Raw genomic sequence first — 230,686 nt, forward strand, 5'->3', positions numbered from 1 at the left:
TTTTATCAAGTTGTTCTAAGGCTTTTTTATGATACTCTTCAGCCTTGTCAAATTGCCCAACTGACATAAAGGTAAGTCCTAATTGCGTATAATTGTACGCTAATAATTCGGTATTATTACTTTTTTCGCTCAACGGAATACAATATTCTGTAAGCGTTTTAACCATATAATCATATCCTTTGTCTTCTACTTGTATATAAGCATAATTATACCATGATTTAATTAAAAAAACGATGTTGTGGGAATCGTTTTCAAGAGCTTTTATAGCTTGCTCGTAATATGTTTTTGCTTGTGATTTACTACCTTGGTTAGCATAGAAAACACCTTGATAGTATTCTAAAATTCCTTTAGCTAATGTGTTTTTTTGAGAAGATGATAGTATTTTATCAAGTGCTTGTTTACTTTTTAAACTATCTGTTTGTGCCCAATATTCAGACAGTAAAAGCGTATTATACAAGCGAACACTATCACTTTTCGTATTTTCAATGGTACGATTAATTTGTTTTACATAAGCTACTTCGTCTAAAGGAACCAGTTGTTGGGCTTGTAACATATTGCCTAAAAACAGCGTAACTATTATGATCAGAGAGTTTCTATACATCACTAAATAATTAAACCGCAAATATCCAAATAAAAGAACTGTCATTTTCTGTTTTCAGAAAAAATCATGGTAAACCATTAGAAACAATATCAAGGTTTTCGATGATTGTTCGCACTTCGTTTTTTATAGAAATTTGCGTTTCATCATAAAATTGAAATAGTCATGAAAAAAGTAAACGCAAAAATTGCACTTTTAGCACTTGCATCGGTATTAACATTGGGAACATTAACCACAAGCTGTAGTAAAGATGATGACAATGGGAGTGAACAACCAGCACAAGGTACTATTGATGCTGCCGTTGGAACGTACAAAGGAAAGTTAAGTACATCTGATAAATATGGCGTATATGAATGGTACGATGCTATTGTTATCGTTACAAAAGAAGGAAGTAATAAATTAAAAGTTACCGCAAAATCAGGGGAAGAATATTCGTATGTAACTCCTAAAACTTTCACTGTTGAAACTTGTGCTTGTTTTGGTGAAAACACACAAGATATTGTTTCCCTAACAGGTAGTTTAGAAGGCATTTTTCATTTTTATGGCTCTAATAAAAACATTAATGTTACTACAGATGAACAATCCGGAACAGATGTTTATTTTCGTTTTGAGGGCGCAAAACAATAAATCAGGTTCTAATTTAAATTATTATCTTTAGCCTATCAAAACCAAGTAATAGTATAATGAGAAAATTTCACCCATTTTTTTCCATCGGAACAGTAGGAATGATTGTAATAGCCTGCCTTCATATATTTTTAGCATTAGGTCTGTCATTGATCTCGATTCACGCTGTTTTTTTTACTCTTTATCCAGTATTCTTGACTTTTTTGATATTAGGAGTTATCCTCACCGCTAAAAAACAAAAGATTTTTGTATAATAAAACTGAGTATATTAAAATGAAAAAAACAGTCCTTATTCTTGCGTTATCAGCATTGATTGTATCTTGTAATCAAGCAAACAAACAGCAAGAAAATAACGAATCTAATGCCGTAGAAACTTCTGTCGAAGCAAACGAAGGCAAAACAGAAGAAGCTAATTCTTCGGCTGAATTCAATATAGAAGATATCGCTTTCTCTACTGCCGATATTGGCGATTTTCCTTTTATTAATTTACCTAAAGGATTAGAAGCTCGAAAAGGTGCCATACTAAAAAACTTTGATGTTTGTTTCTTTCCCATAAATGGTGTAATGACACCTTTTGAAGGTAAATTGTATAAAGCAAATGTTTCTGCGGTTCGTAGCGAAGGATATTCGCAACGCTACTTTGAGAAAAGCATGGAGGATTATTTGCTTTCCGTCGGAGCGGTTAAGGTTTTTGATGGCGAAATCACCAAAGAAGAATACGAACGTTATAACAAACAAGACCCTAATAAAGGTGCTTCTGGAGATATGGGGTATTGGGATCAAAACATGAAATTGTATGTTATTCGTACCAAGGAAAAAGGGAATGTTTATATTCAATTCACTTCCACTAATGCGGGAGGAACATTAAATGTATTACAAGAAGAAGCTTTTCAACAAACCATTACCAAGATAACGGCTGATGAAATTATAAAGGATTTGACTGAAAAAGGTAAGTCGATTTTATATATCAATTTTGATGTAGATAAATCAAATATCACTACCGAAGGGAAAGAAGTGGTTACGCAAATTGCAGAAGCATTGCAAAACGATAAAAGTCTGAAAATTGCTATTGAAGGGCATACCGACAATACAGGCGATGCGTCACACAATAAAACGCTATCTGATGCTCGGGCAAATTCTGTAATGAATGCTTTGATTACAAATGGAATTGACAAAGCTCGATTAACCGCAAAAGGTTTCGGTGCTGAAAAACCTTTGGTGGCAAACAATTCCGAGGAGAATAAAGCTAAAAACCGCAGGGTAGAATTAGTAAAAGTTAATTAGTATCAAAAAGCTGCTTCTTCCGGCCAAGAAGCAGCTTTTTTTTTAAGTATAGTAATTTTAAGTAGTCTAGTATCGGTGTTGTTGCTGTTTAGTTGTGGCCCGGCAGACGAAACCAAACCAACGGACGACAACCATACAGTTATCAATAAACCTTTTACTGAAGGTATTGTTAAAATGGGCATTTTTAGCAAAGATATAGATTTAGGAAAAATCATTGGTAATATGGATTTTTCAAGATAAGATGTTGCTCAACAATATCAAGATTTACTAACAAACAATACCGAAGCAAAAGCCATTTTTGAGGTTATTGAAAATACGAGCAATCAAAATCCATTAGTTGCCTTCGCTATCAAAGGCATCCTGTTATGATATATCTTACTATCGTAAGGATCTATATAAATATCCAAATTTACGTGGTCTGGTACCCAACTGGGATCGGGATTTCCAATTTCTGACACTGACTGAAGGATATTGAATCCTAAATCTCGAAGCTCATATAATATGGGAATACTCAGTTTTACAAATCCAATCATCTATAATTACGTAATGGTTTTAACATACAACGGCTATAACGTCATAAAGTTGAAAATTTCTCATAATTCTATAAATAGTGCACACTACTCGTGAAATAGAAACTTCGGACTCAGAAACACTTTACGCGAAAGACATTTGCGCTATGGAGCTAAATATTTGGTGATACCATTTTGGTTTGCTTTTGTAACAATGATTTATGCCCCGCCCACATAAACTTGATGAAAAGCCATCACATTCCGACACATTGCTGTATACCCTCCTGTAGGCTTTTCCATATCGACTTAAAGTGAGAATATTCAGGTACTCGTTTATAATTTACCTTACCGACGTGGTAAATACCATTTGCATCTGGATTGCTATCGTTTATCACAAATGTATTCACAAAAAATGAAACAATTCCCTTCTTCTTCCGCTTGCCTCCTGACAAACCGCTTAATAACTCAATCTTAAAATCATCATAATCAAAACGAAAATCTCCCCAGTTACCGCTATCATTGCCCTTCATATCAAAACTTATGGAACGAATATTACCCGAAGATATCTTCATGTTGAGCAAGGGAGTCAGTATCTGATTAAACTCTGTAGCTCTCATAGCTGCAAAGCTTCCTTTATAACTGCATATTCCGGGGATGTTGACCCCATTCCGGGGATACTGACCCCCTGATTTTGGTTCAAGGGTTGTCATTACCAATGACCTGACAATATTACCTTTTTTTTCTTAGACTTTCTCCTTTAAGTTCAATCCTGTGTGATACATGGACAATTCTATCCAGTATTGCATCTGCAATGGTATCCTCACCGATTATATCATACCAACTTGCCACGGGTAGCTGACTGGCTATGATGGTCGCTTTTCTGCCATGCCTGTCCTCAAAGATCTCCATGAGATCCAGCCGTTGCTGTTGTTCCAGTCGCACGATACCGAAGTCATCCAGGATGAGAAGGTCTGTTTTGGCCAGCCTATCCATGAGCTTCTGTAGGGAACCTTCCAGCCTTGCCATTTTCGAGCGTTGCAGCAACTTCTGCAGATTGTAATAAGCTACTCTCTTGCCCTGTGCGCAGGCCTTCAGTCCGAAGGCAGAGGCCATAAAAGATTTACCACAGCCAGCGGCTCCTGTAATGATTATCGGTTCGGCTTTTTCTATATAACCTCCAGTTGCAAGATCGGTAATAAGCGAGTGGTCAATACCTCGGGCAGCATCCATATTGATTTCTTCAATAGATGCCTGATAGCGGAATGCTGCATTCTTTTTCAGCCTGTCATATCGTTTACTGTCACGATCATCGACTTCAGACTGTAAAAGCATTTCAAAGCCTTGTTCAAAGCTCAATATGCCGTGCTGACGTGTCTCTTTCATCACTTTCCAATGCTGCTCCATACCATTCAGACGAAGCATTCTTAGGTGTTTTTCAATGTTCATTTTTATATCTGTTTTATCATTTATTGGTCTTTTTAACTATAATAGCCTGCACCTCTGATATTGCTATGCCCGGGCATCGGCATTTCATTTTCTTGAGGTTCATTCCATCCGGCCATACCGCTGGCCAGCATATTTCCAATCGATCTGGAGCTGAACATTCTGTTTTCTACAGCAATGTTGCAGGCCTTATCGAACATGGCTATGGGGTAAGTGCGCTGCAGGCGGAACAGTCCATCACAGGTACGGTAGAGCTGTTCCGGATAACGTCCCTTTTGATTGAATATCGCTAGGATAAGCTGCTCGAACGAATGGGATATCCCGGAAGCTTTCTTCCTATATTTTTCAGGACTGATATCCATGTATTCACGATGGCTGGATTCTAGATGCTCTGGGTTGGTTGTGTAGGAGTTTGGACGCTTGCTGCGCTGGTGTACAGCTACCTGATTGCCCTGTACGAAGATATAGACCATACGATCGGTGTATACGATCTGCGCTTTCTTTCTGCGGTGGATATGGGGCACACTATAAGAATGACGGTCTCGGCCCAGGTAGATATGACCGTTGTCAGCGACCTTAAGCTCAGCATAGTGCTTCAGCTCAAAGCGATCCACGGGAAGTTTGCCCAATAGATGCTTTTCACTGCTGATAAAGCGTTCCTGACGGCAGTAACTGCGGTTCTGCATACGTGTCTGGTTGAGCTTGTCTACGCAGGAGGTAATGGCTTCATTGAGCGATTCCAGGTCAAAGAACCTACGGTTGCGCAATCGGGCGAACACCTGTGTATAGACGATTTTGACATGGTTCTCAACAGCACTTTTGTCTCTTGGCTTTCCGGCCCGGGCAGGAACCACAACGGTATCGTAGTGATTGGCCAGATCTTCCATACTTCTGTTGATATCAGGTTCATAGCGGTCACTTTTGGTTACGGCCGACTTTAGATTATCCGGCACCAGTGCCCTGGGAACTCCGCCCAGGAACCACAGGCAATCATTCAGCGCTCCAATAAAATCAGGGATTGTTTGGCTGCGAACAGCTTTTGCATAACAGTAATTGGAATAAGGAAGACAGGCGACAAATACCTCGCAATTAATAAGCTCACCTGTCTCGATATCAATATAATGCAACTTCTTGCCGGAGAAGTCGATATAGAGCTTGTCTGCAGGTTCATGTTGCATTACCATGGTTCCCGAACGGGCAGAAACACTAAGCTGTGAAAAGTGATAACAGAACTGGGAGTAACCATACCCCTGGGCATAAGATACTTTGTATTCTTCCCAAAGCAGTTTACGCGTTACGCCAACTCTTTTAAGTTCTTTCTCCAGATGTGGCAAACGCTCTTTGAGATCCTCGAACCTGGGGTCGCGATAGGCCGGATTACCTGAATGCAACAGGCCTTCCAGCACGGGATCTTCCACAGCCAGAAGGTCGCTCATGTTCAACTTTGCCTCACCTATCTTGTAGAGGTAGGACTTTACGGTATTCTTGCTTATACTAAGGCTGCGGGCTATTGCTTTGATGGCATAGCCCTGCTGGTGCAGCCTGATCATCTGTTTTATCTGACTCATGGGTCTGGTTTTTCCGGCCATTGGGTAATATCATTTTCCCAAAAGTAAAACCAAAATCAGCACCCCGGCAAGGGGTCAATATCTTCCGGAATACTGAGGTCCCAATAATACCAGAGGGGTCAATATGTCCCGGAATATATAGCCGTTCTGAACAACAGAGGGGTCAGTATCTGACGGAATGCCATGCGATAGCAGCGCTTAAAACATCATGGTATACCTAAACAAGTCCGGAATCAAGGGGTCAGCATGCTCCGGTCTATGCAATAACTATGCGCACCATCATTACGTTGCATATCGAAACCAAATACGGCATGCAACTCGCTTTTACCCATCAACATCGTCTTTAAATCTGCACGCATGAAACCATCTTTATGCAGTCGTACCTTATCGTTGGTCATATTGACGATTATCCCTCTAGTATCTATAAATGATATTACTCCCTCATCCGTACCCGACTCATTAATTTGTCTATACTGCACTATTGAATGCTCCACGAATACCGTATCCACAGCAATGTGCTGCTTTAGCTTCATAATCAGCTGATGGGGGGCATCTCCGATTTTGTTTACATTATCCTTCTGATAACGGCGGTCTTTCCTAAAGACTGCCGACCCTTTATTCAGATATATCTTCTTGGCATAAAATCCCCCCCTCCTTAGCAGCAAGGGCATATCCCAATTTTCTAAACGGATGGTATCCCATTGTAGAGCGATCAACGCTTTATTCTGTTTATCATTTTTAAAATACTGTTCTTTTTTGATTTTAGGTCCCAATCGAATATTGTGCAGCAGGGCCGACTGGGTACGGCTATCCAGCTTCAAGTGGTCAAAGGATAATTGATATGGGGTATGTGCAATGGAATAGGTAAATCCGGGCAGCTCCATCTGGATCCTTTTGCAATAAAGGATTCTACTAGTATCTGTTTTACTATCCGACCCCATCAAAAAATCAGATAGTTTTACATATCCCCTCTTCAGGAGCACAGGCTCTTTCACACTTTTATCAACAGCTTCTAGATCAAGCGACTTTACTTCGAACATATCAATCCGCAACTCTTTAAAGGTGTCCTTAATCTGGGCATAGAGATCGGTACCGCTGGTATCCGCTGGGGTATAAGGCAGCACCTCTTTGACCAACTGCACACGTAGCGAATCCATTACAATATGCTGCACGTTTACTTTATCGGTAAAAAGCACACGACACACATTAACTCCATCAATTTTAAGCGTATTCAAAACAACGTCAAAGCGCGTCGCAAATGCTTTCTTCTGCGCTTTAAGTTTAGCATACATCGTCGTATCTGATATAAGCCGTATACCCGTAAATCTTAAAGCCCCGCGTAGAATACTAACATCCAAATCATCTATAACAAGACGATACTGGCCTTGAGATTCTGTATATATCTTTTCACTTAATTTCTCTTTAATGATAGGTTTATAATGGCGAGCAAGGTAACAGCTCCCAATCACAAGAATCAACACAATAGTTCCTACCACTCCAATCAACCATTTTATCCATATTTTCATATGCAAATAACAGCCTGGAAATGATTTAGTTTAAAATCTTCTATTCTGTTGAAGTCATATTTATCGCCGCAACAGACATCCGGTATTTGTCATATATCTTTTCGCAATACCGAAACATGCGCTCGGCCAGATCGCAACGTACTTTGGCACTCTGAATCTCTATATGACATATAATAAACTTATCCCCTCCGCCTTTAGGGTGAATTTTCACTCGAATAGTCAATAATGAACATATGGTCAATATAGCTGTTTAATTTAAGAGTAATTCATTAGTTATTTAAGATTTCTGAAGAGAAGTATCGTGTCCAATGGCATAGGTGGAGGACATTCCCGCACTACAAGCAAATAAGTGTTAAATAGATTTACAATAAAGCAAAAAGAGAGATGGAAACGGTAATCGGAACAATTGCAGGGGCATTGACGTCTATATCAATGTTACCTCAATTAATAAAAGTGATTAAAGAAAAAGAGGTGCAACCTTTGTCACCTACTATGATTATTGTGCTTATGGCAGGCGTAGCGCTTTGGGTTGTTTATGGAATTATGAAATCTGAATGGCCTATCATAATTTCTAATTCATTCTCGTTCTTAGTAAACGGCTTATTGCTGATATATTATTACATATTGAAAGAATAAACTTCTCTGACTCCCCCACCCTGATGATCCCATTAGCTTCTATTATTCGAAAATCGAGATGAACTTAAAAGAGATATTGCTGTTTTAAGTTAGAACAATAAGTTCTTTTATAAAAGGCAATAGAAATTTGAAAAATTGAACAAAAAATATGACTAATTCACTTTTTAAAGGGACACAGATCATTCTGCTCACTGTGCTGTCTATAACAATTTTATACTTTGGGAAAGAGGTATTGGCACCGCTAGCGATGGCCGGAATTTTAGCGATGTTATTTTTAGGCCCTTCCACTTTTTTTGAAAAGAAAGGAATGCCTCGATGGGCCAGTGCTTTGATAGCTATTGCATGTCTATTGGTAATTTGTTCCGGAATTATATTCTTATTGAATTGGCAATTACAAAGCTTTGCCGAACAGGTAGTAGATATGAAAAAAAACATAGGCGATATGGTTTCTAAAGTACAGTCCTGGATAGAAAGCAGAGTGGGAATTGACGAAACGCGACAAAAAGCAATCGTGGAAGATCAGATGAAAAACGGTACGGATGTAGGTAGCACGTCAATAATTTCTACGTTGTTTGGAATGCTAGTAGACTTTATATTGGTCTTGGTATATATTTATTTGCTTCTGTTCTATCGCTCGCGAATAAAGGCATTTTTGCTTAAAAGTACAAAATCAGACAATCCAAAACGCACGTTGGAAATCGTAGACTCGGCAAGTACGGTAGCAGCGAGCTATGTTATCGGTCTTGCAAAGATGATATTAACCCTATGGATCCTATACGGAATCGGTTTTACAGCAATAGGTGTGGAAAATGCTTTCTTTTTTGCAATTATATGTGGATTGTTAGAGTTAATCCCGTTTATAGGTAACCTGACAGGCACGGCCATTACGCTGCTGGGAGTAATGGCACAAGGGGGAGAAACGGGAATTATCGTGGGCGTGATAGGTATATATGCATTCGTACAATTTGTGCAAACTTATCTATTAGAACCTCTTATTGTAGGGGACGAAGTGAATATAAATGCGCTGTTTACTATTTTGTCTTTGGTCATAGCTGAGTTGATATGGGGCATACCCGGTATGGTAATAGCTATTCCCTGTGCAGGCATAATGAAGATAGTATGCGACCGTGTGCCAGCATTACAACCTATAGGATATCTAATAGGTAGTGACAAAAAAATAAAATATAGAAAACGGTGATTGATAATACGATGGATTACCCGATACTTTTAATAAAGATTACTTAAACAAATAAATTATCATATGATTAAAACAACAAGCAAATTTTTCATTCTTGCCCTTGCCATCCTAAGTGCATCCTGCGGGGAAAAATCCGCTAAGAAGGAAGTCAGTAGTGAAGAAAAAACATCGAAGGACAGTACGCATGTTCTTATTAGTATCTCGCAAAGAAAACTATATGTGCTAGAGGGTGCCGATACGCTGAAAAAATTTTCTATAGCGGTTGGTAAAGAAGGACATCCTACTCCAGAGGGTGATTTTCAGATTCATCAGATCGATTGGAATCCAGACTGGACACCCCCGGAAAGCGATTGGGCAAAATCCGAAAGCTACAAAAAACCGGGAGAGAATGGTAATCCTATGGGCCGGGCACGTATTGTATACCAAATGCCCTATACTATACATGGTACAAAAGATATCCAATCTTTGGGTAATGCAGAATCGCACGGTTCGGTTCGGATGGCCAACGACGATGTAATCGAACTGGGTAAATTGCTCATGCAAAAGTCTGGAACAGAAAAGTCTGAAGAGTGGTTTAAGAATGTATTGAATGACTCCACAAAAATGGAATCCGTGAAATTGGAAAAGCAAATACCGTTAAAAAATATGCGCTAAAACTCTACTGTCTCTTTTAGATTTAATAATAAAGAGACAGTGATTTTTGTCAATTCTGAAAGTACATTAAATGACACAGAAGGAAAAGCGAAGTTTGACTTGGCTAAAGATTAAACAATTATACTTTCACTTCGTGGAATCGTAATGTTAACGACAGCTCCGCCCCTAGGTGCTGCATTAATATGAACATCGCCATTTAGTAATTTGATGTTGCTAAGGATGCTTGTCAATCCTAAGTCTGCCTTCTGTGTTTGTAAAATATTTATTCCGCGTCCATCATCACTTATAGCGATTAGAATCTCTGTTCGATTAACTTCCACATTAATACTACAATGTGTAGCATGCGCGTGCTCAATAACATTGAGCATTAATTCCTGAACTGTACGATAGACAGCAAGCTGTAAGTAATTCTCGATATTTTTGTATGGACCTTTAATATTAAATTTGAACGTCGTGCTACCTGACAATTCGACACAAATTTCTTCAATCGCAGATTTAAGTCCGAATTGTTCCAAGTTAATGGGCATAAGTTCGTGGGAAATTCGACGCGTTTCGTCGATAGCATCCTTTAAAAGCTTGTCGGTATATGACTTCGCGTTTTTAAAAACACTTTCATCTAAACCGTAATGAAGCGCTGACATACTTATTTTAATTCCGTAAAGGATCTGGCCAATACCGTTGTGAAGTCGCTCGGAAATCTGCCTACGTTCTTCTTCTAAAGTGCTTAACGATACCCTGAAAATCTCCCGTTGCTGCTCCGCTTCTAATTTACGAATCCGTCTTTCTGCAGCACGTGCAGCTGATATCCGCATTTCTATTCCTTTTTTGTATGCGGTGATGTCTCGTGTGGTAGTCGCTACCCCATCTCCCTGTTTGACAGATGATTGTTGGAACCACCCGTTAAATTGTTCATGGACATAATGTCGAATACTCTCATCAGGCTGACCTGTTTCGACTACCTTTTTGAAAGTTTCAAAGATCCCAGTATCTACCACTCCCGGGTTCAATGTAAGTAGGCTTTTGCCAATAACATCACCAAACTTCTTCTCTGAAGTTTTATTATTTAAGATCCATATGAAATCCACTATTTCATCTTTATCATTCCGCACTGCCCTAAACACCTGGATCATATCCAAAGAGCTGTCTATAGTGTTGCGAAGTATGTCCTGATCCCTATGTAACTCCATGTTTTCTCTCCATTTTTTACAGCTACGCTAATATATTAAAATCTAAATCAGCGCCAGCTCTAAATTATATTATAGCTGAAAAATAGTCTCAATCTCTTTCTCGGTAAGGATAAACCTAAAAAGGATATCCTATTGCAAGATTAAAAATTAAATTGTCTTTTCGCCATTCTGAATTTCTTATTTCCATATATTTAAATACCCATCGATCACCTTGTTCACGATACGGAACACGTAATGGCGTGGCGACATCCAGGCGGACCAATAAGAAATTCAGATCTAGCCGTAAACCTAGCCCAGCCCCCACAGCTAATTCTTTATAAAAATTTTTGCTAATCTCCCCGCCCAATTTATCTTCGTCCTCACGCTGTAACCATACATTGCCTGCATCTACAAAAGCTGCCCAATGAAACATGCCGGAGATCGGCGCTCTATATTCTGTATTTATTTCTAATTTATAATCGCCTGTCTGATCTGCAAAAAAATTGTCACTGCCTAAATTTTGTGGTACGGCAGACCCCGGACCAATGGAGCGTGCGCGGAAAGCACGCAAGCCATTGGGACCGCCCGTAAAATATTGCTTTAAATAAGGGAGTGATCTAGAATTTCCATAAGAATAACTGGTACCAATCATAATGCGTGAAGCAAGTTGCGATTTCGGCGAAAATTTCATATAATGTCTGAAATCAATCTCTGCCTTAAGGAACTGCGCATAGGCGGTGCCAAATAGTCGTTTGATATTACCATCTTTAAAATCAGCTCCCTGCATCAGCCCAAGTACATTGCCTGATGTATTGACGCCGGTCTTGAGATAAAAGGTATGTTTACGGCTCTCCAACATGGTATTGGTAAAGGTGTATGTATAATTGGGTCCAAAAGAAAACTGTCGGTCTACCACATGCTGTAACGTAGGCACCGTATCCATCTGGGCGCGGTATGTGTCCGAAATATTACTAGGCCTCACATATATAATCTCCGCGAGTGCAAGGTCATGTTCCTTCTGTTCATTTTCCTTCCATTGATAACCATAATTGAGACGCAGTGAATTTAAAGTATAGGCATTTCGTCTATTCAAAAACTCATAACCTGCCTTAGCGTACGTACGCGGTATAAAACGTAAGGAAGGTGCCCATTTGTAAGGTGATAATAGGCGGGGCCAACTGATGCCTATCTCAGCTCCATATCGAATATAATTTGAGTTGAGCGCTATATTTCCCCCGGTCTGTGCCTCATAACCTCCAAAAACAGAGAGTGTCAGTGTTTCAAATCCTTTGAAGGCATTACGCAATGTCCAATTTATATTTGCTTCCGTGCCGTTGTAGACTGAGGCGGTTTTTCCCAATAACTCGAAACGTAACGACTTACGAGGCAGAGGAGTTAAATAATAATAAACATCCAAGCGGTTTGCAGTATCTTTACTATCTACAAAGTTATTTTTAACAAACTTGAATGTATTTAGATTGACCAGGTGGCGTAGGGTCATATTGTGATCTTCGCGTGTGTAAAGATTTCCTTTTTTAAAGAAGATATGATTGGCCAGAATAGATTTCCGATATGTATTTTGAGGGTCGATAAAGTGTAAACCGTCTATGTAGGGTGAGCTAACACTGTCTAATCTCCTATCTGCCCTTCCGCCCGCGCCTGTATAATTGGGGTAAACAAATATATTACCAATGCGCTGAGGTGATAGGGCCTTATCGGTAGTCTCGGGCTTGATAGTGACATACATATCTACTTTTTGATTTTGCCTGTTACTATCGACTTCGACTAATATATTATCGGGGGAGAAATAGTAATATCCTTTATTTTTCAGATCGTCATCTATACGCTCCCGCTCCTTAAGAATAACATCGAGGTTATAATTATTTCCCGTTTTCAATAATGTGTTTTCTTTAGCAGAGATGATATCTTGACCGATACGCTGTGAATCAACCTCAAAATCCACTTTAGAAATACGATATACTTTACCAGGAAAAGCATTAAAATGTACGTCTGCATATTTGCCTTTCACGATCTTATCCGAAGTTACGTAAGCGTTGAAAAAACCTAGATTTTCCATACGATTACGCAGCAAATTTTCGTTGTATTCCAAATTAACATCCTGTAATAAAACCGGCTCTTCTCCCCTTCTCTTTAACCATTTCTTAATTGCGCTATTAGTACTATCTGGGCCGCCGCCCATATTCCAGAACCATAATTTATAGCGTATACCCAAAATCTTTTTATTGGGTTTGGGCCGAATCAACTCTTGGAGATGGGCTTCAAAAGCCTCCTTCCGATCTTTCGGAAAACTATCCTGTTGAACGTATACCTTACCTGTATTGAATAGTTTTTCATTTTCGGTAAGATATCTTGTGGGATTGCAAGCACCCAATATTATAAATACGGTCAGATAATAAAATAGTTTATAAAGTTTTTTGGTCATGGTCATTTATCTCCTATTTAATTCTTCTTCTCTTATTAGCGATTTTTTAGGGGTATACAGCGTGTCTTGAGCACCCTCCCTATTGCTCTTGGAAGTGACGTTCAGTTGTGATAATTTATTACTGCCCAGAGGCTCTCTATTATCGTCGCCTTTTCGCTCGACACTATCCCGTAAAAGCTTACGCACACTATCCCTATAAACTGAATCTGTTTCCATACGTTTTACATCAAAACGGCGTTTAAAGCTCCGTTTATCGGTATTATAAATATTTTTTGCTTTGGACCGGGTAAATAATTGTCTGAAATAATTGTAATCCCTGTTCATTATGAAACCTATGCCTGTCTCGATAAATTGCCCCTGCAAGGTGGCTTGATATTGGTTTTTACGATAGACACGTGCAATATAGCGCCAGTCACTGGATAGCTGATAATCAAGCGCGATATCTCCCGCAATATTTGTTGATTTTTCTCCTGGTCTGGAATTACCTTCTACCTCGAAATTGGAGCCTATTGTAACTTTAAGACGGTTGTCGAAAAGCAACTTGGATACCCCCACATTCAAGTCGGTACGAGTTTGCGCATTTCCTGTTAGATAGTCTTCCTCGGATTGGAGATTGAAGTCTAATTCTACGCCTTTAATCAAATCTGATGCTAAATTATTCAGCTGGCTGGTCAAAAAAGAACTTACGGTACTCCGTGCTATTCCTTCAACTCCGCCCCCGCCCGAAAGGCTTTCAAAAGGATTGGCTGACATAAACCGACCCAAGGCTATAAGCGCAAAAACTTGTTTGTTTAACTCTGATGGATCTTCTTTCAAACTTGACAGCGCGATATTTACTTTGCTGACCACATCTTGTGATGCTACTGCTTGCTCTTCGTTCATGTCGATATCAAAAGCTATTTCAGGTTTCAATAACTCGCCAGACAGTATAAGCTTGACATCGAAAGGTAACCGTTGTTTGTATAGATTAGGATTTTCTGATCCTATTTGGGGCTGCACCAATTCCAACGTTGGAAATTTATTGGTATATATAGCCGTTATATCCAGATTACCATCTAAGGGATCCCCGTTGAATGTAATAGTGCTTCCTTTTTGGAAAGTAAATGGGCGGGAAATAGGCCCCAGGGAAAAGGTATAGGAACCTTGCTCCACACTGTAAGTACCTGCGAGGCTTATCTTGTTGCTCGCATCTATCGAAGCATTTATTTCGGCCACACCCTGAATATGGAGAGCGTCTTGTGTGCCTTCGTCTAGTATAATATTAAACTTTGCCGCGGGGTCTGTAGAAAGATTTATAGCGATGTCAAGCCCGGCTAATTGATCTAAAGTTGTCAGGGAATCTAAACGCGCCATATTTTGCGCAAATAACGTGTCGCGCCTGTCTACGAAGTCGACTACTCCCTCGCGCTCTACTACTCCCGGATTCTTATTGGGTATAGCTAAAGAAAAGTCTGTACTATCTTCTACCCGTATATTTCCATCAAGACGCGGAAGGTTCATATTTCCGGTGAGATTAAGATCACAGCTCAGATATAGCTTACCAAAAAATAGGTCATTATCCTCGCGAGTAGAGTTAACGGCTTCGAAATCGTCCAAACGAAGCTGAAGTCCGAAATCCAAATCCTTAAAGGAGCTGGTGCCTATCTTACCCTCTATAATAGCAGGATGCCCCTTTGCGTCATTTATCTTAAAATTGTCAAAGTAGACCGCGTCTTTTGCAAAACGTATAATCTGCTTATCAAAACTAAAATCGGCATTTAACATGGCGACATTTAACTTAACGTCTTCAAACGCTATTTCTCCATTTAGCTTAGGGGAATTAGGTGTGCCATTAATTTTTAAATTGCTGGTTAGTTCGCCCTCAGACTGACCTAAAGCTCCCATGGAAAATGCTTGGAGGGTGCGTATGGTCAATGGCTGTAACTTCAGTTCGGCATCTATCTGAGATTCACCTGTTGGGTTCACAAAATAAGTCCCGGATAATTGCACGTCATTGTCTTGACCTGTTACATTTAAATCGAGGGCGTATATATTTTGTTGTTCGTTATTTACTTTGAAGCTAATGTCGCCTACGGGCTGCTTTGCAAAAGTAAACTGCTCAATATGAAGGTCTGCAACTACGGTAGGATTCCCCAGTAGCTGGGAAATAGTAGCTTTGCCATTGATAGTTCCTTCGATGCCCAAAGAATCGGCTGTAACTATCCGGGTAAGTGTCGGTAACTTAAAGTTAAAAAAGCTAACATTCAATGGGGAGTTGGAGCTAGAATCGGTCGATTGTATGCTGAGCTCCTGTGCCTGATTTATTATATTAAAATCATTTGCATAAAGGCCTGCTTTAGAGAAGCGAATATGATTGGAAGGAGCTACAGTCCATGTCTCATAATTTAAAACCAAGCTGTCTGGCATTAGTTGTATATCATATGCATCAGGAACAATTTGCACGGCACTAGCTAGCGCATATTGAAGGCTATCTGCTTTGTCTTTAATCCATAATTTAATATCGGCCTGATTCTGCTTGAGCCGACCTGATAGCAAGGTATTATTAAGTTGAAAGCTAGAAATTTGAGTATTTTGAACAGTCGCCGAATAATATAAAGCACTGTCAGCAGTTGTTATCTCAACTCCCAATCGTTCAATAAGCATATTGTCATACCGTACAAGAGGAACATTTAACTCAACCTGCATGTTATGGTCTCTGCTGTTGAATGTTCCATCTAGGGTAACTGTATGCATATCGGTCAGTTTAGGAAGAAAGCTCTTTATCAAAGGGGTTGGTGAGAGCTTGGCACTAAATTCAAACTGCTGTGGTGTTATGGCTAACGGGTTTTGTGATATCGATTGCCCGTTATTATAGAAACTGCTAATGATCTGCTGGAACGACTTGCCTAATTCGGTTAGCTTATAATTACCCACCAAATGCGCTTTCACTATATCTGATTTTAAGGTCATCAGTTTTTGCTCTTTATCCGACTTTGCGGTAAGTAATATACTATCCAGAGCATAGCGAGTATTCTTATTAACCAGGTAGGAGCCTGAAATAAGTGCTGTTCCGTTTAAATAGTCTGGATCTGCAGTATCAAAATCAGCCTGTAGCTGACCGCGGTATCGTATATCGTCTGCGACAAGACGGAGGTGTTGCAGGTTAACACTATCTACCTTTAGATTCGCTTTAACACTAGGATACCTCGTACTTAAATTGGCGCTGAAATTAAGTTTTAGACGCACATTCGGATCGGGGCTATTCAACCATCCTTTAATTACCCCCTGGCTCGCTAAAACTTCAGAAGTGACATCCTGATAATTGTAACCTTTAAAATTCATACTATGAATGGTCGCTGCTATTTTTGTTTTCATCTTGCGTGGATCCAACCCCACGCCAGAGACATCTGCATCTGCCGAAAGCTTGCCTAAAGTCGAATCTTGTTTTAAAATATTTCCTATATCTAACCCATCAATCTTTATGCGGGCGTTATAGAAGGTATCTTTCTCTATTTTAAGGTTGCCGCTAACCAATGCATTTCCTAGCTCTGTCCCTAAATTCAACCTAGTAGCAAACCCTTTTAAGCCGCCCTTAAAGAATCCATTTAATCGGATAGATTCTGGAAACTTTATATTTGGTGGCAATAATGTCCGAGATACTAACTGTTGAATATCTTTGCGGCCTGTAGTGAACTTATTTAATTGCAGATCGATATATGATTTTTTTAAGTCTGGCAGCCCCTTGATAGTAGCCTTTGCAATGAGATGCGTACGTGAAGCTGTTTTCACTTCTAGACGTGGAATTTGTAGATTGGACAAATTGCCATTAACTGCTCCATCAATATAAAATGATTGCGTCAATAGCGGACGTAGGGACGGTTCGCTTGCTAAAAATGGGGCAAAAAGAAGTGCATCACCCACGTAAATGTTGGACTGCGTAAGGTTAACATTTACATTTACTTTGTTGGGATTTTGAGTTAATGCATTTAATGTGGGATAGGTTATCTTAATGTGATCCCGAATAATTGTTTTTGGTGTCTGCAGCAATAAATCAGTAAGCTCTGTCTTTGTATTGCTATACACAAAATTAGCTCTTGCTTTTAATAAATTTAGTCCGGAATGTTCCTTTGCCGAAAGATTATGTAACGATCCAGAAATGGAATCAGCGCTGTAATAAAAATCATCTAACTGACTTGTTAGCTCGGTTATGGTAATATTGGCATAATCAAAGCCTTGCTGTAATGGAGCTTTTCCGTTATCTTTAAATCCTAAATTCGTACCGTTTATAAGTACCTTAGAGGCCGATACAGTCCAGTTTGCTGAAGATGTATCGACTGGAGCAGACTGCGCCTTTGGAGTGGATATTTTATCAATAATAATATCGACTTCGGCACGGTCGACCCTCAGTTCCCCTAATTCAACAATAGACTTATTGAGATCTATTGATTTTATATCTGTGGAAAATTTATTGAGGTCAAATGTTGTCTTTAGTCCTGTCGCGGTATTTTGATAATTTAAACTTATATCGGCGAGGTCTATGTTGGAGATATCAATATCCGGAAGCATCGAGGCCGTCTCAACACTACGATCAATTACCCCAAAGTGACTTGCTGCAGGGGCATCAGAAACTTGGGCCGGTTGCCATTGGTTTATCAACGCTGTAAAGCCTTCTACCTTGATCTTAGGAATGGTGAAAGCCATATTGTCCGTTAAATCAAAGCGTTTAAGGTTGGTATCAAAATGTTTCAAGCGCAACTCAGCGCGGGTATCGATTATGGCGTCATCATAAATAGCATGTATATTATCAAGAGAAACTTTGTCGATATCAAATACAAGTGCTGAGGTCGTGTCCGCAGAGGCAGAACTCTCTTTCTCCGAATTAAAAGCCTGTATGATATAATCAAAATTGAAGGTACTGTCTGGAAGGGAGCGTTTGATTTTTGTAGTGATCCCTTTTAACTCAATTTCCTCTATCTCTACTGTATTTTTAAGGAGTTTGAACATATTAATGTCAACTAGTAATTTCTCTCCTGCTATTAAGGTATCTTTAGTTTGATCTTCAATATAGATATTCTGAAGAAGCAACTTTTTTGGAAAAGTAATATAAACGTTGCCGATGTCTACGGGGGTTCCAATTTTTTGCTCGAGATAGCCAGTTACTTTTCCAACAACATAATTTTGCACAGTTGGGATCCTGATGACTAAAATTAATAAAACCAGCAGACCTATAAGGATGCCTACTATCCACATTAAAGTTTTTAAAGCTATTCGTCCAATTCTGTTCAAAACAAATGATTTTGTAAGGTATACATAAGATGTGTATACTGTTAACAGTTATAAGAACAATTGGTTGCTTACGGTATGGGTATTTTTTAACCCTAATTCTTTACAGGCCTTTAAACTGAGCGTTAAAAAATAGTGCCACCGTATTTATACTACTTAAAACTATTAATACCTACAATGCCTAAGAACAATTATCCCTTATTAAGTTTTAGTTACCTTTTTATCGGTGAGAATACCTGTAATACTGATTAATGCGATAAATCGCATGTTATTTGTTTATCAATGATTAAAAGCTTAACACCTTGGAGATGACAAATAAAGACTTGAACGTACAATTGCTAGAATACAGATCCGTATTAAAAAATCTTGCTTATAAATTTACCAGTGACCCTGAGGATATACAGGATCTGATACCGGAAACATTGCTAAGGGCTTTAAAATATGTTGATCAGTTTTTTAATAACCCTCAGATAATTCCTTGGTTGTTTGTTATTATGAAAAACATATACATCAATCAGTACCGAACAAAAAAATATAAGTTTATATACGAAAACCAGAAGGCAACAGAATATCAAAATTTGGGAAGTCATGAACCCTTCACAGAAAACACGGTGGAGAGGCAGTTGATATTAAAAGATATCAATAAAGCATTGGGGTGTATGTCTGATGAAAACCAAGAGATTTTTAATACGTATATTAAAGGTTACAAGTACCGTGAGCTTTCGGATATGTATTGTATGCCTGAAGGTACTATAAAATCTAAGATCTTTACAATTCGTAAGCAGTTGCAGCGTCAATTTGCCTAACTAAAAATATAAACCTCTCCCCAGCTAAAATGTTGGGGAGTAGGTTCACCAAACAAACACGATTAAAATTACAATAATAACAATATCATTTGTAGATAAGTCTATTATTTTCTATTGTAGCAGGCGCCGTATAAGGATGTAGAACAATCTTACCCGTAGACATAATATGAAGTACCTTCCAATCTTCCGCTTTTAGATAATCAGATACCATGGCGCGATGGCATCGCCACCATAGCGCTTCGGAGCACATAAATGCAGTTGTCTTTTTCATTGCTTCTCTTTTCAAAAGGTTAATCCCTTGGTGAAATTCTTCCGTCAACATATAATCTGCATAACCTTGAAACGATTTATTACCCCAAACTTGATTTAATGAATTTGATTGAACCTTTCGTCTACCTCCCAATTCTTTCATGTGTATATATTGTATATTTTCTTTTGGAAGATTGATTTCTAAATTTTGTTTATTATATATAGGAAATTTTCTTGAACCGGGAAACCGCCGAATATCTACCACCAATTCAACACCGTACGGCTTTAATAAATTAACAAAATCCATATAGATGTGTGTGGAGTGCCCGATCGTATATATCATATTTTTATTTTCCATCTTTTTCAATTTTTACAGTAAACAATTGATTGTTAACTTTGTTCTATGCAGGTGGACAATGCTATAAGTCTTACGACTTTACAATTCGGGCAATTTGGAGTTGTGAAGGAATACATTTACCTTACATAGTTTTATACTCGCTTTACATGGCTCAAAAAAAATCCAAGAATTTACTTTCTGTTTATCCTTCAACGATGAACGCTAATGGTCAGTTTTTAATAACTGATTCTTTTAAAAAAATAATAGCTATTAGCGAAAATTTACTTCCACCTGGAATAGATGCGAAACTTATTATAGGTACTGATCTTGAACTTTTCCTTGAGAATCGTTTTACCTTACCACATGAATTATCTTCACTGCTAAGTGACCCTTCAAAAATTTGTGATAGTGGAAGGACATCTGTAGTGAAAGAGGAAGACATCTCGTATTATTTACATATTCACAAAGAAGCAAATCAACTATTTATCTGGATAGAAGAAAAAGTATCGGACATCATTTTTTCTTCGGAAATGAATGATTTTACACCTATTGATAACGAGACGTCGTCTTCTATTTGGTGCAAACTCTTAGAAAACATACTTGGCGTGACCGAGGCTGACAATGTACTTGTAGCACAAATCATGGAAGATAAGACGAGTAGAGTGATAGCGACTAGCGATCGTGAATTTGCCTATGTGGACAAATTATTTTCGAAAAGCTTTATATCGGAGGATTTATACGCGTATTTTTCAAAAAATGAGGTAATGTACATCCCAGATCTAGCTAGGCGGCAACAAATTATATATTGTGCACACTCAGATCAAAATATTCCGGTGGAGTATTTAGCACTACCTCAACAGGCAAGATTTTCTAACTTAATTTCTGCAAAATCAACTTTAACTATTCCTATCCTTATAAATAAATATCTGTGGGGATTAGTGGTATGTATAAATCAGACGTTAAAAAAAATTGATTATCAAAAAAGACTTCTTTGCCAATTATTGGTACAGAATGCTTCTGTACGTCATGAGGAGATATTACAAAAGAAAGGAATTGAATTTGATAAAATTATTCAAGAGACAAAAAGGCAATTTGACGATAACCTATATAATGGGCGATCTTTGAATTATTGTTTAGTACAACATATTGACGACATCGCTAATTTGGCGAAAGCAGATGGAGTCGCTATTTATCATCATGGTGTGATCCATAAGTTTGAAAACACACCTTCTAATTTACAAATCAATAAGATCTTGGATACCATCAAACAGGTAAATAAAAAAATTTTTAAAGACAACAATTTCAGGTTGAAAAGAAAACATGAATTTACGGCTCCCTTACCTATTGCAGGAGTAGCAGCTTTGCAGGTAGGTGGAGAAAAAGATCATTGGATAATCTGGTTTAGAGATGAAAGCAAAACTTCACTGATGGAGGTTTGCGATTCGCAAGAAGAAGACGAGCAGGGAAATAACGAAGGGAATTTGCAACTGATAGAGACCGAAATAGTAGATACATCGGCTTTTTGGAATGATGAAGACCTGTCTTTTATCAGAAGCCTTGATAAGATGATAACTAAAGCAATAATCGCAAGAACAAAATACGAAAAACAAACAAAAGAAATGTTGATCACTGCGAATAATGAACTTGAAATGATCACCCATACAATCTCTCATGATTTAAAAAACCCATTATCAGCGGCTATATTGAGTACACAGCTATTACAGCGAAAATTAGAAATGCCTCAAGATGTTCAGAAACTATGCATAAGTAATATAGCTGACGGTTTGGAAAGTATAGAAAGTTTAATAAACAAAACGGTATCATTCATGCGCTCCAAACATGTTATTTTCGAAAAAGAAGAAATTGCAATACACCCGCTAATTCCGAAACTGTTTGAAGAAAGTAAAAAGCGAAATAACAATCCTTCCTGTGAGCTTGAAATGTTTGACCTTATCCCCATATATGGAGAAAAAGCTACATTAATACAAATCTTTTCGAATCTTATCGATAACGCTGTTAAATTTAGTGCGGCCAAAGGTAATGCACGCATCTCCTTATCTAGCTATAGGCAGAAGAAAATGGTTGTATACAAAATCATTGATAATGGAATTGGAATACCAGAAAGTGAATTACATATTGTTAAAAATACATTTTATAAAGGAAAAAATGCATTAGGGTACTTGGGGGCAGGGATAGGTCTAGCCCTCGTAAATCAATTAGTTAAAATGCTGGGTGGAACAATTGATATTGAGAGCCGAATTGATACTAGCACAACTATTGTAGTAACCTTTCCCGACAATTAAATCATATTACCTATCGAACCTTTTCACTGATATTGTGTTCATTGGTTAAAACACTATTATTTATGGATAACATGCAAAATAATCTAGGAGAATTTTTAAATAATTTAATAGAGATTAATAATGATCGAATAGAAGGCTATGATAAGGCTATAACATTATTACCTAAAGATGAAAATTTAGGATTAAAAGCATTATTTGGAGGTTATAGAGACCAATCTATTAAATTCAATGCTGAAATTACTCCTTTCGTGGTACAACACGGGGAAACACCTACCGATAAGACTCGAACGTCAGGTAAATTATTTAGAGCTTGGATGTCTTTTAAATCTGCTGTTGACCCATTTACCACACATGCAATTTTAGAGAGCTGTGAACGTGGCGAAGACGAGTTTATAAAAGTATATAATGAGGCGATGAAGGAATCAGCTCATCTTCCAATGGATTTATTAGTCGTATTACAGAGCCAAGCTAGTGAACAATTCAAAGCGCACAATCATATAAAACAGTTAAGGGATACTACACCTCGCTAGATCTAAACTTCTATATTTTAATTACAATCGCCTTAATTCCCCTGCGCTCCCAAAGTACAGGGGAATCCTTTACTTCAATTATTTAAAGAATTCTACCCCCACAGATGTACAGCAACCTCACGTTTTCGAGAGTTTTTATAAAGAGCACGCAAACAGATTTTATTTATATCTGTATAAACCGTTTCCTTTTGCGAGACAGAATTTTTCCTGGGATATATTCGAAAATTTTTTGATTTAAGCTTTTAAGAATTGGCACCACTTTAACAAAAACTGCGTTACTTCACAAATCATTATATAAATGCTAAAATTAATTAAGCACCAGCATAAACATTAAATTCCCCAATTTAAACAAATAAACCGAGTTGTTTTACTGGGCAAAAACGACTGAAATTAAAAGAGGTTTAAGATTAATATCTTATACCTCTTTTTCTCTTAATAAGGATTTCAATATTGGTAATTAGGCTTCTTTAGCGCTATTTGAATGGGTAATAAAGCTATTTTTCGCTACATTTCTAATATAAAATGAACTTGAGAAAGCGCGTCAAATCACTTGTGTGACCTTAAATACTTTGAAGCTACACAAATTTAAATTTTGTATATCAATTTTTCTATTTCATAATCAGCCACTTTGAAAAAAACGGCTATTTTTCTTTGCTAATTTAAGGAATACACCTATATTTGCATCGTCAACAATAAAACAACAGCTTGCCCAGCTGGCGGAATTGGTAGACGCGTTGGTCTCAAACACCAATATCTTCGGATGTGCCGGTTCGACTCCGGCGCTGGGTACTAAAAGCGATTCATCACTGAATCGCTTTTTTGTTTACTGACTTTTCCTCCGCTTTTGCAGCAGTTGTGATAAGGTATAGCTTACCAAAGTACCCAATGCTGCCATAACTACAGTCTGTAGCACATCACCTAGTGTGATCGATGCCCAGACACTGCACAGCGTACCCCCCAGCGTACCTGCACGTATTTGGTTTGTTTTCATTGTTTTTGTTGTTATCAGGTTATCGTGTTATCAAGTTATCGTGTTATTCCCGACGATGTCGGGACTTGGTTTCACTACGCCTGTTATCGAGTTTTACGACTTGTTCACTTGATAATTTTCCTCACTATTCTTGAAACAGACTGCTTTCCCGAAGTAAATTCGGGACAAGCACCCCTACGCTCGCAGTGACGTATATAATCTCTCCGTCATTGCGCGGAGTGTAACGACAAAGCAATCTTAAACTTTAAAACAGACTGCTTCGCTACGCTCGCAGTGACCTGCTTTGTCTATTCGTTTCCCTCCTTCTCCTTCTCGCTCGTCATTGCCTCCAACACGCCCAACCCCACAGCCACATATTTTATAATATTCAGCGCCTTTCCCGGTAGCTTGACCGGAGCCAGCAGCAACACCTGTACCGCCTGGCTTATTTTTTTGATGATTTTGTGCATTTCTTTGTTGTTATTCCCGACATTGTCAGGACTTCGTTTCACTACGCATCCTCACTAGTTAACTCGATAACTTGTTAACTAGATAACTCAATCACTTAATAACTATAAATACCTCCCCTCCCATATCCCACAGTCCGTATACCAGTGCTTTCAGCTCGCCAAGTGCCTTACGGCTTTCGGTACCGGTACCTTCACCGGTCAGCTTGGTTACTGGGGCTATACAGCCCAGCAGTTCGCGCGAAGCATCATTGGCTGCATGGATCAGGATCGCTTCGCGTCCCAGTACATTAGGAATACCGATCTGCTCGCCATGTTTGGTATACGTACGTTTTACGAGCTTATAACGTCCCGTAGGGATACAGCTCAGGCGCTGCATATTGTTGCGCCAGGGCAATTCGATCGTATGACAGATATGCTCGCCTTTGAATGTAATTGTTCCATTAGTTCCCCGCTCTCCATATTTCCGTTGGAGATGTAGGGTGTATTGATTTTTCATTTCTATTTCATACCAAGAATCAAATTTGACCAGCGTAAGCCTAGGAAATTTTCGCAAGAAAAGGTTCCAGCTTACGCGGTCAATTTGGTTCGCTAACTCACTTCAATCTCTCCTAGATATTGACTGCTGGAAGTAGCAACTCCATCGCGGTGGATATTGAAGCTCCAGCCCACGATCGTCTTGCTCACATAACTCGCCGGCAGTGTGATTTCCAGCGTTGCATCTGCACGTGTCACCCCTTCATATACCGAGAAGAAGTTTTCATCCACATTGTACAGCAGCACCACCACCTCATCATCTGCAAAGGCATTGAATCGATTGACCTGCGACTCCCAGTTGATCGTCAACTGTTGTGGAGCTGATTCTTCCATAGTCAATCCCATTAGTGGAGCCAGGCTACCACTGGCAATACGCACCACCGAATAATCCACCGTCAGTGCCGGATAAGTCCCCTGGATTGCATTGCCAATAAAATGCTGAAAGGCCACATTATACCCCAGTCGACCACGCTGTTTACTATCCGAAAAGCCAATCTTTAGGATATCCTTGATAGACTTAAGAAAATTGGTAGCCATCCGGAAACGCGTCCGTTGGATGATCTGGTCTTCCGATGCTGGTTTTGAACTCTTCTTGGGAAGCGAGCGGATATAATCAATGCCCCGCCATGAACTTCCGACCACATTACCTACTTTACCCGTGTAGGCACCTGTGATTCCTTTTAAAAATCTCGCCATGATATTCTTATTTACTTTTTACTGTGGCGCTGCAGGCAGCCACGGATATCGATATCATTGGTACAAATCTAGCCCAGGACTAAGCAGAAAAACGTAGAATGACGCCATTTGACACCATTTGACCATAGCCTACGCCATATGGCGCCAGACGGTGTATCGACAGAACAGCTCAGAACGACCGTCAAGGCACATTATTCCTTGCACAAGGCCTTTCCCCTGGCGTATTCTATGCCTCTAAGGCAAAGAACAGGCAACCAATAAGGAACGGATAGGCAACCAATAAGCAGAGAACAGGCAAAGGAATAGCACAGCATCCCCCTGCCATTCCCAGAGAATAACCTACAAAAGCATGTACTGACAGTTATAAAATCAAGCGAAAAGTAAAAGTATACATAAAAGAAAAGGGCCTATAAAAGCCCTTTATTGATACTGCGTCGGATAGCATCCTGCAGATCTTCCTCCCGGTAGAGATGCCTGTTGCCAAACTCGATAGGCCTCAGCACCCCACTCTTGACCCACCGGTTGTAGGTCCGCTCCGATATTCCCAGTCTGTCAATGACCGCCATCCGCGTCATCAGCTGACCTATATCAAGCTCCAGCATTCCAGACATGGCGTCCGTCTTGACATTACTCCGGCGTTTTAGCAGCCTTAGGATATCTTTCAATACCGCCAGAATTTCGATTAATTGTTTCCTCATTTCCATCAGAATTGTGATACCATGAAATGTAGGATAGCCCTTACCCAAATATCATAAGCACGCACTAACTCCAACGCTGCCGATACTGTTCCAGTGCATGTCTAAAACTTTTATTGTACTCCTGCGATATAGGCAGCAGACTCTCACTATGAACACCTGTCAGGTGCACCTTCTTTCCTTCTATCTTCTTTACTCTGTCCAATGCTACCAAAAAGCTAAAATGAGACCTACTAAACCGATCTACAGGCAGTTGAGCATCAAATTCACGGAGCGATATCTTAAACTCAAACTCCTCTTGAGCCGTATACACCGTCACCACATTATTACTCACCTGTGCATAATAGATGTCCGCAACCTGCAGCATGATCTCGCGTCCCGAGACATCGGTCAGCTCCAGTTTCACAATATCCCTACGTTCCCGTTCTTCCTTCCGGTCCGCCTCTTCCGCAGCATCCTTCAGTATACGCTCCAGAGCTTTAAAACTAATCGTCTTTCCGATATATTTATAGATACCCACTTCATGTGCATCAAACACATACCCCGAAGTGGAACTACAGGCTATTGTCAGCGGCGGCCTATTGATCATCCCCAAAAATCGTACTCCATCCAGATCTGTACGTCCAAAATCCATATCCAAAAAGAGTATATCCACCTCATTATCCTTCAGATACAAAAAAGCCTCTTCCAGATCGGACAACACCAATGGTTCTGCAATAAAAGGTAGGTCATGCAACATATCCAAGAGATAATGCAATGTCTCTGGCTTATCATCCAAAAGTAGAACTTGATAGCTTATTTTTTTCATTACTGTGCCAATTTAGATGTAAAGTCAGTTTATATCGTCCCTCTGTCTGCTCCGTATAGTACTTCAGCTTATAGCCCGTTCCTGCCAGCCGCGACTCCAAAAGCCCAAAACCAATACCTCCTTCTTTCTTCTCCTTTGGACTCCACCAATTCGTACAGACCAAGATTACTTTTTCTGGCTCCATTTCCAACTGATACTCCACCGGATATACGGCTGATATTAAAGCATGCTTTAAACAGTTTTCTAGAGGAAACAATAAGATACCCCATGGTACCAAGCGATATTCTCCAGAAGCAACATTGCATTTTATCTGCAACGATTCCGGTCCGTAATATTCTTTCCATAGCCTTTCGAAGCACTCCAGGAGGTCCAGTTCCTCCTCCCAGCTATGCTGCACCTGAGGTTCCTCCACACGCATCAAGTACCCCAAAAACTGAATGATATCCCTTTTGACCTGCCTATTGTTTGAATCCGTATCGACCAACATGCGCCCGAAGCCTGTTACAAATATCGTCCCCAAAAAGTGTGAACTATGCTTTACCCCGAGCATGCGCTGATCGTAGGCATTCAGCTTATTGATCAGTCGCCGGCTGAGCCACCGATTCTCCCAATAATATAGGAAAAACACAAAACCTATAGCCAGCGCATTTGCAAACAGATATCCGCGCCATACCTCATGGTGAAACGAAGCTTCATTCGGTGGTACCGATTCATCAAACAGCACGATAGATAAGCTGGGAAGCAATCCATAGACCACTCCATGCATCACAGGCAAAAGTGTAGCACCTATTGTCAGATACACCAGTGTCCATAACACCTTACCAAGCCAACTTCCTTTGCTGAAATACCAGAACACCAAAGACAACACACAGAAATACACAATATAGAGTGCAGAAACCGCACCGATATGCATTACCGGGATATGGATAGCCGTATAGCGCTGATTAAGCGACCATAAAATCAAAAAAATAAGAATAAATAAGGTCGCACTAGTGGTTAGTATTATCTTCAAAACATTCATAATGAAGTGGGTTCGAACCCCTAATTTAATAAATTATTTCCTAAGAGTATCCCAACTGTACGAAAAACAATAACGTATTCGATCAAAAAAACCTGACACTCCATTCAGACGAATCGGAATCAAAGCTTGCTGATCTTGATTCATTTCCTTACCGGCCGTATTGGCGGCCGTAAAACAGTTGAGTTGATGCAGGTAGCTCCAAGATTCCCATAGCCATGGTTCTTGCCGTATCAATCCGCCCAGATAGGCGTATAGTCGCTGCATGGTATCCTGTAGGTAATGATCACGAGCCGAAGCCGTCAGCGGGGAGATTGCTTCTCCTACAGTCAGCTTAAACCGCCTTCCTTCCTGCCGATGCGCTATAGGTACAATTGTGCTCCGAGTCAGATAGCTCAAAACCGCAATACCTTTACGCACATACAGACTGCCTGCTAAAAATCCGATCTCTACCTTATCTTCAATACGATCCGTCGTACCGCTATTACCATCCGCAAATACCAAAAGGTGCCTTCCATCCTGTAGAGCCGAGCGCGCCTGCAATAGTACGGTCGGACTATCGCTCAACAAAAACCGGTAGCTCCCTCCTCCCGACTGCATAGCGCTTTGCATAGCCAATAGCTGGTCCTGCTGCGCCTCGAACACCTTTCTGTCCAGTATCATATCAAACTGCACCCCTTGTGCTGCCAGTATATATGGCAGTTGCGCATGGTATCCCAAGTGGAATAGGCACAGAATATGCGGTTCCTTATTGTACGGCATAATAGCCGATACATCCCATTGCGCTACGGTAGCTATAGCCCGCGGCCTATGGTAATGTTTATGCTCTCTGTAGCAAGCCGCGTGCTGCTGCCAGGGAATATCCGGAAGCAGCTGATGGAGATTTGCCGAAAACAGGGCAAATCCCCAGTCATTCAATTTGTCCATCCTATTATTTGATAATATCCAGTTTATTAAAAGAGCGGGCAAATCACGCCCGCTCACATTGAGTAAGTGGCTGCTATAACAAGCGCCTAGATAGTCTTGATGGGACAGCGTTCTGGTTTCGCTTCCTCCTCACCAAGCAATGGCAAGAGCTGATTCCAGAGTAGTATACCACTACCCACTGTCCATTGCTCCTTGCGCCATAGCTGTTGATCCTTTTTTAATTTCATTTCTAAAGTATCTACGGTTTGACCATACGTTCTTCACCGGGGTGTACCGTCCAGGTGAGGAACGCCTATTAACTCCTAAATGGATCCAATGGTCACAAATCTGGAAGAAACTCAGCAACTTTGGGAATAAAAATGTACATCGTACAGCACGGTAAGGATTACACCGGTCATACGGGATATAACTCAACACTCCTCCCATAAAGTACGGATTACAACGGAAAAAGTACGATGTACACTTTGAGTCTACGTTTACAAGAGATATTGCCTAATATCGCTTCGTAACCAAATCCGTATATTATGGAACGGACTTATGAACTTTTATTGGGAGAGAGCTGCCTGGGTCTGGCACCGCCACCATATACCCCGAGCCAGCAGATACGCCATGCCCATTGCCGGCATTGGCTTATCGCCACAGGTTGCATTGCAGAACAGGTATTTGATGGTCGCTATGCTTACCTCTATCATTACGAATACTGGATCAACCAAGAGACCGTGATACCTATACAGGCACACAAGGGAGACCTGCACCTGATCTATGCCCTAGCGACAACAGGGATTATCACGAGCGACATCCATCCGCACGAGTTGCAGGCTGCACAGGGTGCATACTTATACCTTCCCGTCGGAATCCACGAAATAAAGCTACAGGCAGGTCACCATATATTGGTCGGTTTTATAATCGATGCAGGAATTTTCCGGGCGCCAGCCGACAGGCAATTCACCTTTCTAGCACCTTTGATCCAAGCCAAAAAGACTTGCTCAAGCTCACTTCCTGCGCCCATAGGATTCTATATTGCAACAGCTACAATCCACTATATAAAACTTCTATTCAGAAAACTCAATCCCCGTACGCTGGACAACGAGTATATCCTACTACAGCATCTCATCTTCCTGATCCATCTGACACGGTTCAAGCTGACCAAAGACAGCGGTGCTAATGATCGACAAGACTGGGCACGACGTGCCCATCAGCTGTTGCGGCACCTCGTTGTACAGCAAGGAGCACAAGCGAAGTTAAAGGATCTTTCTTCCCTACTGGGGCTTGGATTACCGCAGCTGCGCCAACTATACAAAGCGCGGTACCACATTACACTCCGGACATACCGGAACCGTCTTCTGCTCGAAGTTATCAAAGACATCCTGCCGCAGAACGAAAAATTAATCCAATCGGCAGAACAGGCCGGATTCAGTGGCATGAGTGAGATGAACCGATTTATCCGAAAGCAGACGGGCCTCACGACATCTGGCTTAAAGAATCAATTAATGGACAAGTAACAGGTTCAATCATGGAAAAGCCCCCTATATTACATCGGCTGCCGAGCCTGCAGGTATACCACATCCTCCAGCAGGTCTATCAGGCCCTTCCCGAAGTGATGGAACGCATTGCCCCACAGGGCTGGCAGAACAGCACCTATCATAGGCATATGATGCAGGATCGCTGGGAGATGCACCAGGATTTTATTCAGGATCTACCAAAAGATCAACACCCCGCGAGCGATACAGCACACCTTGAGGCTGATGACGACAATCCCTTTACCCTTGAAAATTATTTTTGTTGCACATTCCCACCCATGAACAATTACCCCATGGAGATCTTCTATATCATCGCATCGCACCTGATGGATATTACCAGTGGATCCGTACTCCTCGGGACGGAGACCTCCAAGATCTATTATATAGCCGAAGAGACGGTACATGAGGCATTGTTCGAGATTGCCTACGAGCATCAGGAAATCGACGACATGGTCCGCGATATGCATGCCTGTATTCTCACAGCGCCTCCCTTACAGGGGATAGATGCTATCTATGCCTATGAATGTCTATTCGCTATACTGCACCAGATGGGGTATCACCTTCGGTATCTGGACACTGACCTCCTCTATATCGCCGAGTTGCAGGAGATCTATCAGGACATCCACTATACCGATATCGCCAGTACTGAGAAAACCGAGAAAATACAACAGATACAATCCGACATCCAGTATGTGATCAATAGCAAAATACCAAGAAGCTACCGGCAGCATATTGACCTATTCGATCTGGAAGCCATTGTCAGATTGCTAAACACCTACAAAGTAGACCCCGTCGTACTATCCTATCTGCATATCTACGACACCTTTCCCAGGGGCTATCCCTGTGTAGCCAGTGATTACTGTGACGAAGATGAGCAATGGGATTAGCGTCTCAAAACAGCGCCAGAACGGGCATATACCTTTTGGCCTATCGAAATATACACATCGGCCTAACGGTCGCATGCCCTAAAGATCGACCTTAGTATCATGAATCTCCATATCAGTATAGGATGCTGATCGGCACCTGGGCACAAGGCCTGTCTGGGGAAAGGGCGTGTCGGCCAAAAGACACTTATGACTATCCCCAGATAGCGCTTAGGCAACGCACAGAAAAATAAGCCAGCAACAGGATAGCAATACTATAGAAATAAAAAAAACAAAAAGACATCATCATGAAATCTATCATGATCCTGCTTACAGCCATACTAGGTTTGGGTGTAACAGCGTGGGCTTTGAACGATAACAAAGCAATTGACTCAACTGTAAATCTGCATGATGCTGATGAAGCTAGTCAGACGGAAGTATTTTGGGACTATAATGGCAGCAGACCATTAAATAGTACCGATCATATTCTGCCAGAGAAATACAGCTATGCCGCAAATCAGAATTTGGGTTGTGATCAATCTACGGCTTTCTGTCAGATTAAAGCACCGGTTTTGGCGGGTTCGTCACCTGCCCAACCTGATTTAAGTGCGCCTTCAACTATACCTGGTCAAAATATACAAGACCGTATTGAAGACGCACAATTAAATGGTCCGAACGAAACAGTAACGATGAAAAATTAAAACATTTCTTTTCTGATTACTAATGTTTCCACAGGAATGACTTGAAGCTCTATGGTTATACCATGAGCTTCAAGTTGGCTTAAATCATCTCTGTTTTGAGGATCAAAATCATTACCTATTTTTATTCTATAAAGCTCCCTTCTTTCCAGACCTTCCTCTAATACAACCGGAATACCGGCATAAATATCATCGGTCTCGTTCATCCAGTCCAAAAGCGTTCTATCACCTGAGATCGATACATTAGAAGTTGTATTCCCTCTGCGAGACGGCATCCTCTTTATGATATAACTCTTTCTGTTGATCTCACTGAAATTCGTGGACCACCCCATAAACCCATCAAGATTATTCATAACATATTTTTGGAATTCCTTCTCTCCCATTGAAAGCTTCCCTTTCACTTCATAGAAGTATGTATTGTCCATATCCCAGAGTGATAACGGAGATTCATTATCAACATACTCCAATCTATCATAAGGAAATCCCAGACAGATGACCCGCGATCTACTCAAATTGGGTAACCCTAAAATAGAACGATATATCTTCAATATAGGTACATTGACACCGCCTACCCTGACCGAGCCTGCTACTGAATCCACAAGGCGATATTGCTTCCATCGGTACCCTTCTTTATATTTCCCGATTAGCATATAGTTCATCATCGCCAATTCGTCAACATCAAACCCATGATTACTCTGAGCCAAAAGCACACTTTCACTAGGGTCGTATACCATATCCAGTTTTCTTGGGATTTTATAATCAATTTTATCTGCCAGAAAATTGTCGATAAACTCCTCTGACACCAGGTCACCTTCCGTAATATAACGTATTCGTCTTTCAGAATCTATCCACACCAAGTGGGGCTCACCCCGATGAGGAAAGAGATTGTTTAAAACAGAATCTTCATACACAAGCCTTACATAATCGACTTGCATTTTGCTTTCAAAAAAATCGGTCAAGTCCTGTTTTTTTGTTTTTGTAACAAAAAACACCTCTAACCTATTATGATACTGCTGTAGTAGCTTATCTAATTTTTTGACAGATGCAATACAGGGGGGACATCTTAAACCACCAAAGTCTAAAAGAATACCTTTCCCAGAAAGCCTCTCTAGGTAAATAGTCTCATTTTCGACATGTAATACATGTGGTATATGCGTGATAGCAAATCGATCACTTTCCTTGACCTGTTGTGCAAACGATGGAAGAAAAGAGATCACGAAAAACCATATTATTGTGTATTTCATATCATCTTTTATTTTGAGGTATACCTGTAAACTCTATAATAGGTTGTGGAATCAGAAAATTATAGCGGAGGTCATTAGGTGCCAAAGTGTATACATGTTGGTTGAAGGAGCGAATCAAGCTAATAGCATGTGTTCCGCTCACGTTCAGTCTTTTTAGATCACTCCACCTAAGCCCTCTCATAATCAACTCCTTTCTACGTTCTTTCAGTACAAAACCAATAGGATCCGTCATCTCTCGCAGGTCGTAGGGCTGAAAACTATCTTTGTTGACACGATTTTTGAGAAAGAGATTGATGGTATGGTTTGCCTCATCCATTTGTTGTAGCCGGACTTCACATTCGGCTTTAATAAGATATATCTCTGCGGTGGAAATACCTGTAAAAAAAGAACCACTCGACTCTCCTAAGTAACTTCCTTTGAAAGAATAATATCCATCATTATTGAGTTTAAAAAAGAGCACTTTTCTTAGATCATTGACCGCATAGCTTTCGTATAAATTGGAGTCGATTCGTGCCGTCTGCGGATGTAGAATTGACGCTCCCGAACTGGATGCAAAATACACCGTCTCGGCATTAAACCGAGGAAACGGAGCTGTTGCCGTAGCCGATACGTGGTTATAATCGATGAGCTCCGATTGATAAAACAAGGCCGTATCTGCATATAGCAAAGCAGATTCCACGTCCTGCATAATCAAAGCCGTCCGCGCTAGAAGCGCAAAACCAGCGGCTTTGCCTGGCCTAGTGGTCACTAGCGGCTTGCTCGGTAAATCTCGAACAGCAAGAACAAGATCACTGCGTATCTGATCATAGGTAGCACGGACAGAAGATCTTTTACTTGGCACATTAAAATCAGCATTAAGTCGCATAACAATCCCTAAATCGGGATTATCAAGATCCAAATCATACGCAGGCGCATATACCTGAGCAAAATTAAAAAAACTAAATGCTCGTATAAACCTTGCCGATGCGATGAGTTCACTTCTCACCTTTTTGTCATCCGCTTTACCGCTAGCAGGCATGTTTTCGATTTCATCCAGTACGATATTCGCATACATCACAGGCACACTGGGTGCCATCCATTCTACATTTCTATTTATGTTTTGATAAAGTGGCTCTTTTTGCCACAGGTAATTATCCCGTTCAAAATCTGTCACACTATTCAATGCGTCGTCCGGTACAAAATAATTGTCCGTCCCAATCTCAAGAAGAGATGGAAAACGGGATGTGTTTATAGAATTAAGCGCATCAAGCAGGGCCTGTAGATCCGCATACGTATTCGGATGAGTTATCGAACTGTCCGGTTTTTCATCAAGAAAACCACTACAGGAAGAAAGCAATCGAATTGCTATTATTGTGATAAGTATATTTTTCATAGTAATCAATAATTAAAAGTCACATTAAAACCATAGGAACGAGGGGCAGGCAGACGGTTATAATCAGGATCTACCCCCACACTATTCCTGCGCCATAAGAGACCAACATTAGAGCAGTTCACACTGATTGCTGTATGCACAATGCGTTGCCCTATCCTACCTTTGAATCGATAGGATGCACTTAGATCATTAAGCCTGATCAGATCACCTTTATGTACCAGTACATCCGAATAATTATAAAAATCATCCCTAGCCGTTACAGCAGGATAAGGCATAGATGGTACATTGGTATGCTGTTCATCCCCTGGCTTCTGCCATCGGTACTGAAAGTCTTCGTGTATATCCTGATATCTATATGCTGATCCATAGTTAATACTGTTTTTACGGAAGTAATGACCAAACTTAAACTGTACATTGGAAGAAACTGTAAACCCATGATAACTAATATTTAGTTTAAAATTACCATAGTATGGAGGCAATGATGTGCCATGAAAGGTGTGGTACTGTAGCGAATCGGTGTTAATCTTGGAATAGTTTTTTGAGATTTCCCCTCTGAAATATCCGCGTGGATCTCCATTATCTGGATCAAGACCGGCTGACCGAAAACTATAAAGTGGATACAACCGCTGTCCTGTAATCGGACGGATACTTTCTCCTTTGCTCCCCATATAATTGACAGCACTGAGTAAAGTCCCATTATAAGTCTCAACCCTGTCCTTGACATAGCTCACATTAAACATACTAGACACCTGTATCTGCGATATATTCGTTTTATATCTCAAAGCGACATCTATCCCCCTACCTTTTAATTCGCCTACATTACGCTGGGCCGTAGCTAGACCTGTTGTAGGATCTATCGGATCATTACTGATCAGATCTGTGGAATGCTTCCAGAATAAATCGATTGATCCTGACAGACTCTGCCCTAAAAATTCCATATCCAGACCTAAATTATACATCTTGACATCCTCCCATTTAAGTTTTGGATTGGGCGGAAGACTTATCGTCGCATACGGAAGATTGGTATAAGGATGAGCAGCGCTATAAATCAATATCGGTCTAGCGAGTGCTCCAGCTCCAATATTGCCACTGTGCCCTATTGTGCCTCTAATTTTAGCTTGATCCAGCCAAGTCATATAGGCTAAGAACCTTTCTTTCTTCAAATTCCAAGCTAAACCAAAAGACCACAGTGGATTCCACTTTTCATTGGATTCCTTTCCAAAATTATTCGAACCATCTCGACGCACTGAACCGAATAGCTGGTATTTATCCAAGACGGTATAACCAGCATTCGCATACAGCGACATAACTCTGCTATTCTTCCTCTTGTAGGCATCCACAAATGGTATAGGCGTATTGAATGACAATCCTTCAAATATGGGGTAGCTTGTCAGATAATCTACTTTTGCGGAGGTCAGGATCTCGCTATTGTATCCGTAAGATCTATAAGTCTGTGTCGAGATGGGCTGATCACTGATTTCGAAACCAACGATTGCAGACAGATGGTCAATTTTGGACAATTTTCTGTTAATATCTATCTGTGTACGAAATCTGTTTGCAAATGCAGACGAAAAGCTATTGGTCAACATATCTCCTTTAGGCAACATATATTTTGGCGTGCCTCCGACGATCTGGGTATACCGGTTTACGAGGTCGCGCGTAGTGTAGGAATCCTGCATATTTAGCACCTGCCCTTTGCTATCCGTCATCTCTAGCGCATGCATCACAGTCCATGCTATCCCCTTATCAATTTCGTAACGTAGATCCAAATTACTGTTCAAGTAAAAATTATGTGTGCTGGTCTTGTTGTACAAGTGCTCTTCATATGGTCTATAAATCCAGTCCATCAGCAAACCGCTGCCTGCGGTACGTACATAATCGAGGTTATATCCATTAGGCACCTCGGTAACTGTCCCATCGGCTCCAACAAGAGACAGGTAAGGATATATGCCGGAGAGACCGCCTCCTGGTGAATATCCGTATCCCATCCCGTGCGGCCTATCTGTTACTTTAGCGTAAACTACATTTACATGTGAACGTAATTGCAACCCCCTGATGGGCATGAATGTATTCTGTATACCTACGTTTAGTTTACGTTGCGCAGCATATTTATTTTCTCCCCTGTCCTGCTGCAACATCGCCGTTAGCCCAAAACCGTATTTATTACCACCTTTAGCTATATTTACATTAAACTGATTATTGAGCGGGTTTCGATAGAAATATTTCATCAGATCTTCTCTATAATCCTGCCGCGCAAAATCGCTGAAAGCAGATTCCATACTTTCCAGATCCATCTTCCCTTTTTTATTAGCGTCCAACAAGCGGACAACCGGTGACAAAACCAAACCCCTCTGATCCGCGGCATTGAGCTTACTATTATAAAAGCCTTTGTCATACAGCATGCGTTCCATCTCTATAAAATCAGCGGAAGACATATCAGGAATGGCCAACAAGTCACTTTGATCTTGTAAAATTGTCCTGTTACTGAGCGAAATTTTCACAGATTCATCACTTCCAATCTTTTTCCTATTGATCACAATAACACCGTTGCCTGCCTTGACTCCCCATATGGATGTGGCGGCAGCATCTTTTAATATGGTAACGGATTCCACCGTTTCAGGATCAATATCTTCGATACGTCCCTCATAGGGAAAGTTATCCAATACGATCAATGGATTTTGGCTCAGTTCGTTTAAAGAATTGATACCACGAACATTTATTTTAGAGCGACCTGTTCTATTATCGAACTGAAGCCCTGCTGCAGTCCCATCCAACCTTGATAAGATATTGGGTGTCACCCGTAGAGCCAATATCGTACTATCAATTTGTACAAAGCTCCCCGTAGCTCTTTCCTTTGGTATCTTCTGGTACCCTGTAGATATGACTTCGACTTCTTCTATCTGTTTTTCACCAGGCCGTAGGGCGATATTCAGTATTGTAGCTGTATTCTCATAGGCAACCCGTTGCTCTTTGTATCCGATATGTTTTATAGTTAATATCCCTGTAGGCTTATCCACGCTAATGGTAAACCTTCCCTCCTTATACGTCCGTGTATGCTTCTTATCTACAGTAACCGAAGCCCCTTCGATAGGCTTGCCATCTAGATGAGATGATACCACACCTCTAACTACCGTCTGAGTTAGGCTTTTGGCCCCCTGCCCGAAGGCAGGAGAAACCAAAAAGCCACTAAACAACACACAAAATATTATAAATACCATCTGCCTCACTATTCCCTCGTCATTGCGGACCACTTTCCCGTCATTGCGATTCGCAGTCCGCTCGTCATTGCGCTGTGTCCCGAATTTACTTCGGGAAGCGAAGTGAGGCAACCCCGAAGGGCTCATCGTAGATAATCTATCTTTATTTTGCATTTTCGAGCAGACACACCTCTGCCCAAAGGGCAGTCCTCTCCCACTCCTTAAAAAATTGTTCATTTTTCGGTTACATTATGTAATGGCAAGACACCATTACAGATTCAAAAATCTAGTGTGATTTCTGAATGGATTTAATTGGTTATTCTTGGTTTATAATCGGTTTTATACCATCCATTCTAGAAATAAATAAAAACACCGACCTCCAAATTATCGCAAAGCAATAAAATTAAAACACACAATATTTGCTTGTATTTAAAAACTATACTATCTTTAAGGTGCGAATTTAAATACATAGTAACCGATTTCTAACCTGTGCAAACAATAATGTTTTCATATGCGGAGGTCGATTTACAGAAAAGAGCTTTGACATTCTTAAAGCGTCATTGCGTCGCGTCCCGAGCATCGGGAAGGTGTTTTACAAATAGCGTAAAATACTACGTGACGTCCCCTTTTCTGTTTACTAAGTTTGAAATTATTCCGGCGAGGCCGGTACGTTCTTTATGTGCAAAAAGTGGGAATACCATGACAACCGATGGGATATCGGTGCTAGATGGCTTTTGTTGGTTTTAAAATTCGTTCTCATAATTTTTAAAGTTTATGTGAACGAGCCCCTATTTGCATAACGTAAAGGATGAGACCTTGCGTTTCGCCACTCTTTTACGCTAGACTAATGTTTTGCGTCAGAATTTGGTACCTGGAAGCGGCTACTCAGCAAGGCTCACCCCCACATTATTATACAAAGATATAATAATCGTAGGAAATGAGCTAACCTTACCGCCTCCTTCCCAGGTACCAATTGGAAAGTTGGAGACTCGTCAATATTTAAAGTGTTATAAAACACCTAGATATTTAAAGTTAACTCTACGTCTCATTTTAAGACGTATAAATTAAACATTGCGCTAACAAAACTTAGCAATCACTAAGCAAATATACACACTTAGTTATAACTAAGCAAATTTTTAATCAAAATGACAGAAAAAAATAATAATCCTAAAACAAAATTTGAGTGGGAAATAGTTAAACTGGTCAGAAATATAAGAGAATTGAAAAAAAATAAAGTTAGTCAAGCTAAGATTGCTAAACATCTAGGGGTAACTCCTGGTTATATCGGCCAAATTGAGACAGAAAAATCACCCAGTATGTATACCTATGACCAGCTAAATAAAGTAGCAACTTTATTGAATTGTAGCCCTAAAGATTTTATGCCTGAATTGGCAATTGAATATTAAAATTAAGCCTATAATTACATTATTTTTATTACTTAGATAGCTGCTCTTAAACGCTTCACGTGAACATACATAATATAGTTATATCCCTTTGTTGGCGCTTCAACGTTTGGAGTACCCGAACATAAAATAAACTTTAGCTATACTAAGGCTCATATCGAATAGATTTAAAAGGCAAAGTCTAAGAAAAGGAACTCTGTTTAAAAACAAAAAAATATACATCATGGAAATAAGAAAATATCAATCCAATGATATCAAGGAAATAGCGAAGCTTTTTTACGAAACTGTCCACACAATAAATAAAACGGATTATTCTAAAGAACAATTAGCTGTATGGGCGACAGGCGATATCGATATTACAAAATGGGACATCTCATTTCAATCTCACCATTCATTTGTGGCCTTGGAAAACGATGTTATCGTGGGCTTTGGTGATATAGACGAAACGGGCTACCTCGATAGATTGTATGTGCATAAAAATTTTCAAGGTAGAGGGATAGCGACGGCAATATGTGACTTACTCGAAAAAGAAGTAAGTGTAGATTGTATCCAAGTACATGCTTCCATTACGGCAAAACCATTTTTCCTAAAGCGAGGTTATAAAGTTATCAAGGAGCAGGAAGTGGAAAGGCAAGGTGTACTATTGACAAATTATCTAATGGAGAAGTGTCTGTAATAGGTTACCAATCTTATCTCAAACCGACATTTGGCTTTACAGCATCTTTATACGCAGTGTATATTTTTTTATTATAGGTAGCGACTTTAACATCTAGACCACTATAATCTCCATCATCGGTTATGAGTATTGCACCGTGCTGCTTAGCAAATAGATAAATATAGTTGTCATTAAAATCAAGTTGGTCAGCCGGAAAATCAGTTAATAAACCATAGCTGTATTCCATCCCCCTGCTGGTGCGAGCTTTAAGCTCGTATCCACATTGGCCTTTCGAAACTCTCTCTAAAATAAACAGAAAATAGCAGACATGAAAAGCTATTTTTTTTAGCATTTTAATTTTTTAAACGTATCTTAGTATAACCAAAGTATGATATTAAACTTAAGTGAGATATGAGTAAAAATAAAAAGATTAACGTAGAAGGAGTTGATATACTATTATATCAAAACAACAATGAGGATTTTATATCTCTGACGGATATCGCCCGACATAAAGACGCTTTACATACAGATTCCATCATCCAAAACTGGATGAGAAACCGCAATACGATAGAACTGTTAGGATTCTGGGAAACAATTTATAATCCCAATTTTAAACCCCTCGAATTCGAGGGGTTTAGAAAACAAGCAGGGCTGAACAGTTTTGTGATGACTCCCAAACGATGGATTGAAAGTACACGCGCCATAGGTCTAGTTTCAAAATCTGGCAGATATGGAGGAACATTTGCTCACAAAGATATTGCGCTAGAATTCGCCTCATGGATATCAATAGAGTTTAAGCTCTATGTAATCAAAGAATTCCAACGTCTCAAAGACGAAGAAAACGATCGTCTTAATTTGGAATGGAATCTGCAACGTACCTTGGCAAAAGTAAACTATCATATACACACCGATGCCATTAAAGAAAATCTTATACCGCACGAAATTACCAAACAACAAGTGGGGCTTGTATATGCGACAGAAGCAGATCTGCTAAATACGGCTCTTTTCGGTGTGACAGCCAAAGAATGGCGTGAAGCTAACCCTGACGTAAAAGGAACGACGAAGTCCTCAACAAAGTTAAATATGCGGGACGAGGCTACAATAGAACAACTGGTCGTACTGAGCAACTTGGAAAGCATTAATGCATTGCTCATCCAACAGGGACTATCACAAGGTGAACGGCTAGTCGAACTTAACAAGGTCGCTATCACTCAGATGAAATCACTGCTACAGAGTGAAGCCATTAAAAAATTGAAACAATGAAGTAGGATTTCACTTATGGTAACAGCCTATAACTAATCATTCCCGTCGTCTTAAGGGAGCTGGTAAAAAGTAATAGCCACCCAATTGTACCGGATGGCTATCTTAATCTATTATAGTACGTATGTATTCTAGCTACAGCTTGTCGATCTCTTCAATGGTAAGTCCTGTACCTTTAGCAATATCAGCTAGCGGTAATCCCATTTTCTTGAACTCCAAAGCAATGGCGATAGCTTTTTCTCTTTCACCATCAGCTTTGCCTTTCTCGATTCCCTTTTCTCTCTCCTGTCTTTTGATTGTTTCTATTACACCCATTTGTATTGTGCCTCCTGTCACTTGATAAATGTATTGGTCAAAGTTACTATTTAAATCTTTATCTCGTATAAAAAGAAAACTTTTTAAGAACACTAAAAAGCTCATTATACGGTCTTTACTATACTTGTTGGTCTCGATAAGCGCTCGAGCTATTGTACTACGTTCTTCGGCCAGTTCCTCTTCAGGCAGCTTGTTTTCATCCAAAGCTTTCTGACAGGCCAATACAATATACGCAAATATATTGTTCATAGCAAGCAGCTCGGACTCCTGATGATCAAATATCTGATAGCTCAGGTAACGAAACTCGAACGAAGTGCGGAATACGCTGTACTTGTATTCGTCCGACCGCCGCTGGCTACGACTGCCAGTAAAGACAACGATAGTCTCTACGGGCACCCGATATCGATCCAGTATACGGTAGTGGTACTCAAATATACGGTGCGAGAACCGATCATCGCTACCTCCCTCGATCTCGGTATGAACCAAGATCCATTTCTCTCGGCCGTCCTTCAAGAACACCTTGACCAAAAGATCGGCCACACGCTTCCCTTTTTTACGCTCTCGATCTGGAATAATTTCCAACAGCTCTTTGTCCATAAAGGTCAACCCTCGATCCAGATCGAAGATATCCTCTGCTTCTATATACATAAAACGTAAAAAATCAGGAAAATTATCTTCGAAGATCGCCTTTAGAAGTTCGTCATTTTTCTTAGTAGGTTTCAACCGTTTTCCTGTATTCATAATTCACTCAATTGGTTATGACCTAAATATACGAAAACAAAACTATTAAAACTAAAATAATTAGCAAAAAAAAACAATCACAATATCGAACTGCTATTTGAATACATCGACCGACTGCAAGAGAAGACTGTTGCAAAGCAGAACCCAAAGGCTGAGATCGGATTTAAGGTCGGAGGAAAATAAGACTGGTAAACTATATTAGCCAATAGAGTCAAGCCTTTTCTACGTTAAAATTTTGTAAATTTGACATATATATTCTTTAGGATTGCGCAATGAATGGAGTCCAAATTGATATTTCATTCATTTGTATTGCCTGTAAAGGTGAATTTATGTAGGTTTGTATATGGCGAATAATACCTCTTCGAGTCTTTATCTGAAACAGGTACATATAGAAGGTTTTAGATCTATAAGTAACCTGAATGTTGGTTTTGAAAAAGGATTGAACATTCTGATTGGTAAAAATGGGTCTGGAAAATCAAATCTGCTGCGTATACTAAAGGAAGGAATGCGCTTTAATGGCTTGCCGGATGATGCCATGTTAAAACATCTTTCACTTGAATTGCAAGCTATAGATAAGCAAGACCTATTTGAAGTTGATTACATACGTAAGAGTGTTGATGAAGAAGACTTCGAATTAGATCCTACCAAAAAATTCTACTTTAAACGGACTTATAAACTAAATAGAAGAGAGCTCTCCCCTATTACTAGAAAAAGAACAAATAGCAAGACAAAAGAAGTCGTAAATATGTTATCCACTCGGAACAGATTATATAATTACGTTTTGAGAGAGCATTCTTTAAGCTTCCCTGATTGTATTCTACTTGAATACAATATTCCGAATACGTCGGAATACTTCAATACTTCGGGAAAGATTGTACTCGACTTTGACTTGTACATGCTACACCATGCCTCTAGTCTCGACTTTATCGATGATTTATTTTTTAGACTAGAACAAACACTACTCGACATTTATGATGATGATGGCGACGAGTCTTTACAAAGGGTGGAGGAAAGATTAACTGTAGAACTGATTAAATCAAAATTGGTATTCAGTGAAGAGCTTATCGACGCATTGAACAAATACACACCAATAGAAAATGTCCGGTTCAATCCGAATATCAATATCTATCAAGATGGAGAGCAGTTCACTATTGATAACATCCGGTTAGAGTTCTATGTCAATGGCGGCTGGTATCCTTGGAGCCATCTATCGGATGGTACAAAGCGGCTCTTTTATATCATTGCTCAAGTACAGGGGCTCGATGAAGGAATCGTATTATTGGAAGAGCCGGAGCTAGGCATACACCCGCATCAATTCTATCTATTGATGCAGTTTTTACTGGAAAAATCAGATACTAATCAGATTATCCTCTCGACTCATTCCCCTCTCACATTGGATCATATCGAGCCCAATGAACTGAACCGTATACAGATTGTGTCCTATACAAGAGAAAAGGGCACCCAGGTGCGCAGGCTGACTCAAGAGGAACAAGAGAAGGCACGGCTTTATACAGAGGAGGTCGGGTATTTAAGTGATTATTGGGTACATTCGGATCTAGAGGAATGATTAAAATCGGTGTAATAGGTGAAGATCCCAACGATACTACGGCTATCCAAAATCTTTTGAGACCGAAGTTGGGAGCGATTGCAAATTTTAAAACAATCTGCAAAAACATTCGCGGGTGCCATCTGGACTCTCCTAAATTCTATAAAACCGTAGGAGCCGAAACGAAAAGTACGTCCTATGATATCTTAATATGTATTAGAGACCTGGATGCATTTAAATCGGAAAGCGCTAAAGTCCTCGAACGTCAAAACTGGCACAAGAAAATAAAGGATGCTGCCAATGGCTGCTCTACGGTATTATTGCTAAATATATGGGAACTGGAAGCCATTATATTTGCCGACCTCATTCCGTTCAATAAGAGATATGGGGTATCACTCTCTTTTGCTGGTGATCCTTCAAGCCTAAAGGATCCTAAGGAAAGATTAAAATCGGAAACCCGAAAAGCTAAAAGAAAATATGTGGAATCGGATTGCAAGGAGCTCTTCTCCGAGCTTGACTTTGATAAAGTTACTTCAAGATGTGCATTCTTCAAAGACTTTTTAGAAGATCTAAGGAGCCGGCACAAATCTTTTAAAGCGGTAATATAACTTTAAAATCGAACTCTATATTTTTAGCTATTACAGGAAGAATGTAGTTCTTTAAGGTCACAAACTGTGACCTTAAACACCCCTTGATAGCGCAAGCTTGTAGCTCATGTCCACATTTTTAATCTTAAGCCCTCTATTGTGAGGGGCTTAGACGTAAAATCCCTTCTGAATTGACTTCGGAAGAGATTTTCAATTATTATCTTCTAAAATCACTTCAACTTTTCGATCTCTTCAATGGTAAGTCCTGTACCTTTAGCAATATCAGCTAGTGCTAATCCCCGCTGGTACGAGCGTCCTCGATCGTTTCAATATTAGACTTTAGAATCTCTAGCCTTCTATACAATGGAAACACTCTACGTACTCATCTCTCTAAAGGAAAGAGAAAACATCACGTACAAAGAAGCCGCTTGGTCCTCCCTATCCAAGCGGCTATCCTATCACCCGCACAGAACATCAATATGAAACAACAAACCTAAGATACTAAAAATCTGATAATTATCAAACCTATGCAACAATAAAAAATCGACACTCCTATTAGCTCTTTTTTGTGTAACCTTTGATTATCTCTAATATTTTTTCATTCTCTATAATCAGCATGCCTTGTCGGTCTATTGTTATTCCATCCGTTAACTGATAGGTATACTTTGGTGTTGTTCCTTCCATCACTGTGGGTAAATAACGAAACTGTACATTCTTACAGTATTGACTCAAGGCTTCGCCCACTTCGATGATATGGGTAGAAATAATAAAAAAACAGTTGGTATAAGCAACAAAGGCTTCTTGCTTTCAACTGTCGAGCTGAGGCGGGCAATGCTGTACCATATTGCAGGTTCAGGGATTAAGTATTGCTACTCGTAAGTAAGTTTTTAAAGAGAATGAGTACAAAGTACAAAAATAAATAATATAGAAGCAGAGTTCATCGAAAACCGTCTTGTTATAACCAATCAGGTTTGTTCCCATTTTTCAAATAGTATTCAAACCAGCTCTTTATCTTGTCTGACGCATCCTTCTTGTTTTCAGCATTTAACAGTTCATGATCTTCGCCAGGATACAACAGCATGTTCACTTGTTTTCCTGCCTTTTTTAACGCCATAAAATACATTACCGACTGGTTCCAATTTATCTTGTAATCAGATTTACCTGCAATCAACAACAACGGTGTATTAACATTTTCAGCATAATTTACAGGTGAATTTTTTCGGTATTTATCGTACCCCGAAAAAAGATCTGTTCCCATGCGCCACTGCTGTGTTTCCATTCTCCACATGTCTGGAACCATCGTATTCCAATTAACTGTAAGAAAAAAAGAGTTAAGGTCTGAAACACCAGCACTAGAAACAGCGGTCTTAAACCTGTTGGTCTGGCTTATTATAAAATTTGTTTCATAACCTCCGAAAGAATGCCCTATCATACCTATGTTTTCTTTATCAACAGGATACAGACCTTCTACCAGCTCCAACGCTTCTTCAACAGATTTTACTGCAGAAACTCCCGGACCTGATTCGTCATAATGTATATCCGGTTCAATTACAATGTATCCGTCATTTATATAATTTCTGTAATTAATACCACTGCTGATCACATTGTCTGGCGATATATAGGTATGATATTCGGGTATCTTTTTTTCATATACACTGACTATTGCCGGGTATTTCTTTCCCGGGATAAGATCAACTACAGATCGTACCAAGGCTTTTCTTTTTTCACCTTTAGAATTTACCCACTGCACAACTTCTATTTTTACACTGATGTCTGTATCCCAGCTGTTGCTTTGATAAAGTAAGCCTTTTCGTTTTCCCGAACGATCAACCTTATACAAAGCCGGCGGCTGATTATAGCTTTCCACAACATAGGTGATTATATTATCTGATATCTTCACCTGTGAGATTTTTCCATCAACCTTCACAATATCTTTCAGTTTATTATTTTCACCTACAACAGAAAGACCTTCCCTGCTGTAGTTGCTGTTGTTCCATTTCAGTAAAACGGTTTTACCGTTTATTTCCCAATCGGAGCTGAACATCCATGGTTTATTCACCGCGTTTATATTATCCGGCACAATATCGTAATTGCGATCATTTATACTGCCAGCAGCAAAAATTGACCCCTTATTTATTTTTAGATCATAGAGGTAGACATCGTTTACAGCTTCTAAAAGCAACTTCTGCTTGTTATAAAGAACAGGGCGTTTTATAAAGGCATCATTTCTTAAGCTGACATATTCCGCATTGTAGAATGCCGCCTGAGCAGAACCTGTAATATCTTTTTTCACAGTACCCTCGTAGAAATACCAATCCTTATCAAGGAAATAAAACAGAAATGGAGACGCATTAAAAGTTAGTATGCTGTTTGGCGAACCGTTAAGCCTACCGATCTTTTTTTTCTCCCAGTTATATTTCCGGCTTCTCTGATACAACGTTACATCCGGAAACTGCTTTGAATAATCATCGTGCTCATTTGCTTCATATTCGTAAATTGTCTGCTGTTTGTAATTAACACTGTAATTAATCAATTTTCCAGCAGTAAAAAAGTTATAAAGTTTTAAATTCTTTATATCGACCAGCACCAGCTGTTTAGCCTTATTAACTTTTTCTGTAAGCCTGGGGCTTATACCGTTGTCGCCACCACGCCATATTTCCGCCCTATCTGAAGAACTGTTGCTGATACCTCCCGCTAATGCGGCGAAGACCAGATTATTTTCATTAAGAAGTGCCGTATGGTTAAACAATGTATCAATTCTATTTCCTTCATCAAGAACCAACGAATGTTTGAATACCTCTCGCAGTCTATCTTCTTCCTTTTTGTATAAAAACAACGAGTCTGCAGTATTGCCTAAAACATAAAATGCTTCTGATCGTGAGCCCACAACCTTCTTAAATCTGCAATTTCCTCTATCGTTCAGGACTATTTCAGACTTTGAAGCAGATTTAAAGTCCAGTATTATATCTTTTGTTTTCCCTTTAAGCAGAAGGATCTCGTTGTCTTCGGAGAATTCATAATCAATGATGTTGCGAAACATATTAATTTGCTTCCTAGTGTAAGGATTTCTTATAAACACTTCATTTTCCGTTGTTTCAAACACCAACAGTTCCGATTCTGATACGAAAGTAAATTTGCGTACATTTTTAACTGTATCTACCATCGTCCTTTTAAAGTCTATAAAATAAAGATGCTTCTTCCTTTTATCTTCCCCTAAAAAACAACGATTGTTAAGCTGTGTATTCTCGATGTTTTCAAGCAAATAATCCTTATTACGGTGTGAATCCCTTATCGTGTATTCCCTACTTTTATTTTGCTTCACAATATAATACGCAATAACCTTTCCATCGGCACTGAGCAGATCGTTAACAAGCAGTTCATTCCTTTCCTGCGCAACCTGCCCGGATACAGGGCAGGAAATTAAACATAGTAAACTAACAATATTAAATAATATGACTTTCATAACAACCTTATTAATACCCTGTATTCTGAGGCAGCAGGTTCTGATTCAGTAATAGTTCACTTTCGGGCAGCGGAAGTAGATCGTAATGACTTTGCCAATTATTCTTTACAACTTTCAAAGCTTCCAAACGGTTTCTTCGTTTAAGATCATAAAAGCGGTGTCCGAATTCACAAAAAAATTCAAGACGGCGTTCCTGTAAAACCGCATTTACCGCCTCCTGCTTATTTTGCAGGTTAAGATCAGAAAGTCCGGCACTATTCCTAACCTTATTTATAATGGTATTGAATGTATCCCAATCTGAGCGTTCCGCCGCACATTCGGCAACTATAAGGAACATTTCCTCTATACGCAGAATTACGGAATATTCCTGCGAAGGTGAGCTGTTTCCGATTATTTTATATTTGTATGCACAGACATTCAGACCGTCATCGCCTACAAATTTCAACCACGATTTTTTCCTTAAGTCATCTGTTTCAAAAACACCCAACAGTGTAGTGGCTATTTTTGACTGTGGTGCCGGCAGTGTCTGAAAAATATATTCAATAGCTTCCGCAGTATTTTTACCATCTGTTTCGGGTTTCAACTGCCAAAGCGCACTCTTACTATCCTTAAGAAACCTTGAACTTACCGGTTCCATGTTATTATTCACAGCTATCACTTCCGCGGCATAGCCTTCGGCATTCTGCCAATCTCCTGCATAAAGACAGGCCCGTGCTAAAAATGCCTTTACTACGGTTTGGTTGATCCTTACTTTTTCAACAGAGGGATAGTTTACCGTAAGTAAATTTTCCGCATTCAGCAGATCATCTATTACATTCTTCATTACCACATTAACAGGATCTTTAGCGACCACCCTATTAAGATTATAATCGGTGGTTTTAATGTAGGGTACCGATCCGAAAGTCTGTACAAGATAAAGATGAATGACCGCCCTAATGGCAAGTGCTTCACCCTTTAACTGATTTTTAATATCGGCAGAAACGGCAGACGAACCTTCAAGTCCCTCCAATATACTGTTAACCGCAAAAACCTGCTGGTAGCCTGCTGTCCACAAATCTTTAACCGCAGTATTTGTACTTAAAACTGCATTTTCATAAAAGCTTCGGTGACTGCTTAACTGCGGATTCACCACTTCCAGCTCATCGGTATAACATCCGAACAAATACCCGGCACCAACGCGGTTTCCCGCAAGAAAGCCTCCACTTCTCAGTTGGGTATATATATTTGAAACAGCTGCGACGGCCATTCTGTCGTCACTGAATATCATTTGGCGGTCTATCTGGTCTTTAGGGGTATCTACTTCCAGAAAATCTTCGCATCCCATTAAGTGCAAGCAAAGAACCATACTAATTATTATTTTGATTATTTTCATGATAAAAGCATTTAAAAATTAAGATTGAATCCCAAAGAAAGCGTTCTTAAAGCGGGAAGATAGTTACCCACCGTTTCCGGATCTGCGCCCCAGTACTTTGTCAGCGTTACAAGGTTATATCCCTGAATAAAAAGGTTGAGACGTGTATTTTTCATGTTTGCAGCCGGCAAACTGTACATAAGCTGTAATGACTTAAGCCTTATAAAAGATGCATCGGTAACCATGGCGTTACTTTCCCTAAAACTTTGAAATGCCTGTAAGGCAGGTGTATTTTTTCCCGAAGTAGGAAGCTGGTATGCCGCATCAGGATTTTCGGTTGAGAAATAGTCGGCAGCCCTATCCGGCCTGTTATTTATACTGCCGCTATAAGTTCCATAGTAATCCGGTGAAAAACCTTTCTGCTTTACGAACTGAATCAGAAAATCAAGCGACCAGCTTCTGTACGAAAAATGATTCTGCAATCCGCCAAAGGCAACCGTTCCGGTATTGACAACCGTTTTTCTATCGTGTATATTTATGATACCATCCTTATTTACATCTTCAAAGAGATATCTTCCCGTTTCTTTATCAATACCAAGATAATTGTACATTTTACGTACCGTTACTGGCTGCCCTATTTCATATTGATTAGCGTAGGTTGAGTTTTCCAAATTTGGAAAAGCAATCAGTTTGTTTTTAGGCAGTGTAAGGTTAAAAGCGGTTGTCCACTTAAAAACCGATGCTGATACATTTACCGAATGCAGGGTAAATTCCCATCCGGAATTCTCTACTGTTGCGGCAAGATTTGCCTGCACGCTGGTAAAGCCCGTTGTTAGCGGCAAAGGCATTCCAACAAGCTGGTTTGAAGATCTGTTTCTGTAATAGGAAAAAGAAGCTGCCAGACGGTTGTTAAAGAATTCTGTTTCTAGAGCTACTTCTAGTTTTTTATTTGTTTCCCAACTGAAATCCGGATTAAAAAGTCGTAGAGGTTCCAAACCAATAGCACCGTCATATCTAAGACGGCCGATACCATACGTGTTAAGGAACTGATAATCCCCTATCAGATCACTCCCTGCAATACCATAACTTCCACGTAACTTCCCAAAGCTAAACCAACTGCTTTTTTCGGCAAAATGTTCCCGACCGAAAAGCCATGCCGCCCCAACGGCTCCAAAATTCGCAAAACGCTTATTGGGACCAAAACGGCTAGAACCGTCACGACGCCCTGTTATATTTACAATATACTTATTGTAGAGGCTGTAATTAAGCCTTCCGTAAGCCGCACTGTATCGGTAAATGGTTTCCCTGTCGTACAGCACCTTCTGTATTGCCCCGTTGGCAGCATTTGTAATAAAAACGTCGGAAGTAAAATTACTTGCTTCTAAGCCAAAGGTTTCTTGAATTCGCTCTTCCAACGTACCTCCTAACAGCAAGTCGACCTTTGACGCCTCAAAATCCTTATTCCAAGTAATCATTGGTTCCACAATCCATGAGTTCCTTTTATTTTCTGAATTCAGCATAGAAGAATGCTCACTTGTTCGTTTTAATGACGGGTTAAAAACGGTATGAGGTGTTGTTTTAATTTCCTGTGTATGAAAATCGCCGGTACCTGCTTTTAAACGAACAGCAACATTTCTGCCCAGGTTATACCCAAGAGATATATTGGTGACGGTATTTTTAATTGTTGAAAAATATTTTGATTGCAATGCAGCCATCGGATTCTCAAAGGTGTTGTTTTCCCAGTTAATATCTCCTTGCTGCGTATAGAGTGCGGGGGCATTTGGCGCTAAAAATATTTTTCCTGTAAGGTCGGCAGCCATCAAAGTATTTTTTTGTTCTCCTTTCTGTACGGAAGCCTGAATATCAAACCGTCCATCTTTCGACGTATGGTTTACATTCAGTAAAAAATTAGTGCGCCTATAACCAAAATCTCCGGGAAACACCGTACCGTCCTTTCTGTGTGAAGCACTTAACAAGTAACCTGTATTCCCGCTTCCACCACCGACCGAAAATAGGGTATTTTGCGACACTGCCTTACCGCCGATAAATTCCTTCTGCCAATCGGTATACCTGTTTTCATCCCACGTTCCGTTTACATCATAAGCATTTGCAGGATATTCTGTAATACCGTCGTTTGCAAAAGCATCTCTACGCACTTTTAAGTACTGCTGCGTATCCATAAGGTCCATAAATTTAGAAACCGTATTTACGCTAGTGGTTGACTGAAGGGAAAATGCTGTCTTATCGACACTCCCCTTCTTGGTAGTTATCAATACTACCCCATTGGAACCGCGGGAACCGTAAATAGCGGTAGCATCGGCATCCTTCAAAACTTCGATGCTTTCGATATCGTTTGGATTGATGCTGTTGAGCGGACTAACGTTACCAGCAGGTAATACGGTAAGCGAAATATTACGATCGGAAGCAGATTCAGATGCGAAAGGTACACCGTCAACGATATACAGAGGCGCATTACCCTCGGTGCGTAAACTGTTGCGCCCCCTGATCTCTATATCGAAACCACCGCCGGGGATACCGCTGCTCTGAGTAATGTTCACCCCTGCCATACGTCCCTGCATTCCGGCCAGCGGGTTCGCAACTGGCTGTTGACCGATTTCCTTCGAAGTTATCTTTGAAATGCTTCCGGTTCGTTCTTTGTCCTTAACACTGTAATATCCTGCGTTGTAAGAAATCTCTACTTCATCCATATCTGCCGAAAATGGCTTTAACACAACCGGCATGAGATCTCTTACTGCAGTTATAATAACTGGAGTGTGCCCCAAATAGCTGACTTCTAATTTTGCTCCGACTTCTTGGATTAAGAATTCGAAGTTTCCTTGATTATCCGTCCTGGTCTGCACAGCAGTACGTCTCCCCTGTGCATCCAGTACATAGACGGATGCTCCTACCAATGGCTCTCCTTTTTCATTGTTTACACGGCCTCGGATAGGTTGTTGCTTTGGCATATTGTTTTCCGTCATAGCTGGCTTTTCCACGCGACCACTTTTCTTCCGTATGATAACAGCATTCTGGTCCAGGGCATACTCCAACTTCTGCTGTCCCTTAAATATTTCACGGAGTGCGACCTGGACAGGTACATTGACTAATTCGATATTTACCGGGTCAGCTTCTTTACTTACTTCGGCTGCACTATACAGTAGGTCATATCCTGATTGCTGCTTAAATATTTTCAGTACAGATGTTAAATCTAGGTTCTTCGCTCGGATCGTTATATGTTGCGCATAGCTGTTATCAGCATGAAGCTGTAACACGATGAGGAAAAGAATTGAAATGACTAGCTGTATGCGCATGATGCTCCATCTTAAACGGCGGTATATAGCGTGCAAATTGCACCTATAACCATGATTATTATCCATATATTTGTTTGGTTAGGTAAAAAATGTAATACTTCAGAACTATTATTGATCACCTGACACGAGCCGGCGGTGTTAGCGCACCACCGGTTTCTCATTTTGGTCAGGCAAACACACACAAAACTATCTTCTGCTCATTCTGACCCTCCTTCCTTCTATTGATATGTTCACTTTATTTGTCAATTCGATCTTCCTTAAAACGTCCTTGATATCGTCATACCGGGATATGGATCCGCTGAATGCAATGCCCGAGAGGTCGTCTACGTACAGGGCCTCTATGTCATACCATCTTTCGATCTGCCGCATCATAGCCGGAATACTGGTCTCATCAAATACAAATTTGCCATTCTTCCACGCTATAGCCTCGTTGGCGTCGACCTGGGCTACACGTACCCCAGATGCGCCCGTGGATGCCCCCTGCTCTCCAGGCCTCAATACAACGGACTGCTTTGACAGCGCGTCTTTTCCCATGCTGGACAGCTGTACTTTACCCTTCAATAAGGTCGTAGTCACTGTCTGCTCATCTGGATAAGCATGCGTATTGAAAACCGTACCCAGCACCTTGACCTCCTGCTTATTGGTGGCTACGACAAAGGGGTGCTGAATATCATGACTGACCTCAAAATAGGCCTCACCACTAAGTTGTACCTTACGCTCGCCCGGTGTAAACTGCTTGGGATAAGTCAGGGTTGTCATCGCATTGAGATAGACCTTGGTTCCGTCAGAGAGGGTAACCTGATATTGTCCGCCTTTTGGTGTGGATAAGGTTAATAAGGGAGACTGGATATCTGTCACCTTGCTTCCATCGCTATAGGTGAGTTCGTCACCAATTACAATTCCCTCTTTAGTACCATCAAGTGTAAAGGTTACTCCGTCGGCAAAGGTTAATGTGGCTTTATTGGATCCGGGAACAATTAATTCCGACGGATTGTTCGCTAAGCTGTCAGCTGGTATTGGGTCTGGCTTTTGTAAATAGGTGTAAAGTCCTATAGCCATAAAACAAAAGATTAGGATTGCCGCAGTGTACCTGATCCTGTACAGACGGCGCACCTTACTACCTGGCAGTGTATGATCGGCTATAGCAAGCCATCGATCGGATGCGATACGCTCTGCCTGGAGTCGGGCCGAATCGGTACTGATGTCGACCGTATCATCCAGGTGGCCGCGGATGAGTTGCTCCAAGTTAGTATCCTGTCCCTCTACACCAAAGTAGTCGTATAAAGCTTGTATCTCGTCGGTATTGGCCTGACCATTTAGATATTTACTAAATAGCTGCTGTATTTCTTTCTTTTCCATTGTATTGTACCTGTGGTTAGTTCCAGGGTTTTATTACAATACGTCTGTGTGATTAAAAGTAATAGGGTGAATTGTTATTTTTTTTCAAATTATCGAATGAGTTCCTCGACCACCACGCTACAGAGCATAAGATAGCCGATCGGCAAGAGGTGTTCACGCATTTTCTTTCCGGCTTCCTGGATAAGCCGATTGACCGCCGGTTTGGAAATACCTAACCTCTGCTGTATCTCTTTGTAGGATAATCCGTCGATCTTATAAAGGATATACACTTCGCGCTGGCGTGGTGGTAATTTGGCGAGTGCGGCATCCACTGCTGCGCGCATGTCTTTCTGATCCATGAAACGGGAAACGCTGTCGTGTCCCTCGGCCAGATCAGCACGAGACTGCAGATAAACCTGTTGATGTAGGGCGCTACGGAATCTGTCTTTTGCCATATTGGTCGCTATGGTATGCAGATAGCCACCGAATGATTTCTCTGGATTGATGTCGGCACGGAGCTCCCATACTTTGATAAAGAGATCCTGAAGGATATCACCAGCGAGCTCACTATCGCGAAGCAGAGTGATAAGTTTTGAAGTAAGCTTTGCCGCATAACTATGGTAGAGCTCTTCAAAAGCTTCATGATCACCGGTCTGTAATCGAAGTAATAAATCTCTTTCATCCATTTGGTTAGTACCCGCTTTGATTTATCGTGAGTGGCACCAAAGTTAATGGATAGTTTGCTGAAAAGAAAATTGTAGAATAAAAGTACTTCTAGTGCAAGCCTTCTCACCCATCTTCCGAACCCTTAGATCTCTAGAACGTGGCGATATTATCCCTGCTTATCTCCCTAAACAAAAAAGAAAATAGCAGATACAAAAAAGCCGTTCCAAAGTGAATTCGATACGGCTTTTCAATTATTATCTTCTAAAACTATTTCAACTTTTCGATTTCTTCAACAGTCAAACCAAGAATCTCCGAGATCATCTTGATCTCAAACCCATTCTTCAACATCTTAATCGCAGACTCAATAGCTTTCTTATGCTCGCCTTCAGCCAAACCTTCAGCCAAACCCTCAGCTCTACCTTCAGCTCTACCTTCAGCCTTACCCTTGGCATGGCCAGAACGTAACGCAGAATTAAAAACGCTTTCAGCGTCCCGTCTTTGTTTTAAACTTGCTTCATATGACATCAGATCCTCCTCTTTTAATTTGCCTATCTCTCCTATAGCAAAGATACGACCAAATATCCGTTTGTCCAAAAATGAAGGCAGCTTATCCATGGTACTCAGATGCTTAAGAAGATAGAGCCATTGATCCATTATCGTCTCCAATTCCTCTGGCTGCTTATTAAAAACAGGAAGGGAGACCATCTTATACCCTAGCTTGTCATAAAAAACCTCGTGCGTATGCTTATCACACAATGCAACGTCATAAAAATACGGGCGATCGGTCTCGCGCGACAGCACAACATTCGAGCCCCCATTCATATCAAATTCTAAAATACCTACGAAGTAAACTTCTGGCAAATGATAGTCATTTCCTTTCTTCCCTTTGGCTAGCTGCTTATTAATCAACCGTGAGGTATAGAACACAGCACGGTCTTTAAAAAACTCCTGGAATAATTGTTGAAATTCGACTATAAAAATTTCACCATCACTACCTATGCAATGTAAATCAAAAACAACACGACGCATATCTTCCTGATCGCCATCATGCTCTACGGTCTTATACTTTAGATCGGCAATTACTTTTTCACCTTCAAACAGACTGTTAAGAAATTCAATTAAGAGTATCTTATTTTCTTCCCGTCCAAAATAGAACTTCATCCCAAAGTCGGTTCGCGGATCGACATACTTACCCAGATGCTTCTTTGATTTAGTCATATCGTTTAATCATTGGTTATTAAACAAATATACGAAAATAAAACTATTAAAACTAAAATAGTTAGCAAAAAAAACCGCAATCAGAACATCGAACTGCTCTTCGAACACATCGACCTCCTGCAGGAGAAAGAAGAAAGGACGATGACCAAGCCAAACTCAAAAGGGTGAGATCGAATTTAAGGTTGTAGGACCTTAAACATCTTCTAAAATTACTTAAAGACTTAAACCATGTTCTTCATTTTTATCCTATTATTACTAGCAGCGGTTTCCTTTCCCCAATCTGCGATGGACATCAACAGAGGTATCAAAGTCTTTCCGAATTTCGTAAGCTCGTAATCGACCTTTAGAGGAGCTTTATCGGTATGCACCGTCCTAGTGACTAGACCATCTTCCTCCAATTCTTTCAACTGAAGGCTCAATGTACGTTCGGTAATGGCAGGACACTCTCTTCTAAGCTCACTATAACGCTTCTTTTCAATCAAATGCAAAAGAATTACAGCTTTCCACTTACCTCCTATATACCTCATAGTCAAACTGGTGCTACAAGGAAAATCTTTATCATCTATACAATACATCCGTTACTATCTATCTTGACCGTTATTGCAAATATAACGCACTATACATAGTTTTGCAACTATAAAAATTATAGTATAAAATTATGAACAGATCTCGATTATCCACATTCCGATTATTCGCTCTGATCAGCTTATCACTGTCGGTATTGCTTTTTAGTTTTAAACCGATTAATAGATACGGAACGACAGACCGTCCCCGCTCTGCATTAAAATTGCTTATCGGCAACTTGGAAACATATATACTATCCGATGGTGTTATATCTCTGCCATCCATCCAGCCAATTTTTGCTCCGTTTGCAACGGAACAGCAATTTATGGCCCAGCTAGAAAAACTACATCTTCCTAAGGACAGGCTGGAAGTGAGTTCGAATATCATCTTGATTAAAAAGAACAACAAACTTATCCTGATAGACTCCGGCAGCGGTCATCATATGGGCAAAAATGGGGGGCAACTGTCCACATCATTGCAGACAATCGGCATCCAGCCACAAGACATTACTGACATCGTCATATCACACGTCCATATAGACCATGTAGGCGGTATCCTAGATGAACAGGATGGCTTTATATTTCCAAATGCACAGTATCACATCGCTCAAAAAGAACATGATTTTTGGATGTCGGACAATCCCATATTCCCAAATTCAAAGGATAATATTTCCAATATCAATTCGGGAATATTATTTGCCCAAAGAACACTCGCTAAAATTAGCGACCGTCTGCAATTCTTTGAATATGGACAACATCTTTTTGGCTGTTTAATACCTGAGTTGGCAGAAGGACATTCTCCAGGGCAAACTATATTTACGATATATGATAGTGAAAAATCATTGAAGCACATAGTTGATGTGATACATACGCCATTTTTAGTCTCAAATCCGGAATGGGGTACACTTTGGGACGGAGATTTTGAAAAAGCAGTGCAGACGAGAAAAAAGATAATAGCTGAAGGCGTAGAAAAGGGCACCCTTTTCATGACCAGTCACTTACCATGGCCAGGTCTAGGGTTTATAGATAAAAAAGGCACAGAACACCAGTGGACCATTTTTCCCTATTCGGACCCTATAAATATAGTGATCAAATAGTCATCAGAGAATTGTTTAGTCACAATTCCACGGAATAAGATTCTTTATTCCGTGGAAAACCATTACACCTCTTTTCTAGCATGTGTTGCTACACTCCGCAGATGACTAGAGGTGCAGAAAGCCTAAAGTGTCCTCTCGAAACTCATGAACTATATGTAGCTTACACACAGAACATGATCGGTCTGCCAGATTGTAAAAATAAAAATGTCCTCATAATTAGAGGACATTTCCAGACATCGCATCAGAACATGACGCAACATCACTTATGAAGAACAATTTATAACAAACTAAGGCTGGAAAGGCTTAATTCAGTTGCCCCAACTTCAGTCGACTTCAATATTAACCCAAATCGGTGGATGATCTGAAACCTGGGACAAGGGTAGTTTTTCTCCCAACTGCATCTCTGTCTCTACCTTGCTGCCTTTAAATACCGGCTTATGACCTGTTCCATTATCACTATACAGGACGTAATCAATCGTATTTCTTAATTTTCCATCATTGTAAGTCAATGGGGTCACAGAAACGAAAGACTGCGCCAATATATTATAGGCTTCATTCGTCGTATTATTGATATTCAGATCTCCAGCAAGATAGACGGGTTTATTCAATTTTTTGATCTCCTGCATTACTATCTTAGAAGATTCAACCCGGTTTTCGTGAATCAAGTCATAATGTGTGGCAATAAACCAGAACTTGTCAAATTCGACCATTAACAAAGTACGTCTTTCCTCTCCTGGCAAAGCAACCTGTTTGGTACTTAGCACCTTGAGATCCTGATTTACCAATACGCCAACACCTACTGAAGCCGTCCCAAACCCATGTGCTGCTCCATATATATAATGATACTTCTTCTTTGTTCTGGAAGCAATATCGGCTAATAGATAACGTTTATTCTGTCTATCAACAAAGCCACTGTCCAATTCCTGAACAGACAGAATATCATAATCCAGAGCATCGATTACGGATGCCACATTTTTTGTATTCTGATCGGTAAATGCAGGATTGCCAGTATTACTTTTACAATAGTAGACGTTATAGCTGCCAATTCGTAACGTAGCCTTTTTAGGTGGTTGTACCTCGTCTCCATTGGAAGATGATTCACAGGCCAACACAACCGTATACACAAATAATAAGGGAATTATAAATATTAGTTTTTTTAACGATTTCATAATATGTACATTAAATAAATTACCAACCTGGGTTTTGGATCAGATTTTTATTGGTATTGATATCCTGAATATGAATAGGCAACAAATAGTTTCGAGGTGAGGTAAATCCACGTTTACCACTTTCATCCATAACTACCCGTTGGTAGAAAGTATTCTTGGTCGTTCCATATACGTTCCAGGCATATTCTTTTTTATTGAGCTCAATATGGGCTATTTTCCACCTTCTAAGGTCAAAATACCGCTTATTCTCCATTGCCATTTCGATCGACCGTTCACGTCTTATCAGCTCTCTCATCTCATCTCCAGTCGGTATACCGCCAACCAAAGCCCATGCGTCCTGCACTGTTGGTATCCCTGCGCGCTTACGGATTCTATTCAGATACTCCATCCCTTCACTACTCAACTGTCCATCCAGCTCAAAATCGGCCTCTGCATAGGCCAGATATAACTCCGCTAGTCTCAGTTCAGGAAAAGCATAACGTACCGCATTGAACTGATTGGTTCCTGCCGTATAGCTCGTCTTGGGATGCACCCATTTCTTGCCAAAATAACCCGATGAAGAGTAATACTCTACCCCTGCCTGATAGCCCTGTTGAGCTCCTGCCAGCGCATTGATCGTAATACTGGTTGTTCCAAACTCATACTTACCGCCGTCATATCCTATCGAAGCGTAAAAACGAGGTTCGCGGTCTAGGTTAATCAAAGCCGTATTATCGCCGGCCGAATACACCCAAAGGTCCTTTCCTTTGGTGACTGGATCCATCTCTAGTGGTAACCCATTCTTTGTATAGTACTCGGATACGAGCGTCATGGTAGGTACAATATTCCCTAGTGGCCTGGCATTTCCAGAGTTAGTAACTTTAGGAATCATATACCGTTGATTACTCGTCACCCCGGACGTATGTGTCAATCCCCATATCACCTCACTATTGAATTTTTCGACAAAGGCGTAGGTATAGTTTAGAGCAGCCTGTTCTGCCGGATTTGTCGAAGTCGTTTTTGTTTCATAATACAGTTTTACTCCATTGCCCTCTGCTAATTGAATCGCCTCCTTGGCTGCTACCATGGCTTTATTCCATTTTTGAGCATCATATTGTAGATTAATGAGCTGTTCGCCATTGGGATTTTTGAAATCGGCATAAAACTCACTGTTTCCATTGAACAGCGGGCTGGCTGCTGTAAGCAATACACGAGCTTTTAGAGCTTTGGCAGCTATACTGCTCACTCGACCAAGTTCATTTTGTTCGACGACAGAAGGTAAATTTGCAGCAGCTTCGTCCAGTTTGGCACAGACAAAATCCACGCACTTGTCATAAGGAGCCCGAGCTATCAACAGTTGATCCTCTGGTAAGTTGACTGGTATCTCTTCTTCTACCAAAATAATAGGTCCGTAAAACTGAAGTAGTATTTGATGGTAATAAGCAATCAGATAATCCGCCTCGCCAGTCCACCTCTTTTTATTCTCTTCGGTCAGATTATACACCAACTTCAATCGATTCTTGAATTCGTAACATTTACGGATACGTGCGTATAAATCATACGTGATCCGCGAAGACTTATTAGACCAAAAGTTAAACCAGGGATTGTTAATACTATATTCTTCATAAATTACTGCCTTATAGGGATACCACTGTGTGGCACCTAGTTTGGAGGTAACCAATTCGTTTGTCCCTACAAAAACTGGAGAGTCTTGAAAGAAAAATAAATCAGGAATTCCATTATACAGACCATAAAGCGCTTTTTGTGCTTCGTTTTCATTTTTAAAGGCGTCTTCTAACGTTGGTTTATCATCAGGTACCACATCTAAATAACTACAGGATGCTACCGCCAAAGCAACAGTTAACATTCCTATCTTCTTAATTGTATTTAATATTTCCATTGGAGTAAATGCTATTTGTCACGCTATTGACTTAATTAAAATTGAACTGAACACCGAATCTTGCAGTACGCTGCAGGGGATAACTCAAGCCAGAACCACCTCCCAACTCTGGATCCCAATTTTTGAACGATGAAATCCTAAAAAGATTGGTTGCTGCCAGATAAAGTCTAAACATTCTAAAATTATACGACAACTCTACATCCTTCAACCTTATAAAGCTGGCATCCCGTAACCAAAATGTCGAACTCTGTCGATTGTGAGCGTTCGCCTCATTGTCCAATCTCGGGTAAAGGGCATGAACATCGGGGTTGCTTTCCTGCCAATAATTATCACCTATAAACTGCATAACATTATGCTCGTTCTTATCGAAAGGGTGAATATCTCCCATCATCAGCGAGCTGTTGCCCGCACCTTGAAAGTTGAACGAAACCCCTAGTTTGCGGTAAACCAATGACATTCCAAAACCATAAATCATCTGTGGAATAGTAGGATTTCCAATCACCATCTTATCATTGTCGTCAATGACATTATCGCCATTGAGATCCTTATACTTGATATCACCAGGTCTGATATCCGGTTCGTAGGTAGACTTGGCCCATCCATTGATCTCCTCGATCGAAGAGAACAACCCCTCTGCTACGAGCCCGCGAATACTATTCAGAGGAAGTCCGATTTCAGATAAATAAGGTTCTTTTTGCTGGGGTTCGTCACGATCTAGCAATTTATTCACCACATAAGTAAATGTGCCACGGGTCGAAATATTGAAGTCATCCGACAGTTTAGTATGGTAGTCCAACGTAAAGTCAAGACCTTGGTTACGCACCTTGCCGATATTTGCATAAGGCAATATTGCGCCGAGTCCCAGATGGGATGGGATGATGCGCCGCTGCATAAAGATGTTAGAACGATCTTCGCGGAATACATCCGCCACCAAAGTAAACTCGTTCTTGATACCTAGTTCAAAACCGACATTAGCCTTTCTGCCTATCTCCCACTGTGCATCTTCATTGCCCAAAAGTGTTACGTTAGGTCCCGATAATGTGTTATTGAAATCATAACCAAATGTATATCCTTTTGAATTTAAATCCACATTAGTGATGTAAGGGAACCGAGCATTGATCCTGTCATTTCCTACCAAACCATACGAACCTCTTACTTTCAGCAACGACACGGTCTCATTCCAATCTTTGAAGAATGATTCGTTAGACACGATATAACCGGCAGCTATAGAAGGAAAAAAACCAAATCTATTCCCTTTTTTAAAGTTTTCAGAACCATTATACCCAAAATTAAACTCTGTGAAATAGGTATCCTGATAATTGTATGTCAACCGCCCGGCCAATCCCTGTTCACGCTGTGGCAATACGGCCAATAATGAGTTACCAGGCATGTTATTGTTGTATTGGTTCTGATGATACAGTACCATTGCATTTATATTGTGTCTATTTTGGAGACTGACACTATAATCCATTGACAGCTGGTAGTTAAACTTACGTTCGCCGCCTGCACCGGAACTCGTGCTAAGAGCCGTCTGCCCTGGTTCTCCCATAGAAGCTAATGTATAATCATAGACCCCATCTTTGTTGATTGACCATTTGTCTACAGCAAAATAATGTGGCTTAAATGACCGGGAGACTCGGGTATTGGAATAGTTATTAAACGAGGCTAATGCTTTAAACTTTAATCCAGGAAGAATAAAATCCAATTTTTGGTTCAAATCAACGATTCCCAGTGTCGTTGTATTAAAGGTTTCCTGATACCCTTTTACAAGATCTGCATAGGGGTTGGGATAATATCCCTGCGCATATGGACCTGAAGCTGTGCCGAACAGCGTGTAATCTTCTCCATTCAAAGCAGGAAATGTAAGTGGAAACGCTATCGGAGATGCTGTCAATGTACTATAATACAGATTATTGCTACTCACCTCTGGTCCATACAGCTCTCTAAATATCGCATTGACCTTGACACCCAATGTAGTTGTAGAGGTAAGGTTTGCAGATACGTTGCTCTGGAGATTATAACGTCGGTGGTTAATATTGTTTTTATAACGTTTCTCTATCGTATTAAAAAGACCATTTTCATTAAAAAATGAACCATTGACAAAATAATTTAGCTTACTTGCCCCTCCTGTTACATTGACATTGACATTTTCATTATGCGTATAGGGTTTGAACAGGGTCTCATACCAGTTAACATTTGGAAAGATATCGGCATTCAACCCCTGTGCTGTACCATCAATTTTATCCTGTGTAAAGCGTGGCTTATAGTTACCATTAATCTCACGTGCTTTGATAGCCTCATTAAACATATTCATATAGGTCACACCATCCACCATTTTCATCTTTTGTGTGTGTGACGATGTCCCTCCTTCGAGCCGGACATTGATATTCATACGTTCTAGATTTTTGCCGCTTTTGGTTGTGATTACTAATACCCCATTAGCTCCTCGTGTACCGAAAAGTGCTGTTGCTGTAGCATCTTTCAACACGGAGAATTGGTCTATAACTTCGGGTGGTATAGAATTCAATATCTGCATATTGATCTCAACTCCATCCAAAATAATCAATGGGTTAATATTCCCTGCAAAGGAAGAAACTCCTCGGATCCAGAAATTGGCTCCATCGGCGCCTGGTTCTCCAGATTTCTGAACGGCCACCACCCCTGCAATCTTCCCGGCGAAAGAGGATGTAAAGGAACTCGAAGTAGTCTTCAGTTCGGAAGGTTTTATGGTTTCAACAGCACCTACCAAACTTTGTTTTTTCTGTGCACCATACCCCACGACGACGACTTCTTCGAGGTCACTCTGCTCTCTTTTCAAATGAATATATTCCGATGCCTGTATCGACGCCACGCTCAGAGATAGAGATTTGTACCCCACCAATGAAAAAGTCAGTTCGGTCACTGTATCTGGCAGCTTTAAAATAAACATACCGTTCTGATCAGTAGATGTACTAAAATTGGCTTGGGGCTTGGCAGATACAGTGACTCTTTCCAGTTTGAGACCATCTTCATCTAAAACTGTTGCATTTACCGTTTTAACCTGTGCTCGGGTCTGCAGATTGTTTGATCGGAGAGACTCTGTCTTCGCCTGTTTAGCACGGATCGAAATACTATTATCCCGCTCCATAATTTCTAGGTTAGTTCCCTTCAGCAATTCTTGTACAATCTCCACTAAAGGCCTCCCCGTAAACTTTGCAGCTTTGATTTTATGGTTCTTCAATTCCTCTTTAGAATAATAAAAATTGACATCGGTCTCCTTACGGAGCTGCTCTATTGCAGTCGGCAAATCACTATTCTTCAGAGTTATAGTAACTTTTATTTTCGTTTCTTGAGCATATGATTTCGATAAACACAATAGAGTCAATAGCCCCAAAAGAAAAATAGGGGGGGAATATTTCTTTCTCCATATGGAAAGAAATGATTTTTTTTTGTTCATATTTGAATGGTCTAATATCTTTTCAAAAGGTTGTTTGGACAGAAGGATGGCGGCGCAACTGCGTCCTTCTATAAAGGGGCTATATTTCTACTACAGAAGTATAGCCTTTTGTAGCTAAAAAATAAACTATTTCATCCAGACCTCCTTTCCTTTGATTTCATAGCTACTATTATATACCCAAGATAGGTTTTCCATGACATCTCCTATTCCTCTATCAAAATCGAGCTCCAAAGTAAATCTTCCGAAAGTCACTCTGTGTGAACGACTTCGTAATTCGTATCCATAGACTTGTTTCACTCTAAAGGCAAGTTCCTCAAAAGAGACATCATCTATAAACAAACGCTTCGCTTCGGGATCAAAGAGCATTTTTTCATAATGTGTTGAATCGGCTTTCTCAGTTGCCTTATCATAAGTTACAACCTTACCTATAGTCAAATTTTCAAAAATCTTACCTCCTGACTGTACTTCTACTCTACCCCTTGTCACTTGCACACTGGCCTGACCAAGATGAGGCTGGTCAGACACCAAGAATGCTGTACCCAATACGCGAGTCGTTATAAATTTAGAACGTACAATGAAAGCCAATTCTTCGTTTCTTTTGACATCAAAATAAGCTTCACCATGTTGAAGTATCACCTCCCGGTCAATGTCACCAAAACCCGCACTTAGAGAAACGCTAGAGCCCGCAGTGAGCCACATTACTGAACCATCTGGCAATGGGTACTTTGTAAGTGGTATTCCGATCGCAGCCTGATAGCGCATTTCAGAATCCCCCTCTTTCTGAAAGGACCAACTACCGTCTTTAACAACAAACCAAAAAATCAATAGACAGGCTGCTGCAAGTCCTGATAGCCATCCTATTATTCTATAATATTTTATCCTGGTATTGGCTTGTTTGAAAGTTTTGGGACCTATCGCTTTATCAAATTGCTGCCAACTGGCTTCTATTTCAGCCTTTGACATATTATCATGTTCCAGTTCTGGACCTAAAGACAGTTCCATCAACACTTCGTCTACCAAGTTCTTTTCTGTCCCATTAAGCACAAAATCTTCTACATGTTTTATCTCTTCCGGATCACAGTGGCCTAGAAAATATTTTCTCAGTAATGCTTTATTTGGATCAGTAATCATTCTTTTCGTAGTCTATCTACTATAAAGAATGTCCCCTCAGCAAGGAATGGCTATAGGGAGTTTACTTTTTTTTAATGAAGTTCCGTTGCTAGGTAAAATGTCACTAAACATATAGCAATATCCTGATAATGATAAAAGTGGGCTTTCATTATTTTAATGGCTGCTTTGATATGATTATTGACTGTATGTACCGAAATATTAAGGATAACAGCAATTTCTTTATTGGTCAGATACTGCTCTCTGCTCATCTGAAAAACTTTACGCTGCTGCTCAGTTAGCGTGTTAAGGGCCAGCTGATAGCACTCTTTTATCTCATTCATTGTAATGACATGATCATCATTCAATGCTTCATGGTAATGTTTTTCGACCAATTCTTCCGTGTCGATTTTCTTTTTACGTAGATATGCAGCTATCTGTTGCCGGAGTATACCGAAGAAATACTGATCTGGCGCTTCCACATGTGCATACCGATCTCGCATCTGCCATATCTGTAAAAAGGTATTCATCGTGATATCTTCAGCAATCTCCCTGCTTTTGGTCACATTGAATGTCAATGCTATAAATTTCGGCATAAGGTAGTCGAAAAGAATCTTGAAACTCTTTTGATCGCCATGTATCCACGATTGGAAATATTGGTTAAAATCAAACACTCCTTTCATACTGAAATATTTGCCCAAAGCTAATAAAGCTATATTAATTCAATATTAAATCAATAGCAGCTCCACTCTACTCATGCTTCTATTGGCTACAACTAGCAGCACTAAAGATAGATTCCTGAGGATAAAAAACACGGCTCGATCGCAAAAAGACCTGAAGTCTGTGACTTCAGGTCTTTTTATAATGGGATGAATCAGAACTCACTATAGGTCTATAGCAATAGATGTGGTTTCATATGAAACCGGCTCCTAAAGATTAGTTTCTATTGATGCCATGATAATGCGCTCTATTCAACATCCAGGAGATGATATTTCCGAACATCATACTATTCGCTATCTGAAATCCTCCTGCAGGAGTGCCAGCTGCAGGAGAGCCAGATGTAGCCGAAGAGCCATAGCTCGCCAGAATCGGAAACTTAGTACTTGGATCTATCCGGAACGGATCTTCTGTTGTACTGGTAACGGCTGTTAGTTTCTCATTCAGGTAGAAACCACCATCTCCAGCAAAAAAGAAACCTTTTGTCTTATGCCTAAACAAACTAGCTCCGGGGTTTGAAGGAGCATTTTTATTTTGAGCATGATTACTGTAAATGATGACATCGGGTCCTAGGTTTCCTGTTACATAGGATGTTCCAATTCTATCTTGCCCCCAATGATATGGACTCGGATCTCCGAAAGGACCATTGAAAATCTCGTAGTCTGTTAGTCCTGACGGTGTATCCGTAAACTTAAAAACGGCATAAGACTCCACATTACGTACCAACCCCACGGAACGTCCTAATATATTCCCTATACCTCTAGCGGCATAAGTCCCCTCAAGATTGGCATCGTCATGTGTATAGATAAAATTCCCCCCTCTATCTATATATTGTTTAACAAGATCCCAGCAATCATCATCCAAATAGTCGTACCAATTTGCTACTATTAAGACATCAGGATAGGTCGCTGGATTAGTCATCAATGCTTTGAATCTATTCCATCCCGTAGAAGATGAGGTTGCTTCAGTAGCTGTAGTTGGCGGGTCGATGGTAAGACTTTTAATACCTACATACTTGCTCGTAGGGCCAAAATTCGCTGGTTCTCTTAAGAATGCGCCAGCAGCTGTAGCAGGGGCTAAACGATAGCCATTGCTTGCATTATTATTACTAAAAGGCAATATACGCATATTAGGAAGTGCAAAAGTAATATCTAGCGTACCTTTCAGCACATAGCCTTTTTTGTTAATTGGAGTCGGGCCAAATCCAAATTCCCCCGTATAACCATCATTGGGAAAACTATCGGAATTAAGCGTTCGCTGTGTAGTGCTCGTATATTGAACCTTAAGACTATTAACCTTCACGGTATAGTAGTTTATTCCATGATTAGCTGTATAATAATGCATTACCTGCTTTGTCCCAGATGCGCCTACTTCGGTAGTAAAATTTACAGTACTAACATTTGCAGAAGTTAAAGTTCCAATTGTTCCAGCAAGTATATCGAAAGTACCGGTTTGAACATAATCATTAACTCCAAACTCACCAGTGGCACTCAAGATAGCTCTAAAGCCTGAGCTTTCTTTGATTTCCATCCGGAGTTGCGTCAATTGATGTTTAAAGGTAATGGGTAATGTTGTACCTACTGCTGTAGGCGTTACCTGGCCAGAAGCATATAATAAAGGCGTAGTGGTGGGCGTAGTCAACACGGGATTGGTGGTATTTGGTGCGGGTATAGCAGTACTCGTATTGTAGGAATAAGCAAACCATTTATAGGTCTGACCTGATGTAACAGTTATATGCTGTGCCTGTCCCGCCGTCACCTCTATCGAGGCTACGAGAGCATTTGCCTGGGTATACACCATAAGCCGATATCGAATACCATTCACCATAGGTACGGATTTTGTCCCGGGCTTAAGGAGATCTTCAAAACCACTTTGATCAGCACTTTGATCTGATCGGACATTAAAAATTAGATCATCTTTTACAAAGGTTTCTTGGTCTTCCTGGTCATTCGTAGGCAGTAATACGAAATTGGTATTAGCAGCGGAAGATTTCGTATTGGGCATCGTGATGTCACTATCTACTCCTGCTACATCAAAAATAAGGTCTACAGCTTCACCTATAGCTACTTCTTCTTCCTTTTTCGTTTTTGAACAGCCCGTAACCAGAACAATAGAGAAAAACAGTAAAAGGATGTTATAAAAAAATGTAGCTTTGAACATATCTTTCGGTATAATTAACAGTGTTCTCATAGTTTTTAATCTAAATCAACAGTCCAATACTCTGTTCGCTCTATTACATTTTCCTCTTCTATCTGGGGCCTACTCGTAGATCCTCCAGTCACAATAGAAGCGGCCGCTATACTCTCTTCCAATTCGACCTCAAAAACCTCTATAGTAGGTGATTTATAAACTTTCTTCATAGATATTTATATTATATTAACGTGTTATTCATGCCAAGTAATAAATTTGTAGATGCATCGTATTTACGTTCTGGTCGAGTCCAATGACTAAGTAAGGATACCGTGAGGCGATAAAATGAATACATATAGTTTTATTTCACTAGGCATCTGCTGTATTACAGCGGTATTTTAATAAATCCGTAATAGTTGTAGTCAATGAAGGCTTCAAATATTAACAATGCAATAATAAAATATAATATCAGGAAAGCATGAGAAAGCGTATACTCAAAATTACTCAACTCTAAAAAATCAAACATTCAATGAATAAAATCACATCGAAATCATTATAATCATTGTATTTCTCAATCAGATGTGGGAAATCGAAATAATAAAAACAGATTAGACTGTAGAAGTCAAACTAGAGATAGTACAAATCAAATATACAGCAGATCAAAGAAATCCCTTATAATGGATTTCTTTGATCTTACATTGAGATACGCTTTCTCTAGCTAACTTTCGACCTGCTGTGTGAGAGAGCTTTATTTTCGATAGACGAAGAGCTCGTCTATTTTTTGTCCGAGATCACCTATCATCTCTACCTTAATCTGTTTCATATCTGCATGGAGTTTGATTAATGTTCTACTTCCATCTTTCGGGCCACCACCTGTAACTATCGGATAGTTATTTGCCCCTGATGTAGGTCCAAAAAACTTACACTGATGAATATGTCCGCTGAGTACCAAATCCACCTTACCTTTATTCAATAAGGGTTGGAACAGCGATGCAGCGTGATTAGATCCGTGCCATTGGGGATCTGTAGCAACTGGCGGAATATGCACCAATACGACACGAAATGCTGCTTCCTTGAAAGCTGGACTCGTAATCTCTCGTTCTAACAATCGAGCTTGCTGTTCTCTATATCCATCATAGTCGACAATACCACCATAGACTGGATGACTGTCTTTTTTATCCTCTCCTGAATCTAACACAACAAAACGGACGGGACCATACGTGAATGCTTGATACCCTACCTCACTAAAATAGTCGGCAAAGGTGCGCGCAAATTTGCCTCGCGTCTCGTGATTGCCACGAGCGTACAAAAATGGTGTGTTTTTGGCAAAGGAATCAACGATCGGATTGAAAAAATGATCAATCAATTGTTGTTGATCCGTTTGGTAATCGAATATATCTCCATTGAAGAAAACAAAATCCCGTTGTTTATCCTTATCTAAGTCAAGCAGATATCCGATAGAATGTGGCCTATCGTGGATGTCATTCAACATCACGAAAGAGACCTCATCCTTTCTATTTTCTAAAGCAATAAATGATTCAATTGGTGACCTCACCTCTGCACCATAACTAAGCTTGTAAGGTTGAAAATCTTGTATCTCCTTACATACTATTCGATAGTAGTAGGTAGCTCCTGGTTGTAGATCTTTTAGCACGATGCGATGGATACACCCGACTGGGCGTAATCCTGCTTTTGATTCTCCATAGGCGATCCGATCGAGATTAGTTGGCTCCATACCATACTCGACCCAACCATGAGCTTCTTTATTGCTGATCCATTGGATATGCATATCATCTTGAAAATTCGTCTGTAGATAGGGACCTGTCAAAATCTTAATGCCAGAATCGTCTGCTATGACTTGGGCCAATGCCTGAGATGGTCCAAAAATTCCAACTCCTCCTAACAAAAGGCTTCCTTTTAAAAAGGATCTCCTACTTTCATTTTTGTTTTTCATCTATTCAATAAATTAAATCTAGATATGCTTTAAAAACCAGAGTAACTTGCCCCCATACTCCAGTCTATTCAAAATTTTTTATAATGCTGCGAGAAGATCAGCATTTGATTAAACGCCTTGTCAACTCGCTACAAGATAACAGACCAAAACATAAAAACAAAGCCACCTTTTGTAAATCTATAAACACAACCGGTTGTCATATTCAAATATTTTACTATCTATAACTTACACGGAGGTAATATCACAGTTGTAAATGAAATATAATTTACTACCAATTTTAACGGTAGTATTTCTTCTGAAGCCATAAACTTGCCCTTACTAACAGGATCAGTACAGGCACTTCTATCAATGGGCCTATGACACCAACGAATGCCTGCGGTGAATGTATACCAAAAACGGCTATAGCTACCGCAATGGCCAACTCGAAATTGTTGCCGGTGGCTGTAAATGATATGGCTGCATTCTTATCGTAGGCTACCCCCATAGATTTGTTAATGAAAAAGCTAACAAAGAACATAAGTACGAAGTAGATAATTAAGGGTATCGCGACTTTGACGACCTGCATAGGTAGCTGTACGATCTGCTCGCCCTTCAAGCTAAACATCAACACAATGGTAAACAGTAGGGCATATAAGGTAAATGGTGATATAAAGGGGATGAATTTTCTATTGTACCAATTTTCGCCTTTCAACGTAGATAGGTATTTATGGCTCAAGAAGCCTGCCAAGAACGGTATGCCTAAGTATATCAATACGCTTTTAATGACTTCGCTCATTTCTATCGAAATGGAGTATTCTGCAAAGCCCAAATAAGCAGGCAGCACATTGATGAAAAGCCAAACAAACAGACTATAAAATAATACTTGGAAAACACTGTTGAGTGCGATCAAAAGTGCTGCGTATTCTCTATTTCCCTTAGCTAGGTCATTCCATACGATAACCATGGCAATACATCTGGCTAGCCCAATAAGTATGAGACCGACCATATAGTCTGGCTCATTTCTTAAAAAGACGATAGCAAGTATGAACATGAGTACAGGACCGACAAGCCAATTGAGGATGAGCGATAGGCTGAGTACTTTTTTATCCTTAAAGGCTAGAGGTAATAGGTTGTAATTGACCTTGGCCAATGGTGGATACATCATTATTATCAGGCCAATGGCAAGAGGGAGGTTTGTGGCTCCAATAGACATTTTGTCCATTACGTCCGAAATACCTGGAAAAACATTACCGATCAATATCCCTATACCCATGGCTATAAAAATCCAAAGGGTGAGATATCTGTCTAGAAACTTCATTTTTATGTGCATAGCTATTTTATTTGATCTGTGAGAATACGTAGAACATTTCCGCGGCAATCTCTCGGCTCCTACTTTCATATACTTCATCCTGTTGATCAGTTCCATCGGAGATTTTAGGATCTTCATACGTAATAGGTATGCGCTTTTCGGCTCCGGCGATGAAAGGACACCCACCATCGGCCTGTGAACAGGTCATTACAGCCACAAACTCGGACTCTGGATTGAATGAGGCATCGTATTTCTTAGAGAATCCTATTATCGGATGTGCATTCTTATCGTATTTAAGTGCATAGATTGGGTTTGCTCCTGCAGAAATGATATCGACCTGAATTCCTGCATTCTGGAATGTTTTTGCTATTTTAGGGAACATTGCTGTTTCTTCGGTACCACCAGAATAGCATCTGACGCGCTGTATCTGGTAATGTGCAGCCGCAATCTGTGCCCAAACTTGGGATAAGTGGCTTCGTCTGGAATTATGTGTACAGATAAAGTTGATGTTGATATCGACGTTGGCATCTACTTTTTGCTGTATGTATTCAACCAAGGGCTGTAAGATGGGTTTACGCCCTTGGTTGATACCCGATTCCTGAATGAATGAAACTGTATCGGCTAACTTTGAATACATCGTAATTTTTGATTAACAACAGCCGGAGCCTGGTGTACAACTATTGGACGGAGACTCGACAACATTCAACCGACTGGGAATGCCGCAAGCATCTTCTGCTAAACAGGCTGTTGTCTTATTGGTCAAGACAAATGTTTTTCCATTGAAGTCTAAGCCGTATTTGCCTATGGTGGTGCTTTGGTATTCCACCTCTATCTCGAAATCTCCGATATTAAGTTTCTTTTCGGACAGTTCGATGATATGCAATAATTTCCCTGGCTTTAGCCGGTGCTCGTAGTCATCGGTATTCCATAGTTGAAAGTTGACCGTGTTCTCCGTTCTGGTAACGCCTCCACAGTCGATAAAATGCTTGATGATCTGACCTACCTCGGTAACGTGAAAGTGTTCTGGTACAAATGTTCCGTCTTCTAACTGGAATTCAACATGGTCTAATGTTGGTAGGATTTGTTTGATTTCTGATAATGTCATCGTATTTGTTGTTTTATATATCGCCATATTACGATATATAGGTATAAAAAAAGAGCGCTATTTATTCTTTCCTTGAATAGCCGCCCGGAAAACTTTGTTTAACAGCATTTCTGATTATTTACTGTTACTATAATATCTGCGAAGTACTGTTTGATGATAGAAAAGGTGGTTTCGTCAATACAATAGCAAATTGATGTACCCTCTATGCTTCCTTTTATAAGTCCCGCATTCTTTAGCTCCTTGAGATGTTGAGATATGGTGGATTGGGCCAGAGGCAACTCATCTACAATATCGCTGCATATACATGCATTTACTTTCAATAGATATTCTATAATCGCGATTCGGGCCGGATGGCCTAAAGCTTTGGCTATACCAGCGATCTTATTTTGACTTTCTGTAAAGTGATTTGCTTTAGTAGCTCCCATTCAGTTTAACTTATGTATCGTAAAATTACGATATACATTTTTAATATGGAAATATTTTTCCGAATTCGTACTTGGTATACCTCGATCGGGGGATGAGACCGCCGTTGCCTAATAACACACTGAGGAACAAAAATATAACTTAGAAAAAGGGCATAGTATTTGTACAAAGCACAATAAAACACATTTGCAGCTACACGTTGTAAGCAGACTACCGACCAAGCTTAAAATTGCTGAAAAGCAAAACATGAGTTTCAAGCCGAAGACCAGTAGCTATGAAAAACATCTAAAATCGTAAAAATGAATTTAACACCAAGCGCTTCTACAAGAAAAACATATGTAAAGCCGACCCTGAAAATAACGTATATAGAACTTGAGGATTGTATTGCTGCCTCCTCGGTACAGCCTATCAATAATCATACAGAAGTTAAAGAGCAATGGGATGAACTCGGAAATGTATTCGAAGACGTAGAATGGTAAATCATTTCAAACAAGAAAAAATCATGTCAAAATTAAATCATCTATTACTTGCAATAATCGCAATTACGGTATTGTCCTGTTCAAAAAAAGGGGATGGTTACGGAGATGGCATCGCAATTATCAAAATAAACTTTGCCGGAGCTGAAGCTACAGATATAAATAACAAAACTCAAAAACAATCCAGTATCTCTTCGACAACTACAGGGAATCATTCATCGCCAATGATCCAACAGGTAGAAATACCACTAAACGCCAACTATAAAATCGTCGCAACACTGACACCCGAAGCTGCACAAAATGTGGCGACCAAAACTGACAATACGATTAAGACCAAGAGCCGTGTACAATCCGACCTTCCACCAGGTACCAAATATAGAATAATTGCGTATGATGAGTCAGGAGCATTTATGGAATATAAAGACTATTCTGTAGGTGTGCCTTTGAGCAGTGACGATTCTTTTCGGGTACCAGCTGGAGAGCGCTATACCTTTGTGGGCTATTCGACTGGTACTACCCAAATCAGTGATCTCGACGATATTATGCCGTCCGGAAATTTTAGCACTGCTAAATTCAACAACGTCGATGGCAACAAACACTTTATGTATTATATAAAGCCTGCCAACAGTTATTCGGAAGGATTAACAACGCTAGATATTGTATTGAAACACGTATTCAGTCAGATCAAAACGACGATCACACTAGATAACGCTGTACCGGGCAGCCTGGAGACAATAGCCGCTGTAATAAAACCTCACCTAAACAAAGTAGATGTAACTGTAGATGGCTCTTCCCCAGACTATACCAATGGGACAGTAGCAAGCTCTGGTGCAACTGTTAATTTTGTCAATGCAGGAAATAATCGAAGTGCCGAGGCAACGACTATTGTAACAGCACAAGATCAAACATCTTCTGGTGGAGGCACCTTGATCATATCAAATGTAAGCATAGACGGAGAGAGTAGCACACAGGTACCTCCTGTTACCGGGCTCAAGATTATTCCTGGTGGCCGCTACGCTCTGACTCTAAATGTCACAAAATTCACCCCAGATGGACCTACAGATATCGACTACGGTGATGCCAAATGGGCATTGGCTAACCTAGTCTACGATCCGTCAACTGAAATCTATGGCTTTGCACCAACCAGTGGCGACTATGGCGATTATTGGTTCCCTGGCTACACATTACCTAAGCGACTGGATATCAGCAACCCAAATCCTGATTCACCAGGCGATGTCAATGGAGCAAATGGAGACCCATGTGCTCTTGTACTTCCTTTAGGCGCTTGGCGACTCCCCACCGAGAGTGAATTTAGATCAATTGTCAGGGTCAGTGGTCTTCCCTTTCCACCCCTACGGTATATAGGCCCCTACAATGGCGCAGAAACAAACACTGGTATGTTTCTGGATACAAGTACACACCCTGGCAGTGAATATGAAAAATATCTTTTCTTTGTATACGGTGGATCGTACAATGACAACCCCTATAATGTAACACAACGAGGCGTAACAGGCTATTATCTATGCTCCTCACCAACCTTTCCTGGAGGTTATAAAATGATGCAATTTGGGAATAATATAAATACAGCCGAAGTAGCTAATAATATAAATCCTAAATCGGCCATGCAAATCCGCTGTGTGAGGTCAAATTAAAAGAAAAGTTAAAACTTCACTCAATTCCAGAGCGTCGAGCATCGCCATGTTAACGCCTTCGCCTGCAAATGGTGGCATGACATGTGCCGCATCGCCAATCAATGTTAAATGGGCTTGAATTTCCCAGCTTTGGTCAAGCGGCATACAGTCGGCGTATACTATTTCCTGGGAGGGAAAAAGAACAGTCTGGGATTCATCTTAAAATAGATCCAAACCGCTTTTATCATTTTCCCAAGTTCATTGGACGAAAGGTTGCGTGACCGAAAAGCCAGTAACAAGGATAGACTGAAACTGACCAAGAAGTTAAAAAATCCAATAATACCTATACCTAAAATACCCCATATCCACATATCTGTCGTCAGTCTCATGTCATGTCCAAACAGCCCCAACGCTAGGTTGCCGCTTGCAAAAGTGATGTGACGAATATCGAGATCCAAGCCAAGGAACAATCCTATGGAAGCCGTAGATCCCATAAATACGCCAAACCAAAGGTTAGATACGATACCGGCCCATTTCTTTTCATAGAAGGAAGCAATCTTTTCAGTCTTGGCTCTGCCAAACACCCGCTTTAACAAGGGATGCTCCTGAATACGGTAATAAACGGTATTGTGCTTGTCCCGATTGGCCACGCTCCCCGCAATGATACCCGAAAGGAACAAGAATACACCGGCGATGGATGCATGCAAGATGACATGTGTCTTGGTAGGATTGAGATCATCTACCAGATGTAACCACTTGGTACTCGCTATATTGACGTCCCAAAGCACTTGTATACCACGAGCCAATAAAAAACTAATGGGAAAAGCCATGATCACGTTACCTACAAAAGCAATAAACTGCGAGCGGAACAGGCGGGCGAAAAATTGCGCAAAGGTCCAATACCTGTATTTGTCTCTGCTTAGGTCGGACACGCCCTGCTCGATAGCGGAAACAAGTGCCGAAGCCGTCATCGCCGGCTGCTTGGTCGCTAGTGTAGCTCCAAAAAGATAGATCAGCGTAAAGCCAATAGCATAGTTCAAGCTGTATAATAACGCATGACCAAACTCACTGGTATCGACATTGCTGAGCAAGAGCTTGACAATACACATGGCGCCTACAATAAATCCACCACCACAGGCTGAAAAAAACATGTGCCAATAGTCCTTTCTGCCCGATGTGATATAATGCTCACCGGTCTGTGCGGTATGATGTGTAATCTCGTAGGCAAGCAGTTGTGTACTTTGATTAACCAGTTTTCGGACATTGGTCTTCCGTGAATTATAGCCGATCAGTGTAATGGCCAACAAAATAGTCTTTTCTACTTTGTGGGGTAAAGTATCGATAACGAGAAACGACAATATCTCTTTGATGCGTTCCAACTGTTGTCGTATACGCAACAACGACTGATTGACCTTGAGGGATATCCCAAACTGGTGTGAATTCGCAAATGCCGTTTCAATATAATTCTCACACTGCCTGTGGAGTACCAGAATCTGTTTGTAGGAGAGATCAGATGAGGTGATATATTTTTCCTCAGATTGGAGAATCCGATCATTCAACTCTGTAAACTCGCGCATAATCGCAATAAATGGGCTGTCAAAATTCCGTAACTCGGGTACCATCTTGTTGACATCGGTTTCCATAGCCCGACCGGTAATACGCTGCACCAACAGTTCGAGACCGTAAAGTATCTCGGTCATCCCATGACCTGTATCCTGGTCATATACGGATCGAAACTCACATAACGAAAAGAGCTGCTCCAACTGCTCCATGGGAATAGCAGCAACCCAATCGGCATCCCTAATGGAATAAAAAACCTGATTGAACAAATACTGTAAGGTGTCTTTGGGTGGTTGATAAGGCAAATATCGCTCACCGATCCGCTTCCTCAATTCGTAACCGAAGTCTGCATAACTGATAATCCCGGTATCTGATATCAACTGATCAAAATCCCGCTGCACCAGCAGCCTATTTAGATAGGCCACCAATTGCTTGCGCTGGGTGTCCGACTCTCGTAAATAATCCAACAAGAATTCGATAGAGACGGGATTGGATTGCTGACCGCGCTTGGGTCGAACTATAGCGACGACCGCAACTAAAAGTTCAACATCGACATAATAGGGACTGTGCAGCTCAACCGCAAAATGGTCAAACAGATTACGCAACTGGGTTAGTTTGCTTTCATAAGCTACCATAAATCATATTGGATTTTCAACATACACGACTGCTTCTGATGCATATTCCTTTTCTATGGACAAATTTTAGACCGAACTCATGTGAAAGGTATAAAATCTTTTTTTAATCAAAAAAAAGGCCTCTAAAATTTATTGTTTAACGATCATTCTATTTTAAAACAGAAGATGATCGAGCAAAATGACAGTACGCTATAGGGTATCTTATTAAAATATAAATGAATAAAACTCTATATTTGACACTTGTTAAAAAATCCGCAGCAAGACGAGACGGAAGTACATCATCAGGAACTAACTGATCTTTAGATAAAATGGCTCAAAAGGAGAAAGACTTCATAGAGCACCTTGCAAAGGGGGCCAATCAGGCTTTTCAAATGCTTTTTGAGAAGTATTGGTCGCATGTCTTTAGTACCGTAAAAAAACTGGTCAAGTCTCCGGAACTCGCTGAAGATATCGCGCAGGAAATATTTGTTAAAGTATGGCATCGCCGGGAGGAACTCAGCACCATTAGTAACATAGAGGCTTATCTATATACGGTATCTAAAAATACGACGCTGGATGCGCTGCGAAAGAAAGTACTGATAACAGAGAATATCGATCAGCTCATTCACTATTTTAAAGATCAGGCGCTCACGCCTCAACAACGACTGGAATATCAAGAATTACAACAGAATATACAACAAGCGATAGATACACTCCCGGAAAAGGTCAAAGAGGTTTTTGTATTGAGCAGGTTCGAAGGGCTATCCCACGAAGAAATCTCCGAAAAACTCAACATATCTATCACTTCTTCAAAAACTTATATCGTACGTGCACTAAAACTTATCAGAGCCTATATGGCCACAAATACGGATCTGCCGCTACTCGTGATGGCAGCACTGCTACTCGAAGAAATAATTTCTCACACAAAATAACTTTTCACTGTCTTCCTAATCTTATTTTCTACGTCTATCATTTTAGGAGGGCATTAGCTATATCTTTTAATGGAAAATAGACAGACACTGGAAGAACTTTATGACGGATATATTCTCGGCCAACTGAGTGCCGAAGAATTAATGGATTTTATACAACGAGTCCAGGAGTCCGACAATGCTCCTATTTTGGAACAACTAGTCGATAACTCTTTTTCCCAGCACACGATCGTCGTGGATGAGCTGGAGGGCAAAAAAGCATTCTATCGTTTTCAGAAGCGCTTGCAATTGTCGAACGATACCCCTACGCCTTCTCCTCGCACAAAATCATCGCTGCATAAGCTATGGCGGTATGTTGCAGCTACGGCAGCTATCTTACTTATGGTTTTTCTGGGCAAACAGTATTCCATACAACGGTCTTCGGAGGTAAAAGTAGCACACTACCAAAGCATCCAGGATATCAAGCCTGGAAATACCATCGCTTATATTGAAAATACAAACGGCATACAGACGCCATTGGCTGCCGAGGGCGAATTGTTCGTACGGGACAGTTACCTACAGGACGGAAGTGGCCATATCCTACCCCATCAAAAAGTCGATGAGGAATGGTTGAATCTGGTTGTTCCAAAAGGTGGAAAGTATAGCATCACGCTGTCCGACGGCAGTAAAGTCATCATTAACTCTGACTCTAAGCTTTCGTTTCCAAAGCATTTTACCGCAACAGACCGTCATATCAAACTCCGTGGGGAGGCTTATTTTGAGGTCAGCCATAATCCCGAAAAACCATTTATCGTAGAGACAGCATTACAAAGGGTTCGGGTTTTAGGAACCAGCTTCAATATAGCTGCTTATCCTGAAGAACGCACTGTCACGACCTTGGTCACTGGAAAAGTCAATATCAACACAGCTGATGAAAGCCGTAGCCTAGAACCAGGAATGCAGGGAATAATTACCTCTGGTATGATACAGGTGCAACCTGCTGATCTGGAATCGGCCCTGGCCTGGAAAAATGACAAATTTGTATTCGTAAAAACCCCGCTAACCGATATTATCAAACAGCTGGAACGCTGGTATAATGTATCCATAAATATACAAGCGGGATCAGAGTCCTTGTCGCAAAAGACATTCAGTGGTACTATCGCTAAAGATGCTTCTTTTGAGGAGCTTCTAAAATTATTTAAAACGACGGAATCCATTAAGGTGGAAGTCAGAGAAGGGAGGATATATCTCATGAAATAGAACTGACCAACCGAATAACTGCACTGGCAACAACGATTGTCAGTAACCTAAATAAGAATAAAGTACACCTAATTACTCAATTTATGAAGTTTAAAATAGCACTATTATTTGCGCTGACTTTTGTATTCTTTTCCTTTCGCGTGAGCTCGCAAAGTATAAGTATACAGGGCAATAACCTGCAGATTATCTACCTCATCAAGGAGATACAAAAGCAAAGTGGTCATAATTTCTTATACGACGACCAGTTGCTTGCAGGTATAGGTACACAACACGTATCACTTAAAAACGTCAGCGTCGAAGACGCCCTGCGTTCTATTCTCAAAAACACAAACATCGGCTATGTAATCGGCGAAAAAAGCATTGTGCTAAAACAAAAGCAATCTGCAACAGCTGCTGCAACAACGATTACCAAACAGCAACAGACCGTATCTGGAACAGTTTACAACGAACTGAACAACAGCATGACTAGTGCTACCGTGAAAAACAAGCGAACGGGCACCGTGGTGCTGACCAACAGTCAGGGCGAATTCAGCATTGCTGCAGAGCCCAATGACGTACTGGAATGCACGTTCTTAGGTTATCAACGTACCGAGATTAAAGTCAAAAATGCGGCCAATGCCATTCGTTTTGTCCTTTCAAAGAGCACGACAGAATTGAGCGATATCATTGTCGTCGGCTATGGGGTACAAAAGCGTAAACAGATCACTGGCGCCATCAATACGATCAAAGGCGAAGAACTTGCACAATCTCCTGCTGTAAATATTTCGAATACGCTGATGGGCCGGGCTCCCGGTATCAGCTCGAACATGACTTCGGGAGCTCCTGACCGGGATCGTGCCGAGATAAAAATACGTGGTATGGGCAATGCCCTCATCGTTATCGATGGTGTCGCGCGCGAAGGCCAAGGGATGATAGGAATGGAAATCGACAAACTCGATCCCAACACGATCGAAAGTATTACGGTATTAAAGGATGCTGCTGCTGCCGTGTATGGTACTCGCGGAGCCAATGGGGTAATCCTAGTCACCACAAAAAAAGGTGCACGGGAAAAACTAGATATTCAGTATGGTGGTCAGTTCGGCCTGCAAAAGAGCACGAGATTACCACGCTTCTTGGATTCCTACAATTATGCCTTGCTCAACAATGAGATGTATGCTAATGATATCCTGGAGAAAGGCAGCTCCTCCAAAACAAAATATACCGACGAGGAGCTTCAAAAATTCTTGGACGGCTCGGATCCGGACCGCTATCCGAACACCAACTGGTACAACGAGGTCTTACGAGAATCTGCCGCTGTACAGAAGCACCACATTAACGTGAGTGGCGGCAGTAAAAACGCACGCTATTTTACCAGTGGCTCGTTTACAGATCAGAATGGACTGATGAAAACATCGGGATTCAAGCGCTATGGCTTGGTCAATAATGCGGACTATGATGTCAGCAAGTACACTAATCTAGCCGTAAACATCAACTATATCACGGAAACTGCGAATAATCCGAGCAGCCATGCCGAGAATATTTTCAGCAGATTGGCATCTCTTGGTTCTATCGCTCCGGCTCGCTTTTCCAATGGTTATTACGCCTATTCGGGCTATTCGGGCAATCCGCTTACAGACATCATGCCGGAATCGGGCTATGATCGCAATACGCGTAATGTATTCACCACTTCTCTACGCTTGACCCAGCAGATACCGTATATTAAAGGTCTATCTGCAGGAGCTGTCGTAACCATAGATCGCAACAACTCTTTCCAGAAGGCATTTACCGCATCTGTACCCCAATATACCTTGGCACAGACCACCGATGATTATACCTTACAGAATGGAACAGAGAAGCCTCGCTTGTCGGAAACCTACAACCAGAATAACAACGTCAACGTACAGGTAAAACTAAACTATGTAAAAGGCTTTAAAGCACACCACGTCGATGCCATGGTACTGTATGAACAGAATGAGTTTGGCAGTGAGACGATGACGGCTTCGAGAAGCAACTACCCAGTGGCCAGTCTGGATCAATTGTTCCTGGGAGATGCCAGCACACAGAAAAACTTAGGTTCATCGACGGAGAATGCTCGTCGCAGCGTCGTCGGTAGAGCGATCTACAACTATAAGCAACGATATATCGTAGAAGGCAGTTTCCGTTACGACAGTTCGCCTTACTATCCAAAAGATAAAAGAGATGCTTTCTTCCCTGCGGTATCTGCCGCATGGATTCTGTCTGACGAAGATTTCATCAAAAAGAACTATAGATTTGTCGACAACCTCAAGCTACGCTCTTCTTACGGACGCTTAGGCAACGATGGTGGAAATCTCTACACTTACTTTTACAACTATGCCGTGATGCCCGCAGGTTATGTATTCGGCACCAACAATACGATCACTCCGCTGACCCGGATTTCGAACCTGACGGTTCCGAATACCAATATCACATGGGAGAAGGTCAACTCTTTCGACATCGGACTGGATGCCAGTCTATGGCGAGGAAAGCTGGCATTTGAGTTGGATTATTACAACAAGAGCAAGTTTGACATCCTACGCTCCCGTTCCTACGATGTACCCTTGTCGTTTGGTATGACGCCTGCACTACAAAACTTTGCCAAGGAACGCTATTACGGCTATGAAGCGTCCGTATCTCACCGCAGTAAAGTACGTGCCGTACAACTCAATGCCCGTCTCAATGTCACCTTGACAAAGAGTAAAGCAATTGACTATGGCGAGAATGATGCGGTCCTGCCGGGCAACCGTCAAGAGGGAAGTCCTATCGGAATGGTGCGCATACTGAAAGCTAATGGCATATTCAGGGATGAAGCTGATGTAGCCAACTGGCCACAGTACAAGAGCAGCCCCAACGGAACACCTTATGCTCCGAAACCTGGTGACATCCGTTACGAAGACATTAATGGGGATGGTATCGTAGAGCTATATAGTGGCAGTCCAGACCGTGCTTTCGAAGCGAGATATATCTATCCGCCAACAGTATTTGGTCTGAATATCGGTGCGGCATGGAAAGGCTTGTCTGTAGATGCTTTCTTCCAAGCAGCCAAAGACGTTTTCATCAACTATACCGCAGCCAATGATATGGCCAATTTTCATGAGATACACCTCGACAGATGGACACCGGACAACCTCGATGCGAGCTATCCGAGATTACTTTCGAACTATGAAAACAACAGACTGCCATCTACATTCTTTGTGAAAAGCGGTGACTATATAAAACTCCGTACCGCCCAAATGGCATACACTGTTCCAAAGGAATTGCTGACGCGTACGGGGCTAAACTCACTAGCATTTACCCTACAGGGACAGAATCTATTCACCATTAGCAAAAACAGACGTTACGACCCGGAGTCCACTGGAAATACGGCGAATCTATATCCGCCACAGCGTATATTTTCTCTAGGTGTCCGTGTAGGTCTTTAATTCAATACAGTTATGAAAAGGATATATATTACACTTCCATTCTTTATATTTTCTGGTCTTGCAGGACTGACTACTTCTTGTCAAAAGGATTTTTTGGATCGTAAACCCCTCAATCTCGTTTCGGAAGAGACCGTGTGGAATGACCCGGCATTGATCAAAATGTCAGTCAATGAGTTTTACACGTTTATGAGCACAGGCTTTACCAACACCTACCTACCGTCGGCTATTACGGATGACCTACAGCTTATCGGTACAGAGGAAGGCAAGATTACAGCTTATACCAGTGGTGACTTTCTGAGCAGCAGCTTTCCCGAGCGCAATCTTTGGAAGGATACCTATGCACAGATACGCAAGATCAACTATTTTATACAGCGTGCTGAATCGGCTGCCGTGCTATCGGAAGATGATCGTAAGGTACTGCTCGGCCAAGCTCGTTTTTTCCGTGCCTACCTATACTTTCAATTGTTCTCTAATTTCAAGGAGGTCCCTCTGCTGCTCAAAGCACAGCCTATCGAAGAAGCAGAAGAAAAGCCGCATAAAGTCAGCCATACGGAAGGCATAACATTTATCGCATCCGAACTCGAGAAGAGTGCCAGCGAGCTTCCGTCCACCTATGCGAAAGAAGAACTGGGGCGTATCACGAAAGAAGCTGCCTTGGCCTTTCTAAGCAGAGTCCTGATCTGGGATGCCAGCGCGTTAAACAACCCTGATAACGATCCTGCTCAATGGCAAAAAGCAGCAGCAGTAGCACAGCGTGTCATCAGCAGTAAAGCTTTTGATCTGCAAAAACAATATCAAAATGCTTTTCTGACCAAAAATGTTTTGACCCGACCGGAAGTGATCTTAGAATCTCGGTATAACGGGATAAAAGGGGAAAGACTGCACGCATTTGACAAGAACAACAGTTCTGTTGGATACGGCGGAAAGGGCATCAACTGCCCTACTCAGGATATCGTTGATGCATATGAGATGGCCAATGGAAAAGCAATAGATGAATCAGGATCTGGTTATGACGTGACCAACCCCTATGTGAACCGTGACCCTCGTTTCTACTTGTCTATCGTACACAACGATGCGCAATTCAAAGACCGCAAAACACAGATTTATACAGGGGGGCTGGACATGCCGCGCAATAATCCGACACCAACGGGATACTATATACGCAAGTTTATCGATGAAAAATTCGACTATAACAAAGATGCTTCTATCGGTAGCAGTACCAACTGGGTTATCATGCGCTACGCGGAGGTATTACTCAACTATGCGGAAGCACAGAACGAAGTGTCAGGGCCCTCAGTTGAAATCTTCGATGCGATCAATACGGTACGCAAGCGCGCCAACATGCCTGCTATAGACAACAACCTGAGTCAAGAACAGTTACGCGCCAAGATCCGGAATGAGCGTCGTGTAGAACTGGCTTTTGAAGACAATATCCGGTACCAAGATCTGCGCCGCTGGAAATCAGCGACTACAGTCCTTAATAAATCTGTAAATGGCGTCACTATCACCAAAGGCAGCAACGGTAGTTTTACCTATGCTCCAAAAGTGTCAGGAGCTCGTGTATTTAAAGACAAAAACTATTGGATGCCTATTCCGCTTACGGAGTTGGGTATTAATACAAACTTAAATCCTCAGAATACAGGTTGGTAACCACAACCTATTTTTATCTAAAGAATGAGACAGAATAACAAAATAAAACTGACAATTGCGGCACTGGCGCTTAGCACAGGATTGAGCGTAGCACAAACAGGTAAATGGGCAGGAATGGTCAAAACTTCCGAAAAAGCCGAGGAACCGAAAAAAGAGATTGAAAAATCTAAAAAGGAGAAGATGAAGCGGTTCGAAGATATCATCGATGCTTCGGCGATCAAATCTTTGGGAATGTTCAATAGCTATAAGGTATCAGACAGGTACTATATGGAAATTCCGGACAGCCTCCTTAACCGTGATATGCTGGTCGTAACCCGCTTTGTGCAAACTCCCGTAGGGCTAAAAGAATACCGCTCCCAGTACGGAGGTGAAATGATCAACGAACAATTGTGGCAATGGCAACGTCGTCAAAACACGATATTCCTTCGTGTGCCAAGCTATATGCATATCAATACCAGCAACAGTGATATACAACAGGCTTTGCAAAACTCAAATGCCACCCCTATTCTAGCTGCTTTTGAGATAAAAGCGATGAACAATGGTGGACAGAGTTACCTTATCGATGTTACGGACTTCTATAATAGCGAGATCCCCGGCATGCAGATGCCTGACAATCTCAAAAAAACATATAAGCTGTCGGGTATCGATGCCAATCGTTCGTATATAGACACGATAAAGGCCTTCCCTACCAATGTCGAGGTCAAAACGGTAAAGACGTTCAAGTCTCCGGATCTTCCTTCGGACAAAACGGTTGGAGCGATGACCTTTACCTTGAATACTTCTATGCTTCTATTGCCCAAAACGCCCATGAAACCGCGCTATGAAAACGCTCGAGTGGGATATTTTGCCAACCGCAAGGTGGATTTTGGAGCCAATGACCACCAAGTCAAGGAAAATGCTTTCATTCAACGCTGGCGCTTGGAGCCTTCGGACGAAGCAGCTTATCTGCGTGGAGAACTGGTAACCCCTAAAAAACAGATTGTATATTACATAGACCCCGCTACGCCAAAAAAATGGGTTCCTTACCTGATTGCTGGTGTCAATGATTGGAATACAGCATTTGAAGCGGCGGGCTTTAAAGATGCGATCATTGGCCGGGAAGCTCCGACTTATGAAGAAGATCCGGAATTCAGTACAGAGGATGCACGGTATTCTGTGATACGCTACTTTGCATCGGAAAAAGAGAACGCCTATGGCCCTAGGGTATCCGACCCACGCTCGGGCGAAATCATAGAAAGCCATATCGGTTGGTACCACAATGTGATGTCTCTCTTAAAGAAATGGTTCTTTGTACAGACGGCTGCCGTACATTCTGACGCTCGTGGAGCAAAACTGAGTGACGAACAAATGGGACAGCTTATTCGATTTGTCTCCTCGCATGAAGTCGGTCATACCTTAGGTCTTCTACACAATTTTGGATCCAGCAGTGCCTATCCGGTAGATTCACTACGCTCACCATCTTTTACTGAAAAATATGGTACCGCTCCATCTATCATGGACTACGCACGTTTTAATTATATCGCGCAACCTGGTGATGGGGTTAAGAATATTTATCCAAAAATAGGTGAGTACGACAAATTTGCCATAGATTTTGGCTACCGCTACCTGGGCAATACTGCGGCAGAGCAAGACGCCTTGTACTGGGAGAAAAAAATCAAAGAGAAAGTCAAAGACCCCATATACTACTATGGAAAACAGGGATCAATGGATCCTCGCGCACAGAGTGAAGACCTTGGAGACGATGCAATAAAGGCGAGTGACTACGGAATACAAAACCTAAAGTACATATTACCTAATATTGAAAAGTGGACCTTTAATGCGGATGAGGATCTGACAAGTACGAAAGATCTCTATCTCGATATCTCCAAACAATATAAGCGCTATGTCAACCATGTATTGGCTAATGTAGGCGGGATGATGGAAGATATTAAAACCATGAGCGAGGAAGGCCCTGTATTTACCTATGTAGCCAAAGAGAAACAAAAACGTGCGGTAGACTTCATCAATCGTCAAGTTTTTGAAACGCCCTATTGGCTCTTGGACAGCACCTTATTGTCAAGAATTGACTATGGTATCATGGTCAATAAGGTGGTGGACACGCAGAATCAAGTGCTTGGATCGCTATTGGAGACTTACAGCTTTGCAAGAATGCTGGACAATGAATTCAAAAATGGCGCTTCAGCCTATACCATGCGCGAACTTCTACAGGATGTACGTCAGCAGATTTTTAATGCACCGTCCAATACTATTTTCAATCGCGGACTGCAACGTGCTTATGTGGACCGACTAGGTATTTTGTTGAGATTGGATAAGCCCGTGCAGGAGACCCCGTATGCGGTAACAGGCCTTACGCCGTATAACCCTAATCTATCTGACATGCGTGTACTCATTGTAGACGAACTGAACAAAGTAGAGCAGATTATTGCCCGATCAGCAGGTCGCAAGTCTGGCTTTGAGAAAACCCATTACACGGAACTCTTATCCAGAATCAAACAAATCAAAAAGAACGAAAAATAATATTCTTTACCTATTGATTTATATGATAAAACGGGACTCCCTAGTGGAAGTTCCGTTTTTTTATTCCTCCCCTTATCCGCTATAATAAGGCCCAAAATGTGTATCTTAACCCTTTGAATATTGCCTAAAGAATATAGGATATAACTAATTAAAGATTGCTGATGATTTTTAGAAGAAGAACGAAATGGAAAACCTTAACCACGCGCTTAACTATTATCACGGGCTTGTGGTTAATGAGTACGGTTGCTGTGGCACAAGAGCAGATCCCTTACAAACTGCCCCCCAAAAGCATCGTAGATCTGGTCGATGCACCACAGATACCAGACATCAGAATCAGTAGCGACGGCACATGGATGCTGATGCTTGAAGCTCCGGGTTTTGAAACCATAGAGCAAGCATCACAACCTGTACTGGGTATCGCCGGATTACGGATCAATCCTATAACCTACACGACTGTAGGAGAAAATTCGGGCAAGTATACATCATTACGTATACGCGATATCAAAGCAGGAAAAGAATTTACGCTACAGGGACTTCCAAACGACCTTCAATTGACCGATATTAAATGGTCTCCATCCAATAAATCTTTCGCTTTCCTCAACAAAACCATGCAACGGACCGAACTTTGGATCGCTGACCTAAGCACTCAAAAGGCTCAAAAAGTATTGGATCAGGTAAATGACAGCTTTGGAAACACTTTTCAATGGAAGAATGACGATATATTGTTAGTACAACGTATTGCGTTTGCCAACCAAAAAGTACCGCAGGCAAACCCTGTGCCCATAGGCCCTATCGTCCAGGAGAATCTCGGCGGTATTACGCCTTCACGTACCTATCAGAATCTGCTGGCCAATGCACACGACGAAAACCTGATGGGGTACTATCTAAGTTCTGATCTGATCGAGATCGACAGGAAAGGTCAGACGAAGGAACTGGGGGTGTCCGGTATTTTAAACGATGTCAGCTACTCTCCAGATGGCAGATATCTCCTTATCGAGAAAATAGTAAGACCCTACTCGTACCTCGTACCTATACAGCTCTTCCCTGTTGAGGTATCCATAGTAGACCTGGAGCACAAGACCAACAGGACAATACATACGATTCCACTGGGGGACAATCTACCCATCAGTTTTGATGCTGTGATTAGTGGGCCACGTAATTTTTCATGGCATAAGGACAAGGAGGCAACCCTACTATGGACTGTGGCCAAAGACGGAGGTGATCCTAATCAACATACTGAAATCCGCGATGAATTGTTTGCCGCTCCTGCACCTTTTGAAATAACGCAGGCCAATAAGCTCTATACGAGCAAATACCGTATACACAAGATCTTGTGGGGCTCAGGCTTTGGCATAATAGAAGAAAACTGGCGCAAAGACCGTACTTCCCAGCTGAGTGTCATTGATAGTAAAAATAATAAAATACTCCGGATATTGTCTAATCGTAAATCGGAGGATACTTATACGGATCCGGGCACTTTCTTACTGAACAGCAAAGGGAAGTTACGTGGCGATAGCAAAGGGAATGTTTATACCAAGGGGACCGGAGCTTCAAAAGAAGGGGATCGGCCTTTTGTAATGCGCTGGAATGTGCATACGACCAAACAAGATACGCTATACAAATCAAAACGAAACTATTATGAAGACCCTTTATTCTATGATGAGAACGGAATAGTCTATGTATTTAGAGAATCTTCAACAGTATCGCCCAACGTATTTGCTGTGGCTTTAAAATCAAAAGCTGAAAGGCGATTGACTCAATTTGCTGATCCCTACCCGAGCTTAAAAAACGTGGAGAAAAAGCTTTTATCGTATCCACGAAAAGACGGTCTTACGCTATCTGCGACGCTATATCTACCTGAAGGATTTAAAAAAGGAGATGCACCACTACCTGTACTGATATGGGCGTATCCTCGCGAATTTAAAACCAAGGCTGCTGCGGCACAGGTAAAAGGATCGCCACATCGCTACCCTAGACTGGCATTCCGATCGCCTGTATTCTGGGTGACACGCGGTTATGCCGTATTGGATCAAGCCGATATGCCGATCGTGGGTGAAGGGAGCAGCGAGCCGAATGACACATTCATCCAACAGATAGAGGACAATGCAAAAGCTCTGATCGATCACGTAGTCGAACTCGGCGTTGCAGACAGACAACGTATTGGAGTCGGCGGTCATTCCTATGGTGCATTTATGACAGCAAATCTATTGGCACACACAGACCTCTTTGCAGCGGGAATAGCACGAAGCGGTGCTTACAACCGCACACTGACTCCTTTTGGATTTCAAGCGGAAGCCCGTACTTATTGGCAGGCGAAGGATGTTTACGATAAGATGTCTCCTTTTACCTATGCTCCTAATATCAAGCGTCCCCTACTCATGACACATGGTATGGATGACGAAAATTCTGGAACATTCCCGATACAGAGTGAACGTCTCTACGCAGCGATCAAGGGACACGGAGGCATCGTGCGTCTTGTACTATTGCCTAAAGAATTTCACGGTTACCGCAGTAGAGAAGGTGTCCTCCATACTTTCTGGGAACAGGACCAATGGTTAGAGAACTATGTAAAAAACAGAAAAGACACGCAGTAATACGAGTTAGAAACTCCTATTGGATTTTTATAAAGTCTCTGTAGGTAGCACTATGGAGACTTTTTCCAGATTCTCTATCAAATTATACTTGGCCTGTGTAAATGCATAATCTTTGGCTTCTGCAAAAGATATATTATACTTCCTTTGCACGCCATCTGCAATATCTCCAGGTAGTTTTTCCATCAAGGAGTCATAGTACTGATCAAGAACAACTGACGAAGGCAAAGTGTATTCAATCTGCAACTGGAAACGTCTAAGGATAGCTTGATCAATAACTTCAATATGATTGGTTGCGCAGATCAATAACGCTTTTTCAGGATAATAGTCAATGAGCTGTATCAATGTGTTCACGAGACGACGAATTTCTCCCACATCCTTGTCTTCACTCATCCTGGACTTTCCTATCTGATCGAATTCGTCCAGAAAAAGAACAGCCTGGTCACGTCCGGCTTTATCAAATATCTGTTTGAGGTGCTGGGATGTCTCTCCTATCTTGGCGCTGATCACATTACTGAGATTCAGAATATAAATGGGCTTATTCAACGCATTTGCCAAGGCTTTGGCAGTACTCGTCTTTCCACATCCAGATGCTCCATGTAAAAGGATCTTATTATTTACCGGTAATCCATAGCCCTGCAACACATCCAGGTATTTGTGTTCTTTCAATAGATGATCCAGCTGCATTCGACTTTCGTCTGCAAGAATCATATCATCCAAAGCAATGGCTTCTTTTTTGGTAATTAATAAATCTGCGATGTTCATTATAAAATAACTAATTTTCTGTTGCAAAGGTACGAACTTTAGGAAGTTTGTACAGCATTTACAAAGTTGAAGAATAGTTCTAACCTAAAACTACTCCAGTATCGGATTTAATTTACTGGTCCAAGCAAAAAAACTGTAACCTTTTGTCCTCTCACCTACTCTATGTTAATAGATACCTACAAGATCTTTTGAGCGCATTCGGAATAGGTATTTGAATAGGGCTATAGATTATACTATGAACATTCAAAAAGACAAAGCTAGAAATTATGCAACAGGTCAATAATGATTTATCAAACGTACTGTCCTCCAAAACACCACAAAATATAGTATTGATATCGCTAGGAACCTGCATATCATCGGAGGTCAGTATCAAAGAAGTTTTGGAGTATTTTCAAAAACTGGGGAAAACAGCAAGAAATACCGACTTTAAACACACGTCTTCTTTAAAACTCAAAGCACTCAACCACACTTGGAGTGCTGCTTTACTCCTTCATACAGGACTATGTCAGACTCGGCTGACAAAAAAACTGAAGCAGCTGGAGTCCAACTTGAACAGTATAGATTTAAACATCATTACGTTTAATAAAGTCATCATCGAAAAATCCAAGGTAATTGAATCTCCAACGTTGCTGGACCATATTAAACAATTACAGCCTGAACTATTTGCCTGGCATAGGCCCTAGGATCTTCTATCGTAAATTTCATTATTCTTGAGCTTAAATATGTACATATTTAGCAAGGTATTTCTTATGATTTTATGTAGGTTTGAAAGACATAAAATCTACATAAAAGTTATACTATGGAACAATTCAACGACCTCCCCGAGGTTGAACTTATCGACCGTATACTGGCCGGCGACACCCGACTTTACGAACAGATCGTAAGGCGCTTCAATCCCTATCTCTATAAAATAGGCCGATCTTACAACTACAATCACGAAGACACACAAGATCTGATGCAGGATAGCTTTGTCGACGCTTTTAAGGCTCTTAATAGTTTTGAGGGACGTGCGCAGTTCAAATCCTGGATCATGCGTATCATGCTGAACAACTGCTACCGCAGGCGCGAAAAATGGAGCTTCAAAAATGAGACGAATATGGATATCGATGACGCATCACAGCCTATGTTCAACCATTCTGAGACAGATTCTCATACCCTCTTACAACAACGTGAACTTCGCCGTGTGATTGAAGAAGCTCTGTCCCGCTTACCACTGGAGTATCGTATGGTTTTCTCTCTGCGCGAAATCAACGGTCTAGATGTTGCAGAAACAGCTCAGCTGCTAGACATCAGCGAAAGCAATGTCAAGGTTAGACTCAATCGAGCAAAGGACAAATTACGTCGTGAAATTGAGAAAAGCTATACACCTTCCGATTTATTTGAATTTAATCTTATCTATTGCAATAACGTCGTTGATAAGGTATTTGCTGCTATCGGTCTTCTATCTCGTTAAAAAAAGGAAGCGGTAAAATCGGGGAGAAAATACCGCATTCCGCATCTACCATTATAATCATACTGAATGTATGATAAAAAAACTGAGCATTTTAATAAGCAATCACTTCGACTTCCGTCCGTCTGTTTGCTTGATGTTCTTCAGGCGTACAATCTACACCGTCCGCACATTTATTGACCAATCTAGACTCTCCGTAACCTTTGGCTACTAAGCGTTCACGATCGATGCCTTTTCCAACGATATAATCCACTGCTGCTTGCGCACGCCTTTGTGAGAGTTTTTCATTGTATTTCTTAGCCCCACGACTATCTGTATGACTTGATAATTCGATTTTCAAAGTCGGATTATTCCGCATAGTAGCGACTAATTTATCCAAAATCAGTGCCGCATCGGGTCTAATATTATGTTTATCAAAATCGTAATAAATATTTTCCAGAACAAATTTTTCACCAACTTTATTTACAGGTTGTAAATTCAGGACTAACTGTATGGTTGTATCTCGTTGGGAATACACCGCACTGAACGATGCACTGTCTGCCATATAGCCTTCCCGCTCACCATAAACCCTGTAAGACAACCCTTTATCAACATCAAATCTAATTTCACCTTGATGATCTGTCTTTCCCCGGGCTATTACTTTACCTTCTTCATATAGCATGACGATGGCCTGATCTAGTATCTCGCCAGTTTTCTTATCTTTAACCAGGGTAATCAATTCAATATTTAGCCTAGGTTTTGTCAATGAGAAGGAATAAATATCATCAGATCCAACTCCGCCCGTACGATTTGAAGATAAATAACCCATCGTATGCATATCATCATCCATGCTGTTTATAAAGGCAAAATCATCTGATGCAGAGTTTATAGGGTATCCCATATTAACAGGTTTTGTAAAGGAAGCCTTAGCCCCGTTGGCTTTAAAAATATCCAATCCTCCCATCCCTATATGACCTGTACTCGAAAAATAAAGCTCCTCGCCTTCCACCGATGGGAACATTTCGTCTCCACTGGTATTGACCTGACTGCCCACATTTTGAGGTGTCCCCCATGATCCATCCTGTTGTAGTTCTGAGTACCAGATATCAACACCTCCCTGTCCTCCCGGCATATCCGATGCAAAATACAGAATTGTTTCATCCTTATTTAAGGCAGCATGTCCGACAGAATATTCCTTCACATTATTATAAGGAAAATCGTCTTCGATCCAAGCCTCACCGTTCTTTCTATAGATTTTAAGTTCGAGGTTTTGCTTCTTCCATCGCTGCGCATGAGCTTTATACTTTTGCGCATCCTTACCGGCATAGGTCCGTGTTACATAGAGGACATCATTTGCTAAATTGACCGCTACAGGCCCCACATGATAAGCAGAGTTGTTGAAAGACTCTGTCATTAGGTTGGGATAATGCAAGGATCCGTCGATACGGCGTTCGGCGGAATAGACCCTCAAATAAGGCTGTCCCGTCATCCCACTTTTTTCGCTCAATAGGCTGTTGGGCTCTGTAGCATACAAGGCCCCACTAGCAGTAGGTGTAAGGCCAAATTCTGATAGAGCAGTATTCACGACCCGCTCATTGTTCACTTGATGCTTGGTCGGATGTTCCATCCAATAAGCAGCCGAATCAGCTCCAACAACAGCACGCTCTATCTCGGGACTGGTACCGTACTTACCCATATATTTAGTATACTGCTCTTTCGCTTCCAGATACTTTCCTTGTTGTTTTAAAACCTCCGCATACTTTAGGTGGGCTTCTTTACTGGCATCCTCCAGCAAGACAGCTCTCGAAAGCCAGTTTTCGGCAAGTTCATACCGCTTAATGTAGTAATAACTTTCTGCCAAGCGCTCCAAGTCTTCAGTCTTCGGCTTCTTCTTGTCTAAAACCAACTGTTCATAGGACTGGGCTGCATTCGCATATTCCATTCGCAGGAATTCCTGTTCTGCTCTCGCTCTCTTGCCTGGTCGCTCTTGAGCCTGAATATCGGTTCCGATTAAGACCAAAAACAAAGCTAACGCACCTATTCCTTTATAATATTTTCTTTCCATATTGCTTACAATTGATAGTTAGAAATATCGAGGGCTTAATACCTGTCTTCCTGTTCTTCCAAAAGTCACCCCTAGGGTTACCTCATGTGTACCATTCTGCATACCACTCATACGGTTGAGCATATGGTCATAAGAATATCCTATGCGGAACTTAGGGGAAACATAAAACTGAGCAATACCACTCATCGAGTTCAAGGCACTCAGTTTACTAGCCGTTTTGGAGGTGTAATCTCTATCGAAAATCTTAGCCCTGGTTCTGTAGCTCGCTCCTATCCAAAATTTTTCATTAAAGATAAACATAGCATTAACGTCCATGGAAGTCGGCCCTTTGAAATCATCTTTGACAAGAATACTCGGTCGCAACATCAAGCCTCTATCCAATTCGACCAACATCCCTGCAATGAAATAGCCGTGGATACTCCGATACAGGCTCTCCAATGAGTTTAGATTGAACTGAAAGTCTTCTCCACTCTTGCTATTGGTAAACAGATCGTGTACTGCCACCCCTGCATACCACTTTGTATTGCTGTAATATACGCCAAGTCGAACGTCTGGGCGCCAAGTTGAAATCTGTCCATCAGGAATGGAAGGATCATCAATATCATGGTATTTCAACTTTCGGCCATCCAAGCTATATTGTGTAGCTCCCGCTGCAATTCCCAAAGCCAAGCGATGCTCGTCCGACCGATCCAACTGTAAACGCAAAGCGTAGTTGGCATAAGCACTCGTCGCTCCTTGAGCCCCCAACTGGTCTCCTGTGATCTGTAACCCTACACCATGCCGTTTATCTTCATCAATAACCCCATCTATAGATACAGTACCTGTTTTCGGAGCACCATCCCATCCGGACCATTGACTACGAAGTCCCATCTGTCCAAACCATTCCTCTTTATATCCGGTATAGGCTGGGTTTACGCTGATAGAATTGAATATATATTGGGTAAACTGAATATTCTGTTGGCCATAGCTCTTCATTCCTAGAAGAGCCATGGTCAATATTAATGCACTTTTTATTCCGTATCGTTTCATAACACGTATTTCTTAATTACTTCAATTAATTTGATTTGATCGTCACCCATCCTTTATGTACTTCTTTTTTGCCTGCCTTCACCAATTCCAACACATAGAAGTATGTCCCCTCACTTAATCCGAATCCGTTCCAATCATTGTTGTATGCATTAGTTTTGTACACCTCATTACCCCAGCGGTTGACAATGGTAAGTCCTACCCTATCATAAATCTCAAGACCTTTGATTCGGAACTCATCATTTTTGCCATCACCATTCGGCGTAATGATATTTGGAATATCCAGATTATTACTAGATACCGTCACTCGCACAGTCGCTGTATTGCTCCATCTTCCTTTCACATCTTTCACGCGATAAGTAAAGGTATCTTCACCGATCATATCACGGGATGATTCATAAGTCACCGTACCGTCGATTCCCACTGTTATGATGGCGCCGGAAGAAGAATTGACTATTTCTACTGTAGATTTGTCTATATCCCATTTGGTGACAATATCATTGGCCAGTACATCAATCTCTACTGGTACTGCGGTATTCGTCTCAGCGACGTCATCGACTGCTTGGATACGCTGATGCTCTACTGGAGTAGGATCGGTATCGTCCTTGTCGTCCTCAGGATCGGTATCCGGATCTTTACCTGGTCCCCAAACGGAGATACCATTGATTACCTCTTCTGGCGCGTCCTCAGATACAAGTACATGTACACGGACCTTAATCTCCTCACCGACACCAATCACTTGGCTCGTTGTCAATGTAGCTTGGTTATCAGAACCTTGAACGGTGGCGTTAGAACTGATCATTTCATAGTTTTTGATGGACAATCCTGCCCCTGGTCTCTCTACAAGCGAAATGGTTTTGCCCGACTGCGCTGTAGCTGGTCCTTGGTTGGTTATCGTCAACGTAAAGGTAGTCATTTCACCTGCTTTCACAGTACTCTCATCCGCTACTTTTACAATTTTCATCTTAGCCTCACTGACCACTGGAATTTCAGGTGTCTCATCGGTGTCATCATCTACTTCGATACCGTTCTTAACCGTTCCCGTAGCATCTAATGGTACGTGCCCTTTTATGTTCAACTCGACCGCGCCTCCAACTGCTACTGGCTTGGTTACTTTAATTGTAAACTCACCCGTAGTCTGGTTGTAATTTCCGTCAAAGGATGCATTATCTCCTACTACTGCAATATCTGCAGCAGTAATCGTCATTCCATCAGGTCTTTCAACAACCTTAATCTCATGTCCAATTTGGGCTGTCGATGGACCATTGTTGGTCAATACGACTTTGAAGTCGACTATATCCCCGACAAAAACTTCAGTCTTGTTCGCTGTTTTCTTGACTCCGAACTTCGCTTTGTTGTCTACTGGAATCGGAGGTGTCTCTGTTTCCTCGTCTTCGACCTTAATACCGTTCTTGATCGTACCTGTAGCTTCTTCCGCTATGTGCGCTGTAACAGTCATGTTAATCGTAGCACCCAAGTCTACTTCATTCGTCACCACCAGCGTGAACTCACCGGTCACTTCGTTGTACTTACCTTCAAACAGATTAGCATTACCGCTTGTCACTTTAATATCAGCAGCTGTGATGGTCAAGAATGGTCCTGGTTTCTCAATTACCAGTACTTTATGACCTGGTTTTGCTGTCGAAGGTCCATTATTTGTCAATATGACATCAAAATCAATTTGCTCGCCTGCTACTGCATTTTGTCCAGCGGCAACTGTTTTCTGAACGGCAAACTTCACTTTGTCCACTACCGGTATCTCTGGTGTCTCTTCCTCATCGTCATCTACTTTAACACCATTCTTAACCATACCCGTAGCATTAGCCGGTACCATAGCGTAGATTTCAAGAACAATCTGCTCGGTCAGCTTCACATCTTTTGTTACCTTCAATGTAAACTCGCCAGTACTCGCATCGTAGTTACCATCTAGTTCGGCATTGCCCGACATCACTTTAATATCGGCTGTCGTGATCACCATATTGCCTGGTGTTTCGATTACTAAAATCTCTTTACCAATCTTGGCTGTCGACGGGCCTGCATTGGTCAATACCACATCGTATTTTACTTTTTCACCAGCTACAGCCTCTATTGCATCTGTAGTCTTCGTTACTGTAAACTTAGCATTGAACGCCACAGGAATTGGATCCGTTGTATCTGTCCCATCCGGTCCATCAGTAATAGGTGTTTTATCCTCCCAGATGTTAATTGTATTGTGAACAGTATTGACCTGCGCATCTGGATCGACATCCACCACTACTGTCAATTTGATCTGCTCAGTCACCACGACATCCTGATTAACAGTCAATGTAAAGAATCCATTTGCATCAACAGGACTGACCACCCCCTTGTCTGATATAATTCCTGTTATTGTCTGTCCAGCGCTCACTACATCCTGCAATCTCAATTCAGTACCATCTAATATAGTTGAAGCACCTTTATTGGTCAATGTCACAGTATAGCTAAACTCTTCACCTGCTATTGCTTCTACTGCATCACCGACCTTCACTACGGCACCAGGTTCACCCCAACCGTAATCACGTTCTACTGGAATCGGATCAGTCGTAGCTGTGCCATCCGGTACGGGTAGATTGTTTACATCTGATCCAGGATTGTCTTGCCATATATGGATGGTATTCGATATTTCTTTTGGTGCACCAGCATCCACATCGACAGTGATATTTAATGTGAAACTTGCATCTTTGGCAATGTCTTTATTCAATACCAAAGTAAACAGACCTGTGCTTGCGTCTAGGCTTGCTGTTCCGGTCGTACTTGTTACAGAAACCAACTTTTGACCTGCGCTCACCACATCTTGGAAGTAGATCGATGTACCATTCATTATGGTCGATGGCCCGTTATTATTGACCGTCACGGTATAACTATATGGCTTACCTGCTACTGCAGAAGGTGCATCACCCACTTTCGTAATTGCATCATCGTCGAATCCGTATTTGCGGATTACTTCATACTGTGGAGAGGTAACCGATCCATCAGCTGGATTATTTACATCGTTGTAGTTGCCATTTGGATCTTTAGTCCAAATCTTGAATGTATTGTCTACAAAATCAGCTTTAATAGCTCGATCCACCAAGGTAGTAACATCGAAAGTGAAAATAGCATCCTTTATTATATCGCTTTCTGCACGAACAAAGTATCCTCCTTGTGAATTCCCTCCTCCTAATGTGATGTTGGCTGACGTAGCAACTACACTACGGAGTTCCTGTCCTTCCGAAGGAAGATCTTGAATGTATAACAGTGTACCAGCATTAATCGTTGATGGTCCACCATTTTTAACTGTCACGGTATAAACAAACTCCTCTCCAGCTACTGCCTTCGCATCAACTCCATCTTTAGCAACTTTCTTTAGATTTTCACCTGTAAAATCGTATTTACTAGAAGAGATATTTAAAGTAATGATTTCACTCTCAACAGCACAACCTTTATTTGTTTGGAACAGCATTCTCAACTGTACCGATTTATTACGGTAATCTACTCCATTGATGATTCCGTTAGCAGGAATATCAAAAACAGCTTCGTAATCACCGTATTTGACACCGATGTTAGGTGTTACCCAATCACCATCGATATCCAACATTTGCAGACTGGCGCTAGTTACTTTAGCTCCATTTTCACTAACAAATGCTTTTGCTTTAAACTCTTCACCTGGAGCTAGAGTTATTTCATTATTAGCATGTACCTCTTCATTGATTTCGATACGGTCTATAACCGGAACAGCGTTAACAGTTATCGTAATCGGAATTCGAACACCTACGCCACAACCGTAACGCATAGCTTGTACATAATAGGTATGGTCACCGGTCACTGTGTTATTTGGAATAGTAAAGGACATACCATCAGTACTAACATCTACTGGATTACCGCCTTGGTCATAGACTTTGTAAGTCGTACATTCATCAATTCTTTCAAAATTAATATCCTCGCCGGCACATATTTCAAACTTACCATCTATAGATCCGTATTTAATGGTTGGTTGTATGGCTACATCGAATATTTCTACTTGATCACTCAACCCAACTTGCACTATTGAACCTAATGCAATTTGTAATCGGTCGTAAGGCTCAGCAAATGCGTCAACCATCATCGTAGCTTTATCACCTTTAAAGTTTAACAAAGCCAAATTCAAAACATCTAATCCTTGGATAGGGTTTCCAGCTTTCTGTCCTCCCAGATAACGCTGGAAACGGAATCCTGTCAATAGATTTAAATTCAATCCTTTATTGGTAATATCCTTCATGATAATACGAAGGGAGTCAGTAGGCATCACTTGGTTTTTGAATACCACTGTTAAATTAGCTGCGTTCAAAACTGCCACACCACGGACTAATTTTGCGGATGTACTTAAATCATTGTCTACAGCTTTCCATGGTGACACTACTGAAGCTGTTGCACTAGCAACACCTAATCCAAGATCTTCCACCCCATGCAAGACGTCCAACACATCTGTATTAGTGTTGTTATCTATTGGTTCACAATCCGCTTGTCCTGGTCTATTATAGTAAGCACCGTACACTTTAGATATCTGAGCCACACTGAGCAACGCACCATTTGTTACACGCACCCCTTTGAATGCTTTAGGTCCATTCCTATCTGCAGGTACAAACGTAAACTCAACAACATTATCAGCAACCAAAAGATCCAACAAAGCTCCGTCCACAGGTTTTAAAGATCCGAACGCTTTTCCATCGACACCAATACCCTGTACTGATAGCCCTCCTGCGAGAGTCAAACCACTATATTCCTTGCCTAGTTTGATAGTCACAGGTGTACCTGCCTTTATCTCATGATCAAACTCGATATTTTGCCATGCCGTTCCTATACCCAATAAGCCTACACCAGTAATTATCCGAGAGTGTGTTTTAGGATTTCCATCTGTCGCATTCCCTGTTTCTGTTACACCGCCTGTAATGATAGACCCCCATCCTTTATCCACTGTTGCATAAACGCGCTCCATTTGCGGTGGACAATCCTGACCATCATATACGTTAACTACAATAGTTTCAGAGGCTGAACAATCCCCGTCTGTGGCCACTACAGTATAGGCTAATTGAGCTACTGTATCTACCTTAGCTGGAAGCGCATTATAATCTATAGCTTGTCCTTTCTCATCGTACCATTGAATAGTACCGGCTGAAGCCGTTGCCGTAGGCCACGTAATCGTCGCACCCGTAGCCACGTATATCACATTAGATCCTGATAAAGTAATAACAGGTGCAGGTTTAACACCTATAGTTACTGCCTTAGCATCTCCTGGTTTATTATCACAAAAACCGTCACCACTTACTGTTACATATACGGTAGTACTTGGCGCAGTAGGTAGGAATCTCAAAATAGAACCATCAACTGCACCTAGTGTGTCGTATGGTAACTCTAATGTTAAATCTGTATCAGCATACCATTTAAATTTCGCATTAGGCACACCACTGGCTTCAGCGATCAAGACAGCTTCTGTCCCCTCACACAATTCTGTTCCGTCAGCATTAACTGTGATATCCGCTGCAGTGGCAGTAGGCAAGAATGCAACTTCCCATTCTGCAGCAGCACCGTTAAAACAGTAATTGTTATGCTCCAGTATCACATAATACTTAGCACCGGCTACAGGAGTCACATCTAATGACGCTCCATCTCCTATATAATCTGTTAAAGCCGCGTCTGCAAACCATTTTACAGTAAAATCTGCAACAGCAGGCAATCCAATTCCTAAATCGTCCTTAATGTCCACAGTCAAGGTAACAGGTGAACCTTCGCAGAAAGTACCATTTTGCGAAATATTTACATTACTAGCGTCGACTGCTGTACAGTTAGTCAACATAATGTGTTCTGCATCTTCCGTTTTATCAGCACCTGCGGCGTCCTTAAAGTGCGCCGTCGCTAAGTTGGTAATCGCTGTAACTGGATTGTCTGGATCAGCTGTAAGCGATCCTACTGTCACGGTGAAAGTAACTGTTTTTGACTCGCCATAGGCTAAATCTCCAACTGGCAAAGTCACAACTCCAGCTGCTAAAGTCCCACCGGATAAATGAGTTGTATGCTGTGGAATTGTATCTGTTACATATACATCTTCCAACCTTGTATTACCTGTATTTTTAACTGTTAGACTATAGATAATTTCATCATTTTCTTGAGCTTCTCTAGTGTTAACTCCATTACTTAATCCAGTTTTTAAGAATCCAACACTATGCACTGCGTCTACCGTCAACGTCGTACCCGGTGTAGTAGTATTTGGCTCTGTTGGGTCTTCGTTATTGATTGGTGGGAAAGATTCCTCTCCTGGATCCGATGAATTTGGATCAAGCTTAACAACAGCTATGTTTTTAATTTCGGTAATCCCGGTTAAATTAGAATTTACAGTTACGACAAAACTCTGCGTTTCCGAAGTCGTTCCTACCTTCAATGTCGGTATAGTAAACTTCACTGCACCTCCTGCATATGCTCCACCTGATTTCCAAGTTACTCCCGCAGGTAGCACGTCCGTAATTTGAACCCCGGTCAACTCCTGGTTTCCTGTATTACGTACATAGATATGGTACGTAACTTCTTCTCTTCCGGACACTGCTGTCATTGTTTTATCACCGTCTACTTCGTACGCTTTCCAAGAAACAACTGATTTCACAACTTCCACAGGAATCTTTGTTCCTGGCTCACCTTCCGTATCTGGTTGATTAGGATCCGTATCCAAAGGAGGAAATGTTTCAACTCCCTTATCTGTTGGGCTGTTTTTAACAAGTGCTACGTTTCTGATAAACTGAACACCTGTTAAATCCGAATTTACTTTTACTTTAAAAGTGAGAGTATGTTTTTTGCCCGCTAAGACCGTAACATTTTCAAAAGAGACAGAATTTGTAGCTGAATTATAAACACCTCCTGAACTAGGGACATAAGTCGTATGGGCTGGAATTTTATCCTCAATAATATAATTAACAAGATCTCGTGTTCCTTTGTTTTCAATATGAATACTGTACGTTACTTCTTCACCACCTTTTACAGATGACTTATCTGCAGACTTCCATGCGACAAAATTCGGAGCATCCAAATTAAAACAACGTGTTACCGAATACAGTTCAACAGGAGGAAATACTGAAACATTTAGTAAACTTTCAATACCTACCGATATACGGTCATACGGTACTCCTGGAGCAAAAGGCAATTCTACTATAGATCCATTCTTAATGAGATCAAGTACATCGATTCCATTGACGATACCAGTAGCTCCCCAGTTTACACTCGCTACTTCAGTATGGCCCAGATAAGCTTTAATCTTCAATCCTCCCAAGATAGCAACATCAGCAACACCTGCACCAGTTTTGAACTTAATCATTGCTACATCATCTGCAGCAGACACCGAGTTGAAGAAGATCCATTGCTTTGTAACAGCACCTACTCCTAAAGTTCCGTTACTAATCTGCGAAGCATTAGTTGTATTATCATTCAGCGCATATTGTGGATTTGTAACTCCTGCCCCCCCCAGGTCATTGACACTCAAAGACAGGCCAGAGTGCTCATACGAGGTCGAAAAAGCATTAAGACACTGGTCTGTACTGGTCTCGTAACACATTCCGTACACGTTCATCGTATTAGGTTGTGCCAATAGTCCTACTAAGCTATTCGTTTTATCAGTAATACGTACCGAATTATAGTCTTCTGTTGGTGTCACTGCAATATAATAGCGACCATCTTTATCACGTACAATGCGTACAGTGTTGTTACCTCCATTAGAAACAGCGTCCATCTGGCTGCTGGCAAAATCAACTCTTGTACCATTATTCTTAACCTCTACTTCAAAAAAATGATCACCTAGAACGAGCCCATTAACCAAGCCAGAAACGACATTCCCTAAACTTCCACCTAACAATTTCTCTAAAAGAGTGTCTTCAAAATCTACACGAATATAGGATGTCTTTCCAGCAGGAACTATATGGTTATAGCCAAGCTCTACTGAACCTTCATATTTATTACCTAGTCCTAAAAGTATGCCCGAACCGGATTTTAGCGTAGCAAAACTTCCAAAATCATCGTCGAACAGGTTTTGTACATCATCAGCATTTTGAGCATCCACCAATAATGTTGCACAGCTAGGAACTACAAATGGAGACTCTTCTTTGGTTTCTGGACAAGTAGCTCCAAAACGTTTTACACTGTACACACGTAATGGTTCAGCCGCGAGATTTAAAGAAACAAGTGATTCTGCCCCTATATCCACACGGTCAAAGGTTCCACTAGGTTCAAACTCCAACTCGGCAATCCCCCCTGAGCGGAATAGTGCCAGTAAATCGATATTATTAATTAGTCCGGCCTGTAACGTATAATCAGAACCGACTTGATCCTTACCATTAAAGAATTTGATCTTATACGCCCCTAACAAATCTAAAGAAAGCAGTGAAGAAGGCTCTATCTGTAATCTGATCTTCACTTTGTCCCCTGCCTGAGAAGGTTGATTAAAGTAAATAGTTTGATATACGTGTGCTGCTACACCGACAACTCCTAAATTAATCTTAGAGTATTCTGAAGAATTAGCACTGATCGCGCGATATGGATTTTCTACACCTGTAGTAGAAATATTGCCCACATTTAAACCTATACCACCTCCCCTATAGGATGTGAAGTTTGCTGGGAAGCAAGCATCGGTTCCAATTTCAAAACAAGCATTATATACATCTAAACTAGCCTTTTTCCCTGTAGCAAGTAAGGCTTTTACATGGTTTGTGATTCGAATACTGTTATACGGTGCACTTGGTGTAACAGCTAAGTAATAGCGACCAATACTGTCTTGCACCAATGTGACCACACCATTAGCTTTCCCTGCAAAAGCATTGGAACTGCTTTCTTTTAAAACCGAAGCCTGACCATTTTTGGCTTCTACTTCGAAAAATTGATTTCCAAGCAATAAACCGTTAGCTAAATCGCTGACTAATTTGCCTAAGCTACCACCGAGCAATTTATCTAAAACATCTTGATCGTAGTTGACACGAACATATGTCGTTTTATTTGCAGGCAATACCTGTCCTAAATTCATTTCAATAAATCCAGCAGTAGGCCCGCTTACGAGCAAGCCTCCTGCATCAGCGTGCAGTGTAGCATAAGTTTCATTGTTACCATCTACTGCATTATGTGGAAAATCTACATTGTCGAAATCAACTAAACTACTAGCACAAGAAGCTTCTTCAAATGGCCCCGAAGTTTCTAAAGGTGTCGGCTTTAATAATGGGTTAATACAATCTCCAATGCCATCGTAACGCTGGACGTCATATATTTTCAATGCGTCTCCCAACAAGCTAACTCCCACAGGGGAAGCTAAGCGGACCTCTGCCTGGTCAAATGACATGCCTGGTGCAAAAGTCATCGTTACTGGCTTTCCATTTTGTAACAGATTCAATAAATCTGTATTATTAAGCAAGCTACTCTGCAATGAACGTTGGTACACTTTTGCCCCTTTATTATATAATATAACTTCAGCAGCACCTAACAAGTCAGCATTCAACACCCCCCCAGAGCCTAACATTAATTTAATATTTAGCGTACTTGTAACAGAAGAAGACGAGCCAAAGTTAAACACTTGACTTTGAGAACCAGCCACATTAATTCCCAATAAAGATCCTTGTTTTAAACTTGAAAAAGACATATCGTCTCCATCTATAGCGTTCTTCAGATTTCTATTATTAAACCCTAACAAATCAATCTTTAAACCACTATCTTCATAATAGGTATGTAACGGTCTTCCACAATTAGGTGCAGTAGTATAATGAAAGGCTTCGTAGACGTTCATCTGTAACCCTCCACCAAGTGACAATTTCAACAAACTACTTTGACTTCTAAGTTTTAAACGTACTCCATTATAACTATCTTGAGGAGTAACTGCAATATAAACGTTTCCGTCAGCCCCTTCTACAATAGTTGCGTGAGTATTACTTAAAATCTCGTCACCATTATACGCCTCTGTTATTACAATATTTTCACTCAATAACCCTAAAAGTCCACCTACTGTTCTCAACAAATCTAAACTCAATAAGGATCCTGTAGTTTCAGGCTCATCAATTTTGATATAAGTAGTAGTACGCGCTTGGACAGTTGCCGAAAAATCCATCTGTAACCAAGACTCTCCTGTCACTCCTGCGACGAGCAAAGAGACATTCTTAGCTTTCATAACAGCTGATGTATTTTCATTTCCATCAACGGCGAAGTTTGGATCTGCAACATCCGCTATATTCGCATCATTTGTTGAAGAATAATCTCCACCTAACCCTAATAATGTCCCTTTTGAATTTTTTCCATTCGTTTGAGTGTTCGCATACACCTTCTCTAGCTGTACTTGCCCCCTAGCCCATCCAGGCATTAGCAACAACATACAATAAGTAACTAGCATAAACAGGAAGCTTAACGAACGGCTTCGCAATAATCCAGGGGCTTGACTTGCATTTTTCATATATATCAACAACTTGGTATGGACTAGAGTTTACGATTTCGCAAACCCGAATACATCATTCAATTTCTAATAGGTAGTATCCAACATGTGTAACATATTAAATACACCACAAAACTAAATGTTACTTTTTGTTTAAAAAAATTATTCAAAGGAAAGTTTTAAGATTATTTTCAGAATATTATTTAATCTACACAACAATAAAAATTACTATGGGTATATAAAAATCTCAAAGAGACTTCATAAAAACAGACTAATTTTCTCAAAACGAACAATAAAAAATGAAGTCATTAAATACTTTCACTGAATAGTTAACATTAGTCACTAAAAAAAGTGATATATATCACTTTTTTTAGTGACTAATGTTATTAATTTAACTCTGCCGAACAGTTTAGTTTTGTTTTGTAAATTTTGAGCTACAAAAAGAGTTTACTTCAAGAGCAAACAGTTGTCACAACAACATTCAATCAAAATTGAACAAACAAAAAAAACCTCAGATTTTAGGCCGAGGTTCAAATCAAATGAAACAATAAATGATCAACTTATCTTAAGGCAAAAAGAGAATATACTTCCTACCCCATACTCACTCGCCACAATGATCTCTCCGCCCTGTGCCTCAATAAACTCTTTGCTTATACTCAGCCCCAAACCAGTTCCTTCTTTTTTAGAACCGGGTACTCTAAAATAACGGTAAAAAATTTTATCCATATACTCTGGTAGTATCCCCTGTCCGGTGTCCCTTACCGAAAACCATACTTTTTCCTCTTTACTATAGACATGAATATAGACAATCGACTCATCGTGCGAATAGCGCAACGCGTTGGACAACAAATTTGTCAACACCCAAGCTGTTTTCTCTGAATCTGCCCTCACTGTGGTAACTACCGGATCAATGGCCACATCCATCTTTATATGTCGTTGCTCCATCACTACCCGATTGGCCTCAACCGCATATTCGACAATAGGCCTAACCTCAGCCAAAGCAACATTCATCTGTATAGCGCCACTTTCGACCTGCGCCATATTCAACAGTTCACCCGTGATATCCAATAAACGCTGTAAATCGTCCTTAATTCCCGACACCAGATTCGTCTGTTCGTCATTCAATTCACCGACCTGTCTATTCTCCAATAGTTGGACTCCTAATTTTATAGAGGCAATCGGAGTTTTAAATTCATGGGATACTGTTCCGATAAAATTAGTCTTCGCCAGATCCATCTCTTTAAAGGCCGTAACATTCTTCAACAGAATCACCCGCCCTATAAACTGTTCCTGACTTTCTCCCGTTGGAACAATACCTATATCGACCAACTCTTGCTCAAAGTAGCTTTCCTTACTATCCGCATATATCTTTAGCACCTTATTATTCCCTGAGCGCTCTTGCTCTTTGTCCCAATCACGATAGACATCGCGCAATAAATCATTATGCAACGCCAGATCCCGGATCGATACTCCGATCAGCTCTTCCTTTTTCATACCTATTACTTTACAGGCCTGCTCATTCGCAAACAAAACGTATTCTTGTTCGTCTGTCCCGATAACCGGATCATGCATGCGTTCGATCAGCGTTTCTATACGCTTCTTACTTTTCAGTAATTTATCCAGTTTACTGTCGGCATACTCTTCCAGTTTCTCGGCCATCGTATTAAAGGAATCAGCCAGCTCACCAAACTCACGATGTCCTGAAAAGAATACACGCTTCTTATAGTTTTGATTAGCTATCTCCTTGATACTTTCAGAGAGTTCCGTAATCGGATTAGCAATAGAAGAAGGAAGATTGACCAACAAAACAAAAGCAATCAGAAAACACAGTCCTCCTGTAATGGATATAATAACGATAGCGTGATGAGCAGTATCGCCCGCTACATCACTTTTCCGCTGTATAGCTTCCATATTAAGACGCATTAAACCGGTAATATCAGTACGAATAGTCGCAAGCAACAAAATGTCATCCGGTTTTTTCTCCAACGCCTGTAGGTGTTCCAAAATCAATTGGGTCGCTTCTTTCTCTCCCACCTCCGTCATATTAAGCAGCTGCTTATCTAGATTTTCTTTAAAAAGGCTCACAGCAACCGGATCTGTGTCCAGCTCATCCAACACGGCCAACATGTTATTGGCATATAGCAGGGTATTATAATTCGCCACCAATATATTGTTCGTATCTCTTTTCAACTGATTGACATACCAACCGCTAACCGCAGCAAGTAATACAATAAGAAAGAACAACAATCCTACTCCAAAGGTGATTTTTGTTTTTATGTTCATCTTCATACCATTCGTTATTCAATCAACGCCCCTCTTTAGCTCAACACCACTAAATCTATATGCTCTTTAGACAGTTTGTTCAATAAGGTATTGAACGTATCTGTAGCTAGAATAATCCGGAACAGACTTATACGAGGTTTTCCTATACATACCGTCGTTATCTTCCTCTCTTCACATTGAGAAAGAATAGCCTGTGTGATACCGTTACTTTTTATTTTTATGATTTCCGCTCCCAATTCCGTTGCCAACTTAAAATTATTGATAAGATAGCGCTGCTTATCGAGCGCTATTTTGTCCACCCCTTCTTTTGCAGTCTGTACATATAGCACATACCATACCGCATTATAATAATTTGCCAATCGCGCCGTTTTACGGATGATGGTCCGGGCTATTTTTTCATTCGAACTGATACAGGCCAGAAGACGTTCTTTTCTTAACGTACGCAACGGAGCGACTTCCGTTTCGACTTTACGTTGTACCTGTGAAGCTACCTCCTTGAGCGCCAGCTCCCGCAACTGCAGGATATGATCACTTTTAAAAAAATTGATTAAGGCCGTATTTACCTTATTTTGATCATAGATTTTTCCTGCTTTCAACCGATCAATTAACTCTTCCGCAGTAAGGTCAATATTAACCACTTCATCGGCCAAAGCTACGACACTATCCGGTATGCGCTCTCTGACTTCTACACCTGTAATAGCACGTACCTCATCATTAAGACTCTCGATATGCTGAATATTCACCGCACTGATCACATTGATTCCTGCAGTAAGGATGTCCATTACATCCTGCCATCTCTTTTCATTGGCGCTTCCCTCCATATTAGTATGCGCCAGTTCATCAACGATCACTACCTCAGGACGTACCGACAAGATCGCTTGCAGATCCATTTCTTCCAACTCCTTGCCTTTGTAAAACATACGCTTACGCGGGATGACAGGCAGTCCCTCCAGAAGCGCATGAGTCTCTTTACGAAAGTGCGTTTCTATATATCCGATTTTGATATCGATCCCATTCTTCAGCAGACCATGAGCTTCCTGCAGCATTCTATAGGTTTTGCCCACACCCGCACTCATTCCTATATAGAGTTTAAATTTGCCTCTTCTCGATTTTTTAATCAGATCTAAAAATTGTTCAGCCCGTTTATTTTCTTCCATATCGCTACAAGATTAAAAGAATGCATTAAAACCTGACAGCCAAGGCAGTCAGCGCACTCCAGTGCTGCCTGCCCCGCAGCACCAGATCTTTAACCTCTGTCCTCCAGACCAGATTGGGCAATATTTGATAATCCACATTGACCGATGTCCCAAAAGATTCCATGCCTTTAGAATCCTCTGTCGAAATGATTACCCCATGACGGTCTTTGTAATACTCCGTCCGCCCAGCGATCGCCATTTTATCATGGAATTTATACTGTACAATCAAAGCTCCTGTATACCATTGATAATACGTATTACTCCCTTTACTTTCCTGCTGTGCCCCCACATCGAAGCCTGCCGTAAAGTTAATTTTTTCACTCCATTGATATTGCCCATACAGATTATGAAAATAACGCATCTGTCGGGTACTGTCCGGTTGATCATTGCCGACAAAAGAACTGCTATTCAGTATCAAACGATCAGATGGTCGATAGATCAATTGATGTCCAAATGCAGGTGTTGTATTTCCATCTATTCGCTGTATCCGTTGCCAGCCATTGAGTGCCAATAAAGCCATCTGCCATTTTTCATTACGTGTTTGATAAGACAGCTTAGCTCCCGTTTCAAAATAAGGAGAATTCTCAGCCATTATACTCCTCGTCAATGTTGGACAATTCACCCCTTCAGCACTTTCGGCACCGATATGAGAAGGGAGCACCCCTAGATCCAGCCACAGTTCGTGTGCTTTGGAAAGGCGAACGCCAATATGACCTTCATAGATATTTTTCAGCACACCAGGTTCTGCCGCATAATTGGCACTCATATAAGACCCCACTCCGAGCGCTAAATCAGCCCGCACACCTTCTGACCTATAAGATACCTTCACCATTCCCAGATTTAAACTTACCTCATTATTCCTATTATGGCTATATATAAAGTTAGGCCTTTGATTCGATTTAGCAGCAGCAAAATCATGCTGATAATATATTTCAGCATACCCTCCGATCCGCATCTCCCTATTATCCTGAGCCATAGACAGACTACAGCAAAACATTGTTCCCATCAAAACAGCAATACTCTTCATCTTCTATATCCCTTAAAATGAGCTATCCAAACGGTCCAAAGCCAAATTAAGCATCAGTACGTTTACTTTTTCTGGCCCTAATAAGCCTAAAAGAGGCTGCTCGACATGATCACCGATGAGTGCCAGGAGCTGTGCCTCCTTCAAATTGCGCTGTTGCGCTATTCTCGCTACTTGTACACGCGCTGCTGCTACAGAAATATGAGGATCGAGACCGCTACCACTGGCAGTGACTAAATCTACAGGGATATCTGAAACGCTCACACCAGGATTCTGTTGTGAAAAATCAGCAATACGTTGCTCTACGGTAGTAAGATATGCTTCTTCATTGGGACCTTTATTGCTAGCTCCTGATCCAGCTGCATTGTAATCTACAGCCGAGGGTCTAGACCAGAAATACTTCGCCTCTTTGAAAGACTGTCCAATATTTTTATAATAGGTTTTTCCCTCCTGTACAACGACAGCTCCTTTTCCTTTACCATTAGACAATTGACCTATCCCCCATAGTAATACCGGATAGGCTACAACAAACAAGACGAGCAGAGCGAGCGTCAATTTTATAGCGGGTAATATATTTGTTTTCATATGTGTATTATTTGTTTAAATCTTTACACCGTAAAAGTTAAAAGAATAGCGAAAGAACTATATCAATAAGCTTAATCCCAACAAAAGGAACCAATACTCCTCCAAGTCCATATATCAATAGATTTCTCCGCAACAATGCACTCGCTCCGATAGGCTTATAGGCCACTCCTTTTAAAGCCAATGGAATCAGAATAGGAATCACTAACGCATTAAAAATAACAGCTGCGAGTATAGCACTTTCTGGACTATGCAGACGCATAATATTGAGTCCCTGCAAAGCAGGAATCGCTGCAACAAACAAAGCGGGGATAATAGCAAAATATTTAGCCACATCATTAGCAATACTAAACGTAGTCAGGGTACCTCGAGTCATCAACAACTGTTTTCCAATCTCCACGACCTCGATAAGTTTGGTCGGGTCGTTATCCAGATCAACCATATTACCAGCTTCTTTGGCAGCTTGAGTACCACTATTCATCGCCACCCCCACATCAGCCTGTGCCAGCGCTGGAGCATCGTTTGTACCATCCCCCATCATCGCGACCAATCGACCCGCCATCTGTTCATTTTTTATATAGTTCATCTTATCCTCAGGCTTCGCCTCCGCTATAAAATCATCTACACCGGCCTTTTCAGCGATATACCGGGCTGTCAGTGGGTTGTCCCCTGTGACCATCACCGTCTTAATGCCCATTTTACGCAGCCGCTCAAATCGCTCTTGTATCCCCGTCTTAATAATATCCTGTAACTCGATCACGCCGAGGGGAGTACTATTTTCCGTAACCACCAGTGGAGTTCCACCATTTTCCGCAATTGTTTTTACGCGCTCCAGTACATCCAAAGGAAATACATGACCAGCGGCTTCCACCTGAGCACGCATTGCATCTGTTGCACCTTTACGTATTTTTCTGCTGTCGACATCCACCCCCGAGCTGCGGGTTTCTGCTGTAAATTGAATAAAATTCAGTTGGGACAAGCGATATTCAAACACAGGCACATCACCTTTCAGATAGGTAACACGCTCCTTATCCATCAAGATCCTCGCCTGCTCCGTAAATGCAGCCAATTCCACGATGGATTTTCCTTCGGGAGTTTCATCATTTACTGAACTCAACAAGGCTGCTTCTATCAAAGCAGCACTACTGCCACCGTCGACAGGATAAAAATGAGTTGCCTTCCTATTGCCGATAGTTATCGTCCCTGTTTTATCCAACAATAACACATCGATATCACCTGCAGTCTCTACAGCCCTACCACTCTTCGTAATTACATTAGCTTTCAATGCCCGATCCATTCCGGCAATACCGATCGCTGACAGCAACCCTCCAATCGTAGTAGGAATTAGACACACGAAAAGCGCAATAAACGATGCAATAGTAATAGGTACATTCGCATAGTCTGCAAAAGGTTTTAATGTAACCGTCACTAAAATAAACACGAGCGTAAATCCAGCCAACAGAATAGTCAACGCTATTTCATTCGGTGTCTTTTGACGACTTGCACCTTCTACCAAGGCAATCATTTTATCTAGAAAGCTCTCCCCGGGCTGCACTGTCACCCGCACTATGATACGATCCGACAATACTTTGGTGCCTCCCGTCACGGAACTTTTATCTCCACCAGCCTCCCGGATTACAGGGGCCGACTCCCCGGTAATAGCACTTTCGTCAATGGTAGCCAGCCCTTCGACAATCTCTCCATCGGATGGAATCACATCACCCGCCACGCAGTAGAACAGATCTCCTCTACGTAATGTCGAAGACGAAACCTCGCTCCCATCAGCTAACTTTGCTGGTGTATCTTCACGCGTCTTCCGCAAACTATCCGCCTGAGCCTTACCTCGTGCCTCTGCTATTGCTTCTGCAAAATTTGCAAACAGCAAAGTCAGCAACAGTACGACAAATACGACAAAGTTATATACCAGACTGCCTTGCCCCTGTTCACCAAAAGCAATCCAGATACAGACCAACAACATAATAAGTGTTCCCAGTTCGACCGTAAACATAATAGGATTACGGTACATATGCGCAGGGCTTAGCTTTATGAAAGATTGCTTAACCGCATCTTTTATCATAGTTCCTTGAAACAAGGATTTATTAGTTTCCATGAGAATAGTATTAATAATTAACGTATTGAAAAGTATTCAGCAAGTGGTCCTAAAGTCAAAGCAGGGAAGAACGCCAATGCTGCAACAATCATGATAACTGTAAAAATCATCATACCAAATGTGGCTGTATCGGTTTTTAAAGTCCCTTCTCCTTCGGGGATAAATTTCTTTTCGGCCATCAATCCGGCAATAGCCACAGGTCCAATAATAGGTAAGAACCGGCTCAGGATCAAAACAATCCCTGTACTGATATTCCACCACAACGTATTATCTCCTAAACCTTCAAAACCGCTCCCATTATTAGCTGAAGCAGAAGTATATTCATACAGCATCTCACTAAAACCATGGAATCCGGTATTATTCAATGTATCTGCAGTCAACGCCGGAAACGCTGTAGATAAAGCCGTACCGACCAGGATAAGGAAAGGGTGTATCAGTGCTATGACCATCGCAATCTTCATTTCACGGGCCTCTACTTTTTTACCAAAAAGCTCGGGCGTACGCCCCACCATCAAACCACTGATAAATACCGCCAATATGACGAAAATGAAGAAGTTTAAAATACCGACACCTACTCCGCCATAAAAACTATTAATCATCATCGCCAACAGCTCATTCATACCGGACAAAGGCATAGTACTATCATGCATACTATTGACCGATCCAGTGGAAATCACCGTAGTAGCTATGCTCCAAAAACCTGACGCTGCTGCTCCAATACGCATTTCTTTTCCTTCCATAGCCCCTAGATCAGTATTGACTCCCATTTCTGATATCGCTGGGTTACCTTTCATCTCCATATACATATTAGGAATGACCAGCATCAGAAAACCAAAGGTCATCACCGAAAACATCATCCATGAGAAGCGTACTCTCTTGGTAAAATATCCAAAGGCAAACAACATGGCTAGCGGAATAATCATCTGTGCCATCATCTCCAGCATATTGGTTAGGTACGTCGGATTTTCAAAGGGGTGTGCCCCATTTGTGCCAAAGAAACCTCCACCATTGGTCCCAACGTGTTTTATCGCAACAAACCCAGCTACGGGTCCACGGGAAACCTCAACGGTCTGCCCTTCCAATGTCTGCATCGTATCCTTTCCTTCAAAAGTCATCGGTGTACCTTGAAAAATAAGCACCACCGCTACTAGAAGTGATATCGGCAATAGTATGCGTGTACACGACAACACAAAATAGTTGTAAAAATTACCCAATGTCGTTACAGTCTTCTCGCGAAAAGCCCGGAATACAATCACTGCTGATGCCAATCCAGTTGCTGCACTGACAAATTGCAAAAACATCAACCACAACTGTGCGAGATAACTCACTCCAGTCTCTCCAGAATAGTGTTGTAGATTACAATTAACCACAAAAGATATAGTCGTATTAAAAGCTAAATCCGCAGACATACTCGGATTACCATCTGGGTTGAGCGGCAGAAAACCCTGAGTCATCAGCAAGAGCATCCCGATGATAAACCAAACCATATTAATGGTCAGCATAGCGATCATTTGTTGCCTCCATCCCATCTCTTTGGAGGGATCAATGCCACTGAACTTAAAAAAGAGCTTTTCCAACGGCCCCACTACCTTATCCAACAAGGTTCTTTCGCCACTATATACGCCCGCAATATACTTTCCCAAAGGAATTGCAAGAATGACTGTTAGCAGAAATAGAATGACGACACTTAGAATTTCGGTGTTCATATATAAATCAGTATTTAAATCGTTAAAATTTTTCGGGATTGAGTAATACGTAGGCGATATAAGCAAACACTGCAATCGCTGCAATAAATAGGATGATCATCGTTTTGATTTTTGAATTAAGTTCTCGGCAGTCTGCCGTTGATAAATATGCTGCAACTGTACAGGAATACCTGCATAGAGAGACTCCCATTGTCCTTGCTGACACTGTCTTTTTAATCCTTCAAAGGAGCGAACGACTAGATTCTCAATCAGGTAGCGTATGTACCGATTTCCGCTACGGTGTAAACGGGCCAAAAATTGAAGGTGGGCTAATACCTCTGGAAGCCTATTATGATGCAATAGGTTTCTTAAAAAGTTAACTACAGCCTGCAACACACCTGCGAGATTCCGTTTACGTGACAACTGCTGTATTTCTTCTTCTATTTCTTTACAATCGCCCGCCAAATAATGTGCGATATTTTCTTCATCGATCTTTTTCATTGCCATTAGTTTTCTAAAATGACTTTCAAATATTCCTTTCTAAGCTCTTTGGGAAGCAGGTTCATATGCAGCTTAAGACTTGCTGGACATTCTTCTTGTACCAGCTCACATAAAAACTCGTTTTCAATCGCATTTTTAGTATACCTATTACCACTCTGATACAAGACATTAACCACTTTAGCGATATCTTCCACCCACAGAAGATCTTCCTCCGTCCCCAGATGAATTCTATTGATACAAGAACAGGCCAATTGATGCAGTAGCTCATAATCAGATGCGGTCTCTATGCCCCCCTGGATTCCTGGAATCCACTGTTGCAAAGTATTTTTGATTTTGGTTTCCATTTCTAGTTTCTGTTATTAGATTTTATCAAAAAAAGAGACTGATTTAAATAGCAGTGCAAAACAGATAAGTCCCAGTACTAATAAAATAATTGACATCATATTTTCTATTTGTTTTTATAGCCTAATGCCAAAGCTCATTCCAAGGACGAACAAAAACACACAAACAACTGTAATACAACAAGAAACAATATCCATAAATAATAAAGGCACAAAAAAAGCCTATCAAAATGATAGGCTCTTTCTCAAAATGAGTCAATTTGTTCTTGATCGGTACTATGGTTTGTACTCTTCTATTTTTCGGTACAGTGTTGCTACACCGATTTCCAGCAAACGTGCTGCTTCTGCTTTATTACCACCGGTATGTTGCAATACTTTGTGTATATGTACACGTTCCATTTCGGACAGCGACATAGCAGATGCCGTCGTTACCTTTATTCCTTCACCTTGCATATCTAAAGGTAGTGTCCCCACTTCCAGGGTATCCCCATCAGACAAAATAACACTACGTTCGATCACATTCTTCAGCTCCCTGATATTACCTTTCCACTCGTTATGCTGTAATGCGAAAAGGTATTCATCCGTTATGTACAGTGGCTTCTTCCCAGCTTTTAATGAAAAATCCTGCGTATAGTGAAGTGCTAAGTCTTTGATATCTTCCTTTCGCTCCCTCAACGCCGGCAGATAAATAGCAAAAACAGACAGCCGATAAAAAAGATCACTGCGAAAAGCTTCCTTCGCTATCTCTTCTTCGAGATTCCTATTCGTCGCCGCAATAATACGGACATCTACTTTAGTAGGCTTAGAATCTCCAACTTTAAGAAATTCACCTGTCTCCAGCACACGGAGTATTTTGGCCTGTAATTCGAGCGCCATTTCTCCTATCTCGTCCAGGAATATAGTGCCTTTATGTGCCTCCTCAAATAAGCCTTTCTGATCTTTATTTGCACCCGTAAAAGCACCTGCCCGATGTCCAAAGAGCTCGTTCTCCAATAGTTCCCTACTGAAGGCAGAACAGTTGATCGCTACAAAACTCGCTTTCGAACGGTTACTTTCCTGATGTATAGATTGCGCAAAAACCTCCTTTCCCGTACCCGTCTCTCCAGTCAACAACACCGTCGTGTCTGTTCTCGCAACTTTTTTAGCCAATTCAATAGTCCGTTGTAATACTTTTGATTTACCAACGATTTTTTCAAAGGCATACTTTTTCACTAACCGATTTTCCAGTTGATTGACCTTCTTAGCTAGAGAAGCCTTATCATAAGCTTTGTATAGAAGTGGAATTATTTTGTTGTTATCGTCTCCTTTTGTAATATAGTCGAATGCACCGTTCTTTATAGCCTGTACACCATCCGGTATATTACCATAAGCGGTCAATAATATAACTTCTACATAGGGATGCTTATCTTTTATGAGTTTTACAGTATCGACACCGCTTCCATCAGGTAGCTTTACATCGCAGATCACGACATCGATATCAATCAAGTCCAACCGTTTTAATCCCGATTTGATATCATCGGCCTGAAAAACTTCAAAACCTTCCAGACCAATGATTTTGGCCATCAGCTGTCTCAGCTTATCTTCATCGTCAATTATGAGTACTCTATTCACGTGTTATAGCTATAGTATATGCGAAGCTATAAAATTCTTGCTAGCTTTTAAAGATTCCGGCGTACAAACCAGTGCTGATGCACAAAGTAGTAGAATAAGCCTCCACTAAAATACGCCAGTACATCACCCCAATCCGCCGTATTGTAATCCGTGAGATGAGGCATAATACCTTCAAAAACAATAGCAGTCAGCAAGGAGTAACAAAGTATATGTAATAAGGGAAATGCGAAAGGTTTTCCTTGGTTGAAAAGCATACAACCTAAGACCAGAGCAAAATGTACAACTACAGGCACAAAAACAAAATCGGTCAACCAGCTATTTACAAAAGGAATCGGAGCCCCTGCCTGTCTCGAGAACCGGACCAAAAACCAACAACCCCAATATAAAATATAAAGCGGGTCAGCCAGCTCCCGCACTAATGTGCAAAAGAGATGGCTATTAACATAGCGATAGCTCCGCATACCATTAACGTCATAAACATTACAAATCCCAAACGCTTACCAAACTTCTTTGTTGGAGAATCGTCGGGTTTGATATCCATTATTGTTTGTTTAATTTCCTGGTAAGTTGACTTAATCCAGCCTTCTTTTTTACCACTCATAGCTTTGCTTATTTTCTACAAAGGTACTTAAAGTTTTTAGTTTTAGAACAATTGTTCTAAATTTGAACAATGAATACCAAAGATAGAATCTTACAAGCTGCGCTAGCCCTCTATAATCAGGAAGGTATACGGAGCGTAACAACACGCCATATCGCTATTGCAATGGGAATCAGTCCGGGTAATCTTCATTACCATTTTAAGCATACCGAAGATATTATACAGGCACTTTTTGGACAGCTTACCACAGCCTACGATCAGATTGTACAAGATATAACACAGCACAGTATACAAACTGTTGAAGAACTGCAGCAGTATATCGACTCATCGTTTCATTTAATTGAGACTTATCGTTTTATATTTATAAATTTTGTAGAATTAGCGAGCTGGATTCCCAGTATACGCGAGGCCTATCAACAGTTGGTTTCTAAACGCGAGAAGGAGTTTTCACACCTCTTTAACAATCTAGCGCACAACGGCGTATTCCGCACAGATATTTCTAGTACCCTACAAAATAGACTTGTACGCCAGCTCTTCTTGATTTCCGACTTTTGGATATCCGCCAACGAACTCACCGATCAGCTACGTGGCGAAGAAGCACTTGCTGTATATCGAGAAGATGTTCTTTCTATCTTCGTTCCGTATTTAAACTAAGGAAAAGAAAAATTAAAAAGCCATTATAAGAGCACGAATACTCCTATAATGGCTTTCTTAGCTTTTAAAGATTAACGTATTAGTTTAGCAATTGCTCCAACTTCGCAGACAATTCCTTTCCCCGTAGATTTTTACCCAATATCTTACCATCCGGGCCTATAAGAAAATTCTGAGGAACTGCACGCACACCATATAGTAGTGCTGCTTCATTTTTCCAAAACTTCAAATCGCTCACATTGGTCCAAGTGAGTTTATCTTCTTCTATGGCTTTCAACCAATTTTCCTTTTTTCCGTTTTGATCCAAAGAGACCCCGAGCACCGTAAAGTTCTTGTTCTTAAACTTCTCATAAGCGGCCACCACATGTGGATTCTCTCCTCTACATGGACCGCACCACGATGCCCAAAAATCCAGAAGAACATATTGACCACGAAAGTCCGACAAACTTACTGGCTTATCATTGACGTCATTCTGCGTAAAATCGGGAGCCTGTGCTCCTATGCGGGTGGCATGCAATACCTGAATCTGCTTTGCAACCTGCTCTCCCTTTGTAGACTCTCCTATTTTAGCCTCTAGACGAGAATGGAGCTGCAGAAGCTCTTCACTATCTCTATTCGCTTTCACCAGTTCCTGTAGCGCTACCAGACTGAAATAGGAACCATTATTCTCGGAAACAAAACGAGCTAACTGGTCTATACGCTGATAAGAGGCATCTATCCCTGCTTTACGGATACGGATAAGATCTTCTCCATTTCGCCCTTCACTCTTACTCACCTGCGAATAGGCCCGATTGAGACTATCAATTTGCCGATCGAGATCGGCTGTACTCGCACGGTACTTCAGGTATTCTTGCTGAATAGTTGTCCCCTCTACGATAAAATCTTCCAAGGACACCCCATTCGTGATGCGTGTTGTTCCTCCGTCCACATAAAACGCAGTTCGTTTTGCTTCTTGCATACGTGGGGCATAGAACTGATCCTTCCGAACCAAATAAAGTGTGACCAATGTAGGTTCGTCCACACTTCCTTTAAAACTAAATTTTCTATGCTTAACTAAGGTCGAATCGAGCTGCTCCTGCCCTCCCTGCTTATATACTTTATAAACCTTCTCATACGCCGCACCTTTCTTCAGTTGTCCCTTTATCGTGTACCCCGACTGCGCCATAACCGCAGACAGTCCAAGAAAAAAAGAACAGCCCAATCCCACAGCTTTCTTTACATTATTCTTTTTCATCGATTTATTTTTTACCTGTTACTGCCCACTTCGACTTATAATACCAACGTGACGGGCATTTTTCCAACACTTCTCTTATTCTGGCAGCCTGATCCAGCGTTATCGAATTTTTACGGCTCGACCCAGCCATAACATTAAATGTGGTAAACATGCGCTCTTCAAAATATTCTCTCTTGTAAAGGCCAAACTCCATACCTATATATACATCCGTATCCGGGCAATAATCGGTATCTCCGTCAAAAAGCTCATATTCATTCTTTCCTGTGCTCGAATTATATTTAAGTTTGGCTTCCATTTGAAACAGCCCTAAATGATAGCCCATCACTGTGGACAAATCAAATGAATTGTTTGCATTGTTGCTGTCCCATTGCGAGGGGTTAAAAAACTCACTCACACTGAATATGATACTCACATCCGTTACATCCTTTATTTCTTTCTCGTCCCATGCTGGCACCTCTCTCGCAGGTATTCCAGGTATAGCTTTCTGCCCTTTCAATATCATGGTAGGCATAGGCGCTATGTAAGAAGAGCTACCTGACTGAGACCAGTTATCGGCAAACTTACATAGATAGATGTTTAGATATTGTGTTGGGTTCCAAAGCTCTTTACCAATCGCGGTCTTATATCCTGCTAAGTTCATATTTTCTGCCACATTGACCCGGCGTAATCCACGCTCCTGTAAGAGATTCCCTTTAGGGTCATATTTGGCCAATACAAACTTGATTTTCGCGTTGCCACCGTTAGGATCCTTAGATGCCATCTTATTATATACCCGGTTGATGTAATCCACTTTCTCTTGTAATATAGCCGAGGATGCCTCATAGGTAGGACGTACAGTAGCTGGAGGGATCATCAGATGGAACATCAATGGAATCTCCAGTTCCTCCCAAGCTGCAGAGATTTCGTCTTTACGTATTGTTATGGTCAGTTTATCTGAAGTTATCGCCCCACCTTTTGCATAAAACTGTTGTGTCACCGCCTCCCCTGCTTCTGGTTTATACCGATTGTTCGCTAACAATCTACCGTCTGCAAAATATACTTTCACAAAATCAGGTGATATCCGATCCTTGGGTATCAAAAAAGTATCCAACACACTTTCTTCTGAATACACTATTTCTTTTCCAATCGTCTCCTTTTTTAACTTCAAAACCTCCTTAATACCATAAGCCAAATAGCGAAACTCCATTTCAGCCGTACCATCAGCAAGGACAGTCTTATGGTCGGACACCAATTCTATAATTTTTATTTCCTCATCCTGTATAGGATTCTCAAATGTTGCAAATTCATCAGGCTTACACGATTGCGCAAACAAAGAGACCAGCCCTATTAAGTACACTATATTTTTAAAACTCTGTTTCATGATATCTAAATGTATTACCACCCTGGATTTTGTTCGATATTATTATAATTCAATTCTGAGGCCTCTGGTATTGGCATCGTATAGCGATAATCATTTGCATCCAACATATACGTCTCCCTACCAATTCCCCTATCCCCTGCTGCGTCTCTCTGTACCTGCATCCTATTCCTTTTCATATCGATCCACCGCATATCCATCTCAGCGACCAACTCTTTACGGCGTTCTTTGCGTAAAATATCCAAAAAATCCTGATCATTGATTGCTACATCAACAGCTGATCTATTTTTGATAAAAGCAACTAACCTTTGCTTGGCTTCCGCTTTCTTTCCATTCATCCACTCCGCCTCGATGTGCATCAAGTGTACATCAGCAACCCGAAACAGCACTTGATAATCCTCTACAGAAAATATTTTAAATTCATACTTATTAAAGTTGTTTTTAACATCGAAAAAAGCTTCTTTACGGATATCACTTGGAGTATATAAACTCAACAATTCAGGACTCGGCATCATTCGTGTAGATCCTACTCCCCAGAGAGACGACGTATTGCTTCTTGGAGTAATCGACCAGCCAATAGTCAAAAAGTTAAATGGGTTTTCCTTAAAATAACCAACATTTGCGGGCTTCAACGAAGCACTGATCTCTGTTGCAGATGTTTCCAAAGGATATTTCGATGTGATTTCATTACTATACTTTTCTACTTCTTGCCAATCCAAATCTTCTTTAGCAACGGTCGCAGACTTGTACATATGCACCTGTGCCAAGATATGGTGTATGATATTCGGATTATGGAAGACGTTCCAATTCGATTTGTAGCCCGCTAAAGTCAGTGCTTTATGCAGATCTTTAATAATGATTTGATATACTTCTTTTTGTGTACGTCTCGGTATATCTCGAAATTCATTCAGATCAAGATTTAAAGGAATACCCAGATTTTCCTGATCTAATGGTGCAAAATACTGTTGCAACTTAAAGGAAAAATAAGCTCTTAAGACCAAGGCCTCTCCGATTACCATAGCATACTCTGCCTCATCTTTAAAACGCTCTGCTTCTGTTATCACCGATGTCAGATAACCGATATGTAAATACAGCTGGTACCATGCCCTATTTGCGGTACTAAATCCCTTCCAATCTTTATTCTCAAAATACTCAGGTTCATACTTCTTCGAATAGCTATTGCTCAATACCGTCATCATATCTGCATCATCCGAATAAAATAAGAAACCTGCCATTAAATCTCGATTATAAGGCCAAGCAATCTTTCTTCCATTGTAACTGACCTGAAAGCTTTCTTTCACGATCATCGAACTCAGGTAGGACGACATCATCAACTTCACCTCAGGCATACCATTGACGACAAGGGTATCCTTCGGTTTCAATTCCAAATATTTGTCACAGGAAGTAAAAAGCGTCAACAGCGCTACCACGAGTATATGTATATTCTTCATTGTTCTCAACTATTTAAAAACCAACATTTATATTAAGGTTAAATTGCTTGGCACTTGGATAACCAAATGCACCCATCGTCTCCGGATCAATACCACGGTACTTCGTTGCCGTGAATATGTTTTGAATATTCCCCACAAACTTAAGACTACGCATCCCTATACGGGCAGCCAACTTGGGGTCTACAGCGTAACTCAAGGAAATATTATTCATCTTCAAATAAGCACCCTTTTCCAATTTAGAAGAAAACAGATAACTGCTAACGGCCGACTTTGACCTTAGGTTGTACGAAGGCACGTGAGTCATATCCCCCACCTGTCTCCAACGGAATTGCTCATCAGCTGGTAAGTTATACCGTGCCGCACCAAATGGTGTCCCCATGTTAGATGCAAAGGAACGTATAAGATGTCCACTCATAAAAGTGAAGTGCGTAGACAAACTCAATCGACCATAGGAAAAGGAAGTCCCAAATCCTCCACTGGTCGGAGGATACGACAGCCCCAGATACTGAAGCGCACTATTCGTAAACTCGGTGTCCATATCAATGTAATAATTACCTTTCCCGTCAGGATGTCCTATTGGATTTCCAGCGGCATCATTCGCATCAATATACCCCAATGCATTGCCTGTCGCCGGATCTACACCAGCAAACTGATAACCATACCAAGAACTTGCACTATATCCCTGTAAGAATGTTTTTTGTACTTCATTATTTGGCATAATAGGCAAGTCTTTTAGAGACTTGTAGTACGTATCGATAATCTTGTTCTTATTGATGGCCAGATTAAAATTCGTTGACCATCTAAATTTGCCTCGCTCGATATTTACGCTATTTACAGAAAACTCCCAACCACTGTTCCTTAAACTAGCGACATTAGCACGTACATAATCCCTACCTGTAGAGATAGCCACTTGCATATTATCCAAAAGATCCGAGGTGACATTATTGTAATAGTTGATCTCTCCATTGATACGGTGGTCAAACAATGCAAATTCCATTCCCAGACTTCGATCCTGCTTCCGTTGCCACTTTATCGCAGGATTAGCGGGAGTGATAGAATTAGGCACCTTCTCCCCTTCGTAACGATACGATGTACTATTATTCTTTAAGACAATAAATGGATAGGCATTGCGGTCTATACTTCCTGTAAAACCATAAGAACCTCTAAAAGAAAGCGAACTGATGAAACCGAACCGTTTCATAAAGTCTTCTCGAGACATATTATACCTAAAACTGGCATTCCATAAGGGCGTAAACCTATTGTTTGTTCCGATGATATCGACACCATCCATTCTGTAACTACCGCTCAGCACATATTTTCTATCATAGGTATAAGTAGCCGTTCCATAAAATGAAGCCGATCTTTTCTGCTGTTCATTACGTCCGAATAAAGATATAAGACGTAATTTATCCACACCTACGCCTTGGAGATCTGGGAAGCCCACCAAACCATACTGTTCGTCAAACTCAGGTGAGTAGTAATGAAATGAATTACTGCGATCGTCCGAAATCTCTTGCCCCAATGCCGCCGTTACAAAGTGCTTTTGATTCCAGGTCTTTGCAAAATCAAATTGATTACGCCAGGTATATGCCAGTGATCGCGCCGAGTTCTCCCGCAGTGATCCGTTATTCAGATAATCCATAATCTCCTTCTCCTGGTACAGCGAGTTGAGCCATGCCTCTGCTTTAGAGGTATAAGATCCTGCAGCATATATGCGATCTCCTACATTATTATTCACCGCATAGGTCCCCTGTGTGTAGAAGGTTAGGTAATCTAGCATGCGGTATTCCAGTTTGACATTGGCCTGCGTGCTGTTGTACTTGCTATGTGAAGTATTATTCCGCATGTCTTCCAGCATATTGAAATCATAGCGATACCCCTCCTTGATAACACTTAGATCAGGAAAATACGAATAGTCATAGGCATAACTGCCATCGGCGTTATAAGGACGCTCATAAGGATTGGCAAATGTGGCATACTTTAGAGGGTCCACGATAGAAGCTGTACTGCGGTCATTCTTATTCGCGTTTATCAAATCAAAAAAGACACGTAATTTACTGTTAAAGTCATGTGTTATTTTGATTGAGGCTCCGTAACGTTTGTAAACATTATTCTCTAAGACCCCCTGTTGTGTCAGATAATTCAGCGAGGTATAGAACTGTGTCTTTTCGGTTCCAGACGAAAGACTCACACTATTGTTTTGTGTAAATCCGGTTCTAAATACCTCATCATACCAATTAGTATTGATCTGACGCAACTCTTCAATACGCGCCATACCTTCTTCGGACGTCATTTTCCCCCGTTCTATAGCGTCTAGATAACGGAATACCCTTCCATCATTCTTGAGATGAGGAAAGTCATTATAGAGTCCGATCTCAAAATCTACTTTTTGCGCCCCAGTCATCATATGCAATTTACTCTTCGGTGCTTCGTCGATACTGATAGATGAACTCACATTCAGATAACTGCTGCCCGATCTTCCCCTTTTTGTTTTAACGACAATCACCCCATTGGCAGCCCTCGAACCATATATCGCTGTCGCAGCAGCATCTTTTAAGATCGTAATACTTTCGATATCATCGATAGGAATATTACCAATACCTGAAGTAGCGATAGAATTCTGTAAATCGGCTCCTCCCAATCCTAAATTGGGCATATCCCCCTGCATCGGCATACCATCCACAATCCAAATAGGATTCATATCACCTGTTAGCGAGTTCAATCCACGGATGCGCAATTGTGCTGCTGCCCCCGGCTTACCGGAGATGTTCATCGCAGAAAGCCCTGCAACGGTACCTTTCAGGGCCTGATCCATCGATGTAAAACCTTTTTCCGCAAAATCCTTCTCCGTTAGCGTCACAGCTGCCCCTGACATATTCTCTCTTTTTACCGACTGATATCCCGTCATCACGACCTCGTCGATATATTGATTTGTCCCTTCCATATCGATCGACATATCCAATGGGTTTCCCGTGTAACTAATCGATTTCACATAGGGCTTCATTGCAATATGTTTCGCTAGTAAATCGTACGTACCATGTTTCAGACTTTTAAATTGAAAACGCCCCCTTTCATCGCTGGTTACTGTTTCTTTTCCTATCGTAACGGACGCTTTATCCAAAGGCAAACCAGAGTCCCTATCTCTTATTATTCCCACAAGTGCGTACCGCTCTTGCTTTGGTTCTGTTTTTACAACATCATGGGGATGGATAACGATCGTATTATTATTAATGCTGTATCCTAGATTAGCGGAAGCCCCCAATTGTTTCAAAAAGACAGCAAGATCTCCACTTGCATTTTTGAACTGCAGTAGCTGATTTTCATTCATCTGCTCAGACTGCCAGAGCACATTCATTCCTGTCTGTTTCTTAATATCCTTAAAAAACTGACTGACGGTGATTTCGCTTTTTGACAGCTTGACTTGCTGTGCATGGGCCACAGAGCAAGCTAGCCCAACCGACAAGGCGAGGTAAAGTCTCTTCATAAAAAGTTAAAATTTAGTGATTGATAATTGTATAGTTATTATTGTGATTATGTGCTTATATTACTCCTTCTTCTTGACCAAAAGGTGTGAACCTTTGATCTCAAACCGGACAGCCCTCGTCATTTCGAGTACATCCAAGAGATCCTTGAGCTTTGCAAATTTATCCACCGAACCGTTCAAATGGATACGTTTCGTATCTAATCCTGGAGCCACCTCTATCTCCACATCATACCAGCGGGATATCCGTCTTAGTATCGTCTCTAGGTTTTCATTGGCAAAGACAAACGAACCATCCATCCAAGCCTTTATTTCGGAAGCATCCACTTCCTTAACCTTTATCCTCCCATCAAGCCCAACAGTACTCTGTTGGTTTGGTTTCAATAGCTGTTTAATCCCCGTGAGTGTTGCCGTAACTTCGACTTTTCCTTCTATTAGCGTCGATAGTACATCCACGTCTTCTTTATATGCAGAGACATTAAATTGCGTACCCAATACCTGTATTTGCTGTGATTTGGACTTTACTATAAAAGGCTCATATTTTGTTCCTTGAGTAGCTGCCAACTGTCGGGGCTGTACTTCAAAATAAGCTTCACCATCCAGTTCAACCTCTCGTTTGCCCCCTACAAATCGATCCGGAAAGCGCAGAGAAGAACCTGCGTTAAGCCAAACCTTCGTCCCATCTTCTAACAGCAAGCCATATTTACTTCGCTTAGGGACAATCAGCGTATGATAGGTAGGAGGCTGATCCGCCAAAGATTTTCCATCAGCAGAAGAATAACTCAACCAGCCTTCTCCGGTATTTCTAATACCTTTCCCAATTTCCTGTCCCTCCTTTGCATTCATGCTGCCCTCCAGTACAACTTGTTCGCCGTTACCCAAAACCAAGACTGCTTTTTCCTCTCCCTCTTGAACAACAGTAATGTTTGCAACGTCCCGCACAGGATTAGTAATTGTATGGTCACGCTGCCATAGGTATAGACTACCCAAAACACAAACTAAAATAGCCGCAGCGGCTACTGCACTATAAAATCTTCGTATACCGAAGTAGCGTCGTTTGCGATTTTGCAACAGCCCTTTCTCACTCAATCGCATACGGATCTCACGGAGATCATCAAGCACCTCCAATTCCGTCACAGCATGCTCTTGAGCAGCTCCCTGGATCAACCATTCCTCGAGCAATAGCAATTCCTCTTTACTAATACTTCCGTCCTGGTGCTTCTGCAGTAATTTTTCTAGACTAATATTATCCGACTCCATATTTTGGTTCAATCATACTAAGGACAGTTTACCCGAACCAAAGGGTTATTGAAATTTTGACTTTTTTTTATTTTTTCTAAAACAGGTAGACAAAAAGTACACCCAAGTTCCGTTTTAGAGTTTTTAATGCCTTATGCATATGATTTTTCACGGTCTCTTCCGAGATGCCCAATGTTTCCGCTATTTCCTTACGGGACAGGTTTTCCTTGCGGCTCAGTTCGAAGACCTCCCGCATTCTTGGATGAAGTCCATCTATTTCCCGTTCGATAATTTTCTGCATTTCCTTTTCACGCATGAGATAATCCGTTCCCTTAGGTTCGACAGCATCTAAAAACGATAAAAAAGAATCAATATATCTAGTCTTCACTTTTTCGCGACTGATCTGATTGAGCATCGCATGGCGGATAGCGGTAAATAAGTACGCGGTAAGATTACTGGATATTTCGAGTTCTTCCTTTTTTTCCCATAGCTTCAGAAAAAAATCATGCACCAAATCCTTTGCTCCATCCCTATTTTCCCATCTTTTGAGCACAAACAAATATAATGGACCACTATACCGCTCATAAATCTCGGTATAGGCTGATGTATCTCCTTTACGGAGACCGTTGACCAACTCTAAATCCGAAAGTATCCTATCCATACCAAATTGACATCTTACTATTTCGAAAGCTTCAAAAAATCAAAATGAAGCAACAAAAGTATATATTTATTCTTAAAATACAATTAAGGCCCCTCATTTCCAGAATAACGCATTATTGCCGGATTATTCTTATTTTTCCCCTTTCAATCCTTACCATTGCTCCACATGCATGACATAGACAACTTACAAAAGAGCATAACTGTCGACACATTCCATACCGATGCAATAACGCATGTGTATCAGTATCCTCTTTATCAGATTCTCCTCTTCGATCAAGAGACCATTATACAGATTGACTTCACAACCTACATTATTCCACCGCAGTCTATCCTCTTTCTCTCTCCCTTTCAACATCTCTCTTTTAGGAACGATGGTACTACCGCCCCGCAACAACTCCGTTTCCATGGCGATTACTACTGCATCGAATACCACAAAAAAGAAGTCGCCTGCAATGGGATATTGTTCAACAACATCTACATACAGCCCTATGTAGTCGTTCCGATCTCCTTATTTCATCAGGTTGAAGAAATTTTCCTTAAAATAAAGGACGAAATCAGTCTCCTGTCCCAACATTCGGACGCTATTATAAAAGCTTATCTACAACTTATTCTCGCGCTCTGCAGCAAAGAGAAAAAATCGACCATGAAAGATTTTTTGCCCCTAGAACTTCAGGACAACACCTTGGCTTTGCAGTTCCAAAAAGATCTTGAACTCCTATTCCTTGAACAAAAGAGCGTTGCTTATTATGCCGACAAAGTCCATCTAAGTATCGATAGATTTAGTAAAAAAATCAAACAACAATTGGGTAAATCGCCCTCTACCTTAATTCAGGAGCGCACTATATTGGAGGCAAAAAAAATGCTACACCTCACCCACCTCCCTATCAAAGAGATTGCAGAACAACTTTGCTTTCATGATGAACATTATTTCAGCCGGTATTTCAAAAAAAATGTCGGAATATCTCCTTCGCAATACCGGGAGCAGGTAGGCATCTCTATTGTGGCAAAATAATCTATGGGATAGCCGTTTTTGTCCATTTTCCAGAATACTCCATCTCTTTATTTTTGTATATACAAAAGATATAAAAATGGAAAAACAATCTCTTCTACAGTTCTTGGCAAATGCACAACGGAACTTTATTCACTTTATCCGCATCAGCATATTCATCGTGATGGCCTGGATAGGCGGACTTAAAGCCCTTCCTTATGAAGCTGATGGTATCGTCCCTTTCGTAGCCAACAGTCCCTTCATGAGTTTCTTTTACAAACATCCAGCGCCCGAATACCAAAGCTATAAGAATCCAGAAGGCAAGACAGTACAAAAAAACATAGATTGGCATATCTCTAATGGTACTTACCTATTTTCATATGGATTAGGAACGGTCATAGTATTGATCGGTATTCTCACTTTTGCAGGTATATGGTCAGCCAAACTCGGTCTTATTGGAGGTTTACTGACCTTCGGAATGTCCTTAGTCACTTTGTCCTTTCTTATCACTACCCCCGAAGTCTATGTACCTAATCTCGGAGGAGACTTTGTAACCCCGCACTATGGCTTTCCCTACCTTTCTGGAGCAGGACGTTTGGTTCTTAAAGACATTATCATGCTTGCTGCTGGTCTGATGGTCGCATCAGATGCTGCCCAACGCCTAGTAAAACCCTTTAGCAACAGTTAAACCCATAAAAAACAGAAAAGCAAATAACTAAACACAACTTCAATAGATACAATCTATGCAATAATTCTATTCTCACCTTTCTGTTTTCCCTATTTTAGCCGTGCATATCCAGCAATCACACACAAAAGCTGTTATCAGCTAATAACAAGAAGCGGGTACTTTATGTATTTTTTCAAACTGGGTAAGCCTTTTTCAACGGCTATTTTAAAGTGTAGATTTAGATACGTGTATAAAAATATGCCATTGCCAAACATAATTTAAAACCCCGTAAGGGATTCATATTTTAATTTTATAGTAAGCGATGACAAAACTTATCAATTTAAATGTTTTCAAAGATTTTTTTCAATCGAGCAATGCGGGTGGGATACTCCTCTTTATCTGTGTGATCTTATCCATGATTCTCGCGAATACCGGCTTTGCTATTCCACTGCAGAACATTCTCGATCATCCGTTGGGGTTTGAAAACGAAAGTATACATTTACGTTACCCCGTTTTACTTTGGATCAATGATGGTCTCATGGCCATATTCTTTCTATTGGTAGGCTTAGAGATTAAGCGGGAGATTGTCGAGGGGGAACTGTCATCCCCAAAAAAAGCCTCTCTTCCTATCTTATGTGCCATTGGCGGAGCGATCGTTCCTGCGCTTCTATACCTTAGTTTTAATGCCGGTCAAGAGACGGCATCCGGATGGGGTATTCCTATGGCCACGGATATTGCTTTTGCACTGGCCGTGATCAACCTTTTGGGAAATCGTATTCCGAGCAGTCTAAAGATCTTCCTAGCGGCACTGGCTATTGTTGATGACCTCATCGCAATTCTGGTGATTGCCTTTTTCTATTCTTCTGGTATCGAGACTAGCTATCTGCTATATGCGGCTATAGGCTTGGTCATCCTTCTAGTGATGAACAGGATGAATGTGCTCAATCCTTACCTTTACCTTATTCCTGGTATATTTATCTGGTATTTTGTACACCATTCGGGCATCCATGCGACGATTGCAGGTGTATTAGTTGCGATGACCATTCCGACCAATGATACGGATGTCGAATCTCCATTAGAGCGTCTGGAGCATGCGCTGACAAAACCCGTCAATTTTCTCATCATTCCTCTCTTTGCCTTTGCCAATACCAATATCACACTAGAGAGTGAGATGGTAGCTGGACTAACCTCCTCTTTGGGGCTAGGAATCTCTTTAGGCCTATTATTAGGTAAACCAGTAGGCATACTGGCAACTTCTTATCTATGTACAAAACTGAAATTAAGCAGTCTACCCGAAGGTAGCACTTGGCGACATATATTAGGAGTAGGCTTGTTGGCTGGTATCGGATTTACCATGTCCATCTTCATAGCGATCCTTTCTTTTGGAGATCCATTACATGTATCCGAAGCAAAACTATCCATCCTGGTTACGTCTTTATTAGCAGGAATCATTGGATACCTGACATTGCGCTCCAATAAAGCATACGCCGACTAACATAGCAGGCTTCCATCAAAAAGGGATTTTCTAAAAGCTTTAGAAAATCCCTTTTTGATTCTATCGTCTGCTATCTATTTACACGTGCAACCCTCACCTGATCCGATCCCAGTTTTGTTTTTAACCAATTCTCTAACGTGGTTACAGAAGCGGCTTCTAGATCCTTATTGGCACTATAAAGCAGCATATTCTCATGATAACTACTATCCGAATCAACGACAACCAGTTGTTTCCCAATCGAAAAAGGAACCAGATTAGGGAATAGAATAGTAATTTCCTTTATCAATTGTTTATCCTCAAATGTATACCCGGACAACTGCTTCCGTAAATTCTGAATAGTAAAGTCTTTCTCAGACACATTGTAAGATTGCCTATTGATTTCCTGCAGGATATCCTGCTTCAGGTCTGTACTATCCTGCCGTATGTGCAGCTCCGTATCCTTTATTTTGTATGCTTCTAATCGGTCATTTATCTGGGCAAGCTCCACATTCGAAAATCGCTTATCCAAAAATGCCAGCTCAACTTTCTTCGGCCGGCTATTAAAACTGATCTTTTCATAAATCAATGTATATCCTTTGTCCACGAACTCATTTTTGACAAATAATTCTACATTCTGCGAGTATTTTTTCTCCTGCAATAAGACATAGGCTAAATAAAAGCTTGGCACCAACATCACCAGGATCAGGAAAGATACTGTACGTGTGATCCGTTTTTCCTTACCGGCATCTACAAATTTAACTTTAGGATACTTCAATAACTTGACAATCAAAAATGTCGAGATACAGATAAAGAAACAATTGATGGTATAGAGATATAACGCCCCTGCAAAATAACTTATATTACCGACTGCCAAACCATATCCTGCGGTACATAATGGAGGCATCAACGCTGTAGCAATCGCTACCCCAGGAATAGGATTTCCTTTTTCTACTCTCGTAATAGCTATCACGCCGACCAATCCACCAAAAAAAGCAATCAGTACATCATATATATTTGGAGAGGTCCGTGCCAAAAGCTCGGACTGTGTCTCTTTAAAAGGGCTCAAAAGAAAATAAACAAAGGACACCAACAGACTTACCAAAGTAGCTATCAACAGGTTCTTCAGCGACTTTTTCAGCAGGTCAAAATCATAAGTACCTAATGCAAATCCTGCTCCCACAATAGGCCCCATCAAAGGGGAAATCAACATTGCCCCGATGATCACCGCAGTAGAATTGACATTAAGACCAACCGATGCCACGACTATAGCACAGGCCAGAATCCACAGATTAGCACCACGGAAGGAGATATTGGACACCACATTATCTAACACTTTTTCTTTGGAATCTTCACCTTGGTGCAGATTGAAAAATTCATATACCTTGTTCATTCAATAAAATATAATTAAGCTATTTTTCATTAAAACACACGAATCGGTACAAAAGTTTGTGTATAACACCATATTTCACTCGCCCATTCCCCTGCAAACAACACACTTATTACTACTGCTAAAACGTTATTTTAAAATATATTTGCATATGTGTAAACTATACACTACCTTTGTATTATCATAATTTAGGTTTATAATTGGTTATAAAAGGTTTTCATTCTCCCCGTTTGAAAACCTTTTTCTTTTGATATCAAACTGATTTTCAAATCTATTTTCCCAGCCCTAACTTATAGGTATACAATGCTCTATCCCTTGCAAAAGCATGTTCTACAATTCGAGTCATCGCTTTGGATTCGAAGTCCGGATTCCAGCGTTTCACGTACATCAAATCTTTATCAAATTTGCGCAATTGCTCTTCCGGATTGAATATTCGAAAATAAGGTGCCGCATCACAACCGCAACCGGCAGCCCATTGCCAGTTGCCCACGTTGGCACTACAGTCATAATCTAATAATTTTTCAGCAAAATAGGCTTCTCCCCATCGCCAATCAATCAGCAGATGCTTGGTAAGGAAACTAGCAACAACCATCCGTACCCTATTATGCATAAATCCTGTTGCATTCAATTCTCGCATGCCTGCATCCACCAGCGCATATCCGGTATTACCTTGGCTCCAGGCTTCAAATTCCTTTTCATTATTGCGCCAGGCTATTCCTTCATAAGCCGGTTTAAAACATTGTGTTTGAGAATCAGGAAAGTGAAACAAAATCTGCATAAAAAATTCACGCCAGATCAATTCATTCAACCAGGTTTCATTGCATGCATCTGCCAATGAAACACACTTCCGTATAGACACTGTTCCAAAGCGCAGCGCCACACCCAACCTTGTCGTGGCATCCAATGCCGGAAAATCTCTAAACCGATCATAATCCCTGATGCTGGTCTCTTTCAGAATAGGTTTTACAAAAGTCAAATCTGTCTTCTGAAAACCCATACTTTCCAACGCAGGCAGTTCTTCAAAAGGAAGCTTTTTGAATCCAGTAGCATCTATCTCGAAAGGAAACAGATTCTTGGCCTCCAGCTTAGCTTTCCATACACGGCTGTAGGGTGTAAATACGGTATAAGGTGAACCGTCTTTTTTTAACACATCTGATTTTTCAAATATGACCTGATCCTTAAACGATCGAAAGCCTATCCCTGCGCCATCGGCCCAAGTTTTAATGAACTCATCTCGCTTTACCGCATCGGGTTCATAATCTCTGTTACAAAAAACAGTTTGAAGTTGATAATCTGAATGGAGCTGCTTAAATATGTCCAAGGGCTCTCCCACATAAACCTTTAAATCCGCTCCGAACACCTGTAACTCCTGTTGGAGTTTCGTCAATGCTTGATGAATATAGTCGACTCGCCTATCATAAGAGTCAGGCAGTTTATTCAGAATATCAGTATCAAATATAAAAATCGGAAGCACTTCTGCACCGTCTTTCAGGGCCTGAGATAGACCATGATTATCCTCCAGCCTCAAATCCCTACGAAACCAAAAGATACTTACCCTCGCTTTATTTACATCCATATGAATACCTCGCTACCTAGTCTTCGTAGATGACATATTTGGTACGCATCTTCTTATAATCGGTCAATCCCTTGGCCCAGCTGGCGCGAATTTGCTTTTCACTAACTCCTTTTTCAATCTGTTGACGGAGTGCATCTGCACCGGACAGATTTTCGAACTTACCGATTTGATCCGAAAAGCTCCGATCAAAAAACTTATCTTTTTCGGGAGACTTGCGATACAGCTCTATAATCCAGGAAAGATTCAATTGCTTACTTTTTATCAACTCCCTCACGTCATAACTTCTCAGATCCAATCCATAACACACCTCATTCATAAAAAGAGGCTTCTCACTCATTCCTTTTTTACTTACCGGCGTAAAAGAAAAATCATAAATCCCTTTGTATGCAGGACTTCCGATAATGGTGAAAGGAAAATCCGTCCCTCGACCGTGATTGACCTTTACCCCTTCGAAAAGACATGTACTCGGATAGAGCAAGATACTTTGCTCCGTATTCAGGTTAGGTGAAGGACTTACTGGCAACTTATACAACATGTGATGAGCATAGCTTTCCACAGGGATAATTTTCAACTTACATTTCTTTTTTGTTGTCATCCAGCCTTCTCCGTTGATCATCTGGGCAAATTCTGCCGTTGTCATTCCGTGCGCTATAGGAACCGGGAACTGCCCTATGCCCGATTTATGTTTATTTTCCAAGATCGGTCCGTCGATGAGGTAGGCATTGGGATTGGGACGATCGAGAATCAACATTTCTTTATCGTGGTCAGCACAGGCCTCCATGATATCTCGTAATGTGTTGATATTCGTATAAAAACGAACGCCCATATCCTGTACATCGAATATAAAAATATCCACGTCGGACAAATCTTCTGCGGAAGGTTTCTTTTTATTACCATAGAGCGAAATAATCGGAATATTAGTCTGTGCGTCCACCTCATCACCGACTTCCGTGCCATTACTGGCATTGCCTCTAAAACCATGTTCTGGACCGAATATCTTAACGATATCCACGCCCAAAGTCAGTAAGCTATCGACCAGATGTTTTTCCCCAATCACTGTTGAGGGATTCCCCAGTATGGCTACGCGTTTTCCCATTAGATAAGGCACATAGCGTTCAGTCTGCTGCGCACCTGTTCTAATCCGGTTATTACAATAGTCCAATGCTTGCTGTGCCTTTAGCGCAGCTGTCCCGGCAAAAATCAAAAAAATACTCAACAAAGTTTTTTGTCCCAAATTCATATCGTTCGGATTACAGTTTTAGTAAATATGTATAAATTTAGTTATTTTTCAGCAACACAGATAGCACCGGACTCGGTCTCTTGAATCGACGCCGCTCTATTTTTATACCGATCACTTTGGATAAAATCAGACAAACGACACGGTATTAAACGTTTAAGGACGGCTTGCACAGCGATTGATCAAAAGCAACATATTAGCTTTTCTCAAAAAATATTCGTATATTTGGCCATTATCACAAAAGGCCTCTATTTCTTATCTTTGAGCCAAGTCCGCTGCTACTTAAGAACATACACCTTTCATTATTATATTTATCTTTAATTCTATTAAATGGCTAAAAGTCAACTAACATTCAACAAAAAAGAACGCGCGAAGAAAAAACAACAGAAGAAAAAAGAAAAGCAAGAAAGACGGGAAGTAAACAAATCCAACAATAACAAAGGAAAGTCGATGGAAGAAATGTTTGCTTACGTTGACGAATTCGGTAATATCTCGGACACACCTCCTACGCAGGTCTATAAGTTCAAAGAAGAAGATTTGCTCCGTCCTGTTGATCAAGAAGACGAATTCCTTTTTGGTAAAGTCTCCTACTACAATGAAACAGGAAACTACGGTTTTATCCGCGACAATGAAACCCGCGAAACCGTTTATTTCAACGACAAACTAGCAGGCATGGTACTAAGCCTCAACCAGAAGGTCAAATACAAATATACAAGAACTAAACAAGGTAATCAGATCTCCGAAGTCGAGCTCATGTAATTTTGTTTATCGCTTAATAATATTGACGAAGGTTGCCCGACACAAACGAGCAACCTTTTTTAGTGCCCCCCCAATCCTTCAGCTTGGGTATATTTATCTTGTGGTAACATCCAACGGATTACAAAATACAAAGCCACCGCAGAAAGCGCCAATATACTTCCTGTTCCTAGCCATAGGGTATCGAATCCCAATTGATATACGATCTGCGTACCTAACAAAGGCGTAATAATGAACGAAAAGGAAAAGCTCATCCCGTTCAATCCCATATAAGCACCTTGATTTTCCTTCCCCGACCGGAGCGCCGTTATGGTAGACATAAATGGCAACACCAGAATCTCGCTCACACTCAATAGTGTAATCGATAACAACAGAACAGAAAAGTGGTGATCAATAGCCAAAATAGCATATGCTATGGCACACAGCAACGCGCCATAAAGAATGGTCTTTGCTATTGACAAATACTTGTCAGCCAAGTTGACGACCAGCATTTCGAGCAGTACGATAATAAATCCACTGTACCCCAGCACGTAGCCTATCGTCGCCTGATCCATCTTTGCTACCTCTTTGTAGAAAATCGGAATGGTATTGAAAAACTGAAAAAAGCAAATCGAGAAAATCGTACAGAAAAAACAGAAAATAAGAAATGGCACATCCCGATACGGAGACTTGCTTTTCTCTTTCACTTTTGCGACAAGCTCTTGTTGATGATTTTGTCGTTCCTGTACTTTAGCTTGAAACAATTTATGTCTCTTTCTAAAAAACTTAACATAGACAATTCCTGCTATCAGTGCACCTGACGTATTGATTGCAAACAGGAACTCATAAGAAATAGCGGATAAGATCCCTCCCAAGGCCGGGCCTATAGAAAACCCTAAGTTTACAGCCATTCTATTTAAAGAAAACGCTCTCGTCAGGTTTTGCGGCTTAGCATATTTGGTTATAGCCACCGAGTTTGCTGGACGGAACGTCTCACTGATGATACTCTGTAACAAAATAATACAGGCCATCCCTTCTACCGTCGGGAACAGAGGAATCATAATAAACAGCGGAGCACTCAAAAACAAGCTAAGACTCTGCACCCGGTACTCGCCAAATCGGTCGGTAAAGAATCCTCCCAGCCAAGAGCCTATCACCGATCCGATACCATAAAAGCTCAACACGATCCCCGTATGTGTGATATCAAAATTCAGATGCCCCGTCATGTATACCCCCAAAAACGGAATCACCATGGAACCCGTCCTGTTGATCAACATCACAATCGAAAGCATCCATGCTTCTCTAGACAATCCCTTAAATGAATCCGTATATGCGCGTAATATTTTCACCTGGCTGTTTCTAATTAATAAATCACAAAGTCACTCTTATCCGCCCAAAAGTACAAAAATCTATGCACTGCATCTACTTTCTAACAGAAAAGGAAAAAATAAAGGTTTAAATCATTAGGCCGAAATAATATCAGAAGGCAGCTGTAGAATGCCCAGGTTTCTACAAAATATTCGGAAACAGTACGCTATAGAGGATAAAACCGAAGAGATACACTACTTTTGCCATAGGGTTCATACACCTTAACCATCATATACCGCACTTGACCTCCACCATACAGGCTAGGCGCGGAGTATAAAGCTAAACAACAAACATGCATTACTGGAAAAAGATCAATTTTGAAGAACAGAGACAGCACATTACAGATGCGCTCTCCAAGAACATCGACTATCAAAAAATAATCACGCTCGGTGTACCCGGATCTAAATTGGACGGTCAGGTGTTCTATGACCAGGCAACCTTTTTGAAAGAAGCACCTTTTCTCCAATCCATTGTTCAGAACCCCAACCATATCGGTTGTCATACCTTAGGTGATTCTGAGCCCTATTTCGCAGGAACACAAGAGATCGAACGCGAAGTCATCAAGATATTGGCTGAAGATATCCTAAAGGCCGAAAGCAACAGCTGTGACGGCTATATCGCGACAGGAGGTACCGAAGCCAATATCCAAGCCTGTTGGATGTACCGCAATCTTTTTATACAAGAGTATAATGCCCGTCTGGAGGAGATCCTATTAATAGCTTCCGAAGACACGCATTACTCCGTACATAAGGCTTCCAATTTACTTCAGATCGATTATCTATCTATCCCCGTCCACATGGATGACAGGAGCATTATTGCTGACGAACTCGAAAACCTTGTTGCCCAAGCCAAACAAAATGGCAAAAAATATGCTATTGTCATTTCCAATGTCGGTACCACTATGTTTGGCAGTGTAGACAATCCTGATGATTACGCAGCGGTACTGGCCAAGCATGAGTTAATTTTCAAGATCCACATGGATGCAGCCTTTGGAGGGTTTATCTATCCTATCGTACAACGTCAAAACAATATCGGCTTTGACAATCCTCACGTATCATCAGTTACTCTCGATGCCCACAAGATGTTACAGGCTCCTTATGGAACCGGTGTATTCTTAGCCAGAAAGGGATTAATCCAATATGTCCTCACGAAAGAAGCCAAATATGTCAACGGTATGGATATTACGCTGAGCGGTAGCCGCTCGGGAGCCAATGCCATCGCCGTGTGGATGATTCTACAGACCTACGGCCCTCATGGCTGGTTAGAAAAGCTAAATACCTTATTATACCGAACAAGCGTATGCTGTACCGATCTGAACCAACTCGGCATTCGATATTTCAGGCATCCACAGATGAATATTATTACCATCCGTGCATCGGATATGCCGGGAGAACTGGCGCAAGAGTTCGGCTTAGTGCCCGATTCCCATGGCGATAGCTCACAATGGTACAAAATCGTCGTAATGGACCACGTACAGATCGATGTTTTAAAGCAATTTACTGAAAGGCTAGCAGCGGCTAAAGGTTCCTCTTAGTCGACAATATTTATACATATAAGTAAGGTCGCTAAGCATGGAATAGCGACCTTTTTTCGTAATTTTGCACCTACATCAATTCGATACGTTATGTCAATAGGTACAGAATCAGACTTAATAGGTATGCAACAAGCAGGCGAAGCAGTAGCTTATGCCTTACGCGAAATGACAAAATATGCACAACCAGGCATGAGCACGAAAGAGCTGGATGACTATGGAGCAAAGATATTAGCGAGTTTCGGTGCCAATTCAGCTCCCTATCTTACTTACGGCTTTCCGGGCTGGACATGTATCAGTGTAGACAATGAGTTCTGTCACGGTATCCCATCTGAAGAGCGTATTTTACAAGAAGGCGACCTGATCAATATTGATGTATCCGCTGAGCTTAATGGTTATTGGGCAGATAATGGAGGTTCTTTTATAATAGGAGATGATATACACCAGCATCAAAAACTAGTGAATGCCTCTAAAGAAATCCTACGAAAGACTATCGACAATATCAAGGGCGGCGTCAAGATCGCAGACATCGGCCATCTGATGGAAACTGAAGCCAAAAAGCGCGGTTTCAAAGTGATAAAAAATCTTGGTGGACACGGCATTGGCAGAAGCCTTCACGAAGAGCCAGACGAGTTGCTCAACTACCGCAATAAATACGACCAGAGACGATTCCGTAAGAATAGCGTAGTAGCGATAGAAACATTTATAGCTACAGATTCCACCTACGCTGTAGAACTGAACGACGGCTGGACGATGGTCGGTAACAAAGGAGGCTTTATGGCACAGCACGAACACACCATCATCGTGACAGATGGGAAACCCATCATCCTTACAGCCGCTAACGAAGTACTTAACTAGGCACACACCTGGTTAATACTTTGCTATAGCGCAAACCAATAATTGATTTTCATCATAAAGGTGTTGGTAGCCGGCAATCCAAACATCCGATCTAAGTTATTCCCCCAGCCCGGCTGATACACCATATCGTTGCGGGATTGATTATGTTCCCATACCACATACAAGGTAGAACCCGGTAGATATTCCCAACGGGCCACTAGGTTAGAGCGAAACTCATTAAAACTAAAATTTGGATTTTTAAAGGCATAGCTCTGTTTTCCCTCTTGGGCGACATACTGCCCATCGACCAACTGTACGCCGTCCGCCGCAAACATGGTGAACCGATCCTCATATGTTTTAGCATCCATATCTTTAGCCAATTTAAACCTATCATACATCGCCGTCGAGGTAAATGGCGATCCATAATATTGAATCGAGATATCCGGCGTTACATTAAGCTGCAGATTGAGTGTCACTCCATAGGTCTTCTGGTCCATACGTCCCAAGATATAGGCGTTGGTACCATCAGTCTCCACTGTACTGACATACTGCAGATTGTCCTTATTCCAGGCATAATTAAATTGCCCCGCTATACGAAGATGGTTGCCGACACGAAATACCATACTTGGATGCAGGGTGTTATAAACCGTAGATTCATCCCTATAATAACGTCCGTTATACTCCAGTTTAAACATCACAGGTTTGGCCCTATCTGTACTGATCATTGCATTGGTTTCCAGATTTGCATTATAGCGCATATCAGGTCCTCCGCGAAGCCTTCTGCTATCTATAGTATTCCAGTTAAAAGTCTCTTTGATATCCATCTCCACGCGACGCTTGATACTCAGGCTACGCCAACGGACAGCAAAATCATTATTGACTGCTTTCCCTCCATAGTTCCACACGTTTTTTTGCGTCAGGTTAATCCCCGCAAAACGGAACGGCCCCCATGGATCAGTCTTACGAAACACCACTTCCGATTCATTAGACTTATAATCGGCCTGTTTCATATAACCGACATCATTTAGATCAAACCCTGGAGAGGCCCAACTGAAAGTTTGAGAAAAATTCCATTGTGCATTCCCTTTTTTACCGGCTTTGACATAACCACTGCTCCCTTGAAGCGTGGTCTGTTCAGGCCGGAGATCCAAATAAGACTGTCCCGATTCCCTATGGTAATAATGCGCTGCATTCTGTTTGGTATTCAAAATAGCCGACGACGAACCATGCAAGGTACTGAACATGCCTTTGGCATCGATATAGTAAAGTCTATTGACAAAGTATTGTGTAAAATCAACTCCTGCAGCAAAAGCATTTTCAATCAGCGCTTCTTTTAAGTGTTCGGCGCGGAGATTCCGATTTACTGAGGTCAGCATACCTCCCAACAGGGTATTACCTTCCCAGTTTTTCTGCACACGCGCCACGGTATAATTGGTCAAGGGTTCGGTAATTTCGCGGTCTGAAATACCATTGCGCATGACCTTAGACGAGGTTTGTGCCGTAATACTCTCCAAGAGACCTACCGTCACCCCATTTTTATTGGTTCCGGTGAGTTTTAAAGCCCCTAAGATAGGAATCGGATTCGCTGTACTGGCATAATGATCTGTATTGTCGATCCCTTTCGGCTGATAAGAAGGCATCGCTCCGACCCTTCTGGAGTAAAACATCATGCCCCCTTCGTTATTGTCAAATTCAAGGATATGCTTTCCTTCGAGAAAGAAAGGCCGTTTCTCATCATAGAAGATTTCATACGCTGATAGATTCATGACCGATGGGTCCAACTCCACTTGTCCATAATCCGGATTGACCGTCAGATCCATCGTAAAGTCATTCAGGGCGACCTTAGCGTCCAACCCCACGTTCTGTCCCCAGCTACTCCCTTTTTGAAAAGGGCTACCCAAGATCTTCGGTTCCTTACTAAATTTAGCCATCGCGTAAGGCAAAAACTCGATTCCTTTGGGCTTCGGCAGATCAGTCATGCCATGCATCTCCCCAAAGGAAAAAACGTGACCGTTATTTTTTATCGGTATCAGACTCCAATTCTGCACCTCATTGTTCCGACGAATGATACGACGTACATGCAAGCCCCATTTGCCATCTTCATTCTGTTGGTTATAACGCAGCTGACTAAAAGGGATACGCAATTCAGCCGTCCAGCAGGAATCTGTTTTATTGATATGTGTCTGCCCTTCCCATACCGCATTCCAACTTAGATTGACAGAGAGTTTATCAGTGACCGTCAGATCTGTCTTATTACCACCGAGATTGAGATTGAACTCGGATGCCACCCGATAATCATGATACGTATCAAAAGCGATACTGATCAGATCACCATTGCTGTTATCATCCCTATTACCGATAAAGGCATTCATTGTTTCCGGGTGCACATCCTTACAATACACACCGATATAGATATTCACATCATCATAAAAGATTTTCACCTTGGTCCACGAAGCGGTATATGCACGTTCAAATGGGATTACCTGCGAGAATTTTTCAGACCATGCTCCTTTCTCCTGCCATAGAGCTTCATCCAGCTTGCCATCAATACGTGGGCGCTCCCCTTCCGTCAGCTTCGTAATGGTATAAGTTCGTTTATAGGCATCCTCAAAAGCGACCACCTCCTTTCTTTCATTATGTTGGGCACGACTTAAAAAAGAGCACAAAAGACAGCAGAGCAAAGAGCAATAATACTTCATGAATGGTTTATCGTTTTGATTAGGTTGAGATTACGATACACCAAACTTAAATAAAATGCCTTACATTCCTATTATATATACCATAAAATTTGACTATTCATTTTCCAGTTCCACAAATGCAGGTGCTAAAAACTGAATGATATCTGATGGCAACAGACTATGCGTCCCAATTTGCTGCGCCGCTATATCAGCTGCCCTTCCATGCACATATACTCCTAGCATTAGTGTTTCTTTTGCCGAATATCCTTGTCCATACAGCGCAGCCAGGATGCCAGTCAGCACATCGCCACTTCCGCCCGTAGCCATACCGACATTACCACTGCTATTAAAACAAACCTGTCCATCGGGCAGTACAATCACACTGTTAGCCCCCTTGATCAGGACGCACAATTTATATTGACCAGCCAACTGTCTTGTCTTTTCTATCTTATGCCAATCGTCATTCCATTCTCCTATAATGCGGCTTAGCTCCTTGGGATGAGGAGTCAATATGCTATTTTGTGGAACCTTAGCCAGCAGATCTGGTTCAAGGGCCAACATATTGAGCGCATCCGCATCCAATACCAACGGGACTGAACAGCCTGAAGTTATAAAATCACGAAAAACAGCCCTAGTCTTTTCATCCTTCCCCATGCCGATCCCCACGCCAACCGCCTGAAACTTGTTGGTTTCAGGAAAAGTGGTGATCAATCTGTCTTCTACATCCGTCATCACCATAGCTTCTGGTACAGCCGTTTGAAGAATAGAATAGCCGCATCCAGGCACATAGGTAGACAGCAAACCACAGCCTGATCGCAGAGCCGCTTTCAAGGCCAGTTGCACCGCGCCTATTTTCCCATAACTACCACCAATAATCAGGCTATGTCCAAATGTACCTTTATGATCAAATTTCTTGCGTTTCTTATAAAACGTCTTAATGTCTTCTTTTTTTACAAATACATAAGAAGAATCGACCGCATCCATGGCCTCTTTGCTGAGCGCAATATCCAATACGGTGAAATCATTAAAAAACTTTTGGTTTTCAGGCATCAACAAAGCCAATTTTGGACTCTGAAAGGTCAATACTTCATGCGCAAATACAACAGGAGCTTCCTTTGGCGTAGGTCTATCTGCCAACATTCCTGAAGGTATGTCTACTGCTATGACCTTGCAGCCTGAATCATTTATCTGTTGAACGATTGCGTTCCATGTCGCATCGAGCCTACGATTTAAACCATATCCAAACAAGCAATCTATTATGATCGCATTGGCAGGTATGGCCAACTGCTCATCAAATCCAAACTTATGAATCAGCGAAATCGGATTACGTTTCTGCGCCTCTATATTATCTTCCGAATAGGTATCGGATTCCAATAGATACACCGCGACCTTCACCTGTCTCTGCTGGAGATACTGAGCTAATACCAAACCATCCCCACCGTTATTACCCTTACCACATAAAATCACAAAATGTTGCTTAGACAGAACGTATTGATTATCCAATGCCGACAACAGCGCCCCTGCAGCACGTTCCATCAACTGGAAGCTAGAAATACACTGCTGTTTAGTGGTCTCCTGATCTAGCCAAGCCATCTGTTGCGCTGTAAGTATCTTAGTCATAACGAACTATTTCAATCTACTTTTGTGTAAATAGTCAATTACCGCCATCACATCCATCTCCCCCAAACCTGCCTGTTGTGCAGCGCTATACGTATCTATCAACGGTTTGGTCAGCGGATAATCTGCTCCTGCTTCTTGTGCCAATAGAACATCTTTAAGCATCAGATCTAATGCAAATGCAGGACTGTAATCATCTTTTAAGAGCAAAGGCGTTTTTACTTTAGTCGCTCCACTACCGCTAGCACTTTCATTGATGATTTCTAACATATCCTCCCGTGATACCCCTAGTTTACTGGAAAAAAGAACCGTCTCTGCCAATCCCTGGTATAAGGTTGACAAAAAGTAATTAATCGCAAGTTTGGCCGCTATTCCCTGCCCATTTGCTCCCACATGCTTCGTCAACTTCCCCATTTTCTCCAAATAGGGCATAGCACGAATAATATCTCGCTCTTCTCCTCCTGCCATAATGATGAGAGTTCCTTCTTTAGCGGGCACGGTGCTGCCTGCTACAGGCGCATCGACAAATGAAGCACCTTGCTCCCGCAACCTATCGCCTACATCACGGCTCAGCTTTTGAGATATCGTACTCATGTCCACAAAAAGCTTTCCTTCGATAGGTAACTTTGTGATCACCTCATATACAGCGGACACGGCAGCGTCATTGGTCAGCATGGTAAATATAATGTTACTGCCTGCGATCAGATGCTCGACATCCGTTGCTATCACCGATTGGGCCTCAAATCCAGCTGTCCTGCTAGAAGTCCTATTATATACCGTCAGCGGGAATCCCGCTTTTTCTAGATTCTTGGCCATGGGATAGCCCATGTTACCCAATCCTATAAATCCTATATTCTCCATAATCAAATTCTTGTGTACGTACGCTAGTATACGAAATTTCGTGTATACCCTTCCTATTTCTCTACGGATTAATATAAAAAAAACAGTCGCCGAATAATAAAAGATATATTTGTCTTTTATTAAAGAATCCTTACCTTTGATCAGTCAATCATCATAAAGATCAATTGCAGTGCCATGGAAGTACTATCTCTTTTAGAAAATATCACCTACGCAGAAAATCATCCTGCTGCTCAAGTGCTGATCAATAATGCATACAGTAAAGAAATCCGGATTGCTTTTCGAGAAGGTCAGGAGATGAAAGCCCACAAGGCGCCCTACCCTATTGTGATCGAAATTGTGGAAGGCTGTATTGATTTTGGCGTAGAAGCTCAGCGTTATCTACTTCCCAAAGGCTCTCTCATCACTCTAGAGGGGAATATTGTACACGATCTTAAAGCTACAGCCGACAGTATTATCCGACTCTCCCTATACAAGGCTGACCAAATCGAACGAGTCCAACAAGTAGCAAAAGGAAACTGATCCATGGGGCTATTTTCCAAAACATGCGAATATGCCATGCGTGCAGTGTTCTACATTGCAAGCCACTCTACTGATGGGAGCCGTCCCGGCATCAAAGAAATTGCAGAGAATATCAATTCACCAGAACACTTTTTGGCAAAAATACTTCAAAAACTCAGCAAAGGCGGAATTGTTTCTTCTATCAAAGGTCCCCATGGCGGTTTTTTCATTGAATCGCAGGGGCTCCATCGCCCATTAGCCGATATCATCACCTGCTTGGAGGGGGATGATATTTTCACCGGCTGTGGTATGGGATTGAGTTACTGTTCAGAAAGCAACCCCTGCCCACTGCATCACGAATTTAAGAAAGTAAGAAATCAACTCACACATATGCTATATAATACCACAATCGGCGAATTCAACGGCGAATTGCTCGCCGGTGCACTCACATTGAACAAGTAGTTTTTTTTGCATCAATAAAAGACAAAAACATCCTCTATCAAAACTGCAAAGAACAATATTAAAAACCGAACGCTCAAATAGAAGACAAAAATATCCTTTAGTAATTCAATATATTATGACATCAGATCAAATACAACTCGTTAAAGGTACGGTACCCGTACTAAGAGAACACGGCGTCTTATTGACCACACATTTTTACAAGCGTATGTTTGAGCACAATCCCGAACTCAAACATGTATTTAATATGGGTAACCAACAAAACAGCAAGCAACAGACTGCTTTGGCTATGGCCGTACTGGCTTATGCTGAACATATCGAGAACCCCACAGTGCTGTTGAATGCCGTCGATCACATTGGTCAAAAACATACCAGTCTTGATATCCGTCCTGAACACTATGCTATCGTTGGTCAACATTTGATCGCTTCGATTTCGGAAGTCCTTGGTGAGGACGCTAGCCCCGAACTACTAGAAGCTTGGACACTTGCCTATAATCAGCTTGCAGCTATCATGAGTGGTCACGAGCAACAACTATATGATGCACAGACGGCCAAAAAAGGAGGCTGGACCGGATGGCGTCCTTTCGTTGTTAAAGAGAAAATAAAAGAATCGAGCGAGATTACCTCTTTCTACTTATATCCTTCAGACGCCGGACAGGTCGCTGAACATCTCCCAGGACAATTTATCAGTATACGTTTATTTCTCCCTGAACTCCATCTATTACAGCCTCGTCAGTATAGCATATCCTGCTCTCCCAATGGTAAATACTATCGTATCTCCGTAAAGCGAGAAGCTGGCAGTCAACACCCCGATGGCATGATCAGCAACCGCCTCCACGACCATATAGAGGTTGGAGACCTCATAGAACTGACCGCACCTGCAGGATCCTTCGTATTGAACAAAGAGAACCTGTCCCATAAAGTATTCATCAGTGGCGGGGTAGGTCAGACACCACTATTATCTATGTTAGAAGCTCTTGTCGATAATACCGAGCAAACACCTGCCATAACCTGGATACACGGATGCCGAAGTGAACAAGTCCATGCTTTTAAGGACAGAATTGCTGAGATAAGTACGACATATAAACAGTTAGATCAGCATATTTTTTACGAGAATCTACCATCAGAGGCACAAAATCATTATCATGGACGAGTAGAACTCGACTTATTAAAACCCGTAATACTACGTCCCGAGACCGACTATTACATCTGTGGTCCTGCTCCTTTTATCAGTAAACATTATGATTTTCTGATTGCTAACGGAGTTCCTGTAGAGACGATTCATTTTGAAGAATTTGGACCTGCATCACTACAATTAAATTAATGTATATTTAAACATATTTTTGCGACCAATCACTAACTATAGAAGGGTTTTCTGCAGGATATAGCACACCACTCCTCCCCGAGTATCATATCCTGTAGAAACCTTTTATTTTATTCTACACACAAGATTTCAGGTTTGTTTATTATGCGGATTTTATCTAAGTTTAGCATTCAATAAATAACACCAAACTTACAATGATAGAAGTCAAACCAAACCCCTCCATGCTTGTCCACCACGGCAGCTATGGCGAATATGGTGGTGCCTATATTCCACCCGTATTAGAGAAACAGCTACAGCAGCTTGCCGATTTTTTTGACAGCGAAACTCAAAAAGAAGATTTCAATAGCGAATTCATACAATTACTAAAGAACTATGTCGGTAGGCCATCTGCCTTATTTCATGCTAAAAATCTAAGCGAACATGTCGGTTCTAAAATATACCTCAAACGTGAAGATCTGAACCATACAGGCTCACACAAGATCAACAATTGTATCGGTCAGATTTTGTTGGCCAAAAGGATGGGCGCGAGAGAGATCATCGCCGAGACGGGCGCCGGTCAGCATGGTGTTGCAGCCGCTACCGCTGCTGCTTTATTGAACATTCCCTGCAAAGTATTTATGGGAGCTATCGATGTCGAACGTCAAGCATTGAATGTAAGACGAATGCGCTTATTGGGAGCGGAGGTCATTCCTACAGAATTGGGCAGCAAAACACTCAAAGATGCCGTAGATGCAGCATTAGGTTATTATATCGAAAACCCTACTTCTTTTTACCTACTGGGATCACACGTAGGCCCACACCCCTACCCTAAGATGGTCGGTTACTTCCAATCTGTCATCGGACAAGAGGCGCGTCAGCAGATTCTAGAATTTGAAGGTCGCTTACCCGACAGTATCTTCGCTTCAGTGGGTGGCGGTTCTAACGCTATCGGCCTCTTTTCAGGATTTTTAGAAGATACATCGGTTGCTATCCATGGCGCTGAAGGCGGCGGTGATGGTACATACCCCAATACAGCAGCTACTTTGTCATTTGGAAAACCTACGGTATTCCAAGGTACACGCTCCTACTGTCTAGTGGATGACAAGGGCGAGCCCATTCCATCCAAATCAATTGCTGCCGGACTCGACTACCCTGGTATATCCCCACAGCATGCCTATCTCAAAGATACCAACCGTGCGCAGTACTACCCGGTTACAGACCAAGAAGCCATTGATGCTTACAAGCTATTGTCCCGCCTAGAGGGAATAACAACAGCTATCGAGAGTGCTCATGCCGTTGCTTTAGCTATTAAGTTATTGAAAGATAAAAACGAATTGGCTATTGTCAATGTTTCCGGAAGAGGAGATAAAGATGTCGAGCGCGAGATGTAAACGTTTTGAATATTTGTGCGGTTCAAATCCGCACAAATATTTATTAACTTTACCCCATGGCAATACTAACGAACAAATTTGATACGCTGCACAATACAGCGCCATTTTCACAGATAAACAACGAAGATTATATCCCGGCTTTTGAACAAGCCATTCAAAGGACAAAAGACGAGGTAGATGCCATCGTACACAATCCCGCTCCAGCTACTTTTGAAAACACGATAGAAGCGATGGCCTTTTCCGGGATGACTTTAGATCGTCTGTCTAGTATATTCTTCAACCTGCATTCGGCTGAGACAAACGATGAACTCGAAAAGATTGCTCAAGAAATTGCTCCAAAACTTTCGGAATTGAGCAATGATATCACCCTCAATTTTGACCTTTTCAAACGCATACAACAGGTATACCAACAACGTGCAACTCTAGACTTAACCACTGAACAGCATACTCTACTGGAAAAATCCTATAAAGACTTTTCCCGCAACGGTGCGCTGTTAGAAGGACGAGATAAAGAAGAGCTCCGTAAAATTGATGCAGAACTCGCTGTTCTCAAATTAAAGTTTGGCGAAAATGTCCTTGCAGAAACCAATGCCTATCAACTATGGATCGAAAATGAGGCAGACCTTTCCGGATTACCGGAAGGCGTTATCGAAGCTGCCGCTGCATTAGCCGCAAGCCAAGATAAAGAAGGATGGCTGTTTACACTAGACTACCCGAGCTATATTCCCTTTGTCACCTATGCTGACAATCGCGAACTGCGCCGAGAAATAGCCTTAGCGGCAGGTCGAAAGGCATTTCAGGACAATGCCTACAACAATGAAGAAAATGTACTCAAAATCACCCAGCTTCGGTTCAGAAGAGCACAGCTGCTCGGTTATAATACCCATGCCCATTTTGTACTGGAAGAACGCATGGCACAGTCCCCGGACAAAGTCAACGAGTTTTTAACCGACCTATTAGAGAAAGCCAAACCGGCAGCACAGCGCGAGTTCCAAGAGCTTTCAGATTTTGCCAACAAGCTAGACGGTATAACTCAGCTCGAGAAATGGGACGGAGCCTACTATTCGGAAAAGCTAAAGCAAGAACGCTTTAATCTCGACGACGAAAAGTTGAAGCCTTATTTTCAACTAGAAAAAGTCTTGGCAGGAGCCTACGAAACAGCAAAACTTCTCTATGGCCTACATTTTAAAGAAGTACACAGTATTGACAAGTATCACGAGGAAGTACAGACTTTTGAAGTCAGCACTGAGGCAGGCGAACTGGTAGCTGTCTTTTACACGGACTTTTTCCCACGCAAAGGTAAGCGTAACGGAGCTTGGATGACTTCCTTCAAACCCCAATACCGTTATCAGGGTACAGAAGAACGTCCACATGTATCTATCGTATGTAATTTCACACGCCCTACCGCTTCCAAGCCATCTCTATTGACATTCCAGGAAGTCACCACTCTATTCCATGAATTTGGCCATGCCTTACACGGTATGCTAGCCGATACCACCTACCCTGGACTATCCGGTACATCCGTATACTGGGATTTCGTAGAGTTACCGAGTCAGATCATGGAAAACTGGTGCTACGAACAAGAGGGGTTGGCTTTATTTGCCAAACATTATGAAACCGGTGCCGATATTCCTATGGAACTCGTCGAGAAGATCAAAGAATCCGCTTCTTTCCTAGAAGGAATGGCGACCCTACGCCAGATCAGTTTTGGCTTATTGGATATGGGCTGGCACGGTGCGGATCCGAGCGCTATTACATCCCTCAAAGACTTCGAAAACCAACAGTTTGCTTCGACAAAACTTTATCCAGACGTTGCTGAGAACGCGATGAGCCCGAGCTTTTCACATATCTTCAACGGAGGCTATTCATCAGGGTATTACAGCTACAAATGGGCCGAAGTCCTCGATGCCGATGCCTTTGCCTATTTCCAGGAAAACGGCATATTCAATAAAGAAGTGGCAACAAAATTCAAGGATACTGTTCTTTCCAAAGGTGGCACAGAACATCCTATGGAGCTTTACTTACGTTTTAGAGGGCAAGCTCCTCAGGTAGAACCGTTATTAAGAAGAGCAGGCTTACTGAAATAATTGTATATAATGATAAAGCAAATAATAAACAATCTCCTCTTTCGAGTTGTCGTTGCCATTGTACTGGGAATAGGTGCAGGTTATATCATTCCCGAATCATTAGGTCGTATCTTTGCGACTTTTAATTCCCTTTTCGACCAATTGCTCAAATTTTTGATTCCACTGATCATAGTGGGACTAATTATCCCTGCAATTGCTAAACTGGGCAAGACAGCAGGCACTCTCCTTTTGACTACCGTTGGAATAGCATATGGATCTACCCTCTTTGCTGGTTTTTCCTCCTATCTCGGCAGTATGGCTATATTTCCTTCTCTAATTGATGGACAAGTCAATACAGCCATTGGTGAATCTACGAAAACCCTTTCCCCTTATTTTACACTCAGTTTTCCACCTCTATTTGATGTAATGAGTGCGCTGGTATTCGCCTTTCTGATCGGTATCGGGTTGGCCCGTCTAGAAAATTCCACCTTAGAGCAGGCTGCTACTGATTTTGAAAAGATAATCTCGTTCTTGATCGAGAAGCTGATCATTCCTATTTTACCGGTATTCATCTTTGGAATATTCTTAGATATGACCTATTCAGGTAAGGTAGGAATGATATTGGATGTATTTATCAAGATCATTGGTACTATTTTCATCATGCATGTTCTATTACTCGTTATACAGTTTGTAATAGCGGGCTTGGTGGGTAAGAAAAACCCTTTCCGTCTGTTGATGACCATGATGCCCGCCTACTTCACGGCTTTGGGAACACAATCTTCGGCCGCCACGATTCCGGTCACCTTAGCACAAGCCAAGAAAGCAGGTGTAGACGAAGATATCGCAAACTTTACAGTACCACTCTGTGCCACCATACATCTAGCGGGCAGCACACTCAAGATTGTCTCCTGCGTCGTTGCTCTGATGCTGATGCAAGGCATACCCATAGATACACTACAGATGGCAGGTTTCATCTGTATGCTTGGGGTCACCATGATTGCCGCCCCCGGCGTACCTGGCGGTGCCATCATGGCAGCGACTGGTGTCATCGCATCCATGTTAGGTTTCGATGCCCAAAACCAAGCCTTGATGATTTCCCTGTATATTGCTATGGACAGTTTTGGTACAGCTTGCAATGTCACTGGCGATGGCGCCATAGCGGTTATTGTAAATAGTATTTATAAGAGGAGAATGTAGTCTTGTTATCGAGTTATCCTGTTATCGAGTGAACGTGTTATCCTGTTATCCTGTTATCCTGTTATCTAGATTATCTAGTTAACTTGTTCACTAGATAACTTTTTCACCTGATAACTTGTTAACTCTATCACTTCGTCTAAATATCCTGCGCTATGGCATAACCCGCAGCCCATGCCCACTGAAAGTTATAGCCGCCGAGCCAGCCCGTAATATCGACGGCCTCCCCTCCAAAGTACAACCCTGGATATTTCTTTGCTTCCAATGTTTTGGGATGCAACTCTGCAGTGGACAGCCCTCCACGCATGACCTCGGCCTTATCGTATCCTTTATCGCCCGCAGGCTTAACCTTAAACTTATGAATAGTATCCACAACCAGGTTGGCATCTGCCTTACTCAGCGAGGCTATTTTCACGTCTACAGGGAGAAACCTGGTTAATGCCTCTACCATCTTCTTGGTAAAATATCCCTGTAAAAGCTGCCCCACGGTACGCTTACCTCCTGCACTCCGCTCCTCCGTAATCAATTCGCCCAACTTAAATCTAGGGAGTAAGTCCATCGTGAAGACTTCTCCAGCCTTCCAATAAGAAGATATCTGTAGAACAGCAGGTCCACTCAGTCCCCAGTGGGTAAATAGAATATTTTCCTCGAACGAGATCTTGTCATTATATACTCTGGCATATACCGAATTGCCGGACAGTGAAGCATACCAATCAGCCTCTTTGCCTGTAATCGTCAGAGGCACCAGTGCCGGAGCCGTGGGAACTATCTCCATTCCGAGCGCACGTGCTGTACGCAGTGCAAAGTCGGACGCCCCCAATTTAGCAACAGGCAGTCCTCCCGAAGCAAAGACTATCTTTGCGGCAACAAGCGTCTCCAAGCGACCATCTCTTTCTATTGTCAATATATACTCCGTATCACTTTGCCTTACCTCCTTGACCAGCGTATTCAGCCAGATATCCTGACCGGTATCATACATTAGTTGTGTAAAAGTCGATACGATATCCTTAGCCTTATTCGAGATAGGGAACAGCTGTCCCAACGTCTTCTCTTGCCCTTTAATCTGTCCAAAATTCTCAAAAAAAGAAATAGTATCCTCTACAGTCCACTGTGCAAATACCGCGTTGAGGAATTTCGGATTTTCTGACACAAAATTATCCGTAGAGGTATGCAAATTCGTATAATTACAACGTCCTCCACCCGAAATCAATATTTTAGCTCCAGGCTTGTCGTTTCGTTCCAAAACTAGCGTCTTCTTGCCCAAAAGCCCAGCCTGTGCCGCACACATCAATCCACAGGCACCTGCACCGATTATAATAGCGTCGTAATTGTTCATTATTAGAAGTTAGTTGTTATCCTGTTATCTAGTTAACCTATTCACTTGATAACTTGATAACCTGTTCACTCGATAACCTGTTCACACTAAGATATCAAGTGCCCTTCAGTTTTCACAGTTCGTTGTTCGGCCCACGATTGCTCGGCCATTTCCAGGATACGGATTACGTCCCGTGCCTGTTCCGGTTTGACAAAAAGTTCTTCTTCTCCCCATAGTGCAGCGACAATATTTTTGTAGAAATCCTGTCCGGTTCCTATTTCGCTCAGCACATACTCCTCTAGATCCTGACCATCTTCCAACAAAGACAACTTTCCCTGTATTGACGCGGGCTCTACGCCCCAATTGGCATCAGCCTCTGGACGTGCACCAGCACGCAGTAGGTTTTCCTGAGGGTCTACTCCCTGTTTTACAAAACAGCCATTCATACCGTATATAGCAAATCTCGGTGTAGGTTCCTTGGCCAACATCTGTCCCTTCAAAGAAACCTTCAGTCCTGGATAAGACAGAATAAATTCAAAATCATCTACCGCTTTAGCACCATCACGCTGTGCCCTTAAATCGGCAAAAACCGCATCTGGATGTCCAAAAAGCTGCAGAGCCTGATCAATCAGGTGGGCTCCCAGATCATAGTGGATTCCCGATCCTGGGAGCGCAGCCTCCCTCCAAGCGCCTTCACGCAGGAAGTTTCGGAATCGGTCAAATCGCGCCTCATAGTGCACTACACGGCCCAACCTTCCCCCTGCCAACACCTTCTGTACGGTCTTAAAATCCGAATGAAAACGTGCGTTATGATGTACCGACAGTAAAAGATCTTTTTCTTTAGCCAGTGCAATCAGTTCATCAGCTTCCGCAGCGGTATTCGTAAAAGGCTTTTCGACAATCACGTGCTTTCCTGCTTGCAATGCAGCCTTCGTAAGACTGTAATGCACGTCATTAGAAGTAGCGACGACCACCATATCTACTTCGGAATCCTGAATAATATCATCTGCAGACAATACACCTATAGCATCAGGATAACGCTCTGCCAACATCTTTTGCTGCTCTTCCTTACGAGCAGTTACTTTATATAGTTCCAGATTCGGGTTGCTGGCAATAAAAGGTGCATGAAAGACATGTCCTCCTATTGAAAAACCAATCAAACCAACTTTAAACTTTTTCATTTCTCTAACTCTTTAATGTTGTTATCCAGTGATCGTGTTATCTTGTTATCTTGTTATCTTGTTAACTACCTAACGTCCTATCCCTTTACTTGTTGTATGACAGGCCTTATATCATGTTATCCAGTGATCTTGCCTGTCCCGATCCAATCGGGATTATCTTGATAACTCGATGACTTGTTAACTCGATAACTTCGCAACTTGATCACTCTATGACTACATCCGCTCCGGAACCTCAATTCCCAAAAGACGCATGCTCTCTGCGATGATACGAGATGCTGCTACCGATAGATGGAGGCGGAATGTCTTGACATCTTCTTGCTCCGCTTTAAGGATACTCTCCTCATGATAAAATTTATTGTACAGCTTTGCCAACTCATAGGCATAGTTTGCCAACTGAGCCGGACTGAATTCCTTTGCCGCCATTTCGATTACTGTCGGGTAATTCGCTAAAGCTTGAATCAGATCTCTTTCGTACGAAGAGAATGACGATGGTACTAAGCGAGGCACGGCACTGTCAAAAGCAGCCTTACGCAACACCGATTTGATACGTGCGTGCGTATACTGAATAAATGGTCCCGTATGTCCTTGAAAATCGACCGATTCTTTGGGATCAAATAACAATCTCTTTTTAGGATCTACCTTGAGCAAGAAATATTTGAGTGCTCCCATACCTATCGTATTGTAAAGCGACGCCTTTTCTTCTTCTTCAAATCCTTCTGTTTTCCCCAATTCTTCTGTACGCTCCTTAGCCGTATCGATCATTTCCTCCATCAGGTCATCAGCGTCGACCACCGTCCCTTCCCGGGATTTCATCTTGCCCGATGGCAGATCGACCATTCCGTAGGAAAGGTGGAACAATCCGTCTGCCCAGGTTTTTCCCAACTTTTTCAAGATGGCGAACAGCACTTTGAAATGATAGTCCTGCTCATTTCCTACTACATACATCGACTCATCCATGTGGAACTCGTCGTATTTGAGCTGAGCCGTTCCTAGATCCTGTGTAATGTATACCGAAGTACCGTCACCACGCAGCACCAGTTTTTGATCCAATCCTTCATCTGTCAGATCGATCCATACGGAATTGTCTTCTTTTTTGAAGAAGACATCCTTCTCCAACCCCTCTTGTATGATATCTTTTCCCAAAAGGTACGTATTCGACTCGTAGTAATACTTATCAAAGTCTACTCCCAGCTGTTTGTATGTTTTAGCAAACCCATCATATACCCATCCGTTCATCGTCTTCCACAACGAGATCACCTCCTCATCACCGGCCTCCCACTGTTGCAACATGGTCTGTGCAGCCTTCATCAAGGGAGCATTCTTTTTTGCATCATCTTCCGACTGTCCCTCAGCTTTCAAGGCCTCGATCTCCTTTTTATATTCTTTATCGAATACCACATAGTACTTACCCACCAAGTGGTCACCTTTCATGCCAGCAGATTCTGGTGTCTCTCCATTCCCGTAACGCTGCCAAGCCAACATCGACTTACAGATATGAATTCCCCTATCGTTCACTAGGTTAGCTTTGACAACATCATAACCGTAGGCTTTCAAAATCTCTGCTACCGAGTAACCTAAGAGGTTGTTACGGATATGTCCCAGATGCAATGGTTTATTGGTATTTGGCGAAGAATACTCCACCATAAGTTTCTTCCCATTTTTTGCAAACTGGCCAAAACCGTCCTGCAATATGGTCTCATTCAGCATTGCTATCCAATACTCGTCGGACAAGCTTATATTCAAAAATCCCTTGATAACATTATACCCTGCGATTTCGGAAATACGATCCTGCAGATACGCACCGATCTCCATCCCAGTCTGCTCTGGTGACTTCTTCGAAAATCGTGTGACCGGAAATGTGACAATAGTAATTTGCCCCTCAAATTCCTTGCGTGTTTCCTGCAAAGTGATCTGAGATTCCGGAATATCGGCGTCATAAAGTGACTTTACCGCCGCTACAGTCTCTTGGACGAGCGTAAGTTGTATAGAGTTAGCCATGTAAATATTATGTAATATTTGTATCTCTCTGATAATGAACTAGAAAAATAACACCCAAAGTGTTTAGGTATTCATTATGAAAGTATATCTTTGCCAAAAATAATAAAAAATGCAGAGCTATCAGGAATTTCTTGACTTAAGTGTTGGTTTTCCGCAAGACGGATTCGAAATAATCGACGACGAATTGTACTTCCATGATTTGAATTTGATGGAAATGATAGAGACGTATGGCACTCCCTTGCGGTTTACCTATCTACCTATAATCAGCAAAAAAATTCAACAGGCGAAGATTCTTTTTCAAACCGCTATCCTTAAACACGATTATAGAGGGTCGTACAAGTATTGTTATTGTACCAAGTCTTCGCACTTCAAGCATATCGTAGAGGAAGCCCTTAAAAACGACATCCACTTGGAAACCTCGTCGGCCTTTGACATGCCGATGATCGATTCTTTGGAACGCGCCGGTACGGTGACCAAAGACATTACTGTCATCTGTAATGGTTTTAAGACTTATCAGTACAAACAGTACATCATCGACATGATCCATGATGGGTATACCAATATCATTCCGGTATTGGACAACAAGGAAGAGTTTAACCTGTATGATGATGAGATCGAGCTGGATCAACCCTGTGCATTGGGTATCCGTATTGCATCCGAAGAACAGCCTGATTCGCAGTTTTATACTTCGCGCCTCGGGATACGTATCGAAGATGTGATCGATTTTTACAACAATAAAATAGCAGACAACCCCAACTTTAAAGTAAAGCTGCTGCACTTCTTTATCAATTCTGGTATTTCGGACACACCGTATTACTGGAACGAATTGGAGAAATACGTAACCTTGTATTGTAAGTTCAAAAAGGTAAATCCCGATCTGGACACCTTAGATATTGGTGGCGGCATGCCGTTCAAAGACTCGTTGGTACACGATTTCGATTACGAATACATGGTCAATGAGATCGTGAACCGCATCAAACAGATCTGTGCGCACCACGAGGTCATGGAACCGGATATCATCACCGAGTTCGGAAAATATACGGTAGCTGAGGCTTCCGGTATACTTTACAAAGTATTGGGCCGTAAGCTACAGAATGACCGTGAAAAATGGTTTATGATCGATGGTTCATTCATCACCAACCTACCCGATGTGTGGGCATTGAACCAAAAATACATTCTGTTACCAATCAACAACTGGGATTCGGAATACGAACGGGTCAATCTCGGAGGCATCACTTGCGATGGCCAGGATTACTACAACCAAGAGGCACACATGAACTCCGTGTTTATGCCTAAGACACGTAAAGTACAGTATTTAGGATTCTTCCACACGGGTGCTTACCAAGATGTATTGAGTGGCTATGGAGGTATACACCACTGTTTACTGCCATCACCTAAGCACGTAATTATCCGTCGTAATAGAGACGAAACATTCAACTACGAAGTATTTGGCGAGGAGCAAAACTCCAAACAAGTCATGAAACTTTTAGGATATCAATAGTTAACCAAAAAGGAGCTTTAAAAGCTCCTTTTTGGTTTCTATATCATTTCCCATTATACTTCTTTATTTCCTTCTTACTCATTTCTTTGGTGATAACCTCTGGACTGAGCGATGCCGTATATTTCGCATCTTTCGTCAAGACAATAGCTTCCGTCCCCACATCAAAGAGTGGTGTAATAAAACCATAGAAACTAGTCGAATTCGTAATATTCTTTCCTTCATTCGCACCCAGATCCGCAGACTTGAGATACATCAACATAAAACTCACAGAATACCCATTACTACCCCGTTTTACATTGCGAGCTATCACTTGTCCAGGAAATACAGTCGCCCCTAACTCCACCTGAACACTTCCATTACTCAACCCATCATATTTCAATAGTGATCCATCCTTATGTTCGACGGTAATACTGTTCGTACTCGAACTATATTCCTTATCCTCTAGCACTGAATCGTCATGTCGATCGTTTATTTCTACCACAATTCCTTTGCGTGAAGCGACGACCTCCTGCTGATCCGTCGTATAAAAATGGTAGACCTTCCAATCATCAGGTGTCGTATTTCCAAAATACCTAGCACTCAAAAAACCAGCTTCGCGTGCATAGACCTCCGTCCCCACCTTAAAAGGAATTGCGTATACAAATGTCGGATCTACCTTAGGCATCAAGCGTCCTCTGATATAACGGTAACTATACGAAAAGTCAATTCCATTATCTTTATTCATAGGCTTCAAGGTCATCAACGTGCCTGAGTATCCCTCTGCTCTATAGATATTCGTTGGAACAGCAGAATTACTGAGCGATTTAAATTTTAAGTTGACCGTCATCGTTCCTGGATCATCTTTCTCAAAACTCAAATCCACCGATTTATCATCATTACGTTTCGAACTCATTCTGAGCGCACTTTCCTGTCCCAGTACACATGAAGACATACTAAGATACAGCGCACAGCATAAAATATTTCTAAATTTCATATGTAAATAATTTGTCTTTTATCTATCATATGGAATATCCAAAGTATTTTCATTGGTCTTTGTGTAGCCTGTACTACATGGATATTTCATAATTTCTGTTATAAATCTTTAAGATAACTAAAATCATTAAATTATTCAAAACCTTAAGAACCAAAAATCTACTATAAAAAAAATAGCCGATTTTAATTATTTCATCTGATAGCCCAGTCCTACGATGAACTGCAAGAAAGATTCTAACCATAGTTTAAATCTCCCTACTTAATAAATACCTTAGACTACAAAGAAGCTCCGACACCTACTGAAAAAACTCTGTTTTTAACATTATCAGACCACTTAAAAGCACTCTCTGCAATGTTAGCTATCCCGATCCAGTAATTGGCTGTCACAGAAAAATGCTTAGCAAATTTAAATCCTGTCAAAAGGTTAATCCCATAGTCAAAATTTTTCAATGCATTTTTATCATAGATAATTACCGCGCTAGTAGTACCTTTTTCCCCATAGGTATTGGTTCCGTCCATCGCAAAACCTACATAAGGACCTCCCCCAAAAAACACATTCCCAACAGTATTCACAGGAGCTTTACCTAAAAAATTAAAGGTAACATTCATCCATTTTGTTTTTTGCTTTATTTCCGCTGCCCCCCTTACTTGACTCTCTATCAATTTGCTTCCCATCCCTTGAAGGGAGAGTTCCGGATGAAAGTAGAGCTGACCAGCTATACGCGACTCCAAGTAACCGGCGAGATAAAAACTAGTTATAGCTTTTGTCGAAGCAAGCAGCTCCGATTCAGCATAACTATAAGACGGAAAACTAACACCTGCTTTAAGACCAAACTCAGTTTGCCCTTGCGCAGTAAAACCAAGCATTAAAACTCCAAAAACTGACATCAATATAGCTTTCATTACAAAAAAACATTTAGCAACACCTATATTATACTCGAAACATATAGCCCATAGATGTTTCCCTATTCAGTACAGACACTCCATAGGGCTGACATGATATGTGCAAGGTATTTCCTTATTTCATCTGATAGTCTAATCCTTTTGGACGTACCATGGTTTGTTGATATACCCTATTGAAGCGATCGGTAACCTTGATCTGCAAAGTACTCGTTGGTGATGAAGCTTTCACTTTAAACATATGAGCAGTCAATGTAGTTACAAAATCTTCCGTTGGCACCGCATTACGGTTCAGCCGCTGTGCCGAATATGAAATAATATGTAGCGGATCACGCATCCTCACTCTATTTACCATTAGTGGCAAACCATTTTCCGTTACCTCCACTTTCCATCCTTTATCATAATTCCAGACATTGATCAATACTTCATTATTCTTGTTGGGATTGGCATATTCGGTAGCATATGTATTCCATTCGCCCCCTACATAGGCAGGAGCGTATTTATCCTTAGTCAAATGCACCTGATTGAGATCATATGCTCTAAACTGGTAATCCTCTTGCTCACCGATAGCTTTATATTTCCACTTCAGTTCGCGTCCCTGCATTTCCCAAATGCCGTACCCACCTGGGGCGCCGTCTTTACAGATATGATTTCCTGCATAGCCTACATTCCCTGTCCACCACCATGTAGCACATACAGCGCCCGTATTATGTTCCATAATATGTGGCTTATCATCAGTCTCTACGTTATAATTAATATGTGTATGCCCCGTCAGCACATGCACCTTGCTAAATCCCTTCAACGCATTCACAAAATCAGCAGCGTTCGAGATACGGTAACTGGTCGTTTCATTTCCACTGCCATCCAAAGATGGATTGGTATGCAGATGTGCATGCATCGCTATTACAATTGGTGTATTCTTATCAGTAATCGTTGCCAGATCCTTCTTCAACCATTCGATCTGGTTTTCGACAATTTTGGTATTATAATTTCGTGCATCATTTATATTCAGATATTCGATATTATCCAGCACGATATAGTGTACTTTTCCCAGGTTAAAAGAATAATAGGTCGGTCCAATAATATCACGATATTTTTCTTCAGCATCCCAGTCTATGGTAAATTTAGAATCATTATCATGATTCCCCATCGTATTGAAAACCAATGCCTCGATCTTGTTCATTTCCGACAGATACTGAGGTAGCGCATAGTTATTCGTGTACCAGTAACTATCCCAAGTCATATCGCCAAGTGTCAGTGCGTATACTTTATTTCCTGCACCCTTATAGCTTTGAATCGTCTTATTAACATCAGGAAGGAATCCCTTTTGGAATTGATTGATATCGTCGGTACGCTTAGCCAAGTGCATATCTCCCAGCACCATGACTGTATGTTTCTCATTATTTACAGCATGAAGTTCAAAATCTTTTATTTCGACAATATTAGCTGGTTGATTAAGGCGTTGAAAAAACTGAGGTGCATTCATTGTTGCTGCCACCTCATAGTTACCTGGAATGGAAACAAACACATACTTTCCTTTTTTAGCAGACGGAAGGTAATAAATCCCATTTTCATCGGTCTTAGCAACTTCAAAACCGTCAGATACGACAACATTGGCCAAACCGACACCAGCAGCATACACCACTCCTTTGACCGTCATGCCAGCTTTATCCGGAATATTCGTGTTAAAATATAGGTTAAGCACAGTAGTACCTAGTAAAAATGTCTGAGAACCTCTCTTCACAGAAATCTTATAACTACCAGACAAGATATCGGCAGGCAATACAAGCACCACATCTTCTGGTGTAACAGTTTTCGCCTCTACGGTACACTTATTGGGTAAAGCTTCAAATATCAGCTGATCTCCGACAGCAAACCCTTTGCCTTCAATACGTAGCTCTGCTCCTTTGCCCAAATCAATACGGACTGGCAAGTCTACCCCTGTAATTCTTAGTTTATCATCTTCCTTGCCCGTATCCGGTATCTCTGGTTCTCCTTCTGGAGCAGCGACAGATTTAGAGCAACTGTATAAATTCAGGGACAACCCCAATCCGGTGACCAGTGAAGCCTGAATAAAAGAACGTCTATTATAGTGAAATTTCTTTTTCATTATTAAATACGATTAAAAAGCCCGTAAGAAAACTCTTTACGGGCTATTAAGGTTGAATTATATTACTTTACTGTAACAACAACGTCATCAATAAAAATACGGTTTGTCGTTTTAGGCCAATTGCCAGTACGTTGATCAAAAGCTCCTCCCATAAACCAAACTTGAGTCTCAGATGTTGCACCTGTTACCACAAAAGAATAGGTCGCCTCGTGAGCTTTCCATGCCGCCCTGCACGCATCTATATTAGAGTTCGGATTAGCCAAATTCATGATATCAAACTCCTTTACACTTACTGTCCCTGGTCCATTGACTCCCACTGTAAGCAAATAATGATCACTAGTGGCATATCTCACTGCTTTAAAAGTAACCAGCAGATCCTTCGTACGCTGTACATTTTCCAGCTTTGGCGATACCAGATCGGCCCCATAGTTAGTACGGCCCAACTTTACAAAACCTGGTCTTGCATAAAGAGAAGCGTATGTACTACCTATCGTTGCATCAGGAGGAATAGTACTGGTCCATCCTTTAGCGATTTCTGCTGTTGTCCAAGAGCCAATTCTAGTCTCGCCGTCTGTAACGTTAAAAACCTCACTACCATAAGATAACCAGCTAAAGTCCTCTTTTAAAACAACATCTCCTGACACCTGTAGTTTTTGACCTTTCTGGTGTATAGGAAATTCGACAGGCTGTTGCTCATCTTCTAAGAAAAAAAGCAAAGAAGCAAATCGTTCAAGATCAGTATTCTTGCTCACGATGATTTTAACAGGTGTATCACCATTTCCCTCCATTGGTTCTACTGTAGCCCATTCTGGTTGGTCCTCCAGCTCCAATCGCCATCTGCCCAAAGCACGTACAATATAATTACTGGTGCCACCCGCCTCAGCAACTTCTAGGCCTGATGGAGTACCATCAAAGTATAAAAAAGGATCTCCGCTTTTTTGTACTTCTGCGGCAGCCTGTTCAATTTTAAACACCTTATTTTGAAGCTGGCCATCAACTGTAAAGACCAATGTCGTTGCCCGAGCTTCAAGCGTCCTATTTCTCGCTATCGTCACGGTAAAAGTACCGTCACCACTTCCATCTTCTGGACTTATTTTCACCCAATCAGCTTGAGGCACTTTCCCAATATTCCATTTTCCACTCGCCTTAAACGTATAGGTAGATGCTATTCCTTCGGCCGTTACCTCCATTTTATCTGGAGCATCGACCAGTTCAAAAGATCCATTCTTGTGGTCATCTTTCTTACAGGAGATAGACAACAGCATAAACATTGTACAAAACGTATAGACTAATTTCGATAGGAGATCCAGTCTCAAATAGGTTGTTGTTGTTCTAGATTCCATAGTTTATTTTATTTGCATTTCTACGCGTTCTTTCATCACTCGAGTTGTATTGCCTATCGTATATTGGTAAGACAGCAAGAATACATTGCTTCTTTTCCCAAAAGAATCTTCTACTTGGAAGGTATTCGGATACATCGGATCATTATTCAGCTGGACTACTTTTACATTTTTATAAGGGCGTATCGTGACCTTATTATCTTCGTCCACATCCAAAATAACTGCTGTTTTTGCTATTGCCTCCTCTTTAGACTCAAAGCTTTCATTTCCCGCGATCATACGTACACTGTTTTTCGTGAGTGGGAATAACTTCTTATTGGCTGCTGTAGCCATACCATCCATCAATCCTGTCATCGTATAGTACGAATCCTCCGCTTGAGAAGCGTAGTTGTTTCTAATCTGCACCTGGTAAAGCATGGTATTTTTCTTCGGATTGATTTCCACTCCAGAAACATCCGTAGCTTTCAAACCGATAAAATAAGTCGAATCTGGCGACAAGCCGTCTGGTCGCAGCTTAATCATGGTTCTTCCGGTACGTTCTCCTGCTTTTACCTTGATTTCATAATCAATGATCTCATACTTACTTTTAGGCAACAACCTTGCATACAACCGATCATCCGCATCAAACAAGGCCCAATTATATTTATCCAAAGGCTCTTTGTCTTCTACCAAACCGATCACCAAATCTCTTTCTGGTGCATGTGTCCCCCCTGTGGAGGCGGCGATATAGCCGACAACCTCTTCGCCTGTGAGGCTTACGACTTCCTGAAATGTATTGTGATAATCACTACTGATCAGTGCTACTTGATTTTTAAACATTTCTTTCTCAAAAACGGCATTGTCCTTACAGGAGGCCAAAACCATAGTGAGCGCTAGTATGGTGATATAACTTCGTTTCATGTGTAAATAATTATTTCATGAGCTCGCAAGCTCGTTTTGATTTTCATCTTATCCGTATTTTGTGGAGCTATGACTAATTGTATCCTGGATTTTGATCTAGTGAAGGCAATCTTCGTTTCTCAGCCCTGGATATAGGCATCCAAATTAGCTTTCTGTCTACTGTTCTTGTCAAGAATGATGATGTCCCTGGAATAGTACGTTGATAATAGGCTTCTTTTGTAACCCCATCTGGATTCATCCCACGAATAGGTTCACGCTCTGTTTCCTCATACATTCCCCATCGACGCACGTCATAAAAGCGTCTGTTTTCCCATAAGAATTCGACCATACGTTCACGTTCAACCTGTTTTTGAACAGTTGCTGCAGAACTCAACTGACTTGAAGACAAACCTGGTAATCCGGCACGGTAACGGACCTGATTAAAAGCCTTCTTAATCTCATCGGTCGATCTGGACACAGTATATTGCTCTCCCCCCAGTTCTACCATATGGCTCCCCGTCAAGTTGTTCAAAGCTTCGGCATAGGATAATAGTATTTCTGCGTAGCGTATGATTGGATAAGATTTTGAAACGTGACGAGCGCCCGAACCACTAAATGCATCATAAGCGTGATTGAATTTTTTAATTACATAGCCGGTGATCGGATAATTTGGCGATGTAGCACTTACCCCTCCGCGACCATCGGGAGACTGATAGTAATATTTGGCCGTATAATTAGAGAGTGTGGTGCTCGACAGCGCTTGCCACACAGCCTCATTGAAACCGATGGATGCATAAAACCGCATCTCCCGATTCGCATACATATTATACACTCCTGAATTAAGTGGATAGCCTGAGAAGTTCTTTGGCTGACTGGTGAATCCTTGTTCGGAATAATAACCATCAGACGCCGCCTCTTCTTTGGTACGACCATCATCCATCAAATAAGCATCCACCACTTTTTGTGTTACACAGAAACGTCCCCATCCACCAAGCGATGGAGGCATGGATCCTTTACTTATAAAATCCACTAAATACTTTGTATTTCTTCCCCATATGACCTCTGGATTGACTGAAGGAACAGCCTCACCACTAAACATATCGGAATAAGACCTGAAGGCATCAATACCGTTAGCCCCTGCAGGATATATATTGTAGAAATTAGGATCGGACGATACACCACCTGGCAGATTAGGCGTCCCATCATTAGCTGGCACGGTATAGAGCCTATACATCCCTTGATCCATTACCCTTTTTGCCGCTGCCGCTGCTACTGCCCAGCGCTTTTCATCATATTGTTGAGATACATAATTGACTCCATCTGTAGAACGCTTCCAGTTTCCAAAATAAGATGTGGCAACGGGACCACCATTAAACAAAGGACTGGCATGGATTAACCGCAATCGTGCGATCAATGCGAAAGCAGCCCCTTTAGTAGGTCGACCAAACTCCAAAAGCCCTATCTCTCGAGGCAGCAACTTAGCTGCTTTTTCAAACTCCTCACAGGTATAGTCCATAGTCTCGTCATAAGTTGCTCTAGGACGATCATAATATTCCAATGTTTCATTCGTTCCTACAACCTCATCTCCCAACAAAATCGCTGGTCCATAATCGACCAATATATTATAGTATGCATAAGCCCTGATAAAGCGCGTGTAGGCTTCAAGCCGCAGCCTGTCTGTACTTGTCAGATCTTTGGGCTTATCCAAGTTTTTCAAGATACTGTTACATTTACGAATGATCTTGTAGTAGTTTCCCCACTGATCCAAGTTGCCATAAGGAGCATTTTCCTTAGAACCTTTCGCTCCATAAAAATCCGGAGAAATATTACCCGTTGCGAAATCCATACCATAGTATACATTGCTCGACCCCGCTCCGGTCAACCCATTAAACGCTTCGTCTGTAGCCATTGGCCCAGGTGTATACCCATACCGTATCGTATTTGATTCATCCGGAAACATTGCTGCTGCACCCCACATATAAGCTTCCATATAGCGTGCGTTGGTAAATACAGAATCAATGTTAAATTCGTCGTCAAAGTAATTATCAATATTTAGATAATCCTTACAGGATGTCACCATGACACAAGCTTGGACGATAATCGCTGCTCTTGCTATTCTCTTTATGATTGACGTTTTCATATCGTTTTATGATGTCTTGACTATAGATTGATATAAACTTGTACTGAATATGTAGATGGTATAGGATATTTACGACCATTCCATGCGGCTTGCTCTGGATCAAAAATCTTGACCTTATCCCAGATATACAGATTATTGCCCACAAACTGTAGATCCATGGATTTCACCCCTACTTTTTTCAAAAATGATGGACTTACATTATAGCTCAGCGTAATCTCTTGCAGACGTATATAGCGTGCATCTCCTTGCCAAAACGTCGACAATTGACTATTATTGGCATTATTACCGTATTGCAAACGGGGGAACCGCGCATCTGGATTTTCGGCCAATGACAGATCCATACCTTGCTCCAATGCATATTCTTTCGGTATCCAGCGATTTGCAGGATCGGCAGCTAGATCCAGAACATTTCCAGAAGTTCCCTGATAGAATGGCATATACCCCATTCCATTTTTTATATGCTGTGTTTTTCCTTCCCAGCTTTCCCAGTCCTCAGCTACTTTCTCTTTCATAGACTGCCCTACATAGAAAAAGGATGTTTTACCGGTTCCTTTAAAAAGAACTCCTAGGGTCAGGTTCTTATAGCGAAACTCTCCACCAAGCCCATACATAGTCAATGGGTAATTGCTATGAGTCAATGGAACCATATCCAAAGCATCAATAACACCGTCTCCATTAACATCTTTGTACTTGATATCACCGGGCATCACATTTCCAAATGTTTGCTTTGGACTATACTTGACATCATTCTCATCCTTGAACAATCCGACAGCCTGATAGCCTCTAATGGATTCGTGCGGGTAACCATTGAATTCCAGGTAAGGATGCTCCATATAAGCTTGCTCCCAGTTCTGCACCACATTTTTAGAATAGGTGAAATTACCACGGACAGTAAAGCCCATATTGTGCGATACATTCTGTGAGTAGCTGATATTACCATCCGCACCCGAGCTCTTCATCCTCCCGACATTTGCAAAAGGGTTTGAAATCACGCCCACATAGTCTGGCACCTGCACGCGTTTTTGGAAAATACCATTACGTTGATCTTGAAAAATATCTAATACAAAATCAATTCTGTTGTTAAAGAGTTTTCCTTCGATCCCCAGATTTGATTTGATAGCTCTTTCCCAGGCCAGGTTATCTGCCCCAATGCGAGTCTCCGCTATAGTCTCTATATCAGGAATTCCCCAGACCGACTCTTTGCCTTCATCAACTTTCGTCAGATAAGGGAATCTAATATCAGTGATACGGTCGTTACCCACGGTACCATAAGAAGCTCTAACCTTAAAATAATCTAGCCAAGGTGCTTTTTCCTGTACCAATTTATAGCTAGTCGGTACCCACCCTACTGCTATGGAAGGGAAAAAACCGTATTGGCGTCCAGGCTGAAAGTTTTCGGACCCCGTATACCCGAAATTGGCATCCAGTAAATACGTGTCGCGATAACCATAAGTAAATCTACTGGATACTCCCTGATAACGCAGAGGGATAGCCTCTAAGTTGCTTTTTGCATCTTTGGTATCTTTGGCATCGCTCAGATAATAATAGACCAATGCAGAAGTGCGGTGATCATCACCAAACTTTTGATCATAATTGACAACCGACTCAAAATGGTATTTGCGATATTCTCTTGTCAAGTGTTTATACTCTGCCGATCTGGCCTGTACCCGCTCCATCATGATCAAAGAACCGTCATAATTCCTGCCAACAGCCTCATACAATGCTGGCTGGATCGATCTTCTTTCTTTAAAGTAACTATTGATATCGTAAGCTCCCTGTATACGGAACTTAAGTCCGTCTAGGACACTCGACAAATCCTGGTTAAGAGCTAGAGTGGCTTTACCTTTATAGATTTGGTTGGATGCACGGCCTGTACGATTGATCATCACATAGGGTGATGAGCGGTCCCCAGCCCCCGTCCCAGGCAACAAACCATTAGAATACTGTACAGGAATAGACACTGGCGTCAGTGTAGATTGTGTCTTCCATATATAATCCGTATTGGCTACACCTGGCTGATCCAATTTGGACAAGAATCCATCTGAGCCCAAGTATATATTGGTACTTTTTGTCAAATTGAGATCAAGGTTGATTCGATAATTATAAGTATTGAAGCCTACATTCGAGCTATACACACTGTTCTTGTCGACCTTATATGCTGCTGTCTCGCTATTCCCACCTAAACTCAAAAAATAACGAGCTACCTCAGATCCGCCACGACCACTCACATAGTAACTCTGTTTCCAAAAGCTCTTATTAAGAATTTCTTCCTGCCAATTGACATCTGGATACATATCCGGATCCATTCCATATTGGATGATTCCCAGTTCTGTCGGACTATACAAAGGCGCATCTCCTCGCACCGAGCTAGCCTCATTGGCCAATAATGCATAGTCATATGCCCCCAAATATTTAGGCAAGCGGTTCAAGCGCGACAATGTCGAATTGGCGCGTGCTGTAATCTGTATACGATCCACCAATCCTTTTTTGGTCGTCACCAATACAACTCCGTTTGCTCCGCGCACACCGTATACCGCAGTAGCCGAAGCATCTTTTAATATAGAGAAGCTTTCGATATCTGCAGGGTCTATTGTATTCAAGTCCCCTTCTAATCCATCGATTAGCACAAGAGCACTACTATTGGCACCAAATGTCCCAATTCCACGAATCCAGAAATCAGCAATATTTGCACCAGGCTCTCCACTAGTCTGCATGGATATCACCCCTGCTGCCCGACCTCCCAAAAGATTAGCAATCGATGGCGAGGGAGATTGTAGATCCTTGACATCGACCGTAGTAATCGCCCCCACCGAACTGATCTTTCGTTGTTGTGTTCCCAGTCCCACTACGACAACTTCATCCAGCGATGCACTCTTATCTTTGAGTTTAACAGTCAGATCCGCTATCGACGATACCGCAAGGTGTTCTGTCGGCTCATATCCCACATAACTGAATACCAACATATCTCCGTAGTTGGGTTTGATAACAAATTTACCTTTCCCATCTGTAGAGGTACCACCCGTAGGCTTGTCCTTGATATAGATAGAAACATTGGATAAGGGCTCTCCCCCCTCGCTGACGACTGTACCTACAATCGTCAATTCTTTTGATTGCTGTGCCTGTGCAACTGATAGCCATAAATACAACGGCAACAAACACAATATGTGAATGATCTTCATGATATAGTTAAGTAGGTTAATTATTCAATCACTAGTTTGCGTATACGTGCATTACTCCAGTCTGCGATATAGATATCCCCTTGTTCATTGACCGCTACCCCCCAAGGCTGATTAAATAGGGACTCTATTGGCCCACCATCTTTATAGCCCGACTTACCTGGCTGTCCTGCCACCGTAGTAACGATACCGCTGGCAGACAGCATACGGATACAATGATTACCATAATCTGCGATAAACATATTACCCGAATTATCAAACTTGATATCCTTAGGAAAGTTGAATACAGCCTCCGCCACAGGCCCATCACGGAACCCCGAACCACCTGGCGCATTGATCCTTTTAAACCCTTCGTTGATGTGTTCCGGGCGTAGATCAAGAACCGATATTCCCTGAGCATAAGTATTTGGCACCGCATTAGAGTGTAAGGTTATATAGAGTTCGTAAGGTTTTTTTGGATTGATGCCCTGCCCATACTGCGATCCGCTGGGCCCTTTATGAACAATAGTTGCCTGATACGTCTCCGGATGTATTTTAGCAATATTCCCATCCCTGAAACGCGTATACAGATAACCGTCGTACGGACAATAAGTTACAAAATTAGCATACCTATCAGCTTGGGTAATAAGTGCATAATCTGCTTTAGAAAACTGTGCATTCCGTTGGCGTGGTGCCCATGCTTCCCGTGGATCGAAAGAGAAAAACACTTCGGCCACCGATTCGTGCGATACGGTCATGATTCCAGTACTGCGATCTACAGTAATACCGTTGGAATATGGATTTGCTCCTGACGTTCCTATAAGTTGGTACAATGCTGTTACAACATTTTGCTTCTCGTTGATACGTGCCACTCCGAAAGAGCCACCATCCCTCCAAGACATAAAGAGATTACCTTCAGCATCCAGATCAAGGTACTTACCATATACATGAGCCTGATCCAAAGGTCCTGCCAAGAAATCTTTTGTTCCATTTCCTGTTACCGTAGTGACCTGTGCCTGGATCGCATATGCAAACGTATCGTCGTATACTACAGAATCCTTACCCACGACCACAGATATCTTTGGATTATCCCCAGGTAAACGCGGAACAATGGCATAAATTCGATTTCCGCTTGACGACACTACTGTCGCTTGCGCTTCATTAAAATATACCTTGATCTTATTGGGATCAGATCCAAAATTATCTCCGTTTAATAAGATCTTATCTTTCGCTCCGCCCTTGGCTGGATAAAAAGAACTCAGCACGACCGGTTTATTAGGATCATGCACACTCTGTTTTGTTGCTTCATCTTCTTTACAACTGAAGAAAAACAGCAACAACAAGACAGGAAAAGTTAATAAATTACTTTTTTTCATAATATGATGAGGGTTAATTATGCTTGCTATTAGGAGCAGAGGATTCGATTTTCTTTTTTAAACCACAATAAGTCAAAAAGAAAGAAAACAAAATTTCATCATTCAAATTCGTAATACTCTGAAACATACAATACGAGTTAATATCAGTCTTGGGTATTCTATTTTTAACGATGCAAAACTATATAACCCCTTAATGAAAGCACAATAAGCGCGATTATCATATCTTTAATCTTATGTTAATTCTAAATAAAGAATTGCATTAAGCTTCAGAAGACTCATCCAAAAAGACACGAAATGAAATAAGAGACAAAATAAACTTAAGATCTGTCACTATAAAAAAGAACGAAACAGCATAAAGCAGCAAGAATTAGAATCTTCTTACATAACAATATGACGGATACGGCCATTTCATAGAAAAGAAGGTATTCCTTAAGCAACAGAATGTTGCCAGATAGTTTGTTATAGGATAGCACCAAAGGTGATTTTCCCCTTAAAAAAGTGATTGGTCTTTCACTTTCAGTGACCACATTTTCAGAATCACTGATCACGATACACGAACAAGTATCCTTCCATTAAGAAAAAGGGAACACGCTATACGAACTAGTGATCACTATCTAGCGAAAAGTGATCACATTTTATAAAAAAGTAATCACCTATCACAAGGCCGTGACCACCAGTTACCGATGACCGAACACATTCACCCAAAAAGAAATCTCGTCGTACTAAAATGTGACTAGCCAACAGCAGACTGTGACCACTGAACAGCAAAAAGCGATCACTTCAGAACATACCGTAACCACTCGACCCTACAGGGTGAACAGTCGATTACAGCTTGTGATTCCCCGATCGTACATAGCCGACACTCCACCCAAAAGAACAATCACTGCTTCATAAATAGCAAACACGGAAACGAAAAAAGTGACCACTCTACATCAACAGGGGGCCACATCATAGTAAAAGGTATCCATCTATTGTCAAACAGGGTTCACTCTACAGCAAATACCGATCACCTCGTAGCAACAGGCAGCCACCAGATGCCAACAAGCAGTCACTCATTCCGAAGAAGAATTCACTTTTTTGCTAATATAAATTAAAAATGTTAAAATAAAACACTAGCAATCAACACTTAATATTTGAAAAAAGAAATGCTCTTTTTATTTCCTCCATACTTTGGTTAGATCTACTGTATACAATTGATTCCCGAGCGCCATTGTCAGGTTTCCATTTTTCAAGAGTAGTAATCCCATCTTGATACGCATATGTTTCTGTCGAAATCAACGTCCCCTTTCTTGGATCTGTAAAGCAATTGACAGCAACATCTACCCCAAGGTATTTTTCTATCATATCCGGTATCTCTTGATACCCCTTGGTCTCCTCCGACACATCCATACAATTACCCACAGGATCGCTATTGAATAGGCGATTGAGCCACCACTGTTTTTCCTTCTTTGTATAGGTGGGCAAACTATTCAGATAGAACCGCAAACCACTGTGGTTTGCGGTAAAATCGCTACTCACAATATAATTGTAATGGACAATAGCTTCGACAGACTCCCAAGTTATAAAACACCTCTTATCAAACAGCGGCATATCAATATAGAGTCCATTTCCATCGGCAGACAATTTATTTCTTATCTCCTCAATTCTTGTTTGCTGCCTCGCAGAGACCGAGAAACCAAACAATATCCCGTAAAGAATAAGCAACGGAAAAAAAGCAAATAGAGAAATGGTAATCCAGCCTGCGACACCGACTTCCCAGTGTTGCGTAATAGCAAAAAAAAGTAGAGCGAAACCAATTATTGAAAATACGGCTAGTGGTAAAATAATAAACGCTCTCATCTTTTACATCGATTACTATCAGAACTTTTACTGATCAACCAAATCATTAAAATATTGCTTATTCCCAATTTTAAGTACTTTATCACCTTTTTACAAACGAAACGATATTATTCCTATATATAATTATTATACTAAAATCGGAAAAATTCCGATTACCAAAGAAAAACAGCTCATTATTGTTCTTATACAGCTTCTTTCATGTACATTAACTATCCTTTCAGAATATGAAGCATAACACCAAAAGCCCCCAACCTGTATTAAGCAAATTGGGGGCTGATCTATCCATAGACTAAAATCAATATCCTGGATTCTGCTCTAAGTTAGGATTCACCGATTTTTGTGGATTTGGAATCGGATATACTAATGTCTTCGGATCAGGATCCGCAGGCTTTTCTTGCCACGCTGTTAAAAATTTTCCGTAACGGATCAGATCCTGTCTACGCCATCCTTCCCAGTAGAGTTCGCGCGCGCGCTCATCCAGCAGTTCATCCAAAGTCAATGCCGGAAGCAGGCTTGCTCCGCGTTCGGCACGAATATCGTTGACCAATCCCAATGCGTCTCCTGCCGTCCCAGTCCCACCACGCAATATAGCTTCAGCTTTCATCAATAGCACATCTGAATAACGGTACACTACCCAATCATTATTACGTTGCCCAGTTACAGCATAGTCAAAAGCATATTTCATAGGACGTATACCTGCAGTCTCCAAAGTAGCTCCAGAGGTCCGTATCGTGACCTCCCGTGTAAAGGAAAGTGGTGCTGTAGATGGATTACGGGCATTGAGCGGTTGATTGGTCGTCCAATTGTACTGCTGTCCCTCAAAAAAGCCTACATTCTGGCGGTGATACCCCTTACTCTTATTGGAAGTCGTATCGGCATCGTACTCATAATAAATACCGCGGCGCTCGTCAGTAGTAGAGAACTTATCGTAGTAATCTGAAAGTGTGCACCAACCGTTCCATCCGCCAGGACTCATATTATAATGAGCAATAGTATTCCACGTACGATCCACATTACCACCGCGGACGCCATTCTCATTATAAAGGGTAAAGATGTTTTCGGTCGATTTAACATCATTGTCTGGAGCAAAATTATCAAAGTACTTGCCACTAGCAGAGACACTATAGCTACCGGAATTGGTAATCTCGTTGGCCAAGCTGACCACCTGATTCATATCCTCAACTGCAAAAGTAGGGTTTTGCCTATTCATAAAAGCTCCCTTATTAAGATGAATCTTCATCAGCAGTGTCCTTGCCGCATTCTTATTAGCAACAAAAGCTTCTTTAGGCCCCTTATCTGGCAAAGTAGCTATAATCTCATTGAGCTCCTTGATCATATAATCAATCGCCTTCTCCGGAGCCAACACCTCGGGTGCTATCTTAAAATCCTCCATGGAAGCTCCATCGCGGATCGGCACCTGCCCGTACAGATCCAACATATCAAACATCATCAGCGCCCGTAAAAAACGTGCTTCTGCAGCCTGCTGAGGACTGGGTTTATAGAGCAGCACATTTGCTGCATTGTACATTGCAGTCCCTAGACTCACAAAAGTATTGTTCATGTAGGCATTGTCCGCCGTCCAAGTATGCAGGTGGATGGCACGATGCATACCGTTATCATCCCAATCTCCTCCACGTGTGGGCGCCATAGCGGCATCCGAAGAAACCTCCTGCATCACCCATCTCTCCTCTTGTTGGTAAGGTCTATTCAAAGAACTGTAAGCCGTAACCAACAATCCTCCAGCGTCTACATCCGACGTCCCTTGTTCCAGTTCACCCCGAAACTCTTCATTCAGTTTGGTACATGAAAGTGAACTCGCAGACAATGCGCCTGCCAAAGCTGTATATAATATTTTTCTGAAATGCATATCTCTACAATTATTCGTGTATTAATTATTTATCAATATCTTCTTTGATTCCTAAATCGATCTGCTCCTACAGGGAGAAATTGACTCCAAAAAGAACATTCCTTGCTGGAGGGTAAGGGAGATACTCTATACCGAGCGATGGAATCCCATTTGTCGACCCATCCGTGTTAACTTCTGGATCAAAGCCCGAATACTTGGTAATGATAAACAGATTCTGCCCCGTGAGCGAAACGTTCAAATTCTTGATCGTGCTGCCAATATTACCAACACGGTAGCTCAGCGTCAGGTTGGCCATCTTCAGGTAGTCCCCTTTTTCGAGATAACGGTCTGAAGGAGCAGACGAGTTGGAAGTTGATTCTTTAACAGCTGTATTGAAGAATGAAGAACCAATATTACGATCAGACAAATTGCTCACTCCAAGATTGGTCGCTGCTGTATTATTGAACAGATAATGCCCCATGGCACCATTCATATTGGCTACCAAAGATAGGCGCTTATATGCGACATTGGTCGAGATACCAAGAAGGGTAGTCGGATTAGGACTATTGGAATAAAACTTGTTCGTAGCTGGATCATTGTTCGCACTGATACTGCCATCAAGACCTTTGTACATACTCATTCCTGTTTGTGGATCGATTCCCTGATAATCGGCCAGGTACCACACATTTAGCGGTTGCCCATTGGTCATACGCTGCCCCAGTACTCCAGTAAATCCTTGTCCGCGCAGCGCACCGGTTTCGTAGTATCCCAATAGACCACTCACGCTATTCTTAAGAAAAGTTACATTGCCAGTCAGATCCCACGTCCAGTCACTATTCTTGATAATCGTACCTGTAAGTGCAACCTCTGCTCCCTTATTGACAATCTCACCATCTAGATTTACCCAAATACGGCCTGCGGGTCCTGGCATAGCCAAGGTCTGTTCGAACAACGCATCAGTCGTTTTCTTATGAAAATAGTCGATCGATCCGTAGAGACGGTTATTCAGTACCGAAAAATCCAGACCCACATTGACTGTAGCAGAGGTCTCCCATTTCAGATCAGAGTTTTTCAGGTTTGCCTGACTGATTCCCTGGGTTGTAAAAACCAATCTATTGAGCGAAGCTCCAGAAGGGAACTCCTGATTACCGGTCTGCCCCCAGCCTAGACGAAGCTTCAGCTGATCGATATAAGAATTGGATTTGAGGAAGCTCTCTTCGGCAATATTCCATGCCAAGGCTACTGAAGGGAACATGGCGTATTTGTTGTTTTCTCCAAATTTGGTCGACCCATCCCGACGCAACGTCGCCGTAAGTAAATACCGGTTAAGATAATTAGCTCCTCCACGAGCAAACATAGACTGCAACTGGTTGGTAGGACTTCGGTAGGAAGCAATCTCACGAGTAGCAACTGATGAATACTGGAGGTAATCGAAATAACTCAGTCCCATATAGCTAAAGCCGCCACCAAAGGCGATATTATTATTATAGTTGTAATCGAGATACTCATAACCAGCCATAGCGTTGATGTTCCAATCCGAATTGATCTGCTTGTTATAAGAAAGCATATGGGTCATCTGCATATTGGTCTCCCCATTGTTGGAGCTGAAGGCCTGTTCATTCTTAACATTGGAAGGATCAATCAGTCCCGCACGGTACATCCCCTGACGATTGCCTGTCTGCCGCATCACACTATAGATAAAACGATACTCTAGATCATCAGTAATCTTGTAATACGGAGTAATATTGACAATAGTTGTATTCGTCACTGCTACATCCTTAAAAGCATCAATACTAGTCAACGGATTACGCGTAGTGGCACTGACAAATGTATGTTTGCCATTGGCATCTACAAGTGGGCGCGTAGGATTCCACTGAAGGGCCTGTGAGATAAGATTGCCTTCTGATCCGACTACAGCGCTGATAGGTGCATAATTATTGTCTAACTGCGTGAGGAAAGCGGCAAAATCTAATCCCAGTCTTTTGTTCTCCAAGAATCGAAAATTGCCAGATACATTGGCTGTATATTTCTTAAGCTGCGAGCTTTTGATAATCCCGTTTTGATTGAGATAGCCTCCCGACACGCGATATTTGCCATTCTCGGTACCACCGACCGCGTCAGCATAGTAATTTTGGGTTACGGCATTACGGGTAATCGCTTTAAAAGCATCTTCGCTCTCTCCGTAATCTGCTGTAGCAGCATCATTTGGCGTATAAAATTTTAATGCCTCTCTAAAACGTCCGGCATCCAGTACATCTGGAAACTCACGCATACTCGAGATACCTGCTGTTGCTCCCACAGACAGCTCAGGCGAACCTACTCTACCTTTCTTCGTCGTAATAATAACAACCCCATTGGCACCCCGAGAACCATATATGGCGGTAGCAGATGCGTCTTTGAGTATATCCATGCTCACGATATCGCTGGGATTAAGATAAGAGAGGGCATTGCCACGATCAGAAGTAAATCCTCCTCTTCCTTCTGGAAGCGGCGAATTTCCGGACATCGGCACACCGTCCAGTACAAACAAGGGGTTATTGCTCGAACGTATCGACGAATTGCCACGGATGCTCACCGTAGTAGAGCCCCCTGGCTGTCCGGTATTATTGATAACCATCACCCCTGGGGTCTTACCCTGAATCAATTGGTCAGGACTCGTGGTGAGACCACGGTTAAAATCTTTGACACCTATAGAAACCATAGAACCGGTCAGATCTCTCTTGCGGGCAGTACCATACCCAATGACTACCACTTCGTCAAGCCCCTGATCCGCAGCAGGCTCTAATTTAATAGTCATAAAATCGCTCGAAATAGGAATCTGGGCGTTGTTGTAACCAATGTAATAAACATCCAGGGTACGGGCTTCATTGGAAACTTCCAATTGGAAATCGCCAGTAGGCCCCGAACTGGTACCCACAGAAGTCCCCGTTACCTTTACTGTAGCACCGGCGACAGGGTTTGTGGATTCATCCACAATCTTCCCCTTAAGCAACCTCGTCTGCGTAAAGGCTGTAACAGTAACCAGTAATAACGCCAATGACATTACACCTGATTTTAGTAGTTCTTTGTTCATACTGCTTGTGTTTTTGGTTTATGGATTGGTATCGCACAGAGCTATTTATGTAAGATAAGCTCGGGCGCTACACTCTAAGTTTACATTGATTACATAAAAATGAGAAATACATTCTCCTCTTAGCATTCAAAACGTCTCATTTTTTTATCATTGCGTGTCACACAAACTTTTTTTAACCTATTAATTGCTTACTTTAGCTCTAACCGTTATGTTTTGAAAAGTATAATCTCTCTATATATGGTATGGGCCTTGTCGATGCACTATTATGTGCATGGACAATCGACCTATTTCCGTAATTACCAAACAATTGACGGATTATCAAACAATGCAGTTACCGCCATCACCCAAGACGCTCAGGGTTTTCTTTGGTTTGGCACACGCAACGGACTCAATCGCTTTGACGGTCACCAGTTCAGAGTATTCAGCCATACCGACTCGGCAGCACTTCGTATAGGCAGCTCCTCGATATTAAGTCTGCTCAACGATAGTGATGGCAATATGTGGGTAGGAACGACGCACGGCCTATATCGGTATGTACCTGAGCGGGAAAACTTTACGTATATAGACGAGGTTCTTATGGGGGAAGTTCGATTTATTAAACATTCCGGCGGATACATCTGGTTTATTTCCAACGGTTACATCTACAGGTATAGCCTGAAAACTAAAAAATTCTCCGCTTTTGACAAGCTAAAGGAACGGATCATAGACGCTAGCACCAACCACCATGATGACCTATGGATGGTCAACAGCCATCATACCTTATTTAGATATGATCCTAAAAAGGACGTATTCAAAAACATAGAACTGAATCTCTTAAATCCCAATATACAGTCCAGTATCAAAACAGTATACGGAATTAATGACTCGCTCGCTATTATCGGGACCAGCTACACAGCGTACCTATTCAATTTCGCACAGAATACACTGACCGACCTCATCACGAAGCGTAAAAATGAAAAGGCAATACTGGTCCACAGTGTCATCCAACAAACTCCGTCGGTATTCTGGATAGGGACCGAAACAGGAATCTATAGCTTCGATATCCGGACAGGAAGTATTAATCACATCAAAAAAGATCCACTCAACCCATTTTCAATATCCGATAATGTGGTCATCAACTTCTTTAAGGATCGAGAAGGAAGTATTTGGGCCGGGACATTCTTTGGTGGAGTAAATCAATATATCAGCCAATTTGAGAATTTCAAGAAATACCTACAGGGCAACGGAAGATCTTCCCTATCGGGCAACGTCATACACGAGATCACCAAAGATAAATATGGCAATTTTTGGGTAGGAACAGAAGATGGTGGTCTCAATCGAATATTCGCGAATTCCAACAACGTACAACATTTTAAAGCAGACGGCGCTCCAGGCAGCATCACCCATAATAACCTACACGGCCTAGCCTTGATGGACGATGAGCTATGGGTAGGTTCGACCTCACACGGCCTAGATGTCCTAGATCTAAAAAGTGGTAAATTAAAACGGCACTACCGAGGTATCGGAGAGGGGCTCGCGCGGAGTAAATTCGTGGTATCGCTATATCGAACACGTGACAACACCATGTATATCGGTACTGACAAAGGACTGTATAGCTACGATAAAAAACTTGATAATTTTCGAGCGGCACCAATAAAACCTGCCTGGATACAGGGAATGTATGAGGATGACGAGGGCTTACTATGGATCAATACCTACGGCAGCGGTGTGATCTTATACAACCGTAGCATTGGCACGGCAAAGCAGCTACTCTCTCAACCGGGAAAGGCAAATTCGCTAGTCAACAATTATGTAAATGGTCTATTTGAAGACAGCAAGAAGAATATATGGCTCGCGACAGAGGGCGGACTGTCCAAATATCAACGGAATGGTCACTTCACTAATTTTTTTCATCAAACGGGAGCTCCTTCTAAACAGGTATTCAAAATACTGGAGGATGACAACCATACCATATGGGTGTCAACGGGGAGCGGACTCATACGGCTAGAGGACAACAATGCAGATGGCACGGTATTTAGAGCTAGGGACGGCTTACCTACGGATCAGTTCAACTACAATTCAGCTTTTAAAGACAGCGATGGCACCTTATATTTTGGAACGATAAAAGGTATGGTCAGTTTCAACCCAATTAAGACTATCAAGAACAACTTTATACCTCCTGTATTCATTAGCAACTTCCAAATAAACAATAGGGATGTCCCCGTTCGTAAAGATGGTTTTTTGAAAAGCGCAATATCTTTGACGGATGAAATCAAACTCACCCATGATCACTCCAACATCAACTTCAACATTGCTGCATTGAGCTTCGCAGCGCCCGAAAGTAATGTATACAGCTATATTATGGAAGGCTATGACAAAGAATGGACTACGATAACGGGCAACCAAAAAATATACTACAACAAGTTACCGCCCGGTACGTATACATTCCGATATACCGGAGCCAACAATAATGGTCTTTGGAATAAGCAGGAAAAATCATTACTTATTTATGTATCCCCCCCTTGGTGGCGATCATTATGGGCGTATACTATTTATGTGCTGCTATTCGGATCGGTTATCTTTTTGATCCTGCGCTACTATTTTTTATGGGTACGAGCCAGCAATATCCGAAAAATGGACAATTATGAACGTAAAAAAGAACGCGAGATATACAATCTCAAGCTGGAGTCTTTCACCAATCTTGCCCATGAAATAAGAACACCGTTGACGCTGATAAAGATGCCTCTAGAGAAAATCATGAATGGAAACAAAATTGCAGACGACGAAATCAAACAGGATCTGGTCATGATCGACAAGAATACACAAAGATTAATACTCCTGACGAATCAACTACTCGATTTTAGAAAAGCAGAAAACAACAATATGAGCCTTATTTTTACGCAAACCGACATCAATACGTTGCTCAACGAGGTATTCAAAGACCTACAGTATCTAGCAAAAGAAAAAAAAGTAAACTATGAACTATCGCTACCTCGTATTACACTGACGGCAGATGTAGACGGAGAAGCTCTTCGCAAAATCTTCACTAACCTAATCCATAATGCGATCAAATATGCAAAGGCAAACGTGGTGATCAAACTGTTGCCTTTCAATAGTGACGATATCATGTTCAATATTGAATTTGCCAATGATGGCCCTATTATACCTTTTGATAAAAAGGACAGAATATTTGAGCCATTCTACCGATTGCACGACGCCGACAAGAATACGGGTACCGGTATCGGCTTACCACTTTCTCGCTCTCTGGCAGAGCTCCACCACGGCTCACTCGATCTAATCTGTACAAAAGGAGAACGAAATCTTTTTCTCCTTTCTTGCCCTATCGTACAGGAACAGACGATTGATATCCCAATTATGGACGCCCCCCTCCATATTGCACCCGTAAAGACTACACTTTCCGCTGCAGATACTGTAACTCAGGAAAGTCCGATTATCCTCGTGGTCGAGGACAATAAGGAAATATTGGCCTATCTCAATAAAGAGCTGAAAGGAAACTATTCAATACGTAGAGCCAGTAATGGGGCCGAGGCGCTAGATATCTTAGACACGAATGATGTACAACTGGTACTTACAGATATCATGATGCCCGTCATGGATGGCATCACATTGTGTAAAAGAATAAAGTCTGATATTCTATACAGCCATATACCTGTTGTCTTCCTCACAGCAAAAAATGGATTAGATGCCAAAATAGAGGGGCTAAAAAGTGGAGCTGATGCTTATATAGAGAAACCTTTTTCCTTGGAGTACCTATTGGTAACCATACGTAACATGCTCAATAACCGAAAAATTGTCAAGGATTATTTTACAATTCCATCAACATCTCAACCATTGGATATGCATGTCTCGGGGCCTGACAAGGATTTTATCGACCAACTGCAGCGCGTGATCTATGATCAACTTGATTCGGCCGATCTCAATGTCGAAGTGCTAGCCAGATCGATGAATATGAGCCGACCAACACTGTACCGAAAGGTAAAGGGCCTATCGGATCTCAGTCCCAACGAGCTGATCAATATATCGAGATTACGTAAAGCGGCTCAACTCTTATTGCTCAAAAAGCATTCGATAGCACAAATCGCTACAATGGTAGGCTATTCGGTACAGTCTAATTTTTCGAGAGACTTTCACAAACATTACGGCATGACACCGAGCCTATATATCACAGCATATAGTGATAAGGGGCAGTCGGACCACAGCTCCTTGGCATAGTCCGGTACTGCATTCTTTTTAATCTTTCTTACCTACGTCGGACTGGTTCTTCGGACGTGCATAGGCAGCACTAAATACCATAGCTAGGCCCGTGGCAATGAAAATAACAACAAAAATGGAAATGGCTACTTTTACAAGCTGTGTATAATCCACAACAACCCAGTTCCACATATAATTGAGCGAGACAAAGCCAACGACAAGCAAGGACACGATGAATAGAAATGTAATGATATGCTTCATGGTCTACAGTTTATTTAAATAATCCTTCTTCTTCTGTTCGAATTCCTCTTGGGTAATGATGTTTTCATCCAACAAAAGCTTGAGCTTGCGCAACTGCTCCATCGGATCGAAACCTACGGCAGGTTGCGTGACTTCGTCAATGGAATTGCTGAACACCTTACCCAGACTCATACCTGCACCAAGGCCGACCCCTGCTCCAGCAAGGCCACCTTCATTTTTAGCAGCATCACGGAGGGCTCTCAATTTTTCAAGCTCCACATAGCTGAGTCCACCTTCAGAGGCAGCATGGCTATTGGCCGTGATATCTGCAATCTTACCGATACGGGCCTGCGTCTCCTCATCAAATGAGTTCCCTTCGATCCTGAAATCGCGGAGCACCAGACCAAAGGTTTCAAAATCAGACACAAGCCGATCTCTCATGGTCGTAGACAACCGCGCAATCTCCGCATCGATCTTGGTATAAGGCATTTTCTCTTCTGCAAAACAGGAGGTCAGCACCTGTTGGATACGGGCCTGTATCGCCTCGCGGAATGCTTCAGTACTATAACTATCCTGTGAACCGACATATTCTGTAAAAAACCGCCCTGCATCGTTAAGACGGTATGAAAAGTTACCGAAGGCAGATAACTGGATCGGAATCTTATAGTAGTCGTCCATATATTTGATCGGCGAAGACGTACCCCAGCCCTGATTAACGACTTCCGCCTTGCGGTAGAAGTAAAGCCCCATCTTGTGCTCACCCTCAAACAACTGAGCGACTTTGAGCAAGGAGGTGATGAAGGGATGATTGTCCGTACGGATATTGTAAACTCCTTCGGTATCGATCACATCGGTAATCTTGCCTTCATATACCAGAACACATCCTTGTCCTGGAGCAATAATCAATTTACTTGCATTCTTTATTTCGCCTGTCACTGCAGGGTATTTCCACACCAACAATCCAGGAGCCTGAGGCTGCCATTCGATGACTGTAGCGACTTGTTTTTTGAAAAAATTGAATAATCCCATCTTTTACTTTTTAAATAATTCGTCCTTATTTATATCTTTTACAATTGTCCCATCGTTGCCCATAATGATCAGCCGATTGGTACGGGCTGTAGAAGCTCTATCATAATAGGCAAATACAAGACCGCCGGCGTAGCCATACATGTCCGTATCGAAAGAATAGCTATCACTCGCTGGCGTATAGTTCCACACAATCTTGCCCGTCTCTGTATCTATCTTCTGCAGGTACCTATTACCCTCTGGATTCGCATTGGGCAATCCGGAGATATAGACATTAACACTATCCTGATACTCGATCTTGGCATCAAAATACAAGCGGTCGGGAGTAAGATCTACGAATTTATTAATCCGTGGTTCTTTAAATAGTTTCTTGATATAAGGAAATGAACCGTAATAAACTCCCGATTTCTTGGGGTAGTTATATACCTTTTCCCAAACAACCTGATAGGAATAGGGAAGCATTATAGGATACCCAGGATTGTGCTGATACCAATATTTGAGCAACTGGATTTTTTCGTCCGGATAATCTCTACTTTTTTCAGAAATCGCATACCGTATCAAAGACTTTGCTCCCGGCAATAAAGATGACATACCTATACCTGCATTACGACGTTCGGAGTGATCTTTGTAGATTTTGCGCACCAGAGGGTAATAATAATATTCCTTACCATCATTGGTCATGATCCGGAATCCGTCGCCCTCTACTTCCTGCGTAAATTTTAATGTAGCAATCCCGGATGAAAACTCGGGTACCCCTGCAAAAAAGGCCTCGGTTACATCTACGACTTCATTCTTTGCGGGGTCGACTTTGAGCACTTTATTACTTTTATCAGCACAGATATAAAGAACGCTATCAGCGAAAGTTCGACTCTGTATATAAAAGTCCTCTTTCCATCCTGGTAATAGGATATCGTTGACAATTTTCTCCTTCAAGGGATCATAGAAACGGGCAAAGTACTCGGCGTTTTCTCTATCAAAGCTATCCTTACCACGGGCTATGATAAAGAGCAACATTGGATTACTGCTGTTATAAGCCGTAAAAGCCAGGTGTCCCTTGATTCGCTCGACATAGGATTTTTCTTTGGTTGATATGGCTGAATAAACAGCCGTCGATGTACTATTACTACTGCCACAGTTTCGGATAATGCTCGCAAAAAAAAGAAGCAATAGAAAACCTGCCAAGCCTAATATTATTACTCGTTTGACTTTGGGGTCAAGGCCATTATCTCCGTACTGATGTCTGATATTAACGTTGATATCGTCGTTGTCCAAAAAATATTCGGTACCGCAATGGTTACAGATATAATGGTCCTCTTTAACATTCTGCTTCTTTACACTACCACATTGTGGACATTTTAATGCCTTTATTTGTTTTGCCATGCTCGCTATAACGTATTATGGGATTAAAATTAAAGAAGTCTGATAAGAACGACAAATCGCTTTACAATACGTGCTCTGTATTACGAATAATAAAAGTCATAAAAAAACGGACTCTTTACTTCTCATAGGTATGCTTGAGCAGGTAATAGTACGCAACCGTCGAGTGATGCAGCATGATCTTAGTCTTATCCTTGCTATAATCAAATTTTTCAAAATAACCACTATCGGGATATAATACCACCTGCTTGCCGGTACGCACATACTCGTTGCTATTGACAAAATCAGGGATCACGAAATCGGGATAATATTTCTTGATCTGCTTACCCGTAAACTTGCCCAGGTATTTTTGATAACGGTCTACCGCTTTTTGCGAAGGGTTTGTCATCTTCTTATAAAGTGAGTTAAAAAACAAACGTTTGAAAAAGCTCTGTTTTTTGAGCGTAAAACGTAGGGCGGGCACGGGGTTGACGTCGGGCAGATCGGCAATAGTCTGCACCGTAAAAGGCGACTGTGGCACCCAATCTTCGGTATTAACTACATGTTGTGACCAGCCCTCTCCTACGCTATGCTCATAGTCGTAAGCGAAATAAAGGTTGCCGGGCTTGGGACTTGCACTGGTATATACCTTGATACGCATATCTGCCGGTAGCTTACCTGCTTTTTGCATTTGCAATAGATAAGCACTCATAATATAGGTGATGCCTCCCCCCTGACTATGCCCTGACAGGATAAAATCCTTTACACCGGCCTGATAACAAGAATCTATCTTGGGCAACACATCACGAAGCAGAAAAGCCGAACTGAAGACGTAACCCGCATGTACTGCTGCACGGGGGTGCGCGGCCAACGTGTAGTCAAACTCGAAATCCTTCTCGATATGCAGGACTCCTTTGGCGGGAATCTGTGCGGCAAATAGATTCGCCAGCCAGCTCTCGCCCTCACGTGTAGAACCCCGGGTACAAATAACCGCAACACGCTCGTCCATAAGCCACAACTGCCAATGATTGACTAGACCGAACTCACCACTTTTATACAGCAACCTGGATCGCGCCGGTGGCGGAATATATTGGGCCATCTGCGGGCTCTCCGAAAAACGTGAATTAATAGCTAAAATCTCTGTAAACTCGGCCTTGTCAAATCCAGGTTGCAGCACCTGCGCATAGCCACCAAAATAAAGCCCTAGGGCCAGGAAAAAAAATAGAAAAACCCTCTTAAAAGCCAGCGGTATCATCATAAGTATCTTATACATCGTTGTATTTTCCTAAAGTTATGACTTTTAGATTAGAATATTTCGCATAACTTTAGATATTAAGAAGAGATGATAAAGTTTTTAAAACGAAGTATGCAGGTAATCCTAGCCCTCATTGTACTGTTTGTCCTGGCGACACTATTGTACATGCAACACGATAGATTTGGAAAAAACGCCAGTGGCTCACGCTTGGCACTCATGCAGAGCAAACCCAATTATAAGGAGGGAGCTTTTGATAACCTGGAACATACGCCTGCACTGGCCGAAGGAACCAGCTATTCGAAAATGCTAAGGGAGTTTTTCTTTGCCAAGAAGGTGCGTAATATCCCGAAAGACCTGATTCCTGTAGAAAAAAATGATCTCCATCACCTGCCGATAGACAGTAATCTCTATGTATGGTTTGGACACTCTTCCTATTATATCCAACTGGATGGAAAAAAGATATTGGTAGACCCGGTATTCAGCAAATATGCTACACCAGTCCGGGTGAGTGTGCGTGCCTTTGAAAGTGAATACAATTATCAGGTAGACGACCTACCAGAAATCGACATCCTTTTTATCACGCACGATCACTGGGACCACCTGGACTATAATACCTTTATGAAACTCAAGGACAAGGTCAAACACATTGTGACCGGACTCGGTGTAGGTGCACATCTGGAAAAATGGGGATATCCCGCTGGACAGATCACGGAACTCTATTGGGGAGAGCATGCGGAAATTGATGGGTTCCAGATCCACTCGACCACCGCAAGGCATTTTTCAGGACGCACCTTCAAGCGAAACACAACGTTGTGGTCTTCATTTGTACTGAAAGGCTCTAAACGGATATTTATAGGAGGAGATAGTGGTTATGGCAAGCACTTTAAAGAGATCGGGAATGCGCATGGTCCATTTGACTTTGCGATCTTAGAAAACGGACAGTACAATGCGATGTGGAAATATATACATATGATGCCTGAGGAGGTGATTACTGCAACGCAAGATCTACAGGCCCACTACCTGATCCCGGTACATTCGGCCAAGTTCCCCTTAGCCAACCATGCCTGGGACGAACCCCTAAAGCGGGTGACGGAAGCTGCAACAGCACAACATATAGCGATCCTAACTCCCAAAATAGGTCAAATTGTGTCCTTAGAGCAGTATAAGTCCTATCCACATTGGTGGGAAGGACTCGAATAAAAACTTATCCTGTTTTTTTTTGTTTATTAATGTAGATTAAGTTTCGTACCAAAAACTTGATCGACCTTTGCAGTGTACAAACAAAAACAAGAAAATATGAAAACTGTATTAAACGTATTTATCGCACTCGTCCTTTTTACGAACATCAGCTTCGCGCAAGTAGGTTGGACTATAGATCCTGCACATACTAACGCTAGATTTGAGGTTAAACACTTAGGTATCGCTATCGTAGACGGCGCTTTCACCAAACTGGAAGGCACAGTGGAAACAGCAAATGCGACCAACTTTGACAAGGCTAAAGTAAACTTTTCTATTGATGTAAATAGTATTAACACACGTGTACAGATGCGTGATGACCACTTAAAAAGTGACGATTTCTTCAATGCGGAAAAATACCCTAAAATGACGTTGACCAATGCGACCCTCAATCAGGGAAAAGGTGGGTTCGTCCTAAGCGGAGATCTGACGATCCGTGATGTCACTAAAAAAGTAACATTCCAGGTGAAACAAAATGGAGGTATCATTACAGATCCTTGGGGCAAAACCCGCGCAGGATTTACAGCAACAACATCGATCAACCGTTTTGACTACAACATTAAATATAATGACAAGCTTCCTACAGGTGTAGATGCAGTCGCTCCAACAGTAGAAATCATTGTCTATGTAGAGGCTGTAAAAAACTAGTCGTCTCGCTATAATCCAGTTAGCGGATTATCTACAAATTGCCTTTATATGCAAGCTTTCAATATTGCATATAAAGGCAATTTTCGTTAAGTTTATACTCGAAAAACAATCTAAACAAAAATAGAAGAGGTACAAATGGAATTAGCTGTCAAGAATATGGTATGCAAGCGTTGTGTATCGGCAGTGGAGGATATTCTCAACCAGTTGGAGATCCCATTTTCAAACGTACAGCTAGGTACGATCCAATTTGAATCGGCTATACCGGAAAAGCAGACCGGACGGATTCGTACCGCACTGGAAAACATCGGGTTTGAGCTCATTGAGAACCCTAAAGACAACTTAATAAAAGAAGTAAAAACACTGCTAATCGAACTGGTCAGTGCCTTAGATACGGAATCAATCAAGCTGTCGGTTTATCTCAGCGAAAAACTAGGGATCAACTATCACAACATAAGCTCGGTATTCTCCCAACAGGAAGGAATTACCATAGAAAAGTATTATATACAGTTAAAAATTGAAAAGGCCAAGGAGCTGCTCTCTTACAATGAACTGTCCTTGAAAGAAATCGCTTATCGCCTCAACTATAGTAGTGTGGCGCACCTCAGTAAGCAGTTTAAGGAAATTGTGGGGATATCTGCCTCGACTTTCCGCTCTGACAAAAAAATGGACAGAAAATACCTAGACCAGCTTTAGCAGACCAATATGAGAAAGACGGAAGAGATAACCAGTTTTTTTTACAGCCAATACTTTGCTGAAGGCTTGCGGATCACTATGGGAACTATTATCCCAGTAGTGATATGTGCACTTTTTGGGGAATTCAAAACAGGAACACTTATTTCCTTAGGTGCACTCATCGTGGGGCTATCCGATACACCTGGTGCACCTCGACATCGAAAATTTGGAATGGTCTATTGTACTATCCTCGGCGCCATAACCATTACCATTACAGCATTATGCAATGGTTCGCTGGTATTGATGACCGCCGTAATCGCGATACTGGCTTTTCTCTTTGCTATGCTAGCTGTATTCAATGCACGAGCAGCAACTATTGGTACAATGTGCCTATTGGTGATGCTCATCAACATAGATGGCAGGTATGGGATCGCACAGGAATTCACTTATCTGCTATACTTTCTCATCGGTGCAGCTTGGTATATGATCATCAGTTTCTCGATCATGCAGGTACGCCCCTACAGACTGGCACAACAAGAACTATCCGAAACCATACTCCAGGTAGCCGAATATCTGCGTCTAAAAGCAAACTTCTATGACACCAAAGTAGACGTTGACGATAACTACATCAAACTTATAGAAAGCCAGATCGCCGTCAATGCACATCAGGAGAATCTGAGAGACATCCTATTCCGCAGCAAACGCTCCATAAAGGACACCACCAAAGAGGGCCGTTTTCTATCCTTGATATTCAATGATGTGATCGACCTCTTTGAACAGAGCATGACCACTCACTATGATTACGACAAAGTCAGGATCAACTATGGACCATCGGGTATACTGGATGATATCAAAGCTGTCATACTGAAGGCTACGCATGAACTAGACAACATAGCTTACAAAATCAACGCCAACCGAATCCCTAAACCTATATACGATCTAGAGGCAGAAATAGATAAGTTACGTGTAGCTGTAGATGAGTTTGACAAGTCCTCCGAGCAAAGCGCTATACCATTAAAAAAAATTCTGATCAATATACGGTCTATCACTAAACATATTCGTGATATATATAATTATGGACAGTTTAAGTCTGTCAACGTTGAAAAAGAAGAGATACAGCATAGCCGTAAATTTTTGCGTAATGAAGCTTTAAACTGGCAAAAATTCAGAGACAACTTGAGCTTGAGTTCCAGTAACTTTAGGCATGCTTTACGGATGTCCATCATGCTGTCAGGCACTTATCTAACGCTTAATCTACTGCATTATCCTAAGTTTGGGACATACTGGATCTTACTGACCATATTGGTGATATTAAAACCGGGATTTGGACTGACCAAAGAGCGAAACGTACAACGCCTCATCGGAACGGTTATTGGGGGGATCATAGGCGGCATTGTATTGGTGACAATACCGGACCTTACGGCGAGATTTGTCATCCTGATCATCTTTTTCTTGATTGCCTATAGCTTGTTTCGTGTCAACTATATCATGGCGGTCATCTTTATGACCCCTTATGTATTGATCATGCTCAGTTTTACTGGAGTCAACCCACTGGAAATGGCCCAAGAACGGATATTGGACACTTTTCTAGGTGGATCATTAGCTTTCCTATCCAGTTATATTATCTTTCCGAATTGGGAGAGTTTTCAGATACGCGCTAGTATCCGGAGTCTATTAGTTGCTAACTACCACTATCTGACACAAGCTATTCGTATCCTTTCGGACGACATAGAAGATATCACAGGGTACAAACTAGCTCGTAAGGAAGTATATATTGCCTCGGCTAATATGGGTTCGACTTTTCAACGTCTATTGACTGAACCCAAGTGGAGACAAAACGTAACGAAGGAAGTCAACCGATTTGTCATCTTGAACCATGTCTTTTCCTCCTATACGGCCACATTGTTAACTCATCTTCAAGATGCCGACAACCATCATTTCAATAATGCGCATCTAAAGCAACTGTATAAGGCTCTGGGTAATCTCGAAAAAACAATAGCCTTGGTCAGCACGAACGAAGATAATCCATTCGAACCTTTCAAAGGAATAGGCCGTTTGGAAACGGAAGAAACAGAAAGCGAAGATGCACGTTTGATTACCGAACAACTGCAGTTTCTGATCAAAATATCATCAGATTTACAGAAAACAACAATGGAATTAGCTCAAAAGAGCGAAGACTTTGAACGCATAAAACTACCCGAAAATGGAGAAACTGTATGATGTCCTGATTATCGGTGCTGGCCCTATTGGGCTCGCTTGCGGCATCGCAGCAAAGAAAGACAATATGGATTACCTCATCTTAGAAAAAGGATGCCTGGTCAATTCACTGTACGGCTATCCTGTAAACATGACCTTCTTCTCAACAGCCGAAAAACTAGAAATAGGCGATATACCATTTGTATCTATCAACCCCAAACCAAAACGCGCAGAAGCACTGGAGTATTATAGAAGAACATATGTTAAATTTGAGCTGAATGTTCATTTATTTGAAGAAGTCTTTGCCTGTACGAAAGATGAGAATATATTTATAATACACTCATCCAAAAGCACCTATAGATCAAAAAATGTGATTGTCGCTACTGGATTTTACGACATTCCAATGTACCTTAACATTCCGGGAGAGAACCTCGCCAAAGTAAGCCATTACTATAATGATCCACACTATTATGCAGGTCAACGTGTGATTGTAGTAGGCGCAAGCAATTCTTCTATCGATGCGGCTCTGGAAACCTATCGCAAGGGAGCTCAAGTGACACTGGTCATACGTGGCAACGAAATCAGCCCAAGGGTAAAATATTGGGTAAGACCCGATATCGAAAATCGTATCGCCGCAGGAGAGATCGATGTTCGATATAACAGTTGCCTAACGAAAATCGAAGAGCGCCAGGTACACATCAGTAGTCCAAGAGGGGAAGAAACCATCCCCAACGACTTTGTAATCGCATTGACGGGATATCGCCCCAACTTTGAACTGTTGCACAGGTTAGGTATTGATATACCTGAGACAGCACCAATGATCCCTTCACACAACCCAAACACAATGGAAACCAACATACCCGGTATGTACCTAGCAGGCGTAGTATGCGGTGGACTCAATACCCACTTATGGTTTATTGAAAATTCTAGAGTACACGCAGACATGATTATTGCAGCGATACGCTCTAGGGCTACACTTTGAGCCCACGGATGAAGATCGCCGCCATTTTCTTTTGCATAGCCAATATGGCATCAAATTCTTCCTTCTCAGGAATAAAGCTGCTCTTCAGATCTTTAACCACAACCAATCGCATTCCCATTGAGGAGAATAGGAATATTTTAGAAATCTCATCCAAGTCCACATCCATCAATTCACCTCGCTCCACTCCTCTTTGGAACACACTTCTTATTATCCCTTTTTGATTCTCAAAGGAATCAATTAAGAGCTGATCCAGTTCTGTGGATAGATCTTTGCGCATCAATACCGTATACTCTAGAATATAATAGTATCTTTTTACAAATTCCATCCGTTTTTCCAATACGATAATGATTGCTTCAGACACAGAAACAATAGACATTAACGAGGCAGTGATATCTTCCTCAAGCTCTTCGACTACATGCTCAAGAACAGCGGCATACAAACTGTTTTTATCAGGGAAATAATAATACAAAAGGGCTTTTGAAAAGGATAGATCCTTAGCGATTTCGGCCATTGTCGTCTTGGCCATCCCATAATGTGCAAATCTTCGCTTGGCCGTTTCTAAAATCTTCAGTCGCTTTTCATCTGCATTTTTCGGCATATTCGAAATAAAATAAGTTTGTTCAAATAGTTTGCTTTATTGCTATCTTTACGCAACAAAACAATTAAAGGTAGCACTTTAATTTGAATTTTTAAAAGCAAAAGTCAAATCGATATTCCGTGAACGTATCAAGCAACATCTCTTTAAAGCATTTTAACACATTTGGCGTAGCCGCTACAGCTCAAAAGTTCATCGAAATACAGGAAGAAAAAACACTCGCAGACCTGTACCAGCAAGGTTATTTCCAACAGAAATTCTTTATCTTGGGAGGCGGGAGCAACGTACTCTTTACCCAAGATTTTGAAGGGACGATTGTCAAAGTAGCGAATACAGGAATACAGCACTTTATTGAAGGTTCAAATATATTTGTGACTGCTGCTGGAGGTGAAGTATGGAATGACTTGGTCTGGTACTGCATAAACCACAACTTTCCAGGCCTTGAAAACATGGCGCTAATACCTGGGACTGTTGGCGCTTCTCCCGTACAAAATATCGGAGCCTATGGAACAGAACTCATGCATGTATTCTATAGCTGCCGCGCATTTGACACCCGTACTGGCGAGTTCAGAACGTTTACCAACAAAGCTTGTGCTTTTACCTATCGAGATAGTATATTCAAAAGTAAATATAAAGGTCGTTTCATCATTGTATCAGTGACCTACAAACTGCACCTACATGCACCACTCAACACAAGCTACGGCGCAATAGAAGCTGAACTTAAAAGAAGGAACATCATAGCCCCAACTATAAAAGATGTCGCAGAAGTCGTATCTTATATACGCGTAGAGAAACTCCCCGACCCCAGTACCATAGGAAACGCGGGAAGCTTTTTTAAAAACCCAATCATATCGAATCAGCAAATCGAAGCATTACGAGAGATATACCCAACGCTTGTTTTTTACCCTCTCGAAAACAATGAATCAAAAGTAGCTGCAGGATGGCTCATCGAACAGGCGGGATGGAAAGGTAAAGAGATCGGAGAAATCGCTGTATGGAAAAATCAAGCATTAGTCCTAACGAACAAAGGGAAAGCTATGGGAATAGATATCCTCAATGTCTCGACACAGATCATCGACGCTGTATTTCAACAGTTTGGTATTAAACTAGAACGAGAAGTGAACATTTTGTAAGAAAAGTTTTCCACATTTCTTAATAACTTATAAAAACAAAATATGTTAAATCTTCGTTAAAATAATCCTAGGCCATGTTTTAAAAAAAATTTACCCTATAATAACAAATATTTAATATTTATCAATAAAAACCAGCACAATCTTTGCTACCTATTTACCAGAACTGCAGTTCACCTATAAAACTGAGAGAGACTGGTATATATTTCTATACCTAAAAGAGGGGAAGCCATTGTTTGAAAAACAAAATTATTGTATAACGAATAAAAACTACCGCTATGAACAGAATGGAATTTAACAACCTTGTGACTCAGCATTCGATTTCGTTAAAGTCTTATGCCCGAAACTTCACAAAAGATCAGGATGACGCAAATGACTTGGTACAAGACACACTGGTAAAAGCTATCGTTTATTTCAAAAATTTCAGAGATGGAACCAATCTCAAAGGATGGCTCTACACCATCATGAAAAACACGTTTATAAACAACTACCGTAGAATTACAAAAACCAACACCTTTATCACACAAGAAGAAGAGATCTCCCCGTCAAACCTCCTTGTCTCGGCCGCGATCAACAACGGCGAGAACAAGTTTATAATGGAAGATATCAACACAGCTCTCACGACACTTACGGAAGACTACTATACCCCTTTTACAATGTATTTCGAAGGCTACAAGTACCACGAAATAGCCGAACACCTAGACATCCCGATAGGCACTGTAAAAACCCGCATACATGTAGCTCGCAGAATGATGAAAAAATCGTTAGCTGCCTATAAATTCAATTGAGATATGTAGCTTTGCGCCATGACAATAGACCGCAAAGATCTACCAGAATACAGCAAGGCACAATTGGCACTACGTAACGGACAGGACAAACCTGCAATATGGGTAGCCTATTTGGGTTTGATATATGATGTATCCAAAAGTAGATTATGGAAAAACGGCATGCACTATGAACATTGGGCCGGACAGGATCTCACACATGAACTAGCCGATGCTCCACACAGTCAAAGTGTATTTCAACGATTTGACGTAGTCGGAAGACTCGTCTAGAAAAACAAATGGGATAAGCGAACTTCTATTCGCTTATCTCAAATCTCGACAGTGCTACAAACTGTTGTATTCTGCCCGCAATCTCTTCTTGGGTTAACGTTTCTAGGCGCTGACTGCCAAACTTTTCTACACAAAATGAGGCCATAGCCGACCCGTAGATAACGGCATTTTTCATATTTGAAAAGTTAATGGTGTTTACACGAGCTAAATACCCCAAGAAACCACCAGCAAACGCATCACCAGCCCCAGTAGGGTCAAATACATCAGCCAAAGGCAATGCTGGAGCTGAGAAAACCTGCCCTTCACTAAAAAGCAAAGCCCCGTGCTCACCTTTCTTAATAATTAAATACTTCGGTCCCATCTCTGCTATTTTAGCGGCCGCCTTTACCAAAGAATACTCTTGAGACAACTGCCTTGCTTCGGAATCGTTAATGGTCAAGACATCTACCTTTTTCAAAATCGCTTTAAGATCTTCTAAAGCCGAATTCATCCAATAATTCATCGTATCTAAGACAATTAACTTGGGCTTGCTTTGTAAACGGTCTAAAGCATCTATCTGAATCCGTGGAGTTAGATTACCAAGCAGCAAATAATCACAGTCTTGATAAGAATCTGGAATCTTTGGATCAAAATCAGCCAAAACATTCAAATCAGTCGCCAATGTATCGCGACTATTCATATCGTTATGATACTTGCCTGACCAAAAAAAAGTTTTGCCGCCCGCTATAACCTCTACTCCAGAAGTATCGATATGCCTCCGCTGTAATATTTCTATATTATCTCCAAAGTCTTCGCCAACAACACTGATCAGCTTAACGTTATCGTATAAAAAAGAGGCTGCTAGTCCGGCAAAGACTGCTGCCCCCCCAACAATCTTATCTGTTTCTCCAAAAGGTGTTTTAATAGCATCGAACGCTAAAGGACCTACAATAACTAAGCTCATGATGAGTATATTATGTGTAAAATAAAAAAACCGACTAAAATAGCCGGTTTTATTTTGCTCCTGAAGCTGGGCTCGAACCAGCGACCCTCTGATTAACAGTCAGATGCTCTAACCAACTGAGCTATTCAGGAATCATATTAGAAGTACTTCCTTCTAAAGTGACACAAAGATACAGTTTGGACAGCAATAATCCAAAATATTTTTACATTTAAACACATCTATTAACTAACTAACTCGTTTCAAGATGCTTTATCCATCTAATTCGGCATAACTATCCTTGTGTATATGTACCACCGCTCTCCCCGAAGGGTCGTTCACCTGTTGAAATGATGCATCCCAAAGCAATGCCTCAGGTGTACTACAAGCTATAGACTTGACTGAGGGAACCGTACCGGCAGCGGCATCTGAAGGAAAATGAGATTCGAAAACAGTGCGATAATAGTATTCTTCTTTACTCTTGGGGGTATTGAGAGGATATCGCTCCAGTACCTTGGCAAATTCTACATCTGTCACCAAGTATTCGGCCTGCGCCTTTAAGGCATCGATCCAATTGTAACCTACCCCATCGGAGAATTGCTCTTTCTGCCTCCATACAATAGACTTGGGCAAGTAATCTTCAAAAGCTTTCCGCAACACCCACTTTTCCATTCGATCCGCTTGGATCATCTTGTCTTGTGGCTGAATCCGCATCGCGACATCCATAAAATTTTTATCCAAAAAAGGAACTCTTCCTTCGATTCCCCAGGCCGCTAACGATTTGTTGGCACGAAGGCAATCATACAGGTACAACTTCTTTAGCTTTCGTACAGTCTCCTCGTGAAATTCTTGCGCACTTGGAGCTTTATGAAAATAAAGATAACCTCCAAAAAGCTCGTCAGACCCCTCGCCCGAAAGCACCATTTTAATTCCTAGCGATTTGATCACACGGGCCAACAAGTACATCGGTGTAGAAGCCCGCACTGTCGTAACATCGTAAGTTTCCAAATGATAGATGACATCGCTGATCACATCCACCCCTTCCTGAAGGGTAAAATTGACCTCGTGGTGGATCGTACCGATATGCTCCGCAGCACACTGTGCCGCTAATAAATCTGGTGCACCTTTTAATCCTACAGCGAAAGAATGCAGCTCGCCAACAGTATGCTTTTTGGTTATAGCGGCGATCACCGAAGAGTCGAGGCCTCCAGACAGAAGCACCCCATAGGGAACGTCTGACATTAATTGAGAAGAGACTGAAAATTCTAAAGCTTCACGCAAGTGTTCTATATTGGTTGTACTACGGAAGACTGCTCCAAAGGATTCCCAATCGCGGGTATACCATGGCTCAGGCAATGCAGAATCGGACGAACTATGCAATTGGCATCCCGGAGGAAACGGAGCAATTGTCGAACAAAACCCCTCCAGAGACTTTAGCTCGGAGGCAACAAAGAGCTGTCCTAAGGCATCTCTACCGTAATAAAGAGGAATAACCCCCATGTGATCACGTGCAATGAAATAAGAACCATCACGCTGATCGTACAAAGCAAAGCTGAATATACCGTTTAACTCCTCAATAAAATCGATTCCTTGCCTAAGATATAGAGCTAAGATAACTTCAGAATCTGAAGCTGTACGAAAATTATACTCAGGCAGAGACTCGCGCAGTTCTTGATGATTGTAAATCTCACCATTCACCACCAGCACTACTTTACCGTCATCGCTATACAATGGCTGACTTCCCCATCTTGGATCCACAATGGCAAGACGCTCATGCGCTAAAACAGCTGCATCCGTACTGTATATACCAGACCAGTCGGGTCCGCGGTGACGGATACGTCTAGCCATTTCCAAAACTTGAGAACGGACAGATACGCCCGAATCTACCAAATCAAATGCTCCTATTATTCCACACATAACATTGTCCTTTAATTATAATGATGGAACAAATAAACTTATTTATTTTTAAAAATCATAACAAAAATTAATTTTTGTTATGATTTTATTAAAAAATAAATCAATATCAAACATTTATATCAACTAAACACCGATTTTTATATTAAAACAATAAAAACAAAAAATCATAATATAGGCTCAAATTTTGCATAAAAAAAAGGCAATATCTTTACGATATTGCCTTTTACTATTATAGGATATTATTCTTTTTGTACAGACTATTTTTTGCTTCCGAAGCCCAAAATCGCAAATACAGTTTTGAAAGCGATAAAAGAGGCAATAAGAACAGAAACGTTAGCTATTAAAGAAAATAAGAAAGTATATTGATCTAACGCCGAAATCACATCAGGTACAAATCTTACAAAAACGCCAAACAAACCAATAATAATGGCGACAGTCAAGGTAACATAATAATGCGTTTGATTGGCATTGTTATCTGTTTTTTTAGGCTGTCTCTGTGCTGCTGTATTTTCCATAATACTGTATACTATTTTTTCTTTGGCCAAAGGTACAAAGTATATCTACATTTTAAAAATATTTTGATGATTTAAAACGAAGACGCAATTCATTAGTCGAATTATTTAGTAATATTGTACCGAAGTTACAGACATGAGAATATTATTCCTTTTACTTGTCCTTATATGCAACTCGATCGCTAGCTACGGTCAGAGCAATCAACAATATATAGACAATTTTATTGTCAAAGAGAATCTGACGGCAAACGGGAAAGTAGCCATCATTGCAGTAGACTCTAGTGAAGTTGCCAATGAAGCCATCAACGGCACGTTCAAATTCAGCATAAATGGATTTGAACAAACTCTCTCCTTCCATCAGGGGGTAGGTGTCCCATCCCATGCAATAGATGGTTCGACATTTGCTTATTTCAAACACAAAAATCAAAACGGCAGTACAGGTAAGTTTTATTTCCTCTATAAAAAGGAAAATAAAATAACGCCAATAAAGATAAACGGCCTGCTATTGTTGATTATACCTGCCGCACTGCTTTTGTTAGCTTATGCTTTTAAGCGCCTACTTACTACATTTGTCGTATTGGCTATTATCTACGGTTATTTTTCGTTCAGTAAAGGCCTGTCTATCAGTCAAATTTTAGAGAGTGCATTTGAAGTCTTAAAGAGCTTCTTTTAAAAAGGTAATCCTACCCCAAAATTATACTGAAAAAAACCGTAACGATCCGGACTATTTGTCTGCCGATACTTATCTTTAAAATCCTTGGCGTCAAACAAATGCTTGACAACCCATTGATCGGCACCTGTGAATTGGGGATCCTTGAGTTTGAGCCCTGCATCAAGACGCATCGTGAAATAATCCATATCGAAGCGCAATCCAAAACCGGTACCCAAAGCAATCTGGGAGAAAAACCGATCAAACTTGAACTCACCATCTTGGTTCAACGCATTGGGACGTAAACGCCATATGTTGCCCATGTCAACAAAAGTGGCACCATTCATCTTTGCTCCTAAAAAATTATCCAAAAGACGGAAACGATACTCAACATTAGACTCCAACTTCAACTCACCTAACTGATCTAAGTTACGTAAATTGAGCCTCAGCTGCTCGGTTTTGGCTTCGTCCGATGCTCGGATGCTACTCCGATTGTAACCACCTGGACCCAGCGTTCGAGCTTGCCAGGCCCGCATTCCGTTCATACCTCCGGCAAATAAACTCTTTTCAAAGATGAGCAATTCAGAATTATTGCCATAAGGCACGATCACTCCTGCATTAAACCGGAATACCAACTGCCGATTTCCCCCCAGATAACGATACAACCGATAATCGGCCTCAGCCTTCGCATATTGAAGATAAGCGACCCCAAAAAGTGTATTCATACCTGCCGCATTTTGACTAAAATGGAAAAGTGAATTCAATACTCCTAAAGTATTACCACTCAAATCCACAATACCCCGTACAAAAGAGAAGTCTTCTAATTTTTGAAGCTTAGGAGCATTCCATGTAATCGCATACTGCGCCCCTAACCCAAAATATTGACGATCGTTAGACTCTACATATAACTGATATCCTTCTTCGATCAAGCGGGCCTTGAAATCGGGGTTGAACCTACCTGCCCGATATTCGAGCACTAAAGGCGTAAAACTATGCTGGAGGTTGCGCGATTTCCACCACGAGTAATTTAAGGTATTGATAAAATAGCGATTCGAATACGTACCATCTTGATTAAACAGCTGGAGACTGGAGGAGAATGTCGTACGAGGCAGTCCAAAACGCCCTGAACTACGAACACCAAAAGGCAATAACAATCGGGGCACAACAAGATTGACTCCTACCTGAAAGTCATTGTTAAAGATTTTTTGCGCTAAATTTCCGGACAACCTAGGATCAAATAAAACACCATATCGTAATTTGACTTCCAGCAACTCGGCTCCACCAAAAACATTCCTGTGAGAAAATGTATTCCCTATATTAAATCCGCTCATTCCAGAGCTAAAAGTATACTCTCCCTCTACTTGATTGGCCATCAGTGGCCGAGGAATCAGCTCATAGGAAACATCCAACAAGTTACTGTCTGCTTTTTCATAATGAATCTTGACACTTCGAAAACCATTCATCTCGTACAACCGGTCGTAAGAAAGAGTTTCATTCTCCAAACTATAGACTTGTCCTGGCCGAATATACATATATCGAGCTATCGGCTTAAGTCGGAACCTCGAAGTCTGGTCAGCAAGAATCAGGCCCGTGGAGGGATCTCTTTCCTGTGCTACCGCAAGCTTCTTGCCGTTGCCTGTCAGTATATGTAACGATACCTGCCCTATATGATAACGCCTGTGGAATCCTGAGTCTGGATTCGCAACCTTGATAAATAAATCGGCATGATTACCAAGCATTGTCGTATCAACACCGACCCGCATATACTGACGAAGGAAATCAAAATAGCCTTTATTCTTAATACTGAGGTATAGTTTTTCACGTTCCTCGGCCAACCTTGATGCATCATACTGCATACCTTCTTTCAGCCCACTCAATGGGGCTACTTTTTCGTTATATATCTCTAAAAAGGCGGGTTCATCAAAATCATACTTTATCTTTTGGACAAAGAAGGGATCCCTTAATTCTGCTACGAAATCTATTTTTGCTTTCTTTTTGTTAAGTAGCAACTGAGGCCTGACATTCGCTGTAAAGTAACCTTTGGTATTAAGAAATCGTTGGATCTGGTCTCCAGAAAGCTCGACTAATGAAGAATCCAACAAGTGGGGAGCCTCTCCTACTTGTCTTATTTTTTGCGTTTTGTATTTTCCCTTTTGGGTATTGAAGAGGTTGTATATGGTCAGGTTAAGAACTGAATTGGGCCTGATTTCATTCGATACATAAGCATAAGCAGACTCTTTGAGCTCTTTGGGCACACCGGTCATGTCGACCTCGGTAACCAGCGCCTGATTGTCATCCAAATATTTTGCTGACCGGCAAGAGGCAAATTTTAGGAGTAAAAGTGTTATACTTGCAAAAAATAAAAGTCTTCTTTTTATAGTCATTGATCCAATGTTGTCAAAAGCGCAAATCAGTCTGATAACTTCTCTCCAATACAAAAAGTTTCGCACCAAACATGGTCTCTTTATTGTCGAGGGAATCAAATCCGTAACGGAATTTGTCCATTCATCCTACAAGGTACAAAAAATATTCGCTACCGATCAGGCTTGCGCAAAGTTGCCTAAAATACCGCAAAGTATAAAACCTATTGAGCTATCGGAAACTGATTTCGACAAAATATCCAGTTTAAAGAACCCTCAAGGCGCTCTTGCTTTGGTGGAAATGCCAGCAGAACGAGAAATAGAAATCCAAACATTAAAAAACAGACATAGTTTGGTTCTGGACGACATTCAAGACCCAGGCAATTTAGGCACGATCATTCGTACAGCAGAATGGTTTGGAATACAGCACATCATCTGCTCGAAGGGTACCGTAGATGCCTACAATCCCAAAGTAGTGCAAGCAACAATGGGATCACTAGCTCGTGTGCAACTGTACTATACCGATATCCAAGCACTGATTCTACAACAAGAGCTACCGACCTTCGGAGCTTTGCTAAATGGAGAATCCATATACGATGTTGATTTTGGCAAGGAGGGACTGATCGTAATGGGAAATGAGGGTAACGGAATAAGTTCTGAGCTAATTCCAACATTAAACACAGCCGTAACTATCCCACGGATAGGTCAGGCAGAATCACTGAACGTAGCAGTAGCGACTACTATATTTTGCTCGGAGTTAGCACGTCAACACCTAAAAAAGAGAGGATAGAAACAAACTATGCAGGAAGGCCAGAAATCTATATACACGCTCCAATTTGCTTTGCTCTGCTTGAGTTCCCTCCTTTTTTCGGCAAGCTTCAATATGATTATACCAGAACTCCCTAACTATCTTTCGAGCCTTGGTGGAGCTGAACACAAAGGGCTTATCATTGCTCTCTTTACCCTGACCGCAGGAATATCACGCCCTTTTAGCGGAAGACTGACAGACCAATGGGGGCGTGTACCAGTAATGGCCATCGGCTCTATCGTATGTGTACTATGTGGCTTTCTATACCCTATCTTGACGACACTGTCGGGCTTCTTCATGCTACGTCTGGTTCACGGTTTTTCTACTGGTTTCAAACCCACCGCCACATCGGCATATGTAGCAGATATCATCCCTCAGGAACGATGGGGAGAAGCACTGGGCATGCATGGGCTGTGTTTTAGTATAGGTGGTGCGGTAGGTCCCGCTGTGGGCAGCTTTGTAGCTCAAAACTTTGGTCTCAACACCATGTTTTTCTCTTCATCGCTTTTTGCATTTCTTTCTATTGTCATCGTACTAAACATGAAAGAAACCTTGTATCCAAAGCGTAAATTCCAGACAAGCATGTTAAAGATATCCCGTTCGGATATCCTGGAAAAAAGGGCTATCCCCGCAGGTATAGTCACCCTGCTTTCCTATTCCGCATATGGTGTTATACTCACGCTGATTCCCGACTGGAGCGAGCATCTCGGAATAGCAAACAAAGGACTATTCTTTACTGCATATACCCTAGCTTCAATAGGAATACGATTTGTCTCAGGCAAGGTGTCTGATAGATTCGGAAGGATAAAAGTTATGCTCGTAGGGCTATTTGTTATTGTCATTTCACTGGTACTCCTCGGAAAAGGAGACAGTGTATCCGGACTGATTCTAGGTGCCTGTGTGTATGGTATAGGAACAGGTATCCTCTCCCCTGCACTCAACGCTTGGACAATTGACCTCTCCCTGCCCCAGTATAGGGGAAAAGCAATGGCTACAATGTACATCGCACTGGAAATCGGAATTGGAGGAGGAGCTTTACTAGCGGGTTATATTTACCAAGATTTTATTCCCCGTATTCCTTACATCATGTATGGGAATGCTATCGTTATTTTTCTTGCTTTTTTTTATGTGCTATATTGGGATAAAACCAAAACAGAAAGAAGAGATCGCTTGTTATAAAAGGTATGGAAACTCCGTCGAACAAACCGTATGCAATTAATCTAGCAGCTAGCTTATTTGCCCTTGTATTAATACTCGCTTTACTGTACGTAGCCCAAGATGTACTACTACCGATACTGTTTGCGACACTGATATCCATTTCACTGTTTCCATTAGCCCGATTTTTCGAACGGCTACGCCTTGGAAAAGCCTTCTCCGCTTTACTCGCGGTTATTGTTGCTATAACGGTAATATCGGCAATACTATGGTTTATCGTCCATCAGAGTATTATTATTGGAAAAGATGCTTCCGCTATTACAGACAAGGTCCTTTCTGTCCTTGAAAACGGCCAAAACTGGCTTCAGGATCGATTCGGCATAGAAAGAAACCAAGTACTGGATAAACTCAAAGAACAAGGGAACAAAACTCTGGAAAATGCTGGTGGAGTCATAACAGCCACATTTGGTTCGATTGGCAACATGCTCGCGAGTGCGATATTAGTTCCATTATACAGTTTTTTCATGCTTTATTACCGTGACTTCTTCCGCGAGTTTTTCTTCAAAGCCTTCAAATCAACTCCGCAGACTAAAGTCGACGAGGTCCTGAACAAGATCTACACGGTCGTACAGAGCTACCTAGTCGGACTTATCACGGTTATGGGGATTGTCGCTGTACTGAATACGGTAGGGCTCATGCTGATGGACATTGAATACGCCTGGTTTTTCGGCACGCTGGCCTCACTACTGATGCTACTCCCTTACATCGGAATAGCAATAGGCTCTATACTGCCCGCCCTTTTCGCGCTAGCAACCAAAGACACCGTATGGTATGCACTGGGTGTCGTAGCGTGGTTTCAGGTGGTACAGTTTTTAGAAGGAAATATCATTACTCCAAATATTGTAGGAAGTAAAGTCAGTATCAATCCGCTAATGGCGATCATCGGTATCCTATTGGGAGGAATGCTGTTTGGTCTCGCAGGTCTGATCTTGGCCCTCCCATTTATCGCTACGTTAAAAGTTATTTTCGATGCCATACCAAGTATGGAGGCTTTTGGGTTCTTAATTGGTGAACCCGAAAAACAGCACCTCAAACAAAACTCAACACAGGAACTTCTCATAAAATGGGGAATCGTACGCACACCGAAAACAGAAAAAAAAGTCAAAGTGGACATTACGATAAATACAGGGAAATCCAATGCAGCAGTCCAGTCGGAGCTAAACTATAAAGAAATACACGAGAGTGAGGATATCCCCTATACGGAGGATACTAAGGAGGATGAAAATCAAAAAAACTGAGTAAACGCCGATGTCTCTACCTTTTTTAGACATACATACGCATAGTATCACACCGTACCGAAATACCCTACGCGTCCTGAACTATATTATAGGGCAGGAGGCGATGGATAATGAAAGTCTATACACGGCAGGTATACATCCCTGGTATATAGATGCTGACCCTAGCTTACAATGGCAACTATTAGAGATTGCAGTAGGCACCCCTCAGGTAATCGGTATCGGTGAGTGTGGATTGGACAAACACTGCAATACGGATTGGGATCTACAAGTAGGTATTTTTGAGGGGCAAATCAAATTAGCAAAGAAAGTGGGTAAACCACTCCTCCTACATAGTGTAAGATCTTATCAGGAGATCACCCAATTACTACGGGTACAACAATTCGATCTCCCTGTAATATTTCACGGCTTCAACAAAAACATAAAACTGGCAAAACAACTGCTCGATGCAGGTTACTACCTGAGCCTAGGAGCAGATATCCTTAATGGTAGACAGGACGCCTTGATCTCCGAAATCCCATTGGACAGGGTATTCCTAGAAACAGATGATAAAGCGATCGATATAGTAGCTATTTTTTCTTACTTTTGTGCCGCTCGAAAACTTCCTCTCGTCGTACTAAAGCAACAGTTAATGGACAATTTTGAGCGAGTATTTAATTACAGGATTGAAGAATGAAAGATTTATCGTGGTTATCTAGAACGGAAGCTTTGATAGGCCGCGAGGCTTTAGAAAAACTAGCCTCATCGCACGTAATGGTATTGGGACTTGGAGGTGTAGGCTCTTATGCTGCCGAATTTATCTGTCGTGGAGGTGTAGGAAAAATGACAATTATAGATGGAGACACGGTAGATCCTACAAACCGCAACCGACAGTTGCCAGCACTAGCTACCAACCACGGAATTTCTAAGGCGCAGATCATGAAACAGCGTTTGCTGGATATCAACCCAGAGCTAGACCTCACTGTACTAGAGGAGTTCATTATCCCGGAACGCCTGGAAACTCTATTGGAAGCCAAACCTGATTATATCGTCGAAGCCATAGATAGTATCACACCTAAACTATTTTTGATCCGACGCGCCTATGCTGCAAAGATTCCTTTTGTCAGTTCGATGGGAGCCGGTGGAAAAGTAGATCCTACAAAAATACAAATTGCCGATATCAGTAAATCCTATAACTGTAAACTAGCTTTACATATCCGCAAAAAACTACGTAAACACGATATCCGTGAAGGTGTAAAGGTCGCATTCTCTACGGAATTACCGGAAAAATCTTCGTTGATCTATACGGATGGCAGTAACTTTAAAAAATCGGCTTACGGGACAATGTCCTACCTGCCTGCTGCATTTGGAGGAGCAATTGCCTCTGTGGCTATTCGCGAGCTGATCGGAAAAGAAGCATAACCGGGAAACACACCGATAAAAATATATTTTTCACCGAAAATCTGCCTAGGTTTACCTACTTAGGGTGGGCTGGCCATATATTCTCTCCTATCTTTGATAACATAGAAACAAAGGACATAAATTTAAAAAAGAGAAATCATGGCATTCAAAGAAACTTATAATATCTCCGGAGAGAACCTATTAAAGAAAATCAAAGAACTGATCAACGATGGTAATGTGACGAAAATCACTATCGCTGATAAGCATGAAAAGGAAATAATCAGCTTTCCGGTGACTATCGGAATCGTAGGGCTCATCCTAGCTCCTATTTTTGCGGCGGTCGGTGCATTGGCAGCTGTAATCGCAGAGTGTAAAATCATCGTCGAGCGTAAAGATGCCGAGTCCAAAGAAAACAACGAGGAAACAGAACAAGAAGATAATCCCGTAATTTAATTTTAACAGAACAGATAAAATGATATTGATTGCTGTATTATTTCCTTGGCTTTCCTTCTTTCTGAGGGGGAAGATTTTCTCGGGAATATTATGTTTAGTACTACAGATAACCTTAATAGGCTGGTTGCCCGCTGCAATATGGGCAGTAGCATCCCGACTGGATGCAAAGAACAAGCAGCGAATCGATCGTCTAAATAGATGCTAAAGAAAAAGCCTTCGTAATCGAAGGCTTTTTCTTTACTTTAAGAGATGATCTCTTCGATCTCTCTGATTATCTTCTGCGCTATCGCTTCCGCAGCTTCAGGTGTAGGCCCCTCGGAGTAGATACGGATAATTGGCTCCGTATTTGACTTCCGCAAGTGTACCCACTCATTTTCAAAATCAATCTTCAGACCATCGACCGTAGAATGTTGCTCATGTGCATACTTAGCCTGCATCTTTGCCAACAATCCATCGATATCTAACCCCGGGGTTAGGGTTATTTTATTTTTAGACATGAAATACTGTGGTAGTTCGGCTCTATAAGTCGAAACCTTCTTGCCCATCTTCGCTAGATGTGTCAAGAAAATCGCCACACCGACCAAGGCATCACGTCCGTAATGCGATGCAGGATAGATCACGCCACCATTGCCCTCGCCACCAATCACAGCAGCCACCTCTTTCATCTTGGTCACGACATTCACCTCTCCAACAGCTGCGGCAAAGTACTCGCCTCCATGACGCACGGTGACATCGCGCAAAGCACGTGTCGAAGATAGATTGGAAACTGTATTCCCTTTTTGTTGCGACAAGATATAATCGGCAACAGCAACCAGGGTATACTCTTCTCCAAAAAGCTCTCCATCTTCCATCATAAATACCAAACGGTCTACATCTGGATCCACTGCAATCCCCAAATCGGCCTTATTCGTCATTACCGCTTCCGAAAGGTCGGTCAGATGCTCTTTTAGCGGTTCTGGGTTGTGTGGGAACTTGCCATTTGGCTCACAATGTATTTTATAGATAACCTCTACACCCAAGGCTTCTAGCAAAGCTGGAATAAAAATCCCACCTGTACTATTTACCGCATCGACAGCGACTTTAAATCGCGCCGCTTTGATTGCTTCAACATCAACGTATTCTAATGCTAATACCGCATCGATATGTTTTTGAAGATAGCTGCTATCATTCACTACTTTTCCCAGATCTTGCACTTCTGCAAAATCAAAATCCAGACTTTCGCCAAGACTCAACACCTCCTGTCCTTCGGCATCAGAAATAAACTCGCCTTTAGCATTTAATAATTTCAACGCATTCCATTGCCCGGGATTATGGGAAGCAGTCAATATAATACCACCTGCTGCTCTCTCTAAAGGAACGGCTATCTCCACAGTCGGCGTCGTAGAAAGTCCTAAATCAACAACTTCAGCTCCGATGCTCTGCAATGTACCAACAACTAAATTATTAACCATCTCTCCAGACTCGCGAGCATCTCTACCAACAACAATTTTCTTGTTCCCAGTACTCTGCATCAGGATCTTACCAAAAGAAGCCGTAAACTTGACAATATCAATTGGCGTCAGCCCTTCTCCTGCACGCCCACCTATCGTACCGCGAATTCCCGAAATAGATTTTATTAAAGTCATATACTTGATTAATTATAATGAACGGTAAAAATAAGCTATTCCAAAATAAATACAAGTATATTGATAGGATATAAAATTAAAAACATATCTTTGTTGCAACTTTGTGTATTTTGATGAGTCGATAAAAATCAGTTTTCTGTTTTTATAGCAATATATGTATTTTTAGCTTTTCTTACACAAATAACAATAACCTTATGTGGCAACAAATAATTGATATAGATAAAGAGATCTTCTTGCTGATAAACCAAGGTATGAGCAACCCGGTATTTGACTGGTTATTACCTATTTTACGAAATCCATTCACCTGGGCTCCACTATACCTCTTTGTCGTAATCTTTTTCATCAAGCACTACGGAAAAATAGGTATACTCATCGTACTATGTACATTGATAAACGCAGGAATATCCGACGGCATCTCTTCGCACTTGATCAAGAAGAATGTCAAACGTATACGTCCCTGCAATGATATCGAATTCAAACACGATATCAATCTACGTGTGAGATGTGGATCTGGGTTTAGCTTTACCAGCTCGCATGCTACGAATCATTTTGCGATGGCATTCTTCTGGATTGTACTATTTCGGAGAAAATGGAAGCATACACTATGGCTATGTATACTTTGGGCTTCCCTTATTTCAATTTCTCAAATCTATGTAGGGGTACATTATCCCTTTGACATACTCTGCGGCGCGCTGTTGGGAAGCTTGATCGGAATTCTTAACGGGAACCTGTTCAGGCGCTTCGTACCCGCTTTCTCTAAGGAAACAATTCCAACAACATAATACTATATGAGCTTTACTTTAATTGTAGCTATTTTATTCCTGTCTGCCTTCATTAGTGGTATGGCAGTGTTTTTTGTCAAACGTGATAATACGAATTATCTCAAATTGATACTCTCCTTTAGTGGAGCTTACCTATTTGCGATTACGGTATTACACTTAATCCCCCATGTATATCATGCCAATACAACAAGTCCAGAAGTAATCGGCCTATATATATTGGGTGGTTTTATTTTCCAATTGCTTTTGGAACAGTTCTCCCAGGGAATAGAACACGGACATATCCATCATCACGAAAACACGGGATTTCCATTAGGAATCATGATCAGTCTATGTCTCCATGCATTCTTGGAAGGGATGCCGCTTATATCGGGACAGCAGACCAAACTTGTATTTGGCATTGCGATCCATCATATCCCCGCGGCGTTTGCACTAGGTAGTTTACTATTGAGCTCTACAGTTAAAAAACAGACTATCATCATTATGTTAGTAATCTTTGCCGCGATGACGCCGCTAGGATTTATTACAAGTTCGGTACTAAGCGAAGGAGAAATCGGAAACATTTCTCAACATTTTGATAAAATAATGGCTGTAGTAATCGGTATATTCTTACATATCTCGACGACCATATTATTTGAGTCTGGATCTGCAGATCACCATAAATTTAACAAGAAGAAAATGGCTGCTGTATTCTTAGGTTTGGCTGTATCACTTACTACCTTTTTGTTGCCACACGACCACAGTCATGGTGCACATGGACATGAACACCATAACCATGATGGTCACGACCATGAGCATACAGATGGCACACATGACCACAACCATGATGGACATGATCACGGACATGACCATAGTAAAGACGAAACGCATAAGCATGATGACCACAAAGGACATCAGCACTAATCATGTGGATTAAACTTCGCCACGCATTTTGTCCAGCAAGTCGCTCAAAAGCTGTGCCTCTTGTGCCGTAAGATTTTTGGATAATATCGTAGAAAGATTCATATCGGCCTCTAATTCTTCTAAGAGTTGGAGGCCTTTTTCTGTAATAAGGAGGTCTACCGCCCGTTTATCAGCCTTATTCTTGGTACGGGTCACTAGCCCCTTGGTCACTATCCGCTCAACTAACCTCGAAATATCAGGCGTAGTATTTATCATACGTTCACGGATAGTAGAATTGGAAGCAGGCTTGGGGTATTGTCCACGTAAGATACGAAGTACATTAAATTGCTGCAGGGTAATACTCTTTCTACTTGCTCTGTCCTCCAACAGATTACTCAACCAATTATTGGTATAAAGAATATTAATCGTGGCCTTATGCCAATCATCCTGAAATCGACTAGTCTTAATCCGATCCTCAATCCCCATGCTTTTAATAAATCTAAATAAAACAACTATGTGACAGAATCAAGACCTCTACATTCACTCCTTTTACCTATATTTGGGGGATTTCGAGGTATTGAAATCATCTAAAGTTACAAAAATAATGCAAAATAAAATCTCACTGGATAAACTAAAAAAAGGTGAAAAGGCAATTATTCACTCTTTTGAAAAAGATGATCTGCCAGCCAAGTTTTACGAACTGGGTTTTACCCCGGGTACTGCTATACAAATCAAGCATAAAGCTCCGTTGCATGGCCCCATCTGTATTAACATTATTCAAGACAATACCTTAGTAGCAATCAGAAAGTCAGAAGCCTCTTTAATTCTGACAAATAAAATATAATGAAGAATAAGACAATAGCATTATTAGGGAATCCCAATGTAGGCAAGACGTCCCTGTTCAACCGTATAACAAAGCTTAACCAAAAAGTAGGAAACTATCCCGGAATCACTGTCGAGAAAAGAGAAGGAACAGCAAAAAAAGGCGATAAAGAGTATAAGGTCATTGATCTACCAGGTACATACACCCTATTTCCCAATTCCTTGGACGAAGAAGTTGTATTCAATACACTGACCAACAAAAGCGTAAATGGTGCTCCTGATCTTGTCGTCGTCGTTTCCGAACCAAGTACGATAAATAGAGGAATCGTACTGTATCAACAGGTACGTGAATCTGGTCTTCCGGCAATATTCGTGCTGAACATGATGGACGAAATTGAAGATAAGGGCATCCAAATCGACCATGCGGGGTTAGAAAGTTACCTAAAGACTACTGTTTTCAAAACGAATGCCCGTACTGGAGAGGGGGTAGACAACCTGATTCAAAATTTCGATATACAGGCAGGTCCTTATTTCAATAGCCTACCCCTTCCTGTAAACTATCAACAGCCGCTTGATGAAGCGAAAAAAATATTTCCATTGGAAACCGAATATCGGACCTGGCAATATTTGGCCCAAGAAAATATTAAAGTTCTATCAGAAGAAGAAAACAACAAACTATCCGCCATAAGAAGCAAGTATGACATCAACATACAGCAGCTGCAAAAAGCGGAAGCAATCCTGCGTCAAGAAAAGATTAATAACGATCTAAAGCCAATCCTCCAGAAAAAAGAGAACAAAAAGCTTAGTATCACGGAAAAAATAGATAATATACTAATCCACCCTGTGTATGGATATATTATCTTTTTCGGACTGCTATTTTTGATATTCCAAGCTATATACACTTGGTCTGGCCCATTGATGGATGGTGTAGATGAGCTTTTTGCAAGTCTAGGTCAATCTGCGGCAGCTCTACTCCCTGAAGGCCCCTTGGCTGACCTCATGGTGAATGGAGTCATCGCAGGAATCGGAGGTATCGTAATTTTCCTCCCACAGATCATTATCTTATTCCTTTTTATATCCTTGATGGAAGAAACGGGATATATGAGCCGTGTGGTCTTTTTAATGGACCGTTGGTTAAAACCATTCGGCCTAAATGGTAAGTCTGTGATTCCATTAATGTCGGGCGTAGCATGCGCAATACCTGCGGTAATGTCTGCCCGAAATATTGAAAACCCCAAGGAGCGTCTCTTGACGATGTTGGTGACACCGTTTATGACCTGTTCGGCCCGACTACCGATTTACGTGGTAATCATAGGCTTGGTCATACCTGACACGGATTTTCTAGGGTTCAATGTACAAGGTATAGTTTTATTTGCGATGTATATCCTTGGTATCGTAGCTGCTCTATTCTCGGCGCTAATACTCAACAAGATTATTAAATCGGTACGTAACTCGTACTTGATTTTTGAATTACCGACTTATAAAATGCCGGATTGGAAAAACGTACTGAATACAGTATGGGAAAAATCTTCGAGCTTTTTATTCGGTGCAGGTAAGATTATACTCGCCATATCGATTATCCTTTGGGTATTAGGCAACTTTGGCCCTAACGACAAATTCTCGGAGCCGGAAAAATACATTGTACAGGAAAACCCACACTTTACGGAAGAGCAAGTGGCAGATGAAATTTCGGCCTATAAGACAGAATATTCCTATCTAGGTTATTTAGGTAGAGGTATTGAACCTGCGATCAGACCTCTAGGCTATGACTGGAAAATAGGAATCGGCTTAATAGCTTCATTTGCAGCACGTGAAGTATTTGTCGGAACGGTAGCTGTAGTCTATTCATTGGGAGAAGATCTAGACATTGAAGATGATGAGCAAAAACAAACGCTCTTTACCCGTATGAAGTCCGAAATAAACCGAAATACAGGTCAGCCAACCTATAATCTTGCATCAGGCATCTCACTTTTATTATTTTATGCATTTGCGATGCAATGTATGGCGACAATTGGCGTTGTTAAGAGAGAGACGGGATCATGGAAGTGGACATTGATCCAAGCAGGATTTATGACAGGACTAGCGTATATCGCAGCCTTGATTGCGTATCAACTGTTAAAATAAATATTTAAGCTATGATGTACATTCAATACGCTATAATAGCACTTGTTTTTATTATTGCAATCGTATTTATGGTTAAAAAGTTCTTGCCATCAAAAACAAAAAGCGGTGGCTGTGGTAAAGGCTGTGGCTGTAGTTTCACTGAAAAAGCCCAAAACTAAAAAATGTTGGCGCGTTAGTATCTTAAAGATCTAGCGCGCTTTTTTTATAAGGTTCTGTAGTTACTATCGTCAAACAAACTCAATTGACCATTCCGCGGTCCATCAAACTCATGTTCAAAAAAATTGGATATCGTAACTCCCAATAACCTCACTTTACGATCTTCAAAATCAACCTTATCCAAAAGCAATCCCGCCTCTTCTTTCAACTGCTGATAGGAGGATAAAAAATGGACTCCGGTATAGCTCCTCGTCAGTAAGGTAAAATCGGCAAACTTTACCTTTAAGGTAAGAGTCCTTCCGGCTACTGATTTTAAATCTATCCTATTGCTCAATTTCAAACAAAGCAGGTCTAACTCTTCCTTCATCTGATCGAGATCGAAGATATCACGCTCGAAAGTATCCTCTACACTAATAGATTTGGCTACGCGGTTAGGGCGCACTGGGCGTTCGTCATTGCCCCTGACCATATTATAAAAAAAGCTTCCGGACTTACCAAAATCCTTTATCAGCTGCGCCTCGGAAAACATTTTTAAGTCAAGTCCGCAATGTATTCCCTTTCCCTTCATTTTTTCGGCAGTCACCTTGCCTACTCCAAAAAAGCGTTCAATAGGCAAAGACTCCAAGAATTTCACAACCTTTGAAGGCCCAATAAAGGTCAATCCATCGGGCTTGTTATAGTCAGAAGCGATCTTTGCTATAAATTTATTGACCGAAACTCCTGCTGAAGCGGTCAGATTAAGCTCGCCCTTGATTGCGGCCTTTATTTCTTTAGCGATGTCTATAGCGGAACCGATTCCCTTTTTATCCTCAGTTACATCCAGATAAGCCTCGTCCAGCGAAAGAGGTTCGATAAGATCAGTATAACGCCTGAAAATTTCGCGGATACGTATCGAAACCTCTTTATAGACATCGAACCGTGGAAATACGAATATAATATCCGGACATAACTGTAAGGCCTGCCTTGAAGACATGGCAGACTTAACACCGAACTTTCTTGCTTCATAACTGGAAGTGGCCACCACTCCCCGTCCATCTGGCGAACCTCCTACTGCGATCGCTTTACCTCTCAGTTCAGGAAAGTCCCGTTGCTCAACCGATGCATAAAAAGAATCCATATCAATGTGGATGATCTTCCTCATTCTACTTGCCTATTACATTTCAATAGTGTTGACTTCCTTATAACATTAAGCCAGTGTTAAGTGAGTGTTATAAAATAATTACCTTAACCTTTAAACCTTTGTCTTCTACGCATTAATCTTATATTTGCGTAAAATTAATGTTAAGATATAAAGGCTTAATACCATACACCCAAATTAGATTTTAAATTTAAGGAATAACAATGCAGTACCACAATTTTCAAATGTTTTTTTCCCGTAAAAAAACTTTAATAGTAGCTTCTTTGCTTTTGTTTTTAGGTCTTGGTAGTTTACAGGCTCAAGAGCGGGATGATCGTGCGACAATTCTCAATTTTAAAGGGATCCAATACACCTCTAAGGATTCTCTGTTCTATACCAACTTTAGGTTTAGAATGCAAAATAGACTGGGTTATAGTAATGTATTAGATGGCGAAAACAACGGAAAATTTGACGCTAGAATACGTAGACTACGCATGCGTATGGATGGATATATCTACACCCCGAAGATATCTTATTCGGTTCAACTGGCATTTACTAGAAGTGACCAAGACTTTGATGACACAGGGATCCCTAACATCGTGCGTGATGCAGTAATATTTTATAATTTTTCGGACGATTTCTATATTTCCTTTGGTCAAAACAAACTGCCTGGAAACAGACAACGGGTCAACTCTTCGGGTTCTCTTCAGTTTGCGGACAGATCCTTGGTCAATTCCAACTTTACAATAGACCGGGATTTTGGTTTGAGTTTCAACCTAAGCAAGAAGCTCGGCGCTATGCCTATCAACGCAAAAGCAGCGATATCTACAGGAGAAGGTAGACCAGCCAACTCAACAGACGATGGCCTAGCTTATACTGGACGTGTAGAGTTTTTACCTTTTGGTGATTTTACTAATGACGGCGACTATTCGGAAGGTGATATCGAACGGGAAAAAAGACCAAAACTGTCTCTTGGTGGGGGCTATAGCTATAATGACAGAACGATACGAGAAGGTGGACAAACGGGAAGGTATGTCCAGGATCCTTTTACTTTAAAAACAGCCTTTGCCGATGCCATATTCAAATACCAAGGGTTTGCCTATCAAGCAGAATATATGCGTCGAGATGTAGATAACCCATTGAACACAACAACGGGCGACAAACCAGAGGATACTTATGCATACAAAGGCTGGGGCTTGAACCAACAGACCTCATATCTATTGAACCACGGGTATGAAATAGCGGGGCGCTACACCTACCTAAAGCCGCACCAGCAGATATCCAATTTTGAAGTGCAGACAGAGGTATTAGAAATCGGCCTCACCAAATATATGAAAGCCCATCGCCTCAAATTCCAGCTCAATGCTAATTATATGGTTAAAGATGGTCACTATGGTAGTTCGAACAATAAGAACTCATGGGGAGGAATGTTTCAGGTAGAACTGGGAATCTAGATAAAAATACATGCTTTACAAAAAAGGTCAACGGATGTTGGCCTTTTTTTATGCTCAGCCTAAAAATTAAAAGGTGAGCATGCTCTTAAATATTATGGAATCGAACAGCAGAAGACATCCTTAAATAAAGAATACTTATCTTTAACCTTTAAAAAAGCTCACTACTCTTACAATGTGGATAAAGTATTAAAAAAATATAATCTGTATTGATGAAGTGGTGTCTACATATAAACAGACGATATACACATGAAGTACTATATTATAGCAGGAGAGACATCGGGAGATCTACATGGAGCCAACCTTATCAGAGCCTTAAAAAACGAAGACTCTAATGCTGAATTCAAGATTGTAGGCGGCGATGGGATGCAACAGGCTGCAGGTCAGGATGCGCTAATACATACCTCAGAAATGGCTTTCATGGGGTTTGTAGAAGTAATCAAGAATCTTGGAACCATACGTAAAAACCTGCAGGCTGTAAAAAAAGACATCCTTGAGTTTCGACCTGATACGGTAATCCTCATCGACTTTCCTGGCTTCAACTTAAAAATAGCATCATTCGCCAAACAGCATAAAATAAAGACCTGCTACTATATATCTCCAAAAATATGGGCTTGGAACCAAGGTCGAGTTCATAAAATAAAGAAAATAGTAGATCATATGTTTTGTATCCTCCCCTTTGAAGTGGACTTCTATAAGCGGTTTGGGATGAAAGTAGACTATGTGGGTAATCCACTATTGGATGCAATCAGCAATTATACATTTAATCCCGATTTTCGGACAGACAATGATCTGTCTGATGCCCCCGTCATTGCATTACTTCCAGGTAGCCGGAAGATGGAGATTGAGCAGATATTACCGAACATGATCGAGCTGTATTATGCCTTTCCAAAACATCAATTAGTGATCGCAGGAGCCCCTAACTTCGACAGTTCTTACTATCAAAACTATCTTGGGGATATGGAGATACCTGTCGTATTTAACCAGACCTATGATCTACTCAAAAATGCAGAAGCGGCGGTGGTGACCAGTGGCACAGCGACCCTGGAAACCGGTATATTAAAAGTACCGCAGGTAGTTGTTTATAAAGCTAATGCTGTAAGCGTATGGCTGGCCCGTAAGCTGGTTAAGGTAAAATTCATTGCTCTAGTGAATCTGATAAACAATTACTTATCTGTAATCGAATTGATACAAGAAGACTGTAATCCAGGAAGCATACGGGATGAAATCGGAAAAATCCTCACGGAGAAGGAACACAGGGACAATATTTTAGAGAACTACGACGTATTAGCAGAAAAGTTAGGAACTCCAGGTGCATCAGAAAAAACAGCTAGATTAATCTTTAGCTACCTAACTGCAGTCTAACTTGTATTATAAGGTAAGATTCCCTTTTTATAAAGGGGAATAATTATTAATAACAAAAAAGACAAACAGATGAAAGTAAACAAAAAAACGGGACTTATCGCTTTCATGATTGCGCTATGTTCCATTGCAATTGGACAGACTAACGAACTGCGTTTCGAAAAACTAGTACTCAACAAAAAGGAGAAGAAGATTTTCAACGACCGTGACTCTTCAACTGTTATTTACATCGATACTTTAATCATGAAGGATAGATCATCTCTTCAGTTTTATGGAAAGAAAGATGTAAAACTGGTTGTCAAACATGCGGAAATCGGCGATAGAGCTTTTATCTCGGGACAGGGAGCACAAAACAATGCTTCTGACTTTGACATCGATATCAATTTTGCAAAATTAGGCTCGCTTTATGTAATCGCGCGAGGCCAGGATGCTAATAATGGGACACGAACCTATCCAAATGGGGATGCAGGTAATGTGAACTTAGTATATGAACCTACGGGTATAACACCACAAACAGAAAACAAAAAACAGAAAAACTATCTTTTTGTAGATGTCTCACCTGGGGGGCTACATGTAACACCGAGTTCGGAAATATCTAATATCTACTCAAGAATTGCAACATCCTCACCGGGACTACGCGGCCTTCCGCAAGGCCAAATCTACTCAGGATCACCTGGAAAAGAGGGAAAGGTAACTATCAGCAGTAGATAGACCGACTCTAGGAGCATAGCATTTTCTATTCAGGATATGCTATGCTTATGAAATATCTATACGATGGAAGACTCAACAAATTAAACACCTCGTCCTTTGAAGTCCACCTAATAAATGTATTTTTGCGACGATGATAGAACTTTACACAGACGGTGCTTCTAGCGGCAACCCTGGACCTGGAGGCTATGGCACAATACTACGAACAATCTATAACGGCAGTAATCCAGAGTTTCAGGGCAAACTAATTGAGAAAGAATTCTCGGGAGGTTTTCGAAAAACAACAAACAACCGTATGGAGCTTATGGCTGTAATCATTGGCCTAGAGGCGCTCAAAAACATCAAACAAAAAGTAACAGTCTTTTCGGACTCCAAATATGTTATTGATGCTATAGATAAAAAATGGGTATTTGGATGGATTAAAAAGGGGTTCGAAGGCAAGAAAAATAAAGATCTGTGGCTTCGCCTTATGCAATCTTATAAGATCCATGATATAAAACTAGTATGGGTAAAAGGTCATGCCGGACACCCTCTTAATGAACGCTGTGATCGTCTTGCCGTCTCTGCTTCAAAAGATAAAACCAATTGGAAAATTGATTCAGTTTTCGAAATGGAAGCACAGTAAGAGTTTCTAAATACAGCTATGCACAAAAGTTCATTTTCACCTATACGTCCCCCACATGCTGAAATTTTGATTTTGGGATCGCTACCTGGTGATGTGTCATTAGCCGAATCACAGTATTATGCACACCCTCAAAATCGCTTTTGGAAGGTTCTCTTTCAACTATTTGACACCGCTCCAAGTATTGTCTATAACAATCGTCTTGAACTGCTCCATAAACATCATATCGCTTTATGGGATGTATGTCATTCGGCATTACGTCCGGGGAGCATGGACACCGCAATAAGCCAAGTAGTTCCCAATGATATCCCAGGACTATTGATGGATATCCCGAGCATAAGACGCGTATTCTTTAATGGCAAAAAAGCAGCATCCCTATACGAACAATACTTTAAAAAGCTAGATAGTGTCCAATACGAGGTACTTCCCAGCACGAGTCCCGCTAATGCACAGTATTCATTACCAGAACTCGTAGGACATTGGTCGGTCTTAAAAAACAAAGATTAGATAAAGGACTGCTTTGTAATCTAGAGGATGTTTCATAGCCTAAACGCAAAAAACAAATAGTTACGCAAAAACTTTAGTTATAATCATAAGCAATGTTTATTTTTGTGGCAAGATGTCAGACTTAAAATACAACCAAAGAGGTGTGTCCGCAGGGAAAGAGGACGTACACAACGCTATAAAGAATATAGACAAGGGCTTATACCCACAAGCTTTCTGCAAGATTATTCCTGATATTTTGGGAGGAGATGCAGAGTGGTGTAATATCATGCATGCAGATGGCGCTGGTACAAAGTCTTCGCTCGCTTATGTCTACTGGAAAGAGACTGGTGATATATCGGTATGGAAAGGTATCGCTCAAGATGCTATCATCATGAACCTAGATGACTTACTTTGTGTAGGAGCTATCGATAATATCATCTTATCTTCGACTATTGGACGTAATAAAAACAATATCCCAGGAGAAGTCATTGCCGAAATCATCAACGGAACGGAAGAAATTCTCGCTAACCTGCGTGATCTTGGAATAGGCATATATTCTACTGGAGGTGAGACTGCAGATGTCGGCGATTTGGTACGCACCATTATTGTAGACAGTACGGTGACCTGCCGTATGAAACGGGAAGATGTAATCTCTAATCATAATATTAAAGAAGGCAATGTCATAGTAGGCCTAGCCTCTTATGGTAAAGCAACCTACGAGTCCGAGTACAATGGCGGAATGGGATCGAACGGGCTTACATCTGCTCGCCATGATGTATTCAGCAAATATGTGGCCGAGAAGTATCCAGAAAGCTTTGATCCAGCCGTGCCTTATGACTTGATATTTTCGGGGGGAAAAGCTCTTACAGACATGATAACAGTAGAAACGGGGGAAGAGGTAACAGCAGGAAAGCTAGTTCTTTCTGCTACACGAACCTATGCTCCCGTTATAAAAGTAATATTGGACAAATACCGTAAACAAATAGACGGCATGGTGCACTGCTCAGGTGGGGCACAAACAAAAGTACTTCATTTTGTAGACAATGTCCATGTTATAAAAGATAACCTTTTCCCAATTCCACCACTATTCGATCTCATACAGAAAGAGTCTAACACAGACTGGCAGGAAATGTACAAAGTATTTAATATGGGACACCGTATGGAACTATATGTTCCTGCGGAGATAGCACAGGATATTATTCAGATTTCAACATCCTTTGGCATACCAGCGCAAATTATAGGAAGAGTAGAAGCTAGCGATAAAAAGCAGGTGACTGTCAGCTCTCCCTATGGTACCTTTATTTACGAATAAGATACGCGTGAAAGAAAAGCTGATCATAGGCAGACATGAAATTGTAGATCTTCCAGAATTGGGAATGTACAATATTGAGTCAAAGATTGACACCGGGGCAGAAACCTCGGTGTTGCACTGTGAAGACTTCGAAATCATAGAAAAGGATGGACACCGATTTATTACCTGCCATATCAAGCCTCACCTAGAGGAGGAAGAGATTTTAACTTTGACATTTCCTATACATCGGGAGCGCGTCGTGAAAAGCTCCTTTGGACAGACAGAAACGCGTTATATATTTCTTACCAAAGTCCGAATGTTCGACCAGCTCTTCGACATTAAATTGTCTTTGAGGGATCGTTCCTCTATGTCTTACCCTATGCTACTGGGAAGAAACTTTATCAGCGGCAAATTTCTCGTGGATGTTTCCAAAAAAAGGCTCGCTAGAAACAGCTTTTAATCAAACCTTTTACCCTACCCATTTGTTTTATATTTAAATACGCGCATTCGTGAAAATAGCAATACTATCTACTAATAAAAATCTATACTCTACCCAACGCTTAGTTGAAGCAGCCCTATCTAAGGGACACGAGTGCATTGTAATGGATCATAGCAAATGCTATGTAGGAATACAACAAGGAAAACCCAGCATACATTATAGAGGCGAAAACATAACAGATATCGATGCTATCATACCGCGTATCGGTGCTTCAGTCACATTTTATGGTTCAGCTATCGTAAGACAGTTTGAAGTGATGGATGTCATCTCAGCAAACCCAAGCCAAGCCATCACCCGCTCACGCGACAAACTGCGATGTATGCAGATACTCTCTGGTGCAGGACTCGGGCTGCCTATTACAGGATTTGCAAGAACGACATCAGATGTCGATGATCTCATCAATATGGTGGGAGGTGCTCCTCTAGTTATCAAACTGCTGGAAGGAACACAAGGAATAGGTGTAGTCTTGGCTGAAACAAAAAAAGCAGCCTCATCAGTAATCGAGGCCTTCTATGGATTGGGCAACAATATCCTGATTCAAGAATACATTAAAGAAGCAAAAGGAACGGATATACGAGCATTTGTTGTTGACGGCAAAGTGGTGGGAGCTATGAAGAGAACAGCTAAAGAGGGAGAATTCAGATCCAACCTGCACCGAGGTGGAACTGCCGAAATTGTAAAGCTGACTCGAAAAGAACGTGAAACAGCTGTAGCGGCGGCTCGAGCAATGGGACTCACAGTAGCAGGCGTGGATATGCTCCCGTCTACGCGAGGCCCGCTTATTCTAGAAGTAAACTCTTCGCCTGGACTAGAAGGCATAGAAAAAGCAACAAACAAAGATATTGCTGGAGAAATAATCAAATACCTGGAACGACAATATGAAACCAAACAGGCGGTAAGCCAGGTGGTCAAAAGAAAGGTTAAAAAAGAAAGTAAGCTTTAGAAATTCTAAAGCTTATTTCATTAAGAAGCCTCCTCCTAGAAGATCATTCCCTTCATAGAAAACAGCAGATTGTCCTGGGGCAATTCCCTTGACCGCGTGCGGAAAATCAACCTCCATGATATCGCCCCGTTGTGTCAATGTGGATAGAGCTCCAGCATCTTTATACCTAATTTTTGTCACCGCCTCCAATGGTTCGTCTAAAGAGGCATATTTGACCAAATTAATATTTCTTACCAAGGCTTGCGTACGCTCTAACTCATGCTCCTCTCCCAAAACTACTGAATTACTCTCCGGAAGAATCTCGATAACAAACATAGGTTTCCCCAAAGCAATCCCTAATCCCTTGCGCTGTCCAATCGTGAAATACGGATAACCTATGTGCTGCCCTACTACAGTACCATCAGAGAGGAGAAAATTACCAGGACCTATCTCTTGATCCAATGATGGTCTTCTATGCCTTAGAAACTCTCTATAATCGTTATTTGGAACAAAGCATATCTCATAGCTCTCTGACTTGTTAGCCAATTCTTTTTGGCCCATATCATAGGCCATTTGCTTGATTTCGGATTTTCGGAAGCTACCTAATGGGAACTGCGTTCTTGCTAGGTTCTCCTGCGTAACCCCCCATAATACGTAAGACTGATCTTTATGTTCGTCGAGTCCCTTCGAAATTACATGTCGCCCATTATCGTGCAGGCGGATATTTGCATAGTGTCCTGTAGCAATAAACTCACAATCTAATTTGTTGGCACGTTTGATAAGCGCTTCCCACTTGATATGTGTATTGCATAGTACACAAGGATTGGGCGTACGTCCAGCTATATATTCGTCAACAAAATTATCGATTACGTAATCACCAAATTCATTGCGTATATCCAAGATAAAGTGTGGAAAACCGTAGTTAACAGCAAGAGATCGAGCATCATTGATACTGTCTAAGCTACAACATCCCGTCTCTTTTGATGAACCACCAGAACTTGCGTAGTCCCATGTCTTCATCGTTATTCCGATCACTTCATAACCTTGCTCATGCAACATAACGGCAGCTACAGAACTATCCACGCCCCCGCTCATTGCAACCAATACTCTTCCTCTTTTACTCATACTATTTTAATAAAGTGCAAAGATACCCTAAAATCATTTATCCTCGTGTTTATTTCATGTAATTTTATCTTAATCAGAATCAACCATTTGTAGATATATCGTGTTTTTTTTCCTATAAATGTTTTAGAATTCAAAAAGAGAAGCTATATTTGCATCGCAAGAACGGTAAAACGGATTGCAAAAAAAGGTGCCATAGCTCAGTCGGTAGAGCAAAGGACTGAAAATCCTTGTGTCGCTGGTTCGAATCCAGCTGGCACCACCCAAAATCTGACAAGTAACAGATTCAAATTAAAAACTTGGTAAGGTGCCATAGCTCAGTCGGTAGAGCAAAGGACTGAAAATCCTTGTGTCGCTGGTTCGAATCCAGCTGGCACCACAAAAAAAGATCATCTGAATAAGATGATCTTTTTTTGTTTGAGAAAAATCTATTTGTCTAGATTTTTCTCAAAATATTACGAACATTCATCTTATCCTTGTAGAATGTTCTAAGGTGAAGACCATCTCCATGCACTGTCCATATCTCTGTCGGTTCTACCCGCCCAATATAAGACAAGAGGTCAGACCAATCTATATGATCAGATATATAAAGTGATAGATCATTGTGATGCTGCAAACGCTTCCATCCTGAAGCAAAAACACGAATTACATTCTTGGCCCTGATGTAATGATTGAAAGTCATAGGTGGCACCAAATACACCTTGTCTTTTCCTTCTTTCAAGGCCTTTCTTTGATAAGGTTCATACTTTAGCTTAACAAAGCCTAAATCGTCATATATACGATGTAGGGGAAGCATACTGTGATGTAAAAAAACCGTTTTATTGGGACAATAGGTATTGAGAAGATGTGTCAGCCGTTGCGACTTTCCCAGAGCATAACAACCGAGCATAATATGTGCAGGCTGTTCTCCCAACTTCTTGATCTCTGCTACAGGATCTGGATGAATGACACTGGGATCAGCGAAGGTGGTCTCCGTAATCAAGACATCAGTCTTGACATAGGAAATTGGTTCGCAGGTAGCATCTTCTTGTAACTTATAATCACCTGTATAAAGATATCTTACCCCTTTGAAGACCATCAATATCTGAGCTGAGCCCAATATATGTCCTGCTGCAATAAAGGTGATCTCTACGCCACCTAAATCGAAACTAACATTAAATTCTTTCACCTCATAGACTGATGCCTTCTGCCGCGCAAAACGATACTGCATAAATGCTGCTGTGGCAGCTGTGCAATAGACCTGCATATTGCCGGGAACAGCATGATCTCCATGTGCATGAGAAATTACAGCCCGCTGCACGGGTTGCTTGGGATCGATATAAAAATCTCCATACCGACAATAATATCCTAAAGCGGTTTCCACTAAAAAATCGTCAATTATTTCGACCATTCTCTTTCTAAAATCTGATTATGTATTTGTAATACTTGTGGCAGTAAGGGCTTGACCCCATCGTTTATTATAATGAACTGAGCGTGCTTTTCTTTTTCGGCTTCAGGCATTTGCTTATCTATACGCTTGATCACCTCTTCCCGCGATACATCATCGCGCTTCATAACACGATCTATACGTACCTCTTCGGGAGCTGATACTAGAATAAGACAATCCAGTTCCTTGTAAGACCCGCTCTCCACAAGTAGAGCAGCTTCTTTCAAACTATAAGGTGCTGTCTGTCTTTCAGCCCATGCCCTCCCGTGTTTTATCACCACGGGGTGTACGATAGCATTCAGAACGTGTAACTTTTCGCGATCCTCAAAGACTTGTAAAGCTAACCACTTTCTATCTAATGCGCCATCTTGCTGGTAGACCTCGGGGCCAAAAGCTGCGAGCAATCCGTTTCGAATTTCTAAATCGTCACTCATCAGCAATTTCGCTTCCTGATCCGCATCATAAAAAGAAATTCCCATGGTCTTAAATATACGGGCCACGTAACTCTTTCCCGAACCGATCCCACCTGTTATACCGACTTTTATTCCCATACCTATCATTTACGAACAAAAAAATCTACGTTTTGAGGTTCTATCTTTATTACTTTGACATAATCCGGCACCTTGGTCAAAAGAATGGGCAAACTCTTCACACCATTCTCTTCCCAATTTTCTAAATCTACAATTGCCTCAAAATCCCGAGCGGTCCACTTACTGAAATCTTTTAAAGAAACCAACGTAGTAAGGGTCACTTTGCTCGGAATCGTCCTAACCGATGTATACCGTCTTTCATTTTCCACCTTAATGGGAATTTCGATAATTTTTTCTGTCAACTCACCAATAGGTATAGTCACTTCAGCAAAAGTCGGATAGATAGTGACATTCGTACGTTGCTTTCTGTTAATATTGGAGACAGTTCTAATATCCGTATGCACTTGCGTACCAAATACGCTATCCGTCTCTAAATATTCTATATTCGCTACATCTTCTAATGGTCCCGTGATGGTCACATACTCCGGATTGGTACGAGTAGCGCCGATAACGCCGTATTGCTTCTTGAAACCTATATGCATCGGTACCCGAACGGGGACTTTTCGTTGCGTCTGTTTAGAAAAGTCGAAATATAAAGTATCAGGACCTACACTGATAACCTGTTTGTCTATTGGAAACTGCCTGTTTATAAACCCTATTTGATTGGAAAAAACAATATAGTTTCTAGTACTCAAACTGCTAAGGTCTACTTGAATATTAGCCGTATCTGGATTTAGGCGAGAGAGCAGTACATTCCAGCCACTCATCTTAATTCTTACACTGACAGTATCGGATTGCAAAGGATGAAATGCCCTTTTTTCTGGTATATTGACGTACTCTATCCCGGCCTTAATGCTAAATGTATACTTATTCGAAACTGCGATCAACATCCAGGCCATAAAAGAGATAATAAGACATCGCAGAAAAATTGAAATCTTGCGACGCTGTATTTTATTAAATCTCCGTTGTTTCATATACGACAAGTTATCTTTTATTCGGACCATTATTTTTCCCTTCATTGTACATGATCGGGACTGAGCAACACTAATCTATTCTTATCAAATGGATCGCTTATCGACACAAAGTTAATAAAACCCCAATGCAGTTCCTACAAGAAGCATCAATTCAAAGAAAAAGGGCTACATTATACTGTAGCCCTTAAAGTCTTATAAACGCAAAATCGGCTTGTCTTAGTCCTTCTTCACCTCTGTATTAGCAGCACGTGATGCGTCCAAAGATATCGCTGACTTATCGAAACGAATCCGAACCCCAGAACCAACATCAACCAAAAAGGTAGCTTCACTTACTTCAACGATACGTCCATGTATACCCGCTGTAGTAACAATCTTAGAGTTAACGTCTAGCTCCTGAATATATTTCTTATGGTCTTTTTGCTTCTTCATTTGCGGTCTGATCATGAAGAAATAAAATACCACAACGATTAAAATCATTGGTAAAAAGCTCATGATTCCACCTCCTGCACCACCTGCAGCCTGTAAAAAAAATGTTGATATCATTATTATTTATTTAGTTATTGATTATTATTCTATTTTTCGACTACTCCTTTTATCTGCACTGTAGTAACTCTATTTTCAGCATTCGAGCTGACTGTTATGATCTTCTGCTGTGTCCCTACTTGGCCCAAGCTATTAAAGCTCACTTTAATCTCTCCCATCTTTCCTGGCAAAACAGGTTCTTTCGTAAAATCAGGTGTCGTACAACCGCACGATGCCGAAACCTGTGACAATATAACTGGTGCGGTTCCTGTATTCTTAAATTTGAATATATGTTCTACAACATCGCCTTCTTTCACCTGACCAAAATCAAATGCAGACTCCTCAAATTGAATAACACCCTGTTGCTGAGCAGCGGTTGTGTCCTTGATAGCAGTAGTCTCAGGCCCATCTGTACTCTGATTGGTATTGTCTGTGTTTTGACTACCACAGCCAACCATCAATCCTACAACAGTTAATGCCAAAAGTGTTTTTTTTAATATCATAAGTTAATCTTTTAATCCTCTACCCGCCTTGCGAATACGCCCTTGCTTAGTCAAGTCGGCTAGAATCTTATCCAAAATACCATTAATAAATGTATTACTCTTTGCTGTACTGAATGCCTTAGACAATTCAATATATTCATTTATAGTTACTTTCACTGGTATAGAAGGGAAATTTATAAGCTCGCTGATAGCCATACGCATCAATAACACATCCATTAACGCAATACGATCTGCTTCCCAATTTTTTGTTTTAGCTGCGATTAGCTCTTGGTACTCTTCGGAGTAACGAATAGAAGTTTTCAACAATTCGCTGATAAACTCTTCATCTTCATCCCAACTTGGTGTCAGATCGGCAAGCTTATTTTGTGCAGGATTCTCTGAACTAAAGTTTTTAAAAGTCTTTGCAACCATCGCTTGAAGAACTTCCTTATCAACGGACCAGTTTATAAACTTTTCTTCAAAAACCTGCTCGATATCTACAGACTTCAAAATAATTTTTTTGAAGATATACTTAATAATATCCTTCTCGGCATTGATACTGCGATCTTCTGATGCGAGATATTCTAAATATGCTTCGGAATCTTTAAGCTGTGCAAAAATAGAGCGAACAATCTCCGGATCGAACCCCCAAGACACCTTATACCTTTTAACCAACTCTAAATAAGTCCTGTTTTGACGCAGCGACTCAATGAAAGTATTGCTATTCAACTTAGCGGTCAGCATCTTATCCTTTGCAGTGGGCAGAAACTTCGCTGCACGACTTTCCTGGTCCAACACCACGTACTCCGCCACTTCATCCAATAGGTTCAATGTCCAGATGTACATCTCATTGACCTCTTCCACATTTTTGAAAAGAGCCTTTTCAAAATCTTTAACCTGTTTATCTTCAGATAAACTGTACGCATAAAGCGTCTGCAATACCTTAACCCTAAGGTGTCTTCTGTTTAACATAGTGTAATAAGAACGATAATTTTATAAGAACGATAATTTAAGAATCTACACTATTTTCTAAGCTTAGCCATATCAGCGATACGTTGCTCAGCTAATTGTTTAGCAGCTTGGAATGTAGTCATATTTTCTTCTCTAGACGTTTGTAATACATGGCGCGTAGCGCTGTATATATTGCGGATCAAAGACTCTGTCCGATCCGTACCATATCCCTCCAACTCGGAATAGCAGCTTATGAGCGCTCCTGAGTTAATTAAAAAATCAGGTGTATATAAGATATTGTGCTCTTTTAACAGCTCTATAGTACGTTCTTCATCTTTTAGCTGATTATTGGCCGAACCTGCAATAATCTTACAACGCATCTTTGGTACAGTATCCGGATTGACCGTACCTCCTAAAGCACATGGTGCATAAACATCCACATCCAGTTCATAGCTCGTTGCATACTGTATAGGTTCAGCTTTGTATTTAGCAGCAACTTTCATCTTACGTTCTTCAGTCATGTCGGATACATACACGCGGGCATTCTCTGCACGCAACATAGATACTAACTGCTCTCCCACAGAACCCACCCCTTGAACCGCAATCTTACGCCCCGCTAAGGAGTCGTCTCCATAAAGCTCTTTAATAGAGGCTTTGATACCATAGAAAACACCACGGGCAGCAAATACGGTCGTATCTCCTCCTCCATTCATCGAAGTAGGGAGTCCGGCTACAAAATCGGTTTCAGCATGAATGTATTCTAAATCTCTTTGCGTAGTACCTACATCGATCGACGCAATAAAATTACCGCTTAAGCCCTTGACAAACTTTCCAAAACGACGCATAAGAACTTCTGATTTTTCGGTACGATTATTACCGATAATAACAGCACACCCTCCGCCAAGATTTAATCCCGCTAGGGAAGACTTGTATGTAATAGCCTTAGATAGACGCAATGCATCTTCGATAGCCTCTTCCTCGGACTCATAGGGTAGCATTCTAACTCCCCCTATAGCCGGACCTAAAGTCGTATCGTGTATAGCAATGATGGCCTTTAGACCGACCGATGGATCATTACAAAAAAACAGATTCTGATGTTCTGAAGAAGCCATCAAATTGAAAAGCGAAGCGTTTTGCATATCAAAAAAAATAATTCAAAAACTATCCTAAAAAGCTTCACAAAAATAAAAAATTAATTCGTTTTATCTGTTATTTATTGAAATATGTCGCTTTTACAGAATTATATGACGAATTCGCGAGAAACACCCAAAAGATATTAAATCGAAACCATTACATTTGCAATAGAGACGCAACATGAAAGAACTATCCTACCTCAATAAATATTTCTACAAATACAAATGGCGCTTGATACCAGGTGTTATTTTTGTAATCATTTCTAATTATTTTGGGATATTACCCGCTAAAGTAATACGAGAAGCGTTTGATTTAGTCAAAGAAAACATAGATCTCTATAGACTATATGAGGGGTTTGATCAACAAAGTCTGATTTACCAAGTATTTGGAAGTAGTTTGCTTTTCTTTGGTATCCTAGTACTGATACTTGCTTTGCTTCGAGGAATCTTCTTGTTCCTAATGCGGCAATCTATTATACTCATTTCTAGACATATCGAATACGATCTAAAAAACGAGATATATAACCACTATCAAGAGCTTGACTTTTCTTTTTTCCGGAAGAATAATACTGGAGACCTAATGAATCGCGCTACAGAAGATGTCAACCAGGTCCGTAATTATCTAGGCCCTGCCATCATGTATGCGATCAATACCGTAACGCTGTCGGTGATGATCATATACGCTATGTACGATGTGAATCCCACCCTAGCAACCTATGCATTACTACCTATCCCTATTATATCATTAATCATTCTGATGGTCAACCGGATCATCAACAAACGTAGTACAAAAATCCAAGCACAACTATCAAAACTATCCTCCTTTGTACAAGAGACTTTCTCGGGTATACGCGTGATAAAAACATATGCCAGAGAAGAACAAAAAATGGCTGAGTTTGCACACGAAAGCAATATCTATCGCGACACATCGCTAGATCTTGTCAAAGTACAAGCCATATTTTTCCCTTTGATTATATTCCTCGTAGGATTCAGCACGATAATCACAGTTTATATTGGCGGTATAGAGGTCGACAAAGGGACTATAACCGCAGGAAATATAGCTGAATTCATCATGTATGTCAACCAACTAACCTTTCCGGCTATGGCATTAGCCTGGGTTACGTCATTGATTCAACGCGCAGCTGCATCACAAAAAAGAATTAATGAATTTTTAAACACAAAACCAGAGATTATCAGCGGAAACATCAGCGAGGAATTGACAGGGGATATCCAAATAGAAAACCTTTCCTTTACTTATCCCGAAACTGGTATACAAGCGCTTCGCGACATCAATATCCATATCAAAGCAGGGCAAACCTTGGCTATAATTGGTAAAACAGGTTCTGGAAAATCCACATTGGCTAATCTTTTATTACGAATGTACGATGCGGATCAGGGGCAAATAAAATATGATGGCAAGAATATAAAAGACTTAAATTTAAACAGTTTAAGGCATCAAATCGGCTTTGTTCCCCAACAGGTATTCTTATTTTCGGATACCATTGCCAATAACATAGCATTTGGATTAAATGAATGCGTTATCGAAAAAGTGGAAGCAGCGGCCAAAGATGCCGCCGTTTACGATAATATAGCCGCATTTGAAAAAGGATTTCAAACACATATTGGCGAACGGGGGCTTACCCTATCAGGAGGACAAAAGCAAAGGGTCTCCATAGCCCGCGCATTAATCAAGGACCCACAACTACTGATATTTGATGATTGTCTTTCTGCCGTGGACACAAAGACAGAGGAAGAAATTCTTCATAATCTAGGACTTATCATGCAAAATAAGACGACTATTTTTATTGCACATCGGATTTCGACAATAAAAAATGCAGACCACATCATCGTTCTCGACAATGGAAAGATAATAGAGGAAGGAAACCACAGAAGTCTATTGGCTGCTAATGGTGAGTATGCAGAGCTGTATGAAAAACAACTGCTGCAAAGCACGGAATAAATTGCATACATCTCACGAAGATGTCGAACATAAACTAAAAAGACTCTACCTGAACAGGAAAAGTATAATCCTACTTGCAACAGATTAATATTTTTATATCTTTGCATCAGCAAATGGGGAATTAGCTCAGTTGGCTAGAGCGCTTGCCTGGCAGGCAAGAGGTCATCGGTTCGAATCCGTTATTCTCCACTAATAAAAAAAGGCAGATTATTCATCTGCCTTTTTTTTATTAGTATCGTTTCGTGGAACTATCTGAGTCTCTTCTTTTCCCTCTGTTAAAAGACTGTCCTCCATTACCAGAAGCCTGCTTCTTCTTTTTATGGCGATAGTCAGGTTTTGCTCCAGGTTTAGGTTTTTCGGCTTTACCTTTTGTCTTTCCTTTTCCCGCCTCTAACGTTGATTTAGCCAAAAACTGAGGAGACATACTCAGACCTTCTATTCCTTTAACAGGAAGTTCAAAACCAATAGTAAACTGTATATCTTTAATATAAGGAATTTCCTCCACGTCACAGAGAGATATAGCAAAGCCTTCGGCTCCTGCCCTTCCTGAACGGCCAATACGATGCACATACGCATCCGGCATATTAGGAATTTCGTAATTAATAACATATTTCAACAGATCGATATCAATACCTCTAGCTGCAATATCAGTAGCTACTAAGACACGGATTTCCTTTTTCTTAAACCCTTCTAAAGCATTCTGACGAGCATTTTGAGATTTGTTACCATGTATGGCAGCCGCTGAAATATCTTGTCTATGCAGCAGCTTCACTAATCGATCCGCACCGTGCTTAGTACGTGTAAAGACTAACACATTATCATCTACTTCTTTTTTCAACAAATGCATCAATGCCTTCGGCTTATTAGCCTTTTCAATATAGTATAAAGTCTGTTGAATGGTTTCTGCAGTCGTAGACTCGGGGGTCACCTCAACTTTGACAGGATCGGTCAAGATACTGTCGGCCAAAGACTGTATTGCTTTAGGCATCGTAGCTGAGAAAAATAGGGTCTGACGCTTGTCGGGAATAACATTCAACACTCGCTTCACATCGTGTATAAAACCCATGTCCAACATTCGATCGGCTTCATCCAACACAAAGATTTCGATCTGATTGATTGATAAGATACGCTGATTCATTAAATCTAAAAGCCTACCTGGAGTTGCAATTAGAATGTCTACCCCTTGGCGAATTTCATTGACCTGGCTGAACTGGTTGACACCTCCAAAAATAACAGTATGCCTCAATTTAAGATTCTTACCGTAATCACTAAAAGATTCACCAATCTGTATAGCTAATTCGCGCGTAGGTGTCAGAATTAATGAGCGAATGGTACCACGCTTAAGCCCCTGAGGCCTATTACTATTAAGTAATTGCAAAATAGGTATCGCAAAAGCCGCGGTCTTACCTGTACCTGTCTGTGCACACCCTAACAGATCCCTTCCTTTAAGCACCTCAGGAATAGCTTGCTCTTGGATAGGTGTCGGATTCTGATACCCAAGCGCCTCTACAGCGGCCAATATAGGCGAGCTGATTTTTAAATCATTGAAAGTTTTCATCAATATGTTCTATAGTAAAAACAAACCCTCTTGTAATAACACCCTAAATAGCTATGAAAATGTCTCGAGGGTTCGTTATGTCCATTGAAAACAAAACACTTTCAGAAAAAACTTTCATGATTCCTTTGAATCACCAACAGATATGAAAGTTCTTGATGGCCATTTAAAAATAGACACTTGTAGAAAAAAAAGCCGCCAAGGAGTACTTAGCGGCTTTTAAATAGGATTAAACTAAACCTTAGTTTTGTTCAGCAGGAACTACTGAAACATAAGATTTGTTATTTGCTTTTTTACGGAAAACAACTGTTCCGTCAACTAGAGCGAATAAAGTGTGATCTTTACCAACACCTACGTTAGCATCTGGATTGTGTACAGTACCACGTTGGCGAACGATAATGTTACCAGCGATAGCTTTCTGACCACCGAAAATCTTGATGCCTAATCTCTTACTATGTGAC

The 230,686-nt window shown here is 41.3% G+C and carries 181 protein-coding genes and 5 tRNA genes (2 of these 186 running past the window's edge); 76 read left to right on the forward strand and 110 right to left on the reverse strand.

Annotated elements, in window-relative coordinates:
* Positions 1 to 646, reverse strand: the 5' end (the start) of a protein-coding gene (locus tag M472_RS35910; protein WP_200859624.1) for a tetratricopeptide repeat-containing sensor histidine kinase. It extends 1,361 nt beyond the left edge of the window; the window shows 646 of its 2,007 coding nt (coding positions 1–646); it begins with the start codon at positions 644 to 646; the stop codon falls past the left edge of the window.
* 117 nt (positions 647 to 763) lie between these two features.
* On the opposite strand from M472_RS35910, the gene M472_RS35915 reads away from it, so the two are divergent.
* Positions 764 to 1,225: a hypothetical protein gene (locus M472_RS35915; RefSeq protein WP_021070799.1), complete on the forward strand. Its 462-nt coding sequence runs from the start codon at positions 764 to 766 to the stop codon at positions 1,223 to 1,225.
* A gap of 270 nt (positions 1,226 to 1,495) precedes the next feature.
* A complete protein-coding gene (locus M472_RS35920) occupies positions 1,496 to 2,506 on the forward strand; it encodes an OmpA family protein (protein ID WP_021070800.1) in 1,011 nt (336 codons plus the stop codon).
* 763 nt (positions 2,507 to 3,269) lie between these two features.
* Here the strand turns inward: M472_RS35920 and M472_RS35930 are convergent.
* The 4 genes from M472_RS35930 to M472_RS35945 form a co-directional block, all read right to left on the reverse strand.
* Positions 3,270 to 3,725 carry a hypothetical protein gene (locus M472_RS35930; RefSeq protein WP_021070803.1) on the reverse strand — a complete coding sequence of 152 codons (456 nt, stop codon included), beginning with the start codon at positions 3,723 to 3,725 and terminating at the stop codon, positions 3,270 to 3,272.
* 19 nt (positions 3,726 to 3,744) lie between these two features.
* A complete protein-coding gene (gene istB, locus M472_RS35935) occupies positions 3,745 to 4,461 on the reverse strand; it encodes an IS21-like element helper ATPase IstB (protein ID WP_022829371.1) in 717 nt (238 codons plus the stop codon).
* A 32-nt stretch (positions 4,462 to 4,493) separates the two neighbouring features.
* Positions 4,494 to 6,026, reverse strand: coding sequence for an IS21 family transposase (gene istA, locus M472_RS35940; protein ID WP_235049511.1), 1,533 nt, complete (start codon positions 6,024 to 6,026; stop codon positions 4,494 to 4,496).
* Positions 6,027 to 6,259: 233 nt separating this feature from the next.
* Positions 6,260 to 7,552: an AsmA family protein gene (locus M472_RS35945; RefSeq protein ID WP_021070806.1), complete on the reverse strand. Its 1,293-nt coding sequence runs from the start codon at positions 7,550 to 7,552 to the stop codon at positions 6,260 to 6,262.
* 384 nt (positions 7,553 to 7,936) lie between these two features.
* On the opposite strand from M472_RS35945, the gene M472_RS35950 reads away from it, so the two are divergent.
* The 3 genes from M472_RS35950 (at position 7,937) to M472_RS35960 (ending at position 10,040) form a co-directional block, all read left to right on the forward strand.
* On the forward strand, positions 7,937 to 8,188 hold the full coding sequence (locus M472_RS35950; RefSeq protein WP_021070807.1) for a SemiSWEET transporter: 252 nt from the start codon (positions 7,937 to 7,939) through the stop codon (positions 8,186 to 8,188).
* 148 nt (positions 8,189 to 8,336) lie between these two features.
* Positions 8,337 to 9,386 carry an AI-2E family transporter gene (locus M472_RS35955; RefSeq protein ID WP_021070808.1) on the forward strand — a complete coding sequence of 350 codons (1,050 nt, stop codon included), beginning with the start codon at positions 8,337 to 8,339 and terminating at the stop codon, positions 9,384 to 9,386.
* A gap of 63 nt (positions 9,387 to 9,449) precedes the next feature.
* A complete protein-coding gene (locus M472_RS35960) occupies positions 9,450 to 10,040 on the forward strand; it encodes a L,D-transpeptidase (RefSeq protein ID WP_021070809.1) in 591 nt (196 codons plus the stop codon).
* A gap of 110 nt (positions 10,041 to 10,150) precedes the next feature.
* Here M472_RS35960 and M472_RS35965 read toward each other — a convergent pair whose 3' ends face one another.
* The 3 genes from M472_RS35965 to M472_RS35975 all read right to left on the reverse strand — a co-directional run bounded on the left by M472_RS35965 (position 10,151) and on the right by M472_RS35975 (position 18,812).
* Positions 10,151 to 11,227, reverse strand: coding sequence for a sensor histidine kinase (locus tag M472_RS35965; protein WP_021070810.1), 1,077 nt, complete (start codon positions 11,225 to 11,227; stop codon positions 10,151 to 10,153).
* Between the two features lie 115 nt (positions 11,228 to 11,342).
* A complete protein-coding gene (gene tamL / locus M472_RS35970) occupies positions 11,343 to 13,649 on the reverse strand; it encodes a translocation and assembly module lipoprotein TamL (protein ID WP_031301797.1) in 2,307 nt (768 codons plus the stop codon).
* Between the two features lie 6 nt (positions 13,650 to 13,655).
* Complete coding sequence (locus M472_RS35975) at positions 13,656 to 18,812, reverse strand: translocation/assembly module TamB domain-containing protein (protein ID WP_158499918.1); 5,157 nt, start codon at positions 18,810 to 18,812, stop codon at positions 13,656 to 13,658.
* A 407-nt stretch (positions 18,813 to 19,219) separates the two neighbouring features.
* Here M472_RS35975 and M472_RS35980 point away from each other — a divergent pair, with 407 nt between their 5' ends.
* Positions 19,220 to 19,717: an RNA polymerase sigma factor gene (locus M472_RS35980; protein ID WP_021070813.1), complete on the forward strand. Its 498-nt coding sequence runs from the start codon at positions 19,220 to 19,222 to the stop codon at positions 19,715 to 19,717.
* 85 nt (positions 19,718 to 19,802) lie between these two features.
* On the opposite strand, the gene M472_RS35985 is transcribed toward M472_RS35980, so the two are convergent.
* Complete coding sequence (locus M472_RS35985) at positions 19,803 to 20,324, reverse strand: DUF488 domain-containing protein (RefSeq protein ID WP_021070814.1); 522 nt, start codon at positions 20,322 to 20,324, stop codon at positions 19,803 to 19,805.
* 146 nt (positions 20,325 to 20,470) lie between these two features.
* On the opposite strand from M472_RS35985, the gene M472_RS35990 reads away from it, so the two are divergent.
* The 3 genes from M472_RS35990 to M472_RS36000 all read left to right on the forward strand — a co-directional run bounded on the left by M472_RS35990 (position 20,471) and on the right by M472_RS36000 (position 23,925).
* On the forward strand, positions 20,471 to 22,606 hold the full coding sequence (locus tag M472_RS35990; protein ID WP_021070815.1) for a GAF domain-containing sensor histidine kinase: 2,136 nt from the start codon (positions 20,471 to 20,473) through the stop codon (positions 22,604 to 22,606).
* A 62-nt stretch (positions 22,607 to 22,668) separates the two neighbouring features.
* A complete protein-coding gene (locus M472_RS35995; RefSeq protein ID WP_021070816.1) occupies positions 22,669 to 23,136 on the forward strand; it encodes a ferritin-like domain-containing protein in 468 nt (155 codons plus the stop codon).
* Positions 23,137 to 23,843: 707 nt separating this feature from the next.
* Positions 23,844 to 23,925: transfer RNA gene (locus tag M472_RS36000), tRNA-Leu, on the forward strand.
* Positions 23,926 to 23,959: 34 nt separating this feature from the next.
* Here the strand turns inward: M472_RS36000 and M472_RS45475 are convergent.
* The 9 genes from M472_RS45475 to M472_RS45480 form a co-directional block, all read right to left on the reverse strand.
* A complete protein-coding gene (locus M472_RS45475) occupies positions 23,960 to 24,127 on the reverse strand; it encodes a hypothetical protein (RefSeq protein ID WP_021070817.1) in 168 nt (55 codons plus the stop codon).
* 287 nt (positions 24,128 to 24,414) lie between these two features.
* Positions 24,415 to 24,576, reverse strand: coding sequence for a hypothetical protein (locus tag M472_RS36005; RefSeq protein WP_158499919.1), 162 nt, complete (start codon positions 24,574 to 24,576; stop codon positions 24,415 to 24,417).
* 91 nt (positions 24,577 to 24,667) lie between these two features.
* Complete coding sequence (locus M472_RS36010) at positions 24,668 to 25,072, reverse strand: DUF5675 family protein (RefSeq protein WP_021070819.1); 405 nt, start codon at positions 25,070 to 25,072, stop codon at positions 24,668 to 24,670.
* Positions 25,073 to 25,164: 92 nt separating this feature from the next.
* A complete protein-coding gene (locus M472_RS36015) occupies positions 25,165 to 25,806 on the reverse strand; it encodes a DUF6266 family protein (protein WP_021070820.1) in 642 nt (213 codons plus the stop codon).
* Positions 25,807 to 26,213: 407 nt separating this feature from the next.
* Positions 26,214 to 26,504, reverse strand: coding sequence for a helix-turn-helix domain-containing protein (locus M472_RS36020; RefSeq protein WP_144062726.1), 291 nt, complete (start codon positions 26,502 to 26,504; stop codon positions 26,214 to 26,216).
* A gap of 64 nt (positions 26,505 to 26,568) precedes the next feature.
* Positions 26,569 to 27,309, reverse strand: a complete 741-nt coding sequence (locus M472_RS36025; RefSeq protein WP_021070822.1) for a LytR/AlgR family response regulator transcription factor — start codon at positions 27,307 to 27,309, stop codon at positions 26,569 to 26,571.
* Positions 27,272 to 28,330 carry a LytS family sensor histidine kinase gene (locus M472_RS36030; protein ID WP_021070823.1) on the reverse strand — a complete coding sequence of 353 codons (1,059 nt, stop codon included), beginning with the start codon at positions 28,328 to 28,330 and terminating at the stop codon, positions 27,272 to 27,274. Before M472_RS36030 ends, M472_RS36025 begins: the two co-directional genes overlap by 38 nt.
* Positions 28,331 to 28,363: 33 nt before the next feature.
* Entirely contained in the window at positions 28,364 to 29,254 is an 891-nt protein-coding gene (locus tag M472_RS36035) for a lysophospholipid acyltransferase family protein (protein ID WP_021070824.1), read from the reverse strand.
* Between the two features lie 86 nt (positions 29,255 to 29,340).
* Positions 29,341 to 29,481 (reverse strand): hypothetical protein, encoded by a 141-nt coding sequence (locus M472_RS45480; protein WP_021070825.1) that lies wholly within the window; start codon positions 29,479 to 29,481, stop codon positions 29,341 to 29,343.
* A gap of 297 nt (positions 29,482 to 29,778) precedes the next feature.
* Here M472_RS45480 and M472_RS36040 point away from each other — a divergent pair, with 297 nt between their 5' ends.
* From M472_RS36040 to M472_RS36050, 3 genes are all read left to right on the forward strand, one after another.
* Positions 29,779 to 30,756, forward strand: coding sequence for a helix-turn-helix domain-containing protein (locus M472_RS36040; RefSeq protein ID WP_021070826.1), 978 nt, complete (start codon positions 29,779 to 29,781; stop codon positions 30,754 to 30,756).
* An 11-nt stretch (positions 30,757 to 30,767) separates the two neighbouring features.
* Positions 30,768 to 31,661, forward strand: coding sequence for a hypothetical protein (locus M472_RS36045; protein WP_021070827.1), 894 nt, complete (start codon positions 30,768 to 30,770; stop codon positions 31,659 to 31,661).
* A gap of 296 nt (positions 31,662 to 31,957) precedes the next feature.
* Positions 31,958 to 32,338, forward strand: a complete 381-nt coding sequence (locus M472_RS36050) for a hypothetical protein (RefSeq protein ID WP_144062728.1) — start codon at positions 31,958 to 31,960, stop codon at positions 32,336 to 32,338.
* Here the strand turns inward: M472_RS36050 and M472_RS36055 are convergent.
* From M472_RS36055 to M472_RS36065, 3 genes are read right to left on the reverse strand one after another with little or no spacing between them, the layout of a single operon-like run.
* Positions 32,335 to 33,579 carry a TlpA family protein disulfide reductase gene (locus M472_RS36055; RefSeq protein WP_021070829.1) on the reverse strand — a complete coding sequence of 415 codons (1,245 nt, stop codon included), beginning with the start codon at positions 33,577 to 33,579 and terminating at the stop codon, positions 32,335 to 32,337. The genes M472_RS36050 and M472_RS36055 overlap by 4 nt on opposite strands.
* 1 nt (position 33,580) lies before the next feature.
* Positions 33,581 to 34,951: a RagB/SusD family nutrient uptake outer membrane protein gene (locus tag M472_RS36060; protein WP_021070830.1), complete on the reverse strand. Its 1,371-nt coding sequence runs from the start codon at positions 34,949 to 34,951 to the stop codon at positions 33,581 to 33,583.
* Between the two features lie 5 nt (positions 34,952 to 34,956).
* Positions 34,957 to 38,322 carry a SusC/RagA family TonB-linked outer membrane protein gene (locus M472_RS36065; protein WP_021070831.1) on the reverse strand — a complete coding sequence of 1,122 codons (3,366 nt, stop codon included), beginning with the start codon at positions 38,320 to 38,322 and terminating at the stop codon, positions 34,957 to 34,959.
* A gap of 971 nt (positions 38,323 to 39,293) precedes the next feature.
* Here M472_RS36065 and M472_RS36070 point away from each other — a divergent pair.
* Together M472_RS36070 and M472_RS36075 are read left to right on the forward strand one after the other, a co-directional pair.
* Complete coding sequence (locus tag M472_RS36070; protein ID WP_021070832.1) at positions 39,294 to 39,554, forward strand: helix-turn-helix domain-containing protein; 261 nt, start codon at positions 39,294 to 39,296, stop codon at positions 39,552 to 39,554.
* Between the two features lie 220 nt (positions 39,555 to 39,774).
* Positions 39,775 to 40,227: a GNAT family N-acetyltransferase gene (locus M472_RS36075; protein ID WP_021070833.1), complete on the forward strand. Its 453-nt coding sequence runs from the start codon at positions 39,775 to 39,777 to the stop codon at positions 40,225 to 40,227.
* Between the two features lie 13 nt (positions 40,228 to 40,240).
* On the opposite strand, the gene M472_RS36080 is transcribed toward M472_RS36075, so the two are convergent.
* Entirely contained in the window at positions 40,241 to 40,558 is a 318-nt protein-coding gene (locus M472_RS36080; RefSeq protein ID WP_021070834.1) for a hypothetical protein, read from the reverse strand.
* A gap of 59 nt (positions 40,559 to 40,617) precedes the next feature.
* On the opposite strand from M472_RS36080, the gene M472_RS36085 reads away from it, so the two are divergent.
* Positions 40,618 to 41,469, forward strand: coding sequence for a KilA-N domain-containing protein (locus M472_RS36085; protein ID WP_021070835.1), 852 nt, complete (start codon positions 40,618 to 40,620; stop codon positions 41,467 to 41,469).
* Between the two features lie 132 nt (positions 41,470 to 41,601).
* On the opposite strand, the gene M472_RS45790 is transcribed toward M472_RS36085, so the two are convergent.
* Positions 41,602 to 42,522, reverse strand: coding sequence for an RpnC/YadD family protein (locus M472_RS45790; protein ID WP_021070836.1), 921 nt, complete (start codon positions 42,520 to 42,522; stop codon positions 41,602 to 41,604).
* A 343-nt stretch (positions 42,523 to 42,865) separates the two neighbouring features.
* Here M472_RS45790 and M472_RS36095 point away from each other — a divergent pair, with 343 nt between their 5' ends.
* Together M472_RS36095 and M472_RS36100 are read left to right on the forward strand one after the other, a co-directional pair.
* Positions 42,866 to 44,089, forward strand: a complete 1,224-nt coding sequence (locus tag M472_RS36095; protein WP_021070837.1) for an AAA family ATPase — start codon at positions 42,866 to 42,868, stop codon at positions 44,087 to 44,089.
* Complete coding sequence (locus M472_RS36100) at positions 44,086 to 44,676, forward strand: DUF4276 family protein (protein WP_021070838.1); 591 nt, start codon at positions 44,086 to 44,088, stop codon at positions 44,674 to 44,676. The genes M472_RS36095 and M472_RS36100 overlap by 4 nt, the downstream gene beginning before the upstream one ends.
* Positions 44,677 to 45,210: 534 nt before the next feature.
* Here the strand turns inward: M472_RS36100 and M472_RS45885 are convergent.
* The 8 genes from M472_RS45885 to M472_RS36135 all read right to left on the reverse strand — a co-directional run bounded on the left by M472_RS45885 (position 45,211) and on the right by M472_RS36135 (position 56,529).
* Positions 45,211 to 45,339: a hypothetical protein gene (locus M472_RS45885; protein ID WP_262506446.1), complete on the reverse strand. Its 129-nt coding sequence runs from the start codon at positions 45,337 to 45,339 to the stop codon at positions 45,211 to 45,213.
* A 271-nt stretch (positions 45,340 to 45,610) separates the two neighbouring features.
* Positions 45,611 to 48,118 (reverse strand): alpha/beta hydrolase family protein, encoded by a 2,508-nt coding sequence (locus tag M472_RS36110; RefSeq protein ID WP_021070840.1) that lies wholly within the window; start codon positions 48,116 to 48,118, stop codon positions 45,611 to 45,613.
* 10 nt (positions 48,119 to 48,128) lie between these two features.
* Entirely contained in the window at positions 48,129 to 49,490 is a 1,362-nt protein-coding gene (locus tag M472_RS36115) for a RagB/SusD family nutrient uptake outer membrane protein (RefSeq protein ID WP_022829373.1), read from the reverse strand.
* An 11-nt stretch (positions 49,491 to 49,501) separates the two neighbouring features.
* The gene (locus tag M472_RS36120) at positions 49,502 to 52,780 is read right to left on the reverse strand and encodes a SusC/RagA family TonB-linked outer membrane protein (RefSeq protein ID WP_021070842.1); all 3,279 of its coding nucleotides are present in this window, start codon (positions 52,778 to 52,780) and stop codon (positions 49,502 to 49,504) included.
* Positions 52,781 to 52,966: 186 nt separating this feature from the next.
* Positions 52,967 to 54,139: a FecR family protein gene (locus tag M472_RS0122875; protein WP_021070843.1), complete on the reverse strand. Its 1,173-nt coding sequence runs from the start codon at positions 54,137 to 54,139 to the stop codon at positions 52,967 to 52,969.
* An 89-nt stretch (positions 54,140 to 54,228) separates the two neighbouring features.
* Positions 54,229 to 54,804 carry an RNA polymerase sigma factor gene (locus tag M472_RS36125; protein ID WP_021070844.1) on the reverse strand — a complete coding sequence of 192 codons (576 nt, stop codon included), beginning with the start codon at positions 54,802 to 54,804 and terminating at the stop codon, positions 54,229 to 54,231.
* Between the two features lie 247 nt (positions 54,805 to 55,051).
* On the reverse strand, positions 55,052 to 56,002 hold the full coding sequence (locus M472_RS36130) for an Rpn family recombination-promoting nuclease/putative transposase (protein WP_021070845.1): 951 nt from the start codon (positions 56,000 to 56,002) through the stop codon (positions 55,052 to 55,054).
* A gap of 221 nt (positions 56,003 to 56,223) precedes the next feature.
* The gene (locus M472_RS36135; RefSeq protein WP_031301802.1) at positions 56,224 to 56,529 is read right to left on the reverse strand and encodes a winged helix-turn-helix transcriptional regulator; all 306 of its coding nucleotides are present in this window, start codon (positions 56,527 to 56,529) and stop codon (positions 56,224 to 56,226) included.
* A 131-nt stretch (positions 56,530 to 56,660) separates the two neighbouring features.
* On the opposite strand from M472_RS36135, the gene M472_RS36140 reads away from it, so the two are divergent.
* Entirely contained in the window at positions 56,661 to 57,662 is a 1,002-nt protein-coding gene (locus M472_RS36140) for an MBL fold metallo-hydrolase (protein ID WP_021070848.1), read from the forward strand.
* Between the two features lie 323 nt (positions 57,663 to 57,985).
* On the opposite strand, the gene M472_RS44595 is transcribed toward M472_RS36140, so the two are convergent.
* From M472_RS44595 to M472_RS36190, 12 genes are all read right to left on the reverse strand, one after another.
* Positions 57,986 to 58,831: an endonuclease/exonuclease/phosphatase family protein gene (locus M472_RS44595; RefSeq protein ID WP_021070849.1), complete on the reverse strand. Its 846-nt coding sequence runs from the start codon at positions 58,829 to 58,831 to the stop codon at positions 57,986 to 57,988.
* A 19-nt stretch (positions 58,832 to 58,850) separates the two neighbouring features.
* Positions 58,851 to 60,710: a RagB/SusD family nutrient uptake outer membrane protein gene (locus M472_RS36145; RefSeq protein ID WP_021070850.1), complete on the reverse strand. Its 1,860-nt coding sequence runs from the start codon at positions 60,708 to 60,710 to the stop codon at positions 58,851 to 58,853.
* 31 nt (positions 60,711 to 60,741) lie between these two features.
* Complete coding sequence (locus tag M472_RS36150; RefSeq protein WP_021070851.1) at positions 60,742 to 64,146, reverse strand: SusC/RagA family TonB-linked outer membrane protein; 3,405 nt, start codon at positions 64,144 to 64,146, stop codon at positions 60,742 to 60,744.
* Between the two features lie 126 nt (positions 64,147 to 64,272).
* Positions 64,273 to 65,277 (reverse strand): FecR family protein, encoded by a 1,005-nt coding sequence (locus tag M472_RS36155; protein ID WP_021070852.1) that lies wholly within the window; start codon positions 65,275 to 65,277, stop codon positions 64,273 to 64,275.
* A 71-nt stretch (positions 65,278 to 65,348) separates the two neighbouring features.
* Positions 65,349 to 65,936 carry an RNA polymerase sigma factor gene (locus M472_RS36160; RefSeq protein ID WP_021070853.1) on the reverse strand — a complete coding sequence of 196 codons (588 nt, stop codon included), beginning with the start codon at positions 65,934 to 65,936 and terminating at the stop codon, positions 65,349 to 65,351.
* A 253-nt stretch (positions 65,937 to 66,189) separates the two neighbouring features.
* Positions 66,190 to 68,160, reverse strand: coding sequence for a fimbrillin family protein (locus tag M472_RS36165; RefSeq protein ID WP_021070854.1), 1,971 nt, complete (start codon positions 68,158 to 68,160; stop codon positions 66,190 to 66,192).
* Positions 68,161 to 68,165: 5 nt separating this feature from the next.
* Positions 68,166 to 68,330, reverse strand: coding sequence for a hypothetical protein (locus tag M472_RS45485; protein WP_021070855.1), 165 nt, complete (start codon positions 68,328 to 68,330; stop codon positions 68,166 to 68,168).
* Positions 68,331 to 68,848: 518 nt separating this feature from the next.
* The gene (locus tag M472_RS36170; RefSeq protein WP_021070857.1) at positions 68,849 to 70,054 is read right to left on the reverse strand and encodes an FN3 domain-containing metallophosphoesterase family protein; all 1,206 of its coding nucleotides are present in this window, start codon (positions 70,052 to 70,054) and stop codon (positions 68,849 to 68,851) included.
* A 277-nt stretch (positions 70,055 to 70,331) separates the two neighbouring features.
* Complete coding sequence (gene arsB / locus M472_RS36175) at positions 70,332 to 71,363, reverse strand: ACR3 family arsenite efflux transporter (protein ID WP_022829374.1); 1,032 nt, start codon at positions 71,361 to 71,363, stop codon at positions 70,332 to 70,334.
* Between the two features lie 7 nt (positions 71,364 to 71,370).
* The gene (locus M472_RS36180; RefSeq protein WP_021070859.1) at positions 71,371 to 71,979 is read right to left on the reverse strand and encodes an arsenate-mycothiol transferase ArsC; all 609 of its coding nucleotides are present in this window, start codon (positions 71,977 to 71,979) and stop codon (positions 71,371 to 71,373) included.
* Positions 71,980 to 71,991: 12 nt separating this feature from the next.
* Positions 71,992 to 72,447, reverse strand: a complete 456-nt coding sequence (locus M472_RS36185) for a DUF6428 family protein (protein WP_031301807.1) — start codon at positions 72,445 to 72,447, stop codon at positions 71,992 to 71,994.
* 98 nt (positions 72,448 to 72,545) lie between these two features.
* The gene (locus M472_RS36190) at positions 72,546 to 72,872 is read right to left on the reverse strand and encodes an ArsR/SmtB family transcription factor (RefSeq protein WP_021070861.1); all 327 of its coding nucleotides are present in this window, start codon (positions 72,870 to 72,872) and stop codon (positions 72,546 to 72,548) included.
* Positions 72,873 to 73,169: 297 nt separating this feature from the next.
* Here M472_RS36190 and M472_RS36195 point away from each other — a divergent pair, with 297 nt between their 5' ends.
* Positions 73,170 to 73,349 carry a hypothetical protein gene (locus tag M472_RS36195; protein ID WP_021070862.1) on the forward strand — a complete coding sequence of 60 codons (180 nt, stop codon included), beginning with the start codon at positions 73,170 to 73,172 and terminating at the stop codon, positions 73,347 to 73,349.
* A gap of 23 nt (positions 73,350 to 73,372) precedes the next feature.
* A complete protein-coding gene (locus M472_RS36200) occupies positions 73,373 to 74,998 on the forward strand; it encodes a hypothetical protein (protein ID WP_144062730.1) in 1,626 nt (541 codons plus the stop codon).
* Here M472_RS36200 and M472_RS44985 read toward each other — a convergent pair.
* A complete protein-coding gene (locus M472_RS44985) occupies positions 74,990 to 75,142 on the reverse strand; it encodes an FAD-dependent oxidoreductase (protein ID WP_021070864.1) in 153 nt (50 codons plus the stop codon). The two genes, M472_RS36200 and M472_RS44985, sit on opposite strands and share 9 nt — an antisense overlap.
* 14 nt (positions 75,143 to 75,156) lie before the next feature.
* Positions 75,157 to 77,172 carry a hypothetical protein gene (locus M472_RS36205; RefSeq protein WP_021070865.1) on the reverse strand — a complete coding sequence of 672 codons (2,016 nt, stop codon included), beginning with the start codon at positions 77,170 to 77,172 and terminating at the stop codon, positions 75,157 to 75,159.
* A gap of 308 nt (positions 77,173 to 77,480) precedes the next feature.
* Here M472_RS36205 and M472_RS36210 point away from each other — a divergent pair, with 308 nt between their 5' ends.
* From M472_RS36210 to M472_RS36235, 6 genes are all read left to right on the forward strand, one after another.
* Entirely contained in the window at positions 77,481 to 78,083 is a 603-nt protein-coding gene (locus M472_RS36210; RefSeq protein WP_021070866.1) for an RNA polymerase sigma factor, read from the forward strand.
* A gap of 69 nt (positions 78,084 to 78,152) precedes the next feature.
* Complete coding sequence (locus M472_RS36215) at positions 78,153 to 79,319, forward strand: FecR family protein (RefSeq protein WP_021070867.1); 1,167 nt, start codon at positions 78,153 to 78,155, stop codon at positions 79,317 to 79,319.
* Between the two features lie 83 nt (positions 79,320 to 79,402).
* Positions 79,403 to 82,738, forward strand: a complete 3,336-nt coding sequence (locus tag M472_RS36220; RefSeq protein ID WP_021070868.1) for a TonB-dependent receptor — start codon at positions 79,403 to 79,405, stop codon at positions 82,736 to 82,738.
* Between the two features lie 12 nt (positions 82,739 to 82,750).
* Positions 82,751 to 84,388, forward strand: a complete 1,638-nt coding sequence (locus M472_RS36225; protein WP_021070869.1) for a RagB/SusD family nutrient uptake outer membrane protein — start codon at positions 82,751 to 82,753, stop codon at positions 84,386 to 84,388.
* A gap of 24 nt (positions 84,389 to 84,412) precedes the next feature.
* Positions 84,413 to 86,905 carry a zinc-dependent metalloprotease gene (locus tag M472_RS36230; protein ID WP_021070870.1) on the forward strand — a complete coding sequence of 831 codons (2,493 nt, stop codon included), beginning with the start codon at positions 84,413 to 84,415 and terminating at the stop codon, positions 86,903 to 86,905.
* 161 nt (positions 86,906 to 87,066) lie between these two features.
* Entirely contained in the window at positions 87,067 to 89,499 is a 2,433-nt protein-coding gene (locus M472_RS36235; RefSeq protein ID WP_031301810.1) for an alpha/beta hydrolase family protein, read from the forward strand.
* A 27-nt stretch (positions 89,500 to 89,526) separates the two neighbouring features.
* Here the strand turns inward: M472_RS36235 and M472_RS36240 are convergent, their stop codons facing one another.
* On the reverse strand, positions 89,527 to 90,261 hold the full coding sequence (locus tag M472_RS36240) for an AAA family ATPase (RefSeq protein ID WP_021070872.1): 735 nt from the start codon (positions 90,259 to 90,261) through the stop codon (positions 89,527 to 89,529).
* A gap of 266 nt (positions 90,262 to 90,527) precedes the next feature.
* Here M472_RS36240 and M472_RS36245 point away from each other — a divergent pair, with 266 nt between their 5' ends.
* Together M472_RS36245 and M472_RS36250 are read left to right on the forward strand one after the other, a co-directional pair.
* A complete protein-coding gene (locus M472_RS36245; RefSeq protein ID WP_021070873.1) occupies positions 90,528 to 90,944 on the forward strand; it encodes a hypothetical protein in 417 nt (138 codons plus the stop codon).
* A 116-nt stretch (positions 90,945 to 91,060) separates the two neighbouring features.
* Positions 91,061 to 91,714, forward strand: coding sequence for a sigma-70 family RNA polymerase sigma factor (locus M472_RS36250; RefSeq protein ID WP_021070874.1), 654 nt, complete (start codon positions 91,061 to 91,063; stop codon positions 91,712 to 91,714).
* Between the two features lie 91 nt (positions 91,715 to 91,805).
* On the opposite strand, the gene M472_RS36255 is transcribed toward M472_RS36250, so the two are convergent.
* The 14 genes from M472_RS36255 to M472_RS36315 all read right to left on the reverse strand — a co-directional run bounded on the left by M472_RS36255 (position 91,806) and on the right by M472_RS36315 (position 116,992).
* A complete protein-coding gene (locus tag M472_RS36255) occupies positions 91,806 to 93,755 on the reverse strand; it encodes an OmpA family protein (RefSeq protein ID WP_021070875.1) in 1,950 nt (649 codons plus the stop codon).
* An 18-nt stretch (positions 93,756 to 93,773) separates the two neighbouring features.
* Complete coding sequence (locus M472_RS36260) at positions 93,774 to 94,784, reverse strand: PorP/SprF family type IX secretion system membrane protein (protein WP_021070876.1); 1,011 nt, start codon at positions 94,782 to 94,784, stop codon at positions 93,774 to 93,776.
* Between the two features lie 25 nt (positions 94,785 to 94,809).
* Positions 94,810 to 105,159, reverse strand: a complete 10,350-nt coding sequence (locus M472_RS36265; RefSeq protein WP_158499920.1) for a T9SS type B sorting domain-containing protein — start codon at positions 105,157 to 105,159, stop codon at positions 94,810 to 94,812.
* A gap of 594 nt (positions 105,160 to 105,753) precedes the next feature.
* Positions 105,754 to 107,487 carry an ATP-binding protein gene (locus tag M472_RS36270; RefSeq protein WP_021070878.1) on the reverse strand — a complete coding sequence of 578 codons (1,734 nt, stop codon included), beginning with the start codon at positions 107,485 to 107,487 and terminating at the stop codon, positions 105,754 to 105,756.
* Positions 107,488 to 107,516: 29 nt separating this feature from the next.
* Positions 107,517 to 108,638 carry a histidine kinase gene (locus M472_RS36275; RefSeq protein WP_021070879.1) on the reverse strand — a complete coding sequence of 374 codons (1,122 nt, stop codon included), beginning with the start codon at positions 108,636 to 108,638 and terminating at the stop codon, positions 107,517 to 107,519.
* 25 nt (positions 108,639 to 108,663) lie between these two features.
* On the reverse strand, positions 108,664 to 109,704 hold the full coding sequence (locus M472_RS36280) for a porin (RefSeq protein WP_031301814.1): 1,041 nt from the start codon (positions 109,702 to 109,704) through the stop codon (positions 108,664 to 108,666).
* Positions 109,705 to 109,716: 12 nt separating this feature from the next.
* Positions 109,717 to 110,286, reverse strand: a complete 570-nt coding sequence (gene kdpC / locus M472_RS36285) for a K(+)-transporting ATPase subunit C (protein WP_021070881.1) — start codon at positions 110,284 to 110,286, stop codon at positions 109,717 to 109,719.
* Positions 110,287 to 110,323: 37 nt separating this feature from the next.
* The gene (gene kdpB / locus M472_RS36290) at positions 110,324 to 112,393 is read right to left on the reverse strand and encodes a potassium-transporting ATPase subunit KdpB (RefSeq protein WP_021070882.1); all 2,070 of its coding nucleotides are present in this window, start codon (positions 112,391 to 112,393) and stop codon (positions 110,324 to 110,326) included.
* Between the two features lie 17 nt (positions 112,394 to 112,410).
* On the reverse strand, positions 112,411 to 114,099 hold the full coding sequence (gene kdpA, locus M472_RS36295; RefSeq protein ID WP_021070883.1) for a potassium-transporting ATPase subunit KdpA: 1,689 nt from the start codon (positions 114,097 to 114,099) through the stop codon (positions 112,411 to 112,413).
* 22 nt (positions 114,100 to 114,121) lie between these two features.
* The gene (locus M472_RS45995; protein WP_144062745.1) at positions 114,122 to 114,199 is read right to left on the reverse strand and encodes a potassium-transporting ATPase subunit F; all 78 of its coding nucleotides are present in this window, start codon (positions 114,197 to 114,199) and stop codon (positions 114,122 to 114,124) included.
* Entirely contained in the window at positions 114,196 to 114,579 is a 384-nt protein-coding gene (locus M472_RS45795; RefSeq protein ID WP_144062732.1) for a DUF7674 family protein, read from the reverse strand. Before M472_RS45795 ends, M472_RS45995 begins: the two co-directional genes overlap by 4 nt.
* A gap of 5 nt (positions 114,580 to 114,584) precedes the next feature.
* A complete protein-coding gene (locus M472_RS36305) occupies positions 114,585 to 114,923 on the reverse strand; it encodes a DUF7674 family protein (protein ID WP_021070885.1) in 339 nt (112 codons plus the stop codon).
* A 273-nt stretch (positions 114,924 to 115,196) separates the two neighbouring features.
* Positions 115,197 to 116,531: a sigma-54-dependent transcriptional regulator gene (locus tag M472_RS36310; RefSeq protein ID WP_021070886.1), complete on the reverse strand. Its 1,335-nt coding sequence runs from the start codon at positions 116,529 to 116,531 to the stop codon at positions 115,197 to 115,199.
* A gap of 47 nt (positions 116,532 to 116,578) precedes the next feature.
* On the reverse strand, positions 116,579 to 116,992 hold the full coding sequence (locus M472_RS36315) for a hypothetical protein (protein WP_144062733.1): 414 nt from the start codon (positions 116,990 to 116,992) through the stop codon (positions 116,579 to 116,581).
* 209 nt (positions 116,993 to 117,201) lie between these two features.
* Between M472_RS36315 and M472_RS44600 the strand changes: the two genes are divergently transcribed.
* Entirely contained in the window at positions 117,202 to 117,783 is a 582-nt protein-coding gene (locus M472_RS44600) for a TetR/AcrR family transcriptional regulator (RefSeq protein WP_021070889.1), read from the forward strand.
* Between the two features lie 79 nt (positions 117,784 to 117,862).
* Here the strand turns inward: M472_RS44600 and M472_RS36325 are convergent, their stop codons facing one another.
* The 6 genes from M472_RS36325 to M472_RS36350 form a co-directional block, all read right to left on the reverse strand.
* Positions 117,863 to 119,014: a TlpA disulfide reductase family protein gene (locus M472_RS36325; protein ID WP_021070890.1), complete on the reverse strand. Its 1,152-nt coding sequence runs from the start codon at positions 119,012 to 119,014 to the stop codon at positions 117,863 to 117,865.
* A gap of 4 nt (positions 119,015 to 119,018) precedes the next feature.
* Complete coding sequence (locus tag M472_RS36330; protein ID WP_021070891.1) at positions 119,019 to 120,374, reverse strand: hypothetical protein; 1,356 nt, start codon at positions 120,372 to 120,374, stop codon at positions 119,019 to 119,021.
* 14 nt (positions 120,375 to 120,388) lie between these two features.
* Entirely contained in the window at positions 120,389 to 121,822 is a 1,434-nt protein-coding gene (locus M472_RS36335; protein ID WP_021070892.1) for a RagB/SusD family nutrient uptake outer membrane protein, read from the reverse strand.
* Between the two features lie 13 nt (positions 121,823 to 121,835).
* Positions 121,836 to 125,306, reverse strand: coding sequence for a SusC/RagA family TonB-linked outer membrane protein (locus M472_RS36340; protein WP_021070893.1), 3,471 nt, complete (start codon positions 125,304 to 125,306; stop codon positions 121,836 to 121,838).
* Positions 125,307 to 125,366: 60 nt separating this feature from the next.
* The gene (locus M472_RS36345; RefSeq protein WP_021070894.1) at positions 125,367 to 126,563 is read right to left on the reverse strand and encodes a FecR family protein; all 1,197 of its coding nucleotides are present in this window, start codon (positions 126,561 to 126,563) and stop codon (positions 125,367 to 125,369) included.
* A gap of 76 nt (positions 126,564 to 126,639) precedes the next feature.
* The gene (locus M472_RS36350) at positions 126,640 to 127,203 is read right to left on the reverse strand and encodes an RNA polymerase sigma factor (protein WP_021070895.1); all 564 of its coding nucleotides are present in this window, start codon (positions 127,201 to 127,203) and stop codon (positions 126,640 to 126,642) included.
* A gap of 165 nt (positions 127,204 to 127,368) precedes the next feature.
* Here M472_RS36350 and M472_RS36355 point away from each other — a divergent pair, with 165 nt between their 5' ends.
* The 3 genes from M472_RS36355 to nhaA all read left to right on the forward strand — a co-directional run bounded on the left by M472_RS36355 (position 127,369) and on the right by nhaA (position 130,352).
* Positions 127,369 to 128,214 (forward strand): helix-turn-helix domain-containing protein, encoded by an 846-nt coding sequence (locus M472_RS36355; protein ID WP_021070896.1) that lies wholly within the window; start codon positions 127,369 to 127,371, stop codon positions 128,212 to 128,214.
* Positions 128,215 to 128,290: 76 nt separating this feature from the next.
* Positions 128,291 to 128,878: a reactive chlorine resistance membrane protein RclC gene (gene rclC / locus M472_RS36360; protein ID WP_021070897.1), complete on the forward strand. Its 588-nt coding sequence runs from the start codon at positions 128,291 to 128,293 to the stop codon at positions 128,876 to 128,878.
* A gap of 301 nt (positions 128,879 to 129,179) precedes the next feature.
* On the forward strand, positions 129,180 to 130,352 hold the full coding sequence (nhaA, locus tag M472_RS36365) for a Na+/H+ antiporter NhaA (RefSeq protein ID WP_021070898.1): 1,173 nt from the start codon (positions 129,180 to 129,182) through the stop codon (positions 130,350 to 130,352).
* 70 nt (positions 130,353 to 130,422) lie between these two features.
* Here the strand turns inward: nhaA and M472_RS36370 are convergent, their stop codons facing one another.
* From M472_RS36370 to M472_RS36380, 3 genes are all read right to left on the reverse strand, one after another.
* On the reverse strand, positions 130,423 to 131,721 hold the full coding sequence (locus M472_RS36370; RefSeq protein ID WP_021070899.1) for a DUF389 domain-containing protein: 1,299 nt from the start codon (positions 131,719 to 131,721) through the stop codon (positions 130,423 to 130,425).
* Positions 131,722 to 131,989: 268 nt separating this feature from the next.
* Positions 131,990 to 133,294 carry a cryptochrome/photolyase family protein gene (locus M472_RS36375; RefSeq protein WP_021070900.1) on the reverse strand — a complete coding sequence of 435 codons (1,305 nt, stop codon included), beginning with the start codon at positions 133,292 to 133,294 and terminating at the stop codon, positions 131,990 to 131,992.
* A gap of 16 nt (positions 133,295 to 133,310) precedes the next feature.
* Entirely contained in the window at positions 133,311 to 134,534 is a 1,224-nt protein-coding gene (locus M472_RS36380; protein ID WP_021070901.1) for an exo-beta-N-acetylmuramidase NamZ family protein, read from the reverse strand.
* A 327-nt stretch (positions 134,535 to 134,861) separates the two neighbouring features.
* On the opposite strand from M472_RS36380, the gene M472_RS36385 reads away from it, so the two are divergent.
* On the forward strand, positions 134,862 to 135,290 hold the full coding sequence (locus tag M472_RS36385; RefSeq protein ID WP_021070902.1) for a hypothetical protein: 429 nt from the start codon (positions 134,862 to 134,864) through the stop codon (positions 135,288 to 135,290).
* Positions 135,291 to 135,349: 59 nt separating this feature from the next.
* On the opposite strand, the gene M472_RS36390 is transcribed toward M472_RS36385, so the two are convergent.
* A complete protein-coding gene (locus tag M472_RS36390; RefSeq protein WP_022829375.1) occupies positions 135,350 to 136,615 on the reverse strand; it encodes an MFS transporter in 1,266 nt (421 codons plus the stop codon).
* A gap of 311 nt (positions 136,616 to 136,926) precedes the next feature.
* Between M472_RS36390 and M472_RS36395 the strand changes: the two genes are divergently transcribed.
* Together M472_RS36395 and map are read left to right on the forward strand one after the other, a co-directional pair.
* A complete protein-coding gene (locus M472_RS36395) occupies positions 136,927 to 138,168 on the forward strand; it encodes a pyridoxal phosphate-dependent decarboxylase family protein (RefSeq protein ID WP_021070905.1) in 1,242 nt (413 codons plus the stop codon).
* Positions 138,169 to 138,258: 90 nt separating this feature from the next.
* The gene (gene map, locus M472_RS36400) at positions 138,259 to 139,023 is read left to right on the forward strand and encodes a type I methionyl aminopeptidase (RefSeq protein WP_021070906.1); all 765 of its coding nucleotides are present in this window, start codon (positions 138,259 to 138,261) and stop codon (positions 139,021 to 139,023) included.
* Between the two features lie 23 nt (positions 139,024 to 139,046).
* Here the strand turns inward: map and M472_RS36405 are convergent, their stop codons facing one another.
* The 3 genes from M472_RS36405 to M472_RS36415 all read right to left on the reverse strand — a co-directional run bounded on the left by M472_RS36405 (position 139,047) and on the right by M472_RS36415 (position 144,164).
* Entirely contained in the window at positions 139,047 to 141,701 is a 2,655-nt protein-coding gene (locus M472_RS36405; RefSeq protein WP_022829376.1) for a DUF5916 domain-containing protein, read from the reverse strand.
* A gap of 93 nt (positions 141,702 to 141,794) precedes the next feature.
* A complete protein-coding gene (locus M472_RS36410; RefSeq protein ID WP_021070908.1) occupies positions 141,795 to 143,300 on the reverse strand; it encodes a bifunctional ADP-dependent NAD(P)H-hydrate dehydratase/NAD(P)H-hydrate epimerase in 1,506 nt (501 codons plus the stop codon).
* A 6-nt stretch (positions 143,301 to 143,306) separates the two neighbouring features.
* Entirely contained in the window at positions 143,307 to 144,164 is an 858-nt protein-coding gene (locus M472_RS36415) for an NAD(P)-dependent oxidoreductase (RefSeq protein WP_022829377.1), read from the reverse strand.
* A gap of 168 nt (positions 144,165 to 144,332) precedes the next feature.
* Here M472_RS36415 and M472_RS36420 point away from each other — a divergent pair, with 168 nt between their 5' ends.
* The 6 genes from M472_RS36420 (at position 144,333) to M472_RS36445 (ending at position 151,072) form a co-directional block, all read left to right on the forward strand.
* A complete protein-coding gene (locus M472_RS36420) occupies positions 144,333 to 144,677 on the forward strand; it encodes a cupin domain-containing protein (protein ID WP_021070910.1) in 345 nt (114 codons plus the stop codon).
* A 36-nt stretch (positions 144,678 to 144,713) separates the two neighbouring features.
* Complete coding sequence (locus M472_RS36425; protein ID WP_021070911.1) at positions 144,714 to 145,118, forward strand: RrF2 family transcriptional regulator; 405 nt, start codon at positions 144,714 to 144,716, stop codon at positions 145,116 to 145,118.
* Between the two features lie 115 nt (positions 145,119 to 145,233).
* Positions 145,234 to 146,439, forward strand: a complete 1,206-nt coding sequence (gene hmpA, locus M472_RS36430; RefSeq protein ID WP_021070912.1) for an NO-inducible flavohemoprotein — start codon at positions 145,234 to 145,236, stop codon at positions 146,437 to 146,439.
* Positions 146,440 to 146,633: 194 nt separating this feature from the next.
* Entirely contained in the window at positions 146,634 to 147,809 is a 1,176-nt protein-coding gene (gene trpB, locus M472_RS36435) for a tryptophan synthase subunit beta (RefSeq protein WP_021070913.1), read from the forward strand.
* Positions 147,810 to 147,865: 56 nt separating this feature from the next.
* Positions 147,866 to 149,896 carry a M3 family metallopeptidase gene (locus tag M472_RS36440; protein WP_021070914.1) on the forward strand — a complete coding sequence of 677 codons (2,031 nt, stop codon included), beginning with the start codon at positions 147,866 to 147,868 and terminating at the stop codon, positions 149,894 to 149,896.
* Positions 149,897 to 149,905: 9 nt separating this feature from the next.
* Positions 149,906 to 151,072 carry a dicarboxylate/amino acid:cation symporter gene (locus M472_RS36445; RefSeq protein WP_021070915.1) on the forward strand — a complete coding sequence of 389 codons (1,167 nt, stop codon included), beginning with the start codon at positions 149,906 to 149,908 and terminating at the stop codon, positions 151,070 to 151,072.
* 136 nt (positions 151,073 to 151,208) lie between these two features.
* On the opposite strand, the gene M472_RS36450 is transcribed toward M472_RS36445, so the two are convergent.
* The 3 genes from M472_RS36450 to argS form a co-directional block, all read right to left on the reverse strand.
* Positions 151,209 to 152,405, reverse strand: a complete 1,197-nt coding sequence (locus M472_RS36450; RefSeq protein WP_021070916.1) for a BaiN/RdsA family NAD(P)/FAD-dependent oxidoreductase — start codon at positions 152,403 to 152,405, stop codon at positions 151,209 to 151,211.
* Between the two features lie 86 nt (positions 152,406 to 152,491).
* Positions 152,492 to 153,565 carry a Gfo/Idh/MocA family oxidoreductase gene (locus tag M472_RS36455; RefSeq protein ID WP_021070917.1) on the reverse strand — a complete coding sequence of 358 codons (1,074 nt, stop codon included), beginning with the start codon at positions 153,563 to 153,565 and terminating at the stop codon, positions 152,492 to 152,494.
* 213 nt (positions 153,566 to 153,778) lie between these two features.
* Positions 153,779 to 155,563 (reverse strand): arginine--tRNA ligase, encoded by a 1,785-nt coding sequence (gene argS / locus M472_RS36460; RefSeq protein ID WP_021070918.1) that lies wholly within the window; start codon positions 155,561 to 155,563, stop codon positions 153,779 to 153,781.
* Positions 155,564 to 155,672: 109 nt separating this feature from the next.
* On the opposite strand from argS, the gene M472_RS36465 reads away from it, so the two are divergent.
* On the forward strand, positions 155,673 to 157,064 hold the full coding sequence (locus tag M472_RS36465; protein ID WP_021070919.1) for an arginine decarboxylase: 1,392 nt from the start codon (positions 155,673 to 155,675) through the stop codon (positions 157,062 to 157,064).
* A gap of 43 nt (positions 157,065 to 157,107) precedes the next feature.
* On the opposite strand, the gene M472_RS36470 is transcribed toward M472_RS36465, so the two are convergent.
* From M472_RS36470 to M472_RS36520, 11 genes are all read right to left on the reverse strand, one after another.
* The gene (locus tag M472_RS36470) at positions 157,108 to 158,037 is read right to left on the reverse strand and encodes a M23 family metallopeptidase (protein ID WP_081643184.1); all 930 of its coding nucleotides are present in this window, start codon (positions 158,035 to 158,037) and stop codon (positions 157,108 to 157,110) included.
* Positions 158,038 to 158,312: 275 nt separating this feature from the next.
* Positions 158,313 to 158,939 carry an outer membrane beta-barrel protein gene (locus M472_RS36475; protein WP_021070921.1) on the reverse strand — a complete coding sequence of 209 codons (627 nt, stop codon included), beginning with the start codon at positions 158,937 to 158,939 and terminating at the stop codon, positions 158,313 to 158,315.
* A gap of 115 nt (positions 158,940 to 159,054) precedes the next feature.
* Positions 159,055 to 161,046, reverse strand: a complete 1,992-nt coding sequence (locus M472_RS36480) for a calcineurin-like phosphoesterase C-terminal domain-containing protein (RefSeq protein WP_021070922.1) — start codon at positions 161,044 to 161,046, stop codon at positions 159,055 to 159,057.
* 62 nt (positions 161,047 to 161,108) lie between these two features.
* Positions 161,109 to 162,389 (reverse strand): BACON domain-containing protein, encoded by a 1,281-nt coding sequence (locus M472_RS36485; protein WP_022829379.1) that lies wholly within the window; start codon positions 162,387 to 162,389, stop codon positions 161,109 to 161,111.
* 3 nt (positions 162,390 to 162,392) lie between these two features.
* Positions 162,393 to 163,286, reverse strand: a complete 894-nt coding sequence (locus tag M472_RS36490) for a BT_3044 domain-containing protein (RefSeq protein ID WP_021070924.1) — start codon at positions 163,284 to 163,286, stop codon at positions 162,393 to 162,395.
* A 73-nt stretch (positions 163,287 to 163,359) separates the two neighbouring features.
* The gene (locus M472_RS36495; RefSeq protein ID WP_021070925.1) at positions 163,360 to 165,405 is read right to left on the reverse strand and encodes a RagB/SusD family nutrient uptake outer membrane protein; all 2,046 of its coding nucleotides are present in this window, start codon (positions 165,403 to 165,405) and stop codon (positions 163,360 to 163,362) included.
* Between the two features lie 20 nt (positions 165,406 to 165,425).
* Entirely contained in the window at positions 165,426 to 168,584 is a 3,159-nt protein-coding gene (locus M472_RS36500; protein ID WP_021070926.1) for a SusC/RagA family TonB-linked outer membrane protein, read from the reverse strand.
* A gap of 20 nt (positions 168,585 to 168,604) precedes the next feature.
* Positions 168,605 to 169,936: an IPT/TIG domain-containing protein gene (locus tag M472_RS36505; protein WP_021070927.1), complete on the reverse strand. Its 1,332-nt coding sequence runs from the start codon at positions 169,934 to 169,936 to the stop codon at positions 168,605 to 168,607.
* A 1,119-nt stretch (positions 169,937 to 171,055) separates the two neighbouring features.
* Positions 171,056 to 171,775 carry a hypothetical protein gene (locus M472_RS36510; protein WP_021070928.1) on the reverse strand — a complete coding sequence of 240 codons (720 nt, stop codon included), beginning with the start codon at positions 171,773 to 171,775 and terminating at the stop codon, positions 171,056 to 171,058.
* A 295-nt stretch (positions 171,776 to 172,070) separates the two neighbouring features.
* On the reverse strand, positions 172,071 to 173,642 hold the full coding sequence (locus tag M472_RS36515) for a RagB/SusD family nutrient uptake outer membrane protein (RefSeq protein ID WP_021070929.1): 1,572 nt from the start codon (positions 173,640 to 173,642) through the stop codon (positions 172,071 to 172,073).
* A gap of 67 nt (positions 173,643 to 173,709) precedes the next feature.
* The gene (locus tag M472_RS36520) at positions 173,710 to 176,694 is read right to left on the reverse strand and encodes a SusC/RagA family TonB-linked outer membrane protein (protein ID WP_021070930.1); all 2,985 of its coding nucleotides are present in this window, start codon (positions 176,692 to 176,694) and stop codon (positions 173,710 to 173,712) included.
* 213 nt (positions 176,695 to 176,907) lie between these two features.
* Here M472_RS36520 and M472_RS36525 point away from each other — a divergent pair, with 213 nt between their 5' ends.
* Positions 176,908 to 180,906: a hybrid sensor histidine kinase/response regulator transcription factor gene (locus M472_RS36525; protein ID WP_235049512.1), complete on the forward strand. Its 3,999-nt coding sequence runs from the start codon at positions 176,908 to 176,910 to the stop codon at positions 180,904 to 180,906.
* An 18-nt stretch (positions 180,907 to 180,924) separates the two neighbouring features.
* On the opposite strand, the gene M472_RS36530 is transcribed toward M472_RS36525, so the two are convergent.
* The 4 genes from M472_RS36530 to M472_RS36545 all read right to left on the reverse strand — a co-directional run bounded on the left by M472_RS36530 (position 180,925) and on the right by M472_RS36545 (position 184,780).
* Positions 180,925 to 181,146: a hypothetical protein gene (locus M472_RS36530; RefSeq protein WP_021070932.1), complete on the reverse strand. Its 222-nt coding sequence runs from the start codon at positions 181,144 to 181,146 to the stop codon at positions 180,925 to 180,927.
* A 3-nt stretch (positions 181,147 to 181,149) separates the two neighbouring features.
* Complete coding sequence (locus M472_RS36535) at positions 181,150 to 182,154, reverse strand: SPFH domain-containing protein (RefSeq protein WP_021070933.1); 1,005 nt, start codon at positions 182,152 to 182,154, stop codon at positions 181,150 to 181,152.
* A 3-nt stretch (positions 182,155 to 182,157) separates the two neighbouring features.
* Positions 182,158 to 183,531: a hypothetical protein gene (locus tag M472_RS36540; RefSeq protein WP_021070934.1), complete on the reverse strand. Its 1,374-nt coding sequence runs from the start codon at positions 183,529 to 183,531 to the stop codon at positions 182,158 to 182,160.
* A gap of 115 nt (positions 183,532 to 183,646) precedes the next feature.
* Positions 183,647 to 184,780, reverse strand: coding sequence for a lipase family protein (locus M472_RS36545; protein WP_021070935.1), 1,134 nt, complete (start codon positions 184,778 to 184,780; stop codon positions 183,647 to 183,649).
* Between the two features lie 69 nt (positions 184,781 to 184,849).
* On the opposite strand from M472_RS36545, the gene M472_RS36550 reads away from it, so the two are divergent.
* The 5 genes from M472_RS36550 to M472_RS36570 all read left to right on the forward strand — a co-directional run bounded on the left by M472_RS36550 (position 184,850) and on the right by M472_RS36570 (position 190,496).
* Positions 184,850 to 185,962: an MBL fold metallo-hydrolase gene (locus M472_RS36550; RefSeq protein ID WP_022829380.1), complete on the forward strand. Its 1,113-nt coding sequence runs from the start codon at positions 184,850 to 184,852 to the stop codon at positions 185,960 to 185,962.
* Positions 185,963 to 186,058: 96 nt separating this feature from the next.
* Positions 186,059 to 186,646 (forward strand): YceI family protein, encoded by a 588-nt coding sequence (locus M472_RS36555; RefSeq protein ID WP_021070937.1) that lies wholly within the window; start codon positions 186,059 to 186,061, stop codon positions 186,644 to 186,646.
* Positions 186,647 to 186,781: 135 nt separating this feature from the next.
* Complete coding sequence (locus M472_RS36560) at positions 186,782 to 187,339, forward strand: helix-turn-helix domain-containing protein (protein WP_021070938.1); 558 nt, start codon at positions 186,782 to 186,784, stop codon at positions 187,337 to 187,339.
* 9 nt (positions 187,340 to 187,348) lie between these two features.
* On the forward strand, positions 187,349 to 189,538 hold the full coding sequence (locus M472_RS36565) for an FUSC family protein (RefSeq protein WP_021070939.1): 2,190 nt from the start codon (positions 187,349 to 187,351) through the stop codon (positions 189,536 to 189,538).
* Positions 189,522 to 190,496: a YpdA family putative bacillithiol disulfide reductase gene (locus M472_RS36570; RefSeq protein WP_021070940.1), complete on the forward strand. Its 975-nt coding sequence runs from the start codon at positions 189,522 to 189,524 to the stop codon at positions 190,494 to 190,496. Before M472_RS36565 ends, M472_RS36570 begins: the two co-directional genes overlap by 17 nt.
* Here M472_RS36570 and M472_RS36575 read toward each other — a convergent pair.
* The gene (locus M472_RS36575) at positions 190,486 to 191,094 is read right to left on the reverse strand and encodes a TetR/AcrR family transcriptional regulator (RefSeq protein WP_021070941.1); all 609 of its coding nucleotides are present in this window, start codon (positions 191,092 to 191,094) and stop codon (positions 190,486 to 190,488) included. The two genes, M472_RS36570 and M472_RS36575, sit on opposite strands and share 11 nt — an antisense overlap.
* A gap of 119 nt (positions 191,095 to 191,213) precedes the next feature.
* On the opposite strand from M472_RS36575, the gene murB reads away from it, so the two are divergent.
* From murB to M472_RS36590, 3 genes are all read left to right on the forward strand, one after another.
* Positions 191,214 to 192,224: a UDP-N-acetylmuramate dehydrogenase gene (gene murB / locus M472_RS36580; protein ID WP_021070942.1), complete on the forward strand. Its 1,011-nt coding sequence runs from the start codon at positions 191,214 to 191,216 to the stop codon at positions 192,222 to 192,224.
* Positions 192,225 to 192,499: 275 nt separating this feature from the next.
* On the forward strand, positions 192,500 to 193,009 hold the full coding sequence (locus tag M472_RS36585; protein WP_022829381.1) for an RNA polymerase sigma factor: 510 nt from the start codon (positions 192,500 to 192,502) through the stop codon (positions 193,007 to 193,009).
* 18 nt (positions 193,010 to 193,027) lie between these two features.
* Positions 193,028 to 193,276, forward strand: coding sequence for a cytochrome b5 domain-containing protein (locus M472_RS36590; protein ID WP_021070944.1), 249 nt, complete (start codon positions 193,028 to 193,030; stop codon positions 193,274 to 193,276).
* 25 nt (positions 193,277 to 193,301) lie between these two features.
* On the opposite strand, the gene M472_RS36595 is transcribed toward M472_RS36590, so the two are convergent.
* From M472_RS36595 to M472_RS36610, 4 genes are all read right to left on the reverse strand, one after another.
* The gene (locus tag M472_RS36595; protein ID WP_021070945.1) at positions 193,302 to 194,219 is read right to left on the reverse strand and encodes a PfkB family carbohydrate kinase; all 918 of its coding nucleotides are present in this window, start codon (positions 194,217 to 194,219) and stop codon (positions 193,302 to 193,304) included.
* 57 nt (positions 194,220 to 194,276) lie between these two features.
* Positions 194,277 to 194,350: transfer RNA gene (locus M472_RS36600), tRNA-Asn, on the reverse strand.
* Positions 194,351 to 194,468: 118 nt separating this feature from the next.
* Positions 194,469 to 196,112 carry an asparagine synthase B gene (gene asnB / locus M472_RS36605; protein WP_021070946.1) on the reverse strand — a complete coding sequence of 548 codons (1,644 nt, stop codon included), beginning with the start codon at positions 196,110 to 196,112 and terminating at the stop codon, positions 194,469 to 194,471.
* Between the two features lie 257 nt (positions 196,113 to 196,369).
* The gene (locus M472_RS36610; protein WP_021070947.1) at positions 196,370 to 196,627 is read right to left on the reverse strand and encodes a hypothetical protein; all 258 of its coding nucleotides are present in this window, start codon (positions 196,625 to 196,627) and stop codon (positions 196,370 to 196,372) included.
* Between the two features lie 133 nt (positions 196,628 to 196,760).
* Here M472_RS36610 and M472_RS36615 point away from each other — a divergent pair, with 133 nt between their 5' ends.
* On the forward strand, positions 196,761 to 197,297 hold the full coding sequence (locus tag M472_RS36615) for a hypothetical protein (RefSeq protein ID WP_021070948.1): 537 nt from the start codon (positions 196,761 to 196,763) through the stop codon (positions 197,295 to 197,297).
* Here M472_RS36615 and tamL (M472_RS36620) read toward each other — a convergent pair.
* The gene (gene tamL / locus M472_RS36620; protein WP_021070949.1) at positions 197,294 to 199,657 is read right to left on the reverse strand and encodes a translocation and assembly module lipoprotein TamL; all 2,364 of its coding nucleotides are present in this window, start codon (positions 199,655 to 199,657) and stop codon (positions 197,294 to 197,296) included. The two genes, M472_RS36615 and tamL (M472_RS36620), sit on opposite strands and share 4 nt — an antisense overlap.
* 7 nt (positions 199,658 to 199,664) lie before the next feature.
* Between tamL (M472_RS36620) and M472_RS36625 the strand changes: the two genes are divergently transcribed.
* From M472_RS36625 to M472_RS44995, 7 genes are all read left to right on the forward strand, one after another.
* Positions 199,665 to 200,423 carry a TrmH family RNA methyltransferase gene (locus tag M472_RS36625; protein WP_021070950.1) on the forward strand — a complete coding sequence of 253 codons (759 nt, stop codon included), beginning with the start codon at positions 199,665 to 199,667 and terminating at the stop codon, positions 200,421 to 200,423.
* A 9-nt stretch (positions 200,424 to 200,432) separates the two neighbouring features.
* Positions 200,433 to 201,620 carry an MFS transporter gene (locus M472_RS36630; RefSeq protein ID WP_031301826.1) on the forward strand — a complete coding sequence of 396 codons (1,188 nt, stop codon included), beginning with the start codon at positions 200,433 to 200,435 and terminating at the stop codon, positions 201,618 to 201,620.
* A gap of 5 nt (positions 201,621 to 201,625) precedes the next feature.
* Positions 201,626 to 202,894, forward strand: coding sequence for an AI-2E family transporter (locus M472_RS36635; RefSeq protein WP_021070952.1), 1,269 nt, complete (start codon positions 201,626 to 201,628; stop codon positions 202,892 to 202,894).
* A gap of 10 nt (positions 202,895 to 202,904) precedes the next feature.
* Positions 202,905 to 203,567, forward strand: coding sequence for a TatD family hydrolase (locus M472_RS36640; protein ID WP_022829382.1), 663 nt, complete (start codon positions 202,905 to 202,907; stop codon positions 203,565 to 203,567).
* Positions 203,564 to 204,292, forward strand: coding sequence for a tRNA threonylcarbamoyladenosine dehydratase (locus tag M472_RS36645; RefSeq protein ID WP_021070954.1), 729 nt, complete (start codon positions 203,564 to 203,566; stop codon positions 204,290 to 204,292). The genes M472_RS36640 and M472_RS36645 overlap by 4 nt, the downstream gene beginning before the upstream one ends.
* Positions 204,293 to 204,430: 138 nt before the next feature.
* On the forward strand, positions 204,431 to 204,724 hold the full coding sequence (locus M472_RS36650) for a DUF4342 domain-containing protein (protein ID WP_021070955.1): 294 nt from the start codon (positions 204,431 to 204,433) through the stop codon (positions 204,722 to 204,724).
* Positions 204,725 to 204,743: 19 nt separating this feature from the next.
* Positions 204,744 to 204,929 (forward strand): YqaE/Pmp3 family membrane protein, encoded by a 186-nt coding sequence (locus M472_RS44995; RefSeq protein WP_081643185.1) that lies wholly within the window; start codon positions 204,744 to 204,746, stop codon positions 204,927 to 204,929.
* Between the two features lie 37 nt (positions 204,930 to 204,966).
* Here the strand turns inward: M472_RS44995 and glmM are convergent, their stop codons facing one another.
* Entirely contained in the window at positions 204,967 to 206,349 is a 1,383-nt protein-coding gene (gene glmM, locus M472_RS36655) for a phosphoglucosamine mutase (protein ID WP_021070956.1), read from the reverse strand.
* Positions 206,350 to 206,543: 194 nt separating this feature from the next.
* On the opposite strand from glmM, the gene M472_RS36660 reads away from it, so the two are divergent.
* Both M472_RS36660 and M472_RS36665 read left to right on the forward strand, forming a co-directional pair.
* Positions 206,544 to 207,131, forward strand: coding sequence for a phosphatase PAP2 family protein (locus M472_RS36660; RefSeq protein WP_021070957.1), 588 nt, complete (start codon positions 206,544 to 206,546; stop codon positions 207,129 to 207,131).
* A 6-nt stretch (positions 207,132 to 207,137) separates the two neighbouring features.
* Positions 207,138 to 208,031 carry a ZIP family metal transporter gene (locus tag M472_RS36665; RefSeq protein WP_022829383.1) on the forward strand — a complete coding sequence of 298 codons (894 nt, stop codon included), beginning with the start codon at positions 207,138 to 207,140 and terminating at the stop codon, positions 208,029 to 208,031.
* Positions 208,032 to 208,040: 9 nt separating this feature from the next.
* Here the strand turns inward: M472_RS36665 and M472_RS36670 are convergent, their stop codons facing one another.
* The gene (locus tag M472_RS36670; protein WP_021070959.1) at positions 208,041 to 208,496 is read right to left on the reverse strand and encodes a MarR family winged helix-turn-helix transcriptional regulator; all 456 of its coding nucleotides are present in this window, start codon (positions 208,494 to 208,496) and stop codon (positions 208,041 to 208,043) included.
* A gap of 118 nt (positions 208,497 to 208,614) precedes the next feature.
* Between M472_RS36670 and M472_RS36675 the strand changes: the two genes are divergently transcribed.
* The 3 genes from M472_RS36675 to M472_RS45255 are packed head-to-tail and all read left to right on the forward strand — an operon-like array spanning position 208,615 to position 211,114.
* On the forward strand, positions 208,615 to 208,854 hold the full coding sequence (locus M472_RS36675) for a FeoA family protein (RefSeq protein WP_021070960.1): 240 nt from the start codon (positions 208,615 to 208,617) through the stop codon (positions 208,852 to 208,854).
* The gene (feoB, locus tag M472_RS36680; RefSeq protein WP_021070961.1) at positions 208,854 to 210,956 is read left to right on the forward strand and encodes a ferrous iron transport protein B; all 2,103 of its coding nucleotides are present in this window, start codon (positions 208,854 to 208,856) and stop codon (positions 210,954 to 210,956) included. Before M472_RS36675 ends, feoB begins: the two co-directional genes overlap by 1 nt.
* 11 nt (positions 210,957 to 210,967) lie before the next feature.
* On the forward strand, positions 210,968 to 211,114 hold the full coding sequence (locus M472_RS45255; protein ID WP_200859626.1) for a FeoB-associated Cys-rich membrane protein: 147 nt from the start codon (positions 210,968 to 210,970) through the stop codon (positions 211,112 to 211,114).
* A gap of 44 nt (positions 211,115 to 211,158) precedes the next feature.
* Here the strand turns inward: M472_RS45255 and dinB are convergent, their stop codons facing one another.
* Complete coding sequence (gene dinB, locus M472_RS36685; RefSeq protein WP_021070962.1) at positions 211,159 to 212,253, reverse strand: DNA polymerase IV; 1,095 nt, start codon at positions 212,251 to 212,253, stop codon at positions 211,159 to 211,161.
* A 200-nt stretch (positions 212,254 to 212,453) separates the two neighbouring features.
* On the opposite strand from dinB, the gene M472_RS36690 reads away from it, so the two are divergent.
* The 8 genes from M472_RS36690 to rimK all read left to right on the forward strand — a co-directional run bounded on the left by M472_RS36690 (position 212,454) and on the right by rimK (position 219,591).
* Positions 212,454 to 213,683 (forward strand): porin, encoded by a 1,230-nt coding sequence (locus M472_RS36690; protein WP_021070963.1) that lies wholly within the window; start codon positions 212,454 to 212,456, stop codon positions 213,681 to 213,683.
* 246 nt (positions 213,684 to 213,929) lie between these two features.
* Positions 213,930 to 215,045: a lipid-A-disaccharide synthase gene (lpxB, locus tag M472_RS36695; RefSeq protein ID WP_021070964.1), complete on the forward strand. Its 1,116-nt coding sequence runs from the start codon at positions 213,930 to 213,932 to the stop codon at positions 215,043 to 215,045.
* Between the two features lie 69 nt (positions 215,046 to 215,114).
* Positions 215,115 to 215,753: a hypothetical protein gene (locus M472_RS36700; RefSeq protein ID WP_021070965.1), complete on the forward strand. Its 639-nt coding sequence runs from the start codon at positions 215,115 to 215,117 to the stop codon at positions 215,751 to 215,753.
* A gap of 130 nt (positions 215,754 to 215,883) precedes the next feature.
* Positions 215,884 to 216,375 carry a ribonuclease HI gene (gene rnhA / locus M472_RS36705; RefSeq protein WP_021070966.1) on the forward strand — a complete coding sequence of 164 codons (492 nt, stop codon included), beginning with the start codon at positions 215,884 to 215,886 and terminating at the stop codon, positions 216,373 to 216,375.
* 18 nt (positions 216,376 to 216,393) lie between these two features.
* Entirely contained in the window at positions 216,394 to 216,879 is a 486-nt protein-coding gene (locus M472_RS36710; RefSeq protein ID WP_022829385.1) for a DNA-deoxyinosine glycosylase, read from the forward strand.
* A 112-nt stretch (positions 216,880 to 216,991) separates the two neighbouring features.
* Positions 216,992 to 218,170: an AIR synthase related protein gene (locus M472_RS36715; protein WP_021070968.1), complete on the forward strand. Its 1,179-nt coding sequence runs from the start codon at positions 216,992 to 216,994 to the stop codon at positions 218,168 to 218,170.
* Positions 218,148 to 218,609, forward strand: a complete 462-nt coding sequence (locus tag M472_RS36720) for an ATP-dependent zinc protease family protein (protein ID WP_021070969.1) — start codon at positions 218,148 to 218,150, stop codon at positions 218,607 to 218,609. The genes M472_RS36715 and M472_RS36720 overlap by 23 nt, the downstream gene beginning before the upstream one ends.
* A gap of 49 nt (positions 218,610 to 218,658) precedes the next feature.
* On the forward strand, positions 218,659 to 219,591 hold the full coding sequence (rimK, locus tag M472_RS36725; RefSeq protein WP_022829386.1) for a 30S ribosomal protein S6--L-glutamate ligase: 933 nt from the start codon (positions 218,659 to 218,661) through the stop codon (positions 219,589 to 219,591).
* Positions 219,592 to 219,603: 12 nt separating this feature from the next.
* Here rimK and mnmA read toward each other — a convergent pair whose 3' ends face one another.
* Positions 219,604 to 220,695 (reverse strand): tRNA 2-thiouridine(34) synthase MnmA, encoded by a 1,092-nt coding sequence (gene mnmA, locus M472_RS36730; protein WP_021070971.1) that lies wholly within the window; start codon positions 220,693 to 220,695, stop codon positions 219,604 to 219,606.
* Positions 220,696 to 220,881: 186 nt separating this feature from the next.
* Between mnmA and M472_RS36735 the strand changes: the two genes are divergently transcribed.
* A tRNA-Phe gene (locus tag M472_RS36735) sits at positions 220,882 to 220,954 on the forward strand.
* 44 nt (positions 220,955 to 220,998) lie between these two features.
* Positions 220,999 to 221,071 (forward strand) — tRNA-Phe (locus M472_RS36740).
* A gap of 57 nt (positions 221,072 to 221,128) precedes the next feature.
* Here the strand turns inward: M472_RS36740 and M472_RS36745 are convergent.
* From M472_RS36745 to M472_RS36775, 7 genes are all read right to left on the reverse strand, one after another.
* On the reverse strand, positions 221,129 to 222,082 hold the full coding sequence (locus M472_RS36745; RefSeq protein ID WP_021070972.1) for an MBL fold metallo-hydrolase: 954 nt from the start codon (positions 222,080 to 222,082) through the stop codon (positions 221,129 to 221,131).
* Positions 222,070 to 222,669, reverse strand: coding sequence for a dephospho-CoA kinase (gene coaE, locus M472_RS36750; RefSeq protein WP_031301834.1), 600 nt, complete (start codon positions 222,667 to 222,669; stop codon positions 222,070 to 222,072). Before coaE ends, M472_RS36745 begins: the two co-directional genes overlap by 13 nt.
* Before the next feature lie 5 nt (positions 222,670 to 222,674).
* Entirely contained in the window at positions 222,675 to 223,622 is a 948-nt protein-coding gene (locus M472_RS36755; RefSeq protein WP_031301835.1) for a CdaR family protein, read from the reverse strand.
* Positions 223,623 to 223,838: 216 nt separating this feature from the next.
* Positions 223,839 to 224,165, reverse strand: a complete 327-nt coding sequence (gene yajC / locus M472_RS36760; RefSeq protein WP_021070975.1) for a preprotein translocase subunit YajC — start codon at positions 224,163 to 224,165, stop codon at positions 223,839 to 223,841.
* 29 nt (positions 224,166 to 224,194) lie between these two features.
* The gene (locus M472_RS36765) at positions 224,195 to 224,647 is read right to left on the reverse strand and encodes a DUF1573 domain-containing protein (RefSeq protein WP_021070976.1); all 453 of its coding nucleotides are present in this window, start codon (positions 224,645 to 224,647) and stop codon (positions 224,195 to 224,197) included.
* A 3-nt stretch (positions 224,648 to 224,650) separates the two neighbouring features.
* The gene (nusB, locus tag M472_RS36770; RefSeq protein WP_021070977.1) at positions 224,651 to 225,598 is read right to left on the reverse strand and encodes a transcription antitermination factor NusB; all 948 of its coding nucleotides are present in this window, start codon (positions 225,596 to 225,598) and stop codon (positions 224,651 to 224,653) included.
* A gap of 50 nt (positions 225,599 to 225,648) precedes the next feature.
* Positions 225,649 to 226,716: a Glu/Leu/Phe/Val family dehydrogenase gene (locus M472_RS36775; RefSeq protein WP_021070978.1), complete on the reverse strand. Its 1,068-nt coding sequence runs from the start codon at positions 226,714 to 226,716 to the stop codon at positions 225,649 to 225,651.
* 175 nt (positions 226,717 to 226,891) lie between these two features.
* Between M472_RS36775 and M472_RS36780 the strand changes: the two genes are divergently transcribed.
* Positions 226,892 to 228,670: an ABC transporter ATP-binding protein gene (locus M472_RS36780; protein WP_021070979.1), complete on the forward strand. Its 1,779-nt coding sequence runs from the start codon at positions 226,892 to 226,894 to the stop codon at positions 228,668 to 228,670.
* Between the two features lie 115 nt (positions 228,671 to 228,785).
* Positions 228,786 to 228,859, forward strand: a tRNA-Ala gene (locus tag M472_RS36785).
* Positions 228,860 to 228,899: 40 nt separating this feature from the next.
* On the opposite strand, the gene M472_RS36790 is transcribed toward M472_RS36785, so the two are convergent.
* Positions 228,900 to 230,228 carry a DEAD/DEAH box helicase gene (locus M472_RS36790; protein WP_021070980.1) on the reverse strand — a complete coding sequence of 443 codons (1,329 nt, stop codon included), beginning with the start codon at positions 230,226 to 230,228 and terminating at the stop codon, positions 228,900 to 228,902.
* A gap of 238 nt (positions 230,229 to 230,466) precedes the next feature.
* A protein-coding gene (gene rpmA, locus M472_RS36795) for a 50S ribosomal protein L27 (RefSeq protein ID WP_021070981.1) crosses the window boundary here: on the reverse strand, positions 230,467 to 230,686 show its 3' portion. 44 nt of this gene lie beyond the right edge of the window; 220 of the gene's 264 nt are visible here — the last part of the coding sequence; its start codon lies off the right edge, out of view; the stop codon is at positions 230,467 to 230,469.

Source organism: Sphingobacterium paucimobilis HER1398, from assembly GCF_000416985.1.
In the GTDB taxonomy this organism is placed as follows: domain Bacteria; phylum Bacteroidota; class Bacteroidia; order Sphingobacteriales; family Sphingobacteriaceae; genus Sphingobacterium; species Sphingobacterium paucimobilis.

Bases quoted from the DNA above. Each gene is read 5' to 3' on its own strand.
- M472_RS45885 (WP_262506446.1), bottom strand. From the start codon at position 45,339: ATGGAAGGAACAACACCAAAGTATACCTATCAGTTAACGGATGGAATA.
- M472_RS45995 (WP_144062745.1), bottom strand. From the start codon at position 114,199: ATGATCATCCTATTTATTGCAGCGATTGCAGTGTTTGCTTATATCGCC.
- M472_RS36690 (WP_021070963.1), top strand. From the start codon at position 212,454: ATGCAGTACCACAATTTTCAAATGTTTTTTTCCCGTAAAAAAACTTTA.
- M472_RS36165 (WP_021070854.1), bottom strand. From the start codon at position 68,160: ATGAGAACACTGTTAATTATACCGAAAGATATGTTCAAAGCTACATTT.
- M472_RS36180 (WP_021070859.1), bottom strand. From the start codon at position 71,979: ATGTATTCAAAGTTAGCCGATACAGTTTCATTCATTCAGGAATCGGGT.
- M472_RS36475 (WP_021070921.1), bottom strand. From the start codon at position 158,939: ATGAAAGCTATATTGATGTCAGTTTTTGGAGTTTTAATGCTTGGTTTT.
- M472_RS36720 (WP_021070969.1), top strand. From the start codon at position 218,148: ATGGTACCTTTATTTACGAATAAGATACGCGTGAAAGAAAAGCTGATC.
- M472_RS36650 (WP_021070955.1), top strand. From the start codon at position 204,431: ATGGCATTCAAAGAAACTTATAATATCTCCGGAGAGAACCTATTAAAG.
- M472_RS36375 (WP_021070900.1), bottom strand. From the start codon at position 133,294: ATGGATGTAAATAAAGCGAGGGTAAGTATCTTTTGGTTTCGTAGGGAT.
- M472_RS36595 (WP_021070945.1), bottom strand. From the start codon at position 194,219: ATGAGCTTAGTTATTGTAGGTCCTTTAGCGTTCGATGCTATTAAAACA.
- M472_RS36380 (WP_021070901.1), bottom strand. From the start codon at position 134,534: ATGAATTTGGGACAAAAAACTTTGTTGAGTATTTTTTTGATTTTTGCC.
- M472_RS36055 (WP_021070829.1), bottom strand. From the start codon at position 33,579: ATGAAATACACAATAATATGGTTTTTCGTGATCTCTTTTCTTCCATCG.
- M472_RS36260 (WP_021070876.1), bottom strand. From the start codon at position 94,784: ATGAAACGATACGGAATAAAAAGTGCATTAATATTGACCATGGCTCTT.
- tamL (WP_021070949.1), bottom strand. From the start codon at position 199,657: ATGACTATAAAAAGAAGACTTTTATTTTTTGCAAGTATAACACTTTTA.
- M472_RS36540 (WP_021070934.1), bottom strand. From the start codon at position 183,531: ATGGCAAAACAAATAAAGGCATTAAAATGTCCACAATGTGGTAGTGTA.
- M472_RS36015 (WP_021070820.1), bottom strand. From the start codon at position 25,806: ATGGCGAGATTTTTAAAAGGAATCACAGGTGCCTACACGGGTAAAGTA.
- M472_RS36330 (WP_021070891.1), bottom strand. From the start codon at position 120,374: ATGAAACAGAGTTTTAAAAATATAGTGTACTTAATAGGGCTGGTCTCT.
- coaE (WP_031301834.1), bottom strand. From the start codon at position 222,669: ATGGGAATAAAAGTCGGTATAACAGGTGGGATCGGTTCGGGAAAGAGT.
- M472_RS36025 (WP_021070822.1), bottom strand. From the start codon at position 27,309: ATGAAAAAAATAAGCTATCAAGTTCTACTTTTGGATGATAAGCCAGAG.
- M472_RS36495 (WP_021070925.1), bottom strand. From the start codon at position 165,405: ATGAAAACGTCAATCATAAAGAGAATAGCAAGAGCAGCGATTATCGTC.
- M472_RS36080 (WP_021070834.1), bottom strand. From the start codon at position 40,558: ATGCTAAAAAAAATAGCTTTTCATGTCTGCTATTTTCTGTTTATTTTA.
- hmpA (WP_021070912.1), top strand. From the start codon at position 145,234: ATGACATCAGATCAAATACAACTCGTTAAAGGTACGGTACCCGTACTA.
- M472_RS36325 (WP_021070890.1), bottom strand. From the start codon at position 119,014: ATGAAAAAGAATAATGTAAAGAAAGCTGTGGGATTGGGCTGTTCTTTT.
- M472_RS36280 (WP_031301814.1), bottom strand. From the start codon at position 109,704: ATGAAGAGTATTGCTGTTTTGATGGGAACAATGTTTTGCTGTAGTCTG.
- M472_RS36195 (WP_021070862.1), top strand. From the start codon at position 73,170: ATGAATTTAACACCAAGCGCTTCTACAAGAAAAACATATGTAAAGCCG.
- M472_RS36235 (WP_031301810.1), top strand. From the start codon at position 87,067: ATGATTTTTAGAAGAAGAACGAAATGGAAAACCTTAACCACGCGCTTA.
- M472_RS36035 (WP_021070824.1), bottom strand. From the start codon at position 29,254: ATGGACAAATTGAATGACTGGGGATTTGCCCTGTTTTCGGCAAATCTC.
- M472_RS36560 (WP_021070938.1), top strand. From the start codon at position 186,782: ATGGAATTAGCTGTCAAGAATATGGTATGCAAGCGTTGTGTATCGGCA.
- M472_RS36500 (WP_021070926.1), bottom strand. From the start codon at position 168,584: ATGAAGATCATTCACATATTGTGTTTGTTGCCGTTGTATTTATGGCTA.
- M472_RS35985 (WP_021070814.1), bottom strand. From the start codon at position 20,324: ATGGAAAATAAAAATATGATATATACGATCGGGCACTCCACACACATC.
- M472_RS36345 (WP_021070894.1), bottom strand. From the start codon at position 126,563: ATGGAGTCGGATAATATTAGTCTAGAAAAATTACTGCAGAAGCACCAG.
- M472_RS36200 (WP_144062730.1), top strand. From the start codon at position 73,373: ATGTCAAAATTAAATCATCTATTACTTGCAATAATCGCAATTACGGTA.
- feoB (WP_021070961.1), top strand. From the start codon at position 208,854: ATGAAGAATAAGACAATAGCATTATTAGGGAATCCCAATGTAGGCAAG.
- M472_RS36645 (WP_021070954.1), top strand. From the start codon at position 203,564: ATGAAAGATTTATCGTGGTTATCTAGAACGGAAGCTTTGATAGGCCGC.
- yajC (WP_021070975.1), bottom strand. From the start codon at position 224,165: ATGATATCAACATTTTTTTTACAGGCTGCAGGTGGTGCAGGAGGTGGA.
- M472_RS36445 (WP_021070915.1), top strand. From the start codon at position 149,906: ATGATAAAGCAAATAATAAACAATCTCCTCTTTCGAGTTGTCGTTGCC.
- M472_RS36190 (WP_021070861.1), bottom strand. From the start codon at position 72,872: ATGGGAGCTACTAAAGCAAATCACTTTACAGAAAGTCAAAATAAGATC.
- M472_RS36115 (WP_022829373.1), bottom strand. From the start codon at position 49,490: ATGAAAATAATCAAAATAATAATTAGTATGGTTCTTTGCTTGCACTTA.
- M472_RS36275 (WP_021070879.1), bottom strand. From the start codon at position 108,638: ATGGAAGAAAATAAACGGGCTGAACAATTTTTAGATCTGATTAAAAAA.
- M472_RS36120 (WP_021070842.1), bottom strand. From the start codon at position 52,780: ATGCGCATACAGCTAGTCATTTCAATTCTTTTCCTCATCGTGTTACAG.
- M472_RS36535 (WP_021070933.1), bottom strand. From the start codon at position 182,154: ATGGGATTATTCAATTTTTTCAAAAAACAAGTCGCTACAGTCATCGAA.
- M472_RS44995 (WP_081643185.1), top strand. From the start codon at position 204,744: ATGATATTGATTGCTGTATTATTTCCTTGGCTTTCCTTCTTTCTGAGG.
- M472_RS36110 (WP_021070840.1), bottom strand. From the start codon at position 48,118: ATGAAAGTCATATTATTTAATATTGTTAGTTTACTATGTTTAATTTCC.
- rclC (WP_021070897.1), top strand. From the start codon at position 128,291: ATGGAAAAACAATCTCTTCTACAGTTCTTGGCAAATGCACAACGGAAC.
- M472_RS36045 (WP_021070827.1), top strand. From the start codon at position 30,768: ATGGAAAAGCCCCCTATATTACATCGGCTGCCGAGCCTGCAGGTATAC.
- glmM (WP_021070956.1), bottom strand. From the start codon at position 206,349: ATGACTTTAATAAAATCTATTTCGGGAATTCGCGGTACGATAGGTGGG.
- M472_RS36160 (WP_021070853.1), bottom strand. From the start codon at position 65,936: ATGAAAGGAGTGTTTGATTTTAACCAATATTTCCAATCGTGGATACAT.
- M472_RS36230 (WP_021070870.1), top strand. From the start codon at position 84,413: ATGAGACAGAATAACAAAATAAAACTGACAATTGCGGCACTGGCGCTT.
- M472_RS35950 (WP_021070807.1), top strand. From the start codon at position 7,937: ATGGAAACGGTAATCGGAACAATTGCAGGGGCATTGACGTCTATATCA.
- M472_RS35960 (WP_021070809.1), top strand. From the start codon at position 9,450: ATGATTAAAACAACAAGCAAATTTTTCATTCTTGCCCTTGCCATCCTA.
- M472_RS36020 (WP_144062726.1), bottom strand. From the start codon at position 26,504: ATGAGGAAACAATTAATCGAAATTCTGGCGGTATTGAAAGATATCCTA.
- M472_RS36710 (WP_022829385.1), top strand. From the start codon at position 216,394: ATGCACAAAAGTTCATTTTCACCTATACGTCCCCCACATGCTGAAATT.
- M472_RS36355 (WP_021070896.1), top strand. From the start codon at position 127,369: ATGCATGACATAGACAACTTACAAAAGAGCATAACTGTCGACACATTC.
- M472_RS36225 (WP_021070869.1), top strand. From the start codon at position 82,751: ATGAAAAGGATATATATTACACTTCCATTCTTTATATTTTCTGGTCTT.
- M472_RS36670 (WP_021070959.1), bottom strand. From the start codon at position 208,496: ATGGGGATTGAGGATCGGATTAAGACTAGTCGATTTCAGGATGATTGG.
- M472_RS36665 (WP_022829383.1), top strand. From the start codon at position 207,138: ATGAGCTTTACTTTAATTGTAGCTATTTTATTCCTGTCTGCCTTCATT.
- M472_RS36425 (WP_021070911.1), top strand. From the start codon at position 144,714: ATGCGTGCAGTGTTCTACATTGCAAGCCACTCTACTGATGGGAGCCGT.
- istA (WP_235049511.1), bottom strand. From the start codon at position 6,026: ATGAGTCAGATAAAACAGATGATCAGGCTGCACCAGCAGGGCTATGCC.
- M472_RS36480 (WP_021070922.1), bottom strand. From the start codon at position 161,046: ATGAAAAAGAAATTTCACTATAATAGACGTTCTTTTATTCAGGCTTCA.
- M472_RS36145 (WP_021070850.1), bottom strand. From the start codon at position 60,710: ATGGAAATATTAAATACAATTAAGAAGATAGGAATGTTAACTGTTGCT.
- tamL (WP_031301797.1), bottom strand. From the start codon at position 13,649: ATGACCAAAAAACTTTATAAACTATTTTATTATCTGACCGTATTTATA.
- M472_RS36550 (WP_022829380.1), top strand. From the start codon at position 184,850: ATGATAAAGTTTTTAAAACGAAGTATGCAGGTAATCCTAGCCCTCATT.
- M472_RS36340 (WP_021070893.1), bottom strand. From the start codon at position 125,306: ATGAAGAGACTTTACCTCGCCTTGTCGGTTGGGCTAGCTTGCTCTGTG.
- M472_RS45790 (WP_021070836.1), bottom strand. From the start codon at position 42,522: ATGAATACAGGAAAACGGTTGAAACCTACTAAGAAAAATGACGAACTT.
- M472_RS36590 (WP_021070944.1), top strand. From the start codon at position 193,028: ATGACAATAGACCGCAAAGATCTACCAGAATACAGCAAGGCACAATTG.
- M472_RS35930 (WP_021070803.1), bottom strand. From the start codon at position 3,725: ATGACAACCCTTGAACCAAAATCAGGGGGTCAGTATCCCCGGAATGGG.
- M472_RS35995 (WP_021070816.1), top strand. From the start codon at position 22,669: ATGGATAACATGCAAAATAATCTAGGAGAATTTTTAAATAATTTAATA.
- M472_RS36395 (WP_021070905.1), top strand. From the start codon at position 136,927: ATGCATTACTGGAAAAAGATCAATTTTGAAGAACAGAGACAGCACATT.
- M472_RS36210 (WP_021070866.1), top strand. From the start codon at position 77,481: ATGGCTCAAAAGGAGAAAGACTTCATAGAGCACCTTGCAAAGGGGGCC.
- M472_RS36255 (WP_021070875.1), bottom strand. From the start codon at position 93,755: ATGGAAAGAAAATATTATAAAGGAATAGGTGCGTTAGCTTTGTTTTTG.
- rnhA (WP_021070966.1), top strand. From the start codon at position 215,884: ATGATAGAACTTTACACAGACGGTGCTTCTAGCGGCAACCCTGGACCT.
- M472_RS36215 (WP_021070867.1), top strand. From the start codon at position 78,153: ATGGAAAATAGACAGACACTGGAAGAACTTTATGACGGATATATTCTC.
- kdpC (WP_021070881.1), bottom strand. From the start codon at position 110,286: ATGAAAACAAATATATTACCCGCTATAAAATTGACGCTCGCTCTGCTC.
- M472_RS35980 (WP_021070813.1), top strand. From the start codon at position 19,220: ATGACAAATAAAGACTTGAACGTACAATTGCTAGAATACAGATCCGTA.
- M472_RS36565 (WP_021070939.1), top strand. From the start codon at position 187,349: ATGAGAAAGACGGAAGAGATAACCAGTTTTTTTTACAGCCAATACTTT.
- M472_RS36640 (WP_022829382.1), top strand. From the start codon at position 202,905: ATGTCTCTACCTTTTTTAGACATACATACGCATAGTATCACACCGTAC.
- M472_RS36660 (WP_021070957.1), top strand. From the start codon at position 206,544: ATGTGGCAACAAATAATTGATATAGATAAAGAGATCTTCTTGCTGATA.
- M472_RS45255 (WP_200859626.1), top strand. From the start codon at position 210,968: ATGATGTACATTCAATACGCTATAATAGCACTTGTTTTTATTATTGCA.
- M472_RS35965 (WP_021070810.1), bottom strand. From the start codon at position 11,227: ATGGAGTTACATAGGGATCAGGACATACTTCGCAACACTATAGACAGC.
- M472_RS36335 (WP_021070892.1), bottom strand. From the start codon at position 121,822: ATGAAGAATATACATATACTCGTGGTAGCGCTGTTGACGCTTTTTACT.
- M472_RS45795 (WP_144062732.1), bottom strand. From the start codon at position 114,579: ATGAAAAAGATCGATGAAGAAAATATCGCACATTATTTGGCGGGCGAT.
- istB (WP_022829371.1), bottom strand. From the start codon at position 4,461: ATGAACATTGAAAAACACCTAAGAATGCTTCGTCTGAATGGTATGGAG.
- M472_RS36150 (WP_021070851.1), bottom strand. From the start codon at position 64,146: ATGAACAAAAAAAAATCATTTCTTTCCATATGGAGAAAGAAATATTCC.
- M472_RS36070 (WP_021070832.1), top strand. From the start codon at position 39,294: ATGACAGAAAAAAATAATAATCCTAAAACAAAATTTGAGTGGGAAATA.
- M472_RS36125 (WP_021070844.1), bottom strand. From the start codon at position 54,804: ATGGATGAAAGAGATTTATTACTTCGATTACAGACCGGTGATCATGAA.
- M472_RS36615 (WP_021070948.1), top strand. From the start codon at position 196,761: ATGAGAATATTATTCCTTTTACTTGTCCTTATATGCAACTCGATCGCT.
- M472_RS36410 (WP_021070908.1), bottom strand. From the start codon at position 143,300: ATGACTAAGATACTTACAGCGCAACAGATGGCTTGGCTAGATCAGGAG.
- M472_RS45480 (WP_021070825.1), bottom strand. From the start codon at position 29,481: ATGAAATTAAAAAAGGATCAACAGCTATGGCGCAAGGAGCAATGGACA.
- M472_RS36220 (WP_021070868.1), top strand. From the start codon at position 79,403: ATGAAGTTTAAAATAGCACTATTATTTGCGCTGACTTTTGTATTCTTT.
- M472_RS36700 (WP_021070965.1), top strand. From the start codon at position 215,115: ATGAAAGTAAACAAAAAAACGGGACTTATCGCTTTCATGATTGCGCTA.
- M472_RS36270 (WP_021070878.1), bottom strand. From the start codon at position 107,487: ATGAAGATGAACATAAAAACAAAAATCACCTTTGGAGTAGGATTGTTG.
- M472_RS36570 (WP_021070940.1), top strand. From the start codon at position 189,522: ATGGAGAAACTGTATGATGTCCTGATTATCGGTGCTGGCCCTATTGGG.
- M472_RS36060 (WP_021070830.1), bottom strand. From the start codon at position 34,951: ATGAAAAATATACTTATCACAATAATAGCAATTCGATTGCTTTCTTCC.
- M472_RS36245 (WP_021070873.1), top strand. From the start codon at position 90,528: ATGCAACAGGTCAATAATGATTTATCAAACGTACTGTCCTCCAAAACA.
- M472_RS36170 (WP_021070857.1), bottom strand. From the start codon at position 70,054: ATGAAAAACAAAAATGAAAGTAGGAGATCCTTTTTAAAAGGAAGCCTT.
- M472_RS44985 (WP_021070864.1), bottom strand. From the start codon at position 75,142: ATGCCGCTTGACCAAAGCTGGGAAATTCAAGCCCATTTAACATTGATT.
- M472_RS36610 (WP_021070947.1), bottom strand. From the start codon at position 196,627: ATGGAAAATACAGCAGCACAGAGACAGCCTAAAAAAACAGATAACAAT.
- M472_RS36515 (WP_021070929.1), bottom strand. From the start codon at position 173,642: ATGCATTTCAGAAAAATATTATATACAGCTTTGGCAGGCGCATTGTCT.
- M472_RS36205 (WP_021070865.1), bottom strand. From the start codon at position 77,172: ATGGTAGCTTATGAAAGCAAACTAACCCAGTTGCGTAATCTGTTTGAC.
- M472_RS36305 (WP_021070885.1), bottom strand. From the start codon at position 114,923: ATGGAAACCAAAATCAAAAATACTTTGCAACAGTGGATTCCAGGAATC.
- M472_RS36635 (WP_021070952.1), top strand. From the start codon at position 201,626: ATGGAAACTCCGTCGAACAAACCGTATGCAATTAATCTAGCAGCTAGC.
- M472_RS45485 (WP_021070855.1), bottom strand. From the start codon at position 68,330: ATGAAGAAAGTTTATAAATCACCTACTATAGAGGTTTTTGAGGTCGAA.
- M472_RS36440 (WP_021070914.1), top strand. From the start codon at position 147,866: ATGGCAATACTAACGAACAAATTTGATACGCTGCACAATACAGCGCCA.
- trpB (WP_021070913.1), top strand. From the start codon at position 146,634: ATGATAGAAGTCAAACCAAACCCCTCCATGCTTGTCCACCACGGCAGC.
- M472_RS36130 (WP_021070845.1), bottom strand. From the start codon at position 56,002: ATGACTAAATCAAAGAAGCATCTGGGTAAGTATGTCGATCCGCGAACC.
- dinB (WP_021070962.1), bottom strand. From the start codon at position 212,253: ATGAGGAAGATCATCCACATTGATATGGATTCTTTTTATGCATCGGTT.
- M472_RS36520 (WP_021070930.1), bottom strand. From the start codon at position 176,694: ATGAACAAAGAACTACTAAAATCAGGTGTAATGTCATTGGCGTTATTA.
- M472_RS35945 (WP_021070806.1), bottom strand. From the start codon at position 7,552: ATGAAAATATGGATAAAATGGTTGATTGGAGTGGTAGGAACTATTGTG.
- argS (WP_021070918.1), bottom strand. From the start codon at position 155,563: ATGGCTAACTCTATACAACTTACGCTCGTCCAAGAGACTGTAGCGGCG.
- M472_RS36465 (WP_021070919.1), top strand. From the start codon at position 155,673: ATGCAGAGCTATCAGGAATTTCTTGACTTAAGTGTTGGTTTTCCGCAA.
- M472_RS36050 (WP_144062728.1), top strand. From the start codon at position 31,958: ATGATCCTGCTTACAGCCATACTAGGTTTGGGTGTAACAGCGTGGGCT.
- M472_RS36775 (WP_021070978.1), bottom strand. From the start codon at position 226,716: ATGCAAAACGCTTCGCTTTTCAATTTGATGGCTTCTTCAGAACATCAG.
- M472_RS36315 (WP_144062733.1), bottom strand. From the start codon at position 116,992: ATGCGGAGCTATCGCTATGTTAATAGCCATCTCTTTTGCACATTAGTG.
- M472_RS36135 (WP_031301802.1), bottom strand. From the start codon at position 56,529: ATGAGGTATATAGGAGGTAAGTGGAAAGCTGTAATTCTTTTGCATTTG.
- asnB (WP_021070946.1), bottom strand. From the start codon at position 196,112: ATGTGTGGAATAATAGGAGCATTTGATTTGGTAGATTCGGGCGTATCT.
- map (WP_021070906.1), top strand. From the start codon at position 138,259: ATGTCAATAGGTACAGAATCAGACTTAATAGGTATGCAACAAGCAGGC.
- M472_RS35955 (WP_021070808.1), top strand. From the start codon at position 8,337: ATGACTAATTCACTTTTTAAAGGGACACAGATCATTCTGCTCACTGTG.
- M472_RS44600 (WP_021070889.1), top strand. From the start codon at position 117,202: ATGAATACCAAAGATAGAATCTTACAAGCTGCGCTAGCCCTCTATAAT.
- M472_RS36095 (WP_021070837.1), top strand. From the start codon at position 42,866: ATGGCGAATAATACCTCTTCGAGTCTTTATCTGAAACAGGTACATATA.
- nusB (WP_021070977.1), bottom strand. From the start codon at position 225,598: ATGTTAAACAGAAGACACCTTAGGGTTAAGGTATTGCAGACGCTTTAT.
- M472_RS35915 (WP_021070799.1), top strand. From the start codon at position 764: ATGAAAAAAGTAAACGCAAAAATTGCACTTTTAGCACTTGCATCGGTA.
- M472_RS45475 (WP_021070817.1), bottom strand. From the start codon at position 24,127: ATGAAAACAAACCAAATACGTGCAGGTACGCTGGGGGGTACGCTGTGC.
- M472_RS36140 (WP_021070848.1), top strand. From the start codon at position 56,661: ATGAACAGATCTCGATTATCCACATTCCGATTATTCGCTCTGATCAGC.
- M472_RS36155 (WP_021070852.1), bottom strand. From the start codon at position 65,277: ATGATTACTGATCCAAATAAAGCATTACTGAGAAAATATTTTCTAGGC.
- kdpB (WP_021070882.1), bottom strand. From the start codon at position 112,393: ATGGAAACTAATAAATCCTTGTTTCAAGGAACTATGATAAAAGATGCG.
- M472_RS36005 (WP_158499919.1), bottom strand. From the start codon at position 24,576: ATGCACAAAATCATCAAAAAAATAAGCCAGGCGGTACAGGTGTTGCTG.
- M472_RS36790 (WP_021070980.1), bottom strand. From the start codon at position 230,228: ATGAAAACTTTCAATGATTTAAAAATCAGCTCGCCTATATTGGCCGCT.
- M472_RS36010 (WP_021070819.1), bottom strand. From the start codon at position 25,072: ATGAAAAATCAATACACCCTACATCTCCAACGGAAATATGGAGAGCGG.
- M472_RS36075 (WP_021070833.1), top strand. From the start codon at position 39,775: ATGGAAATAAGAAAATATCAATCCAATGATATCAAGGAAATAGCGAAG.
- M472_RS36780 (WP_021070979.1), top strand. From the start codon at position 226,892: ATGAAAGAACTATCCTACCTCAATAAATATTTCTACAAATACAAATGG.
- M472_RS36100 (WP_021070838.1), top strand. From the start codon at position 44,086: ATGATTAAAATCGGTGTAATAGGTGAAGATCCCAACGATACTACGGCT.
- M472_RS36545 (WP_021070935.1), bottom strand. From the start codon at position 184,780: ATGTATAAGATACTTATGATGATACCGCTGGCTTTTAAGAGGGTTTTT.
- M472_RS36510 (WP_021070928.1), bottom strand. From the start codon at position 171,775: ATGAGAGCGTTTATTATTTTACCACTAGCCGTATTTTCAATAATTGGT.
- M472_RS35990 (WP_021070815.1), top strand. From the start codon at position 20,471: ATGGCTCAAAAAAAATCCAAGAATTTACTTTCTGTTTATCCTTCAACG.
- M472_RS36490 (WP_021070924.1), bottom strand. From the start codon at position 163,286: ATGAAACGAAGTTATATCACCATACTAGCGCTCACTATGGTTTTGGCC.
- M472_RS36185 (WP_031301807.1), bottom strand. From the start codon at position 72,447: ATGACATTATCAGAAATCAAACAAATCCTACCAACATTAGACCATGTT.
- M472_RS36470 (WP_081643184.1), bottom strand. From the start codon at position 158,037: ATGAAATTTAGAAATATTTTATGCTGTGCGCTGTATCTTAGTATGTCT.
- lpxB (WP_021070964.1), top strand. From the start codon at position 213,930: ATGAAGTACTATATTATAGCAGGAGAGACATCGGGAGATCTACATGGA.
- M472_RS36065 (WP_021070831.1), bottom strand. From the start codon at position 38,322: ATGCAAAATAAAGATAGATTATCTACGATGAGCCCTTCGGGGTTGCCT.
- M472_RS36630 (WP_031301826.1), top strand. From the start codon at position 200,433: ATGCAGGAAGGCCAGAAATCTATATACACGCTCCAATTTGCTTTGCTC.
- M472_RS36240 (WP_021070872.1), bottom strand. From the start codon at position 90,261: ATGAACATCGCAGATTTATTAATTACCAAAAAAGAAGCCATTGCTTTG.
- M472_RS36385 (WP_021070902.1), top strand. From the start codon at position 134,862: ATGGCTAAAAGTCAACTAACATTCAACAAAAAAGAACGCGCGAAGAAA.
- M472_RS36455 (WP_021070917.1), bottom strand. From the start codon at position 153,565: ATGAAAAAGTTTAAAGTTGGTTTGATTGGTTTTTCAATAGGAGGACAT.
- M472_RS36450 (WP_021070916.1), bottom strand. From the start codon at position 152,405: ATGAACAATTACGACGCTATTATAATCGGTGCAGGTGCCTGTGGATTG.
- M472_RS36765 (WP_021070976.1), bottom strand. From the start codon at position 224,647: ATGATATTAAAAAAAACACTTTTGGCATTAACTGTTGTAGGATTGATG.
- M472_RS36485 (WP_022829379.1), bottom strand. From the start codon at position 162,389: ATGGAATCTAGAACAACAACAACCTATTTGAGACTGGATCTCCTATCG.
- M472_RS36555 (WP_021070937.1), top strand. From the start codon at position 186,059: ATGAAAACTGTATTAAACGTATTTATCGCACTCGTCCTTTTTACGAAC.
- kdpA (WP_021070883.1), bottom strand. From the start codon at position 114,099: ATGAACACCGAAATTCTAAGTGTCGTCATTCTATTTCTGCTAACAGTC.
- M472_RS36585 (WP_022829381.1), top strand. From the start codon at position 192,500: ATGAACAGAATGGAATTTAACAACCTTGTGACTCAGCATTCGATTTCG.
- M472_RS36040 (WP_021070826.1), top strand. From the start codon at position 29,779: ATGGAACGGACTTATGAACTTTTATTGGGAGAGAGCTGCCTGGGTCTG.
- M472_RS36030 (WP_021070823.1), bottom strand. From the start codon at position 28,330: ATGAATGTTTTGAAGATAATACTAACCACTAGTGCGACCTTATTTATT.
- M472_RS36350 (WP_021070895.1), bottom strand. From the start codon at position 127,203: ATGGATAGGATACTTTCGGATTTAGAGTTGGTCAACGGTCTCCGTAAA.
- M472_RS44595 (WP_021070849.1), bottom strand. From the start codon at position 58,831: ATGAAATCGTTAAAAAAACTAATATTTATAATTCCCTTATTATTTGTG.
- M472_RS36755 (WP_031301835.1), bottom strand. From the start codon at position 223,622: ATGAAACAACGGAGATTTAATAAAATACAGCGTCGCAAGATTTCAATT.
- M472_RS36530 (WP_021070932.1), bottom strand. From the start codon at position 181,146: ATGAAGCATATCATTACATTTCTATTCATCGTGTCCTTGCTTGTCGTT.
- M472_RS35920 (WP_021070800.1), top strand. From the start codon at position 1,496: ATGAAAAAAACAGTCCTTATTCTTGCGTTATCAGCATTGATTGTATCT.
- M472_RS36405 (WP_022829376.1), bottom strand. From the start codon at position 141,701: ATGAAGTATTATTGCTCTTTGCTCTGCTGTCTTTTGTGCTCTTTTTTA.
- M472_RS36575 (WP_021070941.1), bottom strand. From the start codon at position 191,094: ATGCCGAAAAATGCAGATGAAAAGCGACTGAAGATTTTAGAAACGGCC.
- M472_RS0122875 (WP_021070843.1), bottom strand. From the start codon at position 54,139: ATGGAAAAGAAAGAAATACAGCAGCTATTTAGTAAATATCTAAATGGT.
- M472_RS36085 (WP_021070835.1), top strand. From the start codon at position 40,618: ATGAGTAAAAATAAAAAGATTAACGTAGAAGGAGTTGATATACTATTA.
- mnmA (WP_021070971.1), bottom strand. From the start codon at position 220,695: ATGAGTAAAAGAGGAAGAGTATTGGTTGCAATGAGCGGGGGCGTGGAT.
- nhaA (WP_021070898.1), top strand. From the start codon at position 129,180: ATGACAAAACTTATCAATTTAAATGTTTTCAAAGATTTTTTTCAATCG.
- M472_RS36745 (WP_021070972.1), bottom strand. From the start codon at position 222,082: ATGGTCGAAATAATTGACGATTTTTTAGTGGAAACCGCTTTAGGATAT.
- M472_RS36505 (WP_021070927.1), bottom strand. From the start codon at position 169,936: ATGAAAAAAAGTAATTTATTAACTTTTCCTGTCTTGTTGTTGCTGTTT.
- M472_RS36625 (WP_021070950.1), top strand. From the start codon at position 199,665: ATGTTGTCAAAAGCGCAAATCAGTCTGATAACTTCTCTCCAATACAAA.
- M472_RS36715 (WP_021070968.1), top strand. From the start codon at position 216,992: ATGTCAGACTTAAAATACAACCAAAGAGGTGTGTCCGCAGGGAAAGAG.
- arsB (WP_022829374.1), bottom strand. From the start codon at position 71,363: ATGCACATAAAAATGAAGTTTCTAGACAGATATCTCACCCTTTGGATT.
- M472_RS36370 (WP_021070899.1), bottom strand. From the start codon at position 131,721: ATGAACAAGGTATATGAATTTTTCAATCTGCACCAAGGTGAAGATTCC.
- M472_RS36265 (WP_158499920.1), bottom strand. From the start codon at position 105,159: ATGCTAGTTACTTATTGTATGTTGTTGCTAATGCCTGGATGGGCTAGG.
- M472_RS36420 (WP_021070910.1), top strand. From the start codon at position 144,333: ATGGAAGTACTATCTCTTTTAGAAAATATCACCTACGCAGAAAATCAT.
- M472_RS36250 (WP_021070874.1), top strand. From the start codon at position 91,061: ATGGAACAATTCAACGACCTCCCCGAGGTTGAACTTATCGACCGTATA.
- M472_RS36675 (WP_021070960.1), top strand. From the start codon at position 208,615: ATGCAAAATAAAATCTCACTGGATAAACTAAAAAAAGGTGAAAAGGCA.